The organism is Mucilaginibacter sp. P25 (genome assembly GCF_050859465.1).
In the GTDB taxonomy this organism is placed as follows: Bacteria; Bacteroidota; Bacteroidia; order Sphingobacteriales; family Sphingobacteriaceae; genus Mucilaginibacter; species Mucilaginibacter gossypii.
Genome location: NZ_CP193937.1, coordinates 2066626 through 2297311, shown reverse-complemented (window position 1 = coordinate 2297311; position 230686 = coordinate 2066626). Strand labels below are relative to the sequence as shown.

Genomic DNA, 230686 nt, shown 5'->3' with positions numbered 1-230686 from the left:
GCCAGCGGTATTTTATCTTGCAGCCTATCGCGCGAGCTTGGGGAGATGATCATTTGGTTTAAACCCGAGCAGGTAAAAGCTATCAACTGGGCGGGCAATCCGGAAAAGCCTGTTGAAGAAACTGCCGACGGCCTGTTGCAGCTCTCGCCACGAAAATCGTTTGACAGCTGGACACAAATTGTTAAAAACACATCCGAAAAGTGGAAGCATGATGAGATCGCCGCGGTTTTAAAGGTTCGTGAAGATGTTATTTATGCCATCAACCGCAAAGCCAACGAAATCAGGATCCTGAACGAACGTTTGCAATTGGCCTATGATGAGCTGGATACCTTCAGCTATACCATATCGCATGATCTGCGCACCCCGCTATCATCAATAAAAAATTACTCGGAGCTATTGCTGGCCAGTAATAAAAGCCTGGATGATTCGGCAAAAAAAATGCTCGAAAGGATCGTCAAGGGCACCGATAAAATGCACATGCTCATTAAAGAGATCCTGCATTATTCGCGCGTGGGCCGTACTGACATAGAGGCCGCCCCAATTGATATGGGCCTGTTACTAAATGAAATTAAAAGGGAAGTACTATCGGCCCTTAAGCCCGAAAGCATTGAATTTACCATTGGAGATACCCCAGGTATTGACGGCGACAGTGTAATGATAACGCAGGTTTTCACCAACCTGATTAACAATGCTGTTAAATACTCTTCAAAATCAACGCCATCAAAAGTTAAAGTTGAGGGGATAGTTAGAAACAACGAGATCGTTTATTCGGTATCCGACAATGGTGTTGGTATCGACGTAAATTATTATAACCGCGTGTTTGAACTATTTAAACGCATGGATAACGCGCTCGAATTTGAGGGCACAGGCGTTGGCCTGGCCATTGTAAAACGCATTGTTGAAAAACACAAAGCGCGAATTTGGTTTGAGAGCAAATTAGGATTTGGCACAGTTTTTTATATATCTTTTAAAATTAGTTAGTTGTGAGTTCGCCTGATATTTTTTATGTTGAAGATGACGAAGATTTTGCATTTATAATGCAGCATGCCGTACGCGAAGTGAAAGACGGGCTTACGGTAAAGATCATTGATAATGGGAAGGATGCGCTTGAGCAGTTAAAACAGCTTACCGAAGCAAGAGTAAAACCGAAACTTATACTGCTCGACCTTAACCTGCCCGGGCTTTCGGGGCTCGACCTGGTAAAACGCATTCGTGAAATATCGTTTTTAAAATATGTTCCGGTGATATTCTTTTCAACGTCCGACAATCCAAAAGACGTTAAAGCATCACTTGAATTTGGCGCTAATGCTTATTTAACCAAGCCTGCGGGCTATTTAAACCTGGTAAATTGCGTTGAATCACTTTATAATTTTTGGTTCACTAAAAATCTGAATGTCAATTAAAACGCTGAAAAAAATATTAGTCATCGAGGATGATGGGGATATAGCCGATATTATGGGCATCGCATTATGCGATAAATATGAGGTTGAAGTAAAACGCGACGGCTACGAGGTTGTAGCGCAAATTGAACGCTTCTCTCCTGATTTGATCATACTCGATAACTATATTGGCCAGCGCCAGGCCCGTGAAATAATCAAAGAGATCCATGAGGTTGATGACCACAGAACTATACCTTTTGTATTATTTTCAGGCCATGACAACATTATGCAGCTTGCTGAAAATCTTAATGCTACATCTTACCTCGCAAAACCATTTGCACTTGACGAACTTTATAAGTGTATTGACGGTATTTTAGCGGCGTAGAAAAACGCATACTTTATGCTTCATGAAAAAATAAAACAAGCTACTGCATATCTGCATGATCAGCTTGAGCAAAAAATGTTTGTAGGGCAAATTATGGATGGCTCGCTTACGTTTGAGCAGTATCATAATATATTAATGGTTAACTACACTACTCACGCGGCGGTAGAAGATTTTTTATTTACCCATCTTAGTGATGAACTACGTAGAAAACTGGATATTGAAAACAGGGTAAAACTGCCAGCTCTATTACGCGATTTTGAAGAGATTAATTCGACAGTAAGCAACAATTCTGCGGAGGCTCCTGAATATATTGACTTAAGCAGTGATGCAGCAATCCTCGGGGCAATGTATGTACTGGAAGGCTCAACGCTTGGCGGCAATGTGATAGCGAAACGCCTGAAAACTAATGAACAGCTATTGCCTTACAATTTAAACTACCACTATTACCAGGTTTACGGTGATCAGCTTGGTTTAAAATGGAAACAGTTTTTAGAGGTGCTTAACGCGATACCGGAGAATGAACATGAAGCAGCCATAAAAAATGCGGTGAACTTGTTTGAACACATGGCAACTACTGAAGTAGCAAGTACTACAGTAATACTTGTACCGCCGGAAGTATAGTTAAAACATGTCATTGCGAGGAGAGACGACGAAGCAATCGCATGGAAGCAAGGTCGCCCTGTATAGCAAGCGATTGCCGCGCTTCGCTCGCAATGACATAAAATATTCGAATATCTTAATCCAGCGCATCTGCTGTATCCTTCTCTCCAATCTGCTGACGCCACATGGCGTAATACAAACCTTTTTGGGCTATCAGATCGGCATGTTTACCGCCTTCAATAATGCGGCCTTTTTCCAGCACATAAATACTATCAGCATGCATAATGGTTGATAGACGGTGAGCGATCAGGATGGTAATATGGTTTTCCTTTTCGGATACATTACGGATGGTTTCTGTAATCTCCTCTTCGGTGATAGAATCGAGGGATGATGTTGCTTCGTCAAATACCAGGATATCCGGTCTGCGTAATAGAGCTCGCGCTATAGAAAGACGCTGTTTTTCACCACCCGATACTTTTACACCGCCCTCACCAATTACAGTGCTCAAACCTTTATCGGCCCGGGCCAGTAAGGTTTGGCAGGCTGCACGCTGTAACACATCCATACATTCTTCATCAGTAGCTCCGGGGCGAACGAACTGCAGGTTCTCGCGGATGGTACCTGAAAACAGTTGTGTATCCTGGGTTACAAAACCAATTTTCTCACGGAGCTGATCAAGGTCTATTTCTTTACTTAATGTGCCGTTGTATAAAATATCTCCCTGCAAAGGCTGATATAAACCAACCAATAATTTAACCAGTGTAGTTTTACCCGAACCTGACGGACCAACAAACGCTATCGTTTCGCCCGAATTAGTTTCGAAGCTGATATGGTTAAGGGCATTACGATTGGCTGTTAAATGCTTAAAGGTAACATCGTTAAAAGTGAGGGTTTCTACCTTTTCAAGCAGCACCGGTTTTTCTGGCTTTTTATCGATAGGAATGCTTAATATCCTGTTGAAGTTACCAAGGGAAACCTCAGCTTCACGCCAGGAAAGGATTACGTTGCCTAACTCCTGCAAAGGATTAAATAAAAAGAATGAGTAAAATAAAAAGCTGAAATATTGGCCCGGAGAGATAGTGCTTTTAAAAATGAGCATCAGCAGAACCACCACCATCACACTGCGCACAAAGTTTACTGTAGTGCCCTGTACAAAGCTCATGCTGCGTACATACTTCACTTTTTTCAGTTCCAGATCGAGGATTTTGTAAGTGGTATTATTCAACCTTGCTATTTCCTGTTTTGCCAAACCCAAACTTTTTACAAGCTCGATATTCCTTAACGACTCGGTTGTTGAACCTGCCAGCGCCGTTGTTTCGGCCACAATTGTCTTTTGGATTTTCTTAATTCTCCGGCTCATGGCCATACTCACAAAAGTGATGATGGGTATCGCGGCGAAATATACCAGGGTAACTTTATAGCTTACGCTCACTGAGTAAACGATAACAAATACCATCCCGATGAGCGACACAAAAAGGATCCCGATAAAGGAGGTAATAAACTTTTCGCAATCTAAACGCACCTTTTGCAATATGCCTAAAGTTTCGCCGCTCCGCTGGTCTTCAAATACCTGGTAAGGCAACTCAAGCGAGTGCTTTAAACCATCGGCATACATCTCTGCACCTACCTTTTGGGTAATGATATTGGTAAAATAATCCTGGAAGTTTTTAGCTATACGCGATACCATGGCAACACCAATAGCAGCGCCAACCAGCATCAGCACCTGATTAAGGTATGCGTCATATTGTAGCTTACTGCGTTGTTCGATAACACGGTCAACAATACGCCCGGTTATCCATGGGTCGAGCAGGGAGAAGCCTATATTCATCGCCGCCAGGAAAAGTGCAAATACAACTATCCAGCGGTGTTTTTTAAGTAAGAGATTAATACATTCATGTTTCGACAGCAAACATAAAAAAGGGAATGGCTAAGTAGCTCATTCCCTTTTAATTTGACACAAGGTTAATATTAAACCGTCATGATATCTTTTTCTTTAGCTTCTGAAAGCTGATCAACTTTAGCAATGTAAGCATCAGTAAGTTTTTGAACTTCAGCTTCGCCTGTCTTTATTTCGTCTTCAGAAACACCTTCTGATTTTAATTTTTTGATCTTTTCGTTGGCATCTTTACGGATGTTACGAACAGCCACCTTACCGGTCTCAGCCTCGGCTTTAGCTTTTTTAACCAAATCACGACGGCGCTCTTCGGTAAGCGGAGGTACATTGATACGGATGATGATACCGTCGTTTTGAGGGTTAACACCTAAATTAGCTTCTTTAATAGCTTTTTCAATAGGGTTTAACAATGATTTTTCCCAGGGCTGAACAACAATGGTACGGGCATCAGGGGTGTTAACACTACCTATCTGGCTTAATGGTGTTGGGGTGCCATAGTAATCAACCCTGATATCGTCAAGTAATGAAGGGCTTGCCTTACCTGCACGTATTTTATTTAATTCGCTATCTGCATGGTCAATGGCCTTTTCCATCAAGGCCTTTGCATCGTTCACTTGTTTTTTAATGAGTTCGCTCATCGGTTTTTAAATTTTCCACAAAAGTAATAAAATCTATCAGTTTATGGCTTTGGTATTTGGGTTCAATTCAAAAGCATTTAACATTTAATAACATTATTTAACATTTAAATATTATTAATTGATAGGTATATTAGTATAAAATAGTATCGCCATGAAAAAAACCTTAATCCTTGCTGCTATCATAGCCTGTGCAGGCCAGCTTAAAGCACAAAACCTCAATAAGACACCTAAAAACAATGACGCTGTCGATAAACTTTTTAATTTGAAACCATTAAAGGTTGACAGCAACTTGTCTAAACTAATGCCGGTACTTCCGAAAAACGGACTTTTAAATGATAACAGGACATTGCTAAATACCCGTGAACTTGTTGATAATGTGACCGTTTACAGCCGGATGCCTGTTGTTAAAAATTACCCGAACGACAATATGCCCGTTGTTAAAACTGACGAACCCGGGATAAAATACCATATGCTCATTAAAAGAATAGATGTTGTTAATCCGGATACTGCCGGGGTAAAAAAGGAAAAAGTTACTCCGTAGCCAGTTCGTCTGACAATAGTCCCGGGTCTCCTTTACACTTCACTTTTTCGCGCTTTTCAACCACCTGTTCAAAGCTCTTTTCATAATCGGGGTGATTAGTGCCCATCAGCCTGTCCCATATGTTGAAATATAAACCATAATTGCATTTAATTAATCGGTGGTGCATATTATGATGCGTTGAAGTATTGTGCCATTTAAACAGTTTATGCGTAGTAAACCCCTGGGGAAAAAGTTCATAGCCCAGATGACCGGTCACGTTTAATAGCAACGAATACAAAGAAAATATAGTGAGCGCAGTGCCGTGATAGGGAATAGTAAAGGCGATGAGTGGTACAATACCAATCTCCACTACGGCCTCCAGCGGATGGAAAGCATAAGCGGCAAATGGTGTCGGATTAGTTGACAAATGATGCGTTTTGTGCATCAGCTTAAACAAAGGCTTCCAGTGCATAACCCTGTGTGTCCAGTAAAAGTAGGTGTCGTGCATCAGGATCATCAGCCCTATACTCAAAAAATAATAAGGATATCCTTTATCGCTGATGTTTGGATAGATCCCTGTTAAATGCTGCTTACTGGCGTAGATCACCAACAGGATCACCGCACCAAATATCAGTATAGTAAAAAACGAATAAACGATTTCGCGAAGGATATGTTTGCTTTCGGGATAGCGTTGCTGAATTTTTGAATACCAATATGTTCGTCTTCTCCACACGTAAAAAAACAAGTATAATGCGCCGGCAAATACCAGATAACGCCCTGCTATCGAAAGCAGGACCCGGGAGATTTCTGTTATTTTATCGATGGAGGGTTGCAGTGGCATTGTTAATTTAACACTGATTATTTTGATTCACAATATAGCAATCCTTTATTAGCTTAGAGGGCACAAGTACGCCCCGCTCTTGCAACCACACAATACTTGCGCCAGTTAAAGGCGCATCCTGTCTTATTTTTATCCGATTAAAAATCCTTATTTAAAACTTTTTCCAGCTCTGCGAAGCTGATATTCATTTTAATCCGGCCTTGTTTGGCATACGAGATCTCACCGGTTTCTTCAGATACAATGATCGCCGTGGCCTCATTTGCCTCTGTAACACCAATCCCTGCCCTGTGGCGCAGGCCGAACTGCGCCGGCAGATCAGTTTTTTCGGTAAGCGGCAAAATACAACTTGCCGATTTAATCTTATTCTCCGAAATCACCACCGCACCATCATGCAGCGGACTGGTTTTCTGAAAAATACTTTCCAACAATCGCTTTGAAATTTTGGCCTCCACCACCTCGCAACTGTTTTGATAAAACTGTCTCGTCATAATACTTGGCGAAAACAATGAGCGCCCCTGTGCGGGTTTGCTTCAGGCTTTTGCAGGCATCAATTATTGGCTTGATCCTGGCGTAATTATTTTTCTCCACTTCTGATTTTCCGAAGAAATATTGCCACCAGGCTTTATTGCGTTGGAGTGAAGCATTTTTACCTACCAATAATAGAAATCGCCTTACTTCCTGTTGAAAAACCACGATAATGGCAATGATCCCCACATCAACAAATTTGCCCAGGATAATGGTAAGCAGCTTCATATCCAAAGCCTTCACCACAAAATTGAGGGCAAAGATCACTGCAAACCCAATAAAGATATTAGCTGCAATGGTTCCCCTGATAAGATTATACAACTGGTAAATGATCAAAGCCACCAGCAATACATCAAGAATAGAGAAGAAACCTATTTTGGGGAAGAGGGATTGTATGGACTGCATTTACGAAGTTAATAAGTTTACCCGAACATAAACGCCAAAAGAGCAGTAATTATGATGTGCTGCCCTTGAACACCGGTCATTTTACATACGTGTTTTATTATTTCAGGGAATGTATGGTCCCCCGGCACGCCCCAGCCCCATTTCGGCATAGGCGTATCCGGGCTTTCTGTAGTATTATCTGTTTGGGAGTTCAGCACTGCTATCCGCGTACCCCACTCAAGGTAAGCCATAAAAGCTGAGCGAAATTCCGGATCATCGGGCAGTGAAAGTTCATCAGCAGTTTGCAGCAACAGTTCAATCCAGCGCTTGCGGTGCGCTTCGGTTAAATGCTTTTGCAAATGTTTATTGATCATGGCATAATGGCTGCCTTCAGTTTCGCTATAGGTTTTTGGGCCGCCAAAAACTTCACTTACAAAATGCGCCACATGCATCCGGTGCAGGGGCGACATATGCTTAAATACGGGTTCCAGCAGCTCATCGGCCAAAACCTTATCATAAAACTTGTTGAAAAGCAGTTCAAAAGCAGGTGTACCACCCGCCCATTCAAACAGTGTAGGAATTGTTGCTGTCATAAGTGTAAAAACCGGCTGTGATAAAGATAGGGAGTGCATCTTTAAAAAACCAGTTATTTATACGCAGCAATAAAATTGATTATTTGTCCCGTTCGGTAGTAAACCTAACCAGTTGCTCCAGCCCGCGGTGCGAATCACTGTCGGGGAAAGTGTTCAGGATTTCGAAAGCCTCCTCCTGGTACTTTTTCATCTGGGTTTCGGCGTATTGTAAGCCACCGATATCCTTCACAAATTTGATGATCTCAGCAATTTTTTTAGGGTCTTCATTATGGTTCTTCACCAGGTTGATCACCCTCTTTTTTCTGAACTGCTGCAATTGGCCAGGGCGTAAATAAGCGGCAAGGTGACTTTTTTCTTTGATATCGATACCTAACGGCTTACCCACATCATCAGTGCCGAAATCAAACATATCATCCTTGATCTGGAACGCGATGCCTATCTTCTCGCCAAAGAGGCGCATTTTTTCAATCACCTCGTCACTGGCCCCTGCCGACGCAGCACCGCAGGCACAGCAGGATGCAATAAGCGAAGCGGTTTTCTGCCTGATCACTTCATAATAAACAGGTTCACCAATATCCATGCGGCGCACCTTTTCAATTTGCATCAGTTCGCCCTCGCTCATTTGCTTAACAGCATCTGAAACAATACGCAATAATTGAAAATCGTTGTTATCGATAGAAAGCAGCAAGCCTTTTGAAAGCAGGTAATCACCCACCAAAACGGCTATCTTATTTTTCCATAAAGCATTGATAGAGAAAAACCCGCGGCGCTGATAAGAGTTATCAACCACATCATCGTGCACAAGAGATGCTGTATGCAACAGCTCAACCAGTGCCGCCCCGCGGTGCGTAGCCTCATTGATGCCCCCGCAAATACTGGCCGAAAAGAATACGAACATAGGACGGATCTGCTTGCCTTTACGCTTTACAATATAATGCGTGATGCGATCAAGCAGCGGAACGGAACTTTTCATTGAGTTCCTGAATTTCTCCTCAAACGCATCAATATCAGCAGCAATAGGTTTTTTAATGTCGTTGATGCTCAGCATTGCAACCAAAACAGTATTTTATGTTAACCACCGCCATGTGACAGTGCGGAGCAAACATAAGCTAAAATTATGTATCTGCATTGCAGCCTAATATTTTTTACTCAAATTAAACCAAAGCACGCCATAACTGTCATACTTGTGCGAGTGCAATTTTTATAAGTAGAGTTAAGTTTTTGTGAAAGCGAAGCCGGTTAAAACGGGCTTCGCTTTTTTATTGATAGTAAGGGCAAATATTTTACCTTTGCAATCCGCATTTACTCGGAGAGGTGTCTGAGTGGTCGAAAGAGCACGCCTGGAAAGTGTGTATACTCCAAAAGGGTATCGAGGGTTCGAATCCCTCCCTCTCCGCTGATTTTGATATTAAATTATTCAAAAGCCTGAAAATCAAACGATTGAAGGCTTTTGCTTTTATTTAAAATACTCCAAATTGCCATCAATTCGCATCAAAAGCAGAGCGATAAGGTGAGTAAATCTGATATTTTTATTCACTCACCAGATAAAATACATCATATTGAATATCAAAACATTAAATAATTAACCTCTTTGTGATTAGTTGCAAACTTAGTTTTGTTTCACTTTTTAATGTTATCTAACATGAAAACTAATTTCAGCTTGCTCTTCTATTTGAAGAAACCAAAGAACTACAAAGAAGGCCCAGGACCAATTTACCTGCGCGTTACAGTGAACTGAAAACGGGCGGAAACCACATCATCAAGAACCTCTGAACTCTCGCAATGGAACAGTAAAGCAGGTCGCTTAAAAGGCATAAAAGAATCTGTCCGGGTATTCAACGCATATCTGGACACATTGCAGGCAAATGGTTTATGCAGCTCACGAAAGCCTGACAGCCCAGAAAGCAGCGATCACTGCCGAACGCTTAAAAAATGGGTTAAATGGTAAGCCAGAAAAACTCTACACCTTAGGCAACAGAATGAATAGACGCTATTTTATGCATGATATGTATTAATAAGTGAACCTGTGATCCGAATATGGAAATTCAAAATTCCGATAGCTGGGGTGATTCACGCTGCCTTAAAGCTATCACGTTCTGTCTTTTCGCTCGGATTAAACCGGCAGAAAGTTTTTAAGTTAGGCGCCAGTTTTCCTTGTGCTGATCTTGAAGGGGTAATACAATGGACAAAAACTGACAAACCCTGTTAAAATGAAGATAGCGGCAAGGGCCAGCAGAATAATTGCAAGCGTCCCTGACAGAACACCCTTATAGTATAAGATCGCTATTGCAAGCGCCGCAAGGATCCGTAAAGAACGGTCAAGCGTACCCATGTTCTTTTTCATTGCATTAATTTTTTAATAAAATTAACCTATATAAAAGTATTGGTTGGTGACAAATGTTACATAGAAAGATGATCCTGGTCTTATTTAAATAAAATGTCGGGATCTTTATTAAGAACAATGTTGGGCTGGAATAATTAAGCGTCGAAATTATTTAATAACTTGATCTCGTTGCGATATAGTAAAATCTTCCCGTTATTTTCAAGGATTTTTAGGAGGCGTGAAATAACTACCCTGGAAGTGGCCAGCTCATCGGCAATCTGGTAGTGGGAGGCTTTAATCAGATTGGAACCTGATAATCTCTTCTTTTCTTTCAAATAAGCGATCAGTCTGTCGTCCAGCTTATGAAACGCGATACTTTCTATAGATTTTAACAATTCTGAAAAACGCTCATTAAAGCTCCGCATGATATAATTTTTCCAGCTGGGGTATTTGCATAGCCATTCATCCAACTTGTTATGCGGAATGGCTATGATCTGAAGGTCCCCTTCAGCGATGGCTTTAACTTCGCTCTTTTTTTCTTCCAGGCAACAACTGTATGCCATAGAGCAGGTTTCGCTGCTGGATAGATAATATAGCAATATCTCGTTGCCATTATCATCCTTTTTCAATACCTTTAATGTACCTTTTACTACGAGGGGCATCATACGGATGTATTTTCCGTAATCCATAATGATATCACCGTCTTTGAATGAGCGTAATTCACCAAACGTCTCAATTTCTTCTATCAGCGCGGGTTCAAACTGAAAAGCAAAATTGGCAGATTCATCCATGTAGCTAAGTTAACAGTATTGCGCTACATTATTCCAGTTTCCGCCATTGATGACATTGGTTATCCCGTTTTTTTCCAGTATTCCTTTTGCCTGCCCGCTCCTGCCTCCGCTTTGACAGCAAACAATGATGCTTTTCTTATTCCTTAACCTGGAAAGTTGTTGCGGTAACTGGTCTAAAGGAATATTGACAGACCCTTTAGCGTGGCCACCTGCAAACTCACCGGGAGTGCGTACATCAACTAAAAATGCGCCATCTTTGATTAGACTTTCCAGGTCAACAGACGGCGAGCCGCCAAATAACTGCTTAAATAAATTCATATTAATTTTCTATTTGTTTGGTGCCATTGTCGTCGGTTGGAGTTTCTATTATTTTAAGAGAAAACGAACACAAGCCGGTTGAACACAGCGTTTTGTTAAATACCCCTATCCCGGTATAAATCAAGCCTCCGATAAAGCTTACTAAATCTTTTTTGAAAATCCCTTCCGTAATGATCACTAAGCCGATAATGACCCAAAGCCTGCGGCCCAAGGTCCAATTGTACAGTATCGTATTTTTCATAACCTCATATTAATGACCGGCACTTAAATCCGGATGATAATGGAGGCCTGGAGTCAACCAATGGAGCAGGATAACCCTTGAGTATCTCATGTTGAAAGGGGCAAGCAGGCCAACAACACCCAATAAAACGATAATGTACAACCAGGGGTTATCGCTTCCTGTTATGATGGATGTACCAATGGCCAGGGCTACCAGTTCGGCCACGATAAAAGCGTAACTTACATACATAGCACCATAGAAATATCCCGGTTCCCGTTCATAGGTCATCCCGCAATGCGGGCAATTGATGTGCATTTTCTGGCCGCTTAAACTATATAAAGGGCTGGTATAAATATCTCCGATCCGACATTTAGGGCATTTGGCTTTGACAATGGCCGGCCACATCGCCAGCGCCTTTTCTTGCTTCTCTTCCATTTTAATGATGGTTAAGTATCTAATGATCACACAAAGATCCCTCGAATCAGCTTTAGCAACGGTAACAAATGTTACATTCGATTTTCAACGACTGCCTTTTTAATATCTACTTCATAGTTAAAGGCATTATTATATCTTTATAGAACAGTATGATCCCCAATCATTTCACTTAATGCCAGCCCCCATTGCGGAATTTTCCCGCCCAGGGTATAATACATTTGCTTAAAGCCCATTTTCAGGGCGTAAGGTGTAATGCCCATCTCCAGGTGGCTTTCCTTACCGCCCCACCATTCATTGGTACGCATGTAAAAACCTTTTATGCCACCCATATCACCCATGCACAGCAGTTCAAATTCCATAGGTTCAATATCTCCCTTAATGGCGCCTAATTCTTTCGCTATAGCGTTAGCCAATACCTCGGCTTCCATGTGGCCCAGTGACCCGATCTTAGGAACGGTAATTGCAGCGGCGTCACCAACCGCGAAAATATTCTGATAATCGGGATTGCGCATATACAGATCGGTGACGACAAAACCCATATCATCGGTAAAAGGCAATTCCTTTAAAAAGGAATGTGCCTGCCAGTCGGGGAAAATGATAGATACCTCTGCTTCCTGTGACGAGACCATCGTTAAACTCGATACCGCCGTTATAAACCTTTTTGATACCATTTGTATTTGCTTGGTAATGGTAGCCCATTTTTGCCATCATGGGTAATAGCTGATGCAATATCGTTTCTCCTGCATCTTCCGCAATTACTTTTGCAGGAGTTGATAGATAAATTGTTTCGGCATTGCCTTTTTGATTTTTTTCCAACCAGTGTGCCAATGAAAATGCAAGTTCAACAGGCGGGCCTTCGCATGCAGTCATGGCTATAGGCAAGCCGGATGGCAGCTTCCAGCTCTTACCCTGGTGAAAAATATCAGAGGTGAGCGCTATAGGCCCCCCTTTGTATTCCTTATGCAGGTAATTTCTCAGCCGGTTACCCAAAAAAGCGTCCGTAACGCTATGTCCGTTCTCATTAAAACCGTCCACCGCATCGTAAGCCAGGCGGTTACCCAGCGCAACAACCAGGTAATCATACTTTATTTTTCTTACTGGGTGACCGGGCCGCTCGTTCGGCTGGTAAAATACGGTGTTGGTATCGGCATCAATAGTAGTAACCTCCGCCTGGATAAATTCACTTCCGTCATGTTCCAGGTACGACATGAATTTATATTGCAGGTCGATTGCCGGGTTGATATTGGCCAAAACCTGCATAGGGATATTGGGAACAAAGGTGAGCAATGCTTTACGATCAATGATGGTAATGTTCGCCTTGTCCTTTACAGCAGCATGAATATATCTGGCTGTTGTAAGCCCGGCAAAATTGCAGCCGAGGATAATGATATGAGGTTTTGACATACAAATTAATTTAAATGTTGAGAACTTTGATTAATGGGGTCATGATGATCTTTGACCTGACTGAATTGGAGATGAGACAGGCCGTTTCTGATTTTTGCAACACCCTTTCGGCTCTTTCCCTGTCTTTTTCATCAGCGATGGTTACCGTGGGCTCAAGAATAACCTCGGTCATCATGAATTTCCCGTCCACCTGTTCGAGTTTCCCTTTCGAATTGCAGCTGAAGCTCACAAATGAGAGTTTCGAATTTTCTGCAATGGCTAAGAAGGTGGTCATTAAACAGCTACTCACGGCGGCCGTGAACAAATGCTCGGGCGACCAGATCCCGGGAACCCCTTTCGGAAACTCGGGGGTGTCGCAACTTCAATGCAACTGCCGGCATCCCGGTTTAACTCGGGGGAACACATCATGCCTTTGCGTTCTGTATTCCAGTTAACTTCTACGTTATAATAATGTGCTTCCATCGGTTGTTTCCATTTTGTATTGATCAGAAAGCCAATTTACCTTTGTTATAATAAACAAATAATGACCGTCAATAGCCTCATTCATGATGTTCATCACTTATCGGATGATTAGCACTAACAGGGGACAGATTTGAACGATCCATTACAAACCATCCCGTTATCAATCTTTGACGCCTACTGCCTTTAAGATCAATTCCAAAGGACAAAACCTCGTAAAAGCGGACTGGACTAAATTAAGTCCGACAAAAACACCCAGCCATAACCACTGGATATTTATTGTGTAGGCCAATATGATACTGGTTAACACCATAGTGCCGGCAACGGCACGTACAATTCTTTCTTTCATGTTCTTTTAGGTTATAGAAATTTCTCTACCGGCATGATGAATGTCCTGATGGGGGAATTATTATCATGCGTTTTGTTATAAATTTTAATGAGTTCCATCCCCTGTTTCGCATTTGCCGACGGCGTAAACGTGAAGATCATCATTGACTCAACTTTTTCATCGCCGCTGGCAAACCAATCTTCCAAAAAATTAGTCCCTTTACCTTGCTTCTGTCCTATGATTTCGCTGGTACTAAAAACATCAATGTTTGCCTCTTTAAATATTTTTGAAATGTCGCCCAGACATTCTTTTAGACAGGTTACGACCAATAGTTTCATGACGCAGATTTTTTAGGATTAAGATGAGTTTTACGCATCATTTTGAAATATAATAAGGGCACCACGATCAGGGTTAGGAAGGTGGAAGTGATCGTACCGCCCATCAGCGAGATAGCAAGCCCCTGAAAGATCGGGTCGAACAGAATGATCACTGCGCCTAAGGCCACTGCGCCGGCTGTTAGTAATATAGGCGTAGTCCGTACCGCACCAGCTTCGATAATGGCTTGTTTGAGCGGGATGCCCTCATCCAGCCTGATATTGATAAAGTCGATCAGTAAGATAGAGTTACGCACCATCACACCGGCGAGGGCTATAAAACCAATCATGGAGGTTGCGGTAAAATAAGCGTGCAGCATCCAGTGGCCTAACACGATACCTATCAATGAAAGCGGTATCGCAGCAAGCATCACCAGCGGCACCGTAAAATTCTGAAACCAACCTACGATCAGGATATAGATCATGATGATTACTACGGCGAAAGCGATACCCAGGTCGCGAAATACTTCAAAAGTGATCTGCCATTCTCCATCCCATTTCAGGCTGTAATTATCCTCCAGTTCCGGCTGATGAGTGTATTCCTCTTTTAGCGAAAAGCCTTTGGGAACGGTCACCGACTTCAGGTGGTCAGAAATATCCGAAATAGCATAAGATGGACTTTCCAGGTCACCGGCCATATCACCCAGTACATAAACTACTTCTTTTTGATTTTTACGGTATATGCTTTTCGGTTTGGTCTGCCGCGTTACGGTAACCAGGTCCTTTACGGGTACTGCGTTCCCCTGCATCCCAATCACCTTTAGGTTCAGCACATCATCTATATTGCTCTTATCGGCGTCGCTCAACTGTAGCTTAATTGCGGTTTGGTTATAAGCAGCGGGCTGGGCTGTATTGCCAACCGGCATACCCGACAGCCCGGCGTTAACCGTTGCAGCTATTTGTGCCGTAGCGATACCATAACGCATTGCTTTTTCCTTATTCACTTCAATATGATATTCCGGCTGGTCGTCTTCGACCATCCAGTCCACGTCTACCACATTGGAGGTTTTATTCATTAAAGTTGTTACCTGCCTGGCCACTTTGATCTGCTCCTTATAATCAGGCCCGTAAATTTCAGCCACCAAGGTTGACAACACCGGCGGACCCGGGGAACTTCCACGATCTTCACATTGGCATTATATTTTTTGGCAATTTCCTGTATTGGACCACGCATTTCTTTGGCGATGTCGTGACTTTGGATGCTGCGGTCATTTTTATCAACCAGGTTAACCTGTATATCGGCAACATTGTCTCCCCGGCGCAGATCATAATGGCGCACCAACCCGTTGAAGCTGATCGGGGCAGAAGTGCCGATGTAGGTTTCATAATTCCTGACAAGTACTTGTCTGGATACATAGGATCCTATATCTTTTGCTACGGCCTGTGTCTTTTCGAGAGTGGTTCCTTCCGGCATATCAACCACTACCTGAAATTCATTCTTATTATCAAATGGCAGCATTTTAACGGCCACCGCCTTGGTGTAGAACATCGATAACGATGCGAACAGGATCACCACGATGCTTAGTATAAATGCCCAGCGTTTCCAGCGGGTTTCGAGTAAAGGCCGTATAAATGAGCGGTATATTTTATAGATGCGGGTTTCTTCCAGTAATTTTGGTTTGCTTTCTTCGTCAGCGATACCATGCTTCTCTTTCTCGCGTAAAAAGATGTAACCCAGGTAGGGGGTTAATGTCAAAGCAACTATCAGCGATAAGATCATAGCGATTGAGGCTCCTATAGGCATTGGGCTCATATAAGGCCCCATCATACCGGATACAAAAGCCATTGGCAATACAGCTGCAATTACAGTGAAGGTTGCCAGTATGGTAGGATTACCCACCTCGTTAATGGCATAGATGGCGGCCTGCAATGGCGGCAATTTTTTCATTTTAAAGTGCCGGTGCATATTTTCGGCGACGATAATAGAATCATCTACAACGATACCCGTAATAAACACCAAAGCGAACAAGGTAATTCGGTTAAGCGTGTAATGCATAAGGTAGTAGGCAAACAACGTAAGCGCGAAGGTTACCGGCACAGAAAGAAATACAACTAATCCACCTCGCCAGCCCATCGCCAGCATTACAAATACGGTTACCACCACGATGGCGATAAACAGGTGAAGCAGTAATTCCCCCACCTTGTCTGACGCGCTTTCGCCATAATTACGGGTGACGGTTAGATGCACATCATCAGGCAATAAACTTGCTTTTAAATGCTCCACCTTACCAAGGATCTGTTCAGACAATTTCATGGCATCCGCGCCTTTCTTTTTGGCGACAGATAGGGTGACAGCCGGGTAATTCGATTTAAAGGCTTGAACATTTTTAGTATCCGCTTTCCCATAACCAAACAGCACATACTGATTCGGCGTTTCCGCACCCTCATCAACTTTGGCTATCTGTTTCAGATAAACCGGCTGCTGCTGGTTAATACCTACCACCAAATTGCCAACATCATCTGATGAAGTGAGAAAATTCCCGGTTTCGACGGAAAAGGCAGTATCTTTTTGCAGCAGTGTGCCACCTGGTAATTGCATATTACTACCCTGAATTTGTTTGCTCAACGACAAAAAGTCCACATGGCTTTCGGCCATCTTACTTTTATCCAGCAATACTTTTACCTCGCGGTTACGGCCGCCGATGATATTGACATCAGATACATCGTTGATTTTCTTGATCTCGTTAGCCAACTCCTGTCCCATCTGTTTCAGCTGGTAATCGTCATATTTATCACTCCATAACGTTAACCCTAATACCGGCACATCATCAATGGCCCTGGTCTTGATCAATGGCAGCGTAACGCCTTGCGGCATTTTATCCATATTCTTCAATAGCTCGCTGTAAAGCTTTACTAATGAACGCTCCACATCTTCGCCCACGTTAAACTGCACGATCACCATGGCTTGTCCCTGCATAGAAGTTGAATAAACGTATTCTACGCCTTTGATATTCGAGATCATTTTTTCAATTGGTGCCGCAACTTTGGTTTCCACATCTTTGGGGGAGGCACCGGGGTACCCGATAAAAATATCGGCCATCGGTACCTGTATCTGTGGCTCTTCCTCGCGCGGAATTAAGAAGGTGCTGTAACCACCAATGAGTAAAAAGGCGATCATCAACAGTATGGTCAATTTCGACTGTATAAATGCCTTAGCAATATTTCCTGCAAATCCGTCTTTCATGTTCTTATTTTATTTTAACAGCTACACCGTTATACAATCTGCCTTCTGCGCTGACAATAAATTGCTCATTTGAAGCCATTCCGCTTAATACTTCTACCTGGTTACCCTGCGCTTTGCCCAGCCTTACCCAGCGAAGCAAGGCGGTATGGTTACTGCCAATGGTGTATAAGCCAGTTAATTGGTCCCTATATTCGATAGCCGATACCGGAACCATCAACTGACTACCAGTATTGTCGGTTTTTATTGGCGATGGTAACGGGATGGCCACATTGGCGTACATGCCGGCAAACAAGCCTTGCTTTTCGTTATCTGGGATATTTACTTTGATCATATACTGGCCGCCGCTGTTTTCAGAAGACTGGTTGATTTGCGTTATTTTGCCATTAATCACTTTATGAATCGCATCGACATTTATCGTTACCTGCGCATCTTTTTTTATTAGGCTGATCTCGCTTTCAGGCACAGTTGCGCTCACCTGGTAGCTCCCGCTTTGTTCAATGGTCAATAGTGGCATTCCGGGGGTGGCCATGCTACCGGCATCCATCATTTTCTGAGTTACGGTTCCTGAAAAAGGAGCGGTCAGGCTGGTGTAACTGAGCGTGGCGTTTACCTCATTACGTTGTTGTTTTGCTGCTTCCAATCGTGCTTTTGCCGAACTGTATTGCAGTGTAATATTGTCGAGTTCCTTAGCTGAAGCACTTTGCTGTTTATACAATGCGTTAAAGCGGTCATAGTCCTTTTGTGCGTTCTTAAAACCAGCTTCAGCTTCTGTTATCATCGCATCGGCCTGGGCCCGTTTCGCCAGGATATCGTCATTGCTGATAGTCGCCAGCGTTTGCCCTTTATTCACCCGGTCGCCCACTTTAACATTGATCTTCGTGATATAGCCCATGACCCTGGTGCTGATATTGGCTGTTTGACTGGCTTCTACTTGTCCGCTTACCGTCAATCCCTGGTTGGCATCGGCCGAAGGTTGGCTTACCGTAACAAAAATGGCGGTATCTGCACCGGCGTATGTGTCTTTTTTTCGTTGGAAGAACAGGAGCTAATAAGCAGCAAACCTATCGTTGCAAATAGCTGTAAAGTCCTGTTTTTATGGATCGGCAAGTTCATATCTGATGGTTTATTTGGTGGTCGTTGTTGTTAATAATGTGATATAGGCGTTAGTCACATCTGCAGTAAACCGCGCCTGTGCAAGCGAAAATTTCAATTGGGACAACTGCGTATCTGAAGTCAATATATCTGTGGTATTGACCAGCCCTTGCTGGTAACGGTTCTGTAAGATTCTCAGGGCCTCGGCTGCCTGTTCTATCGCGGCCTGGTCCTGGCCCATTTCAAATTGTGCATCGGACAGGTCGCGGTAAGCTTTGTCAAGCTCCAATTGGCTCTGGTCTTTTTGCTGAGCTAACTGCATGGTAAGTTTGTCACGCTCCAGTTTTTGTGCGGCAATAACATGTTTGGTCTTATTCCCGTTAAAAACGTTCCACGATAACTGTATACCGACCAGGTAAGCTTTAGCACCGAACCCGGTTAAACGGCTGTCGTTATACTGGTAATTGCCAAAGGCATTCAGCTTTGGCAGGTAACTCATCTGGCTCGATTTGATCATCAGGCCGGATGCATCAATTGCTTTCTGCATGGCCATAAAGTCTGACCGGTTAGCGAATATCTTTTGCGTGCTGTCGATAACTGACAAGTTTGTTTGCGGCTCATCAGCGATGCTGTAAATTTTCCCGGTCGGCTGCCCCATTAACAGGCTGAGGTAATCAGAAGCGTTAAGGATACTGCTTCTTGCTTTTGCCAGGTTACTTTCAACCGAGGTTACATGCACTTGGGCATTCAATAAGTCCGACTTTTGGATCAACCCTTGTTTAAAGTGATTTTCGGTGAAGGTATATACAGACTTTGCTGTTTGTCTTGCTTCCGTCAAAACTTTCTCCGCCTGGTAGGCCAGTTGCAGCTGCAAAAACGCTTTCGTGATTTCGAAAGTAGTGTACTCCTGGGTGCGCTGTGTCTTATACCGGTAAATTTCGGTTTGTTTTTCAGCACCTTTACGCATGTATAGCATATCAATGTTGAGCAGGGGTTGTTTGACCTCCACTTGTGCCATATAATCTGGTGTTGCAGAAGGATGGTTTAAAAAAGCAGGATTAAAATCGTTTTGAGTAATGCTGCGCTGCTGCAGTTTAAAACCAAAAGCGCTGAGCGGATTGTTTGTGCTCATAGCTGTATAAGAGAGATCAACCTGCGGCAGAAAGATCGCCTGGGTCTGGTTGAAATTTGACTCCGCAATACGCTCGTCCAGACCAGCCACTCGAATAGCTTTGTTATTGGCTAAAGCTGCCAAAATGGCTTCATTCAGGCTTAGCTTTTGGTGGATGTCCTGCGCTTGCGCTATTGCGAGGAAGCCTGGTATTCCTATATAGAGCATCAGTGCCCATTTGATCAATTGCTTTATTTTGTTCATCAATTTAGTTTTTAACAAAAGTAGTTTCAGCAAAAAAGTTAAACGGTAACATTTGTTACCTACGCTGCCAGGTACAAGTATTTACGTCCCAGCGGACTCTCATCTCGTTTTGACCGGTAATGCTAAATCAAAAAATAGGATTGGAAATAGCATTCACCCTGGTGTACTCATTCTCTCCAGCATCTGGCAAAAACCAATGATTTAGTTAATCTGATTATAAAGTTCAGGGAGATTAACTATTAAATAAATGCTCATTATCAGGAATTAAGATGATTTTTGTCTTTAGTTGAACTATGGACGTTAGGATTGAGGCAGGGTGGTATAAAGCTGTGTAGCGCTCATCTGCCATCCGATTGCTGTCAAAACGAGGCAATATACCCTGCATGCTGGCTGTGATCATACTGAGCTACTGATCGGGATGATTATAATACAGCAGGATGACCGTTTTTTACAACAAGTTATACAGGTTATGGGCATCGGTTTTATCCCGTTGAAATTCATGTTCACTAATTTGAGTGTTAGGAACAACAAAACCATTCACCCTATCCACAACGAATTCCGGAAACCAGCCATCAGGAATCGAAACATTAATACATCCGTTCTTTGCCACCGACATCCCGCTCGTACCTGAAACTTCATGGGTCAGCCGCGGCCTATTGAGCCAGACATCTGCCCCTTGTTTAAGCAGTCGTGATAAACGCAATTCATAACCGGCTAAAATCGCGCAGTTTGGGTAATACTTACCTAAGTTTACGATCTTATCAAAACTGGCTATTGCCTCATAATCGAAGGGATAGGGTTTTCCTGCCCATATCATTTGAATCGGTATTTTGTTGTCGGTCAGCGGTTGCCATCAATTCGTATCAAAAGGAAAGCGATGGGGGAGTAAATTAAAGTTTTATCTTACCCACCGAATAGCCGCCTTAAGAACCAATGCGGGCTATTCACATCGCTCCACAATTCTGAAAGTCAGATAGAGTGTTTATTGATGATTACTATCCGGGCGGGGCACATGATTTGCTTTTGCACGTATCGCGCATAGAAAAAAATATTTATACATAAAAAAAGCCGCCCACAAACGCGGGCGGCTCCTCAATCAACTATTATCTGGCATCTCATTTCACATCCCAGAAGATCTTTGTTGTACGGGTATCTTTTGCCTTTACATCATTATAATGACTGTTAAAGCCAGTTTCGATACTTGGATATACTAACCGGGTTGGCGGCGTAGTATAGTTAGAAAGTTTACCTGTAGTTGGGAAATTCAATACCGGATATTTTGTACGCCTGTATTCGCTCCAGGCCTGGGTGCCTTGCATAAAGCCGAAATGCGCCCATTTCTGTGTCCATATTTTTGCCAGTTTTTGGGTTTGTGTACCTGTATAAGATACTGAAGCCGAACTTAATAAAGTGGAAATATCAGCTGCGTTTAAAGTTGGTTTACTACCGGTGCCCAAGCTGTTCAAATAAAAATAATAGTAAACAGACTGGCTAACCGCAGTTTCGTATGCTGCTTTAGCATCACCACCACCCCAACGCTCAAAAGCCTCAGCTTTCAGGAAGTTAACCTCAGGTGCGGTTATTACGATACCCGGAAGTTTGTTATTGGTTAAGAAAGTGGTTGAATCAACTACCGAATATTTTGCAGCTTCAGAAGATGCCTGTTCGCTTGTAAAAGTTACCGGCATAGCCTGGTAGGTTTTATTACCGTTTTTATCGTACAATACTGGGATCCTTGGATCATTAGCCGGTAACAATACGGTATTTAACAGGTAATCTGGCGCATAGTTACTGCCACCTTCGGTAAGCGCATTTTGCAACGATCCAGTGTAAGTAGTTAACGGTGTTAGTAAAACGTCGGTAGCTGCCGGGCTGTAAGCCGCAGTATTACCTCCATCAATCAATGGATATGATGTTGGATCAGCCAGCATTTTGGCTACCTCAGCTTTTGAACCAGCTCTCGTCATAAAAAGACATACGCATCAGCATACGCAAACGGATGGAGTTAGCATACCTCCTCCATTTATCAACACTGCCACCTAACAAGATATCCTGTTGTGTAAATGCTTTGCTTGACTGGCCAGATAAAGTAGCAGTTTTAAAATATGTTGAAGCAGCTTCCAAACCAGCGATGAAGCTTTTGTAAAGCGCTATCTGGTCATCAAATTTAGGGTTTTTCACAGCAGCGCTTGTTTCAAGGCTTCCTGCCTCGCTGAATGGGATATCACCCCAGCAATCAACCATTTCTGATGCCTGATCATATAAAACCACCCGGGCAGCATTCATGATCACATCATTATTTGCCTTATCTGTAGCCGACATTTGGTTGTAGGTAACTTCCATGGTGCGGTATAAAGCCATTACACCATTGGCCGAACCATTTGGATGATAAAAATCCTCCCAGCGGTTACCCATATAGCCATCATTAGGCTGATAAACGGTATTGGTATTAGGCAGGAAACAGGTTTGTGAAAAATCAGCTGTAGCAGTTAGTACAAACGTTCTGTAGTGCCAGTATTCGGCCCTTACCCTGGTATTATTTAACATCCCGGTAAACATGTACGGGATAGTTACAACAGCCGTTTTTTCCGGGTTGTTAAATTTTTCGTCGATGCTTTTTTTGCAGCTTCCCAATGATAAAGCAAGCAAAAACGCGTATCCTATATGTTTAAAATTCTTTTTCATAATTTAATGACTTGTGCTATTAAAAGTTCGCGTTTAATGAGAATCCAAAGCTTCTTGTAGCTGGTGATGAACCTTCATCAACACCTTGCCTGTACCACTTGTCGCCAATCGGAGCTTCAGGATCAAGGTTTTTAAGCGTGCGGTATACATACAATAAGTTTCTTCCTACTAAAGAGAACCTTAAATTATTAAGGTGCAGTGCTTTGTTCACGCTTGCAGGCAATCTGTATCCCAACACAACTTCGCGCAATTTCACATAGTTGTTTTTAAATACTGCATTCTCGTTTACAGAGTTTTCACCCCAGTCATAAGTATTCAGGTAGTATGAAGCAGCGTCAACAATCGTAGTGTTTTTCTCTCCGTTTTCATTTACACCCGGTAATATAACACCGTCGTTATAGGTTTTGCCACCGTTTGGAGCAGTTCCTAAATGTTTACCGCCATTGCCATCAATGTAATAAGCTAAACCGCCATGAGCAGCATCACGATACTGTAAAGTACTTTCGTACATACCTGCAGCAGTACCATATTTTAATGGGTTTGACACCATTTTACCGCCAAAACGGTAATCAACCAATACATCAAGAGAGAAACCTTTGTAATTGAAAGTGTTGGCAATACCACCTACAATTTTAGGCTGTATATTACCTACGTTCACATATTTCGATTTATCAATAGTGTATAAACCATCACTGTTTACAATCTTGTTACCATTAGCGTCTTTGGCTATCGGGTAAACCAATATATTACCTATAGGTTGGTTTGGCTGGGCAACAACCAATAATGCAGATTGATCGCCTGTGTAGAAGGTAAGCCTATCAAAACCTGGTGCGAGGTTATTTACTTTAGAGTGGTTAATAGCAAAGTTTAAACGCACATCCCAGTTAAATTTCCCGGTTATCGGTTTACCGCTGAAACCAACTTCCAAACCATCGCTGTGTAAGGTTGCAGCATTGGCTAATAAGCTCGAAGCACCTGTTGTTGGCGCAACGTTAAGCGCCATAATTACATTTTTAACCTGGTTGTTGTAGTAAGTGAAATCCAAACCTAAGCGGTCTTTCAGGAAACGAGCCTCCAGGCCATATTCCTGTTCGTATTTCATCTCTGGTTTTAACTGCAGGTTACCATAAGTAGCATCAAAAGTAAGCTGCGTTACTGAACCATTTTGTGTTTGTAATGATGATTGGTTATACAACACGTTAGGAACATATCTTGGTGCTTTGTTACCAACCACACCATATGAAGCCCTTAATTTTCCATAGCTGATAAACTCAGGCATTTTAAATGCGTCTGTAAATATGAAGCCCGCATTTACCGATGGATAAAAATAGGTATTGTTTTGTGTTGGAAGTGTTGAAGCCGACTCATTACGTGCGGTACCTTCTAAAAACAAATAGTTTTTGTAATTAAAGTTCAAGATTCCGAAAAATGCCTGGCTTTTCAGGTAACCACGGGTTGCACTTGTATTTGGCACACCGTATGAGTTAGAGATAGAAAAGAAATTTTCGGTAACCAAACCACCATTAGTACCAGAAGATTGGTCACGGTAAGTTTCGCTGCGTGAAGTATAACCACCACTAACAGACATGCTCAGGTCTTTGGTCAATTTTGGCGAATAGGTTAACAATAAGTCACCGTAAGTAACAGAATACTGACCCTTGGTAACACCGTAATAACCTGTGCTTGATGAACCGTTAAATGCAGTAGGATACTCATTATATTGTTGTGACTCAGTATTGCGGCCGGTATAATCACTGCCGATACGGCCTCTGAACTTCACATTTTTAAGCACATCCCAGTTTAAAGTAGCGCTGGTGATTAAACGGTTTTCGGTTTCATCCTCACTGTTCTTTAACTGTGTCCAGAAAAAGTCCATAATATCCGCACCGCTCATATTGTATTTAAAAGCCTCAGCCGGGTTTCTGGCAGCGTTACCAAGCGTTACGTATTTATAACCTAATGATGTCTGATAGTTATCCAGCAACACATCTGCTTTTTCCGAACGGTTTAAGAAGCCACCAAAGTTGGCTAAAACACGGCCTAACTGATACGGACGGTTATGAGTTAAGGTATTTACATAGCTCGCAACGATATCCGCGCTAATTTTATTACTTAACTTAACAGTAGTGTTTAAGTTAAATGAGTTTTTTTGTTGTTTTTGACCACGCTGTATACCGGTATAATCCAAACGGGTTGCCGACAAACGGTAATTAACGTTGTCTGTTTGGTTTGATATAGCGATGTTGGCGTTTGAGCTATAGCCTGTTTGAAATAGATCTTTGTAGTTATTTGGCTGCGGAGTGTAATCCCTGATCTCGCCATCCCACCACCTGATCTTCTGGCCTTCCATTTTAGGGCCAAATTGCGCGTATGAGCTAAAACGTGGTCTGTATCCTGATGGTGAATTAGCATCGGCTAACCAGCCATCTTCGGTAAAACCACCTGCAAGGTTGGTAGCACGGTCATAACCAGGACCGTAAACGTTTTGAAAATTTGGAGTGAAAGCCACTTGCTCTGCAGTACCTACATAGTTGAAATCAACACCAAGGCCTCTTGATTTTGAACCTTTTTTAGTGGTGATCACGATAGCACCGCTCATAGCATCAGATCCGTAAAGCGCTGTAGCACTCGCGCCTTTTAATACGGTAAGCGTTTCGATATCCTGTGGGTTGATATCCAGGATACCGTTACCCCTGATCCGCTGATCAGACCAGTATCCGTCATTATTTGAACCACCGGCACCTGCCTCGCTGTTATTGCGGATAATAACACCGTCTACAACATACAGGGGTTGAGTGTTGTAGTTAAGTGAGTTGATACCGCGGATCTGCACGTTTACAGCGCTGCTTGAACCACCTGGAGCAGTAGTGATCTTAACACCAGGAGCTTTGCCGTACAATGCCGAAGCAAAGTTAGTATTACCGGCCTCTGTTAATTGCTTCGCTGTAATGGTGGTAGTAGCATAACCCAAGGATTTTTCCTGGCGTTTGATACCAAATGAGGTAACTACCACTTCATTTAATTCGCCTTTACCTGCAGCCAGAGTTACGTTGATCACAGCATTGTCGCCCACGGTAACTTCTTTTGGTGTATAGCCTACAGATGAAAATTTAAGCACTGCACCCTTAGCCACTTTAATGCTGTACGCACCGTTTATGTTGGTTTGTACACCGGTTGTTGTACCCACAACTAACACGGTTACACCCGGTAAAGGCCCGGCGTCATCGCGCACCACTCCCGTAACATTGGTTTGGGCAAATAAATTTGCCGAGATAAAAAGGGGCAGTAGCAGGACCACCCACCTTTTCAAGTTTAGATAAAATTGTTGCATGAAAATTGATTAATTGAGTTAAAAAAAGACCTTGAATATGTTTATGTAGGCTCGGAAATATTGGCCTGCGGATTAAGTTTATATAGATTTTCAATCACCGTGGTTACGCCTCCTAACAGTTGCGCGTTATTGCCCAGGTTTGAAACCGCCAATTGGGTGTAGGTGGTTAAGTGGGGAATGCAGTGCTCGTTCATGGCCTGCTGAATGGGGCTGAGCCATAATTTACCGATAACGCTCCCCTTTCCGCTTAAAATGATACTTTCGGGATTCATTAAATGCAGCAATATGGCCAAGCCCTGACCAATAAAATAAGCTGCCTCGGCAATGATTTTTATTGCAAAGGCATCACCTTTAAGTGCTTCATCAATGATATTATCTGCCGATACGGTATCGTATTTTAGGAGGCTGCTAACCTGCCCCTGTTTCAGGCCTTCAGCAGCTTTAGCTTCAATAGCCAGCAAAGAAGCTTCTGTTTCCAGGCAGCCCTGCTTACCGCATGAGCATAGCTTTCCGTTTTTATGAAGCGGCAAATGGCTAAACTCTCCCGCAAAACCGCTGTGTCCTTTAAATATCTCTTTATTGATAATCATCCCCAAACCAACACCCCAGCCCAGGTTAATGATCATGGAGTTATTACGGGCAATGGGAAGTCCAAATTTTTGCTCAGCCAAAGCTATGGCTGTCGAGTCATTTTCAATAAATACAGGTAGTCCGGCGTGTTTGGCAATGTAGGTTACCAATGTTTCGTCCGGGACTTTAAGAAAGCTCAGGTTATTACCCAAAAACGCGTCAATAAATCCAGGCATGGTAATCCCTATAGCTAAAAACTTATCTTGGGCTAATCCTGAATTAACAACTACAGCCTTGATACAGGCTATCAATGAATGGATAGCATCCTTGTTATCGCCCAGTTTTAATTCAAACTCCTGCACCTCTCCCACAAACTCATTATTCATATTGACAATTACAATTCTTGTCAAAAACTGGTTCATAGCTACCGAAATGATAAAACCGGTATCAGCTATCAATGAATAAGTTGCGGGCTTTCTGCCTCCGCTTGAGGCCCTTATACCTACTTCCTTTACAATATCTAACTTCATCAAGTCGGCTATCCCTTTGGTCACATAAGGAATGCTTCGGCCAGTATAAATACTCAGGTCGTTAAGGGAAGCTGTTTTACTGTAATAAAGTCCTTTAATAAGGTCAATATGCTTAAGAAACATGTAGCAGGGGTTTATATCTGCATATTTAAATAAATTAATTTAATAACAAAAGAAAACTTTTTATTTTTTTAAAAAGTATGATATAGATTTATAAAATCAATAATTACTTTTGAAAATGAGAAGAAATCTATCACACCTTTTCATGGTATTTTATACCATGCTATACACCGGTTACGCACAAGCGCAACACCGTGTAAATCCTGATGAGATCAAAGAAAAAATGCAATGGTTTGCCAATGGTAAGCTGGGCATATTTATTCATTATGGCATTTATTCTGTAAAGGGGATAGATGAAAGCTGGAGTTTTCATAACAAAAAGATCAGCTACCCGGATTATATGAACCAGCTAAAAGGCTTTACGGCAAATCAATACAAACCGGATGAGCTGGCAGAGCTGATTAAAGAAAGCGGTGCCCGCTATGCGGTAATGACTACTAAGCACCATGATGGTGTAGCTTTATGGAACAGCAAATATGGCTCGCTGAATGTGGTGAAAAAGACACCTGCCAAAAAAGATTTGTTAAAACCATTATATGATGCCCTGCGTGCGCGTGGTATAAAAGCAGGAGCATACTTTTCACTTATTGATTGGAGCCATGCAGACTATCCCGGCTTTTTGAAAGACAGCAGCCGGTACAAGGTTGATGCGCAGCCGGCAAAATGGGCCAAATATTTAACCTTTATGAACGGTCAGCTGGATGAACTGGCCAAACAATACAACCCCGATCTTTGGTGGTTTGATGGTGATTGGGAACACAGCGCCGATGAATGGAAAGCATCAGCCATCAGACAAAAACTGTTAAGCTACAATCCCAACGCGATCATAAACGGGCGCCTGCAGGGATTCGGTGATTATGATACCCCTGAGCAAAACTTCCCGGTATCACGGCCTAATTACAAATGGTGGGAACTTTGCATGACTATCAATGACAACTGGGGCTATCAACCACAGGACACGAATTTTAAAACCCCTTATGAGATCATCAGCATTTTTACTGATGCCGTAAGCTACGGTGGAAATTTACTACTGGATATTGGCCCTAAGGGCGATGGCAGTATCCCTTCGCAAGAAGTGAACATGCTTAAAGAACTGGGTGCATGGAACAAGAAAAACGGCGAAGGTGTTTTTAATACGGTAGCCGGTATGCCACAAGGGCATTACTATGGTGCAAGTACCCTGTCAAAAGACTCAACAACTGTATACTTGTTTGTTCCGGCTAAAACAAGCGCACCGGTATTGGTGAAAGGTTTAAAAAACAGCATCAAAAAAATAACCGTTCTCGGCAGCGAAACACCGTTAAACTATAAAATCGTCGGCAAAATTTCATGGAGTGCGGTACCGGGCTTATTGTATATCCCAATTCCCGAAAGCCAGCAGGATAAATACATGTCGGTAATAAAAATTGAGCTTAACGGCAAGCTTGACCTTTATCGTGGCAAAGGAGGATTTCTCACCAATGAATAACGGGAAAGCTAAAGGCTGGAGGCCGATAGCTATACTGCCAGCACAACTCCTACTTTCATGATATCAGTTTACCAAAGCCTGCAATCAATTGCAGGCTTTGGTTTTTATGTTGATCTCTACTCTTAATCGGGCTCCAACCCGCCATTTATTATGCGGATAAACCGTATCAGGGAAAAAAATTTAATTTTTTTCCCATTAAAACAGCTCCCCCAATCACGAAGTACTATTGCGAATCAAGCGTATCGAAATAATTACATCTTGCTTTTAATCAATACTTTACAATAATTTTGTTTCATCAAACCAATTATCTGGCATCTTCTTAAAACAACGGTATAACCTAATTCAAGGCAATAGCGCGCCTCGGTAACGTTAAGCTCTTTGTTTTATAAGCTATGCCGGTGAAACCAATTGCAAACTAAAAACCAATTTATGAACAACAAACCAAAAACTACCTTTGCAACTCTATTGGGCCTGGCCCTTTTTGTGGCGTTATTTTTTACTTATTGCACTAAAAAACAAGTCTCGCCGGCGGCGGCAAGCAATGATGCTACCGCACGGGCATTAAAAACCCAGGCTACCGGCTTTACCCATCCCGGCATCCTCAACACGAAGCAAACGCTTGATTATGTGGGGCAGCAAGCCAATTCAAATGATGCCAACCGGCTTGCGGCTTACCAGTTTGTACTAAACTATTGCAACAACCACAGCCCCAGCGGCGCCTACAAAGCCACTGTACAGGTTGCCGGCGGAGTTACCACACCCGATGAAATTGCTTTTAAAGGCGATGCCCTGCTGAGCTATGCCCTGGCGCTGCGCTGGGCTAAAACCGGTAACGCGGCATATGCTACTACTGTAAAACAAATACTCGATGGCTGGGCCAATAGTTTTCAGAATTTCAGCGTAACCGGCTCACAACCAAACCAGGCTTCGCTTGAGGCTTCGTGGGCTGCGCCTACCTTCGCCGCGGCTGCCGAAATTATCAAATACTATATTCCGGCCGGTGGTGTTGGCGGCGGCTGGACCACGGCCGAAAACACCCAGTTTGTAAACTTTCTGAACAACATGAAAGATAATTACATCAATAACGTGCCCAACTTTAACAACAACTGGAACGTATCTGCCGGATATGCAAAAATGGCTATCGGTGTGTTTGAAGATAGCCAAACTGTATACCAAAACGGCATTACTGTTGTAAAAACTGTATTGCCCAATGTAATTGCATCAGATGGCTCGATGGACGGCGAGATCTGCGGCTCGCACAATGATTATGTGCATTACCAGTACTCTCTTACCGGTTTAAGCTATGCGGCAAACATCGCAGGTATACAGGGGGATTTGTCAATTTACTCGGCCAGCAGCAGTCGCCTGTTAACCGGGTTTAATTACCAATACAAGCTGATGCACGGCACCGTGTCGCCGCCATGCTCACCTAACGGTAATGTAAACAACCCTATCTGGCCGGGAATTGAAGTGGCTAATCGTCATTACGGCACTACCGAAACCAGTTACATCGCCAGCAATTATGTATGCGACAGTAACGGCCTGCCCAATGGCGATATCGGTTTTCTATGCTGGACAAACTATACGCATAACAACGTGCCAACTACTTTTTAACAAAGTATTCGCTTAATAAAAATTCTATCCCGGCTGCTCCGTTTATGACTGACCTCATTTAACGGAGCGGCTTTTTAGCGACGAATTCAAAAAGAGCTTACAAGAATATCAAGGCATTATAAAAATGAATAATGACAATTTGAAACATATTTGGCCTTGTACCTATTATCCATTAGATGCAACAGAACAGCATAACACTTATATTCCCACATCAGTTATTCAAACACAATCCCCAGATAACCCAATTAAGACCGGCTTATTTGGTGGAGGAAATACTGTTTTTCAATCAATATAGTTTTAATAAAAAAAGCTGGTACTTCACCGGGCGTCGATGAAGTTTTATGCGCATCATCTTGCCAGCCAAAATATTGCGGTTAACTATATTGGTGCTCAGGATCCACTTGCCGATGTTCGCCGGCTGATTACTTCATTAGCCAAAAAGGGCATCAAAAACATTTATTACACCGATACCGCCGATAACTGGCTCGAAAGCAGATTAAACAAGGCCTGTGTTGAGAATGAGATCCAGCTCATCAAACATCGAAGTCCCAATTTTCTTAATAGTCCTCACGAGGTTGCCGATTTCTTTGACAAAAAGAAAACCTACTTCCAAACCGATTTTTACATAAGCCAGCGCCGACAGCGAAATATTTTGCTCGAACCAGATGGAACACCCATTGGTGGTAAATGGACCTATGATAGTGAAAACCGGCTCAGGTTTCCGAAGAATGAGGTAGTGCCTCTGCTGAACATATCGCCGGAAAACGATTATCTGAAAGAAGCCCGGCTGTATGTAGATACCCATTTCGCCGATAATTATGGTAACACCACATCGCCGTTTGGCAACCTGGGCGGTTTTTATCCAACTACCCATGAGGAAGCAGAGCACTGGCTGGATGATTTCTTGCAACAACGCTTTCGGGATTTTGGTATTTACGAAGATGCTATGGTGGCAAACGAAAGTTTTTTATATCATTCGGTGCTAAGCCCTACGCTCAACATTGGCCTGCTTAATCCGCAACAGGTTATTGATAAAGCCCTTGATGTGGCCGCAGATATGGATATTCCGCTAAACTCTTTAGAAGGATTTGTAAGGCAGATAATGGGCTGGCGCGAATTTATCCATATTGTATATGAGCGCGAAGGAACCAGGCAGCGCACTAAAAACTACTGGGGATTTAAACGCCGCATTCCTCATTCGTTTTGGAAAGGCAATACAGGCATTCACCCCGTCGACGTTGTGATAAAAAAGGTGCTGGCTACCGGGTATACCCATCACATTGAGCGCCTGATGGTGATGGGTAATTTTTTTGCTGTGCGAATTTCATCCCGACGATGTGTATCAGTGGTTTATGGAAATGTATATAGATGCCTATGATTGGGTTATGGTGCCCAATACCTACGGTATGACCCAATTTGCCGATGGCGGTCTTATGATGACCAAGCCCTACATCAGCGGCAGCAACTATTTGCTAAAAATGGGCGACTGGAAAAAGGCGATTGGCAAGATACCTGGGATGGCCTGTTTTGGCGTTTCATTCATGTACACCGCAATTTCTTTTCACAAAACCCGCGTTTGGGCATGCTGGTGAAAACTTTTGATAAAATGCCCGCCGAAAAACGAAGAATACATTTAAATAATGCGGAACAATTTCTCGAAAACCTTGACAAACATGCAGTCCGGATATAATTGAACCTCTCATTTTTTAGATCCCTACATTCGTTAATACTATCGAAAGACCGGGCGATACTGGCGCTTACGGAAGAAGTTACGTTAATCAGTAACCAACTAAAAGATGAAACATATCAACAGGCGGCCAAAGTACTGGAAGAAAAATATCTGGCACAGGTTATCTTAGCTATTATAACCATTAACGCCTGGAACAGGATCGGCATTACAACCAATTTGATGCCCGCATAACATTAGTTGAGTGCTTAAAGGCTCTAAACCGCGGAAGGTGCTTAAAAAACATTTTCCTCGGTTTTTAACCTCTGATCATTTATAATTATAAAGCTTAATACGCTGTATCCCGTATTCCCCTACGGGGATTCTCAAATGTCTTCCCTGGTGATCCTCATCCCCGTTTAAACGACGCCCGGGTTGCCATTTGCCGTTTACAAATACCCCTTCATCCACCTGCAAAATACCAGCACGCTCCCCATCTTTAACAGATTTAAAGCTGATCACCAACCCTGTCCCCCCTACATAAAACTCATCATTACCTAAAGCAATGATAATTCCTCCGGTTAATGGCCAGCTTGCATCTTTAGCTTTTGGCGACCAGCCCAGGGTTAAATCATGCGAAACTATCAGGATATAATCACCCATTTGCAACCGAACCGTATCTGCATCCTTGCTTAACAGTACGCCATCTATAGTCCCCTTATGTTTGGCTTTACTGATTTCACCGGCTAACTGCTGAATGATACTGTAAGATTGGCCAAGCGGCTCACCTGCCGTTTTGTTATCTGTTTCGATAGAAAAGGGTGAAAAACCCAGCGCCTTGTAATGCCCAATGGCATAAAAAGCTTTCGCATCTACCCCATCTTCAAAACGATGTTCGGGGATAAACAACGCGTTATCAGGCCGCGTATAACGGTCATTCCAATACTTAAAATTTGGATTGTAAAAATCAGGCGATAGAAAGTCAATATCCGGTGCTGCCGCTTTCCAGATATCAATTAAATGCGGCAAGGGGCCTGCGGAAGGGTATTGTCCCGGCTTTTTACCTGGAGCGTTAAGGGCTGCGTTCACATACATCGGCAGCGGGTAAACGGCCTTACCTGCTTTAGCCACAGCGTTAGCGTATCCGGCAAAGTACCAGACCATAAACAGCTCGTCGGTAGCCGGGCTTTTGCCAAAAACTGATTCCCAGTTACCTGAAGTTTTATTCCCTCCATCCTGCCATATTTTTTGCATCTCGGGTACAAGCTTGTCTTTGTGCGAATTTAACCAGGAGATTAGCTTTGTCGGGACTGGCCGGTTAAAAGCTTCATCGGCCAGTTTCGAATGATCGCGGGCATCCGGCAGCATGCCTATTTCGTTTTCAACCTGTACCATTATCACAGTGTGAAACTTACTATCAGTTTCTTTAATATGCCTCATCAGCGAACTGAATGCTTTGCTATCGGCAAGTAAAGCCTCTTTGGAAAACGGCGTAATAATCTCTTCGGGGCCGCCGGTACTATTTGCCACACGCGGAAAATGTTTTTGATTGGTTTTAACCCAGCCCGGCGAATAACAACTCATACTGTTTTTCCAGGTACCAAACCAAAGCAACACCAGTTTCATATGATGTTGCCGGGCACTTTTTATCAGGTAATCAACCAGCGTAAAATTAAATTTACCCTCCTGTGGTTCCAATAACTCCCAATAAACCGGTGCAATCACGGTATTGAGGTGCATTTTTTGCAGTTTAGGCCAAATCGGGTTCATGTAGGGCGTGCTTGAGGCACTTGAGTTTCCTAACTCCCCACCTGTCATTAAATAGGGCGCTCCATCTACCAATAATTCTGTATTACTACCATAATATTTTACTTGTGGTATGCCCTGCGACAGGCTTTGCGATTTAACCTTAAACAATATCAAACAACAAAAAACAAATATTAATACCGGTGACTTCATAGCTATTTATTTTGATGTAAATAGAACCCTGTTATTTGCTCGCATATGCCCATGCCAAAGCCTTGAGCATAGTAACAGGTTTGCCTGATAAATGGGTAACATCCTCAATAATGATATGCTTAAAAACAAGGTTTTCATAATGACGGCTATCCAATAACGCCACCAGCTGTTTGTTAGGCACAACCTGTCCATGTGTTTCCAGTCCGCCTACTTCAATAAAAACATTTACAGGCAGGCTTTTATGTTTGGCAGCATATTGCTTTTCAGTTTCAAATACAGCTCCATTACCATAACCCAATGCAGGGCTGCCTATCAGGATATTTTTAAACAGCGTTGGCTTTTCAAACAAGGTATAAGTGGCAAACAGGCCCCCCATCGAATATCCGTACAGAGTACGGTTTGCAGGATCGGCCTTTAAACCGGCATCTATCGCTGGGATCAATTCCTTCTCAATAAAAGCAAGGAATGCCGGCGCACCACCGCTTTCGGCCACATTGGGAAATGCAACCGGTGTGAAATCACGGTTACGTTTGTTGCCGGGCGTACCAATCAGGCCGCCATCGCCAATAGCCACCAATATAGGTTCGGGAATATGATATTCGGCCATCAATAGTCCCAAATACTCCAGCGACGGTGAAAAGTCGTTATCACCATCAACCACATACAATACCGGAAATTTTTGTTTGGCGGTATCATAACCGGCCGGGTAATGAATATAAATATCATAATCATTACCGGCCAGTTTAGAGTGCATTTGTCGGTGTTCGGAGTTAGGGATAATAACTGGCTTAACCTGCTGCGCAAAACCACGCGCCCCCAGCAAATCAAGCAATAGCAATAACAGAGTTAAAGCTTTAAGGATTTTCATATCGATGAGATTACAAAAACGGATCGATCAGCTTGATAGAACCATCGGCATTATGCTGCAGTTCGGTTACCTTCACGTTGCGCAGGTGTGTTTTGCCCGATAGCTGGGTATCGTGGTAAAATATGTACCATTTGCCTTTTATTTCGATGATGGAATGGTGGGTTGTCCAGCCCTCTACTGGTTTCATAAATACGCCCTTATAAGTAAATGGCCCAAGCGGACTATCACCTATCGCATAGCAAAGCAAATGCGTATCGCCGGTTGAATAGGTAAAGTAATATTTACCGTTGTACTTATGCATCCATGAGCCCTCAAAAAAGCGGCGGTCATGATCTTTGGTCAACAGAGGTTTGCCAAGGCTGTCTAAAATAACAGCATCTTTTACAGCACCGTCAAAAGTTTTCATATCTGATTTAAGCAAAGCTACCTTACAGCTTATGGCTGGGGCATCTTCCTGTTTCGAATCGGTCTTTGATCCATCTGCCTCGTATTTACCGGAGATCCAGCGCTGAAGCTGACCACCCCAGATTCCACCGAAATACATGTAGGTTTTACCATCGGTATCCGTAAAAACGGCAGGGTCAATACTGTAACTTCCTGCTATTGGTTCAGGTTCGGCTTTGAACGGGCCTGCCGGGTTGGCAGAAGTTGCCACGCCGATATGGAACACATCTTTTTTATCTTTTACCGGGAAGTACAGGTAATAAGTACCGCTTTTAAAAGCTGCATCAGGCGCCCACAGCTGCCGACCAGCCCAGGGGATATCCTTGATATCAAGTGCCACACCATTATCTGTAACCTTGCCGCCAATGCTATCCATCGACAGGATGTGATAATCTTTCATGGCAAAATGGTCGCCGTTATCATTTTCGGGGATGCCCGCATCGATATCATGCGATGGATAGATATAAATTTTGCCGTTAAATACATGGGCCGATGGGTCCGCTGTGTAAATGGAACTGATGAGCGGCTCGGAAAGATATTTTACTTTTTTGCCGATATCTGTTTTTGTACTATCGCCTGCATTAGCTGTCTTTTTTGTTGATGAGTCACATGCACTCAAAATGCATAAGGATGCAAAAAGTGCGGGAACTAATTTTGCTGTGGTAAATTGCTTGCTCATTGACGTTTGGTTTATGGTGGTGATTAATTGGTCATGTAGTTATTGCCTCCTATGCCCGGCACATAATAAAACTTCATTTTTTTATAATAATCCAGCTGGTGCTGCGGCTTGGGGTAGATAGCCGGGACAGGCATTTTTGAAAATGTTTGGAAATATAAAACACAGGCATCGCGCCAGGTTGTAGCCTCATTTAACTGAACCTGCATTAATTGTTTTACCTCTGTAAAGCGTTCGGCATCTATCCTGCCCTGCATTTTATCCCAGGTAAGCCCCATTTGCTTAACAGAATCAGCCCCTACATAGTAATGATGAACGAGCTCATCCCACAATGACCTGCCCGAGCGCATTTTATAAGTCCAGCTTAAATGATGAAACCACAACAGGTATTCATCAGGGCAGGTTTGCAGGTTTTCCCACTGTGCCTTAACTTCAGGTGCATATTGCAAGAGTGCATCGCTGCCCGTACCTGTACGGTTAAAGCCTATCCCCGCCGAATCGGCTTTATGGTAATAAGTGGCATTCCAATCAGGACGACCGGCATTATCAACCCAGGGACCGGGGCCATAATGAGTTGATACCCCCATAATATGGTGCAGCCCGAGCGGCGTCATGTAATTAACTGTATTTTCCCTCGATTGCAGCATGAAGTTTTTTACCGGCGACACAAAGCTATCGTCATTACTAAAAGTCATTTTGAGCCAGTCGGCGGCAATTACACCTGGAGACTGGTCAGGGTTCCAGGCCATGCGACCGAAGGCATACCAGTTAGCCTGAGCAAAGGGATGACCGCACCAGTTTAAATCAGTGCCAATATTAGCCACGCCCGCCATGCCGGTTATCAGTTTTTTGTTAAAATCACCCTTGATCACCCGCGCAACGGTTGAACCTATGCCATGTGTATAAGTATCTGATTGCAGGCATTCGGCAAACAAAGGCGCTTCATAAACCAAATGGGTTGAAAAGCCAAGATATTCCTGGGTAAGCTGGAACTCCATCATCAGCGGGGTATTGGGCATAGCCCCAAACAATGGGTGAAATGGCTCTCTTGGCTGAAAATCTATCGGACCATTTTTTACCTGGATGATCACATTATCCCTAAACTTTCCATCAAAAGGTTTAAATTCATTATAGGCCTGCTTAAAGCGATCGTCGGGTACCTTATTATCATAAACAAAGGCACGCCACATCACTATGCCATGATGAGGAGCTAAAGCATCGGCCAGCATATTTGCTCCATCGGCATGGGTACGGCCATAGCTTTGCGGACCGGGCTGTCCCTCCGAATTAGCCTTCACTAAAAATCCGCCGAAATCTGGAATGTAGCGATAAATTTCATCAGCCTTATCGGCCCACCATTTTTTTACCGCGGGATCAAGCGGATCAGCAGTTTTTAGGCTTCCAAGCTCAACCGGGCTGCTGAATTTTACCGACAGGTAAATCCTGATACCATATGTTCTGAATACATTGGCCAAAGCCTGCACTTTTAACAAATATTGGGGCGAAAGGATCAGGGCATCTGCATTTACATTGTTTACAACTGAGCCATTGATCCCTACCGAAGCATTGGCCCGCGCATAATCAATATAACGTTGGTCAACCACACCTGGCAGCTTGTGCCAGTTCCAGATGGATGAGCCCGCGTAGCCCCGCTCCACGGTACGGTTCAGGTTATCCCAGTGATCCAGTACCCGGTACATCATCCTTGGGTGATCTGAAAGATCCAGTTTATTAATAGATTGATTGGTTTGGATCAGCTTTAAAAAATTAAAAACACCGTACATAACCCCTGCATCGGTGTTGGCCGTTATGATGATACATTTCTTTTGATTGACAAGGGCAGTTTTGATAAGATACCCTTCGCTGCCGATGCTATCGGGGGCAGTTATCGAAAAAGCCTTTAGTGATCGCGGCGTACCTATTATAATAGTTTGCCCATTGGTTGTCCTTTTAGTATCTCGTGGCTTTAGGGCCAACATTCCATCAAGGCCAGTTAAGAGCTCGGTCCTTGCAGCTTTAAGCTGGTCAGACTGTGCCGGGAAGATCATGTTTTGCAACTGTTGCCTGTAAATGTTTGCCAGTTGCTTGTTGCTCACCTTATTATATTCAAGCCATAATTTATAGCCGTCGTCTGCATATGCTTTATTTATCGCTGCCATGAAAAGCAGTACCAGTAAACACCTGTTTGTTAATGAATATTTGGCCATGACGTTATTAATTCCAGCTTTATAAACCCATCGGCGGTCTATAAAAAAACACAATTAATCTGTTGAAAAACTTATGAATGAAATGGGTTAAGCTCCCGCTTCATTTAGTATGGTTTATAAAGTTTTAGTTTTATGCAATCGATTGCAAGATAAAAACTTTTATGACTTTTAACAATAGGAATTTAATTATTGATTCCTTATTTAAGCTACCTTATTTATTGCAGCTCTTGCTGGTCGTACAGTATGCGTTTAAGCCCCATCTCCAACCCACGTAACTCGGCCAGGCCCTTTAACCTGCCAATTACTGAATAGCCGGGATAGGTATCATAATTAAAGTCATCAAGTAGTTTATGCCCGTGATCAGGTCGCATGGGGATAGCCATATCACTCCGGCCTGCATTTTTACGGGCTATCTGTTCATTGATAATGGCTTTCATCACGGCATACATATCAACACTGCCTGTTAAATGATCGGCCTCATAAAAGCTGCCATCCGACTGCCGGGCCACGTTGCGCAGGTGTAAAAAGTGGATCTTATCACCCAGGCGGCTTATAATTTCAGGAAGATCATTTTTGCCCGATGCACCTAACGAGCCGGTACAAAGCGTGATACCATTGGCAACTGAAGGATAACTATTTACAATATCAGTAAGATCATTTAAGGACGATGCTACACGGGGCAGCCCCAGGATAGGAAACGGGGGATCATCAGGGTGGATACACATTTTAATGCCCAGTTTTTCGGCATATGGGATTATAGCCCGTAAAAAATAAAACAGATTTCCCTTTAATGCTTGCGCGTCTACCTCACTGTATTTGTTAAGGTGTTCTTTAAACTCCGCAATGGTAAAAACCTCATCCGTACCGGGTAAGCCGGCCAATATTGTATTGGTTAACAGCGTTCTGTCTTCGTCACTCAGCCCATCGAGGTAATGCTTTGCGGCTGCCTGTTGTTCCGTGGTAAATTCGTTAAAGGCATTCTCCCGTTCTAAAATATACAAGTCAAAGGCTGCTAAAGCCGGAGCGTTGTAAAGCAAGGCCGAAGCACCGTTTGCTAATCGATAATCAAGATGCGTGCGGGTCCAATCCAATACGGGCATAAAATTGTAACACACCGTAAAGACTCCCTCCGACGCTAAATTTTGCAGTGTTTGGATATAATTATCAATGTAGCGGTCACGTTCCGCACTACCCATTTTGATACTTTCATGAATATTCACACTTTCTACAGCAGTCCAGTTAAAGCCTGCGCTTTCAATTACCGCTTTCCGCTGCCTGATTTCTTCACGATCCCAAACGTCCCCGCAAGGTATATGATGAAGCGCGGTAACTATCCCGCCTGCTCCCGTTTGTTTTATTGCGCTTAAAGTTACCGGGTCGCCGGGGCCAAACCACCTGAAAGTTTGTTTTAAATCTGGTACCATATTATTTAAAAACGAATTGCTATCAACGCGATAAATTTATGCAATCGATTGCATAAATTTTAAATAATCTGTAATAATTTTATACTTTTATCCCTGAACAATCTGGCTGCGGTTATTATCGAACCTGCAACATTGTTTATATATTTTAGATTGACTATATGTCGGACAGCGGAAAAGAGATAACCATATATGACATTGCCGAAAAATTAAAGGTTTCGGCAGCTACGGTTAGCCGTGCGCTCAAAGATCACCCGCGGGTTAATAAAAATACCAAAAAGAAGATTATCAAGGCAGCCGAAGAAATGGGTTACCGCTCCAATTCGTTCGCCAGCAATTTACGCCGTAAAAACAGCAACATCATCGGCGTTATTGTGCCACGGCTCAACAGCAGTTTCATGTCGGATGTTATTGCAGGCATCGAAAAAGTGGTGAACGACAATAACTACAACCTCATCATCAGTCAGTCGTTAGAAACGATGAAGAAAGAGATCAGCAACGCCAGGGCCATGCTGAATAACCGGGTTGACGGCCTGTTGGTTTCATTAGCTTATGATACCACCAGCATTGAGCATTTTGAACCTTTTATCAAACGCAATATCCCGGTGCTTTTCTTCGACAGGATTTTTGAGCACGAGCAGTATCCGCAAATCTATATCGATAACTTCAAAGCCGCTTATGAGGTAACTAAGCACCTGCTTGAACAGGGCTGCAAACGGATAGTACATATTACCGGAAATCAATTGCGCAATGTTTACGCCGAACGCCTGCGCGGGTATAAAAAAGCTCTTGAAGAACACCAAATTGATTTTGATGGGCAATTGGTGATCATCAACGACCTGAGCGCTAAAGAAGCTGCGGTAGCGGCAGAAACCATTTTACAAATGGATCCTCTGCCCGATGGCATATTTACAGTTAATGATGTCAGTGCCGTTAGCTGTATCCAGGTACTGAAAAAGGCAGGCATCAAAATTCCCGAACAGATAGCAGTTGCGGGCTTCAATAATGACCCGGCAGCCTGTGTGATTGAGCCCAATCTCACTACAGTAAATTATAAAGGCTATGAAATGGGTGAGGTTGCCGCCAATATGCTTATCAATCATTTGGCAAACAGGCAGGATCTGCAACAAACGCATAGCCTCATCCTCAGATCGGAATTGATAGTACGTGAATCCTCCAAAAGAAAATAACTTAAAAAATCCATGAACTCAAAGACCAAACTTGCTATCGTAACCGGCGGTGCCTCGGGCCTTGGCCTTGCTACCACCAAAAAATTCACAGAGGAGGGTATCAAAACCATTATCATAGGCCGCGACGAGGCAAAACTTATTGCGGCAGTAACACAGCTTGGCGATCTTTGCAGTTACAGGCAATATGATCTGAGTGATACCACCGGTATACCGCAACTGATAGCAGAAATTGAAGATGAATTTGGCGCACCTGATATTTTGGTTAATAATGCCGGCATTAACCATAAAAAAGCTTTCGCCGAGGTAACCGATGAAGAGTTCGCCAGAGTGATCCAAACCAATCTTACTTCGGTATTTGCGATAAGCCGTGAGGTAGTAAAAATCATGTTGAAAGCTGGCAGTGGGAGCATAATTAACATCAGTTCGATGGCTGCACAATACGGCATACCGTATGTTATTGCCTATACCGCATCTAAAACCGCCATCGAAGGCATGACAAAAGCCATGGCTACCGAGCTTTCGCCGCAAGGCATCAGGGTTAACTGCGTTGCTCCGGGCTTTATAGCCACAGATATGTCGGCAAAGGCGCTGGATAATGATCCTGCCCGCAAGCAAAAAGTGATGGGCCGTACCCCAATGGGCAAATTAGGTGAACCTGCCGATGTGGCCGAAGCCGTTTATTATTTGGCGACAGATGCTGCCAAATACGTAACCGGGGTTGTTTTACAGGTTGATGGGGGTAATTCGATTGGGTTTTAATAAATTCGGCATGACTTGAAGGAGACCTCATTTCCCGCTTCCTTCTTTACCATAATGCATCAACTTATTGGCCCAGGCAATAAAGTATTTTACGTTTGGCGCGTCGGTATGCCCACCATCATGCTGACGCCAGGCAAGTTCGCCATCAAGCGGCCCTGTATTAACGGGTGGCATTTTTTCGGTTTTGTAATCGTTTGAAACGCCGAGGTCCTTTGCGCCGAGCAGTTTAAATACAGAACCCGCAGCTACAGTTGCCATATAGCTTCCCTGCTGATCAAGCCATTTGGCATCGCCCTGTTCCGGCACGCCATAGCTTATAAAAGTAAACCGCGGGGCACACAAGGCAATCAGCTCATGTGCATCTACTGGAAGGTCTTTCGCGGTTTTAGCACCGAATACGGCATCCGATGCACCATATTTCATAAAGTTACCGGCCATCCAATAATATTCGCCACCGGTAAGACTTTCAACCGCTTCTCCAAAGTTCCGGCGATGCAACTTGGCCCCTCCCTCACCCGACGAACCTATCAACCCCATGGCAAACCTTTGTTCAAAAGCAAGTGTTACCAGTGCTGCCTTTCCATAGCGGGAAACACCTTCAATACCTACATGTCTGGAGTCAACAGCCCGCTCAGTTTCCAGGTAATCCAACGCGCGTGCCGCTCCCCATGACCAGGCACGTAAAGCGCCCCAATCCTCCGGCTTACGGGGCTGGCCTTTATTCACCAAACCGATGATTCCTTTGGTTAAACCTTCGCCATTATCTGCCTGAATAGACGACGGATCTATAAGTACATACCCCCATCCATTGGCAATTAGTTGCGTGGCAGTCGGAGGGTCGCCTTTCATCACTGGAAAACCACCGGGACCAAAGGGAGATTGTTCGGCAATAGGATTATAAGCGGGATATTGCTCAAAAGTAGTTTTAAACTCGGGATGTTCTTTTAAAAGAAGTTCTTTCAATGCAGCATTGATTTTTTCCACATCAGCAGCCGGGGCTGCGCCGGCGCCGGTAGCGCGCTCCGACCAAACATCATCAGTACAGGTACAGGTCCTTTGGCATTTGCGGGGAGTGTTAAGGTCATTTCGATATTGACGTTGATAAGCGGATAAGCCGTATTATCAACATGGCCTATCAGTTGTTTGGCAATCACCGGATAAAAGCCAACCCGCTCTTTATCGGTTATTTTAACCGTCCAGGTTACTTTGGGTACATTAGCAGGGATGCGGCCATAAACCTCACGCTCCATATCCTCCACAATTTCGGGGCGGCGCTGTTTCCACCACATTTCGGCTGTAGTTACCTTTTTACCATTCTTTAGCGTAAGGGCGTCAGGCAAATCAGGATAAGGGTTAGCCAGCGCTTCATCATAATTAGCATGATTAGGGGCCGATTCATCGCCGCTTGGCCCGTTACGCAAGGTTTTAATTCCTAATTGCGTCATCATATACTTATGGTCCTGGTCAGCAGTGAAATTTACCGGGGCCGGGGTTTGCGCTTTCGCAGCAATGGCCCATGTGAGTAAGAAAAAGAAGGCAGTACTTTTCATCGCTCCTGGTTGTAAGATGGTTTATGGTTATTGCAGTTTCCCGGTTTGAAACGGTGATGCCGGCAAGCCTTCTTTATTATACAGATTCGCGCCATCCGGGTTATCGGCCCAGGCATACCTTACGTAAAGCGGTGCAGGGATTTTATCACTCCAAACCAGTATCTTATCTCCTTTAATAAGGGCCTTTGCCCAAACAAACTTTTTGTCGGCCCCGGCTATCGCAAATTGTGATAGTTCTTCGCCATCCTCAGCAATAAGCCCCGCACCTGTATTTTTAAAAGCAATCTCAATCTTATTCCCCTCAATTTTAGCCGATTGGTAAATCGGCCCTGATGGTACTACGTTTACCTTGCCATAAACCACATTTTCGGCTACCCTGGCAAGCCTTTCTCCTACCTTTTTTTATTAAGGGGATGAATATCGTTCCATTCGCCGGCATCAATGGTTACCGCCATACCAGTATTGGGCACTTCAAGGGCCTCAAGCTGACCGGCGCGTAATTGCGCCCAGTCGCTTTCTGTTGGCGAATATTGTACCTCGTTAAAGTTAGGAAGCTGTGCATATATAAAGGGAAGATTACCTTGTTGCCAGCGATTCCGCCAGTCGGCAATAAGAGCCTTTAACAAGGTTCCATATTCGGATGCGCGGCTGGAATTACTTTCGCCCTGGTACCAAACCATACCTTTAATGGTATAATTAATAACGGGCGCTACCATGGTGTTGTAAAGACCGGTAGGTTCATTCTGGGCCGAAAATTCCGGTTTCATCCTAACGGGTTCAAACACCTGCCCAACTTTGTATTGCCAATCGCCGCGAAGGTCGATGGTATCACCGGCTATCGCCAGATAGTATCGTTTATCAGGCACAAAACCGCCTTTGCCCGATGTATTGGTAATGCGTACCACAACAGTATTTTTACCCGGCTTTAATAATCCGGCAGGCAATGTATAGCGCCTTGGAGGGTATTGATAAGTAATGTTTCCTACCAACTTCCCATTGAAATAGGTTTGATCGGCATCCACTATCCTGCCTAAATACAACTTAGCAGTCTTGCCCTGTACCGATGCGGGCAGTGTGATTTCTTTCCTGAACCATACCACGCCATTCAATCCTTTTACTCCCTGATCGGCCCAGTAGCCCGGCAGCCAGAAACGGTGCCAGTTATGCGGCTGATAGGTGGTATCATACCATGGTTTAGGCTCATTTAAGCCTTTATCTGCGTCAAGCTGTTCTATTGGTTCCGGGTGCTTTTTCAATACACTATCCATAAATGCCGTATTGCTGAACCGGGCAATCCTGTTATGATATGATTGAATGTTCTTTAAGCCCTCGCTGCTGATCCAGGCCTCAATAGGCGTACCGCCCACACTTGAGTTGATGATACCTATAGGCACATGATATTTTTGATAAAGCTGTTTGGCAAAAAACCATGATGTGGCACCAAAACCTAAAACAGTTACAGAATCGGCTTTAACCCATTTACCAGGTAACAGATCTGAGTGTTGCCTGGTTACGTCAGACTCCGTTTTAACGAAAAAATTCCTGATCTGCGGATAATTGGCTTTTGCTATTTCATCAGGATATTTTTCCTTAACCCGCTCCATAGGCAAAACCATATTCGATTGCCCCGAACAAAACCATACATCGCCAATTAAAATGTCCCGGATAGTAATACGATTATTACCGGTGATTTCCATAGTATACGGCCCCCGGCTTTCATTGGCTGAAGGGCAATTTTCCAGGAACCGCTTTCGTCAGTAACGGTGCGGTATGTTTTATGCTGAAAATTAACGGTGATCTTTTCGCTTGCATCGGCCCATCCCCAGATCTTTACTTTGGCATCGCGCTGTAATACCATGCCATCGGCAACCAGTTGCGGCAGGCGCACTATTCCATAACACGGTAATATTAAACAAGCGAACAGCGCGACAAGTAATAGCTTCACCGACCTCATAACTCCGAAATATTTATTGATGGTTTATTTGACTAAGTAACAAATAAAAAAAGATTTGTGCAATCGATTGCACAAATCTTTTTTCATTTTAATTTCTGATTAGTCAGTAAACGATCATAAATGTGTTCATAGTCCTGCAACGCAGTAGCAATGAACATTTTTTTGTTTAAAATCGCATTTATCAAAACCGGAAGATGGCTAAAACAAGAAATATCAAACCAGAACAAAAGATTTCGTTCAGAGAGCGTTTGTCGGCATTGAGCAATCTCCCGGATTTTTTCAGGCTGGTATGGCAAAGCAGTCCGGGTAAAACAACAGCAAGCTTTTTGTTACGTATTATACGTTCGGCCATGCCGGTTGCCTTGTTGTACGTAGGTAAGCTGATCATTGATCAGGTAGTATTGCTCAACCGCCACGGCGGAAGCCAGCATGAATTATGGAAACTGGTTATCATTGAATTTTTGCTGGCTGTGGCAACCGACGGCCTAAACCGGATGATCAGCCTGATGGACAATCTGTTGGGAGACCTTTTTGCCAACTATACCTCCATGCGCATCATGCGGCATGCGGCCACGCTGGACCTGGAGCAGTTTGAAGATTCTGTTTTTTATGATAAACTGGAGCGTGCCCGGCAGCAAACCGTTGGGCGTACCATACTTTTATCACAGGTAATGAGCCAGATCCAGGATTTTATATCAATTGCTTTCCTGCTTACCGGTTTGCTGACTTTGAACCCCTGGCTGATCCTGTTACTACTCATTTCAATCATCCCTTCGTTTCTGGGCGAAAGCTATTTCAACAGCCAGAATTACGCGCTCACCAGGAGCCAGACACCTGAACGACGAGAGCTGGATTATGTGCGCTACCTTGGCGCGAGCGATGAAACGGCAAAGGAAGTCAAGATCTTTGGCCTGTCTGATTTTATTATTAACCGCTTTAAAACCTTATCAGATAAATTTTATGCCGATAACAGCAAACTGGCCGTGAGGCGTTCGGCCTGGGGTACCTTCTTTTCTGTCTTAGGCAGTGTTGGCTACTATGCCGCGTATGGTTTTATTATTTATCAAACGGTTACGGGCAAGTCTTCTGTAGGTACGCTTACTTTCCTGGCGGGCTCATTCCGGCAGTTGAGCAGCCTGATGGAAAATTCGCTGAACCGGTTTACATCAGTTTCGCAGGGGGCTATATATCTCAATGATTTCCATGAGTTTTTTGAGATCAAACCAAAGATCAAAGTTGCCGATTCTCCTTTACCATTTCCAAACCCAATAAAGCAAGGGTTCACATTTGAGGACGTCGGTTTTAAATACAATAATGCCGAATCATGGGCCAACAGGCACCTGAACTTCACCCTGCACCCCGGCGAAAAAATTGCCCTTGTTGGCGAAAACGGTGCCGGCAAAACTACGCTTGTAAAGCTACTGGCCCGCTTATATGACCCAACAGAAGGGCGTATCCTGCTGGATGGCGCGGATTTGAGAGACTATGACATTGCCGATCTCCGGTTAAACCTGGGCATTATTTTCCAGGATTATATCCGTTACCAGATGAGCTTTTCGCAGAATATTGCGGTAGGAAACATTGATGAACAGGGCAATACCGAACTAATCCGTAAAGCTGCCCGGGAAAGCCTTGCGGACGCGCTTGAAGCCAAACTTCCGCTGGGATACGAGCAATGGCTGGGCAGGCGGTTTAACGAAGGTGTTGAATTATCGGGCGGCGAATGGCAGAAAGTTGCACTGGCAAGAGCCTATATGAAAGATGCACAGGTGCTCATCCTTGACGAGCCAACTGCAGCGCTCGATGCCCGGGCCGAGTACGAGGTATTTCAGCGTTTTTCGTCCTTAACCCAAGGTAAATCGGCGGTTCTTATCTCACACCGCTTTTCAACGGCAAGGCTCGCCGACCGGATCATCGTATTGGAAAAAGGCAAGATCCTTGAAGCCGGCACACACCAGGAACTTATGACTAACAACGGCCGTTACGCCGAATTATTTAGTTTGCAGGCGGCGGGGTATCAGTAAGGGATGATATTTAAGCAAACATCCTTTGGGCTTTGAAGAAGAAATGACAAAAGAGGCCTGTCAGTCTCAGCTTGTCGAAGACTCGCGCGCAGAGGCCCGCCCACGATGCTTCGAGTGCCTACCCATGACATAATAATTTAAGCAGGTACAAGTTCCCTATTTAATTCAAAGGCGAGTTTTTCTAATCGCCTTTGTTTCTGTTCCTTAATGATATTTTCATAGGCTTGCAGCCCCTTTTCGGCAAAGTCGGCTCCTTTTACAATTAAACGCCAGTATTGAGCGGCCAGTTTTCTGGCCGTTGCTTTAATAGCTATTGCCGGACCTTTTCTGCTCCTTAATCTTCTTGCAAATGAACCCCAGCCGATATACTTGCTGTTCAATAATCCATGGGCCATTTGTTTGAATATTTGCCCGACGGCCGGTTTACCCTTACTTTTACTTTTGTTCTTTTTCCCTGAACGATCCTGGCCGGGAGATAAACCAAGCCAGCTTGTGAAATGTTTTTCACTTGGCCATCGGCTAAGATCCGAACCCACCTCTGTGTATAACTGTAACCAGTTGTAATCTGTAATACCCGGAAGTTTAGTTGCATCCTTACCATCAAATATTTTTAACAGATGATCTCCCAGGTTGTTGATATGAGGTTTGTTGTGACGGATCGCCTTGCGTTTTCCTTCGCTTATTCCCGGCGGCAGGTTCTTATCCCTGTTGATCCGTTGTAAAACACTATCAATCTGGCTGTCGCATTCCATTATCTGACCTTGATAAAAACCATAAGCCTTATAGGCCTGACCTAATGCAAAAAGCCCTTGCGCTGTATAATGACCTTGCAGGGCTTTCAATAGCTCTTCCCCTTTATTCTCCCTGATCTTTTTATGGCAAAGTGAAAACAACTTATCAGGATCTCGCTCGCCTTGCAGTATCGCATCGATTAACGCCATCCCGCTTACTCCATGGACCTGGCTTAATACCTCCGGCAAACGGATATTCATTTCTATCAGGGCCTTCTGCATGTGTTGCACATGCATGGCCGCACTCCGAAGATGATCTTCACGAAGGCGCTGATAACTACGCAATTCTTTGATATGACCTTCGGATACATAGCAGCGGTTCAGCAAGCCATAACTATGCAATTGCTGTATCCACTGACAATCTTTTACATCTGTTTTCCTGCCTGGTAACTGGCGTGTCTGTCTTCCGTCAACAAGCCACACATCCAATCCCCCATCTAAAAGAATATCGTAAAGTACATACCAGTATACTCCTGTGGCTTCCATTGCCACTGTACTTACCTTATGCTCCAATAAATAGTTCTTAAGTGATACCAGATCACTGGTGAAAGTCTCAAACGAACGAACCGGCTGGCCTTCAAGACCCACAAATACCTTGCGGGCTCCAATATCTATACCTGCCGCATGAAAATGCATCTTTTCCATACTTATAACGCTTTTTAAACCGTGCCCGAAGAAGTTTAAAGAAAAGACAGGCTACCCATCGGACAAATCACCTACACAAGGGATCGTACCATACCTTCAGACTCTTGCTTCGGAACCATACTCAGCAACAGGCAATAAGCACTATAACTCGGTCGGCCACACTGCACGGTTCAGCAAATCTATGTAATTTCACCTTCAGAGGCCACGGATTTAAACACTCAGCATGACAGGCCCTCTCTTGTTATTTCCCCTTCAGAGCCTACAGCTTTAAATCACTCAGCATGACACCCTTTTTAAGTTGTCATGAGAGATGAAAGCACCATCTTCGCCCTGTATAGCAACTCCACTTATCGAAAAACCCTTTCGCCACCGCTCATAACAACCATGCTTATATCTACGATTTCTTTTGCCCGCTCATTTTAGCAACAACGAGGTTGCCCACTTTATTTCCCTGAATAATACCATTATCAATAGCATCCATAAAATGGATACCGCCCCAAAACCTGGAAATAGCGGCTTCTTTAGCAGCCTGGGTAAACGAACTGAAATGCCTTGGCGGGATGCCATAACTTACTTCCACATCATCGGTATATTTAAAGTTATCGCCGAAATAATGCGTGAGGATAACAGCAGCTGTTGACGAGAACTACCGAATGCCCGCTGATATACTCCGGAAACGGCGGAGTTTGCAACAGGGGTTTCCAATGCGGGTCTATATACCTGCGGATGGCCGTTTCGGGCCTGATGCGGTTGGTGCGGTATTTGTCTTCCCAGCAGCAAATGAAACCATCCAGCAGGCCTATGGCTACAGCGGTATTGATTTGCACCGTTTTAGAGAAGTTTACTTTAGCCTGCTTACATGCAATGGCCGTTATCCCCATCCAGTGTGCCCCCGGCGAGATCTTTTTTAGGCCGATGAGCATGTGCCCGTCATTTTGAACAGCAAAAGGGTTACAATCCCAAAAGTTGGCAATATCTTTTTCTTCCTGCTTTAAGCCGTTACCGCTTTTGGCATAGCTCATTTGCAGGTATTTATAGAAAGTTGAGTTTTTATCCGTTGAAAATGGAATAGGCGCATCAGGAACAAATTGTGCGGCCGAATCAAGCGTCATAGGCCGGATAGTGTTAAAATATGGTTCAACCGGCAACATGTAAGCAGGCGGGGTCAGGTCCCAGCTACCGGGTGTTTGCTTAAGCTTATAGCGTGGATAGTTATTTATTTTCCGGTAACCATCGGCCTTGGCATAAGCCAGGATCTGTTTACTGATTGTTTTGGCATAGCTTTTTGAACTGTCGATCACTTCGCTGCTGAAGCCAATATTTTTGCACGAGTCAATAAAGGAAGACTCGTAGCCCAGCATCAACGTACCCGATGGTAACAGCCTGGCAGATGTTTCAAACATGGCCAGTACCGCACTTAGCTGATAATTATAACCTGTATTTTGTTTGGGGTGTTTGATATCGGGATATTGATTTAATACACCGCGCATACTGTTGGTCTGTTTGTCGTTTTCGGCAACTACCTCATACCCGGCAAGGCAGGTATAAGCAAAAAAACGGGCGGCCAATGGTGGATTGATAACATCATGGATCATTACGCTGGTCATATGGCCAACAACTTTGCTCACGTCCTGGTTGGTTAGTTCGGGTTGCTTTTTCGGGCTGCAGCTTATCATCGCAAATAAGCCGCAGGCAGGTATTAGCATTAACAGTTTTTTCATTGCCTTTGTATTATTGCTTGTATGCCTTTAGTTTGCCTTTATCAAGGGCAAATAGTAAAACGTTATTTAATGGAAGCACGCTCCTGACATCGCCCCGGATGTTGAAGCCCGATTGCTGCTGGTTTATGTATTGATAATTACCCTTGCCATCACCCTTAAGCAATACGCCGTAATTAGCATCATATTTACCGAAACGGATGCGGGCCTTGTTGATGTTGCCGCAAAGCAAAAGATCCTCCTTGCCATCATGATCGTAATCAAATGAAGTAATGGTAAAAACCGGCGAATACTGAGCCTGTAAAGGCAACGTCGCCTGTTTTAATTTTCCTTGTGCATTACTGATAAAACATGCTGTAGCCAGTTCATTGGCTGTCAGTTTTTTTACATCTTTCATCTCTTCGGCAGTAAAAATCTTGTCCATGGTAGCATCGGCATAGCTTTTATAATCGGGGAACCGGCCGCGCATTACACTCATCTGGTCAAGCAATTCATCGCGGCTTACAAAGGGGTAACTTTTATGCTGGATGTAAAAACAAAGCATCGGGTCAATGGAGCCGTTATCATCAAAATCTTTATAAAACATTTCCGCAGGCTCGGCATCGCTTGCTTTACATTGCGTATTTAAACCGATGTTTCCGGCTATAATATCCGGATGGCCGTCATGGTTGATGTCGCTTACCTGTAAACAGTTCCACCAGCCGGCATATTTTTTATCAAAGTATTTTGTTGTGGCATCGGTTAGCTTAGCACCGCTATTTTCAAAAACCGTGATCGGCATCCATTCGCCGGCCAGCACCAGGTCGGGCTTTTTATCACCGTTCATATCAACCCAGGCAGCATCGGTCACCATCCCTATATTTTTCAATGCCGGGTTATATTTTGCAGTTTCATTGGTAAAATGCCCCTTGCCATCATTGATCAAAATATAGCTTTCGGGTGCTTCGGGATACTGCCCGGGTATTACCCTTCCGCCAACAAACAGATCAGGAAAACCATCTCCATTGATATCGGCCGCTTTTACACAGCTTTTACTGCTGATCATTTTGGGCAAGGCACCTTTAGCTTTGCTAAAGTTTCCTCTACCATCGTTAAGGTATAACCTGTCCTGCAGCAGCGCGTCATCCGGTTTATAATCGGCATAGCCACCAGAGGCTACATACAGATCGGGCTTGCCATCGCCATTGGCATCAAAAAATAAAGCTGCGGCATCGGTACTGTTTTTATCGGCTTCAAAGGCGGCAAGAGCCTTGCTGATAAATCTCCCATCTTTTTGCTGCAGGTATAAAACACCGGCTTTGCCATCATGCGCACCGGCATAAATGTCCTCGAGCCCATCGCCATTTACATCACCTTTAGTAAGGACGGAACCCGAAAATGATATCGAGTTAACCATTAACGGCTGCCGTTTAAAATCATTGGTAGTGTTATCGATTTCGCTGCCTGCGATAGGGGCCGGCACCTCTTTAAATATCGGATTAATTTGTTTTTGTGCAGGACTGGTGCCTAACGCATCCTTTTCATTTAAGACAATTTGTTTATCAGCTTTTACTTTTTGAAGTAACTGTGTTTTGCCGCTTTGCCAGGTAATCCTTAATGAATCAACCTGCTTATCTTTCCCCAGGCCAAAATGCAGTATCGTTGACACGGTTGACTGATAACCACGGTTTGGCATTTGCTCCAGGTATTGCGTTTTATTGCCCGAATAAATGCTCACCTTAGCGCCTACCCCCTGCGTGTTTGCACCGCTGCCGTTTAATTTTAAAGCTAAATAATGATTATCATTCTGTTTAGCGGCCTGGTTTTCATAAACAAAAGCCGGTTGATTGATATTATTGACCACCAGGTCAAGGTCACCGTCATTATCCAGATCGGCATAAGCGGCGCCGTTACTGTTTGATGTCATCGTTATGCCCCATTGCTCACTTTTATTGGTAAACGTTGTATTACCGTTGTTTTTAAACAGGTAACTTTTCATTTGCGATGATGGCATCTGGTTAACAATATCCAGGAGGTCCTGCCGCATTACGCGTCTGTCTTTGATGTTATCGCCCATAAACTTTAAAAAGTCCATGTTGGTATAGTCGCGGGTATATCCGTTACTTACAAACAGGTCTTTCCAGCCATCGTTATCGTAATCGGCAAAAAGGGGCGACCAGCTCCAATCTGTATTAGAGATCCCTGCCAGTTGTCCTATCTCGCTGAACGAGTTATTGCCGTTATTGACCTGCAGCATATTACGCATGTACTGGTAATAAAAGCCCACCCTCAGGTTCAGGTCAAAGGCCTCGTAATTATCAATACCGAACAGCAGTTTTTGCCGCTTGTTATCCTCGGGAAGCATATCCAGGGTGTAGATATCGGGTTTGCCGTCGTTATTAATATCGGCGACATCATTCCCCATAGAGTAAAACGAGCTGTGACCAATCTGTTTCTGGAGCTCATCGGCAAAACTGCCCTTCCCATTATTAATGTACAACCTGTCGGGAATGCTGTAATCATTGGATACGTAGATATCCGGCCATCCATCGCCGTTAATATCGGCGATACCGGCTGCAAGGCCATATGATAGTGGCGTATTGATAATGCCTGCACCGGCGGTAACGTCAGTAAAATGATTATTGTCATTCCGCAGCAGCCTGATCCCCGATTCGTTATCCCTTTTGGCCGACATCTCCTTAACAAAGGCATCATCCATAATACTGATCCGGCCTGGGTTGTGGTTAATTAACAACAGGTCGAGGTCACCGTCCCGGTCATAATCAAAAAGTATGCCTGTGTACTGAATGATGGGAAATCGAGGCCAAAATCAGCGGTCTGGTCTTTAAACATGGGCACACCTGCGGCATTGTTTCCCTGGTTTATAAACAGTTGGTTAACCCGCTTCCCGGCCCGTACTTTACCCGAATAACATATGTAGATATCCACCTTACCGTCACCGTTAACATCGGCCATGGTAACCCCCGTTTTCCAGGGACCGGGCCTGCCTGCTACTCCGGCATCAGCAGTGATATCCTTAAACTGCATATTGCCCTGGTTCAGGTACAATTTGTTATCGGTCATGTTGCCGGTAAAATAAAGGTCCTGCAAGCCATCGCCGTTTAAGTCGCCAACAGCCACGCCACCACCGTTATAAAAATACTCGTACATCAGCACGTTGGTGTTTAATCCTTCGGTTAAGGTATTGGCGAAATCAACATGGGTTTGTTCCGGCTGCAACAGTTTAAACAAGGGTTGTTGTGAGTTGGCAGAGGGCTCATGATTGCACCCTACAAATAACATCAGCGTACTTACAACAGGAAACATCAAAAACGATCGTTCTTTTCGCGTTTTAAGCGGGAGGGGGAACCGGAATATCTTCATTGTGGTTTATTGTGGCTGCGATAAATAGGCATCGCAAATTTGATGTCAATATAACAATTATTCTACATGCAAAGCATTTTTAGAAAAATCGCCTTAAGAAGCTACATATAGTGACTCTGCAAATTGGAATTGCCTGTACTTATCCTATGATAAAGCCAAAGCGTATCATGATCCTCCTATTCAAGGGACAGCCGAATATGGTATTGTTTACTAATGCTGTCATAAGTAGCCATATGCGCATTAATATTTCCCTGTTTATCAACAAAGGTTTCGCCCCAGCTAAAGGGCTCCCAAATAAAAGTGCCTTTAACTTTATTACCAGGTAGTGAAAAAGCTATATCATTTACCTCGCGTTTGCGCCGCGAATATTCCACCACTATCACATCCTGTGTATAACGGGCGGCGAGGTCGGTAAGGTTGTTGCGTAAACTATCCGGTGTGCCATGCCACTCGGGATAATATGATTGGCCAATGATATCGAAATTAACTCCGCGTTTGAGCATGTTATCTACAAAGTATCTTGATTCTGCATTTTGCCCGCCGCAGGCAATATGCAGCATTACCCTGATGTTGCTGCTCACGCTTTTGACACTGTTAATGCCAGCCTTTAAAAAGCCAGCCAGGGTATCCAGGTTTTTGACACGGCCGTCGGGCCATAAAATGCCGTGGTTAATTTCGTTACCTACCTGCACCATATCGGGCAGCGTGCCCTGCTTTTTTAGGGCCAGCAAGGTAAGCCGGGTAAATGCCTTTATAGAATCCTGCAGTTGCTGGTTGTTGAGCTTTTTCCAGGCGGCGGGTTTGTATTGCTTACCGGGATCGGCCCAGTTATCACTGTAATGAAAATCGAGTAAGAAGCCCATTCCGGCTTCTTTAATACGCAGAGCCATCTTCTTGGTATCTTCCAAACCACAATAGCCTTTTGCCGAGTACCCGCTATCGGCCTTAGGATTATTGAATATGCGAAGCCGTACATAGTTAAAGCCATGATCTTTCAAAATGGTGAAAGGGTCCTTGTTTACGCCGTTATCATAAAACTTATGCCCCTCAGCTTCCAACTGAGGGATAAATGAAATATCGGCGCCCATGATCTGCTTAAACTTAACCGGAACATTTTTGGCCGGCGAATATTTGTAGGCAGATAAAGCGCCGGTGCACACCAGGCTAATTGCTGTTAATAGCAGTTTGTTTATTTTAATTTTCATGTACCCCGCTTTGATAATCAAAAATACATAGTATATTAATCATAGCCCGGTAAAGGTTATCGAAATTAATCTACATCAACAAAATTCACACGCACATTATTTAATTTCATATCGTAAAAGGAAGTGCCATAAATGGCGCCAAATGCAATTATTATGGATTTCACAGCATATCAGCAGCTATTTTTCGATATTTTGAACAGCCCTAATCCGCGTGCTCCGTACGATAACCCGGATTATTTAAATTATACAAAGCTTAATTGGTCGCGCCAGCAGCGCTGGCTAAAGGTTGGCGTACTGAACCCGGATTTGACAAATGCCATCGAAAAGATCAGCAAACCACAATTATGGACGGTTATTACCGAGGCCTGGTGCGGCGATGCTTCGCATACTATACCGTTCCTGCATCGCCTTTCGGAACTAAACCCGCTTATTAAAGTTGATTATCAGCTAAGGGATTCGCCGCCATTCTTGATTGAAAGTTACCTTACCAATGGCACCCGGTCAATACCCAAGATCGTTATTGCAGATGAAAATAATCAAGACCTTGCGACATGGGGGCCGCGACCGGCCGAATGCCAGCGATTATACCTGCAAATGGTGAAAGACCATATTGAAATGAGCGAAAAAAAGATAGCATTGCAGAAATGGTATAACGAGGATAAAGGTGAAAGTTTTCAGCTGGAGTTTTTAGATATTATAAATAAGCTATTATGATTCTGGTAAAAACAACTTTCGCCCCAACCCTATCTGAAGGCTACTGTGTGTGTACATATTTAAAAAATGTCATTTCGATAGAGCCGGACGGGCATGAACGATGGGGCTAAAGAGAAATCTTCTACATTAAGCTTTGCAACTGTGCTTGTAAAAGCAGGGCGTAGAAGATTTCTCCTCGCCTCCAACGCACAAATACCACCCAGAGCTCGTCGAAATGACATTTTTTTTAATAGTAAAATAAAAAAGATATGGCCACACGAGAGTTTTTTGTGCTACTATTTTACCTTAAGTTCTTTGCCCGCTATGTCTTCTCAGCGGTAATAGTGAAAAGTTTTATCGGTACTCATTACCACAAAAATGCCATGTTTAAAGGTACCATTTAAAGGAGTGGCGGTTACGTCACTGCCATCACTTTGTCTGGCGGCAACGTTGGCTATTTTCAAAAGTGTATGTTCAAAAGGGTTTGCTTTTGTGCCTTCCCTGCTGAAAATCTGGAAGCGGTTGGCGCCCTGACCGGATACCAGAATGTAACCCGTTGTATCATTCAACTTATAAATCGAGATCCCTTCATGGTCGGCATTAAGCCTGCGGTGCCGAATATAGCCAGCTCCTGGTCGCCTTTTTCGGGGTCGGCATAATACTGGCGTACACCTACCTGCTCTTCGCACAATCCTCGCTTCTATTTCTTTCACAAATGAATTCGCCAGTCTGCTCAACCCGCTTTTATTCTTCTTCCTGCGTTTCTTTCAGCTCATCTTCTTTTTTGCCATTGCCCAAATGGATAATAGGTTTATCCTGGGTACCGGTGATAGTCATCGGGATGCCGAAGATACCGAAGGGCGGCAGCCCCAGCCTGAATTTCAGGTTCAGTTTGCCATCCAAACCCACCTGTCCTTCAAATCTTGGCCTGAAACCTGCAATCCGCATTTTGGTTCGTTCTATAGTCATGATGTTGTTAGCTATAGTACTTTTGATATCAACCTTTTTCACATCACCGTGGCCAACACTGTCATGACCGGTTTGCTTGCCAACCGCGCTTAATAATTTCAATCCGTATACTTTTACTTGTTTTACAGAAAGTACGCCACCGCCTTTTAATGATGGATAAACCGGTTTCATATCGCTGTTTAGCTTACCCGCAAGCTTATAGTCTAAAGATACAATACCTTGTACATGCTCGGCCGAAGTTGCCATATCATGAAACAACTTGATTTCGCGGTAGGCCCTCTGAATATCAAACTCTTTCGCATTGATGTGATAATCAAAAAATGCTTTTTGCGGATTGATGCTGCCATAAGTGGCGTCCATCACTACAGGGGCACCTATCAGGCTGAAACCAGTTTGCTTAAGTACGATCTGCCCGTTGGTAACATTCATTGCGCCTTTGGCGTCACTGATATCCAAACCGCTGTATTTTACTTTTTTAACGTCAGCAGCAAAATTAAGATCAAGGTTTGCAGGCACCAGGATCACACCAGATGATTTGGTTGGTTTGGCAGACGCAGGCACACCGGCAAAGGCCATGAAGTCATCGGCAATAATCAAATCACTCTTTAGATTAAACTCGCCTTTCAATGGCGAATTTGGCTGCATGGCATAGCCTATCACATTAGATAAAGCACCGTCAAGCACCACTATCGATTTACCGTAGTTAGCCTTAAACTGATCAAACTTCATTTTGTCCTGGTTAAAGCTGAATACGCCGTTGGTGATAAAAAATGGTTTAGGGAACAGCTCGGTAGTAAGCTTGATGTTCTTCACTTTCATGCTGCCCGAATTGTCCAGCTTATCATAGTGGCCGGTGGTTGCATCACTTTGCTTACCTTTCAGTTTAAAGTTGGTGCTTACAAACCCGTTCACATCATATCCTTTTACGGCAAACACTTTGTAAATCTTACCCAGGTCCAGGCTACCTCGAGAAGTTACGTTATAGTCAAGGTCATCAAAATTGCGGAGATTGGCCCTCAGTAAAAATGGCTGGCCTTCAAAATTGAAGGATACCGTTTTAATATCCACCTTAAGCCCTTTTAACGAGCCTGTGTTGTTAAAAATATTTACGCTAACCTGTACACTTTGCATTGGGTGCGGATAGTATTTGGTTTGGATGTATCCGTTTTTTAGATTGATCTCAGCATTCGTAACCGGGAAGATGCGGCGGGCCGGAATATACCTGCCTTTACTTTGCAGGTTAGCATCAAAATCACCACGGAAATCAATGCTATCAACCGGATAAAACTGCTTGATATCGTCTAAATGGAATTTAGCATTCAACCCGGCATCAATCAATGCACCAGCCTTATTGCTTAATTTCAGATAGCCTTTGATGTAATTATTAAGTGCATTAATGTTCAGGTTGCGCACATTCACAGTGGCATTGGCAATGTTATGATCCGGACAAGCGACATCCAGGTCAAAACTGATATTGTTGATGGACTGCGGCAATTTACTATACTTAAAATACCCGTTCCTGAATGTCGACTTGAGTTTAAATTGGGGAATACTGGTTATCACGGTATCAATCTTTTGCCTTAGTCCCGTTTTCCTGATGCCGGTGGTGTACTTGCCTTCGGCCAGTAAATGCAAACCATACCTTCCTTTTACCTGGAATGGTTTAATGCCAAAAACCTTGTACCATTGCTCCAGGTCAATTTCGGTATTCACTTTAGCATAAATATATGGCGATTTGATTCCCTTTAATTTCAGCACCGAACCAAAGTAGTCCTTACCAATATTAAAATAAACCGAATCAATATTAACTTTTAAACTGTCGGGGTTGAGGCCAGGCAAACTGGCATCCATATTCAGGTACAGGTTTTTAACCGGCGCAGGAGTACTTTTGTTAACGATGGAACCGTCGCGCACTTTCATGCTGATACCCAGGTTGGGCATAATATTTTTTGAGGCGATGTACTTTCCGCTAAGATCAAGCTGGATGATGCCATTACCGCTGATATCCATGTTATCAACATATTTGGCGTATTCATCCGGAATGGCGGTAAAAACGTCACCAAGGTCATTCTGATCGCTCCTGATCTTGAAATCCATATCATAACCATCTTTCAGGAATTCAAACCGGCCTTTAAATTTAACCGGCAGCTTGTTAATAAGCAGGTCGTTTTTTTGAAATGCGAAGGCCAATGATTTGGTATTGATACTGGTAACCAGATCGGCATTTACTTTTTCCTGAGCACGTAGGCCTTATTGCCGTAATAAAAATCTACCGAAGCGGCATCTACGTGGCTATAAAGGTCAAAGATGTCTTTGCTTAAATCACCGCTTCCTTTGTAGTTCAGTTCCCGTGCGTTGATCTTCATGGGCAGCGAGCGGTCGTCATAAACCAGGTGGCTTTTGTCTATCAGGATCTGTTCAATGCCTAACGATGCACTGGCGGTATCAGCTTTATTATCCTGTTTGGGAGGAGATGATTTGTAAACATTATAATTGGCTTTACCGGCACTGTCAACCTGGATATTGATCAGTGCATGGTCGAGATAGATCTTGTTTACATTGATCTTGCTTTTAAAAACCGAAGAAAGATCGATAGCCAATGAAATTTCTTTAGCAGAAACCAGCGTATCATTTTGAAAAGGTATGCTGCCATTCAGCACAAAATCATTAAGCGTAAGGGTTAGCGACGGGAACTTTTTAAAAAATGATAAGCGCGTACTCGAAAACGAAAGCTTGCTGTTTACGCTGCCGGCGGCCCATTGCTTTATTTTCTGAGTCACTGTTTCGGGAAAAAGATAAGGTAACAGGAACATCAACAGCAATAAACTAACAACGGTGATGGCGCTTATTTTAAGCGTTTTAACCAATATTTTTTTCAAGGGGAGCGGCATAGAAATTATTATAGCTAACGAGCCATGAAAATAGTCATAAAACCTAATTATTGGATATCAAATTATGATGATTGTAATGTTAGGGAAAGATGAGGGAGGGGGTAAAAAACCGATTAACAAGCTTGATTTATCTGTGATTGTCAATATATGGTTTGACAGCAACCCCTTCTTTTTCTTTTAATTTAACTAAGAAGCCAGTTTCAAAATCAGATACCATTTGTCTAACTCCGATGCCCTCTATTCCATACCCCCTAATTTGTAATTATTTTTATCGTGGATCCCAATTAGTTTGACTATTGTACTTCGTATGCCTTCGTTGTCTTTTTCTCCACATTTTAAATTGTATTCTATGTCTGAGTTCGAATTTCTTATCTCAAGATTCATATAAATTCCATAGCCGTTTTGCTTATTTCCAGTCGTATCTGTTATTTTAAAGAGTATTTCCGAATCAGCCGCCGCATATTTTTGCATTCCCAATAAAAAGCTATTGACATTACCAAAGAATACATACTTTTTTATCGGTGGGATGGTAGAGCTTACACCAGCAACGAAATAAATACAAGTGCCGATAAAACCCATTAGGGCTAATCCTAATATAACAATTATTACTCTCCGCATTAAAATTGATTTAGTCGTTTATCTTTTGTAGTGAAGTCAGATCTAAATGTATAAAAATATACCAGAACAAAAAAAGGAGCCTGCTATGCAGACTCCCTTTCCAATTATTAAAGTTGGTGGCTTTACTTAGCCGCCAACTTATCCCTTAAAGTTTTCATATAATAGCCGCCAATTACGCTACGCGCCTGGAAGCCTACCATTTTACCGTTGGTAGTTTCGTGCCAGTCGCTTAGTGGTACGCGTGATGAAGTTTCGGTAGCAAATTTGTAAACCGGAGCAACTAAAGCGTTGAAATCAGCTCTGTTATCGGCCATAGATGCAGTCCAAAGGATCCAATCGCTTTTTGTGTAGGTTTTACGGCTATCAAGCGGCAAACCAAACTCTTTTTGGTGTGCTAAATAGTATTTAAGCTCGGTATCGTACACTTTTTGAGGGAATAATTTCAAGCCCAACACTTTATCCCAAACCATGTTGTATTTCTGGCTCCAGGTATCTTTGCTGTCAAACACCAGGCCGTAGTGATCGCCCGCGTTGGCTTTGTATTCCCATTTTTTAGCCATGTCTTTAGCCATAGCTTTGTACTTTTTAGCGGTTGCGGCATCACCTAACATACCGGCTAATTCGCCGTAGGCGTCAATGGCTACAATAGCTTTTACTGATAAGTTGGCATTGTGTGCCAGGTGACCGGCAAAATCATCAGTACACAATTGGCTACCCGGATCAAAACCTGATTTAGCAAGATACTCAGTCCAAATAGTTAATGTTTTCCAGTGTTTTTTAGCATAGTTGGCATTGCCTTCAACTTTTGCTAAAGCAGCGTTAAGGATAATCATGTTACCACTTTCTTCAACCGGCATGTCCTCGCCATAAGTTTGGCCGTTGGCCAATGGATAAGTACCTAAATCGTGCGATGAGTAAGGTTTATTCCATTTACCGCTTTCGCTGAAATAGAAGATGCCGTTCATCATACCTTTCAACAAATCAGGATTGTATAGCAGGTACATTGGAGCCGAAGGGTAAGTAATGTCAACCGTGTTGATTGAGCCATTGCTAAAGTTCTCTTTGGATAGGAACAGCAATTCGCCCTCCGGGCTTTTAACCAATTGGTGCGCGGCAATACTTTGACGATAAGCCATTACACATAACTTAGCATATTTTTCACCACCGGCTTTAACCGCATCGGCCCAGATCTTAGCATCTGTTTTTACACAAGTGCCAATCACTTTAGCATAAGCTTTGGTAGCATCGCTCAGTACGCCTTCAATAGTAGCACCCGGAGCATTCCTCCACCATGGCCTTAAATTGGTTTTAAAGTATTGAATAGCATAAATATCATCATACCCAACCGAAATAAATTTAGATACCGGCGCAGCAGTCACTTTATCAAATGGTAATACCGTGCTTAACATGAATTGTTTACCAGTAGCCGTAGTTTCACCTTTTTGGGCGCCCAGGAATGATGATACCGCCTCACCTTCGGGAGTGATGTATTGTTTAGCTCCGGCGGTTGACGAAGCAACATAAACATAGCCCCAGTCAATACGCAGGTTATCACCTTTTTTCTGTAATACGGGTTGTTCCACGGTGCCCGCTTTTAACAGCTTAAGGCCGTTCTGACTGTATTTTGACGCAGTAACTTCCTGTGATGGTGTATTTACAGCCAGATTACTTGATACCCCCTGATAGATCTGAACATCATGAGCTTTCCCATCGGTTGATTTCAATTGGTAAGTGATGTATGATACCGGGGTGGTAAGTAATTTCAAATCGCCCATAACCAATGGCGAAGTAAACGTAAGTTTCAGGTTTACCTCCCCTGCTTTAAAGTTATATACGGTTTGGGTAGCTGTAACTTTAACGCTGGTTTGCTCAGCCAGTTTAACGGCTTCGTCATCCTTGCTCAACACTTCTTCAGCAAGACCGGCATCAATAAACGAGCCGCCACCGGTGTTTTTACAATGGATAGCCAAAACGTTTTCGCCTGCTTTCAGATTCGATTTTGCACTGGCAGGCAATGCAACAGTTTCAAAATCGCCGTTAGCACCACCTTCGGCAGCAATCTGCTGGCCGTTCAGGTATACTTCGGCTTCATCATCATGATAAATTTTCAACATTAAACGGCCTTTCGGTAATTCGGCAATATTAAATTTACGACGAACCCAAATGTCTTTACCTCTCCATTCAGTGCCTTTGCCTGCACGTTCATCGCCAAATGGCGCAGCGCTGCTTTTCCAGCCCTGATCATTAAAGCCCGGTTTTTCCCAGCCTTCTGCCGGGGCAGTTTCGGCCAGGTATTGACTGTTGTACGATTTTTCGTCGGTAGCTGCTAAAATGGTTTTATAATTAACGGCCGATGCGCCCATAAAACGGTAGTAATTGCCATCAACCTTAATGAGGCCCAGTAACGATTGATCTTTCCCGGTCCAGTGCTTGGTGGTTGATTCATTTAACTTATCGGTGTTTGACCAGATGCTGAAATAAGTGTTGTGCGTGATCAGCGGATAAGACGGCATCTTATCTTGTGCCAGCGCTGTTTGTGCAACAAACGATGCTGCCAGTCCGGAAACAAGCAAGTACGTTTTTTTAAAAATGCGGTTCATAAACTACGTTTTACTTTTGGTTTTAATTTATTGTTGGTTTTTTTATTATTTACTCTTATTTCCCGGCTTTGGAAAAACCTGGTGCGTATTTGCCCAGATATGCCAAAGGCTATCCAATTGGTGCACTTTTTCCGGGTATTTCGATTTCAGATCGGTGGTTTCGGTTTTATCCTGCGACAGATCGTACAAATGCCAGGTAGTATCATTACTCAGCGATACCAGCTTCCAGTTTCCTGAACGCGCATACCTCGCGCCAAAGTGCTCGTTAAACAAATCCTCATGACCGGGAGTTTGTTTGCCTTTAAAACCTGGCACCAGGCTGATACCTGTAGTCGGTGGAATGTTGTGCCCCTTATATGTTTTAGGATATTTGGCCCCAGCCAGCTCAACAAAGGTACCCATGAAGTCCATCACATGGCCCACATGGTCATTAAAGCCACCTCTATTAGCAATAATTCCCTTTGGCCAAAAGGCAATCATCGGTGTATGGATACCTCCTTCATATGATTCGGCTTTCCAATATTCATACGGCGTGTTGGCTACGTTTGCCCAACGCGGCCCGATTGACGAATAAGTAGTCTCCGGGCCTGGCAAAGCTTCTTTCTTTGTGGCATAAACAATTTTCCGTCCGTCGCGGGTTTCATTAGGGCGATCAAAACCCGGACCATAAGCAGCGCAGTTTTCAGCACTTGCCCCATTATCCGACAGGAAAACGATAAGCGTGTTATCCAGCTGCCCCGTTTCTTTCAGCGTTTTAACAATGCGGCCAATGCCCTGGTCCATCCTGTCGATCATGGCGGCATGAACAGCCATGGCCATGGCATCCCACTCTTTATCAGGATTGTTTTCCCATTGCAGATCACCTTTCCAGCGATCGGATAGCTTTGTTTTCGCAGGATCAATAAGCCCAAGCTTCAGCATCTTTTTGTATCTCGCTTCGCGGATTTCCTGCCAGCCCGCTTTGTAGGTGTCTTTATATTTGGCAATATCCTCTGGCTTTGCCATCAGCGGCCAGTGCGGTGCATTTTCGGCAACGTACAAAAAGAACGGCTTTAACGATTTAGCGTAGCCTTTGATATAAGCTACCGCAGTATCGTTAATAGCATCTGTATGATAGTAGTTTTTGGGGACGGTTTTAATGGGCTTAGTACCGCTAACCAAACTAAAAGGATCATAAAAATCAACCACGCCCCAAATGGTCCCAAAAAATTTCTCGAACCCGCGGCTGGTTGGGTACTGGCCAATGGGCGAAAAATCGCCAAAATCTTTATGATGATTTAACCAGGCCATCTGGTCCTGCGCGTTAGGCTGCCCATTGGTGTTGGACACATGCCACTTTCCCGACATGGCGGTATGGTAACCTGCGGATTTCAAAACTTCGGCAAGGGTTACCGCGTTGTCTGTTATATGACCGAGATATCCGGGTTCGTCTTCGGCGTCGGTCATTTTGCCTATGCCTGCCTGTTGATTGTATAAACCGGTAAGTAAAGATGCTCTTGTTGGGCAGCAACGCGATGTGTTATAGAATTGCCTGTAGCGAATACCATTTTGAGCAAGGTAATTGATGTTGGGGGTATTCACCTCACCGCCATAACAGCCCAGATCAGAAAAACCCATATCATCGGCCATGATCACGATAATATTCGGGCGTTTCCTTGCCGGCTCAGGTTGCTTCATAGCTTTAGTTTGCCACGCAACTGAAACAAGCGCTATTGCACCGGCACAAAATAAGCCGGCATATAGTTTATATTTATTCATAGGTGATCAAAATACCTGCGCCAGTTCGGTTAAATTTACGTTTTCAATAAAGCAGGAAAGTTAAAAAATGACCGGGGCTTTTATGCCTGAACATATAGCACTACGGACAGTTTTACACATTCCAAATTAAAGCAATCATTTTACACAAAACGGCTCAATACTTGGTGAAATCGTATCATTTTTGGGATGTACATCAAAACCTATTGTTTAAGGATAAACTGAAAGTTGCTATAGATCTATCGAACGTTGTACCTATATACCTGCCGCCCAAGGTTACCATTTTCATCTATACCTTCAATAACAACCCTATACCTCCCCTGCCCATCGGCATTGAAATAACTGAATGAAGCGTTACCGTCATTGCCGGTAATTAATTCGGGCTGCCAGTAAATGGTGCTTCGGAGGTCGGGGCGGTTACCGGCTTGTTCAAGATTTTCATATTTGGGCGAATAAAATATACGGGCTTTATAAAAGCCGGGAACAGAGATTGGCAATATCCCGGTTGATGTGATCTCATTTTCGGTAAGGCCGCCTCTGGCTTTAGAAGTTATTACGATTACCCCATGCCCTGCCCGCACACCGTAAATTGCCGCGTCCGAACCATAAAATAATTCAACGGTTTCAACATCTGATGCATTTATAAAATCGAGGCGGCTCCCACCAGGTACAGAGGTTCCTGAAATGGCTTTATCTATTGGCACCCCATCTAAGATCACTAACCCATCAAAATCTCCTCTTAACATTGCGTACGCTCGTGCACCATGTACCCTGCTCTCCACCATTTGAGTTAATGAACCTGTAACAGGGAGCTGCCCAAGGTGTATAACCTGATCGGCACTCCCCGCCCCTCCTAATGCCGATGAGCGGTAATCATTTCTTTTAACAGCTTTGACCTTTACCTCTTTCAACATCTTCACTTTGTTATACTTCAGATAATCTTCTTGCCGTAACTTATTATTTTCAAGGTAATTGGTCATTGATAAATTAACATTATCAGGTGCGTGATCCTGGACCTGTGATATAACAATCAGCGGCTGATTATCTTCATTATAAGTCAATTTCGTTGAATTATCGCCATTAGCTGTTACAGCTTGTAATATAAACCTCTCGGTATCTGTAAAGAAAAGGTTACGAAACACAAAACTACCATTCTCGTTAATTGGCTCACTCAATACGGTTGTTGGATTTGAAGATATTAAAGAAACCGTCCCTTCGTGCATGGCGCTTCCTCCGGATATTTTGGCCGTTCCCCTTATCTCCAAAGCCGTTTCCGGCTGAAATGCTGTCGCAGAATAATTATTATCCAATACCGGCCTCCATTCAAAACCCCGGTATCCGTTGATAAGCATTACAAGGTCGAGATTTTTCACAGACTCTTTAGTTATATTGGTAAAGTAATAGTTTGGCTGTTCTACATTTCCTTTTAAATCTGAGGTTAACAGTAAATCGGTTAATATGGTATGCTCCGAATTTTCATCTACCGGAACTTTGTTTTCATCTATAACTGATACCGAAAAATGGCCAACTGACGGGTCGCCCGCCCTGTTCTTTACATTCAGACTTATATCAACCCGTTCCCTTTTTTTATAACCTGTTTTGGGACTATTAACAGCCAGGCTCATCTGATCGTAGTTTTGCACAAAGATCAGGCGTTCGCAAAGGGGCTCATTAGCGGCAGAAAATAATGTAATGGTAGCTATTCCTGTTTTTAAACGCCGCTTTAAAATATTACGTGTTATTGACTGACTATCTAACCTACAGGCGATTGTTGAAGCTGTGCCGCCGGAATAAATGAGTAATGTAAAATCCTTTCCTTTGTTTTGCTTGTAAAAAGCATCAGCAGCATTTATTTTAACAATAGCACGGGGAATTTCACTATTATCAACAGATAAGCTAACTCCATTTTCTATAGGTATTGGAAGATTGACAGTATTTTTTGTTCCGTCGGCATAATTAAATTCGGCTTTATACCTTTTACCCGGTTGGGCTTTCAGGTAAAAACAACCCATCCCCAGGTGCGACGAAGCAAATGTGGCTATCTGATTATTTTCATCATCGGTAATAATCCCGCTAACATTAACACCTGTTCCGTCGGTACCAATAGCCTTGAAAGCTATTTTAGACTGAATACTGGTTATTATATTGCCACCTTCGGCAAAAAACTGCACATCTATTTTATTACTGGCAACAGGCAATGGTCCTTTAGTAGCGCTTTCAGCTATTTTATTACTGATCGACCCAATCTTAATTTCCCGGTCAAAATAGTTGTTACTGCCCCGATTTTGCATCCATTTAGTATATGCACGGATGTGATAATTGCCCTTAGGTAAAGTATCTGGCAGGGCGAAATCCCCCAGGCCACACCATCCGTTATCTGTAGTTTAACTGACCGATCAACCCTGTTTGTTGCATTGACCAGTTCGACGTGCAATACACCGCTTATATCTGATAGTTCGTGCCTGTCGCCTGCGGTTATGTAAGCTTTAAAGTAAACAGTATCACCGGCTGCGTAATAGGGTTTATCAAAATGTAAATAAACTTTTTCGGCGATATATGAAACTTTATACTCCTTAAGCTTATTTATGACATTGGATAGCCCCGGCTCTTTAATTGCAACCTGATCGATCGAAGGCTCATACTTACCGCTTATGTTATTAACCCGGTCCGTTATTTTAGTTTGAGCCAGGCACAAAAGCGGCGAAACCAGTAAATAATACAGAAACAGTTTTTTTAACATAAGGCAGACGATTTAGGTATATATGCTAAAGTAAAAAATGGCGCTTATACTTTTAGGAGGTTTATAGTAATCATAAAATTATTAAATATTATTACTAAAACCAATAAGGCCTTTTATGCGAACTTTCCATAACCTGTTCTCCATTTTTTAATTAGTTAACGACACCGAATAATTTTGCGCAACAAAAAAAGGCAGCCCAATGTGAACTGCCTTTTACATTTATTAAAAGTTTTTATTTACTGTGCCAGCTTAACCTCAACACGACGGTTAAGTACACGGCCATCTTCGGTAGTGTTATCAGCTATCGGTTTGCTTTCGCCCCAGCCTTTTACAGTAAGGTTGTCGCCATTAACACCGCTGTTTACCAGGTACAATTTTACAGAGTTTGCCCTATCTACAGATAATGACATGTTATGCTCGGCAGTACCTTCGGCAGAAGCATTGCCATTTAAAACAAATTTCGCCGACGGGTCTTTTTTCAGTTCTTTAACAATATGATCTAAAGTTTGGTACGAAGCAGTTTTTAACACCGCCGAATTAAACTCAAACTGGATATTGCTGAAATTATAATCCGGTTTCTCCGGTGCAGGAGCAGGTGCCGGCGGAGGGGTTGGCGCCGGTTTTGGTGCGGGCGGAGGTGTTGCAGCTTGTTGTGTTGGCTGGGCCGGCGGCGGTGTTTGCACAACCGCTTTTTTGGTTTTACAGGCTTGGGTAGTGATAGCTAAAACAGCTATTGCAAGAGCTAATAAAGGTGTTTTTAGAGTTTTCATATCTAATGATTTGCGTAAACATAAAAAACGTTGGCATAATGTTTATAGTGCCTAACCATAATTTTATGGCTGAATAACGCTTTTTACATACTGATGTAGATTATTTAATCAATAGTTATGCCATTTGCCTGGAGAACCTAATGAAGAATAAACGTGCTAAGCGTTTTTTACTTCAACGTTGTCGTGAAAAAATGCTTCCGTCGATGCCCTACACACCAAAAACAGTTATACACTATCGTTATCTTGTCGGTGCCATTATAAACCATCGCCATGAAAAAAATATTTACCGCAATTTTAATTGCTGTTACAACTTTAACGCAATTTGCTTTTACGTCCGGACAATCAAAACCAGATAAATCACCTGTAGAAAAAACTGCCGAACAAATCCTTAAAAAGCAAATAATGACCGAGGCCGCCTGGGCCATGCAGCAACAGCCGGTTACAGTTACAGCGACATCTTCACCCAGAAGTGCGGGCGGTAAACACGACTTTTTTCAGAAGCCGATTATTTCTGGCCGGATCCTAAAAACCCCGATGGCCCTTACATCAACCGCGATGGCATGACCAACCCGGATAACTTTGTAGAACACCGCAAAGCCATGATCCGCTTTAGCAAGATCATCGGCGCCCTGGCATCGGCCTATAAAATAACCGGAAATGTAAAATATGTTAACCAGGCTGTAATCCACCTTAAAGCCTGGTTTATTGATCCCGAAACGTTAATGAATCCAAGTCTTTGGTTCGCCCAGGCAGTTAAAGGGCAGTTCACCGGCCGTAATTATGGCATTATCGACACCATTCACCTGATGGAAGTTGCGCAAGGCATTATCGTTATGGAAAAAGTTATGGACGCCGAAACTACAGCCGCTGTTAAAAAATGGTTTACCGATTATACCAACTGGCTCATGACCAGTAAACCCGGCATCCAGGAAAGGGATGTTAAAAACAACCACGCCACCTGCTGGGCTATGCAGGTAGCCTCCTTTGCCAAACTTTGTAAAAATGAAGTAGTACTCGATTCGATTCGCGTGCGATACAAAACGATATTGCTCCCCCGCCAAATGGGCACCGACGGCAGCTTCCCCTTAGAGATGGCACGTACCAAACCCTATGGCTACTCTATTTTTAACCTCGATGCCATGACCATGCTGTGCCAGATCCTTTCAAGCCCGCAGGATAACTTATGGAACTTTGAAACACCGGATGGCAAATCCATCAAAAAAGGAATAAGTTATTTATATCCTTTCGTGGCAGATAAAAGTAAATGGACTTTAAAACCCGACGTAATGTATTGGGACAACTGGCCTATTGCGCAGCCTTTCCTGCTATTTGGCGCTAATGCCTACCATGAAAAAGCATGTTTAACAACCTGGCAAAAACTGGATCATAACCCTCAGGTTGAAGAAGTTATCCGAAATTTACCCATCAGGCACCCGCTTATCTGGTTTTAAATCGGTAAGCGATTTCCCCACTGAACGCTTTTTCCCGTCTATAATAATATATAAACTGTGAGTTAAGCGTATCATCAAAATATTTTTTTGTCGGGAAGGCGGGTTTTCTCCGTATATCATCACACTACAAAAGCACTACCACGCTTGTGATCGAATCGTATTGAGGTTATTATAAGGTATTTATAATAAGATGTTTATATAATTTTACCAATACAAAAACATCTATTACACCTATTAACGCGCCTTTCCTGGTATTAGTATATGATATTCATAAGTATCATGAATTTGGTTAACAGGTTTGTGTTTTATTGCCCGGCTTATTTATAAACCAAATAATACATCTAAAACCACTTAACAAATTTAACTTATGAGATCGAAACTTAACCCTTACCTCCTTGGCCTTTTTCTGGTCGCAATCGCAGCACTATCATCCTGTAAAAAGGATAACATGAACCAGTTTAAAACCGGCAGCGATTCAAACACCGATAACAGCAGCAAGCCGGTTACTGTTAACAATGCCGTACCTATTACCTCCTTTAAAGTAATAGGTTACCTGCCCAGCTGGCAGGGCGATGTGAATACAGTACAATACAGCAAACTAACCCATATTAATTATGCTTTTCTTACCCCCAACAACACCGGGGGCTGAACCCGCTTGATAACCTTTCAAAATTCACCAGCCTGGTATCAAACGCACACAGCCATAATGTTAAAGTAATGATATCTGTCGGTGGCGGTGGTGGCGGCGATGCCTTCCATCCTATTGTAGCCAATGCCGGTTACCGTACCACTTTTGTTAATAATATGGTCAACTTTTGTAACCAGTACAATGTTGATGGTGTGGATATCGACTGGGAGTTCCCATCGGCAGGTACCGAAACCAATAACTTTTATTTATTACTGCAGGAACTATCAACTGCCATGCATAACAGCGGCAGGTTATGTACCATCGCCTCCATCTCGGTTGGGGCTACTTACGTTACCAACAATATGTTCTCTATCCTTGATTGGATCAACATCATGGATTATGACGACAACAACTTCCAGCACTCTACCTACCAATCGGCTGTTGATTGTTTAAGCTATTGGGCAAACCGTGGTTTACCTGCAGCCAAAACTATTCTGGGGATTCCGTTTTATGCCAGGGATAACCGGTACGATTATTCGACCATGAACTATGTTGATGTTTTAGCGATAGGCGGTAGCCCTAACTCGGATACCTTTCAAACTTTTGGCTATAACGGTATCCCAACTATTAAAAGCAAAACCACCCTGGCACTTAACCAGGCAGGCGGCATGATGATCTGGGATTTGGGCGGCGACGCTTCAGGTGCCAACTCCCTGCTTTCGGCCATGAACACTATTATTACCGGCGGAACTACCAATCCTCCGCCAGCTCCTCCAATAGGCACTGTAATATCGCTTAAAGGCTTTAATGGTAAATATGTAAGCGGCGAAAACGGCACGCAGGCTATGACCTGCACCCGCACCGTCGCCGGCGACTGGGAACATTTCACCGTTCTTGACGCAGGCAACGGCAAAATCTACCTGCGCAGCATGGGTAAATATGTTTCGTCCGAAAACGGCACACAAGCCATCACCTGTAACCGCACCACGCCAAGCGACTGGGAAACATTTGACTGGATAGTTACCACCGACGGAAAAATAACGTTGCGCGGCAACAACGGCAAATTCATTTCCAGTGAAAACGGTACGCAAGCCATGACCTGTAACCGGGCTACCGCATCGGGATGGGAAGCATTTGGGTTGAATCAGTAAACTATTAACTGCTTATACCAAAGGCCGGGGCTATGATTTTAGTATCATAGCCCCGGCTGTTTTTCAAGAGGATTGGTATATTCTTTTAATTTATTTTACTTCGCAAACCTCGGCAGCAGGTTAGTCGCGGCACCCATCATTTTTATTTTGTAGCGATAACCCCCTCCAAAAGAATCCTCCTCTTTTAAAAACTCATGATTCTTTTTACTGATCCAGTAGGTTTCGGTAAAATGGCGGCCATTGTAATCGCTTTCGTTATATAGCTTCCAGCAATCAACTTTGTTACCATCCAATGTAGTAATTAACTCGCTGCCGGTTACTTTGTATAAAACATAAAGCGGTGCAGGGATCCCGGCCTCATAAAAGGGGATAGCAAAACTTTTGCCTTCGGCAAGCGGTAACATCTCGAAGGTTTCAATGTCTAAATTCCAATTAAAGTTGGCGAAGGTAAAATCAAGCTTAAAATTCTTAGCCTCATTATTGGCAACGGTGTCGGCACTTATCACTTTATCGGCAGCCCAGTTAAAGGCTTTTGTTTTTTTGCCGATGGTTTCTGAATGATAAATCGGCGCGAAATCAGGTACTTTATTAACGGAATAAATGGAACGGTATGATAAGCTATCGCTGCCATACCAGTGCTGGGTGATAGTAAATACCTTTTCACCGTTACGGGTTTCGAGGTTTATATCGCGCAGCCAAAGCCAAAATTTCAGGCTTCGGTTGTCCTTTGTATTTTGAAAATACACAAGGTATTGCTTTAGCCCGGGTTTAAGCGCCGATGTAATCAGGCGTTTGTCCTTTACACGGATGGTATCAGTTTGAGCAAATACTTTAGGCGTATGCGATAGCAGCAGCAACAAGCTAAGGCTTACAGCTACTATTTTTTCGGCTAATTGTTCGGTTTTCATAATAATTTGATGGTTTGATAAGGATACATTTCTGTTAACAATTCAAAACTGCCTTTTATTAACCATCCTATCAAACCGGTTAAACCACTGCCGCGTTCTTTTTAGCCTACTACTGTATTTATTCAATAATATACCTGCAGACCAACTTATTGAACATTTAGTGCCATTTATTGAATAAATGCCGGCAATTATTTAAAACCGGCATCCACAAACAAAAAGCTTAGTAATTTTAAAAATGCAACTATTTAAGACCCGCCCTTCCATTACACAACTCCAGCTCTTGATATGGTTAGCGGTGTCGCTGTTGCTATTTTTTCTTATCTGCCGATGGATGGAGCAGGCCAATCGGCTGTTTATACCATTGTTAACACTACGTTTTACGCGGCTATCATATATGGTAACATCCTCTTCCTGTATCCTGTATTTTACCAAAAGGAAAAATATGTTTGGTATGTATTACTTGTCATCATTTTTTTAGTGGCAACGGGTGTGCTCCGGGGTTATTCAACCCTGCTTATTTATAATACCTTTTTTGCAAAAACACCAGAGCATATCAGTCAAAAAGCCATCATTAATTATGTTTCGGGCGGAGTGCTCATTTTCATTATGAGCCTGATCTTTCGTATAGCAATAGCTTATTTTAAGCTAAAGCAGCAAACGGAAGAGATTATGATTCAAAAAAGCCAGGCCGAACTGAACCTGCTTAAATCACAAGTGCAACCGCACTTTTTGTTCAATACACTTAATAATATTTATTACGAAGCTTACCGTGAGGCCCCCGTACCGCAGCATTAATTGAGCGGCTTTCGGACATTATGCGCTATTTTGTTGATGAAAGCCCCAAGGATGATGTAGCCATCGGTACCGAAGTACAGTTCATTGAAAACTACATCGCATTAGAAAAAATCAGGATCAGGCATGAGATGGTTGTTTTTTTTGAAAAAAACTTCAATTCAGATCTCCGCATCCCGCCTATGCTGCTCATGACCTTTGTAGAGAATATTTTTAAGCACGGCATCGACAAATCGAGCGAACAAAACCTTATTGGTATATCTTTGGTTCAGCAGGGTGATTATCTTTTTTAAAACCAACAATGCTATCCATGCCGAAGTAGCAAGCAAACGCGCTGCCGGTTTCGGCATTGTCAACTTAACCAAAAGGCTAACCATGCTGTACGGTTCAAATTTTGACCTGAAAATTGATAAAAGTAACAACACCTTTGCCGCGTTTTTAAAGATCCCGATAGCATGAATTTAAGCTGTATCATAATTGATGACGAACCTAACGCGGTTAACCTGCTGGAGATCCTGGTGCAGCAAAGTACGCAGTGGCAGCTTAAAGCCAAATGTTATAACGCGCTTGAGGCACTGGCCTTTTTAAAAACCAATAAGGTTGATTTTATTTTCCTGGATATCAACATGCCGCAATTAACGGGTATGGAGTTGGCAGGCTTGCTTCCACCGCAAACCAAAATTGTGTTTACCACTGCTTATTCGGAGTATGCTGCCGAAAGCTATACCTATCAAACTATTGATTATCTGCTGAAACCAATCACACTGAAACGTTTCCTGGCAGCCATGCAAAAAATTGAAGGGTATTTTGGCAAGTCCGAACCTATGATGCAACAAACCCCGGTTAATGATGAGGGCTATTTCTTTATAAAATCGGGCAAGGTATTACGCAGGATCCTACTGGACGAGATTTTATACTTTGAAGGCGAAAAGGAATATGTACGGCTTGTTACCAGTCAGGAACAGTTATTAATTTACCGCAGGCTCAAGGATATTGAAGAGCAGCTTTCGGCCCCCTTTGTGCGGGTGCACAACTCCTATATTGTAAATACCAAACAACTGGTAAAAATTCAGGACAACCATATTTATATCGCCGATAAACACATACCCGTAAGCGAAAAATTTAAAGATAGTTTTATGAAGCTTATTAATAGAAGGATATTTTAAATCTTACATGAACATCTCCGCTTATTAACCAATCCAGACTTACGAAGTTTTTGAAACTTCGTAAGTCTTCGAAAGCCTCGCGTTAAAAATCTGTCAAATTTTCATATTCAATACAACAGTAATCGATGAATTTACGATACCGTAATCTCGCCTCTCAAATCCGTTTCCAGCCATTCTTTTACCTGCAAGGGATCATCGCTTTGGCCCAGCAGGTACATCATTTTGGTAACAGCTGATTCAAAGGTCATGTCATAGCCGTTGGCTACACCGATATCTTTGAGGTGTTTGCTGGTTTCGTAACGGCCGAGTTCAACCGTACCTACCTTACATTGCGAAATATCAAGGATCACCTTACCGCTGTCGATAGCGTTTTTAAGCAAATCGATAAACCAACTGTCGGTTGTGGTATTACCGGCCCCGAAGGTTTCCATTACTATACCCCGCACGTCGGCGCTTAAAATGTTCTCAACCACTTTAGGGCTTATGCCCGGGTATAACTTCAATACGCCAACATCATTCACCAGGTTGTTGTGTACAATTAACGAGCTTTCGTCTTCTGGCAGTCTGATATCGTTCGCGCTAAAGCGTAAATGAACGCCCGATTCGGCCAATATAGGATAGTTTGGCGAGCGGAAGGCTTCAAACTTTGATGAATTATATTTAAAAGCCCTGTTACCACGGAACAGTTTATAATCAAAATAGATACAAACCTCGGGCACGCGGGCGCGGTCATTCTTTTTAGCTTTAGCTATTTCAATAGCCGTCATCAGGTTTTCCTTTGCATCAGTACGGATGGCGCTTATCGGCAATTGCGAGCCTGTGAAAATAATGGGCTTGCCTAAGTTTTCTAACATAAAACTTAATGCAGATGCGGTATATGCCATCGTATCCGAGCCGTGCAAAATCACAAAACCATCATTATCATGATAGTTTGACTGGATCAAACCGGCCAGCTCGCTCCAGATTTCAGGGTTCATGTTTGATGAATCAATGATCTCATCAAACGAATGTACTTTGATACGGCAGTTAAGCTTTTCAAGCTCGGGCACGTTATCCATTATTTGCTCAAAGTTGATAGGCTTGAGCACCTTTGTAACCGGATCACTCATCATACCTATTGTCCCTCCGGTATAGATGATCAAAATTTGGCTCATTAATTAAGTTTATGCTGTATATAAATATTAAACAATTTTAAATTCCGAATACAAGCCTGGAATTTTCGGTAGTGACCTCTGCCACTTTTTCAATGCTTGTTTGGTGAAGCTCCGCCACCTTTTGGGCTATATATACCAGGTACGAGCTTTCGTTAGGTTTACCCCTGAACGGAACAGGCGTAAGGTACGGAGAATCTGTTTCTAAAACGATATGTTTAAGGTCAATTTCCGGTATTACTTTATCAAGCCCAGAGTTTTTGTAGGTAACTACCCCACCTATGCCCAGGTAAAAATTAAGGTCGATCACTTTTTGGGCTTGCTCAACAGTACCTCCAAAACAATGAAAAATACCCCGTAACTTTTCATCCGCTTCCTGCTTCAGCACCTCATATACCTCATCAAATGCATCGCGACAGTGGATCACAATAGCCAGATCAAGGCTTTTGGCCCAGTTGATCTGTTTCACAAACGCATCTGCCTGTTCCTTTAAATGCGTTTTATCCCAATACAGGTCAATACCTATCTCGCCTATGGCATAGATCTTGTTTTGCTGATGGGCATTCATGATGGCCGAAAGTTCTTCTTCCCAATTCTCCTTTACATCACAGGGGTGTAAGCCCAGCATCGGGTAGCAATATTGAGGATACTCATTCGCCAAACCATAAACCAGCGGAACGGAAGCCGCATCAACATTGGGTAAAAACAAACGGGTAATGTTATTATCGATACAACGCTGCATTAACGCCGCGCGTTTTTCAGGAATGGTTTCGTAGTATTGATGGGTGTGCGTGTCGGTTAAAACCATGCTGCAAAAATAAACCTTGAATACTTAATAACGAATTTATAGCGGTAAAGTATCGATACTTTCAATTAATTACCTGACGACTACCAACAAAAAACCTCCCGCATTTGGCGGGAGGTTTCTACTATCAGTTCTTTTTAGCGGCCGGTTTCTTTGTGCCGGCTTTTTTTAGTGGAGCTTTACCAGCAGCCGGTTTCGGGGTAACCGCGACATGTTTGCCTGGTTTTACTTTTACCAGTTCGATATCGAACACCAATGTGCTGTATCCGGGGATTTCCGATCCGTAAGGACGTTCGCCGTAGGCAAGGTTTGAAGGGATGATAAATGTTGCTTTTGAACCTTCATTTAATAAAAGCAAACCTTCATCCCAACCTGATATTACCCTATGCTCGCCCAAAACAACGCTTATAGGCTCATACGGACGGCCAGGCTGTTGTATGCCTGCCGCTTTGGCGTTAGCTTCAATACTGGTATCAAACAGTTTCCCGTTAAGCAACTTTCCGGTATAATTTACCAGCACTGTATCGCCGTTAAGCGGCTTTCTTTTGGTTGTTGGGCTGGTTATCACGTATTTTAAGCCTGATGCTGTAGTAACAGGTTTAAGACCATGTGCCGTAATATAGCTTTCTCTGTCGGCTGTTTCAGCTTGTTTTAGTTTTTCAAGGCCCGCATTCCTTTCGGCAATGGCATCATTTAACGATTGAACCTTCTCTATCTTTAAAATAAAAGTAAGAAAGCTGCCTTTAGGTAAAAATGGCGGACGGGCTTCTTCATGACCAACAAATACCGAATCAGTTGGAATTTTAACCAAGGCACTGTCTTTTGCTGCAAGCAGCGGGAATATTTCCATCAAGTCGCCTACATTTTGCGAGGCCTGCACCTGGGCTTGTACGGGATGTCCTGCCTTATAACTACTGAACAGTACTGAATCTTTATCGGTTTTCTGGATAAAGTTAAAAGTAAGCACATCGTTGATCTTAGCTTTGTTGCCCGGGTTAGCAGTATAGATTTGGTAAAGCGCGCCTTTAGCGGTTTTCTGCAAACCAGCCGTTTGCGCACCTGCGTTTAAAGCAAGCGCAGAAAGCGCCGGCAATAAAAAAGAAAAAATATGTTTTTTCATAAGTTATAAATAAAAAAGCCTTTCCTGCTTTGAGCAGGAAAGGCCTTGTAAAACATAATAATTATTTCGTTGTCGGAGTTGGCATTTGCATTTGCGGCATAACCGGTTTTGGTGCATTTGGATTTGGGTGGACAATATTTACCAGCTCAACTTCAAACACAAGCGGCGTATAAGGTTGCATTTGCTGACTTCCCTGATCGCCATAACCTAATGATGATGGAATAACCAACATCGCTTTAGTCCCTTTATTAAATAATTGAAAAGCTTCGTCCCAGCCTTTGATCACCTTACCTTCACCCACCGGAATACGGATTGGCTGATAAGGGTTCATCGGGTTGATCTGCATCTTTTCTTTTACAGCTACAGCTTTAACACTTGTTTCCAAAACTTTGCCAGTAACAAGCCTTAAAGTATAATTAATTACAGCTGTATCACCTACTGCTACGTTAGCACCACTGCCAGGTGTAGTAACTGCATAATTTAAGCCTGATGCAGTTTTTACAAATTTCAGGTCTTTATGTGCATCCAGGTAACCCTGGATCTTAGCAGGCTCTTTACCTTTAAGGGCGTCGGTTTGACCTTTCATGTATTGGGTAACGCGATCACGGAAAACTTGCTCGGTAAGTGCGCCTTTAGCAACTACCTTTTCAATTTTAATAGTATAAACCAGGTATTTACCTTTGAAGCCCGGCGGGCGTTGCTGACCGCCTTTAAATACCGAATCGGCAGCTATTTTAAATGTGGCGCTATCACCTTCGCCCAATAATGCTAAGCCAGAAACAATATCACCTTTGGTTTGAGGTTTAGGCATCAGCGTTGGTATAGGCTGGCCGTTATCATAAGAATTATTGATAATTGAATCCTTATCGGTTTTGAGGATCATGTTCAGTGTCAAAAAGTCACCTTCCTTAACTTTAGGATTGCCTTTTGAGGTGTGGATATTATAAAGCAAGCCGCCTTCGCCCTGCTTAAACCCACCGTTACAACTTGCAAATCCAATAGCCGCAAGTGACAGAAACATCAGTTTTCTTTTCATCATTACTTTTTTACTGTATTAATAGTTTTTTATATTCGGGTAAAATTTGTTTAAATTGTTGTATAACCTGTTCAAGGCTACCCTCGGAATGGCCGCCGGCTGCATTGCGGTGACCGCCGCCATTGAAGTATTTTTTGCAAATCTCGTTGGCCGGGAACTCGCCTTTTGAGCGTAATGAAAGTTTCACCCTGTCGCTTCGTTCAACTATGAAAGCAGCCAAACGGATGCTTGCCATCGATAATGCATAATTTACCACACCTTCCGTGTCGCCTGTTTCAACATCAAAGCGTTCCAGGTCATGTTTGTTAACTGCAATTATAGCTGTATTAAACTCAGGCAATACCTCCAGGCAATTAGCCAGGCAATGACCTAAAAAGCGCAGCCTGTTTTCAGATGCGCTATTATACACCAGCTCATGAATGCGCCAGTTAACCGCACCGGCATCTATCAAATCGGCAACTATGCGGTGAACTCCGGATGTAGTGTTGGGAAGCCTGAATGAAGCCGAATCGGTCATGATGCCTGTATAAAGACAGGTTGCCACATTTTTATTTACAAGTTCTTTGTGGTGAAGCTGGTTTACTATAAAATCATACACTAACTGCGCGGTAGCACAGGCATTGATATCCCAGTGCCTGTAATCGTCAAAATCGGCAGGCTCCAGGTGATGATCGATCATGATCTTATAGGCATTACTCTCGCCAACCAGCTCGCCCATATCATTGATACGGCTCAGCGCATTAAAGTCGAGGCAAAATATAAGTTTCGCATCTGCTATCAGGGCGGCAGCTTCTTCGCGGTGCTCGGTATAAATAATAACATTCTCGTTACCCGGCAGCCAGCTTAAAAAGTCAGGATAATCTGTAGGGGCAATAACCCTGGCATGATGGCCCTGCTGTATCAAATAATTATATAAGCCTAATGACGACCCCATAGCATCACCATCGGGTTTATGATGGGTAGTGATCACTATTTTTTGAGGTTTCGTTAAAAGGTCAGTAAGCGAAGCTAAATCTAACATCAATTCTTAAAAAAGAGTTGCAAAGCTAAATAAATAAATGAAATACAAACCATCTAATTTAATTCAAAAAGCTTTATCTTACAGTTACAAAAGCCTATTTTTGCCGCAAATTTTAAATGTTATCATAAGCATCAGTAAGCTTATGTTTTAAAACCAACGTAACAAAGGCATTTAATCTATTAATAACCCAAAAAAGAAACAATTATTTCAATGAAAAACAACAGAACATTTACCATGATAAAGCCTGATGCCGTTGCAGACGGGCATATCGGTGCTATTTTAGACATTATAACCAAAAACGGCTTTAAAATTGTGGCGCTTAAATACACTAAATTATCTGCCGAAAAAGCGGGCCAGTTTTATGAAGTGCACAAAGAACGCCCTTTTTATAACGGATTAGTTGAGTTTATGTCATCGGGCCCTATTGTAGCAGCTATTCTTGAAAAAGACAACGCTATTGCCGAATTCCGTAAACTGATCGGGGCCACTAACCCGGCCGATGCCGCCGAAGGTACCATCCGTAACCTGTATGCAAGATCAATTGGTGAAAATGCCGTTCATGGCTCAGACTCTGACGAGAATGCCGACATTGAAGGAAACTTCTTTTTCTCGGCTTTTGAAAGGTTTTAAGTAACCTATTTCGGGTGTAATTATATAAACCAAAAGTTACACCCGAATTTTTTACGTTTTTTTTGTAATTATGGTTACGTTTTTTGTAACTTTACATTATCCACCTAAACAATATTACATAATTTAATCAACCAATAATATCACAAAACATGAAACCATTATTCAAATACATCTTTTACGTACTTATACTGGTGATGTTGGTTATTGGATCGCTAATGCTTTACAGAACACACCCCGAAGCCCAGCTTGCGCTTACCATTCCCGGCCTGTTCATTCTTGCTTATTCAAAGCTTACGGATGATATCAAATTAAAGCATAACAGCTTACGTATGCTTAGAGGAAGATAATTTCCTCAACAAGCACACTTTTAGCTTCGTTATTAATCTTTTCAATTATCTGGCTGCGCATCAGCATCAATTCATTTTTTATTACTGATGATTCTATCCGCAGAAATAATTTCTTATCGCGCACAAATAACTCTTTGGTGCGATTGGCTACTGATTTGCCTACCAGGTCGGGCCAGGCAGTAATAACACCGGTTTCTGTCAAAACGCCGCTTAATCTTATATACATTAAGCATTTGCTCAATAGCTTCTTTCAGTGTTTTGTCGTTGGTTTTACGCATCAATCGCTCCTCCTTTTACTTTAAATAGTTTAACAGGTATCCCTATTTTATTAAAAACGGTTTCAACCCGCTCAACCCCGGTATCGGTTATAAAAACCTGGCCAAAATCATTGTTCGATACCATCTGCATTAATTTGGTAATCCGGCCGTCATCAAGCTTGTCAAAAATATCATCAAGCAAAAGCAAGGGTTTAAATCCTTTTTGCTGATATAAAAAAGTATATTGTGCAAGCTTGAGTGCAATTAAAAATGACTTTTGTTGCCCCTGCGATCCAAACTTTTTCATGGCCATACCATGGATATTGAATTGCAGATCATCTTTATGAATACCCGCTGTGGTACGCTCCAACGCCCTGTCACGGTCAAAACTCTTTTTTAATAAACTATCGAAATCATCGGCAAGCAGTTGCGATTCATACACGAGGTCAACATGCTCGACATTATCGCTCAAAAAACTGTAATGCTTATTAAATATAGTAACAAAACCCTCCATAAAGGCCCGGCGCCTTTCAAAAATACGATTGCCCGAAGCGTTCAATTGCTCATCAATCACTTCAAATAAGCCGGCATCATATCGCCCTGTATCCGCTACCTGTTTTAAAAGCGCGTTACGATTGGTAAGGATTTTATTATAGGTGATCAACTCATCTAAATAATGGTTATCTGTTTGCGATATCACATTATCAATAAACTTGCGGCGTTCTTCGCTCCCTTCGGTTATGATACTGGTATCATTTGGTGATATCATTACAAGCGGTAACAATCCGATATGATCGGCCAGGCGCTGGTAATCTTTTTTATTGCGCTTAAACTGTTTCTTTTGATTGCGCTTTACAGAGCAGGCAACAGCTTCGGGCTGATTGTTTTTATTAAAGACGCCGGTGATGATAAAAAAATCGGCACCCTGCTTAATCTGCTGGCTGTCTATCGGGTTAAAATAGCTTTTGCATAAGGACAGGTAATGAATAGCATCAAGCAAATTGGTTTTGCCGGCGCCATTATTACCTGTAAAAGCGTTAACCCCCTCGCTGAAAACCAGTTCGGCCTCATCGTAATTTTTAAAGTTAATAACTGACAGCTGTTGCAGGTGCATGAGATGGCAAAGTTAATGTTTTTTGGTGAGTGGTTGATGGTTCATGGTTGATAGGCCATAGTCATTTATAAACAAAATTGCTCTTCCCTAAATCCTGAAAACTACAAACCCAAGACCATGAACCATAAACTATCAACTATGAACTACCCCTCGTTAAAGATTTAATACAAAAGGTATTGCCAGTAAATTTGAAAACCGTATTTTTGCAAACTTAATTTTAGAACAACAATGTCAAAAACCCAGGCGAACACCAAAGTTGCAGCACCAGAAAACAATTTTGGTCAGAGTGGCAAATTTGTACGCGAGAACCAGAAAAGCTTACTATTTATTGTAGGGGCCATTATTGCCCTTATTGCTATCTATTTCATTTACATTAAATTATACTTAGGTCCACGTGAAGTTACTGCCGCTAACCAAATGTACAAAGCGCAGGATTTTTGGCAGCAAAAAAACTGGGACAAAGCCATTAAAGGCGATGCCGGCTTCCCTGGTTTTGAAAAGATCATCAGCGATTACAGCAATACCAAAGCTGCTAACCTTGCTTATTTTTACCTGGGCACTGCTTATTTAAATAAAGGTGACTACCGTAAAGCTATTGATAACCTAACCAATTACCGCGGTGACGACAACATGGTAGCAGCCGAAGCTTTTGGTAGCACAGGCGACGCATATGTTGAACTGAAAGATTACGAAAAAGCAGAAACTTACTTCAGCAAAGCTGCTGATAAAGCAAAGAATAAATTTTTATCGCCGCTTTATCTTAAAAAGTTAGGTTTAACTTATGAAGCTCAAAAAAACAGTAAAGAAGCTGCTGAAGCTTATAAAAGAATAAAAACTGAATATCCTGAAAGCGCTGAAGCTCAAAATATCGACGAGTATATAGCCCGCGCCGAAGCGAAACAATAATTTTAATTTCGGATTTGAGGATTTCGATTTCGGATTTATCTGGTTTTAAATACCTTTAAATTCGGAATCGATTTTTTTATAGGCAGATTTTGATCGCTGATCACAACACTTAACAAAATCCGAAATCGAACCTCCGAAATTCGAAATAAAAACATCCGAAATCAAATGGCGACCCATCTTAAAAACCTTTCCGATTTTTCAAATACCGAAATACCATCAGCAGCACCGTACCGCTTCGGTATAGTTGTAGCCGAGTGGAATGCCGAAATTACCAATGCGCTTTACCAGGGTGCATACCAAAGCCTGATAAGCAATGGCGCACTGGCCGAAAACATTTTTTCATACCAGGTACCGGGCAGCTTTGAGCTTACATCGGGAGCAGATCTGTTATTAAAAAAAGGCAACCTTGACGCGGCAATTTGCCTGGGATGTGTAATACAGGGCGAAACAAGGCATTTTGATTTTATTTGCGACGCGGTAGCAAACGGAGTAAGTAATGTTGCCATAAAGTACTCAAAACCTGTTATATTTGGTGTATTAACTACTGATAATCAGCAACAGGCTATTGACAGGGCCGGCGGTAAGCATGGTAATAAAGGCGACGAAGCAGCTATCACAGCCATTAAAATGGCAGCCCTTGCTGAAACATTAAACAGTTAAAACCCGTTAAAGCAATTAATTTTAGCTCAACATGAAAAAATTAGTTTACATAGCACTTATAGCCGCGGCAGTTGCAACAGCATCATCCTGCTCAAATAAATTATGCCCGGCTTATGGTTCATATCCTAAAACAGGCCGTTAACAGTTAATTGTCATTTTTAAACCTGTTTAAACACACTACACAGTTTTTGTGTTATAATTACGTTATAGCATTTTAACTATTAATAATATGAACTGGATTTCGTTGGAGACGGCCGATCAGCTAATGGCGATCAAACAACAAGAAGGATATAGCCTTATATTTAAACATAGCACGCGCTGCTCCATCAGCATGATGGCCAAAAGGCGTTTTGAGCTTGACTGGGATAATCTTCCCGAAAATATGCCCCTTTACTTTCTAGACCTGATCAAATACCGTGACCTGTCAAACCAGGTAGCGCAATTGTTCGAGGTACACCACGAATCGCCCCAACTGTTACTCATTAAAAATGGCGAATGCATTCTTGACCAATCTCACAGCGGCATCTCCGTTGATGAAACTTTAGAGGTGCTGAATTAGATTTGATGACGATAGTCCATAGACCATGGTCGATGATTTCATCCTGGCGTATAGATATTCATCTTTTTTATCAAGAATATATCATATCTTCTATAGGCTATGGACCATCGTCCATGGACTAACAACTATAATCAGTTTTTAACTACATTTGTACCATGATTGAATTGCCGGTAGTTCCTGCTGTTAGCCAACCTGTACGTAAGCCTGATTGGCTTAGGGTTAAGCTTCCTACAGGAAAAGAATATGCTCACGTACGCAGCCTTGTTGATACCCATAAACTGCATACCATATGCGAAAGCGGTAACTGCCCTAATATGGGCGAGTGCTGGGGTGCCGGCACGGCCACTTTCATGATCCTTGGTAATATTTGCACCCGTTCGTGTTCATTTTGTGCAGTTGCAACCGGCAGGCCTTTAGCTGTTGATGTTGATGAGCCCAACCGCGTAGCAACTTCTGTAAAACTAATGCAGGTAAAACATTGCGTTATTACCTCTGTCGATCGTGATGATTTGAAAGACGGCGGTTCCATTATCTGGGCCGAAACCATCAATGCCATTCGCCGTGAAAGCCCCGATACTACATTAGAAACCCTGCTGCCCGATTTTAAAGGCAACTGGGATAACCTTGCCCGCGTTTTGGAAACCAGGCCCGAAGTTGTATCACACAACCTGGAAACTGTAAGGCGTCTTACCAAAGAAGTACGGATCCAGGCAAAATATGACCGCAGTCTTGAAGCCCTGAAACATATTTCGGAAGCGGGTTTGCGTACAAAATCAGGCATTATGCTTGGCTTGGGCGAAACCGAGGAGGACGTTTTAGAAGCAATGGATGATTTGCTGGCTGCAGGTGTTCATATACTTACACTGGGGCAGTATTTACAGCCTACACGTAACCATCATCCGGTGATTGACTGGATCCATCCCGATCAGTTTGCACGTTATAAGGAATTGGGTCTTCAAAAGGGTTCAGGTATGTTGAAAGTGGGCCGCTGGTACGCTCATCTTACCATGCAGAAAAACACTTGTTTGAAATGTGATAATTCCTTTATATCTTCATCGGGTTGAGTAAGAAACGAAAAATATCGATGTCAGAAGAAGAACTGGTGTTGTCATTACGGCACCGGGAAAAAATTGCCGTCGAAGCTTTATATGATATGTATTCGGCCTCGTTATTCGGGGTTATATCACGCATTATAAATGACACCGCTATAGCCGAAGATGTTTTACAGGAAACTTTTGTAAAAATCTGGCATTCCTTTTCAAGCTACAGTACGGAAAAAGGCCGTTTATTTACCTGGATGGTTAATATCGCGCGCAACCTTGCAATTGATAAGACCAGATCGAAAGATTTTAAGAATCAGAATAAAAACCAGGATATTGAAAATAACGTAACTTTCATTGACGAGCAACGAAACACGGTTTACAAACCTGAGTTAATGGGGGTTAAAAATTTAGTGCAAACACTAAAACCTGAGCAAAGACTGATCATCGAGCTGGTTTATTTTAAAGGCTATACCCATGTGGAAGCTGCCGAAGAATTGGGCATTCCGTTGGGTACCATTAAAACCCGGTTAAGAATGGCTATCCAGGAACTCAGAAAACATTTTAATTGAAGTGGAAGATTTAAAAGCATATATTGAAACAGGGATACTGGAGCTTTACGTATTAGGGGATGTTACCCCTGCCGAAAAGCTACAGGTTGAAGAACTGGCTTCAAAGCACCCTGCTATTAAGGCAGAGCTTGCCGAAATTGAACGCTCAATGGAATTGTATGCCGGAGAAAACGCGATTGAACCATCTGAATATTTACGTAGCCGCGTATTGGGAAGTTTACTAACTAATTTTGGCGACGATAATGACTTTCCTACACAAACCCATACAGAACGGGAAAGCGTTGTGGTTACACGGCCCTATAAAGAAAAAGAAATTAATTTTTATAAATACGCATTTGCCGCATGCCTTGTTTTATTGTTAGCAAGCGCAGCGGCTTTGTATAACCTTTACAACCGCCTTAATGATACCAATACCCGGCTAAATGCCATGCAGTTGCAAAACCAGCATTTTAGCACCACGGTTAGCGCCAAGGATAGCGAGCTGAACCTTTTAAGGGATACGTCATTTAAACTGATCCGTCTGAAAGGGACAGAAAAATCGTCTGAGTCGGTGATGACCGTAGCCTTTAGCCCATCCAAACAAAAAGTGGTGATTGACATGGAAGGCCTTAAATTGCCTGCAAATGACCAAGCGCATCAATACCAGCTTTGGGCACTGGTGGCCGGCAAACCTGTTGATTTGGGTGTATTTGACGCCACAGCAGATTCAAGCGGATTCAAAAACATGAAAGCGATAGCCTCGGCAGATGCCTTCGCGGTAACGCTTGAGCCAAGAGGCGGTAGTGAAAGTCCAACACTATCACAAATGGTGGTAATGGGTAAATATTAAAGCGAAAACGATCTCCCAGGGCTTAATAATGATTAAAAGCTTACATTTTTTCGGATTTATTCCGAAATGATGTAAGCTTTTCGATTTTTATACGTTAATTACTTGTATTTTGTGTAAACCTAAACTACACTGGGTTAATAATTTAACATTTTTTTAACGAAAACCAAAACCAATTATTAGTTTTTTTGTAACTAATAGGAACGTGTAAACGTCTTATGATTAGTTAGGACATAAACGAGAAACAGTGAACCTGATAACCCTAACCCCCAGATTTGAGTATTTAGTTCTTTATAAGATCAGTTAATAGTTAATTAAAACGGCTGTATGATACTTGCAGCCGTTTTTTTATGCCCTTAACTTTGCCATGGTAACGGGCAATTGCGCAATGAGCTTACCGGGCAAAACTACATGCATCCGGTTTGGCAATGCAAGTTCATCGCCGGCCTTACCGTGAATATAGGCACCAATGATGCAGGCTTGATCCGGCGGATGCTTTTGCCCAAGCAAAGCAGCTATTACGCCGGTAAGTACATCGCCCATACCTCCGCTTGCCATAGCAGCATTTCCTGATGAGTTAAAATATACTTTGCCATTGGGTGCTGCGATAATGGTATAATCATTTTTCAACAGGATACACAGGTTTAACTCCTTTGCCTTTTTTATAGCGGTTTGCAGCCGTTGCCACCAACTGGTATGTTCACCAAAAAGCCTGTCAAACTCTTTCATGTGCGGGGTTAAGATGCTCCCCGCAGGTAGCTGGGTTAATAATGCCTTATTTTCTGCAAGCAGGTTCAATGCGTCGGCATCAATAACCAGCGGTTGTTTATAGTTTTTGATGATTGCTTTTAATAATGTTAAGGCCTCGGCATCCTTGCCTAAACCAGGCCCCACAGCTATCGAACTAAATTTATCCCAATCAATATAAGGTTGCTCATCACCATTCCTGACTATGGCCATAATTTCGGGCTGATAACTGTTTAGTGCGGTTAAGCCACTTTCGGGGATACAGGCAGTCGTCAGGCCGGCACCTGCGTGTGCTGCAGCTGATGAGCTTAATAGCGCCGCTCCCATGGTTTTTGCCTGCCCTGCAATAATCAGCACATGACCAAATGTGCCTTTATTGCTGAAACGACGACGTGGTTTTAGTATTTGTCTCACATCTTTTTCTTCAACAAGCTGATACGGTGAACTTAACGACTGGATAAACTTTTCATCTATGCCAATATTCACAGCTTCCCAGCAATTGATATAAGGTGCCGATTCCGGTAACAGGAAATTGATTTTAGGCTGCTGAAAAGTAATTACAAGGTCGGCTTCTATAGCAATAGTATCCCTGACTACTTCCCCTTCCGAAAAAAACCTGTGGGTACATCGACTGCAACAACTGTTCGGCCCAAATCATTAATGAACTTAACAAGCCGTTCATAATCGCCGGTGAGCGGTTTGTTCAAGCCGCTGCCGAGCAGGGCGTCAATAATTACCGGGCTGCTATCCGCCGGGATCTCTTCATCCTTGGCAAGTTCTTTTATAGATACGCAAGTTTGTTTTAGCCTTTCAAAATTGATGTTAAAATCCACCGATGCCTTATCAGAAAATCGGGCTATTACAACGTTGAGCCTATTATAATGATGGTCACATAAAATACGCGCAATGGCAAGCCCGTCGCCGCCGTTATTCCCTGTACCACAGTAAAAAGTTATCGGCTCGTTTTTATCGGGGAAACGGTTAACGAACCAACCCACAAAAGCTTTTGAGGCGCGTTCCATCAAATCAATAGAAGCAACAGGTTCATTAGCGATAGTATAAGCATCGCCCTCGCGAATTTGTTCGGCAATTAATAAAGGAAGCATATATCCTAAAGTAAGGATTTAATGGTTTTGTTTTAAGAGAAATTATTGGCAGATCAACCGAACTGCACAACAAATAATAATATCCAAAAATCCGGCAGAAAAATTTATTTTAACAGACGGACAGGCAAGCTGTTTTACAATATTTAAGCGGTCGTTTCACGGGACTTTAGTTTGTTAGAAATACCGGTATTTAACCTTCTTCTTTGTTTTCATATTAGTTGCTTTTATAATCCAGCCCTTGCGAAATATTTGAATAGATAAAATCAATATTTATTACCTTTACATAGCATTTATCTATATTACATGACTATCACACAACTGGAGTATATTGTGGCTGTTGATACCTATCGCAGCTTTGTTTTGGCAGCCGAGAAATGTTTTGTTACCCAACCAACATTAAGCATGCAGGTACAAAAACTGGAGGACACGCTTGGCGTTAAGATCTTCGACCGCAGCAAACAGCCCGTTGTGCCTACCGAAATAGGGATTGAAATAATTACCCAGGCACGTGTAATGCTGTCTGAGAGCGAAAAGATCAAAGAAATTATATCCGACAGGCAAAAGGAACTTTCGGGCGAATTACGGGTAGGCATCATCCCTACCGTTTCGCCCTATATATTACCTAAAATCATCCATGGCTTTATTGAAAAATATCCACAGGTAAAATTGATTGTATGGGAACAAACTACCGAAGAGATCATTCAACAGCTAAAACTCGGTATGCTTGACTGCGGCATCCTTTCTACCCCGCTTCATGAAAACAACCTTACCGAAATCCCTGTATTTTATGAAAATTTTGTAGCCTATGTATCCAAAAACAGCAAACTTTCTAAAAAGAAGAATATTGTGCCGGATGATATAGATATGGAGGAGATCTGGATCCTGAACGAAGGCCATTGTATGCGCGAGCAGGTTTTGAATATTTGCCAGCGACGGAAATCAACCCGTGGCTTTCAGCATTTTGAATACAATACCGGCAGCGTTGAAACCCTAAAACGCATGGTCGACCAAAATAACGGGGCTACCATCCTCCCCGAGTTGGCCCTGTCTGAGCTTAGCGAAAAACAGCTGGATAAGGTGCGGTATTTTAAATCGCCCGAACCCGCCCGTGAGGTAAGCATTGTGATACAACGTAACTTTTTAAAACGCCGCATGATTGAAGCGCTGAAAGCTGAAATCCTGGAATTTGTGCCAAAGCGGATGAAAAGCAAAAAGAAAAAGGAAGTGATGGATATTTAGTAATTGCTTATCTATCTACCAGACTCACGAAGTTTGGGGGACTTCGCAAGGCTTCATTAGATGATGACAGCCTTCAGGATTATGGAAGGAACCCGTTTACATGATTCTTAAATTTAACTACTCTTTTTCTGAATAATTTCGGTGGTATTGCTTTGACAATCCCTTACCGGATTAGCAATTTTCCATTCTTATATCCACAAGCATCTGAACAACAGTACATTAAGTGTACTATTTAGATTTATTATAAATAATTTGCATTATAACACCCGCCTGACTACTTTTGCGCTATTATTTATATTTAGTCTAAATAAAATGGATCAACCCAAACCATCTTTCTCAAAAATCTTTTCACTTTCATTTATAGTGCTACTTATAGGCACCATCCCGGCCCTTGCCCAGCAAGCCAGAGGCATTCTTAAAGGTAAAATTATCACCATAAAAAATGGGCCTGCCGAAAACGTTTCGGCAGTACTTAAAGGCACCAGGTACGGTACCATAACCAATGAAAACGGCTTATTTGAAATTAAAGCCCCGCAAGGAGATTATATACTTGTAGTATCTGAAGTTGGCACAAAAGGACAGGAAAAACCAGTAACCGTAACAGCCGGGCAAACAACTGTGTTGCCTGTTATTACTGTTGATCATACTATTCATGGTTTGCAGGAAGTAAATATAAATGCTAATAAAACCAATAAATTTAAACGTTCACGAAGCGAGGATGTTGCCAAAATGCCTTTAAGCAACCTCGAAAACCCACAAGTTTATAATACCATAAGCAGCCAGTTGATGCAGGAACAATTGATATTTTCTGTTGATGATGCTATAAAAAATGCCCCTGGGATCCAAAAAATGTGGGAAGCTACCGGTCGTGGCGGCGATGGCGGCGCTTATTATAATAGCAGGGGCTTTATTGTACAAAGCACCATGCGTAACGGCATTGCAGGGATTATAACTAATGGCATTGACGCGGCTAACATCGACAGGATTGAGATTATTAAAGGCCCCTCTGCTACTTTATTCGGAAGTTCTTTAACCTCATATGGCGGCCTGATCAACCGTGTTACCAAGAAACCTTATGATACATTTGGCGGAGAAGTGAGCTTATCTGGCGGCAATTTTGGTTTTTACCGGGGCAGCGCCGATATTAACACTCCGCTCGATAAAGATAAAAAGATACTCTTCCGTTTAAATACTGCTTTTAATCATGACGGTAGTTTCCAAAACAACGGCTTTTCGCGGAATGTGGTTATTGACCCAAGCATTGTTTATAAGGCTTCCGACAGGTTAACCATTAGTGCCGATGCTGAACTGTCATATGGTACCAATATCGGAAAATCTATTTTCTTTTTCCCTTACGGACAAACCATCGATGCCCTGGGTTACAGTCGTGCCGATCAGCTCAAGCTCGACTACAAACAAAGCTATCATGGAAATGACCTGACTCAAACGTCACAAAACAGGAATTTTTATGGCGAAGTAAAATACAAGATCTCCAACGCCTGGACAACACGTACCAACCTGAGCCTCACCCATAGCTATTCGGACGGTTTTGGCCCTTACTACTACCTGTTGCCAGGCGATTCTATTTCCCGTAACGATCAGTCAACCCGCAAAAGTAAAGATGACATGATGGAGATCCAGCAGAACTTTAACGGCGACTTCAAAATAGGTAAATTCCGTAACCGGTTTGTAGGCGGCCTGGATTTCTTCAGGGAAAACTCGCAACAATATTTTTTTGGCAGTACGCTCGATACTGTATCTGTAACCGGCAATCAAAACTATAGCAATTTCAACAAAGCGGCGATGGGTGCCCTTTATGCTACCGGCATTTATGGTTTTACCTACCCTTCCATGTTTAAACGGAATACCTACAGCGCTTATATCTCTGATGTGTTTAATATTACGGATCAACTGATAGCATCGGCAGGTTTACGCGTAGACAGGTTTGACAACAAAGGCAACTACGACCCAACAACTCAAACCACTTCAGGGGCATATAAACAAACCGCCTTTTCGCCAAAATTTGGTTTGGTTTACCAACCCGTTAAAGACCACATATCGCTGTTTGCCAATTATCAAAACAGCTTTAACAACAAAACCGGTACTACCGAAAACAACCGACCGCTTAAGCCCGAGCAAGCCAATCAAATCGAAGGTGGCGTAAAACTTGATCTCTTCGATGGTAAATTGAGCGGTACGGTAAGTTACTATGATATCAAAGTGAAAAATATCGTACGTCCTTCCACCATAAATCCCATTCTTTCGGTACAGGACGGAACCCAATACAGCAAAGGTTTTGAAGCCGAAATAATAGCCAACCCAATAATCGGCCTTAACATCGTAGCAGGTTTTTCATATAATGATTCAAAGCTTACCAAAAGCGCCGATGCCGGCGTTGAAGGTCTTCGGCCAGCAACCGCCTCATCGCCATATCTGGCAAATTTTTGGATAAGCTACAAATTTCATCAAGGTGCAGTGAAAGGTTTTGGTCTGGGTTTCGGCGGCAACTATGCCAGCGATAATAAGATCGTAAACAGCCGGGCCATTGGGGTATTTACCCTGCCGGCTTACACCGTATTAGGAGCATCAGCATTTTATGATACTAATAAATACCGGTTTGGCGCTATGCTTGACAACCTTACCAATGAAAAATACTGGATAGGTTACACCACCATTAACCCTCAAAAACTAAGAAGTTTTGCATTAAGCGCAACCTATAAATTTTAAAACAGCCATTAAATAAAAAGCAGGAGTGTATTACAGTTCCTGCTTTAAGTTAACAACCCTATCATTCCTGTTAATCCTGAATAAAATGTCCAAATCCATACACTCTTTCTGTAAGCTTCCTCCTCTTTTATTATGTGCAGTTTTGCTGCTCTTCAACATACCCGCGCTGGCCGAGGTAAAACCCGGCACCATAACCGGCACAATCACGACTGCCGATGGCCAAACCGTTCCCGGTGTAACCGTAAGCCTTAAAGGTAATGGCATATCCGCAGGCACGGTTACCAGCGAAAGCGGAAGGTTTACCTTTAACAAGGTAAAACCGGGCAGCTACACCATTAAAGTAACGTTTGTGGGCCTGGCTTCTGAAGAAAAAGCAGTTGAACTGGCCGATGGACAACGCGTTACCGTAAACTTTATGCTGCGCGAAAACGCCAACCAAATTGGTGAGGTCTTAATTTCGGGCAGGAAACAAAAATATAAGATCGACGACCCCTCACCCAGCCTGAGGTTAAACGAGCCTTTACTTGAAGTGGCACAAAATATCCAGGTGGTATCTTCCGACCAGATCAAGGACCAGCAGATCTTTAACATGCTCGAAGGCGTATCGCGCAATGTGAGCGGCTTAACCATGCAGGAGCATTGGGGCAATTATGCCCGTGTAAATGCCCGTGGCGACAGGCTTGCACCTTTCCGCAACGGTATGAACATCGAAGCTACCTGGGGCCCGCTAACCGAGGATATGTCATTTGTTGACAGGATTGAATTTGTAAAAGGCCCTGCTGCATTCATGCTGGCCAACGGCAACCCCTCGGGTTTTTATAACGTAGTTACCAAAAAGCCTACCGGCACTACCAGCCAGGTATTCAGTTTTACTGCAGGCAGTTTTAACAGCTACCGTGCCACTGCCGATTTTGACGGCGTACTTACTAAAAACGGTAAACTGCAATACCGCCTCAACCTGATGGGCCAGCTTTCAAAATCATGGCGCCCGTATGATTTTACCAACCGTACGGCTATCGCTCCCGTATTACGCTACAAATTCGACAGCAAAAATACCCTCACTGCCGAGTATACCTACCAGTACCAGCGCATGAATGCCTTTGGTACCGCCTACCTGTTCTCCACTGATGGCTATGCAACACTGCCGCGCAACTTTACTAACGCGCCTTCAAATTCGCCATCATCGGGCATCCGGGACCAAAGTGCGTTTTTAACTTATGAGCATACCTTTAACAGCAAGTGGAAAGTTACCGCGCAGGGTGCTTATTTTTATTATAAGCAAACGGCATATAGCTATTGGATAAACAGCATCAGCAGCAACGGCGATGTTGACCGTAACCTTGGTTTATGGGATGCTGTTAACAAAAACAAATTTGCCCAGGCTTTTTTAAACGGCGAATTTAATACAGGCAAAGTTGTTCACCGCCTGTTAAGCGGCCTTGATATTGGCGACAAGTACTATATTCCGGATTATTTTCAATCAGGCTCACTTGATCCTGATCCCGCAAACCCTTTCAATATCCACAATCCAAATAATGGCCCTGTTACTTTACCTGTGTTTGATAGATCGGTGCCACTTAGCGAACGTGGTAAAAACGCTGTAAATACCGAAAAATATCAATCAATTTATGTACAGGATGAGTTGGGCTTTTTTGATCAGAAATTGCGTTTAACTGTAGCTGGTCGTTACACCCATGCCACTACAACCGATCCTTATGCCGGCGATACCAAAGGGCATAAATTTACGCCCCGTTTTGGGTTAAGTGTTAACATTGATCCTACTACAACTGCTTATGCGGTATATGATCAATCATTTGTGCCGCAAACAGGTAAAATATACGGCGGCCAAAAAGTTAAGCCTATTACAGGCAACAACATGGAGCTTGGTTTAAAACGCGACTGGTTTGATGGAAAGTGGAATACTACCTTATCTGCTTACCAGATCCTTAAAAACAACCAGTTGGTAACCGACCCCGACAAACATGGTGAATCTGCAGCAAATTACGTTTTGCAATTAGGTCAAACTAAAACAAAAGGTGTTGAATTTGATGCCCGCGGCGAAATCATAACCGGCCTCAGCCTGATGGTTAACTATGCTTATACCGATTCGAAGATTTCTAAAGATACCGACCCTGCAAATGTTGGCAATCCTGTTCCCGGCTTTGCAAAACATGTTACCAATGCCTGGTTAACATACCGTTTACAGCACGGCAGCTTAAAAGGTTTGGGCTTTTCAACCGGATATCAGTGGCAGCTTGACCGCCTGCCATGGAGCCTCGGCACAGGCACTTCTGATCTGCCAAACTACTTCCGTTTAGATGCAGGCGCATCCTACCAGATCAAGAAGATGAGTTTTGCGTTAAATGTAAATAACGTGCTTAACAAATACCTTTATTCAGGCGGTCATGAGGGGTTGAGCACCGACGGCAAAACTGTTTACAGCTGGCAGGCAGAAGCACCAACAAACGTACGTTTAAGTATCGGTTACAAATTTTAATGAATGACACCTTTTAAAAAAACACTGTTGTTTATACATCGCTGGCTTGGATTTATATCCGGGCTGGTGGTATTTATAGTAAGTATAACCGGCTGTATCTTTTGCTTTCAGGACGAGATCCAGGATGCGATACACAGTTACCGTAAGGTTGAGGTACAAGCTAAACCCTACATAGCACCATCAATACTTAAAGCCGAAGCACTGAAAGGCCGTAAAGGCGCTACGGCCAGTTATGTTTACTATTACGGTATCGGTCGCCCTGCGGGGGTGTTGGTAACGGACAAGAAAGAGGGCCTCCTTTTTGTATATCTGAATCCTTATACAGGTAAGATCACCCATACCGAAAGCCCCGCTTCAAACTTTTTTATTATTGTTGAATATATTCACCTATACCTGTTGCTCCCGGCTAATATCGGCACCCTGGTAGTAGGCATATCGGTGATAATTTTTGTGGTGCTGATGATCACCGGCATAATACTCTGGTGGCCCAAACGTAAAAGCGACCGTAAACGCAGCTTCACTATTAAGTGGGGTGGCCGCTGGCGCCGTGTTAATTACGACTTGCATAACGTTTTGGGCTTTTATGCCACCAGCGTGGCCATCATATTGGCCATAACAGGTCTGTCAATATCATTTGACTGGATGCGTGAAGCTATTTACACAGCCGCTAATTTGGGCAAAGCGCATCCCGAAGAAAAGGTAGTTTTCAAGTCCGATTCGTTGTTGAATGGTAAAATGGATACCACCCAGGTTATCAACAAAGCATATTTATCAGCCAAAGCCGCCTCGCCAAATGCCGAAATGTTTTTAATTTATGACGATGCTGCTAAAGCCGGTGCCATAGGCGTAACCGCATACGCACAGGCCCTGCACTACTATAAAAGTGATAGCTATTCTTTCGATAAATACACCGGCAAATTATTGAACCGTACCGCGCATGAACAAAAAAGTGCCGGCATGAAAATGAATAACATGAACTATGATGTTCACGTAGGGCAAATCTTAGGCCTTCCCGGTAAGACCATTGCTTTTTTGGCCAGTTTGATTTGTGCAAGCTTGCCAATCACCGGCTTTATCATCTGGCTCGGCAAACGCAAAAAATCCAAATCAAAAAAGGTAAAAACGGTGGTGCACAGAAGGACGGTAAGGCAGCATTTGCCAACCGACCGTTGATTTTTGATACACTGATTACGTTGATTATTCTTTCGCTTCCTGGTATAACTCCCCCTTTTAGGGGGCTGGGGGCCAATAACCACCTCATCATCCAAGGGATGCCCGGTGCAGGTCAAGATCCATCCTTGTGCAAGATCCGCTTCAGTAAGTACATCATTTTTCACCATTTCAACTTTACCGCCGGTGCATTTAACCATGCAGGTAGAGCATATTCCTCCCCGGCAGCTATAAGGTAATGGGATATTGTTTTGCAGGGCGGCCTGCAGTATGGATTGGTTTTCGCCTACTACAATATCGTGCAGCTCGCCCCGGTATTTTATTTTGATGTTTTTAGGTGGAAAGTTAGTAAAGCTGCTTGTTACGGCAACTGTTTCGAGCACAAAATTTTCGCGGCGAATCTTTACCTGATCAATCCCCATATACACCAGGTCGAACCGGATCATTCGCATAAAAGCAAACGGGCCGCAAAGGTAAAACTCAGCATTTGCCAGGTTGAAGCTGGCGTATTGCTTCACCAGCTTTTCTACCTTATCGGGGTTGAGTCGGTTACCTTCGCTGCTAAGCAGGTAAATGATTGTCAACCTTTCGGGGTGTTTGGCTGCCAGTTTATCCAGCTCGTTTTTGAATAAAATGGAAGCGGCATTTTGATTACTATAAATGAGGGTTAGCCTGCTTTTACCCTCCCGGTTCAAAATATATTTCAGTTGCGAAAATATAGGGGTAATGCCGCTGCCGCCCGCAAATAAAAACAGATCCTTTTCCTGCTGATGGTCACTGATGATAAAACGGCCGGCAGGGGCTAATGCTGTTAACTCATCGCCTTCCTTTATTTTAGTGAGCATAAACCTGGATATTTCACCGTTGGTAATGCGCTTAATAGTTATTGCAGGGTATGGTTCATCGGGCGACGAGCTTAACGAATACGAGCGCCTGATCTCTTCCTGCCTGTGGTTAAATATCAGTGTGATGAACTGCCCTGCGGTATAAGGGATAAGATTACTATCAATACTGCTCAAATAAAATGTAGCCGTATCTGGAGTTTCCCATTTTATGCGTTCAACTTTTAGTTTTAAAATCTCTTCGGTCATCAATTGATGGCGTTATTGTTTATCTGCAAGCATTTTGCGGATAACGCTGTTCTTTTTGCCGTAAGTATAATAGATAACCAAACCAATTGCAAGCCAAATGACCAAACGCAACCAGGTATCGCCGGGTAGAAACGTCATCATGGCAAAACAGGTCAGGATACCCAGCACCGGCACCAATGGCACAAGGGGTGTTTTAAACGGCCGGTGAATATCAGGCTGCTGCTTCCGTAAAATAAGTACACCGGCGCAAACCATAACAAATGCAAGCAAGGTACCAATGCTGGTCATTTCACCAACCACGCGTATCGGAACAAATGCGGCAAAGAGGGCTATAAAAGCGCAAAGCATAATATTCGATTTCCAGGGGTGCGAAATTTGGGATGCACTTCTGAAAAAACCTTAGGCAGCAAACCATCTTTCGACATAGAGAAAAACACACGCGATTGGCCTAACAGGTCGACCAAAATCACCGAGGTATAACCTATTAAAATAGCCAGCACAATAGCTTTGCTCAACCACTGGTAATGCGTTTTTTCAATGGCGATGGCAACCGGTGCGCCCGAACCTATAAATTCCTTATAGTTGGCCATTCCGGTCATTACGTGCGCAAATACAATAAAGAGTACCGTACAGATCAGCAGCGAGCCGATGATCCCGATAGGCATATTGCGCTGCGGGTTTTTGGCCTCCTGCGCCGCAGTTGATACAGCATCAAACCCAATAAATACAAAAAACACTAATCCCGCCCCTCTCAATATGCCCGACCAGCCATAATCGCCCCAAACACCGGTATTTTGCGGGATATAGGGATGATAGTTTTGCGGGTTAATAAATGACCATCCAACCGCAATAAACACCAGCACCACGCCCACTTTCAAGGTTACAATAATGGCATTAACCAATGCCGAACCTTTTGTACCCCGGATAATGATACTGGTAACCAAAATCACAATGAGCGCAGCTGGCAAATTGATGATTCCGTTAATAATATTGCCATTGGCAGCCTTAGCAGTTTCAAAAGGCGAAAGCGTAAGCTGTGGAGGCAAATACAGGTCAAACCAGGATAAAAATTTAGTAAGGTATTGCGACCAGCTGATGGCCACTGTTGCTGCGCCCACGGCATATTCAAGCGCGAGGTCCCAGCCTATGATCCAGGCAAAGAGCTCGCCCATGGTAGCATACGAATAGGTGTAAGCGCTCCCCGCAACAGGTATCATGGCCGAAAACTCGGCATAACAAAGGGCAGCGAAAGCACAGCCAATAGCAGCAATTAAAAAAGAAATGGTTACCGCAGGCCCCGAATGCTGGCCCGCCGCTATACCGGTTAACGAAAATAAACCGGCCCCTATGATGATGCCTATCCCAATTAAAATAAGGTTAACGGGCCCAAGCGAGCGTTTTAATGAATGTTCCCCCTCCTCCTTCGATTCGCGGAGCAGGGTTTCTATGGGCTTTTTGATCATGATATAAAAAAGTCCACAAAGTTAGTAGATTATTGCAGGGATTAAGCGTGGGTGTATAATTGGAAGGTAAATAAACAAACTTCTCGGGCTCGTTACAAACGAGCGCAAGAGTTATGAAGTAAAACAAAAGCGGCAGGACCATCAGATCCTGCCGCTTTTGTTTATGAGCTTAAATAATATTAAGCGGTTGCTTTTGCGTAAAGCTCGGCAACGTGGTTCCAGTTGATCACATTCCAGATAGCTGCTAAGTAATCCGGACGACGGTTTTGATATTTCAGGTAGTAAGCATGCTCCCAAACGTCGATACCTAAAATTGGGGTACCTTTAACTTCAGCGATGTCCATTAATGGGTTGTCCTGGTTAGGAGTGGAAGTTACAGCTAATTTTTTATCAGCAGTAACAATTAACCATGCCCAGCCAGAACCAAAACGGGTTGCACCTGCTTCAGATACTTTAGTTTTGAAATCGGCAAATGAACCGAAAGTGCTTTTGATAGCATCAGCTAAAGCGCCTGTAGGCTCGCCGCCACCGTTTGGTGATAACAAGGTCCAGAACAAGGTATGGTTGTAGTGGCCACCGCCATTGTTACGCACAGCAGCGGGGAATTTAGAGATATTTTTAATGATATCGTCGATATTGCTTTCAGCCTCAGGCTTACCTTCCAAAGCTTTGTTTAAGTTGGTAACATAAGCCTGGTGGTGTTTGCCATGGTGAATTTCCATGGTCAGTTTATCAATGTGCGGTTCCAGAGCATCAGTAGCGTAGGATAACGCCGGTAGGGTAAATGCCATAATTTTAGTTGTTTATTTTAAAGTTTACTGTTTGTTGTGACGTAACAAATATAAGCGTTGATTGAAGTTTTTGTTCTAAATAATTGTCATGTTTTCTTTTAGTTCATAGTTGATGGTTAATGGTTCATAGCTATTTTTATTACTATGAACCATCAACCCTACTTCCGCTTACTTTTAAAAAAATCTTTCACCAGCTGGCTGCATTCAGCTTCGCGGATACCGCCGGTGATCACTGTTTTGGGATGGGTTATTTTTTGGTTGATGCGGCCGAACCCGAGTTTGTTATCATAGGCCCCAAAAACGATCTTACTTACCTGGAACCAGTATGAAGCCCCGGCACACATTACACAGGGCTCCATAGTAACGTACAGCGTACAGCCTTGCAGGTATTTGCCTCCAATTAAATTAGCGGCCGCAGTAAGGGCCTGCATTTCGGCATGGGCCGATACATCGTTAAGCCGTTCGGTAAGATTGTGCCCTTTTCCTATAATGCGGCCATTGTAAACCACAATTGCCCCTATCGGGATTTCATCTTCCTCTAATGCATAGCGGGCTTCTTTTAACGCCTCGCCCATAAAATATTCATCGGGCGATATAGAGGCCTCATCCTCAAAACTGATATATCTCATTTAAATAAGTTTGCTGCCGTTTGGCACAGGCTTTTCAACAGCGGTTAACACAATGTCTCCGTTCTCGTCGGCGAAACCGGTAACCAGGAACTCCGACATGAAATTGGCGATCTGCTTTTTAGGAAAATTAACCACGCCTACAATTTGCCTGCCCACCAGCTCTTCTTTGGTATAATGCTTCGTGATCTGTGCGCTCGACCACCTGACACCAAACTCACCGAAATCGACCCTTACCTTGAAGGCAGGTTTACGGGCTTCCGGGAAATCAATTGCTTCCAATACAGTGCCTACACGTAGTTCTACTTTTTCAAAATCATGCCAGGTGATGGTTTCCATAGGGGCAAAGGTAAAAAAATATGTCTCTCTCTTCTTCAAAAGCTACCCTTGCCTCAATTTTAAGTAAAGGGTTTGATATGGACATTAGTAAACAAAATCAATGCGTCATGTATCATGAACTAATGAGTTATAACAATAAAACCAACAACTCTGCCCTTGAGGCCGGATGTAAAAGCGTTGTTCCAAACCGCTTAGCCATTGCCTCTAACTGCGTCAATTAATATCTCGTCCCTTCCTTCACCTCATCGCTGGCATTTTTAAGAATGATATCGTTGGCCTTCAGGTTCCCAAATACTTCGGTTGAGTCATGTCTGGATAATCCTTCCTTTATATCAATTAATGCTGCCTTGCCGTCTTTTACAGCTATTACATATTCCCTCTCGGTTGACCGGATGATGGCATTGTTGGGCACTAACAACGATTTGGCGCCCGAAAGCATCGGGATCTTTACTTCGGCATACATTCCCGGTTTTAGTATTCCATTTTGGTTTTGTACGTCTATTTCGATAGCTTCAGAACGCATACTCCCTAAAGCATTGGCCGAGCGACTGATTTTGGCTGTTTGTTCCTGCCCCGGCATAGCATTAAAAGTGAATTTTACCTGCTGCTTTAAGTCAACTTTGTCTACGAAATCTTCGGGGATGTAAACCTCTAAACGCAGCTTGCGGATATCCTGCAAAATAAGCATCGGCAGGTCTGTACCTTTACCCGGGGCTACCAAAGCTCCCGGGGATACATTACGCTGAATGATCATGCCATCAAACGGTGCACGAATGTTCAGGTAATCCTGCATGGTGCGTACAGATGCCACGATCGAGCTTTCTGAACGGGCCATTGCGTCATCAGCTTTCATTTTTGCTAAAGCGTTATCCAATTCAAGCGGAGAAACTGATCCAGGTTCTTTTGCAGCCTCTTTTAAACGCTGATACTTTTCCTTACTGGCAACTGCGTTCTCTTTGGCCTGCATGTAGCGGGAATCGGCAGCCTGCAATTGCGATTCCATTTCCGGCGCTTCTAAGGTTACCAGTAATTGTCCTTTTTTACCAAGGTACCACGGTCAACAAAAACGGTTTTTACAAACCCGTTTACTTTCGGGAACAAGTTTACCTCGTTATAGGGTTTTAACTGGCCGGGAAGGCGGGCTTCGCTTGATAGTGCTTTTTCCGACACTTTGCCGGTTTCATATCCGCTTGCTTTTTGGTTGGTTTTTTGGGTTTCTGTGAGGTCCACCGGCTTTTGATTGCCTGCACATGCGGCCATCAGGCTGATACTGCTTAACAGTACAATATATTTTAGTTTCATAATATTAGCTATTGGAGGTTTCAAGTTGTTGAGGTTCATTAACATTTACGTCCTTCATTAAGGACGGTGAATCATAAGTGGTTTTTTGCTGTACCCAGGCAAATACCTGCGGTAGTATAAACAGCGCGGCTAATGTTGAGGCAAATAAGCCGCCTATCACCGCGCGGCCCAATGGCGCGGTTTGCTCGCCGGCTTCACCCATCCCTGATGCCATCGGGATCATACCTGCCATCATGGCCAAACTGGTCATGAGGATTGGTCTTAACCTGATGGACGCACTGGTAATGGCTGCCCTTGTAGAGTCTTTATAATCCAGTCTCAGGGTTTCAGCATTGGTTACGATCAGGATGGCGTTTGCCACCGATACTCCTGTAGACATGATCATGCCCATGTAACTTTGCAGGTTAAGTGTTGAACCGGTAAGCAGTAATGCTGTTAGCGATCCCAATATTACTGCCGGTACGGTAGATAGTACTGTAAGGGATAATTTAAACGACTGGTAATTGGCGGCCAGCAATAAAAAGATCACCAAAATGGCAAACATCAAACCGTTCTGTAAGCTGTCGAGCGTTTCTGTCAACAAGCTCGACATACCTTTAACTTCAGCAATCAGGCCTTTAGGCGGTGCCCCGACAGTTTTGATCACCTGCTGCACCGCGGCAGTAGCAGTGCCCAAATCCTTCTTGTAAATATTGGCGCTCACGGTTAAGAAGCGGCGCGGACCGGTACGGTCATATTCACCAGGAACGTAATTAACCTTAAAGCTGGCGATATCACCCAGTACAGGTGTACTTTGGCCTTTCACCAGTGGGATCTCTTTCAACTCATCCATTGTATTCATCACATACTCTGGAATTTGCACCTGTACCTGGTAGGTATAGGCCGATTTATCATCCAACCAAAGGTTTTTCTCGGTAAAACGGCTTGATGATGTACTTGCTGTAACCGAGCGGGCAACATCTTTAATATCCAGGCCTAATTGGGCGGCTTTCAACCTGTCGAGCGTTATTGCCACCACAGGAAACTTTAAAGGCTGACTGATTTGCACATCCCTCAGGTAGCTGATCTTTTTAAGTCCGGCCAAAACTTTGTTCGAGTAGCCTTCTATCTGCGCCATATCCTTACCCGCTACCCTTATTTCGATAGGTGTAGATGCACCCTGGCTCATGATCTTTTCGGTCATGTCGATAGGTTCAAAAGTGATGCGGAGATCGGGCATGCGCGATGCTATGTTTTTACGGAGCGCATCTTTAAGCTCATCCATATTGATGTGGTAATCTTCATCAAGGTTAACCTGTAATACCGCTTCATGTGTACCAGTATTAAATACATAAAGATTGCTGGTACCATAGCTGCTTGGCACAATGCCCACATAAGCCGATGTGATAGCTACATGATGGTTCACCGTACTGTCGATGATTTGCAAAACCTGTTTCAGCCCGTCTTCCGTACGTTCAAGTCTTGTGCCATCCGGCTCTTTGATCCTGATCTGAAACTGGCCGTTGTTGAGCTTCGGCATCATATCTTTTCCAATAGTGACAAAACACACACCGGCCAATCCCAAAACAACCACGAGATAAACAGGCACAATTAGTTTTTTGTTATGCATCCAGCGTTCAATGATGTGTATAAAACGGATCTTTATCCGTTCAAACAGGTCATTCTTTTCGGGATGGTTTTGCTCCTGCTGCAGGTGATGGTTTACCTGCCCTTCTTCGGGCCGGTCTAAAGCTTCGCCGGCATGGGCATGCAATTTCCCATGTTCATAATGCTGATAGGTTTCGGCTTTGATAAGCCAGTTTGATAAAATAGGCACCAGTGTTTGCGCTATGATGTACGATACGATCATCGTTAAGCCAATAGATAGCGACAGGGGTAAAAACATCGCTTTAGGCACGCCGTTCATCATAAACGATGGCGCGAATACCGCAAGGATACACAGCAGGATGAGCAATAGGGGGAACGAGATTTCCTGGCAAGCATCATAAATAGCCTGTGCTTTGCTTTTGCCCATCTCCAGGTGCTGGTGAATATTTTCGATAGTTACTGTCGCCTGGTCAACCAAAATGCCTATGGCGAGGGCAAGCCCGCTCAGTGTCATGATATTGATGGTTTGGCCGAATAAGCCTAAAAGTAATACACCTAACAAAATGGATACCGGGATAGTAATCACCACGATCAAACTGCTTCGCCAGTCGCGCAAAAACAATAATACCATCAGGCCGGTGAGCAATGCGCCCAGACCGCCTTCTGTCATAAGGCTCTTTACCGCGTTTATCACAAATATGGATTGATCAAACTCATATGAGATTTTAACGTCGTCGGGTAAAAGGCCCTGAATTTCCGGAATCTTCTTTTTCAAAGCCTGTACCACACTCCAGGTACTGGCATCGGCGGTTTTTACTACCGGCAAATAAACAGAGCGCTTGCCATTAATCAGCGCATAATCAACCGTAACGTCGGTAGCATCGGCAACACGGGCTACATCTTTTACCAAAATGGGAACGCCGTTTTTGGTAACTACAGGGATATTGCCAAATTCATCTGTTTGGTTAATCAACGTATTAACCGTAGTTACAAACATAGTGTTGCCTAACCTTAAATTACCCGAAGGCGACATCACATTGAACTTAGCCAACGCACTTACTACCTCATCGGGCGTCAAGCCGTAACTTCTTAATTTATTTGGATCAACGTTTAAGGTGATGGACCTGGCGTTTGAACCAAACGGCGGCGGGGCCGATAAGCCGGGAACAGTAGCAAACATCGGCCTTACTTTAGTAGCAGCCATATCATAAATATCCTTCAGGCTGCGATTGGGGGCGGATAGTACCAATTGCCCAACGGGCAACGATGAAGCATCAAACCTTACAACCTGCGGCGGCAGTGCTCCCGGCGGGAAAAAGCTCATTACGCGGCTTACCTGCAAAGCCACCTGGGCCTGTGCTTCGGCCATGTCTGTGCTCTCGTAAAAACTCAGCTTAACCATAGTTAAACCCTGAATGTTTTTACTGGTAATACTTTTGATGCCGTTTACATACAGAAACTGGTCTTGCAAACGGGTTGAAAAAAACCCTCCATTTGCTGCGGCGACATACCGCCATATGATTCAATAACATAAATGGTGGGCAGGTTTAGTTTTGGGAAAATATCTATCGGTATTTTTATAGCACTAAGCACTGCAAAGATGAGCAGGCTCAAGGTAACCACCACCGTTGTGATGGGCCGTTTAAGTGCGGATGTGACCATTGACATAGCTAAATTATTTTAAAAGGTTTAATACAGTATTTACCTGGTTGCCGGTAACGGCCTGCTGGAACAGGGCATTTGAATAGGCATATTTGGCCTGTACATAGTCAGTTTCGGCGCGGTAAAGGATATTGAGTGCGGCGTTAAGCTCAATGATATCGGTTAGCCCATTTTTGTATAATGACAGCTTTTGCCGGTACCCGTCAGAAGCCGCTTTAAGCTGATTGGGGATCTCAACCAGGCGTTCGCGGGCGGTTTGCAGCTCCACGCCCGACCGGTTGGCATTGACCGCCAGCAATTGCTTTTGCTCATCCAGCTTTTTCCGGGAGTAATCGGTATTGGCACGTTGTGTCCGTAATTTTAACTGGCGGCGACGGATATCAAACAGGTTATAGGAAACACCTATACCTACCAGGTAATTATTCCTGTCGAACCCCCATCCGCTGCTGAGGCTGTTAAAATGGTCGTTAGCATCAACACTTGATCCCCTGCCCCAAACGGCGCCTTCCAGTAATATTTTAGGATTGTAGCTTTTTTTGACGAGTGTTTCCCGCTGCAAACTATTTTGATATACCGATTTATAATAATTGATCAAGGGATGATTGGTGGTGTCGATCACCAAAGGGTCCAGGCCGGTTGCGGTATTGATAAGATTTGTTTCGGCAGCGGTATCGGGTACTATTGTCTGATAGGGTAAGCCGCTGACAGCCGAAAGCTGTAACTGTACCTGCTTCACCTGGTTGTTAAGTTCGATATAGTTCAAACGGGCTTTTGACAGTTCGGCCTCGGCAATGCTGGTATCAACGCCTGCCCTTACCCCACTTTTGGCGAGCGACTGTACCGACCGGCGGATCTCCTGATTGCGTTTTATGTTCCGCGCCTGGATGGTGAGGAAGTTTTCCAGTTCCGTCAGGAGCAGGTAATTGCCAATGGCATAAGCCTGCAACTGATATTTGGAATCAGCAAACTGGTTTTGCTGTACCTGAATATCAGAGTTGGCTACTTTATTTTGAGCACCATAGGCCCCAAAATTATAGATCTCCCAGTCGAGCGCGGCTACCCCAACGTTGGCTGAAACGGTGGTGGTATTGCTTTCGGGCCGTACCCCCTGGAGTTGGAAGGAATGATACCAAAGCCAAAATACGGGCCGGCAACATTGTTGTTAGTGCCATAATCTGCCTGGTAATTTAGTTTCAGGTTAGGGAGCCAGCTGCTCCTGGTTTCAGCGGCCTGGGCTTGCCTAACCGCTATAGCTGCCGAATCGGTTAGCAATGTGGGTGCGTTTCGGTTCACGCTGTTGAGCAGCGTTTTTAAACTAACCGGTGTGTTACCTTGTTGCTGCGCATAAGTATAGGCTGTTATTAGCAAGCCTATAAACAGGCAGCAGGACTTCTTTGAAATTCGCATATCTTGATGTACGGAATATGCTTACCGGGAAATGCCCGCACACTGATCGCTACAGATCAGTAAGTACTGCAAAAAATGCCGGTAAACGATGGATAATTAATTGAAAAAATGATCGATGATGTATCTAAAGGCAGAGCGCCTTTAATCATTCAAATCAAATGCGAAAAGTGCAAAGGGAAAGATAGGAGTATCGATACTCGGGTATAATCCTGAAGTTTCGGATTAATTGCTTCGGATTTAATTTCCATAGCTGCAATGCAAAAAAAGCAGAATAAAACTGCCTACAACAGCGCTGATCAAATCGGTAACAGACTTTTTCTCCTCAAGGGTTGATTTGTCTGGTCTTTGAACGTAGCTTGATTCGCTGAAGCTGCTGTGCAGGTTCTCCATCTTTCGTTTAAAAACCGAATTGAATCCTGTTGAACGCGTACGGCCCGACTGCGTTAAGCGGGGAAGAAAAAAACATGACTGCTCGCGATGACCAAATAAAAGGCCATTACCGATAATATCCGCAACGATCTCAAAAATTCAGTATTTCGCTTATTCAACATATTGCTTATGCTGTACAAAAATGAAAAAAATAACCTAATTGTTTTGCAAAAGTATTGTTGCATTTATATTCTGCATACCGGGATGAGGAAACTTCACTACTATTAAGTTTAGGCAGGCCCCCCGCCAGGTCATTATCCTACCCTTGATGGCGAACCAAGCCTCAAACTTATTGCAGGAATGCGGTTGCATCAACCCTGACGAATTGCGGCTTTATTAACTACAGTGTGCCATTTCGAAAGCTTATTCATCAGTTCATCAAGCTTTACAGGCTTACTCAGGTAATCATTCATACCGGCCTGCAAGCAATCCTGTTCATCGCCGGCCATGGCGTTGGCTGTTAATGCAATGATAACAGGCTGCTTAATGTTTTCTTTACGGATTACACGGGTAGCCTCAAGCCCATCCATAACAGGCATCTGCATGTCCATTAAAATAAGCTCGTAATCGTTTTGGTACAGGGCCTCTATTGCTTCGAGCCCGTTTTGGGCCATACCCGGCTTATAGCCCATTTTGTTTAAAATGTGTTTAATAACGTGCCGGTTAACCTCATTATCTTCGGCAATGAGGATATTGAAGGGATATTTATCACTAAAATCAACCGAAAGCTTGCTCTTAATTTGTTTATCATCGTTTTGGACCGATTTATTCCTGAGTGCCATAAAAATCTGTTTGCCCAGCACCTGTTGTTTTATCGGCTTGCTCATAACAGAGGTAAACAGCATTCGCTGATCTTTTATAAATTCTTCACCAACCGAGCTTAGCAGTATAATAGGAATGTGGCTGTACCCTTCCCTGATGATGCGGGCCAGCATAACCCCATCCATTACGGGCATATTCATGTCGGTAATAACCACGTCAATGTCTTTGTTTCTCTGCAGGATCACTAAAGCCTCGGCGGCAGACTCTGCCGGTACCGATTTAAGGTTCCAGTTTTCAAACTGGCGGTTTAAAATAGACAGGTTGGTATGGTTATCATCAACTATAAGAATCTTTTTGCCGCGCAGTTCCTCAAGATCAAAACTGGCAGGCTGCCGGTGGGAAATCTCGCCGGGATAGGCGTTTATGGTAAAGAAAAACCTGGTACCGGCACCAGGCTCGCTTTCAACGCCTATACTGCCCCCCATTAGCGCTACAAGCTTTTGGCAAATGGCCAAACCTAAACCGGTACCTCCGTATTTGCGTGTAGTAGATGAATCGACCTGCGAAAATGCCTTGAACAGCCGGTGCAGCTTATTATGCGGAATGCCTATACCTGTATCCCAAACATCAAATCTTAATTTCAGCAAGCCATCAGATTGTTTGTCAACACAGCTAACCTTAATACCAACCTCACCTTTCTCCGTAAATTTTATGGCGTTGCTTACCAGGTTTATAAGCACCTGTTTAAGCCGCAGCGGATCGCCGATGATACCCGGCGATATATCTTCGGCAATTTCATAAACCAGGTCGAGCCCCATTTGTCCGCCTTTAATGGCAAACATATCCATCACATCTTCAATACATTGCCGCAGCTTAAAATCATCCTGTTCAAGATCAAGGCTACCTGCTTCTATCTTTGAAAAATCAAGAATGTTATTGATCACATGGATGAGCGTTTCGCCGCAGCTGATGATGGTTTCGTTAAACATACGCTGCTCATCATTAAGCTCAGTTTCATTCAATAAAGCCGACATCCCGATAACCCCGTTCATAGGCGTACGGATTTCGTGGCTCATGGTGGCCAGGAAAATGCTTTTTTCCTGGTTAGCCTGATCGGCCGCGAGGCGTGCCTTTTGAAGTTCCTGGTTTGAATAGTTTAGTTCCTGGTTTGCAGCTGCCAAAACCTCTTCATTATGTTTACGCTCGAGCGATAACTGAGCTTCCCGCTGCAGATCGGCCATTTGCAGGGTTTGTACTATTCTTAGTTCGTTATACTTGCGCAACTGATAGGCCCAAAGTCCGCATATGAACATGATAACCCCGGTAAGCAACACATGTATGGTAAACGTTTGAAGATCAAAGTAATTGAGCTGGGTAAAAAATATGCCGCCATAGCCAATATCCTGCATATAGCTGAAAACAGCATGGTGTACAATAACAACTAAAAGCAATGGCAATTGTAGCCTCCAGTTTTGGTAGGTGATCAGCAGCGCACTCGAAATAAAAGCAAAAAAGTGCATCTCAAACAAGCCGTGCATCTGGTAAATATACTGGGCCATAAAAATACCTAATACAGCTGCCAGCACATATTGGTATAAGGAAGAATTAGGCAGGGCTATTTTAGCAGTATAGTACGCCAACAGGCACAGGCCGCCAACGCCAAAGGCAATAAGCCATGTATCATAAAAATAGGCCAATGCTAAACCAACTACAAAATGCACAGGCAGGAAATAATCCATCAACCTGTCTGAGCGGTCTTTGATCTCGGTTTGAAAATTAATGTTTTGAACTATGTCTGCGGTCACAATGATTGATATTTAGGGGTAATATTAATTATGACAGTCGGGCAGTCGACAGCCGTATGAGGTTAATGCAAGTTTATTAAATGTTAGGCGTGTATTGTCGTTCAGTAAACCGTTGATCGCTACTTTGGCGAAGCTTGTTTTTTCATCGGTACAGTAACGGCTTATGTTATAATTGCCGCGGTAATACAGCTTGCTGCCTGTATCAATAAGGGCAGCCTGGGGTGTTGAGTAAACCCCGCAGGCCTCAGCAACCGAGGGATCAAATATAACGGGGAGTTTCATCCCAAACTTGTCCTGGATTTCGCTTTCGGTGAAGTGTTTACTGCTCATGATCACGATGGCAAAATTCACCTGTCTGTGATATTGCTGGGCAATAGCCTTAAACTGTTTGATATTAAATCTTGAACAGGGACAATCCGGATTAAAAAAATGCAGGAACAGCGGTTTACTGCGATCCTGGTAGTGCCTGGGGTTGATGGACACTATCGTACCCTGCTTTACTGCTTTATAGTTTTCGGGTACAGGAGTAGGCAACTGGTATTGCAGCTCATTATACCAAAACAAAGCGCCAACAGCGATTAAAAGTATCACGAGCCAACCAATAACTAACGTTTTTTTCATTGTACCAAAGGTTGGCATACTTCAACAGAACAACTGAAAATCAGCACAAAACCATTTGTAAAAATAATTATTTTTAGTGTATAAAAAACACTTTTCCGGCATTTTAAACATACAGGTTTTAATTTAACCGTTGGCTAACCCCCTCCTTAATCTTTAATTAAGCAAACGAATAGCCATTCAGTTATTTGACAGCCTGTTTTTTCTTCTTTCGGTTAGGTAACGACGCAGGGGGATATCGTAACCTATCATAACCAGGTAAGCAAATGTAACTAATACAACTAATCCGGGTATAATGATATATGCCAGGTGAACAGCATCGGGTTTATTTGCCGCATAATAATTACCAAACATCCACATTACTGCATAATGGGTCATGTATAAAGGATAAGAGATACTCCCCGAAAAAACACATATTTTACGTAAGCTGTTGTTAAGAACAGCGCCTGCTCCCAGCGAAACCATTAACGGGAAATAAATTATAACTATAAAAGGCTCGGTAAGCCAGTTCCATGTTGAGAACGGAGACAGGAAAGCCAGCATCAATAAAATAGAAAGACCGATAAAACCAAGCTTATTTTTGACGATAAGGTTATAACGGTAAACCAGCAAACCAGCAGTAAAAGAATAAGCTATACGTACACCTCCATCCCAGAAAGTTCCGCCGCTCCAGCCGCCCATTAAATTACCTGAGTGAGCTGCCACATAGCAAATGCCAACAGCAGAAATTGCAGTAAGGACAATCAGGTAGCGCCGCTGAAGGCGACAAAGTACAAGTGCATAAACAATGTTAGCTACATATTCCCAAAACAATGACCAAGCAGGTGCATTAAACCCAAACAAGTTAAAATACCGTTCATTCATTGTCGGGTTAGGAATCATTAATATGGAGCTGAGAAATAATAGTAGTATACTGCCCGCACTACGGGCTATGGGTTGGGCATTAAATGGATCAAATATAAACCCTAACAAGCCCAATACCGAGCCAAAAACAACAAGCGGGTGCAGCCTGATCAACCTCGATTTGAAAAATTCCTTTATGCCCATTTTGCCGACCCTGTCGTCATAAGCATAACCAATTACGAAGCCCGACAGGCAAAAGAAAAAATCAACCGCTAAAAAGCCATGACCTATAAAATCCTTGCTGTAGTCGGAATAAGCAATCTCCATAAAATGGAAAGTAACAACTGCTATAGCAGCTATGCCCCGAAGGCCGTCAAGAATTTCAAAATGCTGTTTGGTTTTAAGGATGGCTGGGCTTAGTTTTTCCATGCACTATATCGATTTACCTGTATGCCGGTAAAGAAAGGAAAATTTAGCCGGAAGTTCAAACTATGCGCTTAACAGCCAAACTGAGTGAGGTGATGGTCAATATGTTTATAAAACATATTGCTCCATTCGGTAATAGTTAAGGGACCAAACGAATGCGACTCGCGGCCATCAAAAGCTTTTTCGCCCAGCTGCTGTGTTTTTTGGATGTAGGCTATCAACCTGTTTTTTTCGGTATTGAAATCCCTTTCGCCGGTAATGAGAAATGCAGGCGCTGTAGGGTTGTTGTGTTTATATGGTGTTTCACTCACTACCTTGTTTTTAACCAGCATTTTCAGGATCAGTTTCATGAACAAGCCGGGTTTGGGGTGCTTATCTTCATACACCATTTCGTACGTTACACAGCAGTGTGCCAACATTTGTGCTACGTTCATTTTACCCCACCCCGGTGAGGTTTGAGGCGTGAGCTTGTTGATCCGGCTGATTACATCATCAGCTACCCGTGCAGTGAAAATATTGGGTAAGGCCATGAGGGAAAGATAGGTATTTTTGTACAGAGACGTATTACATGTATATTTAGTTAAACCGGAAAATCTGCGAAGCGGGCGATGCATTAGATGCCGCCCAACAAAAATTCCCGATATGAATTCCGATCTTATAAAAAATAAAAAATATTTTTCATTTTGTCCAATCTGCTAAGCACGGTTGTCATTGGGTTTTAACAACATAAATTTAAAACAAAATGGAACAGAGAATCAGCATGTGGGAAAAAGGCCAAAATGCCTTAAAACCATTATTTGGTATTAATACCTATCTTAAAAAGTCACCCCTCGAGTTATCCCTTCGTGAGTTGGTAAATTTCAGGGTATCACAGATCAATAAATGCGCTTATTGTCTTGACATGCACTATAAAGATGCACGTGCCAAAGGCGAAACTGAACAACGTTTATACGGCCTGAGCGCCTGGGAAGAATCGCCTTATTATACCGATCGTGAAAGGGCCGCCTTCGCCTGGGCCGAAGCCGTTACCGCCTGCCATGTAACCGACGAAGTGTACAACATAGCCAAGGCGCAGTTCAGTGATGAAGAGCTGATAGACCTTACGCTGTCCGTTACCACCATTAACACCTGGAACCGCATCAACCTATCGTTCCCAAATACGCCCGGCACATACCAGGTTGGCCAGTTTGCATAAACAGCTTATATTAACGCCATTAAAACATAGCCTTATGAATGAGTTTTTGTTAGTGATCCACAGGGATCTGAAAAGTAAAGATGCCAGTCCCTCGCCCGAACAAATGCAGGCAGCTATAAAACCTTTCCAGGATTGGATAGGCGGCATCGCGGCCCAAAACAAACTGGTTGGTGCTCCCAAACGCTGGGATGGTGATGGCCGTACAATTAAGCAAAATACCGTGATCAATGGTCCTTATGCCGAAATTAAGGAATCGATAGGCGGATTGTTTATAATCAGGGCCGAAGATTACGATGAGGCCGTTGAAATTGCCAAAGGCTGCCCGATATTGCAATGGGGGGCCACCGTTGAAGTACGAATGGCCGTGCCTGCCGTATAAAATAAAATGCCTTTGTACTTTTGCAAAGGCATTTTATTTTAACCTATGCAACCCCAAGAACTTTTACCTCACCTGTTCCGCACCGAGTACCGGAAAATTGCAGCAGTGCTTTGCCGCCTTTTTGGTATTGAACATATTGAAATTGCCGAAGATATTGTGAGCGACACCTTCCTTTCAGCCACTGAAAATTGGAGCCTGAAAGGTTTACCTGATAATCCGACGGCATGGCTTTATACCGTTGCAAAAAATAAAACCAAAAATTACCTGAAACGGGATACGATTTTTAAGCAAAAGCTTTTGCCCGAAATAAAATATACTACCGACAGCACAGGCGAAATAGAGATCGACCTGTCTGCCAAAAACATAGCTGATAGCCAGTTGGCCATGATCTTTACGGTTTGCAACCCGGTTATTTCGGCCGAGTCGCAGGTAGCGCTTGCCCTTAACCTGCTTTGCGGTTTTGGCGTACAGGAAATTACCGATGCTTTTTTAGCAAACAAGGAGGTGATATACAAACGGATAAACCGCGCAAAGGAAAAACTGAAAGAAGCCGGAATCCAGATCCAACAGCCAAACCTTAGCGAGATCGGCAACCGGCTGGAAACTGTTTTAACAACCATTTACCTGCTGTTTTCTGAGGGATATTACTCAATCTCCCAAAATGTCACCCTCCGTCGTGATCTTTGTGCAGAAGCTATGCGGCTTAATTACCTGCTTATTGAAAATCCGGCCACCAATACCCCTGCCGTAAATGCACTTTTTGCGCTGATGTGTTTCCACGCGTCGCGGTTTGAGGCCCGCACCAATGATCATAGTGAAATGATCCTTTATGATGATCAGGATGAATCACTTTGGGACAGGGACCTGATCAACAAAGGTATCCATTACCTGAACCAGGCTTCAACCGGAACTTCAATAACTAAATATCACCTCGAAGCCGGCATTGCTTATTGGCATACCTTTAAGGAAGATGCTGCCGAAAAATGGGAAAATATATTACAGCTATACAATAGCCTCCTCATGCTGGAGTATTCGCCCATCGCCGCGCTGAACCGGACATTTGCCCTTGCCAAAGCCAATGGAAAACCGGCTGCAATAGCCGAAGCCGAAAAACTGAACCTAAGCAATAACCACTTTTATTTTTCGCTGCTGGGCAACCTGTATACCGGCATAGATAATCAAAAAGCCTTACAGCATTACGAAACAGCTATGAACCTGGCTACTTCTGCAAATGATAAGGCAACTATGGCGGAAAATGTTGAGCGGTTAAAAAACTTGCAGGAATAGCCTTTTCACAATAGTTGAAAGGGTATTGGTTCATGCATACCGCAAAGCTATTGGCATATTTACAACGATAGTGAATTTAAAGCCGACCGGACACCGAATGAATAATTGTCGTCATTTATGAGCTTTTAAAAACACACAATCCTTTTACAAAACAAACTTTGGTAAAATTCAATTAATCACCTATTTTTGCTGCAATCATATACATAACATCATGGGACACCATAAAGAAGAAAAAGAAAACTTTGATTACATATACTATTTGGTAGGATTAATCTCTGGCTTATTTGTAGGCGGTATTATTGAAAAAGGCTTTACCTGGATTTTTGTAGGTGGTGTTTTAGGGTTGTTAACTGCTGCTGCATATATCGCCGTGTTAGTTCGTGGCCGTAATGAAGAGGCCTGATCCTGACCTCCCTTCATTCATAAAAAATTGGAACCAGTTTTACGGCATTGTTGCCGCGTGGCTGGTTTTTTTAGTTTTAGTATTCTGGCTCATTACCAAATTCTTTGAATGAGTTTAACCGACTGGATTGTTTTAGGCCTTACCATATTTTCTATAGTGCTTTATGGCATATGGAAAAGCGGCAATAATAAAAATATCGACCAGTTTTTGATGGGCAGCCGCTCATTGCCCTGGTACCATGTAGGCTTATCGGTAATGGCTACCCAGGCAAGTGCTATTACCTTTCTTTCGGCGCCGGGCCAGGCTTATTCAGACGGAATGCGTTTTGTGCAGTTCTACTTCGGGCTGCCCCTGGCCATGATCGTACTTTGCATCACCTTTGTCCCCATTTTCCATCGCCTTAAGGTTTATACTGCTTACGAATTTTTGGAACAGCGTTTTGATCTGAAAACCCGTGCACTCACATCGTTCCTCTTCCTGGTTCAGCGCGGCCTTTCAACCGGCATTACCATTTATGCTCCGTCTATCATCCTCTCAACCATATTAAATATTAATACGGTTTACACTACACTGTTTATAGGCGGGCTGGTAATTGTTTATACCGTTTATGGCGGTAGTAAGGCTGTGTCATATACGCAGCTATTACAAATGAGCATTATTTTTACGGGGATGTTTTTGGCAGGAGTATTGGTTGTTTACCTGTTGCCCGGCAATGTAAGCTTCATGAGCTCGCTCAAAATGGCCGGTAAAATGGGCCGTATGAACGTGATAGACTGGAAATTCGACCCTAATAACCGTTATACAGTTTGGAGCGGATTGATCGGGGGCTTCTTTTTACAGCTTTCCTATTTTGGTACAGATCAAAGCCAGGTTGGCCGTTATTTAACCGGCAGCTCAGTAGGGCAAAGCCGCCTCGGGTTGATCATGAATGGCCTGATCAAGATCCCGATGCAATTCCTGATCCTGCTGATAGGGGTGCTGGTTTTTGCGTTTTACCAGTTTAACCGCCCGCCAATGTTTTTTAACCAGTATGAGGTTAAACAAATTCGAAAAAGCGTTTACGCTGCGGAATACGACCATCTCAATCAGCAATATGGCCAGGCTTTTGAGCAAAAAAAGATCAAGGCTAACGAGTTGATAAAAGCCATCGACAGTAAAAATGAAGACCGGATCGGTTATGCCAAAGATCAATTAAAGGTGGCCGACACTAAGGCCCGCCTCATCAGGCAAAACGCCATTGAACTGATGAAAAAAATAACCCCAAGGCCGATGATAACGATACCAACTACGTATTCCTTACCTTTGTTACCCAGTATCTGCCCAAAGGTTTGATAGGATTACTGATAGCCATTATTTTTCTGGCCTCTATGGGCTCAACCGCCAGTGCTTTAAATTCATTAGCATCAACCAGTGTGGTTGATATTTACAAACGCATTGTTAATCCCAACGCCACAGATAAGAATTATTTAAATGCATCGCGCCTGGCAACGGTGTTTTGGGGCCTGGTTTGCATTGGGATGGCCCTTTACGCCAGCCGCATAGGTAACCTGCTCGAAGCCGTGAATCAATTGGGCTCCTATATCTACGGAACCATCCTTGGAGTGTTCATAGTGGCCTTCTATCTTAAAAAATAAAAGGGACTGCGGTATTTATAGCGGCAGTTATAACGGAAGCAATTATTTGTATCCTGGGCTATTTTGATGTAATCGCTTATTTGTGGCTCAATGCTATCGGTGCACTTCTGCTGATAGTAATTGCGGTGTTGATCAGCGTGGCAGCCCCTCTAAATCTCCCCCGGTTGGGGAGACTTTCTGAATATTATCAATTCATAAAAGAAAATCGCCATTTCCTATAAAAAACAGCGATTTTCTTTTTAAAGCCCTCCCCTTCCGGGGAGGGTTGGGTGGGGCTTAGGGCTATCGCTTAGCCTGATCCAGGGCTTCCTGGTTTAAGCGGGCGTATTCTTCATCTTTGTCGGCGTTGGCTAAGGCAATACCGGCTTCTGCAGCTGCTATAGCGCCAGCTTTATCGCCTTTACGCAGTAACAAACGCGACTCCCATAGCTTATACCATGGGCCTTTAGGCTCAATTTTTTCGGCTTCGTAAACCCAGCCAAGGGCTTTATCAACGTCTTTATGGTTTTCGTAGTAGTATTGTATGGCGTTGAAATAGTATGGTTTGCGGTCGCCTTTCATCAGCTCATCAATATTAGCTGTAATTTTGGCGTCGTCATCAGTTTCCATGTGGATATAGGCCGCGGTTTTGTCCCAAACCAAAACAAGGTCGGTTGATTTGGTAGTTGTATTAACAAAAGCCATAGTAAATGTTTCGCGTTTTTCGCTCACGCGGATTGGCTTGATATTAAAACGCAGAAAATCCTGGTCTTGCTTGTAGCTGTATGCACCCCATTGTTTTACAACTTTGTTTAAGACGATAGTCCATTCGCCTTTAGTTGGGATGCTGAATAGCGAATAAGTGCCTGCAGGTACAGGGTTACCTTCAATTACAACTTTTTCGGTAAAGGTAATGGTAGTAGCAGCGTTGGCACCGGTGCGCCAAACTTCGCCGTAAGGGATAATGCCCCCGAATATTTTGCGGTCTTTAACATTTGGACGGGAATAAGTGATGGTTATTTTCCCTAACCCGAAATCCTGGATAATGGTTTGAGTTGAGCTGGCCTCAGGTATGCGGGGAATCTGGGCGTATGATTTTGAGCTAAAACAACAGCACGCTATCAGCATACTGAACAGGAGTACGTAGGTTTTTTTCATGATTATAGTTTTCGAATCTAAGATACCAAATGTTTTAATGCAGATATTATTGTGTATGACGTAAAAATATTTTCAAGGTTTAGGCACCTTCAATGTAAATACGGAATAAATGAAGGGCGCGTTGCTGCAAAGCTAAAATTGCCAGCGCTTTATTACCTTTGCACCCATGATTGACGTTATATTAAAGAAGGGTAAAGAAAAAGCCGTACTGCAAAGGCATCCCTGGGTATTTTCAGGGGCGATTGAAAAAGTAAAGGGCAAACCTGCCAATGGCGATGTGGTTCGCTTAGTGAATACACAGGGCGAATTTATGGCCTATGGCTTTTATAACGATCAGTCGAGGGTGACTTTACGTTTGCTGGAGTGGAACAAGGATGTAAAGGTAAACGAAGCGTGGTTTCGCGAAAAAGTAGCAACCGCGGTTAAAAGCCGTGCTAACATATTGGCTAACGGTACCAATACCTGTCGTTTAATTTTTAGTGAATCGGATTATCTGCCGGGGCTAATCGTTGATAAATATGCCGGCCATTTGGCAGTGCAGGTACTTACCTCGGGTATTCAAAATGTAATGCCCGTTATTATTGATGAACTAAAAAAACTGCTCAATCCCGAAAGTATTTCGGATAAAAGTGATAATGCTTCACGAGCCCACGAAGGGCTGGCCGAAGCTGAGAATAAAGTACTTGCTGGCAGTCCGCCGCCTGAGCTGGTTGAGGTGTTAGAAAACAACGTTATTTACGGTATCAATATCACCGAAGGCCAAAAATCCGGCTTTTATTGCGATCAGCGCGATAATCGTCATGTGTTGGCCATGCATGCAAAAGATAAAAAAGTACTGGATTGCTTTTGCTATACAGGAGGTTTTACCCTTAATAGTCTCAAAGAAGGCGCGGCATCAGTAACCAGCGTAGACAGCTCGGCGTTAGCTATTGAAACGCTGGCCGAAAATATCAGGCTGAATAAACTGGATGCAACCAAACACACGGCTATTAAATCCGACGTGAATGTGCAGTTGCGTAAATTCAGGGATGAGGGCGAGAAGTTTGATGTTATCGTACTCGATCCGCCTAAATATGCGCCATCACGCTCGGCGCTTACCCGGGCTTCAAGGGCTTATAAAGATTTAAACCGTTTGGGTATGCTGCTGCTTAACGAAGGTGGCTTGCTGGCAACCTATTCCTGTTCGGGCGCTATGGATATGGAGACCTTTAAGCAGGTAATTGCCTGGGCTGCGCTTGATGCCGGTAAACAGGTTCAGTTCATTTACCAGTTCCATCAACCCGAAGACCATCCGGTACGTGCTTCCTTCCCCGAAGGCGAGTATCTGAAAGGTTTGCTTTGCAGGGTGTTTTAGTCGCCCTAACCCCCTAAAGGGGGAATTTTTGTAGAAGGCCTGTGTTGCTAAGCAAAACAGGCCTTCGGCGTTTGACGCTGCCGCGGGCTTTTAAGTGCGAAAAATAAACCATGTCATTGCGAGGCGCGGAACGGGAATGAGCGAGGGTGCGACGTGGCAATCGCATGCTATACAGGGCGGCCTTGCTTTCGTGCGATTGCCGCGCTATCGCTCGCAATGACATGTTTTTTGTTCATTTCATAAACCGGTCATTATGTGCACCACAGGTTACGCTACCGCTAAACCTGCGGTAGTCTTTCTTTAGTTAACCCTCCATTCGCTTAAAAAAGCGGTTAATTTTTGTGCGGTTAATAAAATTTTAGTCCAATTAACCCCTTTTTTAACCCTTGTTTTAATACCACCCGCTATATCATTGCTGTGCCAAATGGAAAGCATGATATGTATTGAACGGGTTTAACCATCCCTGTTTAATGGTTTTTGCTTCCCTTTTGGCAAGAGTTATAAACCCATTAACCAATTATTTATGTACGAAAATTTTACCAATTTGGATGGGTGCCATCGCATCCGTTATCGTGCTAAAATTAAAGGGATGCTTCAATGCTGCATAACCGCCCTTTTATTTTTAGCCATGTGGACTTCGGCTTTTGCTCAGGGCAGCAAAATAACCGGTGTAGTAAATGACGAGCATGGGCAGCCACTGCCCGGTGTAAGCGTTAAGCTTAAAGGTACGCCTAACGGTACAACTACTAATGTTAACGGCCAGTTTAACATCAATGCCGAACCAAGCCAAACGCTGGTTTTCACTTTCCTGGGTTACGTTGCACAGGAAGTAAATGTAGGTAATCAGAAAAGCATCACCATTAAGCTACAGCCAAACGCCACCAGCATGAACGAGGTGGTTGTGGTAGGCTATGGCACCCAGCGTAAAGCAACGGTGACCGGATCAGTTGCATCAGTTACCAACAGCGAAATCGTGACTACCAAAAACGAGAATGTGCTGAATATGCTTGCCGGTAAAGTGGCTGGTGTACGGATCACCCAAAACACATCTGAGCCGGGTTCATTCAGCAATGCTTTTGATATCCGTGGCTTTGGTAACCCGTTGGTGGTTATTGACGGGATTCCCCGCGATAACATCAGCCGCCTTGACCCTAACGATATCGAAAGTGTTTCAGTACTGAAAGATGCATCTGCTGCTATTTACGGTGTACGTGCTGCAAACGGCGTGGTTATTGTAACTACTAAGAAAGGTAAAAAAGGTGCGGTTGACCTTAATTATTCAGGTACCTATGGCTGGCAGATTCCATCCTACATGCCAAAACCTGTTGGCGCTGTTGATTTCATGACCCTGGTTAACGAGCAGTTGCTGCACAACGTAAACGGTGGACAAGTGAAATATACCGATGCCGATTTTGCCGCTTATAAAAACGGTTCAAAGACCAGTACCGATTGGTATAGCCCTGTTTTTGCTAACAGCGCTCCCCAGCAACAGCATAACCTGAATGCAACAGGCGGTACCGATAACAGCAGCTATTTTGTTAGTATGGGTATCACTGATCAGGACGGCTTTTTCAAAAGCGGCGACCTGAACTACAAAAAATACAACCTGCGCTCAAACCTTACCACCAAAATCAATAAAAACCTAACCATTGATGTAAACCTGAGCGGCACCATCGAACAAAAAAATCAACCTTACCAGGATGCCTGGTGGATCATCCGCTCATTCTGGAGGCAGGTTCCTACTCAAAGTATCTATGCCAACAACAATCCGGCTTACCTGAATAATGGCGAGGTTGATGGTTCAAACCCTGTTGCAATGGCCGATGCCAATGTTGATGGTTATAAACAAATCGCCAACAAATGGTTACAATCTTCGGTATCTGCAACGTACAATGTGCCTTTTGTACCGGGTTTAAGTGCTAAGGGCTTGTATAACTACGATTACTATTTCTCAAGTAATAAAATTTATCAGCGCTCATATAACCAGTATAACTATGACGCTAACAGCAATTCTTATCAGGCAATAGCTAACCAAACACCAGGTTCACTCACACGCCAGTTTTATGAAAAGCCAAGTACCTTAATGCAGCTTTCATTAAATTACGCTAAGCAGTTTAAAGGGGGCACAACATTAGTGCATTAGCGCTTTATGAAGAAGGTGAACAAAAAGGAGATAACTTTAATGCACAACGTCAGCTATCGCTTCCAGTTGATCAGCTATCGGCGGGTAACGCTTTAAATCAAACTGCAACGGTTGATGGCGGCTGGCCTTATGACTATGTAAACAAATCATTTGTTGGTCGTGTAAACTACGATTACAAATCTAAATATCTGGTTGAGTTTAGCTTCAGGGATGATGGCAGTTCCAAAAATTCTCCGCTTAAGCGTTGGGGCTTTTTCCCGGGTGCATCGGCAGGTTGGAGAATCTCACAGGAAAACTTCTGGAAAAATACATCAGCTCTTTCTTTTATCGACGACCTGAAGATCCGTTTATCATATGCTAAACTGGGTGATGACGCCGGTCTTAACGCTTACCAATATCTTACCGGTTATAACTACCCTGCCACAGGTGACAATAACAGATTGCCTCCGGGATCAGTGTTTGACGGTACTTTTGTTAACGGCGCACAAAGCCGTGGCATCGCCAATCCTTATATTTTCTGGTATGTTGCTAAAACTTATAACGCAGGTATCGACTTACAGGCCTGGAACGGTTTGTTAGGCTTAACTGTTGATGCCTTCAGGCGCGACAGAAGCGGCTTGCTTGATACCCGTGCCGATAACCTGCCGGGTGTTGTAGGTGCCGGTTTACCACAGGAAAACCTTAATAGCGACCGTGCCCAGGGTTTTGATATCGAAATAAATCATCGTTACCACATTGGCAGCTTTAACTATTTTGTTAAAGGTACATTCGGTTATACCCGTACACAATGGATCAGCAAGGTTCACTCTGCTTATGGTAACTCACAGCTTAACTGGCATAACAATAACGACAATCGTTACAATAACATATTCTGGGGTTACGGAGCTAACGGCCAGTTCCAGAATTACCAGCAGATCCTGAACAGCCCGCAGTTTGTATCACGTAACACAGTAGTTGGTGACTACATTTTGCAGGATTGGAACGGTGATGGTGTGATCAACGATCAGGACGTACACCCGATAGCACAAAACGTAAGTAACAACAACTACAGCGTACCTTCAACTACATTTGGTTTAACACTGGGCGGTTCATACAAAGGTTTTGATATCAATACCGTATGGCAAGGTGCTACAGGCATCAACGTATCATACATTGAGCAATTAAATATCCCGTTATGGGGTGGCGGTAGCGCCTTGGGTATGTTTATGGACAGGTACCATCCAACCGATCCTAAAGCCGATCCTTATGATCCAAACACTGTTTGGACTCCGGGTACTTTTGCGCTTACCGGTACAACAGCTAACACCAACTCACTGTCAAACATTCACAGCGCAGCTTATGTAAGGTTGAAATCTGCCGAGATTGGCTACAGTATCCCTGCCGCAGCCGCTAAAAAGGTGGGTATTAAAGGTGCAAGGATCTTTGTTAACGGGTACAATATTTTAACCATTACAGGTTTGAAATACCTTGACCCTGAGCACCCATCGGCCAACTACGGCTATTTATACCCCTTAGATAAAATTTATTCAATCGGTGTAAATGTTAAACTATAATCCATTACAGATCATGAAAAAATACACATATACGATATTGGCTTTTTTACTTTGCTGGACAACGGCATGTAAAAAGCTGGATACCCTGCCCCCAAGCATTGTTAAGGACGATGACGTTTTTGCAACCGCCGCGGGTATTCAGGCCTACATGTCACGCATGTACAGCGAATTGCCTATTGAAGACTTCAGATATTCGCCCGAAAGAGGCTTGAATATGTTCTGGATCATCAGCCCTACAAGTGCCACAACCGGCGAGGCTTTAAGCCGCGACCAGAATGGATCAATGCAGGAAAATACAGGCCTTTCAACCTGGGGCGATTGCTACAGGGTTATCAGGGATGCCAACTATTTTGCAGAAACCCTGCCTAAATATGCAAGTAACTTTACCAGCGACCAGGTAAATAACTGGTTGGGTGAAGCAAGGTTTGTGCGTGCGGCTACTTACTTCGCACTGGTTAAACGTTACGGTGGTGTACCACTTGTTGATAAAGTGCTTAACTACCCGGAGCAAAGTATTGAAGAATTAAAAATCCCCCGCTCGTCTGAAGAAAAGATCTATGATTTTATCGGTACCGATCTGGATTATGCCTACACTAACCTTCCCGAAACTAATCAGGCAGGCAGGGCCAGCAAATATGCAGCTGCCGGTTTCAAATCAAGGGCAATGCTTTATGCCGGTACAATAGCCAAATACAACCAGATCACATTGGTTGATGGCGGCGGTAACAGGCTTTGCGGTATCCCTGCGGCAAAAGCGGTTACTTACTTTAAAGCAGCTTATGACGCCGCGGCATTACTTGATGGTAAATACAGCTTATACAAAAAAGCATGGGCTGCAGGCGATAAAAATGCGCAGTACCTAAACTACGTGAATATGTTTTTTGATGCATCAAGCCCTGAAAACATATTTGTTCGCCAGTATCACTATCCTGAATCGGTACATGGTTATGATGCCTATAATGTGCCACGCCAGTTGATGGGTGCTAATGGTTACTCATCCGAAGTTAACCCTACGCTGGATTTTGTGGAGCTGTTTGACGGCTTCCCTAAAAATGCTGATGGTACCATCAAAACCACAACGGGTGGAAAATACGATCTGTACACCAACACTGTGGACATATTTGCCAATGCCGAACCAAGGCTAAGGGCAACCGTAGTTTTGCCGGGTGATGTAATGAAAGGTGTAAGCATTGAAATTCGTAGGGGGATTTATACTGGTCCTACAGCAGGTGGAATCAGTCCGCTGTTGCCTGCAGGTTCAACTGCTCATTATCCAACTGATAACATTGTGCAATCGGCAAATGCCAGCCAAACGCCATATAAATTGCCAAACGGCACAACCATGAACCCTGCCGGCTTAAGCGGTTATTTCACCGGAGATGGTACCAATTCTGTTTCCGGGTTCTCTATCCGTAAATATATCGTACCGGATAAACCAACATCTGAAGTGTTGGAAAACCGATCTGATCAAACCTGGATCGAATTACGTTATGCCGAGGTATTACTTAACCGTGCCGAAGCTGCTGTAGAGCTGAACGCATTGGGCCAATCAGATAAAAGCTATTTACAAGATGCCTTTACCCAGATTAACGCTATTCGTGAGCGTGCTGGTGCCGACCTGTTAACCGGTACTGCCGACCTAAGCATTAACGTGGTACGTAAAGAACGCAAAAAAGAGCTTGGTTTTGAAAACAAACAATACTGGGATATGCGCCGCTGGAGGGTTGCTGATAAAGAACAAAACAGTACTATTTACCGCACGCTTATGCCTTTCTATTCGGCCAATGATGGTAAGTATTTCTTTGATGCCCGTTTAGACGAACGTAACTCAAGGTACACTTTTGACGTGCGCTGGTACTACGAGCAGATTCCACAGGGCGAGATCCAGAAAAGCCAGAATTTAATTCAAAATCCGGGTTATTAATTTTAAGAGAGAGATGAAAAAACTATTTTATAGCATAGCATTAAGTGTATTGGTTGCTGCAGGCAGCTCATGCAAAAAGGTTGATAATTATGCCGCTCCCAATGTTACCCTAAAGGGTACCGTAACCGATGCTGGTAATGGTAAAAGCCTGCAAACAGAGCAAGGTTCCGGCACCCGGATCAAATTATTGGAGATAAGCTGGAGCGCTAACCCAACCCCTTTTTATATATCCTCATTTCAGGATGGTACTTATCAAAACACCAAACTGTTTGCAGGTAAAAATGTAATTTCGGCCGAGGGCGCTTTTGTGCCATTGGTGCAGGTTGATAATACCGGCAAAACCATTGTTGATAAAAGCCAAACGGTTGATGTTAAAGATGTAACCACCGTAAACTTTTCGGTTGAGCCATTTTTGCGGATAGAGTGGGTTGGCGATCCTGTTTTAAATGCTGATGGCACCATAACTACCAGCTTTAAAGTTACCCGGGGTACTGCCGATCCTAATTTTCAGCAAAACGTAAGTGATGTGGCTGTATTTGTTAATTCAAACAATTACGTAGGCAATAATAACTACGATAACCGCTACACACCTAAGCTGGGCGGTAATGATGCAAATAACTCGGTTGGTAAAACTCTTAGTCTTACCACACTTGGTGGTGCATTGCCGGGTAAAAGGAGTTATTTCATCCGCGTAGGTGCAAGGGTTTCCTATGGCCTTAATTATTATAACTATACCGACGTTAAGGAGGTAAAGGTTCCGTAAAAAGAAATAAATACCTGTGTGAGGGGGAGCCGGCAACGGTTCCTTCCAACACAGTTTTATAAAATATAACATCGCTAAGCCAATAGTACTTTTCGCAAGTCAAAGTCTTGTTTTTTGACTTTCAACTAAAGACTGGGGATTGAAGACTGAACGGCATTATTATTAAAACTACATTATGAAGAATACGCTGCTTTTTTGTTGTGGACTTGCCCTTGCTGCCAGCGCCTATGCGCAGGATTCTAACCCTAAACCGGCTTCCCTGAAAGAGAAAACTGCTTTTCAAACCAGCAGTCCCTGGAGGCCCGAAATTGATGTACGATCGGACATTGCCATTGTTTATGGTACCAACGATCATCCAAACATGACCTTTGAGCAACGCGTTAAATCATGGCGCGACCGTGGCTATGACGTAAATTTCATGACCGGCATTGCCTGGGGCGATTACAAAGATTACTTTTTAGGTAAATGGGATGGTAAAAACCACCTTGGCGTAGGGCAGGTAACTCAAAGAGGCGATACAATTTTCCACGGGAAGGATATGCCTTATGTTGTGCCCGATGATTCGTTTATCGAATACATGAAAACCGCCGTAGTTAAACGGGTGATAGACGTTGGTATCACCAACATTTTTTAGAAGAACCAGAGTTTTGGGCCCGTGCCGGGTATAGCGCCGGCTTCAAAAACCAATGGCAAAAATATTACGGCTTCCCATGGAAACCGCAGGACGCATCTCCTGAAAATACTTACTTATCAAACAAGCTAAAGTACAATCTGTATTATGAAACTATAAAACAGGTATCATCATACGCCAAAGAGTACGGCAAAAGCAAAGGCATGAACATTAAGGTGTTCATTGCTACACACTCACTGGTAAACTATTCATCATGGCAAATTGTTAGTCCGGAGGCAAGCCTGGCTTCGTTACCGGGTATCGACGGATATATTGCCCAGGTATGGACAGGTACTTCGCGTGAGCCTACGTATTTTAACGGCGAAAGAAAAGAGCGTGTATTTGAGAATGCCTTTCTTGAATATGGTTCGGTAGTATCCATGACGGCCCCAACCGGGAGGAAAGTATTTTTCCTCACCGACCCGATTGAAGACCGTGTACACGACTGGAGCGATTACAAACGCAACTACCAGGCTACCTTTACCGCTAAACTGTTATACCCTATGGTTGCCGATTACGAGGTAATGCCATGGCCCGAAAGGATCTATACGCACCCCTACCCGGTATTGGGTACTAATGAAAAAACACTGATCCCCCAGTTTTACTCAACCCAGATGCAGATCATGGTGAACGCGCTGAACGATATTCCTGTTTCAACCAACAAAGTATCTGGTGTTAATGGAATCGGTGTGCTGATGAGCAATACACTGATGTTCCAGCGTTTCCCTACACATAACGGCTTTGAAGATCCGCAGTTCTCTAACTTCTATGGTCAAACGCTGCCACTGGTAAAGCGCGGTGTGCCGGTACAAACCGTACACATGGAAAACCTGGGTTATGCCGCATCGCTTAAGGATATTAAGGTTTTGGTGATGAGCTATTCGAACATGAAACCTGTATCAGCCGAAGTTCACGAGCAACTGGCTGCCTGGGTTAAACAGGGCGGTGTATTGATTTATGTTGGCAGGGATGATGACCCTTACCAATCGGTAATGGAATGGTGGGATACCAAAGGCAATAATTTTAAAGCGCCATCACAGCACCTGTTTAAACTGCTGGGTATAAACTCAACCGGGAATGATCAGCGTTTTGCTGTTGGCAAAGGTACGGTTTATGTACTGAGGCAAAACCCCAAAGAGTATGTAATGCAGGCTAATAATGATGATAATTTCATCAAAACTGTAAAGCAAGCTTATGAAAAAGATGCCGATGGTGGTAAGCTAAAATTTAAAAATAGCATGTACCTGGAGCGTGGTCCGTATGATATTATTTCGGTAATGGATGAAAATGCCGATAGCAAGCCATATATGGTAAAGGGCCCGGTTATCGATCTGTTCGATCCGCAATTGCCGGTACTCGCCGAAAAAACGATCAATCCAAATGAGCAAGCCTTATTGTATGTAGTTAAGCGTGTTGCGGATAAAAAACAACCACAAGTATTAGCTTCGGCCTCAAGGGTTTATGATGAGGTTATAACGGAAAACAGCTACAGTTTTGTAGCCAAAAGCCCGATTAATACATTAAACAGCGCCCGGATCTTATTGCCGGCGCAACCGAAAGAAACAGTAGTTACCGATAATACAGGAAAAACCATAGCTGATGTAAAATCCTCGTGGGATAAATCATCAAAAACCTTGTACCTGGGCTTTGCCAACAGTCCCGAGGGTATTAAGGTGAGCATTAAATGGTAAAAGAGTCTTTTTGAGAGAGAGTTGATTTATGCTTCCGTACGCGAAATCTCGCGTGCGGAAGTTTTTTTGAAAAGAGATTCCGTAATTCGCTCAAAAAATTTGTCCTTGTGTTGATAACGGCTATTCGGAAGATTTTTTAATTCCCTCCCTTGGGAGGGGTGCGGTGGAAAGTGTTGTGGCGGGGAGGGGTTTGTAGGCTTTGCTAATGAATATGCATGGTGATTAACCCCTCCTTACACCCTCCCGAGGGAGGGAATCGCGCAATCCCCGTTTTAAATTTCTTTGAGTACCGATAATACTGTATTGATTTGAAAATAAAGTCCCCAAATAACAAATGAAAAAGTTACTCCTCCTTGCATTTGCCTTTTTACCGGCAGCACTTTCGGCACAAGAAAAGATGTCGTCACCTGTCGATTTGATTAACCCACTCATGGGTACGCAATCAAAGCCATCCTTATCAAACGGTAATACTTACCCGGCAGTAGCCCTGCCATGGGGTATGAACTTCTGGACACCGCAAACCGGTAAAATGGGCGATGGGTGGCAGTACACTTATGATGCCGATAAGATCCTCGGTTTTAAACAAACCCATCAGCCATCGCCCTGGATGAATGATTATGGTATGTTTTCTGTTTTTCCGGAAACTGGTAAGTTAAAACTGGATGAAAAAGATCGCGCCAGCTGGTTCTCGCATAAACCTGAAACAGCGAAACCATACTATTACAGCGTTTACCTGGCCGATTATGATGTAACAACTGAAATAACGCCAACCGAACGCGCTGCCAGCTTCCAGTTCACTTTCCCTAAAAGCGAGAGTTCGCACATCGTGATCGACGCTTTTGACAAAGGCTCATACGTAAAGATCATTCCCGGTGAGCAAAAGATCATTGGCTACAGCACTAAAAACAGCGGTGCGGTACCTGCCAATTTCAAAAACTACTTTGTTATTTATGTAGATAAACCCTTTGCGCTGGCTTCGGCATGGCACGATTGGAAACAGGATGCCGGACAACTGGAATACACCGGCGACCATGCCGGCGCGGTAATCACCCTGAAAACTGCTAAAGGCGAAAAAGTTCATCTGAAAGTAGCTTCTTCATTCATCAGCATTGAACAAGCCGAACTTAACCTAAAGCGTGAGTTGGGTAACGACGATTTTGCAGCAACCTGCCAAAAAGCAAAAGATACCTGGAACAAAACGTTAAGTCGTTTAGATGTTGAAGGTGGTACTATAGATCAAACCCGTACTTTTTACAGCAGCCTTTACCGTATGCTGTTTTTCCCAAACAAGATGTATGAGGTTGATGCCAATGGGCAAAATATACACTACAGCCCATTCAACGGTAAAGTTGCGCCGGGTTACCTGTTTGCCGGTACCGGTTTCTGGGATACCTTCAGGGCATTGTATCCTTTCCTGAACTTGGTTTACCCGTCTATCAACAAAGAAATGCAGGAAGGCCTTATCAATGATTATAAAGAAGGTGGCTGGTTGCCAGAGTGGTCGAGCCCGGGCTACGCTGATTGTATGATAGGTAACAACTCTGCATCGGTAGTTTCTGAAGCTTACCTGAAAGGCCTGCGCGGTTACGATATCGAGACTTTATACCAGGCCCTTAAACACGGTGCCAACAACGAAGGGCCTAATGCTACCGGTCGCCGGGGTGTGCAGTATTATAACACTTTAGGCTATGTGCCATACAACGTAAAGATCAACGAAAATGCTGCCCGTACTCTTGAGTATGCTTATGACGATTTTGCTATTTACCAGTTGGGTAAGGCTTTGGGCAAGCCTAAAAAGGAAATTGAGATCTACAAAAAACGCAGCCAGAACTACCGCAATATTTTTGATCCGCAAACTAAACTGATGCGCGGTAAAAACCAGGATGGTACTTTTGAAACGCCATTTAATCCGTTTAAATGGGGCGATGCCTTTACCGAAGGTAACAGCTGGCACTATAGCTGGGGCGTGTTCCACGATATTCAGGGTTTAATAAACCTGATGGGTGGCAAGCAGCAATTTGCAGCCAAGCTGGATTCGGTGTTTGAAATGCCTCCGGTATTTGATGACAGCTACTACGGTGGTGTGATCCATGAGATCCGTGAAATGCAGATTGCAGGTATGGGCCAATACGCTCACGGGAACCAGCCTATCCAGCATATGATCTACTTATATAATCACGCAAACCAGCCTTGGAAAACTCAATACTGGGTTCGCGAAGCTATGAACAGGCTGTACAGGGCTACGCCGGATGGCTATTGCGGCGATGAGGATAATGGTCAAACCTCTGCATGGTACATTTTCTCGGCTATGGGCTTTTACCCGGTTACCCCGGCCAGCGACCAGTATGTTTTAGGTGCCCCGCTGTTTAAAAAAGTAACTGTTAATTTAGAGAACGGCAAAACCATCACCATCAACGCGCCTAAAAACAGCGCGGATAATAGGTACGTAAATACACTTACTGTTGACGGTAAACCATATACCAACAACTGGTTAAGCCACAAAGGTTTGTTAAACGGTGCAGTGCTTGATTTTGATATGCAGGCCACTCCGAATAAAGACCGCGGTACCAAAGATGCCGATGTGCCTTATTCAATGAGTAACGAGAAGTAAACACCCCTCCCAACTCTCCCCAATGGGGAGGGCTTTTGTAGAGACGCATCACATGTGTCTCCCGCTATGCAGATCAAACATGCATGACGGGAGATGCGGGTGATGCGTTTCTTGTTTTAGATATTCTATACGAAAGCTTTTTTGCCTACATTTAGCAACCAGCACTAAACCATGAAATATCTTTTTCTTTTCATATTTATCACAATTACCTCTATTGTTAAAGCGCAGGATTTTGCGGCGTTAAAGGCCGGACAATCAAAGGCAGAGCGGATTATATTCAATGATGAAGACGCGAAAGCGATGATGGCATTTTATGATCGCAGCGCCAACAAAACTCAAAATAAGCTTATTGCCTCTGTGCAGGCCAGCGCCAATAAACATATCCCTCCGGTATTATTTACTATGGCTATGGTTTTATTTGGGCAGGAAAAATATAGCGATGCCTGTTTTTGGTTTTATGTAGCGCAATTAAGATCAAGATACGATGTAAACCGCAGTGTAGATAAAACGGTATCGGCAGCCAATTGGAACGGCCCAATCGGGATGTCGATAAACCAATATGCCTTTGAGCATCTGGATACCTTAGAAAAGGTTGTTCCCCAGGTTGTAGCCTATGTAACTGCAAATGACGAATTATATGATCAGCGATGGATCAACGTTTTAACAGCACGTGATAAGGTAAAAGACGAAGACATAGATAAGTTAAGCGTTGATAAAAGCCTTTGGCCAGTTATCAAGAAAGAAACAATAGATTCTTATTATGCCGATTTTAAAGAGGTTGTGAATAAAGCCAGGCAAAAGCAATAAAGAATATGGTTTTAAGCAGCTATTTAGGGTTTGTTTACGTTTAATTGGTGAATTTACTTTTATCTTTTTTGTAACTTGCCTTATCAATGAAAGGGCAAAAAACACATCATTCAGTACTACTCATATGTCTTTTGGTACTGCCTGCGATATTAGCTTTTTCCTTACACCCTTCCGGCAAATACAACCTCGATTTTTTCACTACCCATAACCAATTTTACCTGTGCGATTCGGCCTTTACCGGTACCACAGGTGATACAACTTTTTGGAACAGCGACGCCCAAAATGCGCGCTTAGGAACTACCGAAGATATCATCGGCATAAAAACAGCCAGTTATGGCCATATACGGGCCGAACTTAATGTGCTCAACACAGCCGACGCCGAGAAAGATTTCAGCAAATACGACCATGTTGTAGAAGGAAGTGTAAAACTAAATTCGGGCATTATGGAGATCCTGAATTTTCCGGATACAAAAATTATCTTAAAAGCCATTGTTACCCCGGCAAGATATCGCGTGCGCATTTATTCGTATGCTGTAAAAAACGTGAATCCCGATGAGGACGAAGGTACCGACCATTATAAGATCACCCTTTGGCCCGGAGAAGGTAGGGAAAGGAAAGTATTGAAAGCCTACAGGGCGGACTAATCCATTTATGCCCGCCCAAAACAAGGTACATTAATCACGCACTATTTATCGCTGATCATTATCGGGTTGCCTCCCTTTCCGCCGCCAATAATAATCACCTTGGCATTGGGCGATAGCGCTATTTCCTTTTGTGCTTTTATGGCTTCATATTGAAGTTGCTTATCCGATAACCCGGTTGAAAGGATACGCTGATAATCGGCAATACCCTGCGCTTCCACCCGCTTACGTTCGGCTTCCTGGCGTTCCTTTTGCAATACGAACTCCATCTTCTGGGCGTCCTGCTCGGCGTTGATCTTTGATTCGATGCTGGCCCGTACCGAGGCAGGCAGGGTGATGTTGCGCACCAGAATTTGTTGCAGCTCCAGTCCGCGTTTTTCAAAACTGGCGGTAATGTAACGGTTTATTTTATCCTGAAACTCCTGCCGCTTGGTCGAATACAGATCGACAGCAGCATAAGCAACCGCGTTATCACGGATGGCCGTGCGCGAAACCGGGCGAACGATCTTATCCACATAGTTTTCGCCAATATTCTGCATGATATAAGGAGCCCTGTCGGGTTTTACTTTATACAGCACCGAAAGATCAATAGTAACCTCCAACCCGTCTGATGAAAGTACGCGGATAGCGTCATCACCTTCCTTTTGGCCTTCGTTGTTTACCGCGCTCATGGTATAGGTTTGGGTCTGTACATCAAAAGTGGTGATCTCTACAACAGGGTTTATAATGTGTAAGCCGCTTTCAAGCACCTGGTCCTGCACCTTGCCAAAAAGGGTTTGAACCCCTACCTTGCCCGGCTCAATAACTTTAAAAATATTGAGTAATAAGCCAAGTACAACCATGGCTATACCTACCGCGGTTACCACTCCATTAAAGCGGCCGGCCGGTTCGGGTGAACGTTTGAGTACTATACCCACAATGAGTACAATAACTCCTAATACTGCTATAAACATGCAATGAAGTTAAGCTTTTTTTACATGTTGCAAGCCTATTATAAAAGAATGATTTTTAGTGGGATTACGGCTGTAAAATGCGGGGCTCTCTGGTTTAGCGTGATCTGCATGAGTTATCCGCTGCTTACTACTACTGCTCAAAACTTGCACCAGAGAAATGAAAAGAAGACTTACGAGGTTTTAAAAACTTCGTAAGTCTTTAGCATAATTAACAATGGGTCATTTTGCCCCTTTGCCTTTTTTATTTTGCGGGGCTTGCTGGGTCTCTTTAACCTCTTTCAAAAGCCTCAGCTTCATGAAAATCACAACTACGCCAACAACCATGGCACCAGCCATGATCAGGTAGTTTTTTTCGGTGAACATTTTATAAGCTACAATAAAGCACAAAGCTACACCCATGGTGTAAAGCACATTGAGCACCAGTTTAAAGCCCATTATTAGTATACGTTTAATTCAGGGTCAATTTCGGCCTGCCATGCAAGGATCCCTCCTCTTAGGTTTGACAGATTGGTAAAACCCTGCTGCTCCAGTTGCATAATAGCAGCCGCGCTGCGTTTACCGCTGCGGCACATTACTACTACCGGCTTGTCTTTACTTATCTTTTCCGATTCTATCAGCACGCCGCCAAGCGGTATAAGCTGCCCGCCAAGGTTTGAAGTTTCGTATTCAAAATCTTCCCTAACATCAATCAGTTGAAAATCTTCGCCTTTGTCAATTTTCTCTTTTAGTTCTTGTACGGTTATCTCGTTCATGTTAAATGTAATTATAATTCAAAGGTAGTTTTTTTCTTAATCAAATATTTAGGCTTGTTATTTGTAACAATCAAAGTATATGAGCGTTTCATATATGTTTACACAATAATTACTTAATGAAAAAAGTTACACGCTTTTTCTGGTTCTGTTCAGGAGCACATATCGATACCTTAAAAAAGTACCCAATTGAGCATAATAAGTATGTTGGTATTGGGGCAACTATATTTTTCACGGCAACGTTCGCCGCATTATCCGGCGGTTATGCCATGTACTTTGTTTTTAATGGCGATGCCTTTGCTGTAGGTTTTGCTATACTATTTGGTTTACTGTGGGGAACGGCCATTTTTAATATGGACCGTTACATCGTATCCAGCATTAATAAAGAAGGTACAACCAATCAGCAGATATTGCAGGCATCGCCGCGTATTTTGCTGGCTATCATGATTGGTATTGTGATATCGCGCCCACTTGAACTCAAGATTTTTGATAAAGAAATTCGCCAGAAACTAAAAACCGCCTATTTAAAGGGGCAACGCAGTAAAATTGATACCCTCGAAAAAACCTACATGCAGAAGTATGCCATGGAACTGGGTAAAAACACCGATTTGAAAAAGGAGAAAGATTCATTGGAGCGGGATATTAACCGCTCACGTTATCAGCTTAACCAGGAAGTTTTCGGTGATAAAACCAACCAAACATCGGGCATTACCGGTTATGGCACTTATGCAAAGCAAAAGCAGGCCATACTGGAAGAAAAGGAAGCCCGGCTTAAATCCGTTACTGATAATTTAGGGCAGATGGACCAATACCTGAGTGCCCGTAAAGATTATGAGGGACTGAACAGCACCCGTTTGTTTACAGAGCATCAACTGGACAGCCTGGCCAGCATAGCCGGCTTCTCCGACCGTAACTGGGCATTAGGCCAGCTCACCTACACTGAAAACGGCAAGCGCGACCTCGATACCTATCTCGCTATTTCGTTTATCGGCTACCTGTTCATTTTGTTTGAATGTTTGCCGGTATTTGTAAAGCTGATGTCGCCCAAAGGGCCTTATGATACGGCTATCGCCAAAACAGCCGAAGCCAATATCCACCTTGCCGAACGGGATAAGGAACGAGATATAGCGGTTACGGATAATATTTACGACCACAACCTGGATACGGATATCGAGCGGCGAAAAAAGATCATTACCTCGCAATCTGATTATGATTTTGAGCGGCATAGTTACGAGTAAAACCCTGCATTTTTCCCGTAGAGACGCATAATTGCGTCTCCCAACTATGCAGGGCCGATTTATGGGCGAAGACGCAATTATGCGTCTCTACAGTGGAATATTTTGCAATTACCAACCCAATCTCCCATCTTGCAAAACATAATATCAACCTATGTTTGAGCAATTTTCACATTCAAACTATCATTCCATTTGTGATCATCTTGCAGCTAATGATCCTGATCTGGCCCTGATTATAAAAAACCATGGTCATCCGCCTTTATGGTCAAGGCCCAATAGTTTTGAAACACTGGTGCATATTATCTTAGAGCAGCAGGTATCACTGGCTTCAGCACTATCTGCCTTAAATAAATTGCGCGAGCGGGTACAGCAAATTACCCCTGCACGGGTACTACTGCTTACCGATGAAGAATTCAGGGCATGTTATGTAAGTCGCCAAAAAAACATCTATATAAAATACCTTGCCGAAGCCATTGTAAGCGGGCAGATCAACCTTGCCGAAATGGAACAAATGCCTGATGATATTATCCGTACCAAACTAACCGCCCTCAAAGGCATTGGCAACTGGACTGTTGATGTTTACCTGATGTTTGTATTACAGCACACCGATGTTTTCCCTATCGGGGATCTGGCCGCAGTGAATGCCCTTAAACGGGTAAAAAATCTGCCAAAAGATATTACCAAAGAAGAATTGTTAGCGGTGACCGAACAATGGAAACCATACCGAACGGTAGCGGCGATGATTTTGTGGCATTATTATCTGAGCCAAAGAGTACCGGCCCCACCCAAACCCTCTAAGCAAGGCGTTAAAAAATAAAGATCTTCGGAGGCTTAAATTTAATAACACCTCCCATAAGCTGAATATCTTTATCAGATCCTTCGCGCAACCCCTCCATTTTATTAAACAATTGATATTCAGACTATTATACTGAAACATTCAAAATTGTGTTAACCCTGTTAACCCCTGTTGGTGCTGTCCATGGTAGGTGTTATTACACTTTAACCTACAAAAGTATATAAACAAAAAATGCGCTGGCTTCGCCAACGCATTCAAAATATGCTCATCAAAAGCCCCACTTTAGGGCTGTCAAACATTAAATAGTCCGTTCCTCTCCTGCTCCTGGTAATCCTGTACGGTTTCAATGGCATTATCAACCACATCGCTCAGGGCGGTAATGAATGTTCCGGGTCGGGCCAGGCTCATGGCGTGTTTAATAGCATCAACTTCTTTAGGCACTACCTCAACCTGCTTGTCAGGATCAACTGATTCAATTCCCTCTTTGAGTAAACCAATAATATTTTCGGCGGTGCGGCCGCGCAGGTGTTTTTCCTGGCGCAGGATGATATAATCAAACATTTCGGCCGATATTTTACCCAGTTCGCGGATATCGTCATCCCTCCTGTCGCCGGTGCCGGCTATGATACCAATTTTAAGCGGCGAATCGATATGTCTTAAAAACTCCTTGATGCCAGTGTATCCATCCGGATTGTGGGCAAAATCAATCATGAACCGGAAATCTTTAAACTCAAAAATATTCATGCGGCCAGGCGTTTGTGAGGCCGATGGAATAAAAGTTTCGAGCGAGATCTTGATATCTTCTGTCTTAAATCCCCATAAAAACGTAGCCAGTGTAGCGGCCAGCACATTCTCGATCATAAAGGGCACAGTACCGCCAAACGTAAGCGGAATCAGGATGGTACGCTGTACGCGGATCTTCCAGTCGCCTTTTAAAATGGTGATAAACCCGTTTTCGCAAATAGCGGCAATGCCTCCTTTTTTGCAATGTGATTTAATGATGGGATTATTTTCGTTCCGGCTGAAATAAGCGATATTACATTCGGCCTTTTTGCCAATGCGTACGCAATACTCGTTATCGGCATTCAAAACGCCCCAGCCATCCTTCTTAACCGAGTTAAGCACTACGCTTTTTACGCGCGATAGGTCTTCCAATGAATGAATGTCCGATAAGCCAAGGTGATCTTCCTGGATATTGGTAACTACCCCTATATCGCAAAAGCCAAAACCGAGGCCCGAGCGCAGGATACCCCCGCGGGCTGTTTCCAATACCGCAAAATCAACTGTTGGGTCTTTCAGTATAAACTCCGAGCTTACAGGGCCGGTTGTATCGCCCTTCAGCATCATATTGTTTTGTACGTAGATCCCATCCGAGGTGGTGAAACCTACCCGGTGACCGTTATTTTTAACAATGTGTGCTATCAAACGGGTGGTAGTGGTTTTACCGTTAGTCCCGGTAATAGCTATGATAGGGATGCGGGCCGATTTACCGGCCGGGTAAAGCATATCAATCACATGTCCGGCTACGTTGCGGGGCAAGCCTTCGCTCGGAGCAATATGCATCCTGAAGCCCGGTGCGGCATTAACTTCCAGTATCACTCCCCCTGTATCAGTAAGCGGCTCGGTAAGGTTTTGCGCCATGATGTCGATGCCGCAAATATCCAGGCCGATGATTTTAGAAATGCGTTCGCAAATGAAAATATTTTGCGGGTGTACATGGTCGGTAACATCAACAGAGGTGCCGCCTGTGCTTAGGTTAGCAGTTGATTTTACATAAACCACCTCATCTTTTTCGGGAACAGTTTCAAGCGTGTAGTCTTTTTTTGCCAACAGATCGAGGGTATCACGGTCGACCGTTATCTCTGTAAGCACATTTTCATGTCCATAACCCCGGCGCGGGTCTGTATTTTCAAGGTCTATCAATTCCTGGATATTCAGCCTGCCATCGCCGGTAACATGTGCCGGTTTACGGAGAGCGGCTGCAACCATTTTATTATCAATCACCAACACCCTAAAATCGAAGCCGGTAACATAACGCTCCACAATTACGCGGCGCGAAATTTTGGCAGCGTGCTCATAAGCTTCAATAGCCTCTTCTTCAGTTTTTATGTTGATAGAAATGCCGCGGCCGTGGTTGCCATCAAGCGGTTTAAACACCAGCGGGAAGCCCACTTTGCGGATGGCATCCGGCACAGCCGATGCCGATGAAATAGTTACGCCTTTAGCAACAGGGATGGCCTGCTCCTGTAAAAGTCGTTTGGTTTCTTCCTTGTTGCTGGCAATATCAACAGCAATGCTGCTGGTTTTTTCGGTCATGGTAGCGCGGAAACGTACCTGATTTTTGCCGTAACCCAACTGCACTAACGATTGGTTGTTGAGCCTGATCCATGGGATATCCCTCGCGATCGCTTCTTCTACAATTGACCCGGTACTTGGTCCCAGGCGGGTATTTTCCCTAATCTCGCGCATTTGCTGAATATCAGCATCCAGGTTGTAATCCTCGCCTTTTATCAAAGCTTCGGTTATGCGCACGGCCGACTCGGCTGCAAAAACGCCGACCTTTTCTTCCAGGTAAGCAAATACTACATTGTATACGCCTTTTGTTTTGGTTTCGCGGGTGCGGCCAAAGCCGGTATCCATACCGGCAAGGGTTTGAATCTCTAAGGCTATGTGCTCAATGACGTGTCCCATCCAGGTGCCGGCAATCACCCGCTGAAAAAAACCGCCGGGTACACCGGGCGAGCAGCGGTGGCTATATAACGACGGCAGCAGCTTTTCAAGCCGTTCATAAAAGCCATCTATTTCGTTGGAGGGGCGGTGCTCCATCTCCTGCAGATCAAGCCGCATTTGTATTAATTTTTTGCGTCTGATGCTCCAAATGTTGGGTCCGCGTAGTACCTGAATATTCTCGATCTTCATTATGTAGGATGCTATTTTTTTGTCAGTCTAATTTTCCCCTTAAAACTATAAAACATAACACGGGAATAAAATTTTTGATGGCGAAAAGCCATTATTTATTATTAGTTCCTGTGTTTGTGCAGGTTTTTGTCGTAATTTGTATATAGTTGTATTAAGATATTGTGAAATAATCATGATTGTCCCGAAAGGTAAACTAATAATTATAGGTGGCGCAGTTGATATGGGGAGTAATGTTACTCTTCAGGAACACATTTTGCAACCAGATTATATCAAATTTTTTGAACAAGGCATATTAAGGCGCATTATTAATGAATCGGCAAAGCATGAAGGCTCACAAATTGAAGTGATCACCACAGCTTCACAGATTCCGGAGCTTGTCGGCGCTGAGTATATCAAGGCGTTTGGCCAGCTCAACGTTACCAATGTTAACGTACTGCACATCAAAAGCCGCGAAGATGCGGGGAACAAGGCATACTTAGACAGGATCCGCAAAGCCGATGTAGTGATGTTCAGCGGCGGCGACCAGCTCAGGCTAACAGCCATTTTTGGCGGCACCGAATTTTTACAGATCCTTAAACAACGCTATCAAAAAGAAAACTTTGTGATAGCAGGTACTTCGGCAGGCGCTGCGGCAGCATCCACACATATGATCTACCGCGGGCAAAGTAACGAAGCCCTTGTGAAAGGCGAAGTGCAGATAACCGCCGGCCTTGGCTTTATCGATTCGGTGATTGTTGACACTCACTTTGTACAGCGTGGCCGCATAGGCCGGTTAATGTATGCCGTTGCAACTAACCCCGGCATTTTGGGGATAGGTTTGGGCGAAGATACAGGCTTACTTATTACCGAAGGTTATATGATGGAAGCTATCGGCTCGGGCCTCATCATTTTGGTTGATGGGCGCAACATCGTATCAACCAATATTTATGATGTGGAGCTCGGCTCGCCAATATCTATCGAAAACCTGAGAGTGCACGTCATGTCGATATTTGATAAGTACGACCTGATACAACACCGTTTACTCATAAAAAAGAGCGTAAAAGTTGAAGAAGGTGTTTTTATACATGCACCCGGTAGCAATCTATTACAATAATTTAAACTGCATAAAGTTCTTATTAAATAGCCTGGCCTTATTTATGCAGGTACATCTACTTTAATTTATAATTATGAAAATAATTATTCACGGCGGTTTTTTTAGCGAATCGCATACCAACCAGGAAGTAAAGCTGGCCAAACAGGAAGCCCTGAACGGCATAGTGCAGTTAGGATACAAACACCTGCAACATCACACTGCTGCCGAAACGGCCGTTTATACCGTAAGGCTGCTTGAAGATTGCGAACTTTTTAATGCCGGAACGGGATCACAGATCCAGAGCGATGGCAAGATTCGCCTCAGCGCCTCTTTGATGGATGGCAAAACCCAACGCTTTTCGGGCGTCATCAACATTGAAGATGTTAAAAACCCGATCTGTGTAGCCGAAAAACTTCAAGCCTACGATGATCGTGTATTGAGCGGCAAAGGAGCATGCGATTTTGCTATAGAAAACGGTCATAAATACTATAACCCCGAAATCCCGCAGCGACGTCACGAATACGAACAAAAACTAAGCGATTCTATCAGGCTGGGCACCGTGGGCTGCGTTGCATTGGACGTGCATGGAAACCTGGCGGCCGCAACGAGTACCGGGGGCAAAGGTTTTGAAATTCCCGGCCGTGTTAGTGATTCGGCCACTACTGCAGGAAATTATGCCAATGAGTTTGCCGGCGTTTCATGTACCGGCGTAGGTGAAGATATTGTAAGTGGCTCGGTAGCTGTTAAAATTGTTACGCGAGTAACCGATGGCATGCCCCTTATGGCCGCTACCGAAAAAACCCTCGATGAAATGAAACCTTACGATGGCTTTGCCGGTGTGATAGGCATTACTACTGATGGGCAGATCTATCACTCAGACACCCACCCTTACATGGTATGGGCCCTGCATGACGGAGATATTGAAGTTTTTAACTAAAACCTAAATTTATTTTTCCCGTAGAAAGGGTATAAGTTAAGCACCTGTAAAATAACGGTGGCCTTTAGGCGTTTACGTATTTACTGCATTTTACGGGTATTGTTTTCCCGTTAACAAATAATTACATTTGTTAAGCTGATTAATTTAAAATAAACAGTTTAAACCCAGGAAAAAGATTAGATGAGATATTTCCTACTTATTATTTTATGCGCTGTTGGGTTCGATGCATCAGCGCAATGGTATTATAAGCCATTCAATAAGCGTACCCGGTCTCCGCAAATGGCTTATGCACAAAGCCACTCTATTAAAAGGCTGCCCGCTCCTGTAGTGGCTAAAGTAAAAATCCGCCCGTTTACTATTGAACATACCCCATATGTACTGGCCATGATCGAGGAATCGGTTATGAAAACCGCGCAGCACAATATGCGTTTTCATGTGTACAATGCCGCCAGCTACAACTTTAGCGACCTGGCCCAGATGTATATGAAACAAAACCGCCTGGCCGAGGCCAAATGGTTCCTGCTGCAAAGTATCACCATATCGCGCCAGCAAAACGACGACAGGCATACCATAGCAAACCTGCTTGACCTTGCGACTGTAAAAGCTGATTACGGCGATTATACACAGGCTAAACAAGACCTGGCCGAAGCCCGACAACTGGCTGTTGCCCGCGGTTTAACTTTTGACCTGGCTACTGTAGAGAAAAAACGCGCTATTTACAGGACAATAAATTCAACACGCTGCATACCGAAACCCATTTTGCCGAAACCGCCGATGCAGGTACAATTACCAAACCGGTTAACAAATAGTGTTTTTTTGTAACAAAAACGTAAAATGGTGCTGCCTGCATACTATTAGTAAAACATAATCGTATTATTGTTATTAGTAATTAAGAGACAGCATATTGACTGTCTCTTTTTTATTTTACATTAGCAAATTAATAATAGGCACAAGTATTGATGTTTTACACCAACCCCGATTTAACTACAGTAAAAGATATGTTTAAGAAAGTATATTTGTTATTGGTGCTGGGCGCAGCCCTCGCCTGTAAAGCATCACCATCCAAACCTGTTAAAGTAGCAGGTTCAAATGATTTACAGCCCGATGAACAGCAAAGCCTTGTTTGTAAGCAGGTAGCATCATTAATCTCTAACTACAACTATAAAAAAGTTCCGCTGAACGATTCAGTATCCGCCATCATTTACGACCGGTATATCAAATCGCTCGACGAGAACCACAGCTATTTTTTAGCATCTGATATCAAGGATTTTGAAAAATATAAAACCGTACTTGATGATGATATTAAAGCCGGCAACCTGGCCGATGCTTTTTATATCTTCAACGTTTTTCAGAAAAGATATATCGAGCATGTAAAATATTCGCTTGAGCAGATCAATAAAAATTTCGATTTCAATAAAACTGAAACCTTTGTTTATGATCGCGATAAACTACCATGGATTGCTTCGCAAAGCGAAATGGATGCCATGTGGACCAAGCGCGTAAAATACGATTTGCTAAACCTGAAACTGGCCAATGCAGATATGGCCAAAAATAAGGAAACACTTAAGAAACGCTACGAAAACCTGTTAACACAAACCAACAAGCTATCAAACCAGGACGTTTTTCAATACTTTATGGACGCCTTTACAGAGGCTATCGATCCGCATACTAATTACTTTAACCCGTCAAACGCAGCTAATTTCAATATCGAAATGTCGCGCCAGGTTGAAGGGATCGGTGCTTCACTACAGGTGGAAAACGAGTATGTAACCATTAAAACCATTGTACCGGGCGGTCCGGCAGATAAAAGCCACCAGATAAGTGTCGACGACCGTATCGTTGCAGTAGCACAGGGTAAAACCGGCGAATTCCAGAACGTGGTGGGATGGCGTGTTGATAATGCCATCGCTATCATCCGCGGTACTAAAGGCACAACGGTAAGGCTTGAAATATTGCCTGCCGGTGCAAATGCATCAAGCAAACCCAAAGTGGTTGAAATGGTACGTGAGAAGATCATCCTGAAAGACCAATCGGCCAAAAAAGAGATCCGCACTTACAACAGCAATGGTAAAACGGTTAGGATAGGTGTAATATCTATCCCGGCATTCTATATTGACTTTAACGATTATAAAGCAGGCAACCCTAACTATAAAAGTACCACCCACGATGTTAAGGCAATCCTTGACTCGTTAAAGAAAGAAAATGTAGATGGCCTGGTGATCGACCTGCGTGAAAACGGTGGTGGTTCATTGATGGAAGCTATTGAGCTTACCGGTCTGTTCATTAAAACCGGCCCTGTAGTACAGGTGCGTGACACTAAAGACCAGGTGGAAATTGATAAAGACGAAGATGCGGACATCACCTATAGCGGCCCTATGGCGGTACTGGTTGACCGCTTCAGCGCTTCGGCCTCTGAAATCTTCTCAGGCGCTATCCAGGATTACGGCCGCGGTTTAATATTGGGTACCCAAACTTATGGTAAAGGCTCGGTACAAAGCGCTATCGATCTTGACAGGGTGATTGGTTCTTCACTTCGTGAAAAAATTGCGGGCGTAGTTGGTGGCGGTAAAAAAACAACCTCAACCGGCAGCCAAAGCACTTACGGACAACTTAATTTGACCATAGCTAAATTCTATCGTATCAGCGGTAATTCAACCCAGCACAAAGGGGTAACACCTGATATTTCATTCCCGTCGGTTATTCCATTGGATAAATATGGCGAAGATACCGAACCATCAGCAATGCCTTTTGACATCATTGCCAAAACAGATTATACCAAAACAGGCGATTTTACCGGCGTACTGCCACAGCTAAAAAAACTGCACGACCAACGCATGGCCGGCAGCGACAGCTATAAATACCTGCTTGAAGATATTGCTGATTTCAAAAAACATGATGCCGATGACAGTGTATCGTTAAAAGAATCTGATTTGAAGAAACAACGTGACGATGATGAAGCGAAATCATTTGAGCGTAACAACCTGCGTCGGGTAGCATTAGGTTTGCCAGCCCTTAAAAAGGGTCAAACCAAACCTAAAAACGAAGACCTTGACTTTGTAAAACGCGAAGCCGGCCAAATCATGACCGATTATATCAGCCTTGATAATAAGTATACAAGCGTATCGCAACCGGCTAACTAAGCAAATTATTAATAATATTGAGCGCCCGGCATTGAAAGATGTCAGGCGTTTTTATTTAAACACGAATGCTTTGCATGTGAAGAAATTAAATCGAATTACACGAATTTGTATTTAGAAACCTTACAGAGAAAACAAAACTTATGTGATTCGATTTAATTCGAGGAATTAGTGTCATATTATAAAACCCCTCGGCTAATAACCTTGCATTTTGTAAATTTGGCCTCTTATTAAAAATCAATTCAAGTTGAAAAATAATATTCTTATTGTTGATGATGTGCATGCCATTTTCATGGAGATGGCCGAGGCCAAGGGTTACACCTGCGATTACCGTCCGCTGATTAAGGTTGACGAAGCCATGCAAATCATAGGCGACTATGCAGGGTTGGTGATCCGCTCAAAATTCAGGGTGGATAAAGCTGTGCTTGATGCTGCCACCAACTTACAGTTCATAGCCCGCGCCGGCGCTGGTATGGATAATATTGATGAAGATTATGCTACTCAAAAAGGTATAAAACTCATCAACGCACCCGAAGGCAATTCGGATGCCGTAGGCGAACATGCCATAGGTTTACTGCTGTCATTAATGAACAACCTAAACCGCGGCGACGCCGAAATTCGCGGGGGAAGTGGCAGCGCGAGGCTAACCGGGGTTACGAACTAAAAGGTAAAACAGTAGGTATTATCGGCTACGGCCATATGGGCAGCAGCTTTGCCAGGAAACTTTCAGGCTTCCAGGTAAATGTTATTGCTTACGATAAATACAAAACCGGCTTCAGTGATAAATATGCGCGCGAGGTAAGCATGGAAGAAATTGTAAAGCACAGCGATGTACTGAGCTTACATATCCCTTTAACTCCAGAAACCAACGGACTGGTGGATGATGAATACCTGTTCCATTTTAAAAAGCCTATCTTTTTCTTAAACACCTCACGCGGCAAAACTGCTAAAGTAAGTGCCGTGCTAAACGCCATACGCGAAGGCAAAATTTTAGGGGCAGGGTTGGATGTATTGGAGGTTGAAAAATTCCCGGCCCTTGCCGAACAACAATGGTTTGAGGAATTAAAACAAAGCGGCAAAGTGCTGTTAAGCCCTCACGTTGCCGGCTGGACATTTGATTCATACCGGAAGATCAGCGAGGTAATGGCCGAAAAGCTGGCCGATTTGAAAGGATAGGCAGATTATCGGAACCACACATATCTTTAATAATTCGACAGCGTAAGGAACGCCCCTGTACGTGACATCAAAGAGAAATTTCCTACACTATGCAATACATTATAGGGCATGGTGCAGGAGATTTCCGTTTAGATACATTTCCGGGCCGGGTTGGCAGAAATGATAACTGATTTAATATATTCGTTATGCCGTTTCCTTGTACAGTACCATGCCGGCATGGTAAAACACCCCGTCCCTGAAATCACCTTCGGCGGTAAAGCCTGTATCGTCAAGATATTCAACGTGGTTCCCTAATACGCTGTAATAACCTGTGTAGGCATTTCGTTTGTCGCCTCGGGCCTCGGTATAGCGCCCGTTAGGCAAAAATTCATGACGTATAAACCCATCGCGGGTAACCCATACACCTATATAATGATGAGCATTTATTGTTGTATTGCTGTTGAAAGTGTTAAATCTTTCCATGTTGCTAATTCGTTTTGAACGAAGGCAAGCTTCTTTTCAACCAGACCGTAAGCATCCTCGCCCAAAAATAAATTTAGCGGTGGGTTAGCTTCGTTAGTTATGCTGATCATAGCCTCGGCTGCTTTTTCAGGGTCGCCGGCTTGTTGCTTGTCCATGTCGTTTTGGTGAAAATTTACTGTATCGCGAACGTTTTGATAGTCGGCTATCTGGTTTTGAGGTACCGCCAATGAACCGGCCGACAGGAAGTTGGTCCTGAAATACCCCGGCTGTACAATGGTAACCTTTATGCCAAACGGTGCAACTTCGGCCGATAGGGTTTCAGAAAAACCATTAACGGCAAACTTGGTGGCGCAATAAATACCTCCCCCTGCAAACGCGCCGGTGAAACCACCTATCGACGACACATTTAAAATATGTCCGGATTTTTGAGCGCGCAGATAAGGCAACGCCTTACGGATCACATTCAACGATCCAAATACGTTGATCTCAAAGTTATCACGGGCCTCGCGGTCGGTCAATTCTTCAATACCGCCTAATAATCCGTAACCGGCGTTGTTGACAATAACGTCAATTTTTCCGAAGGTTTTTACAGTAAGCTCAACAGCTTCCTGCACACTGTCTTCGCTGGTCAAGTTAACGGCGAGGGGTAAAAACCGCTCGTTTTGCGAGTCAACTGCTTTGGTCAAATCGCTTAAATTGCGCGATGTAGCGGCTACTTTATAGCCTTCATTCAATAGTTTTTTTACTAAGGCAAGTCCCAGTCCTTTTGAGGCACCAGTTACAAACCATACTTTGTTGTTTTCCATATGTTGTATTTGATAGATTTTGATTTTACTTGTTACTATTTCAATGATTGTTTATGATTTTCACCTATTTTGCCTTTTGGGACTTCACCGATAGGCTATGATTCCACCGATTTATGATGAATTCAACCTGCTCTATCGTGTTTGTCCGAGCGGCCGTACCACCACCTCGTTAACGGAGATATTATCCGGCTGGCTTATAGCGTAAATCACCGCGTTGGCTATAGCCTCCTCATCAAGTTTTGGCATGTTGGCAAGGTTGCCGTATAAGCCCTTAATCTTAGGGCTGGTAATATCATGTCCTAATTCGGATTTAGTTGCGCCGGGGTAAATGGTGGTTACCTTAATGTTTTGGGCAACTTCCTCGCGCAGGGTTTCCATAATAGCCTTGACCGCGAACTTGGTACCGCTGTAAACGCCAATGCCCGGCGACGTTTTTAAACCACCAACCGATGACGTGGAGAGGATATGCCCCTGGCCGCGTTCAAGCATGTGGGGCAGCACAGCATTAATCCCGTACAATACACCCTTAATATTAATGTCAATCATTTTGTCCCATTCATCAACATGACCTTCTTCAAAAAAGAGATGGGCATGATGCCGGCATTGTTCCACATTACGTCAACTCGGCCAAATTTGGCTATGGTCTGCAGAATGAGGTTATCCAGATCAGTTCGCCTGGCAACATCGGTTACTACATAAATTGCATTTTCGCCAATTTCCTGTGCCAGGTCTTTCAACTGATCTTCTCGGCGGGCAGCTAAAACCACTTTAGCGCCAAGTTGTGCCAGTTTGCGGGCAGCAGATGCGCCGATGCCACTGCTGGCACCGGTTATTACAATCACTTTATCCTTGATACTTTCCATTTGGTGTTTATATAGGTAGATATAGGGTAAACGGAATAAATTTAGAAATCAGTTGAGCAGGTTACATCCTCCCACTGCCTGATTTCATTGTGTAAAGTATCAAGCTTTGCCAAAGCACGATTGTATGCATCGCCACCTAATAAAAGGTACAATGGCGGGTTGTCTTCATAAACTGTGTTGATAATAGCAGTTGCCGCTTTTTCCGGGTCACCGGCTTGCTTGCCGTCCATTTTGAGGTATTTGTTATGAATGGCACGCACTTCTGTATAATCATCAATTTGGTTGTCAGTAATTGAAAGCGATCCTGCAGTAAGAAAACTGGTGCGGAAAGCGCCGGGAGCGACCACGGTTACCTTAATGCCCAATTCCTTAACATCCGCAGCAAGCACTTCCGAAATACCGATCACGGCATATTTGGCCCCTGCATAAATTGCCCAGCCGGTATTAGCTGTAATACCTGCGATAGATGAAATATTGATAATATGGCCTGAGCGCTGTTTGCGCAGGTATGGCATTGCCGCGCGGATTACGTTCAGCGTACCAAATACGTTTACATCAAATGCCATACGGGTTTCGGCATCGCTAAGTTCTTCAATAGCACCACCAATGCCATAGCCAGCATTGTTGATCACTACATCGATACGGCCAAAAGCCTCATAAGTGTGTTGCAATGCAAGCGATACACTGCTATCGTTTACCAGATCGACTTGTAGGGGTAAAAAATTATTGCTTGTTGTATTAACCGCAGCGGTTAATTCCTGTAAATTTCTGGAAGTAGCGGCAACAAGCTGTCCTGCATCCAGTAGTTGTTTTACTAAGCTGAGGCCAAAACCTTTCGAAGCCCCGGTAATAAACCATACTTTGTTGTTGTCCATAAAAATTGTTTGATTTGTTTATTTGAGATAAAACAAAGTTACAGCAGCAACAAAGGGGGCACATTACATTAATCAAACCAAAGGTTACAAAATTCAAACATTTCGGAACGAGCTTGGCGTTTGTTGGGTTTGTTTCTTGAAAAAGTTATTAAAATGTGTCGGCTCCTCAAAGCCCAGGCAATAACCAATTTCAGAAATGTTCCAGTCTGTATGCCTTAATAATGATTTGGCTTCGCTCAGCAGCCTGTCGGCAATATGATCGGTAGTGGTTTTGCCGGTAGTTTCGCGGATTGCCCTGTTCAGATGGTTTACATGCACCGAAAGCCGTTGTGCAAAATCATTGGCCGATCGCAATACAAACCGCTGTGAAGGGGTTTCAATAGGGAACTGCCTTTCAAGCAGCTCGGTAAATACTGATGTTATGCGCGATTTGGCATCAACATGCTTATAAACATTTTCGGATGGTTCCGTTTTAAGCGCATAATAAATTACTTCCGTAACATAATTACGGAGCAGATCATATTTAAAAGCATACTCGGTATTAATCTCAGACAGCATTTTCTGAAAAAGAGCGGTTACATAAGCGTCCTGTTCATCATTTAAGGCATAAACCGGCTTGGCATTAAGGCCAAACATCGGAAACTCGCTTAAGCCGGTACGGAATTTCTCCAGAAAAAACTCCTCAGTAAATATACAGAAGAAGCCTGTGCGATCATCAGACATGTGCTCAAATGTATAAGGTACCATGGCACTGAAGAACATCAACGTTGAACCCGAAAGCTTGATACTTTTATCGGCATAATGAATGATGTTATCGCCGCGCATCAGGCTGATCTTATAAAAAGTACGGCGGCTGTAGGTTACTTGCTTTGCGTTAGGGCCAATACAATCCTCAATCCTGAATACATTAAAGTGACCGATGCTTTGCTGAAGGTTACCGGGCAGCCAGTTAACCTTTCTTTGATAAAAATCTTGAAGTGTTTCTGCTTTCGACATAAAACAAAGTTACAAAAATCAAACCAAGGCTTCAAAACAGGGATAATTTAATATTTTGAGGCAAACAAAAAAACCTTTAAATCATATGATTTAAAGGTTTTTGAACATTTTTAAAATGCTTCTTAGCGGAATGGACGGGACTCGAACCCGCGACCCCATGCGTGACAGGCATGTATTCTAACCAGCTGAACTACCACTCCTCCCGTTTGGGGTTGCAAATATACAAACCTTTTTGATCTACACAAATTGTAGAACTTAAAATTAAAAAAGGTTAAAACACAAAAAAGCCCTACTTTTCAGTAAGACTTTTGGCGGAATGGACGGGACTCGAACCCGCGACCCCATGCGTGACAGGCATGTATTCTAACCAGCTGAACTACCACTCCTCCGTTTGGGTGTGCAAATATACAAACCATTTTATTCTACACAAATTGTTTTTTCAAAAAAGTTCATTATTTTGAAAATTAAGCACTTTTTTGCGCGGTGCGCCTTTTTTGGTTGCTGTAAATTACTGATATTCAACATTAAATCAGGAAATCACAAAATATAAATCCTGTAGAAATTTAATAGTAGTTAATTCACTTCAAAGCTAAAATATTGGCTTGCGATGTCACCTTGTAACGTAACCCCTTGTACAATTCCTATATATTTCCCTGTTTGATCAGACGTATAAAACGACAACTGATTTTTACCAGCGGCTGAAGTATTGATATCCGGCCCCCAATAAAGCAGGTTTCTGAAATCGGGTAACCTGTTTTTTACTGACTGTTCAGTGTCATATACCGGAGAATAAAACTCACGTTGTAATTGCAGACCTTCATAATCGAGCACTACTGCCTTTGGGTCTATTTCAACACCGCCAAGATCGCCCTTATAAGTTGTAAAGCTTAAGATTCCTTCGTAAACAGATGGTCCCCAATAATACCGGTACGGAACATCTTCCAGCTTACGAACTTTCAACGGATCAATACCCATAACCTTATCTATGTTAAAAACAGGCACGTCGTCAAGCATCACTAAGGGGTCGCCATCTAAAAATCCATTACCATTCAATACTTTGATGTGATACCGTTTTTGCGATCTGTTAACCCAAACCTCCTTTACATACTCTCTCAATACCTCTTCCATTGTAGTAAAACGGGTATAGTTATCCAAAAGGTAGGTTTTATAGGGGGTGTATAAAAACCCGAACTATCAACCTGCGGCTCATAAAAGTGCTTGATCTTATTGCCTAAATAAATATTTTGAACCTGCGTGCTCAGGCTTCGTTCTTCAATGGCACTTTGCATACCCCGGGTTAGGTTAAATTTTAATATTGGGGATTTTGCGAATTGTTCAGAAAAAGGGCTTAAAATATCAATATGATAGGTGGTATCCCGTTCTGAATTGGTTTGAACTACTATTTCGCCGGGACCATAAAGTTGTCTTGTATTAAAAATCAACCTGCCTGTCGAATCGCTTTTTGCGGCATACAGCTGTACCCGTTTTCCCGGGACACTTAAATAAGCTACTACATCTTTGGCAATACCACCGGTTTGCGTATTGGTTATTTTACCGGCAATCAGGTGCCCGTCATACTCTGGCAAAAAACTAAATGCCGCCTGTTTATTACCAAATACATTATCCCATTGAAACCTTCGCCACCCTTGTGTTAGCATGAGGTTATCAAGGGCCGTGTCGGCTTCAGCATCGGAATTTTTGAAATAGTAGCCTGGCGATTCAATATTTCCACGTAAATCTGACTTGAGCCACAGATAGCTGAATATTTCGCCGGCATCAATATTTTGCAATGAATCAATCTTATAAACCGACATTGACAGGTTAGCAGGTTTTACGCGCCCCGAAAAATCTTTGGCAGCGATGTCCACACTTACCTTTTTACGACGGGTATATGAAGGCTGATCAGCGGAGGCCTCGATAATGAGGTTCTGTTTGGGACGTTTAAAATAAAGCCTTTCGCACACGGGTTGCCTGGCGCTATTGAAAATTGTTAAGTGCGACACCCCTTCGCCCAATTTAGCTTTATCAAGCGTAAAAATGGCAGCACCGCTATTAAAGGGTGCTGCCATACCGGCTTTAACCGATTGGCCTGTATGAACAAACAGATATAATTCGCCAGCTTCAACGCCGGCTCCTTTTACTGTGATCTCCACATGTGTGCTACCTGCATCTTTTACAGCCATTACGTAACCCCGACTTTCAACGGCAGGTAACTCTTTAGTAACAGCCGGGGTATTGCCCGATTTAATAACAGCCGTATAAACATTCCCGGCTATCGGGGTGAATAAAAAGCTGCCAATACCAAATTTCAATGGCCGGAAGCGCGCTACCGTATCGTGCTTCTGATCAACAATAAAACCTCTGCATTCACTTAAGCCTGTAGCGTCTGATGCTGTAAGCTTAAAAGCAACTTTACTGCTAATACCCGCAACAAGGTTCCCTCCTTCCGGGAAAAACTGAACATCGTAGCCCGGTGACTGTGCTTTAGTTATGGCTTCGGGAGATTTTAGAGGATTAATAATGGTTATATTCTTTTCGAAATAATAATCAGGACTGAAATTTTTCATCCAGTTGGTATATGCCCTTAATTTATAATTCCCGTTACTTGCCGATACGGGGATATAAACAGAGCCGCTACCGAGGCCGTTTTTTATTTCTATTTTAGTTTGTATTATGGCATTTTGCTTGTTGTCTAACACATCAACATATACAACTTTGCTAAGACCAAGCGGCTTATGATAAGTGGCGTCAACGTTATATGCCTTAAACCATAAGATTTCGCCGGTCATATAGGCGCTTTTGTCAGTATGTACAAAAATCTTTTCCTGTACAGTACCCTGATAGTATTTGGTAAAGCTGTCGGAGATTTGGCTTATAGTTTGTGCCACCCCGTTCAATGACAACAGTAACATGCCGGAAATCATCGGAACCATAGCAAGTTTTTTAATTTCATTCATAGCCAAACCTTATTGATTTATTTTCATGGCATCATTCATAAACTTTTTTATCTCTCTATCCAAAATGAGGGGGTTTGTACTCGTCCCCTGATCCTGCAATCGGTACATTCAATTGATGAATAAGTATAACCTATTACGTTCATTTTCTCGGTTATATCAAGCACAGGTATTGAATTACCATTAATTATGATGCCCAGTACATCATTTTGTTTGGTTTTGGGATTAAAAAAGAGTGCAGTATCAAGGGGACCGCAATCATATGGATATGTAGGCGCCCAATCGCGAGGGAGATCGGCATTATCAATAAATACCCTTTTCGATTGAATGTTGGTTACACTTATATAGCCAATAACAGGCTCAGCCAGATCTTTAAGATTGTGGATATTCCCTGTTAACTGCGATGGCTGGGCGTCAAATATACTTCCTAACTGCTCCGTGTTTTTCTTCATGTTTTCCCAAAACTGGTAAGCTTCCTTAGTTAAGGCATATTGCTTTAGTAAAATGGAATAACGGGTTTCTATTTTCTCGGATGTTGAAGCTATGGTTGTTACCGGCTGCTGATATATTACATCTTGCGACAGCTTAGCTGATGATCCTATCACTATGGTGCTTGATTTGCTCCCCGCGAAACAATAATAGCTGCTTTCACTAACCGGCCGAAAAACAACTGCCTTAAGCACCTGGTCAACCATGTATGCCGACTGATATCTTGAATGGAACCGCCAGGTTTCATCATAACTCCAACGATAATAACGGGTGCTATTTGCGGCATCGTGCGTATTCACATAAATCTGCACGTTGTTGTTTTTAATATTAAATCCTATGCTGTCAATAGGTTGTGTCTTTTTAACCACAACATAATCTGATGCATATTCTTTGCTATCTCCTGTAATAATATGCAATCGATATTTTTTTGAGGCATCCAGATTAAGCGCCGGTATAACATAAGTCCCACTTCCCCGGGGCGTAAGTGAATATGCTGCTCCCCCTTCGGCTTCAACAGATACCGCGCAATTATCAACTCCGCTTGTGCTTACAGTGCCCGAAATTTTAACCGTTCTGCTTAATTTTATTATAGTTGAATCGCTGCCATTGTTTATCACCCCTTCAACAACCAAGTAATGATTAGGCGAATCCACAATTTTAGGATTATATGGCTTTTTGCAAGTACTGTAAATACCTGCCAGCAACAATAAAATCAATATGTATCGTTTTCCTTTCATCTCTTTCTGTTAAAACCTGATATTGTAATTAATAAATGGAATAGGTTTAGCAAATATGGATAGCTTATATCCGTTAATGGCCCCGCCCTGTTCGGTAAAGAATGTTGAGTATGCGTTTTGCCTGCCGGTTAAGTTATATACACCTATTGTAAATGAGTTGTGTGTTAACTGATGTACCTTATGGTTCCCCTCTATGTTCATTGAAAAATCCGACCTGAAATAATCCGGGATGCGGTATTGGTTCCTGTCTGAATAAAATACCCGTTCGGAACCACCATATTCATACTTGGCAATAGGTAGCGTAATAGGACGGCCTGTGCTGTAGGTAAGATTTAAGGAAACGCTGAACCTATGTGAAAACCTGTAGTTACTAATAAAATTAAAAGCATGTGGCTTATCAAAATTTGCAGGATAATAAGCCCCTCCATTAATCAAATCGCCTGCGTTAGGATCATTTTGTCTTAAAAACGTACGCGAATAGGTATAGCTGATCCACCCATTGGCTTTCCCGGTGGCTTTTTTAACTAAAAACTCAACCCCATATGCCTTCCCCTGTGTACCTACCACATCTGTTTCAATATGATGGTTTAATACCAGGTTGGCTCCGCTCTTGTAATCAAGATAATCCCTTAACCGTTTGTAGTAAACCTCGACCGACGTTTCAATAGTGTTTGATTTTAAATTATGATAAAGGCCTAATGATACCTGGTCGCCATATTGAGGTTTGATATTAGGATCGCTTAGTTGCCAAACATCAGTGGGAGATATGGCTGTTGTGTTTGATAACAGGTGAATATACTGCCTGAGGGTGTTATAGCCGCCCTTGATCGATAGGTTATCGCCCAGTTGATATCTGGCCGAAAGCCTGATTTCGGGCCCCGAATAAGTTTTAATAAACTTACCACTCGCGTAATAGGTACTATCCAACAGGTTGGCGCTTGTTTTAGGCAGATTAGGCGCATAATTATACACCGTTTGCGGCCCCAGGAAATTGTAGATTGAATACCTTACACCGCCGCTTATCGACAGGTCGTCGGTCACGTCAAACTTGTCGCCCAGGTATAGGGCGCTTTCCAGGGCCTGTTGTGTAGCGATAACATCAGGAGCTACCAATGATTGGGCGCCAAGAGGCTGAAAGTTGCCTGGATGGAGCTTATAATAAATGGAACTTAGCCCAAAATCGACAGTATTTTTGCGGTTAAGGTAATAGGTAAAATCCGTTTTAAAATTACTCTGGTTAATATCAAAATTCAGCTTGTAAGCATTTACCGGGTTACCGGCGCTTGAAACATCATATTGGTACTTGTCTATCCCGGCCGTAATAACACTGAATAGTTTGTTATTAAAATTATGCTTCCATTTTAGGTTGATATTCCTGTTGCTGTAACTGTAAGCAGTATCGCTATTAAGCCTGAATTTATCTTTGCTTATGTAGCTGGTTAGATACAGGTTGTTTTTATCATCAATCTGGTGGCTTATATCCAGGTTAAGATCATAAAATGAAGCCGAACTGTGTTTGTAGGCATCGGGCAGGAGCTTAAGGAGCCAGTCGGAGTAAGTGGTACGCCCCCCGAATGAAAACGAGGTTTTATTCTTGATGATAGGCCCTTCAACGTTAAGCCTGCTGGTGATTAAACCAATGCCAGCCGAACCGGTAAATTTCTTTTTATTACCCTCACGATTGGTAACATCCAACACCGATGATAAACGCCCGCCGAACCTTTCGGGAATACTGCTTTTATATAATTCAATATCCTTAACTATATCAGGGTTAAACGATGAAAAAAGCCGAAGAAATGCGAGGGATTATAAATGGTGGCGTCATTCATCAGGATGAGGTTCTGATCGGCCGAGCCGCCACGAACGTTAAAACCCGTGGTAGCCTCGCCTACCGATTGAACGCCGGGCAGGGTAAGCACCACCCTTAAGATATCGGCCTCGCCAAATACCGTAGGTACTTGTTTTATGCTTTTAATATCAAGCCTGTTCACCCCCAATTGAACATTACGCACGTTAGCCACTTTCTCGGCAGAGATCTTTACTTCTTTAAGACTGGTTACCTGTTCCTGCATCTCAATGATGATCTTACCGTCCGAGTAAAGCATGATCTGCCTGCGGGTATCGCGCATGCCAATGCCCCTAACGCTTAAAACCTGCCTGCCTTTGGGTAATTTGATAGTGAAATAGCCAAACTGATCGGTAGCTACACCCGTTTTGGTATTGGTTACATATATGCTGGCACCTGTTACAGATTCGCCCGATTTAGCTTCCTTTACATATCCCGAAAGCGTTGCCGTACCCGCCTCAATAGTGTTGGTTTTGATCCCTATTTCGTATAGCTTATTTTCGGTTGTTGCTTCGGGTATCTTTTTATCTTTATCAAGATCAGCATTAGCCAAGGATACACTCATATTTGCTGCAGTTGCATTGGCAGTTGTAATGCCAAAATAACCTACCGCCAGCCCGGTTTGTATTTCGCGCCCTTTAGTTAAAAACACCTGCTGTTGTTTGGTTATGGCGAAACTAAAACCGGTGTTTTTAAAAGCCTGGCTCAATATGGTTTCAATAGGTTTATTGGTTGCTTGCATAGTTACTTTCAAACTATCAAACTGCATGGCGTCGTAAAAAAATGAAAGCCTGATTTTGCTTCCAGTTCTGTTACAAACTGCTCAATAGTAGCTTGTTGAAAGTTCACGCTGATTGATTTTACCGGACCCTGCTGGGCCTGGCACAGTTTAATTAAAATCAAAAAACAGAAACTTAAAAAGTAAATTTTTTTCATCCGGTTATTTTATTTCCTGCCTTACACATTTAATTCTATATCATTTTTTGCCTTGTTATTAAATAATAGGCACACCACATTAATTTGTTAGATGATCATAATAAGTAGTTACATCCACTATAGCCTGTTCCTGATTTTCGCGAAAGTCGATATGATTTGCTTTTATATATTGCCGCAACTCCTTCTTTTTATCCTTAAAAATATCTAACAGTCCGCCCTTTCCGCTAAAACTGAAATAGTTATCCCCTTTTTTAACATAATAGTCGCTTGTTTCGCTAAAAAAAGATTCGATGGTATTATTTCCCGTGTTGGTTTGGATGCTCTTGGCCCTTTTTACAATGATCCCGATCTTTTTCCCTGGTATAATTGATCATAAAAACCGGTAGCAAGGCGGGCCTGGCCTGTCGAATCGGTAGTAATGCGTATAAAATGATGGTTAAGCAGCCAAAACTCCGGCACACGCTCGCTTAGTAATGAAATTTTGGTAAAGTGGTTATAAAGCAGTATAACCACCAAATCTTTATTCAGATCATATAACATCGGGACATCGCGATAAACCGCGGTCCCGTATTTTACATCTCCAGCCGTAAATAACTTATTGTCAAAAACATATGCATTACCTTTTATTATGGGATCATAAAACTCATATTCGGGCCCATTATATAGGTGTGATTGTTGACCTATAGTAGTGTGATAATTAGCAATTACGAGGTCTAAACCCGTGCTATCGGTGCCCGCTTGTGCAGAAACGTGACCGTTTGCCGTTGTGCCCCAGGTGATAACTAAGGCCAGGAGTGATTTTTTTAACATTTAGGTTTTTATAAAAACGGAATTTACATGACTTTCACTTAATTACCAAGTGTCTTTCCCTTAATACGCTAAAGCAAGTGTATTAATCGTGTTACATAAAAAAGCGACTGGGGGACTACAACGTACTATTACGAATGAGCTAAAACAAATGCAACAACCATTGTTAAATAATTGCGTATTACGCAACTAAATTATCTCCCCTCTTCTGTAACAACCGCCCCCTGTCATCGTCTTATTTTTGTGTAGGCAATTTTACAATATCACCTCAATAAAACATCTACCTTAGATTAAGCGTTTACTTGCCGGCTTGTCTTCGGCTCAATACCTGCAGCGCCGCGCAAACCCAATAGGCTACACAGGTTTTACCTAAAAATAACACATACTAAAATGGCTATTAACTTACAAAAAGGGCAGAAAATTGATATCGGCCTTTCAAAAATGACAGTTGGTTTGGGCTGGAACCCGAACGAAGGTACAGGTTATGACTTCGATCTTGACGTATCGGCTATCATGATCGATGTTAACCGACTAGTACCCCAGGATGAATTTTTTGTATTCTATAATAATGTCGACTCGCCCGAGCAATCTATACATCATACCGGCGATGACCCAACAGGCGGTAACAGCGATGGAGGCGATGATGAATCGATCACTGTTGATCTGACCAAAGTAGATGCCCGCATCCAGGAGATCCTGTTTGTGGTAACTATTCACGAAGCACAAGCCCGCCGTCAAAATTTTGGCCAGGTACGTGACTCATACATTCGTATCTTAGATAATCAAACAGGCGCCGAAGTTTGTAAATATGAGCTGGGCGAGGATTTTTCTATCGAAACAGCAATCGAGTTTGGCAGGCTTTATAAACGCGGTGGCGCCTGGAAGTTTGAAGCATCGGGCGTTGGTTACAAAGAAGACCTAGCTTTCTTTTTAAGTAAATATTTCAAAGGGCAAATAATCAAATAAGGCAATGGCTATAAATTTGGTAAAAGGTCAAACAATTGACCTTCGTAAAAATGATAAAGGCGAAAGTTTCGACCTCTCCTCGGTAACTATTGGTTTAGGCTGGGACGTTAGGAAAAGTAATGGTGGCGGCTTTTTAGGCAAGCTGTTTGGCGGTGCCGAAGAAGCTGAATATGATTTGGATGCAATAGCGTTTTTGTTAGATAAAAACGGCAAAGTGGCTAATCGCGGTTATGCCAAGCAAACTGCCAATGGCCGTACCATTAATATGTTTGAGGGTGATGTGATCTACTTTAATTCTATGCGACATCCCTCCGGCCACATCTGGCTAACGGGCGATAACCGTACCGGGGCGGGAGAAGGTGATGATGAGCAGATCATCGTAAAGCTTGATTCGCTCGACCCTAAATATGACCGGATCTTGTTCCTGGTAGCTATTTACCAGGGGCGTAAAAACAATCAACACTTTGGCATGGTGGAGAATGCTTTCATCCGCGCGATTGACAGCCATGGTAAAGAGATCGCTAAATTCAGTCTTTCCGGCGATTCAACTTACAACGGCATGTGTTCCATGACCTTTGCCGAAGTCTATCGAAAGGATGATACATGGAAATTCCGTGCCATCGGTGATCCGCATAGTACTGATAGCCTTTCGGAATTACTTCGGAACTATTAACATAAAAACATGTCATTGCGAGGAGGAACGACGAAGCAATCGCACGTAAGCATAGCCGCTCTGTGTAGCAAGCGATTGCCACGCTACGCTCGCAATGACATTTTGGTTAAGTTTAATTCTACCTAAACATAAATGTACCAGCACTATTCATTTGATCTGTGGCTCACGCTGATCAAGTCAAACCCATACTTTAAGATAGAACGCACTAAGATCTTTCACCGGGATTTTAACCCAGGCGGTAAAAGCATTGACGATGTGGCAAGGGCTTTCAGGCAGGTTGACCTCATGTGCAATGCCGTGAACGAACGTACTGGTAAAAACATTGATGCCGATGAAATGTACCTGATGGTGATCAGCGCAATTAATGATAACCAGTATCCGCTTGCCGATGTTAATATAGATAAGCTGTATGCCGACATGGAAACCCTGCTGTTTTACTATCTGCCGGTGCTTTACTCACCTGTAACAATTGAAGTGCTGCAGCATCTAAAACAAAAAGGTGATTGCTCATTGAGTATTTTAAGTAATACAGGCTTTATAAAAGGACAAACGCTCCGCAAGGTGATGGTTAAATTGGGGTTGGATACTTTCTTTAACTTTCAGCTCTATTCGGACGAGGAGGGGATGTCGAAACCAAACGGGGATTTATTTAAGCTGATGGTGCAAAAAGTTAAAGAGTGTAATAAACCAAAGCAGATAGACCGGTCAGGTATAATACATATAGGCGATAACCCGGCGGCAGATATAGCGGGGGCTAATGATGCAGGACTCAATAGCCTGCTCATCAATTCAAACAACTTATCCATTTTAACCTTATTAAGTGTATGAAAGCTACCTACTCATTACATCATATCAACAGCGCAACACATTTTGGTTTCGATGCCGATGATTACAGTCGCTTTAAATTTGGCGATGGCGAGGTATCCCGCTACTTCGGCACCGAGCTGGCCGATGGCTTTATCATCGAAATCTTAACTAAACAGCCAATAGAGAAACAGATCGTAGTGATATCGAGCCCCTACTCGTTTATCCCAACGGCTACGTTTGCCATGAAAAACCACTTTGTGTGCAGGCTTAACCGCTGGCTGGCCCATCATGGTTATCCTGTTGTACAGGAAACCAAGGTTCATCGTACCATAACCTATAAAGAAGATTACGGCGAGCTGGATGCCGAGCAAAGGATCAATTTAATAGGTAACGATTCGTTTCATATTGATAAGGATTTCCTTTTGGGCAAAACGCTGTTATTTTTGGATGACATCAAGATAACCGGAAGTCATGAACGCATGATCATGAAAATGGTAGACGAGTATGGCTTACAGAACGACATTTACATGCTGTACTTTGCCGAACTGGTGAACAAAAACATACACCCCAATATAGAGAACTACCTCAATTATCACCATGTTAAAAACATCTATCATTTAAATGATATCATTAAGGGCACTAATTTTTGCATCAACACCCGCATAGTAAAATATATTTTAAATTACGATCACGAAAGTTTTTGCATCTTTATACAAGATCAAGACAGCAATTTCATAAACTTGCTGTATGATATGGCTTTGGGTAATGGTTATCATACCATTGAAGCCTATACACCTAACTTAAACTTTATTAAACAAAACCTATTAATAAACAATAATAAACTAATTCAGCATGGCAATTAACTTGCAAAAAGGCCAAAGGGAAACTATTGGTGCCCCTAAATTTACGATAGGCCTTGGTTGGGATACAAACAGCTCATCAACAGGCTCGGCTTTTGATTTGGATGCTTCGGTGTTCATCATGGGCGATAATAAAAAAATACTGGCCGACAGAATTTTTCGTTTTCTATAATAACTCAAAGTCTCCGGATGGTGCTGTTGAGCATACCGGCGATAACCTGACCGGTGCAGGTGACGGTGACGATGAGCAGATTATTGTCGACTTGTCAAAGATCGATCCGCGTGCTACTGAAATCTGCATCGTGGTGACTATCCACGAAGCCGAAAGTCGCCGCCAAAATTTCGGGCAGGTGCGCAACTCTTTCGTCCGCATTTTTGATTCAGCTACCAATACCGATATTTTGAAATACGAGCTGGAAGAAGATTTTTCGATAGAAACTGCCGTTGAGTTTGGCCGCATCTACAAAAAAGATAATAACTGGAAATTTGAAGCTGTAGGCGTAGGCATGAAAGGTGGCCTGCAGGATTATTTAAACAAATACAACTAAACATATGGCTATCAATCTTCAAAAAGGGCAACGGATCAGCCTCGAAAAAAGTAATGGCAGCAAATTGCAAAATGTATGTGTTGGGATAAACTGGGGCGCGATAGAAAGAAAAGGCCTATTTGGCTTTGGCACTACGAAAGAGGCCGTTGACCTTGACGCCAGCTGCATTTTATATAACGACAGCAAACAGCTAATTGACGTGATCTACTTTGGTAACCTGCGTTCAAAAGATCGCTCGGTTAAACACAGCGGTGATGATCTTACCGGTGACATGGCAGGTAACGACGGGCTGGATAACGAAGTGATTACCGTTGATTTTGCTACGCTTAGCCCAACCGTAAGCTATGTAGCCTTTGTGTTGAACAGCTTCCGCGGCCAGGATTTCGGCAGCATTCCATTTGCATCTATCCGAATTTATGAAGGTACGCCAACCCGCGTTAACGAAATCTTCGCTACTTATGATATTGCGCACAGCAAAGATTTTGCGGGCCATGTATCCATGGTGATGGGTGTTTTTTACAAAAAGAACGGCGAATGGAAATTTAACGCCATCGGCGAACCAACCCGCGACCGTAAATTGGAAGAAACAGTGAAAACTGTAACCGCAACCTACTTGTAAAAGTTTAATTCATTGATCTTAAGTATTAAGCCGGGTGGCGCTTAAGATCAGCTAATTAAGTACTACTAAATCATTAATAATAAGATTATGGAAAGTGCACCAAACAATGATGAACTAAATCTGAATATACCACCGCTGATCACTCCAACCAATCTGGATCTTCCGGCGGCAGCCGCACCAACCGGCAATGTGCCTATGAAGGTGGATAAACAAGGTAATGTAAACCTTGACGCTATACCAAACCAGGATTTGCAAAAATACGGTGAGATGGGTAAGGACATCAACCCAGCTGATGTTAACTCGATACTGAACTACGGCGTTGAGATACAAAACTCCATGGAGAAATATAGCAATAACTTCCTTACTTCGGTACGTACCTATAATTCAGGCGAAGTAGGCGGGCTGATTAACGAGTTGCTTACCGAACTTAATTATATTGATGTTGATGAGCTGAACCAAAACGCGTTTACGTCATTCATTTCACATATCCCTTTTATGAAAAAGCTGGTGGTTGATACCAAAAAGCTTTTCCAGAAATACGATACCGTGGTTAACAATATTGATAAGATCACCAATAAGATCAAGGCAGGCCGTGTTAATTCGTTAAAGGATAACAGCTCGCTGCAAACCATGTTTGACAGCAATGTTACCTACATTAAACAAATGGAAGACCTGATCATTGCTGGTCAACTCAAGTATAATGAGCTTAACGAAAAGCTGGCAGTGATGGACGGTAACCCAACGGCTTACCAGGATTATGAAATTGCCGACCTGCGCGATTTTGTGAACCGTTTGGATAAACGCCTTGCCGATTTAAAGGTAGTACGCTTTATCATGATGCAATCGCTGGCACAGATCCGTGTGGTGCAGAACAACAATACCACCATTGCCGAAAAAGCACAGTCTATTGTATCAACCACAATCCCGGTTTGGAAAAACCAGCTTACCATTGCTGTAGCCCTCAACCGCCAGAAAGAGAATGTGGAGATGCAGAAAAAGATCTCGGATACAACCAACACCATTTTACAAAAGAATGCCGAAATGCTGAAACAAAACAGTATTGATGTAGCCCGCGAAAATGAGAAAACGGTAGTATCGTTAGACACACTGAAAAAGACTACTTCATCACTTATTGAAACCCTTACCGAGGTAAAACGCATTCACGACGAAGGCACAGCCAATCGCCGCACATTGAATACTGAGCTTCAAAACCTGGAAACAGAATTGAAGAAAACGGTAACGAGCGTGAGTTAAAGAGCCTCACCCAACCCTCTCCAACGGAGAAGGCATTATTGCATTGGCGTCATTGCTTCGTTCCTTTACAGCAATGACGCTTTTGTTTTATACCCGTTCTCTCTCTACCTCAACCTGCCTATTCCCATACTTGTTTATAACCTCAGCCAAAATCAAATTAGGCACCCAGCTGAAAAAGGCAATGATGAGGTAGTTATTATGAAAGTTTACGCCGTTACCCAAAACAGTAAACAGCCAGATATAAAACCGCAAAGTAACCGCGCCGAAAGCCAGCGCATAACTCCGGTTCATCATTTTAATATGATCATCAATTCGCCCTTTCTTAACCAATAAAAATGCCGCCAGGGTAAAGGCCATCCACAATGTATTCTGAAGTAAAAAAGATATAAATACGCCTGTACCCCGGTTTATAAAAGCGTCATGATATAAGCGCCCGGTGCCGCGAAAAACAGCACGCCGAACACATACAGCTTTCCCAATGTCCGGTGTAGGGCTTTGTTATTATATACTTTTTTTGAAAACTGGAAAAAACCGGCTAACAGGATCACGCTGCTGCCTATAATATGGCAATAAAAAGCAGGCAGGTACCATCCGGTTTCAACGGCTTTTTGTTTGATATGCAGAAAATAAGAATCATGATTAAAATCCCAGTACTGAACAAACGTACCGGCGCAGAGTACGAATACCCAAAAAAAGGCAAAGTATCCCAATATGCGGGTTGTAATGCTCATTTAGCGGCAAGTACATTTGGTTTTATTGACGGTAAACCTTTTAGCCTCTGATCTATCCACTGGATGTTATACTTATCTATCTCGGTTAGCGAATCCTGAACGCTGAGGTTTTCTGATTTATAGTGTCCGTAAAATTGTTGTTCGAACATTTCCGTCCAGCGTTTGTCTTTAAACTTATAATTATAATCGGCATAGATTTCGTTTTTCATATACCTCAATACTTCGGACGAAATTGGCCTTCCGACTGAAGTTTTATATTTTCCATTATCAAGTTTACCATAAACATAACAGCCATTAATAAAATGGTCGTCTATTTTTTGGTATTTAGTAAAAGCAAATACCCTTTTGGTATTCATGGCCTCTTTTACTTTACCATTTTCAATTTTTAAAAGGTGAAATATGGGTAATTCATCAATAAAGGTGTTATTATAAAGTTCGATGTTAGCAGTGGTGGTTACTTTTACCTCCAGCAGCGAATCGCTGATAGCGTTGATATTATACTCATTGCAGCTTCCGCTTAATTCGCTACCACCTTCTTCGGAGTTAATTTCAGTGTTAATTTCATAGCTATAAATCTTGTTGTTTTTGTTATCTATCAACACCATATTATTGGTGTCATAGAATTCGGAACGGCCTCCAATAAAGTAATCGCGGATAGAATAATAAGCACTTTGCAGCCAACTGTTGTTTTCTGTGGATATTTTTACTGGCAACGCCTTCGCTTTTACTATATACTGTGAACTTGTTGCTACAAAGTCAACATGGTTTCGCAGCGGATTTTTAAACTCCTGAATCTTTCGGATCAACCCAAGGTCAACAAGGTAAGAGGAGGTATATAAATGCTGCCGTGCTGCTCGCGCGAGTTAAACTCGGTGATATCACCGGCCGGGCTTTTGGTCAATGTAAATGAGTTTGGTTGCTTAAGTTTTGAAAACAGCTCACTGATTTTAACCTCGGCTTTTTCGGACACAGAAAAGTCGTTTTTTAACCAAAAGTACTCATCGCCTTTTCTTAATGCGGCAAGGTTTTCGGTGTCATTAACCGGAAATATCTGGTCATATTCAACGGGAATTACAACTTTGCCACTAAGGTCGTAAAAACCCCGCTTACGATCTTTTTCAACTTCAATAAGATCAGGGAACGTGCCGCTGATGTTATGAATAAGGTCATATTCAGCAGGGATTACTTCTTTATAATCGGGTCCGATTAATCCCATTTTATATATTTTGGTAGTATCCTTCATTAAGTTATAGTAATCCCATTTCCCCTTTACTACATAAAAATATGTCTGTTTCTTTAAATGGGTAAACCATATTACGCTATCATATTTAGCGAATAAATTGCCTGCATCTAAGAATGCTTTCAATGTTTCCGGGCTGTAAATTTCTTTATCTGTATATTTTTTCGTCCACGCGGTATTACGGTAAGCTATATAATCACTCATGAAATTACGAGCATCTGCCTGGTAGATGCTGAGTTTGTTTTGCTCGTTTTTTTGAATGGTAAAAGTTATGCCCGAATGCCTTGTATCCAGATGTTGCTCGCTAAAGGTAACAGGAACAACAGCTGTGGCGAGTTGAGGATTGATCTGCGTAATTTCGGCCTGCTCTACATTCAGCTCTATGTTAAAAGATACATCCTCTTCGTCGCTTTTTCGCTGTTTGTTGATTAGGGTTGTTATTAATTTATTTATAGGTTCAGATGCTTGCTTATCGGCAAAATAACTCATCAATGAATCCCGATTGCCTTTTATAACCTGAGCTTTGAATGCTTTTAAAAAGTTGCTTATTTCATTGCTGCTGGTCGACGGTTTGGATTTTCCACGGAAAATAAAGTATCCGCCAACAGTTAATACAATAACAGTTATCGCAATAATGATGATAGGTTTAGTTTTCATACAACCAAGATAATGCATTTTTTGAAATAGTAGAAACGAGCCAAAATACTTAAAATTAGACCAATAAATATTACTTATATTACATAATAACCATATAGTTAAAATCTATATAGCATCAATTATTAGTATTCGGGAGGCGGTTTAAAATTTTTATATTTGCATAAACATTAAAAGAAATATCAAAATATGTTAACGATAGGACAAAAATTCCCCGAATTTTCTAAAACAGCAGTAGTAAGCCTTGAAAAAGGTAAAGAGTTTGAAACCCTTACTTCTGAGTATTTAACCAACGATGACAACGTTTGGACTGTAATGTTCTGGTGGCCAAAAGACTTTACTTTTGTTTGCCCTACTGAAATCGCCGAATTCAACAAAAACTTTGGCGAATTCCGCGACCGCGAAACCCGTTTGATCGGTGCTTCTACCGACTCTGAATTTGTTCACGCTGCCTGGAGAAGAGATCACGACGATCTGCGCGATTTGAAATTCCCTATGCTTGCTGATACTTCAAAATCATTAGCTGAAGATTTAGGTATTTTGGAGCCAACTGAAAAAATCGCTTACCGTGCTACTTTTATCGTTGATCCACAAGGTATCATCCGTTGGGTATCAGTTAACGACTTGAGCGTTGGCCGTAACGTAAAAGAAGTATTACGCGTACTTGACGGTTTACAAACTGACGAACTTTGCCCTTGCAACTGGGAAAAAGGTCAGGAAACTTTAACTGTATAATTATACAACAGATAAACGTCCCCGTACTGTATTTCGGTGCGGGGATTTTTTACACCCTTTTTTAAGCTAAGGAAAAGCCAAAAGCGGAAGGCTAAAAGCCTAATGCTGAAAGTTGTTTTTTATATAGAGACGCATAATTGCGTCTCCGTAGGACAAGCCACATTGCATGGTGTTTAACCTCCTTAATTTGCATACAGGAGACGCAATTATGCGTCTCTACAATAAGAAAATTACCCCAAAAAATGAACGAAAGTACCGAAGTGATCCAGGAGATACTTGAAAGTATCGGATTAGATAAAAATTACCGCACAGCCAGCCTGAGCCTTTTAGAAACAGGCGAATCACGCTATCTGCGCGACCTTAAACTGAACTTTACCAGCACCCTTACTTCTGCACATCTAACTAATAAAGAATGCGCCTTGCTGGGTTTGGCTACTGCTGTAAACAATAACAATGTTCCGCTTACCAACTTCTTTACCAAATACGCTAAAGAAAACGAAGCTACCGATGCCGAAATTGCCGAAGCTGTAGGTTGCGCCTCATTGCTGGCATCAAACAACGTATTTTACCGTTTCAGGCATTTTACCCAAAAGGAAAAGTACACCCAGATCCCGGCACGGATCCGTATGCAACTCATGATGAAACCGGTAACCGGTAAAGAATTTTTGAACTGGCCAGTTTGGCTGTATCAGCCATTAATGGCTGCGAAATGTGTGTAAACGCACATGAGGATTCGCTTATAAAATTAGGCACCACCGAGGAGCGTATTTTTGATGCCGTACGTATAGCATCATTAATTACCGCTACAGGTAAAGTTATATTTTAACAAGCTTAACTTATTTTAACAATGAAAAAGGCATGAAATAATAAAATTTCATGCCTTTTTCATAAATAGTATTTTATTGCCCAATAAAATTTGCGTTTATTAATTAAAATCCAGTAAATTTATACCTTAAGATTAAACAAACCCCGGTCGCAATATTCAAATATGTTGTTTATGCGGGAGGAGTTACTTAAATTTTAATTGTTAATTTTTTTGGGGAAAGCCGTTCCGGTAATAGTGGAACGGCTTTTATTGTTTTAGTGCGAATCGGCAACAGCTTTCAGCTTTTTGAACGGCTGAAGATAAAGCAACGGTATCGAAAATAACATCACCAATCCCGATATCCAATAAGCATCATCATACGTTAACAACAATGTTTGCCTGGTAACCATACCTTCAATAGCCTGGTATGCCATATGGGTAGCATCAATCATTGATTTGCCTTTGGCCATAAATCCCTGGGTAAGCATGTGTAAACGGTCATTAAACGGATTGTTATACGGATTGATATTTACAAGCAGATTATTGCGGTGCACACCCTGGCGTATATGGATGAGGGTGGTTAATGTAGCAATCCCGAACGAACCGCCCAACTGGCGCATCATATTGTTCAAGCCCGATCCCTGGCCCAGTTCAGGACCTTTCAAATCAGCCATGGCCAAAGTAGTAAGCGGCACGAACAATAAAGCCATACCCACACCACGGATTAATAACGGTATTAACACATCCTTTTCGCCGGTAGCCAGTGTCGAATTGCTTAACATATGTGTAAATACATAAAAAAGGAACATGCCCGCAGTAGCCATAAACTGGGCTGGTATGCCCTTATTCAGCATTTTGCCTATAAACGGCATCATTACAATGGTACACAAACCACCGGGGAACAACAGCTCGCCTGTTTGCTGGGCATTAAAACCAAGCAGGTTTTGACAAAACACCGGGAACACGAATACCGATCCATACAAACCAAACCCGAGTATGAAGGATGTGAACATGCCCACGGCAAAACTTCGGTGCCGCAGAATGCTGAAGTTTACAATCGGGTGCTCGGTACTCATTTCGCGCCAGATGAATAATATGGTACCTAATACAGCCGATATAGTTAAAACCAGGATGTATGGCTTAGCAAACCAGTCTTCACTTTCACCTTTTTCAAGTACGGTTTGTAAGCTGCCTACTGCAATAGCCAGCAAGATAATACCCCACCAGTCAACAGGTTTGCCTTTGGCATCCTTGGGTGTTTCCCGCACGAAGGTGTACGTACAAAACGCCGCCAGCGCCCCCACCGGGATATTTACGTAAAAGATCCAAGGCCATGAGTAGTTTTCAACTATCCAGCCGCCAATGGTTGGGCCTACAGTTGGACCTACTACCGCTCCCAAACCAAATAGCGCGGTTGCAGTACCTATCTGCTCACGGGGCCAGGTTTCAAGTAATATGGCCTGGGCTGTCGAAATCAGACCACCGCCGGCTATACCCTGAATAATCCTGAACAATACCAGCTCATCCATGCTGTGCGCGTTACCACATAAAAAGGATACGATGGTAAACACGATGATAGATGCCATGAAATAATTTTTACGCCCAAAACGGCCGCCCAGCCAACCCGACATGGGCAATATGATCACGTTTGCTACCGCATACCCGGTAACTACCCAGGCCACATCCTCAAGGGTTGCGCCAAGGTTACCTTGTATGTGAGGCAACGCTACGTTAACGATAGTGGTATCTATCAGCTCCAGTAATGAGGCTGTGATCACCGTAATGGTGATGATCCACTTTTTAAAGCCAGTTTCAGCCATAATGTTATTCTTTAATTACAGATACGTTTACGCTCATACCAGGGCGTAATTTTGCAAGCTCTTCTTTAGTGCCGTTGATTTTAATTTTTACAGGCACACGCTGTACAACTTTTACGAAGTTACCGGTAGCATTATCCGGAGGCAACAGTGAGAATTTGGCACCTGTAGCAGGCGAAAAATTGTAAACCTGTCCTTCCAGCTTCATGTCTGGATAAGCGTCAACTTCAATTTCAACTTTTAAACCATTTTTGATATTGGTAAGCTGTGTCTCTTTGTAATTAGCGGTAATGTAAAGGCTGTTATCATTCACTATTGAAAACAAAGTTTGACCAGCCTGTACCAGCTGACCTAACTGTACATTCTTTTTAGAGGCTAAGCCGCTTGCCGGAGATTTCACCAGCGTGTAACTCAATTGCAGCTTTGCATAATCAATATCAACCTGCCTTTGTGATACACCCGTGTGGGTAACAGCCAACTGGCTGCGGGTTGTACCAATTTGCTGAACAGCAGCTTTGTACTGATCCTGCGATGCCCTGTAATTAGCTTTTGCAACATCCAAGTCGGCCTTAGCCTGGTCAAATTGCTGCTGGGTTACTGACCCGTCTTTTACCAGGTTGGCGTAACGGTCGTAATCTTTCTGTACTTTTTCTAAATGGGCCAGATTTGATGAAACCTGAGCTTTTGCACTTGCAGAGTTTGCTTCGTTAGCAAAAATTTGCGATTGATTTACATTAATGCCTGCGCTTGCGCCAACTTGTGCCGCCTGAGCCTGCTCTAATTTTACTTTATAGTCGCGGTCATCAATTTTAACCAGCGGCTGACCAACATTAACATGGGTGTTCTCTTCAAAATAAATTGAATCAACGTAACCGCCAACGCGGGCAACTACAGGGCTGATATCGCCGTCGATCTGGGCATCATCAGTATCAATGTGTTTGCTAAAGTAGATGTATTCTTTTATACCGAAAATTACGCCGCCAATAAGTACAATACCTAATATGATGGGGATAACTTTATTTTTCTTTTTCGGTTGTTCCGGTGTTTCTTGTTCCTTTGCCATTTTATTTAAAGGTTTGGTATTATTATTTGTTGATTTTTCCTGTTGATTTTTGTAGCGTATAGTAAGCAAGACCAGCATCGGCTTTAGCCAATTCTAAGTTGATCTGTGCCTGGTAAAGCAAGGTTTCTGCATCTGCCCTGTCTGTTGCGGATGCTATATTGCTTTTGTATTTCGATTCGAGGATCTTGTTGTTTTCACCAGCCTGATCGATAGCGGTCTGTAAAAGTTTAACCTTTTCAAGCGCCTGGGTATAGTTCTGGTAGCTTTGGTTAACCTCGTCTTTCACACGATCTGCGGTGATACTTTTATTTATGTCAACCTGCTGGCTCTGGATATGGGCTTCCTTTACCTTGTTCTTGTTAGTCCACAATGAGCCGAAGTTCCATGACAGCGTTAAGCCGGCCGATAGTGGAGTAATAAAATTGCCGCTTTTAGGTATAGGGTTGGAGTTAACATCTACATAGTACCCTGCAACCGAAGCGCCTAAAGTTGGCAGCTCATTAGCTTTAATACTCTTGATATTGGTTTCGGCAACACGACTACGCAACGCGAATTGCTTAAACTCCGGGCGTACAGCCATTGCTGTATCAAGGTAAGCTGTCAACGGAGCTACCTGCCTGTCGGCCTCCTTAATCTGATCTATGTTTAACTGTGTACCTTCAGGTAAACCTAACAACACGTTAAGGTTATAGTTAATGATACGGCGGTTAGTTTCCAGGTCAACGCCATTAACTTCAATGTTTGAGCGTTGCAATTGAAAACGCAGTACATCGTTTTTAGTAACTAAGCCTTGTTCAAAAAAGCGTTGTGCCTGTTTAATCTGGGCATCAACAGTAGTTAAGTTTTGTGTTACTACTTTTTTGCTTTGCAATACTTTGTACAAGTTGTAGTATGAGCTGATTATATCGTAAACAATCTGGTCTTTATCATTCTCTACATCCAAACGGGCAACCTGTGTAAGCAAGTCGGTTGACTGGCGGGCATATTTCAATTTACCACCGGCAAATATGGTTTGGTTTAAAGTTAGAATGCCAAGGTAAGCATCAGCGCGGTTGGGCAAATTAAAGCTTGACTCGCCTAATGCAAGCCTGTTGGCCGGAATTTCAGCATGGTTATAGCCGTAGCTCACTTTACCTGTTGGCAGGGCTTCATCTTTGGCCTGGTTGTATTCAGAAACAGCCTGTTCAACCTTTGAGTTTGATAGCTTTAGTGTTTTACTGTTTTCGAGGCCAAGTTTAATAGCCTCATCAAGTGTAATTGTCCTGTCTTGTGCGCTGGCAGCAAAAGGCAGGCTTAAAACTATCAGGGCGATACTGCCCCGCAAAACGGGCCGTAACACCTGCTTTAATAGCTTAAGGTGATTGGTTTTGTTATTTTGAGTTGTCATGTTCTTTTACTAAATAAGCTTTTAAAAGTCTTTTCATGTATGTTTTAACACGTGGTTTCAGTTCATTTTCCATAAACTTTTCATCACGAATATCATGTCCCAATACTAATGATGATATCTGAGGCATGTTAACTATATAATTTTTTGTACCAAAGAGGGTTGCTATTACCAACGGTATATCGGCATCTGCATGAAACAGGCCGTTGTTTACACCTTCTTCCATAATTCTTTTTACCTCATATACATTTACCATCAGTATCTCGATGATCTTATCGGTAAGGTCGCCACGTTTGTTCATGGACACTTCCCTGTTAATGAGTTTTTGAAAACAGTTGTTGGCGATGATGCGTTCAACATAATTGTCAATACATTTATCCAGTTTATCCCAGGCGTTCATGCTGCCGTCGCTGCTAATATTTTGCAGCAGCGTACGGAACGAATTGATCTTGCGTTCAAAAACTGCCAGGAAAAGTCCTTCTTTTGATCCAAAATAGTAATTGAGCATAGCCATGTTTACACCGGCTTCGCCCGATATGGTACGGGTGGAGGCTCCGTCATAACCCAGGTCCGCGAACACCTTTTCGGCCACGTCGAGGATATGTTCCTTTTTATCTATTTTATCTTTTTCCATTGTTTTAACGGCACAAAATTAATCAAACGATTGATTAAGCGTATCGGATTGAAGCAGAAAAAGTTAATCGGTTGATTAAGATTACCATCGAATGACAGATTTGTTTGACAACCTTAAGAAAATTGTAAAAAATAAAAGTATTTGTTGAAACATTTAATATGAACCATCAAAAATCTTAACAGATTGACGGCCACAGTAATGGTTTTGTTATATTGTTGATACAGGAAATACAGAATATCTATCTTTCAATATATTTGTTGCTATGAAGCGTATCCACCTCATTGTAGTATTCCTGCTAACAACTGCATTTTCAAAAGCCCAAACCAACCCGCCTACCGATCTCGGCACTATTCAGCAAAACCTTAAAAAACTTGATGTGCTTGGCAGCGTATTGTATGTTGCGGCGCATCCTGATGATGAAAATACCCGCCTGCTGGCCTACCTTGCGCAGGAAAAACATTATCGCACCGGTTACCTGTCGCTCACCCGCGGCGATGGCGGGCAAAACCTGATAGGTAATGAGCAAAGCGAATTGCTTGGTTTAATCCGTACGCAGGAATTGCTGGCCGCCCGCCGCGTTGACGGTGCTGAACAATTTTTTACCCGCGCCAATGATTTTGGCTTTTCGAAAGGACCGGAAGAAACACTAAAAATCTGGGACAAAGAAAAAGTATTGGGCGATGTAGTGTGGGTGATCCGCAAGTTCAGGCCCGATGTGATCATCTGCCGCTTCCCTACAACCGGCGAAGGTGGTCATGGTCATCATACCTCATCGGCCATATTAGCGCAGGAAGCTTTTACAGCTGCTGCCGATCCGAGCCGTTATCCCGAGCAATTAAAATATGTAAAGCCATGGCAGGCCAAACGCCTTATGTGGAACACCTTCAGCTTTGGCAGTGTTAATACTACCGCTCCCGATCAATTTAAAATTGATGTAGGTGTTTATAACCCAATCTTAGGTAAAAGCTATGGCGAAATAGCTGCCGAAAGTCGCAGTAATCATAAAACCCAGGGCTTTGGCTCGGCCAAGCAACGCGGCGAATCATACGAGTTTTTTAAAACTATTTTAGGCGATGCCCCTCAAAACGATTTGATGGATGGTGTTAATACCACCTGGAAACGAGTTAAAGACGGAGACGCTATTGCAGCCATGATAGGCGTGATCAGCCGGAACTTTATCAGCGAAGCTCCTGAAAAGTCCTTACCCGCATTGGTGCAATTACTGATGAAAGTTGAGAAAGTACCGGATACCTACTGGCGTGAACAAAAAACTAAAGAGCTAAACAATCTCATAGCGGCATGTGCCGGCCTGTGGTTTGAGGCTTATGCTACTGAGTCAACTTACTCACTCGGCGATAAAATAGGCGTGCGCGCGCAGGTGATCAACCGTTTTAATTATCGTGTTAAAATAAACAGCATTGATGCCAATGATAACTCTTTGGCTTTGCAAAGCAAGGAGATCCCATTTAACCAACTCCAAACTTTTGAAACCACTGCCGCAGCTTCCATGCTAACGCAGCCTTACTGGCTGGCCTTACCGCATCCAATAGGTGTTTACACTTTGCCGGATAACACGCTTGCCGGTAACCCTGAAAATCCTGACCTGCCAAAAGTTACTTTCCAGTTTATTATTGAGGGTAAGCCCATAAATATCGACCGCCGAATTGTATATAAATACGTTGACCCGGTTAGGGGCGAGGTTTATCAGCCTATTGAAATAACGCCGCCGGTAACCGCTAATATTGAAGACAAGGATTATATTTTCAGCACGCAACAAGCACAAACAGTACTGGTAAAGTTGAAAAGTTTTACCAAAGCAAGTGGTACCATCAGCCTGAAACCCGCTGCCGGATGGAAAATAAGTCCCGAAAAAATTGACTTTACCGATAAGGACAAAAACGATGAATGGTCGGTGGCATTTACGGTTAGTCCAACCGATACCAAAACCAACACAACCGATCTGGAAGCAGTTGTTAACGCCAATGGCAAACCGTTTTCACTTAGCCTTCGCCGTATCAGGTATGATCACGTACCAGCTATTACCCTATTTCCGCCGGCACAAACAAAGCTTGTTTACCTCGATCTTAAACATAACGGCAGAAAAATAGGCTACATTGCCGGTGCCGGCGACCAGATGCCTGAAGCCCTGCGCCAGGTAGGTTACGAAGTACATATCCTCACCGAAAATGAAGTAACAAACGGCGATCTTTCGGGCTATGATGCCATCGTTACCGGCGTACGGGCCTACAATGTGAACGAGCGACTTGCTTATCAGCAATCGAAGTTAATGGCATATGTAAAGAACGGCGGCAACCTGGTAGTGCAATACAATAACAACAATGGTATTGTTGTAAAGCAAATAGGCCCATATCCGTTTACCGTAGTGAACCGCAGGGTTACTGACGAAAACGCCGAAGTGACGATTTTAGATCCGCAAAATCCGGTATTAAACTATCCTAATAAAATAACCAATGATGATTTTAACGGTTGGATCCAGGAACGCGGATTGTATTTTGTAAGCAATATCGACCCGCAGTACAAACCCATTTTGCAAATGCATGATAAAGGAGAAGAACCGCTTAACGGATCATTAATTGTGGGCGATTATGGTAAGGGCCGGTTTGTATATACTTCCCTGGCATTTTTCAGGGAGTTGCCTGCCGGTGTACCGGGAGCTTACAGGTTGTTTATTAATCTATTGAGCAAACCAAAATAACCTGATAAACAACGTGTTTACTTAGCGAAGCCAACAGCATTCTCTATGAGAGCCCCTGAAGAAGCATTAACTTCAGTGCAGCCAAACTGGGCAAACCGGTAAATCGTACTGAGTGGGATATTACCCTGTAAACCTATAAACAGGGTGACAAAATGTGGATGCCCCTGGAGAAAAGGAGCGAAGATATGTAAAGCATTAAAATAACTATAAAACCAAAACGGCCTCTTAAAGAGACCGCTTTGGTTTTTTTAGCGATAATTAATAGGCGTAAAACGGCACATCTTCATAAGCATATCCGCCTGCACCCCAATAAAATTCGTTTTGATTTTTAGTGTAGAAATGGTCAATTTCGGCAGGTGTACCTCCGTGATAATAGCGATAAACTGGCACTGAACTATTTGCCTGGTTGGGATAGGCATAAAAGGCTACCTTTTCTTTGATGTAACCACCAGGAGTAGTCGCATTCCTTGTATAAAAGTGATCAACAGCAGAGGAACTATAATAACGATATACAGGCTCTGTACCGGCTACCTGGCTAGTAAAGGCAAAAAAGCCGATTCCCTCAAATATATACCCTGTGTTATTTCCCTGAGCCAATTCGTTATAATCCGTAGTGTAAAAGTGATCGGACGAGCCGCCGTTATAATATCTGAAAACGGGTGATGTGCCCGCTACCGGCGGGTTTAGTGGATAAAGAAATTGTACTGCAATTTTATCATAGTTCGAAAGCACTGTTGCCCCGGTACCGCATTCATTGCCATTCATTAACGAAACCGGATCGGCTTCAGTAGGTGTACCAAGAATATGAGTGGCGCTGTAATGGGCGCTGTTAGGTGCTGTTCCGTTCTGTGGTTCGTTTAAAAACCAATTGGTATGCCTAAGACCAATACTGTGACCTAACTCATGCGCTATTGTTCGTTGTCTTTGATCAAATGAATTTCCCGAAATCGCGGCTGGGCTTATGTAGATTATAAAACCAGGCTGCCCGTTTATCGGGAAATAAGACTGCCCGCAAGCTCCACCAATATTATTATTCGCCATTATCGTAACATTGTACGAACTGCCTACAGAAAATTTCACCCTGCAGTTCGGAATACCATTCCATTGTGCAATGGCCGCGTTAATTTCAGCAGTATACGCGCTCATAGAAGCATCAATATTGATCACTACATTAGTGTTTAAACCCAGGTAATTTTGCGCACCGTATTGATCTGTCTTAATTTTCGAAGCGCCACCATTTGTTGTTGCAACACCGGTCTTCTTTGAAAACAGCATATCACCGTCCACCAGGTAGTCGGTACCGATATCCTTAATATCAGAATCCCGGAAACCCAATGATTTAATGTAGTCCAAGGCACTGGTGCTGTTTTTTTCTTTATCCGCAGGTGCTAAATCATGAATTGCTTTTTTGCAGGAATTAAACAATAGCAAGGTGGTAAACGCAATAAATGCGAGTTTGAGGTTTTGGTTTTTCATTTGTGATTTATGTATTTAAGTTTAAGTCAAAAATAATATTATTAATTATATTTATTGTAATTATTTAATTTTTATTTAATAAAAATTAACCAAACGAAACCACAGAATACAACAACACTATTATGAATAATCAAGGTATTAAATATCAATATTATAAACCTGGGCTCAAGGGATTCTAAGAAGACAGACTTCTCCTTTGACTGAACTCAACAGTTTTACAGTTGTGGTAAATCTGTTTAATCCCAAACCTTTTCAACCGTCAAAAACACTACATATGTTATCAACAATGTGTCAATTTTACTTTATTAACATTTTTTTAATATAAAACTCTTTCAATTACAGTAAATTCTATTTACGTTTGAATTTTTCTTGATGTAGCTTCAAATAATTTTTTACCCTGAAGCACATGTTACGCGTCGACAGTTCCAAACCATGCCAAATTATTTATGCCATTGCCAAGCATGACTACCTGTCGTATGTTATTGAACCACACATTGTTCAGCTTAATCCGAACGGTGAATTTTCACTAACACACCAGCGTTTATTTTCCAATACCGCCAAAGAATTTTGCGAATTTCTGGACGATACCGATATCAGGCTGATCAAACTGCTGGAAGAGATGGAGCAAGGCAACGTGATCAAAAGGTATTATAAAAAACCAATCCGTCCGTTCGAGTTTTTCTCCAAGATCTTCAACGAGCAGATGTTTGACATGATCCGCCCAAAACTGGAGAAGCGGATAGCTGAAGCGTTATCGTTACTTTGCGGTAAGCAGGTATACCAGATGAGTAAGGAAGGCTATCCAGGCGAACGCAAACTTCAGCTGGCTACCGAGGCAGCATCAGTGTTATTTCATTTCAGGCGCAGTGAAGAAGAGATCAGGTATTTTCCTACCATCAAATATCAGGGCATGCGCATTGAGTTCATGTTTAAAAATGCCGAGATCATTTGCAATCACCCGGCCTGGATGCTGCTTGATGATACCCTGTATTATTTCGACAAGGAGATTGAGGGTAAAAAACTGCAACCATTCCTGAACAAGCGTTTCATCGCTATACCAAAATCGTCGGAGCAATCATACTTTGAAAAATTTGTTGCCCCGCTTATCGAAAAGCATAATGTTTACGCCGAAGGGTTTACCATCAATACCGAAAAGTATGATGCCTGCCCTGTGCTTAAACCTATTTATATTGAAGGCGGTACTTCGCAGCTGCAACTTTCTTTTAAGTATGCGGGCTATGTATTTCCTTATGGCGATGGCAGGCACATTTCTGTGCGGATGGAAAAAACCGGCGATGATTACCTGTTTCACCGTATTAAACGTTCAACTACCTGGGAAAAAGGCAAAATGCACCAATTGGAGCAAATGGGGCTTAAAATAGCTTCATCATTGTTCCAAAACCTTGAAGTTGCCGGACACGATGAAGATGACGACCGCTCGTTCTCTGTTTTTGAATGGCTCAATCAGCATCATGATCAGCTTATTGAACAGGGCTTTGAACTGGAACAGCCTGAAGGGCAAAAACGCTACGTATTTGGCAGCAGTAAAATTGAACTGGTAGTAACCGAAAATAACGACTGGTTTGATATCAACGCCATGGTGAGCTTCGGCCCGTACCGAATCCCTTTTATCCAGTTAAAAAACCATATCCTTAACCATAAAAAGGAGTTTACCCTGCCATCGGGCGAAATTGCGGTAATTCCTGAACAATGGTTTTCGCAATATGGCAACCTGCTGCACTTTACCGAAGGCAGCAATGATTTAAAACTACGCCGTCACCATATTGGCCTCGTTACCGATTTAGCCGAAGGCGAAATGGCCAGCGTTACCATGACCCGCAAACTGCAAAAGCTCACCAATTTTGATGAGCTTGAGGACGCGCCGATGCCCGTTAATTTTGAAGGCAATTTGAGGCCGTACCAAAAAGCAGGCTATAACTGGTTTCACTTTTTAAAACAATACCACTTTGGCGGCTGCCTTGCCGATGATATGGGTTTGGGTAAAACCATCCAAACTTTATCGCTGCTGCAAAAGCACAAGGAAGATACGGAAGAAGCCGGAGGCAAAGCCACTTCGCTGGTAATCATGCCAACCTCGCTGATATATAACTGGCTTAATGAAGCCCGCAAATTTGCACCGCAGTTAAAGCTTATGGTACATACGGGCACCATGCGCTATCGCAGTGCTGAAGTTTTTGCCAATTACGATGTGGTGATCACTACCTATGGTATCAGCCGCATTGATATTGAAATGTTTAAAGGCTTCTTTTTTGATTACGTGATCCTGGACGAAAGTCAGAACATCAAAAACCCATCATCAAAATCATACCAGGCGGTTAAACAGCTCAAGTCGCGCTTTAAATTGATCTTGAGCGGCACCCCGGTCGAAAATTCGGTTAACGATTTGTGGACACAGATGTCGTTCATTAATCCTGGTTTATTGGGTGCACAGCAGTTTTTCCAAAACGAGTTTGTAGCTCCTATAGAAAAGAAAAAGGATGAAGATAAGGCCCGCAAACTTCAGGCCCTGATCAAGCCTTTTGTGTTACGCCGCACCAAAGAACAGGTAGCAACAGAATTGCCACCCAAAACTGAAAATCTTTTTTACTGCCAGATGACCGAAGAACAATCTTCGGTTTATGAAGAGGTAAAATCCGAATACCGGAATGAGTTGCTGAAAAGCCTGGAGGATGGCACGTTCGCTAAAACACAGATTCAGGTATTGCAGGGTTTGATCAAGTTAAGGCAAATTGCTAACCATCCTATCATGATCGATAAGGATTATGAAGGCGACAGCGGTAAATTTGAAGATGTGGTGCATACCTTAGGCAACGTGCTTGATGGTGGTCACAAGGTGCTCATATTTTCGCAGTTTGTAAAACAGCTTAGCATTTACCGCGAGCATTTTGAGCGCGTTGGTATTCCTTACGTCTATCTGGACGGCGCTACGCAAAACCGGGGCGATGTGGTTAAGCAATTCCAGGAGGATGAAAAAACGCGTGTGTTCCTGATCTCGATAAAAGCGGGGGCGTAGGTCTTAATCTTACCGAAGCCGATTATGTGTTTATTCTCGATCCATGGTGGAACCCGGCTGTTGAGCAGCAAGCCATTGACCGCACACATCGTATCGGGCAGACCAAAAACGTTTTCATCTATAAATTCATCACCAAAGATTCGGTTGAAGAAAAGATCCTGGCCCTGCAGCAGCGTAAGCTCAGCCTGTCAAGAGCGCTGATTACTACCGAAGAAAGCTTTATTAAATCGCTTACGGCGGATGATATTAAGGAGATATTGGGGTAAAAACACCCCTCCCTAAACCGCGAGGGCTTTAAAAGAAAAAGCGGTGAGTAATTGGTGCTCATCGCTTTTTCTTTTCTGATAACGCGCAATTTTAAAGTATCACCCTTTAGGCGGAGATTTAGAGGGGCTTATTTTAACTTACTCAACGCTGCTTTCACCCTCGGTATCAAGGCTTCTATTTCATGAAGTGGAGTTGCACCAACCGATGCACGGAACCAGTTCACCTCATCACCTGTACCAAAGGCCGAGAATGGAACAAATGCGGCTCCGGCCTCTTTAATTAAATAAAAGTTAATATCTGCCGAATCTTTCAATACTTTGCCGTCCGGAGTGGTTTTGCCACTGTAATCTATTTTCAGGGTAAGGTAGATAGCGCCCATCGGTTCAATCGAATCTACATTTAAACCGCTGGCTTTCATTTCCTGGAAACCTTCATGCAGGGCAGTAAGGCTTGCCTGGATCTTTCCCTTTAAATCATCAAGATAACTGTTTACATCAGCCTCATCAGTTAAAAATTTGGCCATAGCCATCTGTTCAGGCTTTGGCGACCAGGCACCCATGTGGCCTACAATGGCTTTCATATTTTCGATAACCAGCTCCGGCCCGAAACCCCAGCCTACACGTACACCCGTTGCTGCAAAACATTTTGAACCGCCATCAACGAAAATGGTATAATCTTTTAATTCAGGACGAAGGGTTACCGGATCGTAATGCTTATGCTCGCCAAAAGTTAACTGCGAGTAGATTTGATCGTATAGTAAATACAGTGGTTTCTCACCCACTGCACGGCTCTTGTTTTCGGCAATTACAAGATCGCAGATCTCTTCCAGGTCCTTTTTGCTGAACATGGTACCGGTAGGATTTAAAGGCGAACACAACGCCAGCAAAGCCGCTCCTTTTAAATGCGGGCGAATATCATCTGCCGTAGGCATAAAATTATTTTCAGGAGCAGTGGGGATAATCACTGCATCGGCATTCAGCAGATCGCTGTAATGGTTATTGTTCCATGACGGTGCAGGGAAAACCACTTTTTCGCCGGGGTTAACTACCGCCAAAAATATAGAATAGATCAGCGGGCGCGAACCACCCGAAATCAGGATTTGGTTAGGTGCATAGTCAAGACCTAAACTTCTTTTCAAAAAGCCACTTACACTCTGGCGCAGATCAAGCATACCATCAGCAGCCGGGTAGTTGGTTTGATTATGATTATAGGCGTCTATAATCTTTTCCTTTAGAGGAGTTGGAATAGGATAAATATTGGAATCGAAATCGCCAATGGTAAGGTTGGCGATATTCTGGCCTTGTCGTTTTAATTCGTTGATCTCGCCCGCAATCTTAATGATCTCCGAGCCATGCAAATTTTGAGCTAATAAAGAAACACTCATGGATTTATATATTTATAAGCGGCAAAGATAGCCGATTGAGGTGAAAGGCGAAAGGATAAAGGCGAAAGGTTGGGAAGAGCGCAGAAGCTAAATGGTGAAAGACTATTGAGGTGATTATAAAAGCTGTAGGTTAACAACCCGAAATAAAAACCTTTTTCCTTTCGCCTTTGACCTTTCACCTAAAAGAAAAGGTCAAAAGCAGAAAAGAAAACCTTTTGCCTTTGACCTTTCGCCTTTAACCTTAAAAGCTTATAAATACGCTTTGCGCAATTTAATTATCCGCATCCAGTGCATGAGTTTCATTACGGGGTAAACCGGGTCTATCTCAAACCATTTGGCGCCAAAATTGGCTTTGTTGGGGTGTTTGTGATGATTATTCTGAAATAGTTCGCCCAGCATTAAAAAATCAAACGGGGTAGTATTTTTTGACTTATCTCCATTATCAAAATTTTGATAGCCATATTTATGGCCGCACCAGTTTACAATAGCACCATGAATTGGCCCCATTAAAAAGTGAATCGGGATCAGTAGATACATCCACCATGCGGTAGCAAATTCTACATAAAATAAAATATATAAAATGCCGAATGAAATACGGGATACAACCGATGATCCTATGAAATCAACAAAACGCCATTCAGGAATGTTACCTTTAAAACGTTCTTCAGGTTCTTTAAGCTTCTTTACGTGTAGCCTGTAGCTTTTAGCTGTATATACCATCATCTGGAAAACATCCTTAAAAAAATGAGGCGAATGCGGATCCTTTTCGGTATCACTATATGCGTGGTGTTCACGGTGCATAATGGCATAAGCCCTCGGGTTTAAAAACGATGATCCCTGGCAAACATAAGTAAGCAGGTAAAACATTCCTTCGTAAAACTTATTGGTTGTGAACATTTTGTGAGATGCGTACCTGTGCAGGAAAAACGTTTGAAAAAATAGCGACAGAAACCAGTGCGCTATAAAGAATATGATAATAACCATTGAATTGTAGAAAATAGACTTATTTATAATCTTTCCAAAGATACGATTTAAAGCCTTATAAAGTTTTTTAATATGTGAATAATGATACAGGCGTTAACAAAAAATGCCGTTACTGGTATAGAAACGGCATTTAATTAAAAAAGTTATTTACCGGAATTATAATAGTTCAAACTGTTTGGCCAACAATCGGTACGATTCAAGCCTGTCTTCAAAGTTTTCGGTAATGGTAACAGCCATGATCTCATCCACTTCATAGTCATTGGCAAGCCACATTAACTTCAGCTTCAGCTCGGCAGGCGAACCGGCAATTACACGGTAACGATTATAACGAATGCGTTCCTGTTCGGCAGGCGTATACTCCACATCTTTCACATCGTCATAGCTTAGCGGCACTATTGGCCCGCCTTTTTCAAACTGCAGAAAGCGATGGTCCATAACGGCCTGGTGTTGCTTTACTTTTTCTTCATCTTCCGAACAGAAGATAAACACCGCTACATTGGCCTCTGGCTGTTGCAGATCATCAGATGGCTGAAATCGCTCCTTGTACATTTTAACACTTTCAGGTCCGCCATTGGGGTTAATAAAATGTGCAAAGGAAAAACCCATACCGAAATGCGCTGCAAACAAGCCGCTTTGTCCGCTTGAGCTTAGCAACCACATGTTAGGCACGGTTTTAATCTGCGGGATAGCCCTGATACGCGCCTGTATGGTTCCCGGTTCGTAAGTATCATGAAAGTAATTCTGCAGATCGGCCAGTTGCTCAACAAAGTCCTGCTCCCTGAACTGGTTTGAAGGGTTAAGCGCGGCTGCGGTGATCCTGTCAGTACCCGGCGCGCGGCCCATTCCAAGGTCAATCCGGCCGGGGAACAGCGCCTCCAGCATCCTAAAATTTTCAGCAACTTTAAGGGTGCTGTGGTTTGGCATCATGATACCGCCCGACCCCATGCGCATGTTTTTAGTTTCGCCGGCCAAATGGGCTAATAATACTTCGGGCGTTGAGCCTGCTATAATACCCATATTATGATGTTCCGAAATCCAGAAGCGGGTGTAGCCAAGGGTATCGGTATATTTTGCCAGTTGTATAGTTTCCTGTATGGCCTGCTCGGCAGTAGCGCCTTTTCTTATTGGCGACTGGTCGAGCACGCTCAGTTTAATTTTGTTTGTGCTCATATCTATTGTGAACACAAAAATAAGCATCGGGTTGCAGGCGGGCTTTATGCCAGGGCTTTTATGGCATTGCAATTACTATTACTGCTGCATTAATTTTGACCCTGGTAATAAATAAGCCCCGCCTGGTGAGCGGGGCTAAACATAATTAACTATTTATAATTGATTTGAAAAAATCCGTATTGATTACGAGCATCCCATTGAGTTGCCGCAGTTTAAGCATTTATAACAGGTACCTGAACGAATCGTGGTATGCCCGCAAACGTTACAGCTTGGCGCATCACTTTGTACACCCATACTAACATCGAAAGATAAGCCTTTTCTTTGAGCATTAATAGAATTATCTGAAGATAGCGTAGATGGCTGGTACACATTGGTTTCATCGGCATTAAAATCCTCATCACCCATTTGCGGGTTTCCCAATATGCCATTTTTATCGGTTATGATGTGTACCAGGTCGGTGCGGTCCTGGTATTCATAGCCCAGCATCCTGAAAATATAATCGATAATGGAGGTTGCACTTTTAATATTGGTATGCCCTACCACCATTCCCGCCGGTTCAAAACGGGTGAAGGTAAATTTTTCTACGTATTCTTCCAGCGGTACACCATATTGCAGGCCGATAGAAACCGCGATGGCAAAACAGTTCATCAATGAGCGGAAGGTTGCACCTTCTTTATGCATATCTACAAAAATCTCGCCCAGGGTACCGTCCTCATATTCCCCGGTACGTACAAATACGGTTTGCCCGTCAATACTGGCCTTTTGCGTAAAGCCGCGGCGTTTGTACGGCAGGTGTTTCTTTTGCACTACACGCGAAAGCTGGCGCATAAAATTTGTATCCTTTGATTTCTCCATGATGGCCATGGCTGCTTCAATAACCTGCTCGGGTGTCAGATCGCTCAGTTTTACGTTAGCAGCTTCGCCTAATACTTCTTCAATTGTATCCAGCTTGTCATCAGCTTCTTCCTTAACATCTGATTTGGTTGAGAGCGGTTGGGATAGCTTACAGCCATCACGATAAAGTGCGTTGGCTTTCAGGCCCAGCTTCCACGAAAGCTCGTAGCAATCTTTGATCTCATCAACTTTGGCTTCGTTTGGCAGGTTGATGGTTTTTGAAATGGCACCCGAAAGAAACGGCTGCGCTGCTGCCATCATTTTGATGTGCCCATGGGCATGGATATAGCGCTGGCCTTTTGCGCCGCATTTGTTGGCGCAATCAAAAATAGGATAGTGATGTTGTTTCAGGTACGGCGCTCCCTCAATGGTCATAGTACCGCAGATATACTCATTAGCTTCTGCAATTTGTTTTTTGCTGAAACCAAGTGCGCGCAGCACATTAAAATCGGGCGCATTATACTGCTCGGCCGTGATGCCCAAACGTTTCAAACATTCTTCGCCCAGCGACCAGATATTGAAAGCAAAACTGATCTCAAAGGCAGATACCAGGCCTTTGTCCAGCTTTTCCAGTTCATCATCATTAAAACCTTTGGCTTTAAGCGTATCTATATTGATATGCGGAGCACCTTTTAGGGTCGCTGCACCTTTGGCATAATTAACAATGGCGGTAACCTCATGTTCCTGGTAACCTAAATTGCGCAAAGCCTCCGGTACGGCCTGGTTAATGATCTTGAAGTAACCGCCGCCCGATAGCTTCTTAAATTTCACCAGTGCAAAATCCGGCTCGATACCCGTAGTATCACAATCCATCACCAAACCGATAGTTCCCGTCGGAGCAATAACAGTGGTTTGGGCGTTGCGGTAGCCGTATTTTTCGCCCATTTCAACAGCCTTGTCCCAGGCATTGCAGGCAGCTGAAAGCAGGTAATCGGGGCAATGCTTTGGGTTAATACCCGGAGGGGTAATTTCCAGTCCCTCGTAGTTTTCGGTAGAGTTATACGCAGCATATCGATGGTTGCGCATCACCCGCATCATGTGCTCCTTATTATCATTGTAACGGCTGAAAGCACCCAACTCACGGGCCATTTCGGCTGAAGTTGCATAGGCAGTGCCGGTCATGATGGCGGTGATGGCGCCGCCAATAGCACGCGCTTCGTCACTATCATAAGGTATGCCGTTCACCATCAGGGCCGAACCCAGGTTGGCATAACCAAGGCCAAGCGTGCGGTAATCATAGGATAATTGTGCTACTTCTTTTGATGGGAATTGAGCCATCAATACGGAAATTTCCAGTACAATGGTCCACATGCGGCAGGCATGTTCAAAACCCTTTACATCAAATACACGTGTTTGCGGATTAAAGAAATGAGCAAGGTTGATGGATGCCAGGTTACAGGCTGTATTATCTAAAAACATATACTCCGAGCAGGGGTTAGATGCATTGATCCTGCCACCTTCGGGGCATGTATGCCACTCATTGATGGTGCTATCAAACTGAACACCCGGATCGGCACAGGCCCAGGCAGCAAAAGCGATATCGTCCCACAGTTTTTGCGAGGATATGGATTTAACGGCTTTGCCGCTCATCCGGCTGGTTAAATTCCAGGCCGAGCCGGTTTTAAGTGCTGTGAAAAAGCTGTTGGGAATGCGTACCGAGTTATTGGAGTTTTGACCCGATACCGTGCGGTAGGCCTCGCCTTCATAATCAGACGAATAACCTGCGGCTATCAGGGCTGCTACTTTCTTTTCTTCTTCCACTTTCCAGTTCACAAAACCCTCAATTTCGGGGTGATCCAGGTCAAGGCAAACCATTTTGGCTGCCCTACGGGTTGTCCCGCCCGATTTGATAGCTCCCGCTGCCCTGTCGCCTATTTTCAGGAATGACATCAGGCCCGATGAATAACCACCGCCCGATAGTTTTTCACTCTCGCCGCGGATCTTAGAAAAGTTTGTGCCTACGCCCGATCCGTATTTGAAAATACGGGCCTCACGAACCCAAAGGTCCATGATGCCGCCCTCGTTCACCAAATCGTCATCAACAGAAAGGATGAAGCAGGCGTGCGGCTGCGGGCGCTCATAAGCTGAGGTTGACTTGCTCAACTGTTCTGTTACCGGGTCGACATAATAGTGGCCCTGTGGTTTGCCGGTAATGCCGTATGAAGTATGCAAGCCGGTATTGAACCATTGCGGCGAGTTTGGAGCAGCCAGTTGCCCAATAATAGTATAAACTATTTCATCATAAAAAATCTCAGCATCTTTTGACGAAGCAAAATAACCATATCGCATGCCCCAATCCTTCCAGCAGTTGGCCATACGGTGGGCAACTTGTTTAATGCTTTTTTCAGATCCGGTTGAGCCGTCGGGTTGAGGTACGCCTGCCTTACGGAAATATTTTTGAGCCAGGATATCAGTAGCCACCTGCGACCAGCCCGCCGGTACCTCAACATCGTTCATTTCAAATACAGCATCGCCTGAGGGGTTGCGGATCACCGACGATCGCTTTTCATATTTAAACAGGTCGTAAACACTGGTACCTTCTTTGGTGAAATAGCGTTCGGCTTTGAGCCCCTTTTCCCCGCTTGCTGCGGGCGCCTTCCTGGTAATGTTTTTAGCCATAGCTTTTACAGATTATGATAAAATTAACTGAGTACGTGCAACGTTAAAAAGGTTCAGGGGTTTTAAATCAAATCTATTAGTATGCTGAACAGCATAATAGCCGGAGTTTTCCACATGCCTGGAATAACATGCATCCCTTGTTCTTATGCAAGAGAAATTAATTGATTTTTAAATACTTGCAGTGTTGATAATTAAGAATTCATGTGTTTTTTTTGAAAAAAGACATATAGTTTTAACAATGCTCAGTCACTGTGCTTTAGCCTGCCGGTGCCAGTCTTGTCAGGTTGCATGTGTGTAAGATTGACTCTTGCTTTCTAAAACAAAAAGCCTCCGGATTGCTCCGGAGGCTGGGTAAATTGTTATATTAAGATCAGTCAACAATTACATCTCTAAAAAATGGTCGAAAGTATCGCTGCGGATACCTAACCTTAGGGTTTCAAGCGGGATGATATCCGTTGGGGCGATATTACCCAGGCTTACATTTGCACCTATCAATTTAATGAACCAAACTTGCTGCGCTTTTTGAGGCGCTTCCCATATAATTGTCCCTTCGGGGATCTGGGTCAGGATCTCATCAATCAACCCCTGGCGTACCTCTCCCGAATCACGATAGATACCAACGTTACCGCTTTCACGAGCTTCGGCTATCACCTTCCATGAGCCGGCCTCAATTTCGGCATTCATCAATTTGATCCATTTATAAGGAGCAAAAATCTTTTGAACATCTTTTGAGCCCACTTCAGATATTACTGTAACTTGTTTGGCCAGCTCGCTGATATAGTTACATTTTACATCATGCTCAATAGTGATCGAACCATCGGATACTTCGCAATGTTCCAGTTGGTACTTATCCAATAAACGGCGGTAATCGTCAAACTGGTTACGTACAATAAAGGCCTCAAATAAGGTTCCCCCAAAATAAACAGGGATCCCCGCCTCCCGGTAGAGCTTTAGCTTTTGTTCAAGGTTAGGGGTTACATATGATGTAGCCCAACCCAGCTTTACAATGTCAGTATACGGCCCGCCAACTTCAATAAAATCTTCAACCTGGCGCAAGCTAAGGCCTTTGTCCATAACCATGGTAATGCCTTTATCGCGGGGTTTAGTTGTACGATCAGGAAGATGATTAATAGTGTAGTTCATTGTAAATATTTGTTATAGCCTATAACTAAAAGTTCTAACGAGGCAAAGGTCGCAACAAATATGCAGATGTGCAAATTTCAAATGTTAAATGATTTTAAAGCTCATGGTAAATTCATTGTTGGTAGTGAGTTGTTGATTGAGTTGATTAAGTGAGTGGGGTGATATGCCGTCATCTTGCGGCCGCGCGTTTATCTTAAAACACGAAAAGACACATATTCTATGCGTCTTTTCGTGTTTTACCTTATTTAAGAGATAGAACCATTCACCTAATCAACTCAATCAACCATTCTCCCTACTTAGTATACCTGTTGATAATATCCACAATCACTTTATTCTTTTGCAATTGCGGCAGGTAATCAAACAGGATGTAATGTTTTTCCGGATCGGCTGCTAAAGCATACTCCAAGTTGTTAAGGGCTTCATTGTATTCGCCTTTGGCAAACAGGTAGGCAACCATACGATAGTAAAGCTCGGCCGCTTCGGGATTATTTTTGATAGCCTGGGCTATAATTTCAATAGCTTCATTAAGCTTTTGCTGCTCGTAAAGTATCGACGAATAATCAAGCCAGGCGTCAATATCAAGCGGATTTAGCTCAACCACCTTTTCGTAAGCCTTTTCTGCTTCATCCAAATGCCCGAGCTTATATTCGGCATCGGCAATAGCAAACCAGTAATCGGCATTGGCGATGTCAAGGTCAAGCGCTTTTTTATAAAAGTGCAGGGCCTCAAAATAGCGCTCCTCAAAATCAAGGGTTACACCTATCCCAAACCAGGCATCGGCCAGCTTTGGATCCATTTTAACCGATTTTTTGTAGAAAGCCCGGGCGTCGTCCATTTGCTCCAGCTTTTCGTAGCATTCGCCAATGGCACAATACGTATCGGCATTAGGCTGTTCATACTCAAAAGTATGACGGTATACTTCTATAGCTTCTGCATATTTTTCAAGGTTAACCAGTGCGTTGCCTTTGTTAAAATAGGCCGAAGCAAAGCTGTCCTTAATTAATATAGCATAGTCATAAGCATCGATGGCTTTTTCAAACAGACTCAGCTTGGTATAAGCGTTGCCCAAGTTATACCAGGCCGCGTAGCTGTACGGTTCGTTATCGATATATTGCTGATAAAACTGTACGCTTTCCTGCTGGTTGTCCATTACGTCGTAGCAAAAAGCCAGCTCGTAAAGGGCATCCTGGTTTTCCATATTTTGCTTAAGGCAAAGCTTAAGATAGGTTATAGCAGTATCATAATCGCCCATGTTTTGATAAACGTAGGCTATGTGCAGCAGGATCTCGTCGGTCTCTTCGGCAAGGTCAAGCGCTTTTTCGTAATTTTCCAGCGCCTCGGAGTAACGCTCCAGGCTTTCGTACAGATTACCACGGATGATATAGATATCCGCGTCAGATGCTTCGAGCATAGCAGCTTGGTCCAAAGCGGCAAAAGCCTCCGGAACCTTGTTGCTTACCACAAGCAGTTGGGCCTGTTTAATCAGGAAAATTGCCGCAAAAGGGTGCTGGCTTCTCGCGTACTCTGCTACCTGTAATGCCCTGGCCGGATCATTTTTTTCGATGTAGTAGTCGATAATGTTCTCAAACGCCTGGGCATCAAAAAAGTACAAGTCCTGATTTCTGATCATTTCCTCGTACCGTTCTACCGAGAATTTTGGGTCTTCGGTAAAACCAAATTCAAATTCTTCTTCCATTCAATTTTGTTTGCAGAACATCCGCTTTAGGTTGACAAATTGCCTTGTAAAGACTTATTGAGTTCAAATTACAATAAGTAAGCATCCAAAATGCAATTTAGTTTTCAACATTCAAACATTCTTAACAACTGTTCAATACAAAGCATTGATAATTAATGACAATGGATACAACAGGCAAGCGATGAGTGATTCTGAAAAATTGCCCTAAAGATTTCTACCTTTGGCAAAAGTAACAATTATGGAGCCTAATATTTCAGATATCCTAAAACGTTTACATATAAACGATATTAATGACGCCTTTAGTACAGGCAGTACCTGGGGCAGCAGCAACGGTGCTGCAGTAAAAAATATAACATCGCCGGTCGATGGCAAAAAAATAGCATCAGTAAGGCTGGCAACCGAAGCAGATTATAACCAGACGATTGAGCAGGCAGCCAAAGCATTTAAAACCTGGCGTAAAACCCCGGCACCTAAACGGGGCGAAATAGTGCGCCAGATTGGTGAGGCTTTACGCGCAGCCAAGCATGACCTGGGCACCCTGGTATCCTACGAAATGGGCAAAAGCCTGCAGGAAGGCCTGGGCGAGGTGCAGGAAATGATAGATATTGCCGATTTTGCAGTTGGCTTAAGCCGCCAATTATATGGCTTAACCATGCACAGCGAAAGACCAGAGCACCGCATGTATGAGCAATACCACCCGCTGGGTATAGTTGGTATTATTTCGGCATTTAACTTTCCTGTTGCAGTTTGGAGCTGGAACTCCCTGCTGGCCTGGGTGTGCGGCGATGTATGCATCTGGAAACCATCCGAAAAAACGCCTTTAACAGCTATTGCCTGCCAGCATATAGCACAGGAGGTTTTTAAGAAGAATAACATTGAAGAAGGCGTTTCATGCCTGGTTATCGGCGACCGCAACATTGGTGAGCTCATGGCTGCTGATACGCGTGTTCCCTTAATTTCAGCCACAGGTTCAACCCGTATGGGTAAAGCGGTGAGCGCCGCGGTTGGTGCAAGGTTGGGCAAAAGCCTGCTGGAGCTTGGCGGTAACAATTCAATTATCATCAGCGAAAATGCCGATTTGGACATGTCGCTCATCGGCGCGGTGTTTGGTGCAGTGGGTACTGCCGGCCAGCGTTGTACCAGTACCCGCAGGCTTATTATTCACGAAAGCGTTTACGATGCCTTTAAACAAAAATTAGTTAGCGCCTACAAACAAATCAGGATTGGAAACCCATTGAATGAGCACAACCATATGGGGCCGTTGATTGACGCCGATGCTGTTGCCTTGTATCTTGAGTCGATTGAAAAATGCAAAGCCGAAGGCGGCAACTTTGTAGTTGAAGGCGGCAAGCTGGAAGGCGCAGGTTATGAATCTGGTTGCTATGTTAAACCGTGCATTGCCGAAGTTAAAAATCACTTTAAGATAGTGCAGCATGAAACCTTTGCCCCTATCCTTTACCTCATTAAATACAGCACTATTGAGGAGGCCATCGACCTGCAAAATGGTGTTCTGCAAGGACTGTCATCGGCTATTATGACCAATAATTTGCGCGAGGCAGAACAATTTCTATCCTACGCAGGTTCTGATTGCGGAATTGCCAATGTTAACATCGGTACATCGGGCGCCGAAATAGGCGGCGCTTTCGGTGGCGAAAAGGAAACCGGCGGCGGCAGGGAATCAGGTTCGGATGCATGGAAAGTTTATATGAGGCGACAAACCAATACTATAAACTATTCAAAAACGCTGCCTTTAGCCCAGGGGATAAAGTTTGATTTGTAGTTTCTGAACCAGGATTTGGAGGAGTTTTTAGGATTTATGGGATTGCTGTTCCTATTTTATAAGTAGGACACAAGAAAAAATCCTGTCCATCCCCATAATCCACCCAAATCCCGGTTCAGACAGTGTTAGGGATAGTAGCGGATACCGGCCACGAGCGTAAGGCCTGCAGGCGTATGAGCGGATAGCCCGGCCAGAGGAAACACCCTGAAAATAAAAATTAACCTAAATGAAAGCCGGCACGTAAAAAGCCTGGTAAGATTATATAGAAACTAAAACGATTCATTAGTCTTTAAATAAAGACATCATATTAAACACTGTTCATGTTCAAATTTTGCAAGTATTTAAGCGCAACCACTTTATCAGCAGCATTATTAGTTAATTTACCGGCATCGGCACAACAGGCCCCTGTTACCGATCCTGCCCCGCCAAAAGCCTGGCATCTGCTTGATTTAAAGGAGAGCGGCTTTTACGGCATCAGCTTAAAGCAGGCTTATATGTTTGTGCAAGGCAAAAAAGCAAGCCGGTTGTTGTTGCAACTATTGACAGTGGTGCCGATACCTCACAAACGGATCTTAAAACAGTGCTATGGATAAATAAAAAAGAAATTCCGGGAAACGGCATTGATGACGACCATAACGGCTACGTTGACGATATACACGGATGGAACTTTTTAGGCGGCCCCGGCGGCAAAGCCGACTTTACCGAAACCACAGAAGAGGTACGTGAATACAATAAATTAAAAGGTAAATATGCCTCGGTTACGGATTCGACTGCTACCAATAAAAAAGAATATGCTTACTGGCTGCGTGTTAAAACGGTTTATGATTCAACAGTAAACAAGGCCAATACCGAAATCGGCCAGCTTTCGCCGGTAATGAACGCGTTGATGGTTACCAGCGGGTATATTAAGCGCGGTCTGAACTTACCGGCAAACGGCACTTTTAGCCAGGCCGACCTTGTTAAGGTTAAAGCCACTAATGACACCCTAAGCCAAAGCAAATATGTTTGGGAATCAGTATTTTCGCAGGAGGGAGCCGGTTCCACCAACGCCAAAATCATTAAAGACCTAAGCGAATATCTTGCAAAGCTCAACAACGATGTATCGCCTGATCTTACTTCGCGTAAGCGCGTTGTGGGGGATGACCCTGATACAATGGATGGCAAACCATATGGCAATAACCTGGTAAAATTTGCCGATGCGGCACATGGCACCGGTGTGGCCGGGCTCATTGGCGCGGTGCGTAACAACAATTATGGTATCAACGGTGTGGCCGATAATGTAAAACTGATGATCATTAAGGCCATCCCTAATGGCGATGAATATGATAAAGACGTAGCCAATGCTATACGCTACGCGGTTGATAACGGCGCCAGGGTGGTTAACATGAGTTTCGGAAAAAAGATCTCGCCGCATAAGGAATGGGTAGATGCCGCTTTCAAATATGCTGCCTCAAAGAATGTTTTATTAGTGATGGCTGCCGGTAACGATAACCAGGACATGGATCTTCAGCCCGAATTTCCAAATGATACTTTCTTAGATGGCTCATCAAGCGATGCTGATAACGTGATCAGCGTTGGTGCGTCGGGGCCCAGAATGGGGCAAAACCTTGCCGGCGATTTTTCCAACTACGGCAAAAAAAGCGTGGATATATTTGCGCCGGGGGTAAAAGTTACCTCCATTACTACCGATGCTGAGGTTGATACAGAAGACGGCACCAGCTTTTCGTCGCCAATAACGGCAGGCATTGCGGCTTTGATATTAGAATACTATCCAAGCCTGAGTGCTAAGCAGGTAAAGGAAGCTATTTTAGGCTCGGCAACACCGCTAAGGGGCACCATGGTATTAAAACCCGGCAGCAAAACCGAAAAGGTTGATTTTACAACGCTATCCAAAACCGGGGGCATTGTAAATGCTTACAAAGCATTGCAACTGGCCTCAAAGATGAAAGGCGACAGCTTAGCAAATTGATTTTTAACAATGTTACAGCGATTTTTGCGCACATAAAAATCGCTGTAACATAACCTTTTACCTTTAACCAGGCGCCTTTCGCCTCTTCAAAGGGGCAAAATAAAAAAACACTTTCCAGTTATGGTATTTTTCTCTACATTTGCGGGCTAATTGTTGCTCATTGAAATCGCTTAAAAAATATTCGATTCCCTTTACGGGGCTTAAACTTGGGAAACACCAGTTTGAGTATGACATACAGGATGACTTTTTTGATGAGTTTGAATATTCGCTCGTAAAAAAGCAACCCTGCACTGCGAGGTTGAACTGGATAAGCAGGAAACTATGCTGATCCTGAATTTTAAGATAGACGGCACAATTGATACCACCTGCGACAGGTGTTTATCGCAACTGCCGCAGCAGGTTGATATTACTGAACAGCAAATAGCTAAGTTCAGCGATGAATTGATAGATGAAGACGAGGAGATCATTACCCTTGGCAAAAACGATCATGAGATTGATGTAGCCGGGCTGATTTATGAATACATTAACGTTGCAGTGCCGTTTACATCGGTTTGCGACAACGAGGGTGAAACCCCTTATTGTGATAAAGAAATGCTTGAAAAACTAAATAGCTTTTCGGCAAATGGTGAACAAAGTGAGCAAACAGACCCACGGTGGGATGCGCTCAGGAAAATGAATAAATAATTAATATTAGGATATTATGCCACATCCAAAGCGGAAATTTTCGAAATCAAGGAGAGATAAACGCAGAACGCATTACAAAGCGGAAGCTCCAACTTTAACTACCTGCCAAACTACAGGCGCTGTGCATTTGCCGCACAGGGCATATACTGTTGATGGTAATGTTTACTACAACGGTAAAGTTCTTATTGAGAAAGCAGCAGTAGCATAAGTTTAATTTTCTGAAAATGAAGATTGGCTTAGATATTATGGGCGGTGATTACGCTCCCAAAGCAGCTGTTTTAGGAGCTATCGAAGCGTATAAAACTTTATCTGCCGACCAGAAACTGGTGCTTATTGGCGATAAGGAAGTTACAGTAAGTATTCTTCAGGAAAATGGTGTAAGCCCTGATAACTTCGAGTTTGTACATACAACCGAAGTTATTGGTATGGGTGAGCACCCCACCAAAGCTATTGTTCAGAAGCCTGATTCGAGCATATCAGTTGGGTTCCAACTGTTAAAAAGCGGCGAAATTCAGGCCTTCTCATCGGCTGGCAATACCGGCGCCATGCTTGTTGGTGCCATGTTCAGCGTAAAAACTATTCCGGGTGTTGTACGCCCGGCAATGACTACTATTGTACCCAAACTTAAAGGCGGTTTGGGTATTTTGTTGGATGTAGGTGCCAATGCCGATTGTAAGCCAGATGTGCTTGTTCAGTTCGGTGTACTCGGCAGTTTATTTGCACAGGCAGTTTATGATATCAGCAACCCGCGTGTTGCTCTCATGAACATCGGCGAAGAAGAAGAAAAAGGTAATATCCTTAGCCAGGCCACCTACCCATTAATGAAAGCTACATCGTTGTTTAACTTTGTGGGTAATGTTGAAGGACGCGATCTTTTCAGTGAAAGCGCCGACGTTTATGTATGCGATGGTTTTACCGGCAATGTAATATTAAAGCTTGCCGAATCGTTCTATGTTATAACGCGGAAGAAACAGCTAAAGGACGAGTTTTTTGACAGGTTTAATTATGAACAATACGGTGGCAGCCCTATACTGGGTGTAAATGCCCCCGTTGTTGTTGGTCACGGCATCTCGAGCCCCGAGGCAATAAAAAACATGGTCCTTTTATCAAGGAATATGGTGGAGAGTAACCTCGTTGATAAAATAAAACAAGCATTCCAGTAATTTTATAAAGATGAGTAAAGTTCATGCCGCTATTACCGCAGTACATGGTTACGTTCCCGACTATGTATTAACCAACCAGGAACTGGAAACAATGGTTGATACAAATGACGAATGGATAACCAGCCGTACCGGTATCAAAGAGCGGCGCATATTAAAAGGCGAAGGCCTTGCTACATCTGATATGGCGGTCCCTGCCGTTACCGAGCTGCTCAGAAAACGCGGCATCGGTGCCGAGGAGATCGATCTTATCATCTTTTGTACTACTACCCCCGATATGATCTTCCCGGCTACAGCAAACCTTTTAGCGCATAAAATTGGTGCTAAAAACGCATGGGGATTTGATTTGCAGGCAGCCTGTTCAGGCTTCCTGTACGGTTTAACATCAGGCGCACAATTTATTGAAAGCGGTAAGCACAAAAAAGTATTGGTAGTAGGCGGCGATAAAATGTCGGCTATTGTTAATTATGAAGACCGTGCTACCTGTATTATTTTTGGCGATGGCTGCGGTGCTGTATTACTTGAGCCAAACGAAGAGGGTAACGGTATCATCGATTCTATTTTAAAGAGCGATGGTTCGGGTGCACAGTATTTAAACCTAAAAGCCGGCGGCTCATTGAAACCGGCAAGCCATGAAACGGTTGACGCTAAAGAACACTTCGCCTACCAGGAAGGCCAGGCCGTGTTTAAATTTGCAGTAACCAATATGGCCGATGTTGCGCACGAGGTAATGGAACGCAACCACCTAACCGGTGATGATATTGCCTGGCTGGTACCACACCAGGCCAACAAGCGTATTATCGATGCTACTGCAAACCGTACAGGTATAAGTTCAGATAAAGTGATCATTAACATCGAGCGCTATGGCAATACCACCAACGGCACCATCCCACTTTGCCTGTGGGAATGGGAAAGCAAGTTTAAAAAAGGGGATAACCTTATTTTAGCAGCCTTTGGCGGTGGCTTTACCTGGGGTTCAGTTTATTTAAAATGGGCTTATTGATGTACGGATTATAGATGTTCAAATTTCAGATGTGCAGATGTGCAAATTTTCTATTAAAAAGCATATTTGATATATCAAAAAATTAAAACATCCGTAAAAAGTGCATGTTATCTGCTTATGAACAACGCAACTAACGGGCTACTTATGGTATCCGCTCACTAATTAATCAACACATAACTTGCATATTTGCGCATTTGCATATCTGCACATTTGACTATAACTTAGATATAAACTTTGTCCAAAACCAATTAATCCTTCAACATGGATATTAAACAAATTCAGGACCTTATTCGCTTTGTTTCCAAATCGGGCGTGAACGAAGTATCAATCGAGCAAAAAGATTTTAAGATCACAATAAAAACCAACGAGGTGCAACCTACAGTGGTTCATGCCACTATTCCGGCAGTTACGCAACCTGTTACACAGGCATTACCAACTGCACCGGCTCCTGCGCCTGTTGAGCCTGCTGCTCCTGCTGCTCCGGATACGTCGAAATACATTACCGTAAAATCACCAATGATCGGTACTTTTTATCGTTCATCAAGCCCGGATAAACCCCTGTTTGTTAATGTTGGCGACGAGATTAAACCAGGTAGCGTAGTATGTATCATTGAGGCTATGAAACTGTTCAATGAAATTGAATCTGAAGTTTCAGGCCGTATAGTAAAAGTACTTGTTGATAACGCTTCACCAGTTGAGTACGATCAACCACTGTTTTTAGTAGAACCAGTTTAATTGATGCACATATGTGCAGATTACAGATGTGCAGATGATATTTAATTCGTTTGCACATTTATAATTTACATATTTGCCCTTCAATCATTCATTAATATTTTTCATCTGCATATTTGCACATCTGTAATTTGCACATTCAAGAAAAACAATGTTTAAAAAAATATTAATAGCTAACCGTGGCGAAATCGCCCTTCGTATTATCCGCACCTGTAAGGAAATGGGTATTAAAACGGTTGCTGTATATTCAACTGCAGATCGCGACAGCCTTCACGTTCGTTTTGCCGACGAAGCTGTTTGTATCGGTCCGCCGCCAAGCCGCGATTCTTATTTAAATATTCCTAATATCATTTCGGCTGCCGAACTAACCAATGCAGATGCGATCCATCCAGGTTACGGTTTCCTGTCTGAAAATGCTAAATTTTCGGCCATTTGCGCTGAGTATGGTATCAAATTTATCGGTGCTACTGCCGAGCAGATCAACCAGATGGGTGATAAAGCTTCGGCCAAAGATACCATGAAAAAAGCCGGTGTGCCTATTGTTCCCGGATCTGATGGTCTGCTTGCCGATGTAAAATCGGGTATTGCTATCGCCAATAAAATAGGTTACCCTGTTATATTAAAAGCAACTGCCGGCGGTGGTGGCCGCGGGATGCGCATTGTTTGGAAAGACGAAGAGTTTGAGAACGCCTGGGACTCGGCTCGTGCCGAATCAGGTGCAGCCTTTGGTAACGATGGCTTATACCTTGAAAAATATGTTCAGGACCCGCGCCACATCGAAATTCAGGTTGTGGGCGATCAGTTTGGCAAAGTATGCCATCTTTCTGAACGTGACTGCTCTATTCAGCGCCGTCACCAGAAACTGGTTGAGGAATCACCTTCCCCTTTCATGACCGAAAAACTCCGTAAAAAAATGGGTGAGGCAGCTATTAAAGGCGCCAAAGCTGTTAAATATGAAGGTGCCGGCACTGTAGAGTTTTTGGTTGATAAAGATCGCAACTTCTACTTTATGGAGATGAACACCCGCATCCAGGTAGAACACCCGGTTACCGAAGAGGTGATTAACTTCGACCTGATCAAAGAGCAAATTAAGGTAGCTGCAGGAATCCCTATTTCAGGTAAAAATTACGAGCCAACAATGCATGCCATTGAATGCCGTATCAATGCCGAAGATCCGTTTAACAGTTTCCGTCCGTCACCGGGTAAAATAACCAATTTCCACTCTCCCGGTGGCCATGGTGTACGTATTGATACACACGTGTATACAGGCTATGTTATCCCGCCAAACTACGATTCGATGATTGCAAAGGTAATTTGCGTGGCCCAAACCCGCGATGAAGCTTTAAGCACCATGGAGCGCGCATTGAGCGAATTTGTGATAGAAGGCGTGAAAACTACTATTCCATTCCATTTAAAATTATTGAAGGATCCTAACTTCCGCGCTGGTAACTTTACCACCAAGTTTATGGATACATTTGAATTATAAAAATAAATTCAAACTATCTTCATACTATAAAACGTATTTAGCACTATAGCGTTGATACAGCGGTATATATTACAATGAGCGAAAACAAGATCATCAAGGCCATAAAGGATAAAGGTAAAACGTTAGAGGCAGAAATGTCGTTCTTTGATCACCTCGAAGCCTTGAGATGGCACCTCGTAAGAGCTTCGGTAGCAATTGTAATATTTACCGCTGTTGTTTTTTACTACTACGACTGGATCTTTGATACCATTATCATGGGCCCCAGTAAATCAACCTTCTGGACTTACCGGATGCTTTGCAAAATTGGTGCAGCTTTGCACCGGGATGGTTTTTGCATTGACAAAGTAAATATTAAATTAATCAACACCGAAATGGCGGGGCAGTTTACCCTCCAAATTAACTCGGCATTAATTATTGGTATTACATTAGGCGTTCCTTACCTGATATGGGAGATATGGCGTTTTATTAAACCCGCATTGCATGACGCCGAGCGTAAAGCCGCAACCGGCTTTGTATTTTATGCCTGTGTGCTTTTCTTTTTAGGGATCACTTTTGGTTACTTTGTGATCACACCGATGTCTATTAATTTCCTGTCGAGTTATACAGTAAGTACGGTTATCCAAAACTTATTTGATATCGATTCTTATATCTCGTCAGTAGCTACCCTTACCCTCGCTACAGGCGTTGTTTTCCAATTGCCTATACTGGTTTATATATTGGCTAACCTGGGTATCATGACGCCTAAGTTCATGAAAGAAACCCGCCGTTATGCTATTGTGGTGATCCTGGTCATAGCCGCCGTGGTTACCCCAACTCCTGATATGCTCACCATGACAGTTGTTAGTATCCCGCTGTTTGTGTTGTATGAGGTTAGTATTGTTGTAGCAGGCCTTGTTGAAAAACGTAAGATCAAAAAGGAACTTGATTTCGAAAAAGGCGAATAGTAAAATCGCTTTATTTTACAGTTAACAAGTAGTTTTTATTGGACTGTATCGAAAAAGTGAGATCTGCATATTTTTGACTGTAATAATCCCCCTTTTCGGTAGATACACGCCGGTTGGTTTATAACAAATTATTTACCTTTAAAAAGCGATAAAACGTTATACTTTTGATAAATGAAGCAAGGATTAAAAATAGCTATCGGTTCGGACCACGCCGGGTATGATTACAAACAAATTTTAACAAAGGCACTGTCTTCTGTCGAAGTAAAAGATTTCGGCACCTATTCATCCGAATCGGTTGATTATCCCGATTTTGCCCACCCTGTAGCCAATGCCGTTGAAAGCGGTGAATGCGACCTGGGGATCCTGATTTGCGGCGCCGCCAATGGCGTTGCCATAACCGCCAACAAACACCAGGGCATTCGTGCTGCCATTTGCTGGAAAGAAGAAATAGCAGTACTGGCCCGTAGCCATAATAATGCCAACATAGTTTGCGTACCTGCCCGCTTTGTTACCCCCGAAGAAGCGAACGCTATAGTAACTACATTTTTAAATACTGAATTTGAAGGCGGCAGGCATGCTAACCGTGTGGAAAAGATAGCCTGCATGTAATTAGGTTAAAGGGAAAAGGCGAAAGGTTAAAGGTTTTTTTATCTCTTCGTTTGTTTTGCAAAAGGCAGCTGCCTTTTGCCTTTCACCTTTGCCCTTTAACCTCAAAAAAAGAACTATTAACTAAAAGAATGAATAAATTACCACTATTGCTCATCGCGCTGGCTTCGGCAACGACAGCCTGTGCCCAGCAGAATGCCACGGCAATGAAATATGCCGGGCTCATAACTGCTGAAGATGCGAAAAAGCACCTGAGCATCCTGGCTTCGGATGCCTTTGAAGGCCGCGAAACGGGCAAACCAGGCGCTGAAAAGGCCGCTAACTATATAGCCGCCGAATTTAAAAAATTAGGCCTGCAGGCACCCGTTAACGGCTCATACTTTTTTGACGTGCCACTTACCGAAAATGCTTTAAAAGTAACAGCATTTACTGTTAATGGTAAATCGTTTGAGTATGGTACCGATTTTTATTTAGGAGGAGCATTCCCGGATAAAAGCACATCTGTAAGTGATATCGTTTTTGTTGGCTACGGTACCGATGCCGAAATAGGCAGCACTGATCTGGCGGGTAAAATTATACTTTGGATCAACGAAGATAAACCCGAAGCAGGCACAACACCAAACACCAGCTACCGCATGAGCAATGCGCGTATGAAGGTTGTAAAAAACTTACAAAGCAAAAATCCGGCTATTATATTAGCTGCTAACCCTGGTATTGCCGCCGCACTGGCCCGTTTTGGAAAAAGCGTAACAAGTCCGCGGTTAACCATTAAAGACGAAGCAGGCAAACCGGCAAACACCAATGCCCCTGTATTTAACATCACTGCAGCGTTGGCTGACGAACTGATAAAACCAACCGGCAAAACTTATGCTGATCTTAAATCTGCTTCGGCAGCATCTACTACTCCTGCAACAGACATTAAAAACAACGTGGTTATAAACTACGCAACTACTAAAAAAGATGTAAAAGCGGTTGATGTGTTAGGCTATATGCAGGGTACCGACCTGAAAGATGAAGTGTTGGTCTTTTCGGCACATTATGACCACATCGGTTTAAACCCCGACGAAAAGGCTAAAGATAAAGTGAACAACGGTGCCGATGATGATGGATCAGGTACTACCGGCGTTCTGGAAATTGCTCGCGCGTTCGCTAAAGCTAAAAAAGATGGGCACGGGCCACGCCGCAGCATCCTGTTTTTAGGTAACATTGGCGAAGAGAAAGGTTTATTAGGGTCTGAGTATTATTCAGATCATCCTGTATTCCCACTGGCTAATACCATTACCGATTTAAACATTGATATGATTGGCCGCGTTGGTGAAGAATATATCGGCAAACCCGATTCTGCAAATTATGTCTACCCCATCGGGTCGGCCATGCTAAGCAAAGAACTGCATGAAATTGGCGAGAATGCCAATAACACTTATACCAAGTTAAAGCTTGATTACAAGTATGACGATCCAAATGATCCAAACAGGTTTTACTACCGCAGCGATCATTACAATTTTGCAAAACATGGCGTACCAATCATCTTCTACTTCAACGGTGTACACGCTGATTACCACCAGCCGGGTGATGAAGTAAGCAAAATCAATTTCCCGCTACTCGCCAAACGCGCTCAACTGGTATTTTACACAGGATGGGAGCTTGCTAACCGCGATAAACGCCCTGTAGTGGATGAAGCTGCTGCCCGAGGGAAATAGTGAGTGGTTGATGGGGAGAGTGGTTCTCTCATCAAAATAAAACACAAAAGGCGCACAATATGCGCCTTTTGTGTTTTATAAATAACTCCCGTGGGTTTAGCGCAGCGTAACCCGTGGGTTGTATCGGTTAAGTTTTCAACTTAACCACTGAAGCTGAAAGCTTCAATTATTTAGAACCACGGGTTACGCTGCGCTAAACCTACGGCAATGAGAAGCTTTTAAAACCTTCTAACATGTTATCTGTTCAAAAACAACCACCCATATAATCAACTTAATCAACCACTCACCCAAAAAATAAAACAAAAATCCTACTTTCGCATATATGGGAGCAACCGCTGAAGAATTTTTGGTAAAATCGGAGGAGAAGGCTTTTGATGCCGATCACCGTCGCATCATCAACTTCAATATTGACCGGTACAATACAGCGGTATCGCGGGGCCTTTCGCGCATTATCAATTTAGATAATGCCAAAAAGAAAGGTCATGTGCTTAAATGGAAGGTGATGGAAAACCTGGATAAGTTCCTACCCGAATTTGAGGCCAATTTTCAGAAACGAGGCGGCAAGGTGATCTGGGCAAATGACGTTGAGGAGGCCCAGCGCGAAATCCTGAACATCATCAAAAAAGCCAACGCCAAAACTGTGGTGAAATCCAAATCGATGGTTACGGAAGAAATTCACCTGAACGAGTTTTTAGAGAGCAATCAAATAGAATCGCTTGAAACCGACCTGGGTGAATATATAGTGCAGCTGCTGGGCCAAAAGCCATATCATATTGTTACCCCGGCTATGCACCTCAGCAAGGAGGATATCGCGAAACTTTTCCACGAAAAATTTGGCACCCCCATTGATGCCACGCCCGAACAAATTACCCTGAAAGCCCGTGAGTTGCTTCGTGAAAAATATGTACAGGCCGATGTAGGTATTACCGGTGCCAATTTCTTATTAGCAGATACCGGCAGCATCGCCATCAGCGAAAATGAAGGCAACGCGCGCCTTTGTACTACATTCCCTAAAATCCATATTGCCATTGTGGGGATCGAGAAGATCATCCCTTCCATTACCGATCTGGACTTGTTTTGGCCAATGCTATCTACTCATGGTACCGGCCAAAATCTTACGGTTTACAATACTATATTAAGTGGTCCGCGCCGGCCGGATGAAACCGACGGACCTGAGGAAATGTACGTAGTACTGCTGGATAATGGCCGCACCAACCTGCTGGCAAAAAAGACCAGCGCCAGGGCCTTTACTGCATCCGTTGCGGGGCTTGCCTTAACGGTTGCCCCATTTATAAAAACATTGGAGGCCACACTTATGCCACCACTTACAGTGGCCCGATAGGCTCTATTATTACCCCGCATACTCAGGGGATGGAAAATTTTAAACACCTGAGCTATGCTTCAAGCCTGTGTGGTAAATGTACCGAGGTTTGCCCGGTTAAGATCGACATCCATAAAATGTTGCTCCTTAACCGCCGCGATGCGGTTAACGAAAACCTGGTTACCAATAAAGAACGCTGGGGCTGGGCTATCTGGAAAAAGGGAATGCTTAAACGCAAACTTACCGATTTTTTTGGCGGCGGCATGAAAAACTTCCTGCTTAAAACCTTCTTTAAACGTACCTGGGGCCATTTACGCGAGATGCCTCGGGTAGCTGATAAGTCATTTAGCAAGCAATGGCAGGAAATGAACAACACACCCGAAGAATAATGCTATGCGTAAAATAATTTTAAACGTAGCTGTTAGTCTCGACAGCTATATTGAGGGCCCTAATGGTGAGTACGACTGGTGCTTTGACGACCAGGATTATGGCCTTACCGACTTTTTTAAAGCCTGTGATGCCATCTTCATCGGGCGCAAAAGTTATGAGCTGATCATGCGTACCGATCCAAAAATGTTTGCCGCCATGAAAATTTATGTGTTTTCGGATACACTTCATGATCCCCAAGCTGATAATGTTGAAATAATAAGGCCTGCTGATTTTAAAAACAGGGTCGAAGAAATCAGGAGCCAGGAAGGACGCGATATCTGGTTGTTTGGCGGGGCAGAACTTGTTGAAGCGTTTATCAAAAAAATCTAATCTCCGAATTATTACTATCAGTACACCCGGTAATTTTAGGTAGTGGAAAACCACTTTTTACAAATATAAAAGAACGCATTAACCTGGTATTGCTTGATGCCGAGCAATTTTCAAGCGGACTTATTCAACTCAGGTATATCATCAAACCGTAGTTCAAATCTGTAATTACTTGAAAGCTAAAGTTAAAGGCCTATATGCCTGCTCTGCGCTTAGTTGCCCTATCCTACTTCAATAACCACAAAATCCTTTTGCATCCGTTTCACCTGCTCGGCCATGCGTTTAATAAACAGGTAATTTGCCGTACCGCCAATAACCGCGCCTACAACCGGAACCAGGCGTTCGGCAGTGCGGGTGCCTAATATCATCAGCATCCTTTCGGCAATGCCTTCCATCATGGATCTGGTGATAGCCACGCCGGCTTCCACCCTTACGGATGTTGCTACTAACGACATAAAATCGTCGAAACCATTATCATACGTGCCCCGATAATAATACATAATGCCCATAATAGCCCTAAACTGCTGGGTGATCAAATTGATGAAATCAAATGGGATCCCCGCTACGAGGGTAAACATCCCCCCGCTGCCTGCCATAGCCCCCGAACCTGCTGCAAGACAAGCGCACTGGTTAATAAAACCTTCGAGGCCGAGTTTATCAACGCCGTTTTTTATTTTAAGCTGATCGATACCTTCAAATATTTTCCTAAACCCCATATGGGCAAGGCTTTCGGTATGTAAACGGATATCATTACCTATTTTATTGAATTTGATGAGTTTCATTGTTTATAAATTATTGGCAGTTATTACGCCGCTGTACTATTAACAACAGATCCATCTGCGTGTTTGTAAATTTGGTGGAAACAGAACAAATAAGTTTTATGGGATAGCTAAGCCATATTTTTCATCCTGATCGGGATCGCTCATATAGAGGCAGGCTTTTTCAGGTGGAATGATTTTCTAAAATTGCGAGAAACTAACCTTGAAGGGTAATTAATTTAACCTATATGTTTCCTTAAGTTTTCAATTGCCCCAACGGGTACTGCCAGTTCGCCTAATTTGGCTATTACAACCTCGGGGCCGGGTAAAAACAGTGCCATAGTATTAGCCCGAATAACCTCTTGTACGCGAATCCGCAAAGGCTCACCCAATAAAGATAACCCGCCGCCCAACACTATGATATCAGGGTGAAAAAGATGTACGGCGTGTGATAAGCCGAAGCCCAGGTCGGCAGCGGTATCATTCAATATTTTCAGCGCATCTGCATCTCCCTGTTCCAAAGCAGTTAGTAACATTTTGGCCTCGTCTCCATTTACATCCGCACAAAGTTGGGCCAGTTTACCATCAGGCTTTTGAGCGATTACTGTACGGATCTTTTTGTCAACCGCCCAGCCCGAGCAGCTATCTTCAAGCGTAAGGCCTTCGCGGTTAAGGCGGATATGCCCTATCTCAGCTTCTCCGGGTTTTGTCCCGTGATAAATTTGGCCGTTAATGACCATTCCGGCACCTACACCACTGCCAAGAGTTACATAAAATACATGTTCATAGTTACGCCCGGCCCCTTTTAATGCCTCGCCAAGGGCAGCTGCATTAGCATCATTCTCCAAAATAACCGGTGCATTAACCTGCTGTTGCAACCAACCCGAAATGTTAAATCCGTCCCATCCGCTTAACTGGTGCGACTTAGCAATGCAGCCCGCCTCCCTGTCAACCGGTCCGCCAAAACCGATGCTTATGCCTTTAATGATATACTCTTTTGAAATATTGGTGATGGTTTGGGCAATATGCTCCCTGATCCCTGCGGCACCCAACACTCTGTCTACCGCAAAACGAAATGCCCTGTTGACAATAAAACTATCATCGGCCAAAACTATTTGCAGTTTGGTTCCGCCTATTTCAATACCTATATAGCAATTTTGCATGGTTAAAATATCCTGCATCCCGGTTCTAAAAATCTTGCTTCTAATATCTCGCTGTCTTGTCTCCGGTTTTGGCTTCTACTTCCACTTAAAACTTTTAATCATCACCGCCATATCCTGCTTTATAAAACTAAGCACAGGTTGTATGGAGTCGAGCCGGGGTTCGGTGTTAAAATATAGCGCTCCCCGTATATAATTATGCACACTATCTGTAAGGAAAAACTGCGCCGATGAAGCGGCATTGCCGTCTATGGTATAATAAATGCCATAAACTTTTTTATCAGTATAATGGATGATGCCTTCGTCAATGGATGTGGCTTTTACGGTATGCTTAAAGGCGAAGGTGCGGGCATCCTCCACCAGTTGGTTAAACTCTTTTTTGAGGTGATGGGCTGATAGCTTAAATGCAGCGTGGCATTAAACCGCGGGAACTGCATGTTTATCCAGCAAGGTTTGGCACCTCGCTTTTTATCCGGTTCTATAAAGGCGTACTTGGGATATGTAAAAGCATACGGACAACCGGCAGCGTAATCCTGGTATTCTTTTTTGGGAACGGAATGCGATAGTAGCCGCGGGGCTTGGGCGCGTAATCATGATTGCCGCTGCATGCGGACAAAAACAATAGCACTGCTGCCAGTAAACTTACATACTTCATGGATGTTTCTCCTTTGAGTTCCAGATCTCCCATGATTTTTCGGCCTGCAAAACCAGCATTTCGTAGCCATTTTTAGTTACCGCGCCGCGCTCGCGGCCGTGTTTTAAAAACAGGGTTTCTTCGGGATTATAGATCAGGTCGTACAAAATATGATTTTCGCCAATAAAATCATAAGGTATAGGCGGGCATTCATCAATATTAGGATGGGTACCCAAAGGAGTTGTATTGATGATAAGTTTGTGCTGTAAGATATGGTGTGGCTGAAGATCTTTAAACAAAATATTATCCGCATGGTGTGTTGGCTTGCGGGTAACAACTTTATAGGTGATACCTAAATTTTCCAGTACACATTTTACTGCTTTTGCGGCACCTCCATCGCCCAAAACCAGGGCGTCATCATTGCCATCTCCAATTAAAGGCTTTAATGATTCCTCAAACCCATAAATATCGGTATTATAACCTTCCAGTCTGAAATCATGGTCTTTAACCCCTATCTCGCCCGAAAATGCGGCTTCAATCGGGCTTTCGGCAGTCACCCTGATACAGTTTACAGCGCCGGCTGTACGGGCGTCATGCTCTATCCAATCTAAAAAAGGCAGCACGTTTATTTTATGAGGAATGGTTACATTAAGGCCGCAAATATCCGGATGCTCATCAAGCAGGTCCTGCAGGTCCTTGATATGCTCAATAGGGTAAAGATCATAGCGTGCATCTGTAATCCCTTCGTTTTTGAACTTTTCGGTAAAAAACTTTTTTGAAAATGAATGAGAGAGCGGAAAACCAATTAGCCCGTAGTGTTTCATGGTCAATTTTATAACGATATCAGCTGCTAAAGTAATCAATTATAGCTTAAGCTGGCATAGCTTTAATGGTGTAATATTAACAGCAAAACTGGCAGTTTTAACTATTGATTTAAAACGGGTAAGCTGAAAAAACCTTGGATAAAAATTGTTTATAAGGAGATTTATTTCAAATTAAGGTAATTCCGGGCGCCGATAAAATTGTAATTTGGGCTTCAATATCATGACCCCTATTACAATTTACCCTATTCATCTTTTCCGAAGGATCATCCCTTTTTGTGTTACCATTTTATGCAGCTTTGCTGCACTGGCTCAAAGTCAATCCCGGCCCGCTAAAGAACCTGTACTAAAAATACTCCGCAGCATGAAAAGTCCGGATTCGGCAGCTGTGCTTGCAAAAAAGCTGATCGATTCGGCCAGGAAAAATAACAATAAACCATTTGAAGCGCGGGTGTTGCTGGCCCGGGCTTACCAGGCTTATGGCATTGGTAATGAACATGATGCTTTAACCTTTGGTCGTGAAGCTACCAAATTGACAACCACGGCCGATTCACTTACTTATGAAAAAGCACCAATAATGGTAGCCTACATGCTCAGCCGCGAAGCCAAAACGGTTGAAGCCTTAAACGTTGCTTTTAAAATACTGAAAGAGTGCGATAATAGGGGATGGAAAAGTTTAAGTATAGACTGCCGCGCTTGTATTGCCGATATTTATCGGTCGATTGGTAACCCTAAACAAGCCCTGCCTTATGCTGAGCAAGCTTCAAAAGATGCATTGAGCATAAAAGATACAGCTTCTTATATTTTTGCGCTGAGTAACCTATCTAACATCCTTTCCGAACGGAGTATATCGTCGCCGGGTAACCTGGTAAAAGCTACCCGGCTAATGGAACAGGTACTTGATAAAAAGTATGCTCATTTTCTTTCAGATTTTAGCATAGCCCGTTACCAGGGCAATCTGGGCCGGCTTTACCTCATGACCAACCAGGATAAAAAGGCAGAGGAGATCCTGATGAAATCACTGGAATTATCCCGCAAAGGCGAGTTCAAAACTCTCGAAAAGCATAACCTTAACGAACTTATGACCATGTATGTTGATCATAAGGAGTTTAAGAAGGCCGCGCGATACGGGGAAATGGCGGTTAGTATCCAACCCGAATCACAAAGTAACATCACCGTACAAAAAAACATCTATAATCATTTAACCGATGCATATGAAGGTATTGGTGATTATAAAAACGCTTTTAAGTATAGTTATCTGTACCGGCGGCTTAATGACAGTATCAACCAGCTTGATAAAGCAAGGGATGCTTCCGAACTGGATAAAAAATACCAGGCCGATAAACGGTTATTAATAGCCGCCGGTGAAACTAAGCTGGTTGAGGTACAACGGAATTTTTTAATTGTGCTTGCGCTGTTTATAGTAATGTCCTCCATTATCAGTTATCGTTGGTTTATTCTTAAAAAGAAAAGAGAGACGGCGTTGCTGGCCGAAGAACATAGTCAACTGGAAAAAATGGATGCTATGAAAACACGCTTTTTTGCAAACGTAAGTCATGAATTACGCACTCCATTAACGCTCATCATGGGGCCGGCGGTTCAGCTCCTGGCTTTTACTAATTATGAAGATGAACAGCTTAACATGCTGCATTCGATATTACGCAATAGCAAAAAGCTACTCAATATGGCCAACGAATTGCTTGATCTTGGCAAATTGGAAGCAGGGAAATTAGCATTACAACCCCAGCCCGTTGCATTATTATCATTTGTAAAGATACTATACCAGGGTTTTGTATCGGCCGCTGAATATAAACAAATGGATTACAGACTGCTCAACTTCATTGATCCGGCGCTTTTTGTTTTGCTCGATCAGGAAAAGTTTGAAAAAATAGCTAATAACCTCATCAGTAATGCTATTAAGTTTACGCCTTATGCAGGTACTATAACCATTACTGCTGATATAAAGCTGGAAATGATTGAGTTTGGAGTAGCCAATACCGGTGTGGGGATTCATCCGGATGATCTGCCTAACATTTTTGACCGCTATTACCAGGGCAGAGGTAATAACGAACCCTCAGAAGGCGGCACTGGCATAGGCCTTGCTATAGCACGTGAACTTACAGAACTGATGGGCGGGCATATTGCGGTTGATAATAATTGGGGAAAGGGTGTGTTTTTTAAGATAGTTATCCCGTTTAAGGCAACTGAAAAGCCGGCAACTGAAGTGTCCGGAACAGAAGCCGTAATTGTTTCGAATAGTAAAACCGTGGGGAAAGACACTAACGGGGAACTTATTATGCTGGTTGAAGACCATCATGAAATGGCTGCTTACATTGCAGATATTTTACGGCCACAATATCGACTCATCACTGCCGGCAATGGCCGCGCAGCACTGCAAAAACTGCAGGATATGCCGGTAATGCCCAGCCTGATCATATCAGATGTGATGATGCCCGAAATGGATGGCTTTACCCTGCTTGAAACCCTGAAGCAAAGCCCGGCTTACTGCAACATCCCAGTGATCATGCTCACCGCACTGGCCAATACACGGCATAAGCTTAAAGCGCTTCATATTGGTGTTGATGATTATCTCACCAAACCATTTTTAAGCAGCGAATTGCTTGCACGCACTGTTAATCTTATTAACAACGCCGCCGCCCGCTCCGGGGCTACCATCTCTGATGATGATGAGCTGATTACAGGAACCAATGATCTGCAGATTGAACAACCGGCAGAAAACCCGGGCTTGAAACTTTCGCCTGCCGATTTATCCTGGCTTGAGGAATTGGAAGCCCGGGTACGAAAACATACCGGCAAAACCGATCTTACGCTTGCCGCCCTGAGCTATGAACTGGCGATCAGTGAGCGGCAATTGTTTCGCCGCATAAAATCAATTACCGGACTTACGCCTAATAAATACATCCGCGCCATTAAATTGCAAATAGCACGCGAAGCTATCGAAAGCGGCAAGTACCGCACCATTGCCGAAGTATCATATGCCGCGGGGTTTGATACACCTGCATACTTTGGCAAATTGTTTAAGGAACATTATGGCCGCGACGTTAACGAGCTACTTTAAACAATCCGGCCGGTTATCATTGTCTTCTTAATTTTCAGAAATCTTTAACTGACAGGAGGCTTTTTTTAAGCAAATGGCGGTTTTATAAAGCTAAATGGCAGTTTTATTATATCGCTTTTAGGCAGCTTTGTGAGATACAATCACCCCCTAATATAATGACTGTGACTTTTAATGAGGATAACCTCCGTACCCTTAACAGCCAAACCGATACAATACCAACTATCGGCAAAGCGCCTGATGCAATATGTCCGAGATGCAAAAACAAATTTTGCGACCGGATAAAAAGAGGTGCTATTGTTAAACTGTTGCTTCCCCGGCTTGCAGTAAAACGCTATCGCTGCAGCAGGTGCTCAAACAGGTTTTATAAACGCGGATAAATTTATTTAAGCATCTACCTTTTATTTTTTAGGATAGCAAGAGAAATCAGCCTTTCAACTTAAACTTGAATTATGCCTGATTTTAATTGTGCTTTGCCGGTTTACTTTCGGGTAGCCGGCATTGTTTTTTTGCAGATACATCACCTTATATCCTATAAGACGGAACGCGCTGTTCCATTGATGTCTGCATATTCCGCCAACAAAAAAGCCCGCCAGTTATCCCGGCGAGCCTTCTTCATTAAAAGTAAGATTTTAAATAGCCTTATTCCACAACGCTTAATTTAAGCGTATTGGTTTTACCCTGTTTAATTATAGGGGTAGAAGCCGTGTTAACAACTACGTCGCCCGTTTTAATCAGGCCTTCAGCTTTAAGGATGTCATTAACATCAGCAATGGTTTGATCTGTGCTTTCCAGCTGATCATAATAATACGCCCTCACACCCCAAACGAGGCTAAGCGCATTCAATAGCTGCTTATTTGATGTAAAGATATATGTACTGGCTTTAGGCCTGTGGCTTGATATTTCAAATGCAGTATAACCTGAAGTAGTCATGGAAACGATACCTACCGCATTACTTTGCTCAGCAATATGTACGGCAGATTCGCAAAGTGCATTGATCAGGAAATCCGGAGAAGAAGGGTCTTTAACTGTTGCTTGCTTTGGAGCGTTAAACGGATAGCCTAATTCTTCAACATTGCGTACAATTTTGGCCATAGTTTCAATAACAATAACCGGGAACTCACCAACTGATGTTTCGCCGCTTAACATAACCGCATCGGCACCATCAAGTACAGAGTTGGCAACGTCATTCACTTCGGCACGGGTTGGGCGTGGTGTGGTGATCATTGATTCCAGCATCTGGGTAGCTACGATAACCGGCTTTGAAGCAGCGCGACATTTACGGGCAATCATTTTTTGCAGTAACGGTACTTCTTCAAGCGGCATTTCAACACCAAGGTCACCACGGGCAACCATTACACCATCTGTAGCAGCAATAATGGCATCAATATTTTCAATAGCTTCCGGCTTTTCAACTTTGGCAATTACCTTAGCCGCCGAACCGTTGCGTGCTATAATACGTTTCAAGTCAATGATATCCTCGCCTGTGCGAACAAAAGAAAGACCGATCCATTCAACATCCTGTTTAAGGGCAAATTCAAGATTGATCAAATCTTCTTCGGTTAAGCTTGGGATAGACACTTTGGTGTTAGGCAGGTTAACACCCTTGCGTGACGTTAAGATACCGCCGTGAACAACCTCACATATAACTGTATCAATTTTGTTGGTTTCAATAACCCTTAACTGCAGTTTGCCGTCATCAAGCAAAATAATTTCGTTTGCCTGTACGTCCTGTGGGAAGGTATCATAAGTAATATAGATCTGCTCATCGTTACCAATGCACTCGTGAGTGGTAATTTTAATGTGCGTTCCGTTAACTAAATGAATACCGCCGTCCTTTACCAACCCGATGCGGATCTTTGGGCCCTGTAAATCGGCCAGGATACCTACGTTGGTTTTGTATTGCTCGTTAATTTCACGGATAAGATCGATCACTACCTTATGATCTTCAGGCTTACCGTGCGAAAAATTAAGACGGCAAACGTTAACACCTGCCTTGATCATCGCTAATAAAACATCCTTTTTAGCTGATGCCGGCCCCATGGTGGCAACAATTTTTGTACGATTATAGTATAGTTCCATATTATTCGGGTTAAAACTGGAGGGTATTTAATGATTGTAAAATCAACATCTTTTTAAATTCGGCGCTAAAATAAAAGATTTTCCCGTGATTTTATTTTTTTGGGTCAATCTTTACAGCTGCAACAATCTCTGGTATTTTATTTAGCGATGAAATGATCGTATCAAGCTCATTATCATCTATATAGTTACGGATCATTAAAAAATAGTCGGCACTTTTTATTTCAGGCACCAGGTAGCCATCTGAGCCTTTATTGCCTATAAAGAAGAAGTCTGTTTCGGTGGTTTCCCAGCTATAACGGTATAATGAAAACAAAACAGGTTCGCTCCCGGGGTAAATATCTACTTCCAGGTCATCGGTTTTTACGAAATTAAAATTCAAGTACTTGTTTATAAGAAAACAAACCCGGTAATCTTTAAGTGAGCTTGTTACTGCAATGAGCACAAAATCAAAATCGATCTCAAACTTTAAAAATTTCCTGTTCAAAATCATTACTTTTACGCCGTCAAAATTACTAATACAAACCGTTTCAATAAAATTTTGTTTAGAGATTTATATTGTAAAAGTTTTAGATTTGTTTATTGACAGAATTTATTTTTCTTTGCACTGAATTTTTATTAATCATTAAACTATAAAGACTATGTCTGATATCGCTTCAAGAGTAAAAGCTATTATCGTAGAAAAACTGGGTGTTGACGAAAGTGAAGTTACGCCAGAAGCGAGTTTCACCAACGATCTTGGTGCCGACTCGTTAGACACCGTGGAATTAATCATGGAGTTTGAAAAAGAATTTAACGTGGCTATTCCTGACGATCAGGCTGAAACTATTGGTACTGTTGGCCAGGCAGTTGCTTACCTTGAAAAAAACGTTAAATAAAACTCCTTAACTGGATTAAATGGAGTTTAAAAGAGTTGTAGTAACCGGGCTTGGAGCACTTACTCCTATTGGTAACACTGTTTCAGATTATTGGAACGGACTGATCAATGGAGTAAGTGGCGCTGCCTTGATCAAAAGTTTTGATACCGAAAAATTCAAAACTAAGTTTGCGTGCGAAGTAAAAGACTTTGACGCGGATGGTTTTTTGGGCCGTAAAGACGCCCGCAAATTGGATCCCTTTGTACAATACGCCTTATTTTCAACCGAAGAAGCCGTAAAAGACGCAGGGTTAGATTTTTCAAAACTGGATACCAGCCGTATTGGCGTTATCTGGGGCTCGGGTATTGGGGGGTTAAAAACTTTCCTCGACGAGGTGACGGCCTTTGCCAAAGGTGATGGCTCTCCGCGTTTTAACCCGTTCTTTATCCCTAAAATGATTGCCGATATAGCCCCCGGCCATATATCTATTAAATATGGTTTGCGCGGCCCCAACTTCACTACTGTTTCGGCATGTGCTTCATCAAATAATTCCTTGATAGATTCATTTAACTACATCCGCCTGGGTAAAGCTAACATGTTCATCAGCGGTGGTTCTGAAGCCATTATCAACGAAGCCGGCATAGGTGGTTTTAACGCCATGCATGCATTATCAACCCGAAACGATGATCCGGCAACGGCATCACGTCCGTTTGATCTGGACAGGGATGGTTTTGTGGCCGGTGAAGGAGCAGGTACTATCATTTTAGAGGAGTTAGAGCATGCAAAAGCCCGCGGCGCTAAAATATACGCCGAAATGATGGGTGGCGGCATGAGCGCCGATGCCTATCACATGACAGCACCTCATCCCGATGGCTTAGGTGCCGCATTTGTAATGCGCGCAGCCCTCGAAGATGCTAAACTTAGCCCTGCCGATATTGATTATGTGAACGTTCACGGCACATCAACCCCAATCGGTGATCCGCAGGAAATTAAAGCAATACAGGATGTGTTTGGCGATGATATTTACCGTATCAACATTAGCTCAACCAAATCAATGACTGGCCATTTACTTGGTGCTGCCGGCGCGGTTGAAGCTATTGCATCGATACTGGCATTAAAACATGGTATCATCCCTCCAACCATTAATCACTTTACTGATGATCCGGCTTTTGATCCTAAGATCAATTTCACTTTCAATACCGCTCAAAAACGCGATATTAATATAGTGCAAAGCAATGGATTTGGTTTTGGCGGACACAACGCTTCTGTAATATTTAAAAAGTACGAAGATTAATTGTGGTTTGATGCCTATAAGTCGGTTCTACAAGCTTTATATATCACCCAACAGAAAGTATGTTAAAATTTTAAAGAATTTGCTCGGTTTTGTGCCGGGCAATTTGTCTTTATACCGCATGGCTTTCCGTCATAAATCGGTAGCCCAAAACATCAAGAAGGGGTAAAAAACAGTAACGAACGCCTGGAATTTTTGGGCGATGCCGTACTGGGCAGTGTTGTTGCTGAAGTACTTTTTAAATTATACCCTTATGAAGATGAGGGCTTTTTGACCGAATTACGCTCAAAAATAGTAAGCCGTGTAAACCTTAACGCACTCGGAAAAAAACTTGGCTTTGATAAATTGATTGAGTATGACAACCGTATGCTTAACTCAAGCAGGCAGGGATCATTACTGGGCGATGCCTTTGAAGCCCTGATTGGCGCGGTTTATTTGGATAAAGGCTATGACTTTACCAAAAACTTCCTCATCAACCACATCATAAAACCTCATATTGATATTCATACGCTTGAGCAAACGGAAACTAACTTCAAAAGCAAGCTTATTGAATGGTGCCAGCGACATGGCCGCGATATTATTTTTGAACTGGTAACCAACCAGGACGGCGAAAGCACCAAGCTTTTCACTGTACAGGCCAATATAGATGGTGAAGTGATGGGCTCGGGCAAAGAATTCAGTAAAAAGAACGCCGAAAAGCTTGCCGCTGAAAAAGCATGCGAAGCCTTGGGGATCTGATTCAAAGTATTTTAACGATTAAAGCGGCAGTTTTTTTCCTTTTTAAGTTCTACCGGCCCTTCACCCAATTTAACAGTTGAATCCGGCACGATGAATGTTGGGCTGTTTAGCTTTTCGAGCTTTTCTTTATCACTGCTATTTTTGTAATATTCATATGCCCGTATGGTGTGCTTTATCAGGTCATAATCAGTCCAGGCTTTAATATCCTTGTAGGTAGGCGTATAATAATTCATGAATTTACGGGCAAGGCTATCAGTAGCCAGTCCGGTATATTGCTTCACAAATGGGATGTTGTAATGTTTGTGAATTTCGGCCTGCTCCAATTCGCTTTGGGCGTTTTGAGCGAAGCGACGTGCGCGATTGGGAGTTGTTCCTAAAAGCTCGTAAAGGCCGGTTACAGGGTTACTTAAAAAAGATAACGCGGGCGGCTTGCCATTATAATAAGTTCCCTGTTTCTTATAATCGTTTAACACCTGGTTTATCTCCTGCCTCTTGGTTTGGCCAACAACTTTTACCTCGTCAAGTTTTATAATGGGCTGCATGTAAACGGGCATGTCGCTATTGTTCAGTACCACTACTTTTTGAGGGGTATAGTCATCGCGGGAAAAAAGCAGGGTATCGCCAACACGGGTTTTTATGCTAAACCAGCCAACATCATCACTAAGTATCAATGTTTTGGTATTCAGATCTTTAACAAAAACCTGCCCTACACGCTCATTGGTCACCTTTTTTGAGATAACCCCTTTTACCGTAAACTCCTGGGCCGAAACATGAACGGTAATGAGGTATAGAACCCCTGTTAAAAGCAGGTATAAATAGTTGCGCATCAGTGATAATTGAACGTAAATATAGGAAGTGTATTTTATTTGAAATGTGAAAAAGTGTTAAAGCGCTTCGCTTTGGTGGTTGGAGGTTAGAGACTGGAGGTTAGTTTTTATTTTTTTGAATGATAAACTCTCTCTATTGAATTTATTTCAAATCCGAAATTTAACATTCGAAATCCGAGTGACCTAACCTCTAATCTCCGATCTCTAACCTCTAACTAAATTTGCTATCTTTGCCGCATGATAAAATCCATGACAGGGTATGGAATTGCCAGTTTTGATTCGGGCAGTACAAAATACACCGTAGAGGTTAAATCCCTGAACAGCAAATTTTTAGAACTATCACTTCGTTTGCCGAAGATTTTTGCCGAAAAAGAGTTTCAGCTGCGTAATGACTGCAGCAAGCTTATTGAACGCGGTAAAGTAAACTTATCTATCAATACCGAACAGGTAAGCCAGTCGGTAAAAGCGGCGGGGATCGATAAAGATCTGCTTAAACACTACTATAATCAACTTAAATCGGTTAGTGAAGAGCTTGGCGAACCAACCGGCAACTTGCTTCAGCTGGCATTGGGCTTACCAGAGGTTGTGAAATACGAAGAAGATACCATATCCGAAGATGAGTGGAAAGCCGTTGAGAAAACTTTCCAACAGGCTATGGCCGCTTTCCAGGATTTCAGGTCACAGGAAGGCAATGTTATTGAACTGGAGATTAAAGGGCGTATTAACACTATATTAAAAAACCTGGACCTTGTTGAGCTGGAAGATCCAAAACGAGTTCCTTTGGTCCGCGAGCGCCTTAATACGTTTTTAGCCGAAGCCGCAAGCCGCGAAGCTATAGATCAAAACCGGTTTGAACAGGAACTGATCTACTATATCGATAAGCTTGATATTACCGAAGAAAAGGTAAGGCTGAAAGCGCATTGCGAATACTTTATCGAGACATTAAAAAACGCCGATGCAAACGGCAAAAAGCTGGGCTTCATTTCGCAGGAGATTGGCCGCGAGATCAATACATTAGGATCAAAAGCCAATGATGCCAACATCCAGAAACTGGTAGTAGGCATGAAAGAAGAGCTTGAAAAAATTAAAGAACAACTGTTAAACGTATTGTAAAGTTCATAGATGATGGTTCGTAGTTCATGGATTACTTCCATTGCCCTATAACCAGCTATGAACCATGAACTAATGAACGATGACCAAAGAAGGTAAACTCATCATATTTTCGGCTCCCTCAGGTGCTGGTAAAACCACCATAGTACATCATTTGCTGGGAAAAATTCCTGATCTTGAATTTTCCATTTCGGCCACCACGCGTGAGCGCCGCGGCGATGAGGTGCATGAAAAAGATTACTACTTTATAAGTAAAGAAGAGTTTTTGCACCGCATTGCCAAAAAACAGTTTGTTGAATTTGAAGAAGTTTATACCGGTACTTTTTATGGCACGCTCCGTACTGAAATTGAGCGCATCTGGGCAAAAGGCAAAACGGTAATATTTGATATTGACGTTGAGGGTGGCCTTCACCTTAAACGCAAATACGGTCCCCAGGCTTTGGCCATATTTGTACAACCGCCATCGCTTGAGGTTTTAATTGAAAGGTTGACCGGCCGTGGCACTGATAGTGAAGAAAAACTGAAAGAACGCTTTGCTAAGGCAGAAAAAGAGCTTAAATACGCTCCGCAATTTGATATTATACTCAAAAATTACGATCTTGAAACGGCTTGCGCAGAAGCGGAGGAATTGGTGAGTAACTTTATTAGCTCCCGGCCCCCTGAAGGGGGAGTGCAAAAAACTCATTTTGTACACCGGGAGCGCTTAATCTACAAAACTTTTAATTTCCCCTTTAGGGGTTAGGGGCACAACATGAAGATAGGCTTACTGTTTGGTTCATTTAATCCTATACATATAGGGCATTTGATTATTGCCAATTATATGGCAAACCATACCACGCTTGATAAGGTGTGGCTGGTGGTATCGCCCCAAAATCCGTTAAAAAAGTATGGCGATCTGATCAACACTTATGACAGATTGGAGATGGCCCGCCTGGCTACTGATAATGCAACCAATATTAGTGTGAGCGATGTTGAGCTGAAGTTGCCCCAGCCATCGTATACCATTGATACCCTTGCCCATTTAAAGGAAAAATATCCCGAGCATGAGTTTGCCCTCATCATGGGTTCGGATAACCTTGGCTCCCTGCATAAGTGGAAAAACTATAAGCTTATCCTGCGCGATTACCGCATTTACGTGTACCCACGCCCCGGGTATGAAAACGCCGAACTGGCCGATCACCCTTCGGTTACCATCACCATGACACCGCTTATGGAGCTTTCGGCAACGTTTATCCGCAAATCAATAGCCGAAAAAAGAACGTACAGTTTTTTGTACCAGACCCGGTATTGAAATTTATTGAGAGCAAAAGCTTGTACAGGTAACTCTGTAAATCTGAATCGCCCGTCATCGCTTTGTACCTTAAAGCAATGACGGGCGATTATTAAGTGTGGGTTTACCCAATAAAATGATATAAAAACACAACTTCGCCGGTAAAAGCCGGTTTGCGCTGGTCTTTTATTTCGAGTTCGATGGCCATGGTGGATTTCGTTGTGCCACGAAGGTTAAGCAAGCTGGTCAGCTTTACCTTTAACCGTACTTCATTATCAACCAGCACCGGCTGTGCAAAACGAAGGTTTTCGATACCGTAATTAATTTCCATTTTCAGGTTTTCGATCTTTACGATCTCTTTCCATAGGTGAGGGATAAGTGAAAGTGTAAGGTAGCCATGTGCAATGGTTGACTTAAACGGGCTTTCAGTTTTTGCCCTTTCCGGGTCGGTATGGATCCATTGGTGATCGAGGGTTGCATCGGCAAATTTGTTGATCTGCTCCTGCGTAATGGTGTGCCATGATGATACGCCAAGGTCGTTGCCAACCTGCTGTTCAAACTCCTGAAAACTGCTGATTACAATCATATTGGTTTATTGATAGTTAGGTTTTTTTAATATTGAAGCCGCAAAGGTATTAAATTATAGTGTTTATTCGCCCAGTAATGCCTTTAAGCTTTCCAGTGTGTCTGCTTCTTCTTTTGGTTTGTCATGCCGCCACCTCAATATCCGCGGGAACCGCAATGCTATGCCCGATTTATGACGGGTGGACTTATTGATACCCTCAAAACCTATTTCAAACACCAACTCGGGCTTTACGGTACGTACGGGACCAAATTTTTCGATGGTATTGCGTTTTACAAAATAGTCGACCTTATTGATCTCCGCATCGGTAAGCCCCGAATAAGCCTTGGCAAAAGGCACCAGCTTGTCGCCATCCCAAACGGCAAAAGTATAATCTGTATACAGGTCGGCCCGGCGGCCATGACCTTTTTGGGCATAGATCATCACAGCATCCACCGATAGCGGATCGATCTTCCATTTCCACCAATCGCCCCTGCGGCGGCCTACCTGGTAGGCCGCGCTTTTGCGTTTCAGCATGATCCCCTCGGCTATCATAGCGCGCGACTGTTCCCTGATACTTCCAAGCTGCTCCCAGCTTTCAAACTGAATCAGCGATGAAATACGGAACACTTCGGAATATCGTGTCTCTGTTTGTAACTGTTCCAAAATTTCCCGTCTTTCAGTTTGGGATTTATAGCGGATATCTTCACCTTTATGTTCCAGGCAATCATAAGCAATAACGGCTACAGGGCTTTCTTCCAGAATTTTTTTGCTGAGATTTTTTCTGCCGATACGCGTTTGCAGCACGTTAAACGGCATAGGCAAGCCATTTTGGAAACTGAGGATCTCGCCGTCAATCACCGTACCATCGGGGAGGGCATTTAAAAAGAGATGCAGCTCAGGAAACTTCTCAGTAGCCAGATCTTCGCCACGGCTCCAGATAAAAATCTCGCCGCCGCGCTTTATCATTTGCGCACGGATCCCATCCCACTTCCACTCGGCCTGCCAGTCGGATGCATCACCGAGGGCGATCCCTACTTCAGCAGGAGTTTTTTGTTTTTCGGACGTTTCCTGGATAGGATAGGCCAGGAAAAAGGATAAGGCCGGGAGATATTAGCTTCGGCATCCTGCTCCGCCATCAATTGCGAAAACTGATAAGTTTCGGGCAGCCAGCTCCCCATAATGCGATGGGTAAGTACTGCGGGTTCGAGTCCGGAAATATCCGCCAGCGCCTTGATTACCAAATTTTGTGATACGCCAACCCTGAAACTGCCGGTTAGCAGTTTATTAAACACAAAGCGTTCCTGGCTATCCAGCATGGCCCATGAATCCATCAGCCATTCTTTTTTCGCTCTTCAGTTTTATCGTTAAGGGCATTAATCTCGGCTATCCATTCGGTAAGCGTTTTGCTGCTGCTTGCGTCACTTTGAGGCATAAGTAATGCCATAGTTTCTGCCAAATCTCCCACTACATGATAGCTTTCCTCAAAAAGCCAGGCAGGAATGTGTGATGCCTCGATGGCCCAGTTTCGTACCAGCGTTGAATTGATCTGCCGCTTTGCCCGGCGACCGGTAAACAAAGCAAGCATGTGCATTTTATCGGTATCGGGCACTGTATTAAAATAGTCTTTTAATACTTTAACCTTTTCGTTGGTTTTATTGGTTCTCGTCAAGCGAAAGAAAGAGTTGGGCGAAGGCTTTCATGAATCGGCCCCTCCAACCTCACTTAAATCCTCTCCAAAGGAGAGGACTTCCTTTTCTGGTTCTCCGGCGCTTGGAGCCTCCCCTTCGGGGAGGTTGGAGGGGTCTTCTTCGCCTCCATACAAAGTATGCACCTCATGTGCATTAAAACCAATCTCATTTAAATATCTCGAAAACGTGGCTGTGTATCCATGGGTAAGGTAAACGCACTCACAATCCGTAGCGTCAATAGCGCTAATGAGACCATCCCAATCGGCATGGTCAGAAAGCACAAAACCCCTGTCGGCAGCGCGACGGCGTTTAGCCCCGCGGATGGCCATCCAACCCGAACAATAACCAAAACTATACGGCTGAAACTTACGCATCCAGGGCGTACCTACTGATGAGGGTGGCGCTATGATGATGCCTTTCCTAACTTCTTCTTTTGAGCTTTCCTGCGTAATTCTTTCGGTTGGGTTTAACAACACGCCATTGCGACGAAGGGCTTCATTGGTATTTTCGATAACACCATGAGTATAAATCTTTCCATTAAACAAATCGAGGTTTTGCAATATACGTTGTGCTTTTCCTAAAGAATAACCCACCAATACGGTGGCCAGTCCGTTATCAAGGTTATTACGCCACCAGCTATTAATCTCGTTAAAGGTTTGTACCTGCGGTTTCCATTGGTAAACCGGCATCCCAAAAGTACACTCTGAAATAAAGTGATGGCATTTAACCGGCTCAAACGGAGTAGAGATCCCATCATCTTCTACCTTGTAATCGCCGGATACTACCCAAACCTCGCCTTTGTATTCAACCCGGATCTGCGCTGAGCCGATCACGTGGCCTGCCGGGAAGAGTGACACAGTAACACCATTCTTGTGTACTATTTCACCATACTCAACCGTTTGCAGGTTGATTTCGCCTAAACGGTACAATAAAACCTCGCGCGAAAGATGATGGGCAAGGTAATGTTTATGCCCCCAATAAGCATGATCGGCATGGGCGTGGGTTATTACAGCATCATCAACCGGCTTCCATGGATCGATATAAAATTTGCCCTGCGCGCAGTAAATCCCTCTATCTGTAAATTCAAGCAGCGGTTTTTTAGCCATGTTATATAAACTACTGATAAGCAAATTGGTTTGCCCCCGGGGGCCCTAAAGGGGGAGCATCCCAAAAACAAAAAAAATGTCATTTCGATAGAGCAAGGGCAGACTTGAGCGGCGGGGCGAAAGAGAAATCTTATACGCCATGCAGGCCGCTATGCATGGCGTAAGATTTCTCCTCCCCCTTCACACATTTTCCACAACCGGTCTCGTCGAAATGACATTTTCTTTTGAAGCTTACGTTGTTGGTTATTTAAACCACAACTTCGCCTGCTTTTCATCTACCTGCAATCTCACTTCTCGCCCTAATACCAAACTGTTATTATCGGGGATATGCCCTGCCGGGAAATCGAAACATACCGGGTAGTTATATTCTTTAACAATCTCCATCACTATTTGGGACACAGTTTGGCCAAACGGTATGTCATTATCTTTGATATCGGTAAAGCCGCCTACTACCAAACCTGCGAGTTTTTTTAGTTTACCTGCCCTGTCCAACATCCGCAGCATTCTATCTACCGAGTACAAATACTCACCTACGTCCTCTATAAACAGAACCTTATTGTTATAATCCAGATCGGACACCGACCCTGCAGCAGCTACCAGCAACGATAAATTACCGCCTACAATGGTACCTTTGGCTTTGCCTGGTTTATTAACATCATGTGTTGTAAATTCATAATTTAATTCCTCGCCAAACAAGGCTCTTCGTAAAGTATCGATCGAATGTTTGGACGCATCGGGAATGTTAACCGGCATTTGCCCGTGAATGGTTTGCACCCCATAATTAGTAAACAAGTGGGTATGTAATAGCGTTATATCGCTAAAGCCGATAAGCCATTTGGGATTTTGTACAAAACGGCTAAAGTCAACCTTGTCAATCATCCTCACGGTTCCATAGCCCCCACGGGCGGCAATGATGGCTTTGATACTGTCATCGTCAATAAAACGCTGCATATCGGCTGCCCTAAAATCATCATCGCCGGCAAATTGATGAAATGAGGCGTCTACAGTATCTCCCAAAACAACTTCCAGTCCCCAGCTCTGCAGAAGCGCGATAGCATCTGTCATGGGGTTGGGCAGTTTTTTGGCAGGGCAGGTGATGGCTATTTTGTCGCCTTTTTTGAGGTATGAGGGTTGAGTTTGAACCATGATTTTAAAGATTGAACGATTACCTTGATAATAAGAGAAAAAATCAGGAAATCCTTAAATCATGAGCATCATGGTTCAGGCATTTTTCCCACTTAAATCAATTATCTTTGCACACTATTTACCAAGGCGATATTTAATGTCACAACTCAACAAATATAAACGATTCACCATTACATCGGCCCTGCCTTATGCCAACGGCCCCTTACATATCGGTCACCTTGCCGGTGCTTACCTGCCGGCAGATATTTTTGTGCGGTATTTAAGGTTGAAAAAGAAGGACGTGGTGTACATATGCGGCTCGGATGAGCACGGTGCTGCTATTACCATCAAAGCCAAAAAAGAAGATACTACCCCGCAAGCCATTATCGATAAATACCACAAACAGATAAAAGATAGTTTTGAAGAGTTCGGTATCGCATTTGATATTTATCACCGTACCTCGTCGCCTATTCATCATGAGCTAAGCCAGGAGTTTTTCCTGAACCTATATGAAAAGGACGAGTTTATTGAAAAATTCTCCGATCAGTATTTTGACGAAGATTATCAGCAGTTTCTGGCCGACCGTTATATCATCGGAACCTGCCCTAATTGCGGTAACGAAAATGCCTACGGCGACCAGTGCGAGCGCTGCGGCACCTCCCTTAGCCCTACCGACCTCATTAACCCGATCTCGACCCTAAGTGGCAAAACGCCCGTGCTTAAATCAACCAAACACTGGTACCTCCCTTTGGATAAATACCAGCCATGGCTGGAGCAATGGATAGATGCCAAAGAAGGCAGCTGGAAAGTGAATGTTTTTGGCCAGTGCAAATCATGGCTAAAATCGGGCCTGCAGCCGCGCTCCATGACCCGCGACCTTGACTGGGGCATTGACGTACCGCTGGCCGAGGCTAAAGGCAAAAAGCTTTATGTGTGGATGGATGCGCCTATCGGTTATATTTCGGCCACCAAGCAATGGGCTATTGATAACAAAAAAGACTGGAAGCTATACTGGAAAAAACAGGCCGATGAGCAGGATGATGCTTGCTTATTGCATTTTATCGGTAAGGATAATATCGTATTCCATTGTATTATTTTTCCATCTATACTGCACGCGCACGGCGAATATATTTTGCCGCAAAACGTACCAGCCAACGAGTTTCTGAATTTAGAAGGCGATAAACTTTCCACTTCGCGTAACCACGCGGTTTGGCTGCATGAGTACCTGGAAGAGTTCCCGGGCAAACAGGACAGATTACGCTATGTGCTAACCTCCATCCTACCCGAAACCAGCGACAGCGAGTTTACCTGGAAAGATTACCAGGCCCGGGTAAATAACGAGCTGGTAGCCATATTAGGTAACTTTGTGAACCGGGTAATGATATTGATGCATAAATTTTACGACGGTAAAATTGAGGCTGATACTGAAAAGATAGAATTTACCGACGCAACCCTGAGCACTGGCATTGGCGAATATTATGATGAGATAGAAAAGAACCTTGAAGCTTACCGCTACCGCCAGGCTTTGCAGGCTGTAATGGATATGGCCCGCTTAGGTAACCGTTACCTAACCGAAAAAGAGCCGTGGAAAACCATTAAAACAGAGCCTGCCGCTGCTAAAGAAGCGCTGCACAATTGTTTGGTGCTGATTGGTCACCTCGCTACCGTGGCGCAGGCCTTTTTACCCGCTACAGCTAAAAGGATCATTACTATGCTTAACCTGCCTAATGAGCCGATAGCTTATGACCAGGAAATGTATTTTAACAACGGTCACCAGTTGAACCCGGCTGCGCTGTTGTTTGAAAAGGTAGAGGACGATGTGATAGAAGCCCAGCTTAAAAAGCTATCAGATAAGAAAGCCGCTGCGGTTCCGCCAAAATCGGCCGATGTGTTACCTGCAAAGGAAAATGTTAACTACGAAACCTTTGCTACCATGGATATCCGTACAGGTACCATTTTAGCTGCCGAAAAGGTTGCCAAAACCAAAAAGCTGCTGAAGCTGACCATTGATACAGGAATTGACGAGCGCACCGTAGTATCCGGCATTGCCGAATATTATGAGCCGGAAAACATCATAGGCCAAAAAGTAAGCATACTGGTAAACCTGGAGCCGAGGGAGATCAAAGGTATTGTATCGCAAGGCATGATCCTGATGGCCGAAAACAGCGAAGGCAAGCTGAGCTTTGTTGCCCCTACTGAAGATTTCCACAATGGCGCAGTAATCCGTTAAATGTGCAGATTTAAGATGCGAAGATGCGCAAATGAGCTGTTTTTAAATTTTGAATTTTAGGGTGTGATTTTTCATCGAAAAATTGCACCTTTGCAAACTAAATAAAAGATCGGTCTTTTTTGAGGCTGATTTTTAAACGGTCCCGTAGTTCAACGGATAGAATAGGAGTTTCCTAAACTCTAGATATGAGTTCGATTCTCGTCGGGACCACAATTACAGAGAATTTAAAAATCTCAAAAAACAAAAGTGCCCTGAAATCCAAATAAGGGCACTTTTTTAATTCCTGATGTTGGCGAAGTTCCTCGTTTCACTTCAACAAAAAACCAACATTTTTTATGTCAAAGCTTGATGGAATTGATATGTCCGAATGTAAGGTGCAGCTTTACTATAATAAGCAGCGCGTAAACAAAAACACCGGTAGAATATCCCTGTACCTGGAATTAAAAATTGGGGACGAAATCGACTTTGTTCCGCTTAAAGGGCTTAAGTGGAACGCTGAAAATTTTGATTGGAAAACGAGATGCTTATGTCCCAGGGTTAAGAATGACCCTGACATCGTCGCATTTAATGCTATTATTGAACGGGAACGGTCGAAATATTGGAACGTGATAAAAAAGTTCTTGCTTGAAGACCGAGCCTTTTATTTGACCGACGTATACAAAGCTGTTAACCTGTATAAAACTGGCAATACTTTTTCCCGTTCATGGCTCAAGCGATAAAAGACAGGCAAAAAACGACTGTTAAAGCTGATATGATTAAGGAATCAACAGCCGTTGGCCATGTCGATTCACTAAACTGGTTCAAAGAATTTCGTAAACAGCAGGATATTGAGATAATGCATATTGACGGTGATTTACTTGAGAAATTTGCCAATTATTTACGAACTAAAATGTCTGAAGGCTCCGTTTGGAAGCGGATTCAAAATATAAAGTCCTATCTATCCTATGGCTTCAGAAATAGAATTTCGGTCAATATTGATTATACCAGGTTCAAGATTTCAAAGCCGGAACCTGATCCAACCTGGTTAGAAGAGCATGAAATTATCAGTTTGCTAAACCTTTATTATGGCAATACAAAGGAACCTGTTTTTTTAAAGGCGGAAATACGCAGGGATTTGCAAGCTTTTTTGTTTGCCTCTTTTACTGGGTTGCGGATATCTGACCTTTCACGCTGGAATAAAGCCTGGATAAAAAACGATCACATTTCATTTGTTCCGGTAAAACAGCGAAAATCTGTAAAGAACCCTAAGCCAATAATTATACCCATTATTCCCATCGCAAAGCAGTTTATTGATGATTTAAAAGCCGAATCGTTCGACTTGCCTGATGAGCAGGTATATAACAGGCACTTGAAAGAAATTGCGGTAAAGGCGGATATAGACAAGAATTTGACATCCCATGTAGCCCGACATACTTTTGCGTCCTGGTTGGCGATTGAAGGGGTTTCTGTTATGGTGATCAGTAAACTATTGGGGCATAAAAACATTAACACCACAATGGTTTACATTCATATTGCTGAACAATATTTAGCAACGGAGATAATGAAAATTCAAACCAGGTTTAGTTTGAGAGCCGTTGTATAGGCAAAACGCCCCTATTGAGGGGCGCTGTTGTTTTCGATTTTGGTCTTTAAAAGATGAACCTGGTACTGGGCTATTAACGATAAAATGTGATTAAATAAGGTAATTTCGGTTCTGTCTTGATTGGTTAACAAACCGGTTTTGGTTCCTAACTCTGTTAACGACATCATAATTTCCATCATTCGGATAGCATTGCCATCCTTATAAACATTAAATAATTCTTCAAATAAAACAGGTACTCTTTTGCACTTCAAACATTCAGGATTCATAATTTATAGCTTAGATTAATTAAGGTGCTGCAATGTCTGAATTTTTACTCCAATACTCCAATTCGGATAAAATGTGCGTTTTTTGCCAAACTGACCGATTGAGTGAATTGGAGTTGTTGGAGTAAAGACAAATTAAAAATCATCTTTTACCCTCATTGCTTCTGGGATTGACTGCAAAAAAATCTTTGATAAGTCCTCAATCGCAACTGTTATATCTAACCAACCTAATTCTTTCAAACTGGGCTTAACCAGCATCTCCGCCGGGTTGCGATCTGATTGCCCTTCTTGTTGGCTTGTAAAATCTGTTAATTCTGCCTTATATTTTTCTGATTTAACAGAAATTGAGACTGTAAACCAAAGCTTATAATTGACGCGCTCGTTTTTTATATACGAATAATAAGGGGTAAATGCTTTAACAATAAGTTTTCCACTTTCGGGGTCATCCATTTGAACAACTCGATTGGGGGAATTAAATTGTTTCGCTACCCATGTTTTTGCGTTACTGTATAGCATCGTTTTGGTCAGATTAGGCGTACTTTCTACAATTCTGTAGGCAATCTGATTTGTCGCTGAGTCAATCGGCAACAATGTTTTCTTAAGTCCCTGAGCTTGTATTTTAAATGGGATAGCGAATAATAAAAGGAAAAGTATTCTTTTCATGTGATTTAGCTTGGTTAGTTAAACATCGCAAAAAAAGCGATATGATCAAACCTGGTCTGCAGCACCAATAAAAAATGCGATAAGTACCGGTACTCATCGCATTTTTTATTGGTGCAAGATTTGAAATATCAGGCGTTGGCCCTATCCCTGATCGCCACCTTCTTTGCCTTGTACTGCTCATAAAGGCGGTCGTTAAAAATAACCTGCTGATCTTGAATGGCTGCCCGAACGAGCTTTAACTCGGCAATTAAATCGCTGTTATCGTTTACCGCAATAGTATTTTTTGGTGCCGATGTTGTATTGCTATGCCCGGTATCAATTACGCCCCCTTCCCTAAGTACCCCCGATGCGGGTATAGTAGATAGCCTGGTATTTACTGAAACGGGAGCGCCATTGCGGTACTGGCTGTTATAAAGCAGCTCATTGATCAGCATACGGTTATTGGCATAGGTATCCTTGCTTAGTACCATCAGCGGCTCACCTCCCTCCACATTAGCGATTTTACGCCCGGTTTGGGTGTCAACCATATCTACCCCGCCGTTAGCATGTGAAGGGCCGTCGATAATACCGCCGTAACCAAACTCGGGCGCTTTTTCGCTTTCGATAGTGATGATCTGAGCGGCAGCGGCCACACCGGCGGCAGCAGCCAGGTAAAAATTAGGCAAGGCCTTGACAACTGCTAATGCTCCGTTAATGATCGCCTGGCTTAAAGCAGCCTGTTTATCGGCTTCCCATGCTTTGCGTTTAATTTCGGCCTCCTGCTTAGCATACTTTTCCTGTATCGCAGTTCGCTGAGCTGCTGTTAGGCTGTCATTATTCAGTTCGGCATCGCGCTTGCGGTCGAGGGCAGTTAATTCGGCATCCGTTTCGGCCTGCCGGCGATTTTTACCAATTTCAAAAATCGAATTGGATATATTTTGTGCCGCATCGATGGCAAATTGCTTCTGTTCTTTGGCTTTTTCCTTCGCTTTTTTCTCGTCATCACCGCCGTTTGCTACATCAACCGCCTTTTGCTTGTTGGCCAGTATTGCATTTTTTGCATCCTGGTATTCCTGTGTTGCTTCCAGCTCTGCCCCGAATTGCTTTTTTAATTCATCAAGCTGCTTATCATATTGCTGGTTGATTTTTTCGAGCTCAACCTTCTTTTTGTCTTCATCAGTTGTTGCGCCCTCGTCTTTAATCCGCTTGATTTCGTCCTGTAGCTTTTTTCCAGGCGGATGCGGGCATCAGCCAGTGCAGCCACACGCTCGTAATAAATGCGGTTTTGTGCGTCCTGGTTATCGCCGGCATCTTTTGACAGTTGGTCAAATTGGTCGTTGATAGTATCAACCTCTTTTTGATAATCGTTTTTTAGGTTAACACCCGCGCGGTCTCGGAGCTGCTCTATTTTATCCTCGAGCTCCTGCGCCTGCCGTACTTTAATCTGCGCGACCGCTGCGTCACGCGATATGCCTAATTGCCTGATTTCCTCTTCGTGCTTTTTAACCTCATTGTCATTAGCATATTTATTGGCCTTGTATTTTTCGAGAGCCGCCTGTTGCGTTGTAATAAGCGCGTTAAACTTATTTTCGGTAGCCTTGATCTCCTTATCGTTTTTATCAAGCGTGTCGGCAAATACATCGGCATTAAACTGGATGATCTTTTCGCTAAACTCTTTGGACATCGCCTCGGCTTCATCCTGGGCTTTCTTTTTAGCTTCAGCAGCTTTTAACCGCGCGTCTCTTTCCGCATCCGTTTCGCCGCCAACCGGGTTTTCAGGTGGTTTATTCCCGCCTTCGGGCGTTGCGCCGTTAAATTTTTCATCTATCCCAAGGTCTTTTATCAGCTGCGCCCTGGCTTTTAACATCGCATTACCCTGGTTTTCGGCATTTTTTGCAAACTCAAGAAGAGCCTTGTATTCATTCAGTGCCCTTCCTGCCGAAAATGCGGGATCAAAAATACCGCCGGTTGTACGGTGTGCGGCATTCATTGACTTTTCATACTGGCTGAGCATGGCGCTTAACTTTTCGTATGTAGTGCCATCTGTGGGCACTTTGAGTTCAGGTAACTTATCATGCAGTTTCGCAAGTTCCTGCCTCATTGTTCTTTCAGCTTCCAGGCGCTTCATCTTTAAATCGGCCGTGGTTTGGTTTTGGCTCTCTATCTCCTGGTCTTTTTTTGCAAGAATGATCCTGTTGATGTACACATCGTTAAGCTTTTCACCGATCTCAACCATTTTTTCATTTGACGTTTTTTCCGAATCGAGGTCTTTTAAATAATCAGGATACATCTCCTTTAACTTATTGATAAGCTTTACCCGTTCATCCTGTTTGGTATTGGCATCGGTGATCTCTAAAACCAGTTCATTCATTTTTAAACGCTCGTCTTCCAGGGTATCGGACAACTTGCTACTTACTACATCTTCTACGAAACCCAGGAATGGGTTAAGAACGGATGCCCAAAGTGCCTTCCCTTTTACGATCCATTGCCCTATTACTTCCTGAATATTACCCAGGCGTGTTTCAAATCGCTGCAATCCGCCTGTATCGGTTTCAGATAACGTTTTGCCTAAATCACCGTACCGTTTAGTGAGCGCATCAATAAATATCTGTTGACCGGCCATCACCTCGTTATTTTTCCGGTGTGCTTCAATTTGATTGTACTCTTCCTCTGTCAATGTAACGTCCATGGCCTTGGCCGTTTTCTTGATTTTGGTTAAGTCATCAAGGCCCTTGCCTAATGTTTCGGCGGCGGACTGGATACCTTCCATCGTTACCTTGCCGTTATTCATTGCTGCAGCATAATCGACAATTGCCGGTATCGACTGCTCATATATTTTGCCGCGGACGTTGGTAAACGTAAGTAACATATCTTCGCCCTTTGCGATAACATCATCATCTACCCCGGTCAAGTCCATTTCAGCCTTTTGCAGATCCTGAAGTTTTTTGATGTTTTCGCCTGCCGCGTTACCGGTTTGCCTCAGCTTGTTTTGCAGGGCCGTTTGTGTCAAATCTGCTTCCTTAAATGCTTCTTCTGAACCTGAAATCACGCTTTTGAACTCTTCAATAACTGAGCCTACGGCTTTATAAATGAGTGTACCGGCCGTTATATTCCCGGCCATTTCTGATATCTCACTGAAGCCCTTTTTGAAGTCAGCAAAAAAACCTTTCTGCTTTTCGGTTTGATCTTCAATAGCATTTGTTGTCGCCAAAACCTCGTTACGCCTCGCCCTTTGAGCGGCAGCAAGTGCCTGCTCCTGCCTGATGAGCTCCTGGTAACGTGCAGGGTCTTCCTCCTGGTTCATGCGCGCGCGTGCAGCTCGCACCGCATTTAATGCCGTTGTGATATCCCGGAGCGATGTTTTTGATTGTTCGCCGTTAATGACCAGGGTAACGGTGCTGGTAGTGTCTAATCTGTTGCTCATTATAGTGTCATTGAGATATCGCCGGCAAGGGCTTCACTGATTTGCCCGGGTACCTGCTGGTTAAAAATTTGGAGATAGAGTTCTTTAAAGCGCATCACATCGGCATAGTAGGTTTTGGAGTACCACACCTTTTTGCGCCTGCGGTTACGCCTCAGCGTGCCGTCATCATTACGCGCGGCCGAAAAAGCGCCGGTGCCGGCTAAACCTATCGGTACGCCACGCCCCACGCCCATATCAATGAAGCGGCCGTACTGCAAAAAGCGGGTGATAACCTTTTCGGCATCGCCGCCGGCTGCGATGACGGCCGCGTGAATACTCATCCACAAAGGGCCGTCGAGCTTGCCGATATTGTATTTATCAAGTGCGTTGTGCAGCCGATCAGTAAGTATCTCGGCCCATTTCAGGGCAAATTGCTCGGTGTTGAGCCTGATGGCCACGGGTTGGTTCAGGTCGGTACTCATGATGACAGGATATTATAATATGCGCTTGACTTCAGAATATAAGTCCACGATGTAAACCCACCGCCTGAATTTGAACTGGTAGGCGCTCCGGACTGGAGCAATGTTTCGGTACCGGAACAATTTGTTGTGATCAGGGTATTGGTTGTACCGCTACCGGAATCATACCGCTGTTCATTATAGCGTACCGGCAGGCCGGTAACCGTTTTTGGGATAGTTGCGGCAGCATCAGCGAAAAATACCACGTACAGATCGCAATGCCAGGTTGTATAGCCAGGCGGCGGATAAGGGAACGTAGTAGAGTCGATGTTGCGTTTCTCGAGCCTTACGTAAACAATACCATTATCTTCTGCCGGTGGCGGTACTTCCGGGTTAGTTTGCTCAATCTGTACTTTATTGTTCGGCCATGTTTCCGGGTAAAGTGTCAGCTTTGCTTTGATAAGTTCCTGTTCGGCCACCTCGATATCGGCACTGTAAGAGCCTATAATGCAGTTGACCGTGGCCTGGTTATCATCGCGGATCACCATTCTTTTATGCAGCGAAAGCGACAAAAAACGTTCTTTCGAGATCCGGAACCCTATTTCAAATGGCTTGCTGTTTTTCAGAAAAGTGTACCGGGTTTTAAGCGATTGAACAGATGTGCCCGAGGGGTTTAGGGCAAGCGTAAACTTTGTGAGCTGTACGCCTGCCTGGTTAACATTATCGGTACTGCCATAGGGGTAATCATAACCTGCGGCATCGGGCACCATGCCATGATAATACAAAAAGCGAAGGCTGAAATTATTGCGCTCGGCGTATTCTTGGGCCTGGATTTGGTTAAACGGTGCCACTGCATGTACCGGCCGTTTAAGATAAGGGATTCGCCATTGCGAACCGCTCACCGTTGCCGGCGAATCCTCATTGATCATCATGGTAGCCACATCATCAATCGGTATCTCGGTAAGGCCATCACCGATCACCATTTTAGGCATAGACGCTTTGTCCACATCGCCGAAAGCGTCGTCCTTGTCTTCGGTCGACTGTGTGATGGTGTAACCTGTAGTGGTATTGCTTAGCGGCCGGCGGTCGATAGTTTGCTCATCCCGGAAGTCAATCACA

Annotated in this window: 212 protein-coding genes, 4 tRNA genes and 10 pseudogenes (2 of these 226 running past the window's edge); 95 read left to right on the top strand and 131 right to left on the bottom strand. The window is 43.3% G+C overall.

Annotation, left to right across the window (positions count from 1 at the left end; genetic code table 11):
• The 4 genes in view from ACRQ5D_RS12055 to ACRQ5D_RS12040 are tightly spaced (at most 15 nt apart) and all read left to right on the top strand, a layout consistent with a single transcriptional unit that may run on beyond the window.
• Positions 1 to 981, top strand: partial view of an ATP-binding protein gene (locus ACRQ5D_RS12055; protein WP_091175510.1) — the end only. It extends 1242 nt beyond the left edge of the window; 981 of the gene's 2223 nt are visible here — the last part of the coding sequence; its start codon lies off the left edge, out of view; the stop codon is at positions 979 to 981.
• A 2-nt stretch (positions 982 to 983) separates the two neighbouring features.
• A complete protein-coding gene (locus ACRQ5D_RS12050; protein ID WP_091175513.1) occupies positions 984 to 1403 on the top strand; it encodes a response regulator in 420 nt (139 codons plus the stop codon).
• A complete protein-coding gene (locus ACRQ5D_RS12045) occupies positions 1393 to 1764 on the top strand; it encodes a response regulator (protein WP_091175516.1) in 372 nt (123 codons plus the stop codon). The genes ACRQ5D_RS12050 and ACRQ5D_RS12045 overlap by 11 nt, the downstream gene beginning before the upstream one ends.
• A gap of 15 nt (positions 1765 to 1779) precedes the next feature.
• Positions 1780 to 2385 (top strand): biliverdin-producing heme oxygenase, encoded by a 606-nt coding sequence (locus ACRQ5D_RS12040; protein ID WP_091175519.1) that lies wholly within the window; start codon positions 1780 to 1782, stop codon positions 2383 to 2385.
• Positions 2386 to 2500: 115 nt separating this feature from the next.
• Here the strand turns inward: ACRQ5D_RS12040 and ACRQ5D_RS12035 are convergent, their stop codons facing one another.
• Both ACRQ5D_RS12035 and frr read right to left on the bottom strand, forming a co-directional pair.
• Entirely contained in the window at positions 2501 to 4273 is a 1773-nt protein-coding gene (locus ACRQ5D_RS12035; protein ID WP_432329057.1) for an ABC transporter ATP-binding protein, read from the bottom strand.
• A 59-nt stretch (positions 4274 to 4332) separates the two neighbouring features.
• Complete coding sequence (frr, locus tag ACRQ5D_RS12030; RefSeq protein WP_090530830.1) at positions 4333 to 4896, bottom strand: ribosome recycling factor; 564 nt, start codon at positions 4894 to 4896, stop codon at positions 4333 to 4335.
• Positions 4897 to 5047: 151 nt separating this feature from the next.
• Between frr and ACRQ5D_RS12025 the strand changes: the two genes are divergently transcribed.
• Entirely contained in the window at positions 5048 to 5437 is a 390-nt protein-coding gene (locus ACRQ5D_RS12025; protein WP_091175526.1) for a hypothetical protein, read from the top strand.
• On the opposite strand, the gene ACRQ5D_RS12020 is transcribed toward ACRQ5D_RS12025, so the two are convergent.
• The 4 genes and pseudogenes from ACRQ5D_RS12020 to ACRQ5D_RS12005 form a co-directional block, all read right to left on the bottom strand.
• Positions 5427 to 6257 (bottom strand): sterol desaturase family protein, encoded by an 831-nt coding sequence (locus tag ACRQ5D_RS12020; protein ID WP_091175528.1) that lies wholly within the window; start codon positions 6255 to 6257, stop codon positions 5427 to 5429. The genes ACRQ5D_RS12025 and ACRQ5D_RS12020 overlap by 11 nt on opposite strands.
• A gap of 137 nt (positions 6258 to 6394) precedes the next feature.
• Positions 6395 to 7187, bottom strand: a pseudogene (gene cdaA / locus ACRQ5D_RS12015) (diadenylate cyclase CdaA).
• Between the two features lie 17 nt (positions 7188 to 7204).
• A complete protein-coding gene (locus ACRQ5D_RS12010; RefSeq protein WP_432329054.1) occupies positions 7205 to 7759 on the bottom strand; it encodes a group II truncated hemoglobin in 555 nt (184 codons plus the stop codon).
• Between the two features lie 79 nt (positions 7760 to 7838).
• Positions 7839 to 8807 carry a polyprenyl synthetase family protein gene (locus ACRQ5D_RS12005; RefSeq protein WP_431199705.1) on the bottom strand — a complete coding sequence of 323 codons (969 nt, stop codon included), beginning with the start codon at positions 8805 to 8807 and terminating at the stop codon, positions 7839 to 7841.
• A gap of 260 nt (positions 8808 to 9067) precedes the next feature.
• Between ACRQ5D_RS12005 and ACRQ5D_RS12000 the strand changes: the two genes are divergently transcribed.
• A tRNA-Ser gene (locus tag ACRQ5D_RS12000) sits at positions 9068 to 9155 on the top strand.
• 741 nt (positions 9156 to 9896) lie between these two features.
• Here ACRQ5D_RS12000 and ACRQ5D_RS11995 read toward each other — a convergent pair.
• The 19 genes from ACRQ5D_RS11995 to ACRQ5D_RS11905 all read right to left on the bottom strand — a co-directional run bounded on the left by ACRQ5D_RS11995 (position 9897) and on the right by ACRQ5D_RS11905 (position 27301).
• Positions 9897 to 10103 (bottom strand): YgaP family membrane protein, encoded by a 207-nt coding sequence (locus ACRQ5D_RS11995; protein ID WP_091175536.1) that lies wholly within the window; start codon positions 10101 to 10103, stop codon positions 9897 to 9899.
• Between the two features lie 134 nt (positions 10104 to 10237).
• A complete protein-coding gene (locus ACRQ5D_RS11990) occupies positions 10238 to 10873 on the bottom strand; it encodes a Crp/Fnr family transcriptional regulator (protein ID WP_091175539.1) in 636 nt (211 codons plus the stop codon).
• A 9-nt stretch (positions 10874 to 10882) separates the two neighbouring features.
• Positions 10883 to 11191: a rhodanese-like domain-containing protein gene (locus tag ACRQ5D_RS11985; protein ID WP_091175542.1), complete on the bottom strand. Its 309-nt coding sequence runs from the start codon at positions 11189 to 11191 to the stop codon at positions 10883 to 10885.
• A 1-nt stretch (position 11192) separates the two neighbouring features.
• A complete protein-coding gene (locus ACRQ5D_RS11980) occupies positions 11193 to 11432 on the bottom strand; it encodes a hypothetical protein (RefSeq protein ID WP_091175544.1) in 240 nt (79 codons plus the stop codon).
• A 9-nt stretch (positions 11433 to 11441) separates the two neighbouring features.
• Positions 11442 to 11846, bottom strand: a complete 405-nt coding sequence (locus tag ACRQ5D_RS11975; protein WP_091175547.1) for a DUF983 domain-containing protein — start codon at positions 11844 to 11846, stop codon at positions 11442 to 11444.
• Between the two features lie 137 nt (positions 11847 to 11983).
• Positions 11984 to 12403, bottom strand: a complete 420-nt coding sequence (locus ACRQ5D_RS11970) for a hypothetical protein (RefSeq protein ID WP_432329052.1) — start codon at positions 12401 to 12403, stop codon at positions 11984 to 11986.
• The gene (locus ACRQ5D_RS11965) at positions 12387 to 13250 is read right to left on the bottom strand and encodes an FAD-dependent oxidoreductase (protein WP_432329051.1); all 864 of its coding nucleotides are present in this window, start codon (positions 13248 to 13250) and stop codon (positions 12387 to 12389) included. Before ACRQ5D_RS11965 ends, ACRQ5D_RS11970 begins: the two co-directional genes overlap by 17 nt.
• Positions 13251 to 13260: 10 nt before the next feature.
• The gene (locus tag ACRQ5D_RS11960; protein ID WP_432329049.1) at positions 13261 to 13524 is read right to left on the bottom strand and encodes an OsmC family protein; all 264 of its coding nucleotides are present in this window, start codon (positions 13522 to 13524) and stop codon (positions 13261 to 13263) included.
• Between the two features lie 348 nt (positions 13525 to 13872).
• Positions 13873 to 14058 carry a YgaP family membrane protein gene (locus ACRQ5D_RS11955; RefSeq protein WP_091175555.1) on the bottom strand — a complete coding sequence of 62 codons (186 nt, stop codon included), beginning with the start codon at positions 14056 to 14058 and terminating at the stop codon, positions 13873 to 13875.
• 11 nt (positions 14059 to 14069) lie between these two features.
• Positions 14070 to 14375 carry a hypothetical protein gene (locus tag ACRQ5D_RS11950; RefSeq protein ID WP_432329047.1) on the bottom strand — a complete coding sequence of 102 codons (306 nt, stop codon included), beginning with the start codon at positions 14373 to 14375 and terminating at the stop codon, positions 14070 to 14072.
• Positions 14372 to 15493: an efflux RND transporter permease subunit gene (locus tag ACRQ5D_RS11945; RefSeq protein ID WP_431199699.1), complete on the bottom strand. Its 1122-nt coding sequence runs from the start codon at positions 15491 to 15493 to the stop codon at positions 14372 to 14374. The genes ACRQ5D_RS11950 and ACRQ5D_RS11945 overlap by 4 nt, the downstream gene beginning before the upstream one ends.
• Complete coding sequence (locus ACRQ5D_RS11940) at positions 15436 to 17595, bottom strand: efflux RND transporter permease subunit (protein ID WP_431199698.1); 2160 nt, start codon at positions 17593 to 17595, stop codon at positions 15436 to 15438. The genes ACRQ5D_RS11945 and ACRQ5D_RS11940 overlap by 58 nt, the downstream gene beginning before the upstream one ends.
• A 4-nt stretch (positions 17596 to 17599) precedes the next feature.
• Entirely contained in the window at positions 17600 to 18544 is a 945-nt protein-coding gene (locus ACRQ5D_RS11935) for an efflux RND transporter periplasmic adaptor subunit (RefSeq protein ID WP_431199697.1), read from the bottom strand.
• Between the two features lie 174 nt (positions 18545 to 18718).
• Positions 18719 to 20062: a TolC family protein gene (locus ACRQ5D_RS11930; RefSeq protein WP_091175565.1), complete on the bottom strand. Its 1344-nt coding sequence runs from the start codon at positions 20060 to 20062 to the stop codon at positions 18719 to 18721.
• A gap of 448 nt (positions 20063 to 20510) precedes the next feature.
• Complete coding sequence (locus ACRQ5D_RS11925) at positions 20511 to 20879, bottom strand: hypothetical protein (RefSeq protein ID WP_091175568.1); 369 nt, start codon at positions 20877 to 20879, stop codon at positions 20511 to 20513.
• Between the two features lie 298 nt (positions 20880 to 21177).
• Positions 21178 to 22029, bottom strand: a complete 852-nt coding sequence (locus tag ACRQ5D_RS11920) for a SusD/RagB family nutrient-binding outer membrane lipoprotein (protein ID WP_432329044.1) — start codon at positions 22027 to 22029, stop codon at positions 21178 to 21180.
• Positions 22004 to 22747 (bottom strand): SusD/RagB family nutrient-binding outer membrane lipoprotein, encoded by a 744-nt coding sequence (locus ACRQ5D_RS11915; RefSeq protein ID WP_432329042.1) that lies wholly within the window; start codon positions 22745 to 22747, stop codon positions 22004 to 22006. The genes ACRQ5D_RS11920 and ACRQ5D_RS11915 overlap by 26 nt, the downstream gene beginning before the upstream one ends.
• A 19-nt stretch (positions 22748 to 22766) precedes the next feature.
• Complete coding sequence (locus ACRQ5D_RS11910; RefSeq protein WP_432329041.1) at positions 22767 to 26057, bottom strand: SusC/RagA family TonB-linked outer membrane protein; 3291 nt, start codon at positions 26055 to 26057, stop codon at positions 22767 to 22769.
• Positions 26058 to 26119: 62 nt separating this feature from the next.
• Complete coding sequence (locus ACRQ5D_RS11905) at positions 26120 to 27301, bottom strand: ROK family protein (protein ID WP_091175577.1); 1182 nt, start codon at positions 27299 to 27301, stop codon at positions 26120 to 26122.
• 115 nt (positions 27302 to 27416) lie between these two features.
• Here ACRQ5D_RS11905 and ACRQ5D_RS11900 point away from each other — a divergent pair, with 115 nt between their 5' ends.
• The 5 genes from ACRQ5D_RS11900 to ACRQ5D_RS11880 all read left to right on the top strand — a co-directional run bounded on the left by ACRQ5D_RS11900 (position 27417) and on the right by ACRQ5D_RS11880 (position 32301).
• Positions 27417 to 28766, top strand: a complete 1350-nt coding sequence (locus ACRQ5D_RS11900) for an alpha-L-fucosidase (protein WP_091175580.1) — start codon at positions 27417 to 27419, stop codon at positions 28764 to 28766.
• 429 nt (positions 28767 to 29195) lie between these two features.
• A complete protein-coding gene (locus ACRQ5D_RS11895) occupies positions 29196 to 30380 on the top strand; it encodes an alginate lyase family protein (RefSeq protein ID WP_091175583.1) in 1185 nt (394 codons plus the stop codon).
• A 310-nt stretch (positions 30381 to 30690) separates the two neighbouring features.
• Complete coding sequence (locus ACRQ5D_RS11890) at positions 30691 to 31758, top strand: cryptochrome/photolyase family protein (protein ID WP_431200777.1); 1068 nt, start codon at positions 30691 to 30693, stop codon at positions 31756 to 31758.
• Positions 31739 to 31972, top strand: coding sequence for a hypothetical protein (locus ACRQ5D_RS11885; RefSeq protein ID WP_432329038.1), 234 nt, complete (start codon positions 31739 to 31741; stop codon positions 31970 to 31972). The genes ACRQ5D_RS11890 and ACRQ5D_RS11885 overlap by 20 nt, the downstream gene beginning before the upstream one ends.
• 98 nt (positions 31973 to 32070) lie before the next feature.
• Entirely contained in the window at positions 32071 to 32301 is a 231-nt protein-coding gene (locus ACRQ5D_RS11880; protein WP_091175589.1) for a carboxymuconolactone decarboxylase family protein, read from the top strand.
• 75 nt (positions 32302 to 32376) lie between these two features.
• Here ACRQ5D_RS11880 and ACRQ5D_RS11875 read toward each other — a convergent pair whose 3' ends face one another.
• The 5 genes from ACRQ5D_RS11875 to uxuA all read right to left on the bottom strand — a co-directional run bounded on the left by ACRQ5D_RS11875 (position 32377) and on the right by uxuA (position 39624).
• Positions 32377 to 34005, bottom strand: a complete 1629-nt coding sequence (locus tag ACRQ5D_RS11875) for a DUF5597 domain-containing protein (protein ID WP_091175592.1) — start codon at positions 34003 to 34005, stop codon at positions 32377 to 32379.
• A gap of 31 nt (positions 34006 to 34036) precedes the next feature.
• Entirely contained in the window at positions 34037 to 34873 is an 837-nt protein-coding gene (locus ACRQ5D_RS11870) for an alpha/beta hydrolase (RefSeq protein ID WP_091175595.1), read from the bottom strand.
• A gap of 10 nt (positions 34874 to 34883) precedes the next feature.
• Positions 34884 to 35996, bottom strand: a complete 1113-nt coding sequence (locus ACRQ5D_RS11865) for a glycoside hydrolase family 43 protein (RefSeq protein WP_091175597.1) — start codon at positions 35994 to 35996, stop codon at positions 34884 to 34886.
• Between the two features lie 23 nt (positions 35997 to 36019).
• The gene (locus ACRQ5D_RS11860; protein ID WP_091175599.1) at positions 36020 to 38200 is read right to left on the bottom strand and encodes an alpha-glucuronidase family glycosyl hydrolase; all 2181 of its coding nucleotides are present in this window, start codon (positions 38198 to 38200) and stop codon (positions 36020 to 36022) included.
• Between the two features lie 215 nt (positions 38201 to 38415).
• Complete coding sequence (uxuA, locus tag ACRQ5D_RS11855; RefSeq protein WP_091175601.1) at positions 38416 to 39624, bottom strand: mannonate dehydratase; 1209 nt, start codon at positions 39622 to 39624, stop codon at positions 38416 to 38418.
• A gap of 158 nt (positions 39625 to 39782) precedes the next feature.
• Here uxuA and ACRQ5D_RS11850 point away from each other — a divergent pair, with 158 nt between their 5' ends.
• Positions 39783 to 40811 (top strand): LacI family DNA-binding transcriptional regulator, encoded by a 1029-nt coding sequence (locus tag ACRQ5D_RS11850; protein WP_091175604.1) that lies wholly within the window; start codon positions 39783 to 39785, stop codon positions 40809 to 40811.
• A gap of 12 nt (positions 40812 to 40823) precedes the next feature.
• On the top strand, positions 40824 to 41570 hold the full coding sequence (locus ACRQ5D_RS11845) for an SDR family NAD(P)-dependent oxidoreductase (RefSeq protein ID WP_091175606.1): 747 nt from the start codon (positions 40824 to 40826) through the stop codon (positions 41568 to 41570).
• A gap of 27 nt (positions 41571 to 41597) precedes the next feature.
• On the opposite strand, the gene ACRQ5D_RS11840 is transcribed toward ACRQ5D_RS11845, so the two are convergent.
• The 5 genes from ACRQ5D_RS11840 to ACRQ5D_RS11820 are packed head-to-tail and all read right to left on the bottom strand — an operon-like array spanning position 41598 to position 45074.
• Positions 41598 to 42554: a hypothetical protein gene (locus tag ACRQ5D_RS11840; protein ID WP_431199691.1), complete on the bottom strand. Its 957-nt coding sequence runs from the start codon at positions 42552 to 42554 to the stop codon at positions 41598 to 41600.
• Complete coding sequence (locus ACRQ5D_RS11835) at positions 42530 to 43120, bottom strand: hypothetical protein (RefSeq protein WP_431199690.1); 591 nt, start codon at positions 43118 to 43120, stop codon at positions 42530 to 42532. The genes ACRQ5D_RS11840 and ACRQ5D_RS11835 overlap by 25 nt, the downstream gene beginning before the upstream one ends.
• A 27-nt stretch (positions 43121 to 43147) precedes the next feature.
• On the bottom strand, positions 43148 to 43483 hold the full coding sequence (locus ACRQ5D_RS11830) for a hypothetical protein (RefSeq protein ID WP_431199689.1): 336 nt from the start codon (positions 43481 to 43483) through the stop codon (positions 43148 to 43150).
• A 29-nt stretch (positions 43484 to 43512) separates the two neighbouring features.
• Entirely contained in the window at positions 43513 to 44817 is a 1305-nt protein-coding gene (locus ACRQ5D_RS11825) for a sialate O-acetylesterase (RefSeq protein ID WP_431199688.1), read from the bottom strand.
• Positions 44772 to 45074, bottom strand: a complete 303-nt coding sequence (locus ACRQ5D_RS11820; protein WP_432329033.1) for a hypothetical protein — start codon at positions 45072 to 45074, stop codon at positions 44772 to 44774. The genes ACRQ5D_RS11825 and ACRQ5D_RS11820 overlap by 46 nt, the downstream gene beginning before the upstream one ends.
• 194 nt (positions 45075 to 45268) lie before the next feature.
• On the opposite strand from ACRQ5D_RS11820, the gene ACRQ5D_RS11815 reads away from it, so the two are divergent.
• A complete protein-coding gene (locus ACRQ5D_RS11815; RefSeq protein WP_091175614.1) occupies positions 45269 to 47098 on the top strand; it encodes an ABC transporter ATP-binding protein in 1830 nt (609 codons plus the stop codon).
• 137 nt (positions 47099 to 47235) lie between these two features.
• Here the strand turns inward: ACRQ5D_RS11815 and ACRQ5D_RS11810 are convergent, their stop codons facing one another.
• The 6 genes from ACRQ5D_RS11810 to ACRQ5D_RS11785 all read right to left on the bottom strand — a co-directional run bounded on the left by ACRQ5D_RS11810 (position 47236) and on the right by ACRQ5D_RS11785 (position 54820).
• Positions 47236 to 48534, bottom strand: a complete 1299-nt coding sequence (locus ACRQ5D_RS11810) for an IS110 family transposase (RefSeq protein WP_432329032.1) — start codon at positions 48532 to 48534, stop codon at positions 47236 to 47238.
• A gap of 394 nt (positions 48535 to 48928) precedes the next feature.
• Positions 48929 to 49114 (bottom strand): hypothetical protein, encoded by a 186-nt coding sequence (locus ACRQ5D_RS11805; protein ID WP_432329031.1) that lies wholly within the window; start codon positions 49112 to 49114, stop codon positions 48929 to 48931.
• 19 nt (positions 49115 to 49133) lie between these two features.
• The gene (locus ACRQ5D_RS11800) at positions 49134 to 50255 is read right to left on the bottom strand and encodes a hypothetical protein (RefSeq protein WP_432329029.1); all 1122 of its coding nucleotides are present in this window, start codon (positions 50253 to 50255) and stop codon (positions 49134 to 49136) included.
• Positions 50256 to 50265: 10 nt separating this feature from the next.
• On the bottom strand, positions 50266 to 52986 hold the full coding sequence (locus ACRQ5D_RS11795; RefSeq protein ID WP_432329028.1) for a VCBS repeat-containing protein: 2721 nt from the start codon (positions 52984 to 52986) through the stop codon (positions 50266 to 50268).
• A complete protein-coding gene (locus tag ACRQ5D_RS11790; RefSeq protein ID WP_432329026.1) occupies positions 52980 to 53615 on the bottom strand; it encodes an FG-GAP repeat domain-containing protein in 636 nt (211 codons plus the stop codon). The genes ACRQ5D_RS11795 and ACRQ5D_RS11790 overlap by 7 nt, the downstream gene beginning before the upstream one ends.
• A 176-nt stretch (positions 53616 to 53791) precedes the next feature.
• Positions 53792 to 54820: a glycoside hydrolase family 53 protein gene (locus ACRQ5D_RS11785; RefSeq protein WP_091172680.1), complete on the bottom strand. Its 1029-nt coding sequence runs from the start codon at positions 54818 to 54820 to the stop codon at positions 53792 to 53794.
• Positions 54821 to 54973: 153 nt separating this feature from the next.
• Between ACRQ5D_RS11785 and ACRQ5D_RS11780 the strand changes: the two genes are divergently transcribed.
• Positions 54974 to 55534, top strand: a complete 561-nt coding sequence (locus ACRQ5D_RS11780) for a thioredoxin family protein (protein ID WP_091173119.1) — start codon at positions 54974 to 54976, stop codon at positions 55532 to 55534.
• Positions 55535 to 55845: 311 nt separating this feature from the next.
• On the opposite strand, the gene ACRQ5D_RS11775 is transcribed toward ACRQ5D_RS11780, so the two are convergent.
• The 10 genes from ACRQ5D_RS11775 to ACRQ5D_RS11730 all read right to left on the bottom strand — a co-directional run bounded on the left by ACRQ5D_RS11775 (position 55846) and on the right by ACRQ5D_RS11730 (position 67856).
• Positions 55846 to 56082, bottom strand: coding sequence for a phytase (locus ACRQ5D_RS11775; RefSeq protein ID WP_256337515.1), 237 nt, complete (start codon positions 56080 to 56082; stop codon positions 55846 to 55848).
• Positions 56079 to 56204 (bottom strand): hypothetical protein, encoded by a 126-nt coding sequence (locus tag ACRQ5D_RS11770; protein WP_256337516.1) that lies wholly within the window; start codon positions 56202 to 56204, stop codon positions 56079 to 56081. Before ACRQ5D_RS11770 ends, ACRQ5D_RS11775 begins: the two co-directional genes overlap by 4 nt.
• A 53-nt stretch (positions 56205 to 56257) precedes the next feature.
• A complete protein-coding gene (locus ACRQ5D_RS11765; protein ID WP_431199684.1) occupies positions 56258 to 58672 on the bottom strand; it encodes an AsmA-like C-terminal region-containing protein in 2415 nt (804 codons plus the stop codon).
• Between the two features lie 35 nt (positions 58673 to 58707).
• The gene (locus ACRQ5D_RS11760; protein ID WP_432329023.1) at positions 58708 to 59361 is read right to left on the bottom strand and encodes an AsmA family protein; all 654 of its coding nucleotides are present in this window, start codon (positions 59359 to 59361) and stop codon (positions 58708 to 58710) included.
• Between the two features lie 249 nt (positions 59362 to 59610).
• Positions 59611 to 59952 (bottom strand): hypothetical protein, encoded by a 342-nt coding sequence (locus ACRQ5D_RS11755; protein WP_431199682.1) that lies wholly within the window; start codon positions 59950 to 59952, stop codon positions 59611 to 59613.
• 161 nt (positions 59953 to 60113) lie between these two features.
• Complete coding sequence (locus ACRQ5D_RS11750) at positions 60114 to 62591, bottom strand: glutaminase family protein (RefSeq protein ID WP_091172687.1); 2478 nt, start codon at positions 62589 to 62591, stop codon at positions 60114 to 60116.
• Between the two features lie 45 nt (positions 62592 to 62636).
• A complete protein-coding gene (locus ACRQ5D_RS11745) occupies positions 62637 to 64349 on the bottom strand; it encodes an arylsulfatase (protein ID WP_091172690.1) in 1713 nt (570 codons plus the stop codon).
• Positions 64350 to 64585: 236 nt separating this feature from the next.
• A complete protein-coding gene (locus ACRQ5D_RS11740; protein WP_432329021.1) occupies positions 64586 to 66637 on the bottom strand; it encodes a TonB-dependent receptor plug domain-containing protein in 2052 nt (683 codons plus the stop codon).
• Complete coding sequence (locus ACRQ5D_RS11735) at positions 66568 to 67086, bottom strand: hypothetical protein (RefSeq protein WP_432329019.1); 519 nt, start codon at positions 67084 to 67086, stop codon at positions 66568 to 66570. The genes ACRQ5D_RS11740 and ACRQ5D_RS11735 overlap by 70 nt, the downstream gene beginning before the upstream one ends.
• Before the next feature lie 236 nt (positions 67087 to 67322).
• A complete protein-coding gene (locus ACRQ5D_RS11730; protein WP_090530934.1) occupies positions 67323 to 67856 on the bottom strand; it encodes an OmpA family protein in 534 nt (177 codons plus the stop codon).
• Between the two features lie 270 nt (positions 67857 to 68126).
• Between ACRQ5D_RS11730 and ACRQ5D_RS11725 the strand changes: the two genes are divergently transcribed.
• From ACRQ5D_RS11725 to ACRQ5D_RS11710, 4 genes are all read left to right on the top strand, one after another.
• The gene (locus tag ACRQ5D_RS11725) at positions 68127 to 68420 is read left to right on the top strand and encodes a hypothetical protein (RefSeq protein ID WP_432329018.1); all 294 of its coding nucleotides are present in this window, start codon (positions 68127 to 68129) and stop codon (positions 68418 to 68420) included.
• Entirely contained in the window at positions 68402 to 69307 is a 906-nt protein-coding gene (locus ACRQ5D_RS11720; protein ID WP_432329754.1) for an alginate lyase family protein, read from the top strand. The genes ACRQ5D_RS11725 and ACRQ5D_RS11720 overlap by 19 nt, the downstream gene beginning before the upstream one ends.
• Positions 69308 to 69674: 367 nt before the next feature.
• Positions 69675 to 69956: a hypothetical protein gene (locus ACRQ5D_RS11715; RefSeq protein WP_432329016.1), complete on the top strand. Its 282-nt coding sequence runs from the start codon at positions 69675 to 69677 to the stop codon at positions 69954 to 69956.
• Entirely contained in the window at positions 69953 to 71086 is a 1134-nt protein-coding gene (locus tag ACRQ5D_RS11710) for a glycosyl hydrolase family 18 protein (RefSeq protein WP_432329752.1), read from the top strand. Before ACRQ5D_RS11715 ends, ACRQ5D_RS11710 begins: the two co-directional genes overlap by 4 nt.
• A 95-nt stretch (positions 71087 to 71181) precedes the next feature.
• Here the strand turns inward: ACRQ5D_RS11710 and ACRQ5D_RS11705 are convergent, their stop codons facing one another.
• Positions 71182 to 71994: a hypothetical protein gene (locus tag ACRQ5D_RS11705; RefSeq protein WP_091172704.1), complete on the bottom strand. Its 813-nt coding sequence runs from the start codon at positions 71992 to 71994 to the stop codon at positions 71182 to 71184.
• Positions 71995 to 72279: 285 nt separating this feature from the next.
• Here ACRQ5D_RS11705 and ACRQ5D_RS11700 point away from each other — a divergent pair, with 285 nt between their 5' ends.
• Genes ACRQ5D_RS11700 through ACRQ5D_RS11685 form a run of 4 tightly spaced genes read left to right on the top strand, consistent with a single transcriptional unit; the run spans position 72280 to position 73952 of the window.
• Positions 72280 to 72789: a histidine kinase gene (locus ACRQ5D_RS11700; protein ID WP_432329014.1), complete on the top strand. Its 510-nt coding sequence runs from the start codon at positions 72280 to 72282 to the stop codon at positions 72787 to 72789.
• Positions 72790 to 72809: 20 nt separating this feature from the next.
• On the top strand, positions 72810 to 73079 hold the full coding sequence (locus tag ACRQ5D_RS11695) for a hypothetical protein (protein ID WP_432329013.1): 270 nt from the start codon (positions 72810 to 72812) through the stop codon (positions 73077 to 73079).
• Positions 73063 to 73245: a hypothetical protein gene (locus ACRQ5D_RS11690; protein ID WP_432329012.1), complete on the top strand. Its 183-nt coding sequence runs from the start codon at positions 73063 to 73065 to the stop codon at positions 73243 to 73245. Before ACRQ5D_RS11695 ends, ACRQ5D_RS11690 begins: the two co-directional genes overlap by 17 nt.
• Positions 73242 to 73952, top strand: a complete 711-nt coding sequence (locus tag ACRQ5D_RS11685; protein ID WP_091172711.1) for a LytR/AlgR family response regulator transcription factor — start codon at positions 73242 to 73244, stop codon at positions 73950 to 73952. Before ACRQ5D_RS11690 ends, ACRQ5D_RS11685 begins: the two co-directional genes overlap by 4 nt.
• 131 nt (positions 73953 to 74083) lie before the next feature.
• Here ACRQ5D_RS11685 and ACRQ5D_RS11680 read toward each other — a convergent pair whose 3' ends face one another.
• The 5 genes from ACRQ5D_RS11680 to ACRQ5D_RS11660 form a co-directional block, all read right to left on the bottom strand.
• Positions 74084 to 75106 (bottom strand): asparaginase, encoded by a 1023-nt coding sequence (locus tag ACRQ5D_RS11680; protein WP_090530955.1) that lies wholly within the window; start codon positions 75104 to 75106, stop codon positions 74084 to 74086.
• Between the two features lie 37 nt (positions 75107 to 75143).
• Positions 75144 to 75911, bottom strand: coding sequence for a TatD family hydrolase (locus ACRQ5D_RS11675; RefSeq protein ID WP_091172714.1), 768 nt, complete (start codon positions 75909 to 75911; stop codon positions 75144 to 75146).
• Positions 75912 to 76035: 124 nt separating this feature from the next.
• Positions 76036 to 77028: an FKBP-type peptidyl-prolyl cis-trans isomerase gene (locus ACRQ5D_RS11670; RefSeq protein ID WP_091172717.1), complete on the bottom strand. Its 993-nt coding sequence runs from the start codon at positions 77026 to 77028 to the stop codon at positions 76036 to 76038.
• A gap of 61 nt (positions 77029 to 77089) precedes the next feature.
• A complete protein-coding gene (locus ACRQ5D_RS11665) occupies positions 77090 to 78067 on the bottom strand; it encodes an FKBP-type peptidyl-prolyl cis-trans isomerase (protein ID WP_091172720.1) in 978 nt (325 codons plus the stop codon).
• A gap of 7 nt (positions 78068 to 78074) precedes the next feature.
• Positions 78075 to 79085, bottom strand: coding sequence for a DHH family phosphoesterase (locus ACRQ5D_RS11660; protein ID WP_091172725.1), 1011 nt, complete (start codon positions 79083 to 79085; stop codon positions 78075 to 78077).
• A 210-nt stretch (positions 79086 to 79295) separates the two neighbouring features.
• Here ACRQ5D_RS11660 and ACRQ5D_RS11655 point away from each other — a divergent pair, with 210 nt between their 5' ends.
• Together ACRQ5D_RS11655 and ACRQ5D_RS11650 are read left to right on the top strand one after the other, a co-directional pair.
• Positions 79296 to 79715 carry a nucleoside-diphosphate kinase gene (locus ACRQ5D_RS11655; protein WP_091172728.1) on the top strand — a complete coding sequence of 140 codons (420 nt, stop codon included), beginning with the start codon at positions 79296 to 79298 and terminating at the stop codon, positions 79713 to 79715.
• Positions 79716 to 79864: 149 nt separating this feature from the next.
• Positions 79865 to 80062, top strand: coding sequence for a hypothetical protein (locus ACRQ5D_RS11650; protein ID WP_091172734.1), 198 nt, complete (start codon positions 79865 to 79867; stop codon positions 80060 to 80062).
• Here ACRQ5D_RS11650 and ACRQ5D_RS11645 read toward each other — a convergent pair.
• On the bottom strand, positions 80049 to 80288 hold the full coding sequence (locus ACRQ5D_RS11645; protein WP_432329009.1) for a DUF721 domain-containing protein: 240 nt from the start codon (positions 80286 to 80288) through the stop codon (positions 80049 to 80051). The genes ACRQ5D_RS11650 and ACRQ5D_RS11645 overlap by 14 nt on opposite strands.
• Positions 80289 to 80332: 44 nt before the next feature.
• Entirely contained in the window at positions 80333 to 81433 is a 1101-nt protein-coding gene (gene recF, locus ACRQ5D_RS11640) for a DNA replication/repair protein RecF (RefSeq protein ID WP_091172737.1), read from the bottom strand.
• A 228-nt stretch (positions 81434 to 81661) separates the two neighbouring features.
• Here recF and ACRQ5D_RS11635 point away from each other — a divergent pair, with 228 nt between their 5' ends.
• From ACRQ5D_RS11635 to ACRQ5D_RS11610, 6 genes and pseudogenes are all read left to right on the top strand, one after another.
• Positions 81662 to 82339 (top strand): tetratricopeptide repeat protein, encoded by a 678-nt coding sequence (locus ACRQ5D_RS11635; RefSeq protein ID WP_091172741.1) that lies wholly within the window; start codon positions 81662 to 81664, stop codon positions 82337 to 82339.
• 165 nt (positions 82340 to 82504) lie between these two features.
• A complete protein-coding gene (ribH, locus tag ACRQ5D_RS11630; RefSeq protein ID WP_091172747.1) occupies positions 82505 to 82999 on the top strand; it encodes a 6,7-dimethyl-8-ribityllumazine synthase in 495 nt (164 codons plus the stop codon).
• 229 nt (positions 83000 to 83228) lie between these two features.
• The gene (ytxJ, locus tag ACRQ5D_RS11625; protein WP_091172751.1) at positions 83229 to 83558 is read left to right on the top strand and encodes a bacillithiol system redox-active protein YtxJ; all 330 of its coding nucleotides are present in this window, start codon (positions 83229 to 83231) and stop codon (positions 83556 to 83558) included.
• Positions 83559 to 83713: 155 nt separating this feature from the next.
• Positions 83714 to 84594 (top strand): annotated as a pseudogene (gene lipA / locus ACRQ5D_RS11620) (lipoyl synthase).
• Positions 84595 to 84642: 48 nt separating this feature from the next.
• A complete protein-coding gene (locus ACRQ5D_RS11615) occupies positions 84643 to 85170 on the top strand; it encodes an RNA polymerase sigma factor (protein WP_311084057.1) in 528 nt (175 codons plus the stop codon).
• A 1-nt stretch (position 85171) separates the two neighbouring features.
• On the top strand, positions 85172 to 85999 hold the full coding sequence (locus ACRQ5D_RS11610) for an anti-sigma factor (RefSeq protein WP_091172763.1): 828 nt from the start codon (positions 85172 to 85174) through the stop codon (positions 85997 to 85999).
• A gap of 345 nt (positions 86000 to 86344) precedes the next feature.
• Here ACRQ5D_RS11610 and ACRQ5D_RS11605 read toward each other — a convergent pair whose 3' ends face one another.
• Together ACRQ5D_RS11605 and ACRQ5D_RS11600 are read right to left on the bottom strand one after the other, a co-directional pair.
• Positions 86345 to 87229 (bottom strand): NAD(P)H-hydrate dehydratase, encoded by an 885-nt coding sequence (locus tag ACRQ5D_RS11605; RefSeq protein ID WP_431199674.1) that lies wholly within the window; start codon positions 87227 to 87229, stop codon positions 86345 to 86347.
• Between the two features lie 107 nt (positions 87230 to 87336).
• A complete protein-coding gene (locus ACRQ5D_RS11600; protein ID WP_431199673.1) occupies positions 87337 to 87849 on the bottom strand; it encodes an NAD(P)H-hydrate epimerase in 513 nt (170 codons plus the stop codon).
• A 303-nt stretch (positions 87850 to 88152) separates the two neighbouring features.
• Between ACRQ5D_RS11600 and ACRQ5D_RS11595 the strand changes: the two genes are divergently transcribed.
• The 4 genes from ACRQ5D_RS11595 to ACRQ5D_RS11580 all read left to right on the top strand — a co-directional run bounded on the left by ACRQ5D_RS11595 (position 88153) and on the right by ACRQ5D_RS11580 (position 95485).
• Positions 88153 to 89088: a hydrogen peroxide-inducible genes activator gene (locus ACRQ5D_RS11595; protein WP_091172769.1), complete on the top strand. Its 936-nt coding sequence runs from the start codon at positions 88153 to 88155 to the stop codon at positions 89086 to 89088.
• A gap of 312 nt (positions 89089 to 89400) precedes the next feature.
• Positions 89401 to 91815 carry a TonB-dependent receptor gene (locus ACRQ5D_RS11590; protein WP_091172772.1) on the top strand — a complete coding sequence of 805 codons (2415 nt, stop codon included), beginning with the start codon at positions 89401 to 89403 and terminating at the stop codon, positions 91813 to 91815.
• A gap of 85 nt (positions 91816 to 91900) precedes the next feature.
• Positions 91901 to 94312 carry a TonB-dependent receptor gene (locus ACRQ5D_RS11585; RefSeq protein ID WP_091172774.1) on the top strand — a complete coding sequence of 804 codons (2412 nt, stop codon included), beginning with the start codon at positions 91901 to 91903 and terminating at the stop codon, positions 94310 to 94312.
• 3 nt (positions 94313 to 94315) lie between these two features.
• Entirely contained in the window at positions 94316 to 95485 is a 1170-nt protein-coding gene (locus ACRQ5D_RS11580; protein WP_091172776.1) for a PepSY-associated TM helix domain-containing protein, read from the top strand.
• Positions 95486 to 95601: 116 nt separating this feature from the next.
• Here ACRQ5D_RS11580 and ACRQ5D_RS11575 read toward each other — a convergent pair.
• The 17 genes and pseudogenes from ACRQ5D_RS11575 to ACRQ5D_RS11495 form a co-directional block, all read right to left on the bottom strand.
• A pseudogene (locus ACRQ5D_RS11575) lies at positions 95602 to 96573 on the bottom strand (2Fe-2S iron-sulfur cluster-binding protein); the annotation flags it as partial.
• Between the two features lie 12 nt (positions 96574 to 96585).
• The gene (locus ACRQ5D_RS11570) at positions 96586 to 96921 is read right to left on the bottom strand and encodes an APC family permease (protein WP_431199670.1); all 336 of its coding nucleotides are present in this window, start codon (positions 96919 to 96921) and stop codon (positions 96586 to 96588) included.
• Entirely contained in the window at positions 96903 to 98036 is a 1134-nt protein-coding gene (locus ACRQ5D_RS11565; RefSeq protein ID WP_431199669.1) for an amino acid permease, read from the bottom strand. The genes ACRQ5D_RS11570 and ACRQ5D_RS11565 overlap by 19 nt, the downstream gene beginning before the upstream one ends.
• A 179-nt stretch (positions 98037 to 98215) precedes the next feature.
• A complete protein-coding gene (locus tag ACRQ5D_RS11560; RefSeq protein ID WP_091172779.1) occupies positions 98216 to 98827 on the bottom strand; it encodes a superoxide dismutase in 612 nt (203 codons plus the stop codon).
• Between the two features lie 158 nt (positions 98828 to 98985).
• Positions 98986 to 99456 carry a nucleoside deaminase gene (locus ACRQ5D_RS11555; RefSeq protein WP_176844544.1) on the bottom strand — a complete coding sequence of 157 codons (471 nt, stop codon included), beginning with the start codon at positions 99454 to 99456 and terminating at the stop codon, positions 98986 to 98988.
• On the bottom strand, positions 99457 to 99792 hold the full coding sequence (locus ACRQ5D_RS11550) for a tRNA-binding protein (RefSeq protein WP_091172783.1): 336 nt from the start codon (positions 99790 to 99792) through the stop codon (positions 99457 to 99459).
• 217 nt (positions 99793 to 100009) lie between these two features.
• Positions 100010 to 100795: an efflux RND transporter periplasmic adaptor subunit gene (locus tag ACRQ5D_RS11545; protein ID WP_432329004.1), complete on the bottom strand. Its 786-nt coding sequence runs from the start codon at positions 100793 to 100795 to the stop codon at positions 100010 to 100012.
• A 17-nt stretch (positions 100796 to 100812) separates the two neighbouring features.
• Entirely contained in the window at positions 100813 to 101094 is a 282-nt protein-coding gene (locus tag ACRQ5D_RS11540; protein ID WP_432329002.1) for a hypothetical protein, read from the bottom strand.
• A 4-nt stretch (positions 101095 to 101098) separates the two neighbouring features.
• Positions 101099 to 104152, bottom strand: coding sequence for an efflux RND transporter permease subunit (locus ACRQ5D_RS11535; protein WP_431199668.1), 3054 nt, complete (start codon positions 104150 to 104152; stop codon positions 101099 to 101101).
• Positions 104128 to 104349 (bottom strand): efflux RND transporter permease subunit, encoded by a 222-nt coding sequence (locus ACRQ5D_RS11530; protein ID WP_432329000.1) that lies wholly within the window; start codon positions 104347 to 104349, stop codon positions 104128 to 104130. Before ACRQ5D_RS11530 ends, ACRQ5D_RS11535 begins: the two co-directional genes overlap by 25 nt.
• A gap of 7 nt (positions 104350 to 104356) precedes the next feature.
• The gene (locus tag ACRQ5D_RS11525; RefSeq protein WP_431200773.1) at positions 104357 to 105382 is read right to left on the bottom strand and encodes a TolC family protein; all 1026 of its coding nucleotides are present in this window, start codon (positions 105380 to 105382) and stop codon (positions 104357 to 104359) included.
• A gap of 17 nt (positions 105383 to 105399) precedes the next feature.
• On the bottom strand, positions 105400 to 105750 hold the full coding sequence (locus ACRQ5D_RS11520) for a TolC family protein (protein ID WP_431199666.1): 351 nt from the start codon (positions 105748 to 105750) through the stop codon (positions 105400 to 105402).
• Positions 105751 to 105987: 237 nt separating this feature from the next.
• On the bottom strand, positions 105988 to 106140 hold the full coding sequence (locus tag ACRQ5D_RS11515) for a hypothetical protein (protein ID WP_431199665.1): 153 nt from the start codon (positions 106138 to 106140) through the stop codon (positions 105988 to 105990).
• A 350-nt stretch (positions 106141 to 106490) separates the two neighbouring features.
• The gene (locus ACRQ5D_RS11510; protein WP_091172798.1) at positions 106491 to 108746 is read right to left on the bottom strand and encodes a response regulator; all 2256 of its coding nucleotides are present in this window, start codon (positions 108744 to 108746) and stop codon (positions 106491 to 106493) included.
• 24 nt (positions 108747 to 108770) lie between these two features.
• On the bottom strand, positions 108771 to 109367 hold the full coding sequence (locus tag ACRQ5D_RS11505; RefSeq protein WP_090531366.1) for an AhpC/TSA family protein: 597 nt from the start codon (positions 109365 to 109367) through the stop codon (positions 108771 to 108773).
• 177 nt (positions 109368 to 109544) lie between these two features.
• Positions 109545 to 110636 carry an acyltransferase family protein gene (locus tag ACRQ5D_RS11500; protein ID WP_431199663.1) on the bottom strand — a complete coding sequence of 364 codons (1092 nt, stop codon included), beginning with the start codon at positions 110634 to 110636 and terminating at the stop codon, positions 109545 to 109547.
• A 68-nt stretch (positions 110637 to 110704) separates the two neighbouring features.
• Positions 110705 to 111163, bottom strand: a complete 459-nt coding sequence (locus ACRQ5D_RS11495) for a DUF1569 domain-containing protein (RefSeq protein ID WP_091172806.1) — start codon at positions 111161 to 111163, stop codon at positions 110705 to 110707.
• A 212-nt stretch (positions 111164 to 111375) separates the two neighbouring features.
• Here ACRQ5D_RS11495 and ACRQ5D_RS11490 point away from each other — a divergent pair, with 212 nt between their 5' ends.
• From ACRQ5D_RS11490 to ACRQ5D_RS11470, 5 genes and pseudogenes are all read left to right on the top strand, one after another.
• Positions 111376 to 111828, top strand: coding sequence for a carboxymuconolactone decarboxylase family protein (locus tag ACRQ5D_RS11490; RefSeq protein WP_090531050.1), 453 nt, complete (start codon positions 111376 to 111378; stop codon positions 111826 to 111828).
• A gap of 34 nt (positions 111829 to 111862) precedes the next feature.
• Positions 111863 to 112207, top strand: a complete 345-nt coding sequence (locus ACRQ5D_RS11485; RefSeq protein ID WP_090531052.1) for a YciI family protein — start codon at positions 111863 to 111865, stop codon at positions 112205 to 112207.
• A gap of 45 nt (positions 112208 to 112252) precedes the next feature.
• Entirely contained in the window at positions 112253 to 113494 is a 1242-nt protein-coding gene (locus tag ACRQ5D_RS11480; protein ID WP_091172811.1) for an RNA polymerase sigma factor, read from the top strand.
• Between the two features lie 211 nt (positions 113495 to 113705).
• A complete protein-coding gene (locus ACRQ5D_RS11475; protein ID WP_090531057.1) occupies positions 113706 to 113897 on the top strand; it encodes a hypothetical protein in 192 nt (63 codons plus the stop codon).
• A 108-nt stretch (positions 113898 to 114005) separates the two neighbouring features.
• A pseudogene (locus ACRQ5D_RS11470) lies at positions 114006 to 115752 on the top strand (sodium:solute symporter).
• Between the two features lie 61 nt (positions 115753 to 115813).
• Here the strand turns inward: ACRQ5D_RS11470 and ACRQ5D_RS11465 are convergent.
• Positions 115814 to 116668, bottom strand: a complete 855-nt coding sequence (locus ACRQ5D_RS11465; protein ID WP_091172818.1) for a DUF2911 domain-containing protein — start codon at positions 116666 to 116668, stop codon at positions 115814 to 115816.
• A gap of 166 nt (positions 116669 to 116834) precedes the next feature.
• On the opposite strand from ACRQ5D_RS11465, the gene ACRQ5D_RS11460 reads away from it, so the two are divergent.
• The 10 genes from ACRQ5D_RS11460 (at position 116835) to ACRQ5D_RS11415 (ending at position 130828) form a co-directional block, all read left to right on the top strand.
• Entirely contained in the window at positions 116835 to 118022 is a 1188-nt protein-coding gene (locus ACRQ5D_RS11460) for a class I SAM-dependent rRNA methyltransferase (protein WP_091172820.1), read from the top strand.
• A 523-nt stretch (positions 118023 to 118545) separates the two neighbouring features.
• Complete coding sequence (locus ACRQ5D_RS11455) at positions 118546 to 120165, top strand: SusC/RagA family TonB-linked outer membrane protein (RefSeq protein ID WP_432328996.1); 1620 nt, start codon at positions 118546 to 118548, stop codon at positions 120163 to 120165.
• A 440-nt stretch (positions 120166 to 120605) separates the two neighbouring features.
• Positions 120606 to 121718, top strand: a complete 1113-nt coding sequence (locus ACRQ5D_RS11450) for a hypothetical protein (protein ID WP_432328994.1) — start codon at positions 120606 to 120608, stop codon at positions 121716 to 121718.
• A 13-nt stretch (positions 121719 to 121731) separates the two neighbouring features.
• Positions 121732 to 123642, top strand: a complete 1911-nt coding sequence (locus tag ACRQ5D_RS11445; protein ID WP_091173132.1) for a RagB/SusD family nutrient uptake outer membrane protein — start codon at positions 121732 to 121734, stop codon at positions 123640 to 123642.
• 13 nt (positions 123643 to 123655) lie between these two features.
• Positions 123656 to 124405 (top strand): DUF3823 domain-containing protein, encoded by a 750-nt coding sequence (locus ACRQ5D_RS11440; protein ID WP_091172828.1) that lies wholly within the window; start codon positions 123656 to 123658, stop codon positions 124403 to 124405.
• A 175-nt stretch (positions 124406 to 124580) separates the two neighbouring features.
• Complete coding sequence (locus tag ACRQ5D_RS11435) at positions 124581 to 125039, top strand: hypothetical protein (RefSeq protein ID WP_431199662.1); 459 nt, start codon at positions 124581 to 124583, stop codon at positions 125037 to 125039.
• Positions 125040 to 125239: 200 nt separating this feature from the next.
• Positions 125240 to 126766 (top strand): hypothetical protein, encoded by a 1527-nt coding sequence (locus tag ACRQ5D_RS11430; RefSeq protein WP_432328992.1) that lies wholly within the window; start codon positions 125240 to 125242, stop codon positions 126764 to 126766.
• 334 nt (positions 126767 to 127100) lie between these two features.
• Complete coding sequence (locus tag ACRQ5D_RS11425) at positions 127101 to 129377, top strand: GH92 family glycosyl hydrolase (RefSeq protein WP_091172835.1); 2277 nt, start codon at positions 127101 to 127103, stop codon at positions 129375 to 129377.
• Between the two features lie 171 nt (positions 129378 to 129548).
• Entirely contained in the window at positions 129549 to 130184 is a 636-nt protein-coding gene (locus tag ACRQ5D_RS11420; protein ID WP_091172838.1) for a hypothetical protein, read from the top strand.
• An 86-nt stretch (positions 130185 to 130270) separates the two neighbouring features.
• Positions 130271 to 130828 (top strand): hypothetical protein, encoded by a 558-nt coding sequence (locus ACRQ5D_RS11415; protein WP_091172841.1) that lies wholly within the window; start codon positions 130271 to 130273, stop codon positions 130826 to 130828.
• A 41-nt stretch (positions 130829 to 130869) separates the two neighbouring features.
• Here ACRQ5D_RS11415 and ACRQ5D_RS11410 read toward each other — a convergent pair whose 3' ends face one another.
• From ACRQ5D_RS11410 to ACRQ5D_RS11400, 3 genes are all read right to left on the bottom strand, one after another.
• Positions 130870 to 131778 (bottom strand): prohibitin family protein, encoded by a 909-nt coding sequence (locus ACRQ5D_RS11410; protein WP_091172845.1) that lies wholly within the window; start codon positions 131776 to 131778, stop codon positions 130870 to 130872.
• Positions 131779 to 131997: 219 nt separating this feature from the next.
• Positions 131998 to 132213: a DUF6358 family protein gene (locus tag ACRQ5D_RS11405; RefSeq protein WP_091172849.1), complete on the bottom strand. Its 216-nt coding sequence runs from the start codon at positions 132211 to 132213 to the stop codon at positions 131998 to 132000.
• Between the two features lie 2 nt (positions 132214 to 132215).
• Positions 132216 to 132530: a rhodanese-like domain-containing protein gene (locus ACRQ5D_RS11400; RefSeq protein WP_090531100.1), complete on the bottom strand. Its 315-nt coding sequence runs from the start codon at positions 132528 to 132530 to the stop codon at positions 132216 to 132218.
• A 116-nt stretch (positions 132531 to 132646) separates the two neighbouring features.
• Between ACRQ5D_RS11400 and ACRQ5D_RS11395 the strand changes: the two genes are divergently transcribed.
• Both ACRQ5D_RS11395 and ACRQ5D_RS11390 read left to right on the top strand, forming a co-directional pair.
• Entirely contained in the window at positions 132647 to 133765 is a 1119-nt protein-coding gene (locus ACRQ5D_RS11395) for a DUF4407 domain-containing protein (protein WP_091172853.1), read from the top strand.
• 151 nt (positions 133766 to 133916) lie between these two features.
• The gene (locus tag ACRQ5D_RS11390) at positions 133917 to 134579 is read left to right on the top strand and encodes a DNA-3-methyladenine glycosylase family protein (protein WP_091172856.1); all 663 of its coding nucleotides are present in this window, start codon (positions 133917 to 133919) and stop codon (positions 134577 to 134579) included.
• A 270-nt stretch (positions 134580 to 134849) separates the two neighbouring features.
• On the opposite strand, the gene cphA is transcribed toward ACRQ5D_RS11390, so the two are convergent.
• The gene (cphA, locus tag ACRQ5D_RS11385) at positions 134850 to 137477 is read right to left on the bottom strand and encodes a cyanophycin synthetase (RefSeq protein WP_091172860.1); all 2628 of its coding nucleotides are present in this window, start codon (positions 137475 to 137477) and stop codon (positions 134850 to 134852) included.
• 172 nt (positions 137478 to 137649) lie between these two features.
• Here cphA and ACRQ5D_RS11380 point away from each other — a divergent pair, with 172 nt between their 5' ends.
• From ACRQ5D_RS11380 to ACRQ5D_RS11355, 6 genes are all read left to right on the top strand, one after another.
• Positions 137650 to 138570: a cyanophycinase gene (locus tag ACRQ5D_RS11380; protein ID WP_091172864.1), complete on the top strand. Its 921-nt coding sequence runs from the start codon at positions 137650 to 137652 to the stop codon at positions 138568 to 138570.
• Positions 138571 to 138643: 73 nt separating this feature from the next.
• Positions 138644 to 139486, top strand: a complete 843-nt coding sequence (locus tag ACRQ5D_RS11375) for an isoaspartyl peptidase/L-asparaginase (RefSeq protein WP_091172868.1) — start codon at positions 138644 to 138646, stop codon at positions 139484 to 139486.
• A 180-nt stretch (positions 139487 to 139666) separates the two neighbouring features.
• Positions 139667 to 140308, top strand: a complete 642-nt coding sequence (locus tag ACRQ5D_RS11370; RefSeq protein WP_431199658.1) for a hypothetical protein — start codon at positions 139667 to 139669, stop codon at positions 140306 to 140308.
• Positions 140309 to 140484: 176 nt separating this feature from the next.
• Positions 140485 to 142626 carry a carboxy terminal-processing peptidase gene (locus tag ACRQ5D_RS11365; protein ID WP_091173135.1) on the top strand — a complete coding sequence of 714 codons (2142 nt, stop codon included), beginning with the start codon at positions 140485 to 140487 and terminating at the stop codon, positions 142624 to 142626.
• 244 nt (positions 142627 to 142870) lie between these two features.
• Positions 142871 to 143287, top strand: coding sequence for a hypothetical protein (locus tag ACRQ5D_RS11360; RefSeq protein WP_431199657.1), 417 nt, complete (start codon positions 142871 to 142873; stop codon positions 143285 to 143287).
• Positions 143206 to 143799: an NAD(P)-dependent oxidoreductase gene (locus ACRQ5D_RS11355; protein ID WP_431200772.1), complete on the top strand. Its 594-nt coding sequence runs from the start codon at positions 143206 to 143208 to the stop codon at positions 143797 to 143799. Before ACRQ5D_RS11360 ends, ACRQ5D_RS11355 begins: the two co-directional genes overlap by 82 nt.
• A gap of 183 nt (positions 143800 to 143982) precedes the next feature.
• Here the strand turns inward: ACRQ5D_RS11355 and ACRQ5D_RS11350 are convergent, their stop codons facing one another.
• From ACRQ5D_RS11350 to ACRQ5D_RS11285, 14 genes are all read right to left on the bottom strand, one after another.
• On the bottom strand, positions 143983 to 144261 hold the full coding sequence (locus ACRQ5D_RS11350; protein WP_091172877.1) for an Atu4866 domain-containing protein: 279 nt from the start codon (positions 144259 to 144261) through the stop codon (positions 143983 to 143985).
• Positions 144222 to 145067 (bottom strand): oxidoreductase, encoded by an 846-nt coding sequence (locus ACRQ5D_RS11345; RefSeq protein WP_091172881.1) that lies wholly within the window; start codon positions 145065 to 145067, stop codon positions 144222 to 144224. The genes ACRQ5D_RS11350 and ACRQ5D_RS11345 overlap by 40 nt, the downstream gene beginning before the upstream one ends.
• A gap of 132 nt (positions 145068 to 145199) precedes the next feature.
• The gene (locus ACRQ5D_RS11340; protein WP_431199655.1) at positions 145200 to 145613 is read right to left on the bottom strand and encodes an SDR family oxidoreductase; all 414 of its coding nucleotides are present in this window, start codon (positions 145611 to 145613) and stop codon (positions 145200 to 145202) included.
• The gene (locus ACRQ5D_RS11335; RefSeq protein ID WP_431199654.1) at positions 145610 to 145930 is read right to left on the bottom strand and encodes an SDR family oxidoreductase; all 321 of its coding nucleotides are present in this window, start codon (positions 145928 to 145930) and stop codon (positions 145610 to 145612) included. The genes ACRQ5D_RS11340 and ACRQ5D_RS11335 overlap by 4 nt, the downstream gene beginning before the upstream one ends.
• A gap of 41 nt (positions 145931 to 145971) precedes the next feature.
• Complete coding sequence (locus ACRQ5D_RS11330) at positions 145972 to 146805, bottom strand: oxidoreductase (RefSeq protein ID WP_091172892.1); 834 nt, start codon at positions 146803 to 146805, stop codon at positions 145972 to 145974.
• Between the two features lie 93 nt (positions 146806 to 146898).
• Positions 146899 to 147801: a helix-turn-helix domain-containing protein gene (locus tag ACRQ5D_RS11325; RefSeq protein WP_090531134.1), complete on the bottom strand. Its 903-nt coding sequence runs from the start codon at positions 147799 to 147801 to the stop codon at positions 146899 to 146901.
• A 126-nt stretch (positions 147802 to 147927) separates the two neighbouring features.
• Positions 147928 to 148001 (bottom strand) — tRNA-Asp (locus tag ACRQ5D_RS11320).
• A gap of 109 nt (positions 148002 to 148110) precedes the next feature.
• Positions 148111 to 148187: transfer RNA gene (locus tag ACRQ5D_RS11315), tRNA-Asp, on the bottom strand.
• A gap of 187 nt (positions 148188 to 148374) precedes the next feature.
• Complete coding sequence (locus ACRQ5D_RS11310; protein WP_432328984.1) at positions 148375 to 148929, bottom strand: hypothetical protein; 555 nt, start codon at positions 148927 to 148929, stop codon at positions 148375 to 148377.
• Positions 148914 to 150758, bottom strand: coding sequence for a hypothetical protein (locus ACRQ5D_RS11305; RefSeq protein ID WP_432328982.1), 1845 nt, complete (start codon positions 150756 to 150758; stop codon positions 148914 to 148916). Before ACRQ5D_RS11305 ends, ACRQ5D_RS11310 begins: the two co-directional genes overlap by 16 nt.
• A 47-nt stretch (positions 150759 to 150805) precedes the next feature.
• Entirely contained in the window at positions 150806 to 151981 is a 1176-nt protein-coding gene (locus ACRQ5D_RS11300) for a DUF4249 domain-containing protein (protein WP_091172899.1), read from the bottom strand.
• Positions 151982 to 151990: 9 nt separating this feature from the next.
• On the bottom strand, positions 151991 to 153676 hold the full coding sequence (locus tag ACRQ5D_RS11295; RefSeq protein ID WP_432328980.1) for a TonB-dependent receptor plug domain-containing protein: 1686 nt from the start codon (positions 153674 to 153676) through the stop codon (positions 151991 to 151993).
• A gap of 65 nt (positions 153677 to 153741) precedes the next feature.
• On the bottom strand, positions 153742 to 154596 hold the full coding sequence (locus tag ACRQ5D_RS11290; RefSeq protein WP_432328979.1) for a carboxypeptidase-like regulatory domain-containing protein: 855 nt from the start codon (positions 154594 to 154596) through the stop codon (positions 153742 to 153744).
• A gap of 500 nt (positions 154597 to 155096) precedes the next feature.
• Positions 155097 to 155573 (bottom strand): hypothetical protein, encoded by a 477-nt coding sequence (locus ACRQ5D_RS11285; RefSeq protein WP_432328977.1) that lies wholly within the window; start codon positions 155571 to 155573, stop codon positions 155097 to 155099.
• A gap of 387 nt (positions 155574 to 155960) precedes the next feature.
• On the opposite strand from ACRQ5D_RS11285, the gene ACRQ5D_RS11280 reads away from it, so the two are divergent.
• From ACRQ5D_RS11280 to ACRQ5D_RS11250, 7 genes and pseudogenes are all read left to right on the top strand, one after another.
• The gene (locus ACRQ5D_RS11280) at positions 155961 to 156536 is read left to right on the top strand and encodes a TerD family protein (protein WP_091172910.1); all 576 of its coding nucleotides are present in this window, start codon (positions 155961 to 155963) and stop codon (positions 156534 to 156536) included.
• Between the two features lie 4 nt (positions 156537 to 156540).
• Positions 156541 to 157209 carry a TerD family protein gene (locus tag ACRQ5D_RS11275; protein ID WP_091172913.1) on the top strand — a complete coding sequence of 223 codons (669 nt, stop codon included), beginning with the start codon at positions 156541 to 156543 and terminating at the stop codon, positions 157207 to 157209.
• 132 nt (positions 157210 to 157341) lie between these two features.
• The gene (locus tag ACRQ5D_RS11270) at positions 157342 to 158037 is read left to right on the top strand and encodes an HAD family hydrolase (protein WP_091172917.1); all 696 of its coding nucleotides are present in this window, start codon (positions 157342 to 157344) and stop codon (positions 158035 to 158037) included.
• Entirely contained in the window at positions 158034 to 158879 is an 846-nt protein-coding gene (locus ACRQ5D_RS11265) for a phosphoribosyltransferase family protein (protein WP_091172920.1), read from the top strand. Before ACRQ5D_RS11270 ends, ACRQ5D_RS11265 begins: the two co-directional genes overlap by 4 nt.
• A pseudogene (locus tag ACRQ5D_RS11260) lies at positions 158869 to 159424 on the top strand (TerD family protein). Before ACRQ5D_RS11265 ends, ACRQ5D_RS11260 begins: the two are co-directional and overlap by 11 nt.
• Before the next feature lie 4 nt (positions 159425 to 159428).
• Positions 159429 to 160043, top strand: a complete 615-nt coding sequence (locus tag ACRQ5D_RS11255; RefSeq protein WP_091172925.1) for a TerD family protein — start codon at positions 159429 to 159431, stop codon at positions 160041 to 160043.
• Between the two features lie 87 nt (positions 160044 to 160130).
• Positions 160131 to 161297, top strand: a complete 1167-nt coding sequence (locus tag ACRQ5D_RS11250) for a toxic anion resistance protein (protein WP_091172928.1) — start codon at positions 160131 to 160133, stop codon at positions 161295 to 161297.
• A gap of 87 nt (positions 161298 to 161384) precedes the next feature.
• Here ACRQ5D_RS11250 and ACRQ5D_RS11245 read toward each other — a convergent pair whose 3' ends face one another.
• Genes ACRQ5D_RS11245 through ACRQ5D_RS11230 form a run of 4 tightly spaced genes read right to left on the bottom strand, consistent with a single transcriptional unit; the run spans position 161385 to position 163925 of the window.
• Complete coding sequence (locus ACRQ5D_RS11245) at positions 161385 to 161684, bottom strand: DUF2306 domain-containing protein (RefSeq protein ID WP_256337521.1); 300 nt, start codon at positions 161682 to 161684, stop codon at positions 161385 to 161387.
• A 20-nt stretch (positions 161685 to 161704) separates the two neighbouring features.
• Complete coding sequence (locus tag ACRQ5D_RS11240; RefSeq protein WP_091172934.1) at positions 161705 to 162028, bottom strand: DUF2306 domain-containing protein; 324 nt, start codon at positions 162026 to 162028, stop codon at positions 161705 to 161707.
• On the bottom strand, positions 162025 to 162834 hold the full coding sequence (locus ACRQ5D_RS11235; RefSeq protein WP_091172938.1) for a YARHG domain-containing protein: 810 nt from the start codon (positions 162832 to 162834) through the stop codon (positions 162025 to 162027). Before ACRQ5D_RS11235 ends, ACRQ5D_RS11240 begins: the two co-directional genes overlap by 4 nt.
• On the bottom strand, positions 162831 to 163925 hold the full coding sequence (locus ACRQ5D_RS11230; protein WP_176844545.1) for a WG repeat-containing protein: 1095 nt from the start codon (positions 163923 to 163925) through the stop codon (positions 162831 to 162833). Before ACRQ5D_RS11230 ends, ACRQ5D_RS11235 begins: the two co-directional genes overlap by 4 nt.
• A 186-nt stretch (positions 163926 to 164111) precedes the next feature.
• Here ACRQ5D_RS11230 and ACRQ5D_RS11225 point away from each other — a divergent pair, with 186 nt between their 5' ends.
• From ACRQ5D_RS11225 to ACRQ5D_RS11215, 3 genes are all read left to right on the top strand, one after another.
• A complete protein-coding gene (locus ACRQ5D_RS11225; protein WP_091172945.1) occupies positions 164112 to 164657 on the top strand; it encodes a peroxiredoxin in 546 nt (181 codons plus the stop codon).
• Positions 164658 to 164899: 242 nt separating this feature from the next.
• Positions 164900 to 165376, top strand: coding sequence for a carboxymuconolactone decarboxylase family protein (locus ACRQ5D_RS11220; protein ID WP_432328973.1), 477 nt, complete (start codon positions 164900 to 164902; stop codon positions 165374 to 165376).
• Positions 165367 to 165483 carry a hypothetical protein gene (locus ACRQ5D_RS11215; protein ID WP_432328972.1) on the top strand — a complete coding sequence of 39 codons (117 nt, stop codon included), beginning with the start codon at positions 165367 to 165369 and terminating at the stop codon, positions 165481 to 165483. The genes ACRQ5D_RS11220 and ACRQ5D_RS11215 overlap by 10 nt, the downstream gene beginning before the upstream one ends.
• Before the next feature lie 254 nt (positions 165484 to 165737).
• Here the strand turns inward: ACRQ5D_RS11215 and ACRQ5D_RS11210 are convergent, their stop codons facing one another.
• From ACRQ5D_RS11210 to ACRQ5D_RS11195, 4 genes are read right to left on the bottom strand one after another with little or no spacing between them, the layout of a single operon-like run.
• A complete protein-coding gene (locus ACRQ5D_RS11210) occupies positions 165738 to 167282 on the bottom strand; it encodes a DHA2 family efflux MFS transporter permease subunit (protein ID WP_090535020.1) in 1545 nt (514 codons plus the stop codon).
• A 4-nt stretch (positions 167283 to 167286) separates the two neighbouring features.
• Entirely contained in the window at positions 167287 to 168342 is a 1056-nt protein-coding gene (locus ACRQ5D_RS11205; RefSeq protein ID WP_091173137.1) for an HlyD family secretion protein, read from the bottom strand.
• 22 nt (positions 168343 to 168364) lie between these two features.
• On the bottom strand, positions 168365 to 169729 hold the full coding sequence (locus ACRQ5D_RS11200) for a TolC family protein (protein WP_091172952.1): 1365 nt from the start codon (positions 169727 to 169729) through the stop codon (positions 168365 to 168367).
• Positions 169713 to 170360, bottom strand: coding sequence for a TetR/AcrR family transcriptional regulator (locus ACRQ5D_RS11195; RefSeq protein ID WP_091172957.1), 648 nt, complete (start codon positions 170358 to 170360; stop codon positions 169713 to 169715). The genes ACRQ5D_RS11200 and ACRQ5D_RS11195 overlap by 17 nt, the downstream gene beginning before the upstream one ends.
• 262 nt (positions 170361 to 170622) lie before the next feature.
• On the opposite strand from ACRQ5D_RS11195, the gene ACRQ5D_RS11190 reads away from it, so the two are divergent.
• Positions 170623 to 173076 carry a PIG-L family deacetylase gene (locus tag ACRQ5D_RS11190; protein ID WP_091172962.1) on the top strand — a complete coding sequence of 818 codons (2454 nt, stop codon included), beginning with the start codon at positions 170623 to 170625 and terminating at the stop codon, positions 173074 to 173076.
• A 258-nt stretch (positions 173077 to 173334) separates the two neighbouring features.
• On the opposite strand, the gene ACRQ5D_RS11185 is transcribed toward ACRQ5D_RS11190, so the two are convergent.
• The gene (locus ACRQ5D_RS11185) at positions 173335 to 174552 is read right to left on the bottom strand and encodes a M57 family metalloprotease (RefSeq protein ID WP_091172966.1); all 1218 of its coding nucleotides are present in this window, start codon (positions 174550 to 174552) and stop codon (positions 173335 to 173337) included.
• 406 nt (positions 174553 to 174958) lie between these two features.
• On the opposite strand from ACRQ5D_RS11185, the pseudogene ACRQ5D_RS11180 reads away from it, so the two are divergent.
• Positions 174959 to 177852: pseudogene (locus tag ACRQ5D_RS11180) on the top strand (DEAD/DEAH box helicase).
• A gap of 128 nt (positions 177853 to 177980) precedes the next feature.
• Here the strand turns inward: ACRQ5D_RS11180 and ACRQ5D_RS11175 are convergent.
• From ACRQ5D_RS11175 to ACRQ5D_RS11150, 6 genes are all read right to left on the bottom strand, one after another.
• Positions 177981 to 179237: a pyridoxal phosphate-dependent aminotransferase gene (locus ACRQ5D_RS11175; RefSeq protein WP_112651714.1), complete on the bottom strand. Its 1257-nt coding sequence runs from the start codon at positions 179235 to 179237 to the stop codon at positions 177981 to 177983.
• 249 nt (positions 179238 to 179486) lie between these two features.
• Entirely contained in the window at positions 179487 to 180221 is a 735-nt protein-coding gene (locus ACRQ5D_RS11170) for an acyl-CoA desaturase (RefSeq protein WP_091172976.1), read from the bottom strand.
• A 156-nt stretch (positions 180222 to 180377) separates the two neighbouring features.
• Positions 180378 to 181391, bottom strand: a complete 1014-nt coding sequence (locus tag ACRQ5D_RS11165) for an LLM class flavin-dependent oxidoreductase (RefSeq protein ID WP_091172979.1) — start codon at positions 181389 to 181391, stop codon at positions 180378 to 180380.
• Positions 181392 to 181574: 183 nt separating this feature from the next.
• The gene (locus ACRQ5D_RS11160; RefSeq protein ID WP_091172983.1) at positions 181575 to 184904 is read right to left on the bottom strand and encodes a vitamin B12-dependent ribonucleotide reductase; all 3330 of its coding nucleotides are present in this window, start codon (positions 184902 to 184904) and stop codon (positions 181575 to 181577) included.
• 381 nt (positions 184905 to 185285) lie between these two features.
• Positions 185286 to 186047 (bottom strand): phosphosulfolactate synthase, encoded by a 762-nt coding sequence (locus ACRQ5D_RS11155; RefSeq protein WP_090534791.1) that lies wholly within the window; start codon positions 186045 to 186047, stop codon positions 185286 to 185288.
• A gap of 292 nt (positions 186048 to 186339) precedes the next feature.
• Positions 186340 to 187743: a tetratricopeptide repeat protein gene (locus ACRQ5D_RS11150; protein ID WP_091172989.1), complete on the bottom strand. Its 1404-nt coding sequence runs from the start codon at positions 187741 to 187743 to the stop codon at positions 186340 to 186342.
• Positions 187744 to 187981: 238 nt separating this feature from the next.
• Here ACRQ5D_RS11150 and amaB point away from each other — a divergent pair, with 238 nt between their 5' ends.
• The 14 genes and pseudogenes from amaB (at position 187982) to ACRQ5D_RS11080 (ending at position 201887) form a co-directional block, all read left to right on the top strand.
• A complete protein-coding gene (amaB, locus tag ACRQ5D_RS11145; protein ID WP_091172993.1) occupies positions 187982 to 189523 on the top strand; it encodes an L-piperidine-6-carboxylate dehydrogenase in 1542 nt (513 codons plus the stop codon).
• 320 nt (positions 189524 to 189843) lie between these two features.
• Entirely contained in the window at positions 189844 to 190116 is a 273-nt protein-coding gene (locus ACRQ5D_RS11140; RefSeq protein ID WP_431199549.1) for a hypothetical protein, read from the top strand.
• On the top strand, positions 190062 to 191492 hold the full coding sequence (locus tag ACRQ5D_RS11135) for a S8 family serine peptidase (RefSeq protein ID WP_431200766.1): 1431 nt from the start codon (positions 190062 to 190064) through the stop codon (positions 191490 to 191492). The genes ACRQ5D_RS11140 and ACRQ5D_RS11135 overlap by 55 nt, the downstream gene beginning before the upstream one ends.
• A gap of 321 nt (positions 191493 to 191813) precedes the next feature.
• Positions 191814 to 192176 (top strand): YceD family protein, encoded by a 363-nt coding sequence (locus ACRQ5D_RS11130; protein WP_432328966.1) that lies wholly within the window; start codon positions 191814 to 191816, stop codon positions 192174 to 192176.
• A 16-nt stretch (positions 192177 to 192192) separates the two neighbouring features.
• Positions 192193 to 192384 carry a 50S ribosomal protein L32 gene (gene rpmF / locus ACRQ5D_RS11125; protein WP_090534782.1) on the top strand — a complete coding sequence of 64 codons (192 nt, stop codon included), beginning with the start codon at positions 192193 to 192195 and terminating at the stop codon, positions 192382 to 192384.
• 16 nt (positions 192385 to 192400) lie between these two features.
• A complete protein-coding gene (gene plsX / locus ACRQ5D_RS11120; protein WP_090534780.1) occupies positions 192401 to 193339 on the top strand; it encodes a phosphate acyltransferase PlsX in 939 nt (312 codons plus the stop codon).
• A gap of 10 nt (positions 193340 to 193349) precedes the next feature.
• A complete protein-coding gene (locus ACRQ5D_RS11115; RefSeq protein WP_091173008.1) occupies positions 193350 to 194339 on the top strand; it encodes a beta-ketoacyl-ACP synthase III in 990 nt (329 codons plus the stop codon).
• A 261-nt stretch (positions 194340 to 194600) separates the two neighbouring features.
• Positions 194601 to 195074, top strand: coding sequence for an acetyl-CoA carboxylase biotin carboxyl carrier protein (gene accB / locus ACRQ5D_RS11110; RefSeq protein WP_091173011.1), 474 nt, complete (start codon positions 194601 to 194603; stop codon positions 195072 to 195074).
• A gap of 148 nt (positions 195075 to 195222) precedes the next feature.
• Positions 195223 to 196557: an acetyl-CoA carboxylase biotin carboxylase subunit gene (gene accC, locus ACRQ5D_RS11105; RefSeq protein ID WP_091173015.1), complete on the top strand. Its 1335-nt coding sequence runs from the start codon at positions 195223 to 195225 to the stop codon at positions 196555 to 196557.
• A 74-nt stretch (positions 196558 to 196631) separates the two neighbouring features.
• Positions 196632 to 197501 carry a twin-arginine translocase subunit TatC gene (gene tatC, locus ACRQ5D_RS11100; RefSeq protein WP_091173019.1) on the top strand — a complete coding sequence of 290 codons (870 nt, stop codon included), beginning with the start codon at positions 196632 to 196634 and terminating at the stop codon, positions 197499 to 197501.
• 171 nt (positions 197502 to 197672) lie between these two features.
• Positions 197673 to 198110, top strand: coding sequence for a ribose 5-phosphate isomerase B (gene rpiB / locus ACRQ5D_RS11095; protein ID WP_091173023.1), 438 nt, complete (start codon positions 197673 to 197675; stop codon positions 198108 to 198110).
• Between the two features lie 128 nt (positions 198111 to 198238).
• A complete protein-coding gene (locus ACRQ5D_RS11090) occupies positions 198239 to 199807 on the top strand; it encodes a M28 family peptidase (RefSeq protein WP_091173027.1) in 1569 nt (522 codons plus the stop codon).
• Between the two features lie 322 nt (positions 199808 to 200129).
• A pseudogene (locus tag ACRQ5D_RS11085) lies at positions 200130 to 201517 on the top strand (LutB/LldF family L-lactate oxidation iron-sulfur protein).
• A 4-nt stretch (positions 201518 to 201521) separates the two neighbouring features.
• Positions 201522 to 201887, top strand: a complete 366-nt coding sequence (locus ACRQ5D_RS11080; RefSeq protein ID WP_431199546.1) for a dihydrofolate reductase family protein — start codon at positions 201522 to 201524, stop codon at positions 201885 to 201887.
• Positions 201888 to 202105: 218 nt separating this feature from the next.
• Here ACRQ5D_RS11080 and ACRQ5D_RS11075 read toward each other — a convergent pair whose 3' ends face one another.
• From ACRQ5D_RS11075 to ACRQ5D_RS11060, 4 genes are all read right to left on the bottom strand, one after another.
• Positions 202106 to 202666, bottom strand: coding sequence for a hypothetical protein (locus ACRQ5D_RS11075; protein WP_091173036.1), 561 nt, complete (start codon positions 202664 to 202666; stop codon positions 202106 to 202108).
• Between the two features lie 215 nt (positions 202667 to 202881).
• Positions 202882 to 203805, bottom strand: a complete 924-nt coding sequence (locus ACRQ5D_RS11070; protein WP_091173140.1) for an ROK family protein — start codon at positions 203803 to 203805, stop codon at positions 202882 to 202884.
• A gap of 75 nt (positions 203806 to 203880) precedes the next feature.
• Positions 203881 to 204162: a hypothetical protein gene (locus ACRQ5D_RS11065; RefSeq protein ID WP_431199545.1), complete on the bottom strand. Its 282-nt coding sequence runs from the start codon at positions 204160 to 204162 to the stop codon at positions 203881 to 203883.
• A gap of 291 nt (positions 204163 to 204453) precedes the next feature.
• Complete coding sequence (locus ACRQ5D_RS11060) at positions 204454 to 205260, bottom strand: shikimate dehydrogenase family protein (RefSeq protein WP_091173039.1); 807 nt, start codon at positions 205258 to 205260, stop codon at positions 204454 to 204456.
• Between the two features lie 220 nt (positions 205261 to 205480).
• Here ACRQ5D_RS11060 and ACRQ5D_RS11055 point away from each other — a divergent pair, with 220 nt between their 5' ends.
• Positions 205481 to 208336, top strand: coding sequence for an ATP-binding protein (locus ACRQ5D_RS11055; RefSeq protein ID WP_091173043.1), 2856 nt, complete (start codon positions 205481 to 205483; stop codon positions 208334 to 208336).
• Between the two features lie 639 nt (positions 208337 to 208975).
• On the opposite strand, the gene pyk is transcribed toward ACRQ5D_RS11055, so the two are convergent.
• Both pyk and ACRQ5D_RS11045 read right to left on the bottom strand, forming a co-directional pair.
• On the bottom strand, positions 208976 to 210415 hold the full coding sequence (pyk, locus tag ACRQ5D_RS11050; RefSeq protein ID WP_091173049.1) for a pyruvate kinase: 1440 nt from the start codon (positions 210413 to 210415) through the stop codon (positions 208976 to 208978).
• 91 nt (positions 210416 to 210506) lie between these two features.
• Positions 210507 to 210899 (bottom strand): IPExxxVDY family protein, encoded by a 393-nt coding sequence (locus ACRQ5D_RS11045; protein WP_431199544.1) that lies wholly within the window; start codon positions 210897 to 210899, stop codon positions 210507 to 210509.
• A 154-nt stretch (positions 210900 to 211053) separates the two neighbouring features.
• Between ACRQ5D_RS11045 and ACRQ5D_RS11040 the strand changes: the two genes are divergently transcribed.
• From ACRQ5D_RS11040 to rnc, 3 genes and pseudogenes are all read left to right on the top strand, one after another.
• Entirely contained in the window at positions 211054 to 211290 is a 237-nt protein-coding gene (locus tag ACRQ5D_RS11040) for an acyl carrier protein (protein WP_031266521.1), read from the top strand.
• A 19-nt stretch (positions 211291 to 211309) separates the two neighbouring features.
• Complete coding sequence (gene fabF, locus ACRQ5D_RS11035; RefSeq protein WP_091173053.1) at positions 211310 to 212563, top strand: beta-ketoacyl-ACP synthase II; 1254 nt, start codon at positions 211310 to 211312, stop codon at positions 212561 to 212563.
• Positions 212564 to 212573: 10 nt separating this feature from the next.
• Positions 212574 to 213298 (top strand): annotated as a pseudogene (gene rnc, locus ACRQ5D_RS11030) (ribonuclease III).
• Positions 213299 to 213309: 11 nt separating this feature from the next.
• On the opposite strand, the gene ACRQ5D_RS11025 reads toward rnc, so the two are convergent.
• Positions 213310 to 214125, bottom strand: a complete 816-nt coding sequence (locus ACRQ5D_RS11025; protein ID WP_431199543.1) for a hypothetical protein — start codon at positions 214123 to 214125, stop codon at positions 213310 to 213312.
• A 237-nt stretch (positions 214126 to 214362) separates the two neighbouring features.
• Between ACRQ5D_RS11025 and ACRQ5D_RS11020 the strand changes: the two genes are divergently transcribed.
• From ACRQ5D_RS11020 to nadD, 3 genes and pseudogenes are all read left to right on the top strand, one after another.
• A complete protein-coding gene (locus tag ACRQ5D_RS11020) occupies positions 214363 to 215238 on the top strand; it encodes a YicC/YloC family endoribonuclease (protein ID WP_256337519.1) in 876 nt (291 codons plus the stop codon).
• A 79-nt stretch (positions 215239 to 215317) separates the two neighbouring features.
• Positions 215318 to 215884, top strand: a pseudogene (gmk, locus tag ACRQ5D_RS11015) (guanylate kinase); the annotation flags it as partial.
• Between the two features lie 102 nt (positions 215885 to 215986).
• A pseudogene (nadD, locus tag ACRQ5D_RS11010) lies at positions 215987 to 216558 on the top strand (nicotinate (nicotinamide) nucleotide adenylyltransferase).
• 71 nt (positions 216559 to 216629) lie between these two features.
• Here the strand turns inward: nadD and ACRQ5D_RS11005 are convergent.
• From ACRQ5D_RS11005 to ACRQ5D_RS10980, 6 genes are all read right to left on the bottom strand, one after another.
• Positions 216630 to 217091: a MaoC family dehydratase gene (locus ACRQ5D_RS11005; protein ID WP_090534746.1), complete on the bottom strand. Its 462-nt coding sequence runs from the start codon at positions 217089 to 217091 to the stop codon at positions 216630 to 216632.
• A gap of 63 nt (positions 217092 to 217154) precedes the next feature.
• Complete coding sequence (locus ACRQ5D_RS11000; protein WP_431200765.1) at positions 217155 to 218144, bottom strand: cisplatin damage response ATP-dependent DNA ligase; 990 nt, start codon at positions 218142 to 218144, stop codon at positions 217155 to 217157.
• Positions 218102 to 218401 carry a hypothetical protein gene (locus tag ACRQ5D_RS10995; protein ID WP_432328959.1) on the bottom strand — a complete coding sequence of 100 codons (300 nt, stop codon included), beginning with the start codon at positions 218399 to 218401 and terminating at the stop codon, positions 218102 to 218104. Before ACRQ5D_RS10995 ends, ACRQ5D_RS11000 begins: the two co-directional genes overlap by 43 nt.
• Positions 218401 to 218739, bottom strand: coding sequence for a hypothetical protein (locus ACRQ5D_RS10990; protein WP_432328957.1), 339 nt, complete (start codon positions 218737 to 218739; stop codon positions 218401 to 218403). The genes ACRQ5D_RS10995 and ACRQ5D_RS10990 overlap by 1 nt, the downstream gene beginning before the upstream one ends.
• 27 nt (positions 218740 to 218766) lie before the next feature.
• Positions 218767 to 219864 carry a ligase-associated DNA damage response exonuclease gene (locus ACRQ5D_RS10985; protein WP_091173073.1) on the bottom strand — a complete coding sequence of 366 codons (1098 nt, stop codon included), beginning with the start codon at positions 219862 to 219864 and terminating at the stop codon, positions 218767 to 218769.
• 243 nt (positions 219865 to 220107) lie between these two features.
• Positions 220108 to 221010, bottom strand: coding sequence for a S66 peptidase family protein (locus ACRQ5D_RS10980; RefSeq protein ID WP_091173077.1), 903 nt, complete (start codon positions 221008 to 221010; stop codon positions 220108 to 220110).
• A 136-nt stretch (positions 221011 to 221146) separates the two neighbouring features.
• On the opposite strand from ACRQ5D_RS10980, the gene metG reads away from it, so the two are divergent.
• From metG to ACRQ5D_RS10960, 4 genes are all read left to right on the top strand, one after another.
• Positions 221147 to 223219, top strand: coding sequence for a methionine--tRNA ligase (metG, locus tag ACRQ5D_RS10975; RefSeq protein ID WP_432328955.1), 2073 nt, complete (start codon positions 221147 to 221149; stop codon positions 223217 to 223219).
• A gap of 138 nt (positions 223220 to 223357) precedes the next feature.
• Positions 223358 to 223429: transfer RNA gene (locus tag ACRQ5D_RS10970), tRNA-Arg, on the top strand.
• Positions 223430 to 223554: 125 nt separating this feature from the next.
• Positions 223555 to 223938: a hypothetical protein gene (locus ACRQ5D_RS10965; RefSeq protein WP_432328953.1), complete on the top strand. Its 384-nt coding sequence runs from the start codon at positions 223555 to 223557 to the stop codon at positions 223936 to 223938.
• Positions 223923 to 224801 carry a tyrosine-type recombinase/integrase gene (locus ACRQ5D_RS10960; protein ID WP_432328951.1) on the top strand — a complete coding sequence of 293 codons (879 nt, stop codon included), beginning with the start codon at positions 223923 to 223925 and terminating at the stop codon, positions 224799 to 224801. Before ACRQ5D_RS10965 ends, ACRQ5D_RS10960 begins: the two co-directional genes overlap by 16 nt.
• Before the next feature lie 11 nt (positions 224802 to 224812).
• On the opposite strand, the gene ACRQ5D_RS10955 is transcribed toward ACRQ5D_RS10960, so the two are convergent.
• The 6 genes from ACRQ5D_RS10955 to ACRQ5D_RS10930 all read right to left on the bottom strand — a co-directional run.
• Positions 224813 to 225067, bottom strand: a complete 255-nt coding sequence (locus ACRQ5D_RS10955) for a hypothetical protein (RefSeq protein ID WP_432328949.1) — start codon at positions 225065 to 225067, stop codon at positions 224813 to 224815.
• Between the two features lie 132 nt (positions 225068 to 225199).
• Complete coding sequence (locus ACRQ5D_RS10950; RefSeq protein WP_432328948.1) at positions 225200 to 225727, bottom strand: DUF4468 domain-containing protein; 528 nt, start codon at positions 225725 to 225727, stop codon at positions 225200 to 225202.
• A 128-nt stretch (positions 225728 to 225855) separates the two neighbouring features.
• Positions 225856 to 226392 carry a hypothetical protein gene (locus ACRQ5D_RS10945; protein WP_432328946.1) on the bottom strand — a complete coding sequence of 179 codons (537 nt, stop codon included), beginning with the start codon at positions 226390 to 226392 and terminating at the stop codon, positions 225856 to 225858.
• 422 nt (positions 226393 to 226814) lie between these two features.
• Positions 226815 to 229130 (bottom strand): hypothetical protein, encoded by a 2316-nt coding sequence (locus ACRQ5D_RS10940; protein ID WP_432328944.1) that lies wholly within the window; start codon positions 229128 to 229130, stop codon positions 226815 to 226817.
• A complete protein-coding gene (locus ACRQ5D_RS10935; protein WP_432328942.1) occupies positions 229130 to 229591 on the bottom strand; it encodes a hypothetical protein in 462 nt (153 codons plus the stop codon). The genes ACRQ5D_RS10940 and ACRQ5D_RS10935 overlap by 1 nt, the downstream gene beginning before the upstream one ends.
• On the bottom strand, positions 229588 to 230686 hold the 3' portion of the coding sequence (locus tag ACRQ5D_RS10930; RefSeq protein ID WP_432328940.1) for a hypothetical protein. 920 nt of this gene lie beyond the right edge of the window; the window shows 1099 of its 2019 coding nt (coding positions 921–2019); its start codon lies beyond the right edge, outside the window; it ends in the stop codon at positions 229588 to 229590. The genes ACRQ5D_RS10935 and ACRQ5D_RS10930 overlap by 4 nt, the downstream gene beginning before the upstream one ends.

Bases quoted from the DNA above. Each gene is read 5' to 3' on its own strand.
- ACRQ5D_RS12045 (WP_091175516.1), top strand. From the start codon at position 1,393: ATGTCAATTAAAACGCTGAAAAAAATATTAGTCATCGAGGATGATGGG.
- ACRQ5D_RS12040 (WP_091175519.1), top strand. From the start codon at position 1,780: ATGCTTCATGAAAAAATAAAACAAGCTACTGCATATCTGCATGATCAG.
- frr (WP_090530830.1), bottom strand. From the start codon at position 4,896: ATGAGCGAACTCATTAAAAAACAAGTGAACGATGCAAAGGCCTTGATG.
- ACRQ5D_RS12025 (WP_091175526.1), top strand. From the start codon at position 5,048: ATGAAAAAAACCTTAATCCTTGCTGCTATCATAGCCTGTGCAGGCCAG.
- ACRQ5D_RS12020 (WP_091175528.1), bottom strand. From the start codon at position 6,257: ATGCCACTGCAACCCTCCATCGATAAAATAACAGAAATCTCCCGGGTC.
- ACRQ5D_RS12010 (WP_432329054.1), bottom strand. From the start codon at position 7,759: ATGACAGCAACAATTCCTACACTGTTTGAATGGGCGGGTGGTACACCT.
- ACRQ5D_RS12005 (WP_431199705.1), bottom strand. From the start codon at position 8,807: ATGCTGAGCATCAACGACATTAAAAAACCTATTGCTGCTGATATTGAT.
- ACRQ5D_RS11995 (WP_091175536.1), bottom strand. From the start codon at position 10,103: ATGAAAAAGAACATGGGTACGCTTGACCGTTCTTTACGGATCCTTGCG.
- ACRQ5D_RS11990 (WP_091175539.1), bottom strand. From the start codon at position 10,873: ATGGATGAATCTGCCAATTTTGCTTTTCAGTTTGAACCCGCGCTGATA.
- ACRQ5D_RS11985 (WP_091175542.1), bottom strand. From the start codon at position 11,191: ATGAATTTATTTAAGCAGTTATTTGGCGGCTCGCCGTCTGTTGACCTG.
- ACRQ5D_RS11980 (WP_091175544.1), bottom strand. From the start codon at position 11,432: ATGAAAAATACGATACTGTACAATTGGACCTTGGGCCGCAGGCTTTGG.
- ACRQ5D_RS11975 (WP_091175547.1), bottom strand. From the start codon at position 11,846: ATGGAAGAGAAGCAAGAAAAGGCGCTGGCGATGTGGCCGGCCATTGTC.
- ACRQ5D_RS11965 (WP_432329051.1), bottom strand. From the start codon at position 13,250: ATGTCAAAACCTCATATCATTATCCTCGGCTGCAATTTTGCCGGGCTT.
- ACRQ5D_RS11960 (WP_432329049.1), bottom strand. From the start codon at position 13,524: ATGACCACCTTCTTAGCCATTGCAGAAAATTCGAAACTCTCATTTGTG.
- ACRQ5D_RS11955 (WP_091175555.1), bottom strand. From the start codon at position 14,058: ATGAAAGAAAGAATTGTACGTGCCGTTGCCGGCACTATGGTGTTAACC.
- ACRQ5D_RS11950 (WP_432329047.1), bottom strand. From the start codon at position 14,375: ATGAAACTATTGGTCGTAACCTGTCTAAAAGAATGTCTGGGCGACATT.
- ACRQ5D_RS11940 (WP_431199698.1), bottom strand. From the start codon at position 17,595: ATGAAAGACGGATTTGCAGGAAATATTGCTAAGGCATTTATACAGTCG.
- ACRQ5D_RS11930 (WP_091175565.1), bottom strand. From the start codon at position 20,062: ATGAACAAAATAAAGCAATTGATCAAATGGGCACTGATGCTCTATATA.
- ACRQ5D_RS11925 (WP_091175568.1), bottom strand. From the start codon at position 20,879: ATGATATGGGCAGGAAAACCCTATCCCTTCGATTATGAGGCAATAGCC.
- ACRQ5D_RS11920 (WP_432329044.1), bottom strand. From the start codon at position 22,029: ATGACGAGAGCTGGTTCAAAAGCTGAGGTAGCCAAAATGCTGGCTGAT.
- ACRQ5D_RS11915 (WP_432329042.1), bottom strand. From the start codon at position 22,747: ATGAAAAAGAATTTTAAACATATAGGATACGCGTTTTTGCTTGCTTTA.
- ACRQ5D_RS11905 (WP_091175577.1), bottom strand. From the start codon at position 27,301: ATGTTTCTTAAGCATATTGACCTTATTAAAGGACTTTATTACAGTAAA.
- ACRQ5D_RS11900 (WP_091175580.1), top strand. From the start codon at position 27,417: ATGAGAAGAAATCTATCACACCTTTTCATGGTATTTTATACCATGCTA.
- ACRQ5D_RS11895 (WP_091175583.1), top strand. From the start codon at position 29,196: ATGAACAACAAACCAAAAACTACCTTTGCAACTCTATTGGGCCTGGCC.
- ACRQ5D_RS11885 (WP_432329038.1), top strand. From the start codon at position 31,739: ATGTATATAGATGCCTATGATTGGGTTATGGTGCCCAATACCTACGGT.
- ACRQ5D_RS11875 (WP_091175592.1), bottom strand. From the start codon at position 34,005: ATGAAGTCACCGGTATTAATATTTGTTTTTTGTTGTTTGATATTGTTT.
- ACRQ5D_RS11870 (WP_091175595.1), bottom strand. From the start codon at position 34,873: ATGAAAATCCTTAAAGCTTTAACTCTGTTATTGCTATTGCTTGATTTG.
- ACRQ5D_RS11865 (WP_091175597.1), bottom strand. From the start codon at position 35,996: ATGAGCAAGCAATTTACCACAGCAAAATTAGTTCCCGCACTTTTTGCA.
- ACRQ5D_RS11860 (WP_091175599.1), bottom strand. From the start codon at position 38,200: ATGGCCAAATATTCATTAACAAACAGGTGTTTACTGGTACTGCTTTTC.
- uxuA (WP_091175601.1), bottom strand. From the start codon at position 39,624: ATGGTACCAGATTTAAAACAAACTTTCAGGTGGTTTGGCCCCGGCGAC.
- ACRQ5D_RS11850 (WP_091175604.1), top strand. From the start codon at position 39,783: ATGTCGGACAGCGGAAAAGAGATAACCATATATGACATTGCCGAAAAA.
- ACRQ5D_RS11845 (WP_091175606.1), top strand. From the start codon at position 40,824: ATGAACTCAAAGACCAAACTTGCTATCGTAACCGGCGGTGCCTCGGGC.
- ACRQ5D_RS11835 (WP_431199690.1), bottom strand. From the start codon at position 43,120: ATGAAAAGTACTGCCTTCTTTTTCTTACTCACATGGGCCATTGCTGCG.
- ACRQ5D_RS11825 (WP_431199688.1), bottom strand. From the start codon at position 44,817: ATGGAAATCACCGGTAATAATCGTATTACTATCCGGGACATTTTAATT.
- ACRQ5D_RS11820 (WP_432329033.1), bottom strand. From the start codon at position 45,074: ATGAGGTCGGTGAAGCTATTACTTGTCGCGCTGTTCGCTTGTTTAATA.
- ACRQ5D_RS11815 (WP_091175614.1), top strand. From the start codon at position 45,269: ATGGCTAAAACAAGAAATATCAAACCAGAACAAAAGATTTCGTTCAGA.
- ACRQ5D_RS11810 (WP_432329032.1), bottom strand. From the start codon at position 48,534: ATGGAAAAGATGCATTTTCATGCGGCAGGTATAGATATTGGAGCCCGC.
- ACRQ5D_RS11800 (WP_432329029.1), bottom strand. From the start codon at position 50,255: ATGAAAAAACTGTTAATGCTAATACCTGCCTGCGGCTTATTTGCGATG.
- ACRQ5D_RS11790 (WP_432329026.1), bottom strand. From the start codon at position 53,615: ATGAAGATATTCCGGTTCCCCCTCCCGCTTAAAACGCGAAAAGAACGA.
- ACRQ5D_RS11785 (WP_091172680.1), bottom strand. From the start codon at position 54,820: ATGAAAATTAAAATAAACAAACTGCTATTAACAGCAATTAGCCTGGTG.
- ACRQ5D_RS11780 (WP_091173119.1), top strand. From the start codon at position 54,974: ATGGATTTCACAGCATATCAGCAGCTATTTTTCGATATTTTGAACAGC.
- ACRQ5D_RS11755 (WP_431199682.1), bottom strand. From the start codon at position 59,952: ATGGGTTTTATCGGCACTTGTATTTATTTCGTTGCTGGTGTAAGCTCT.
- ACRQ5D_RS11750 (WP_091172687.1), bottom strand. From the start codon at position 62,591: ATGAACCGCATTTTTAAAAAAACGTACTTGCTTGTTTCCGGACTGGCA.
- ACRQ5D_RS11745 (WP_091172690.1), bottom strand. From the start codon at position 64,349: ATGAATAAATATAAACTATATGCCGGCTTATTTTGTGCCGGTGCAATA.
- ACRQ5D_RS11740 (WP_432329021.1), bottom strand. From the start codon at position 66,637: ATGCAAAATCGGGGCAGTAACAACTATTTTGACCGGGAAATTAAGATT.
- ACRQ5D_RS11735 (WP_432329019.1), bottom strand. From the start codon at position 67,086: ATGTTAAAAAAACTGTTTCTGTATTATTTACTGGTTTCGCCGCTTTTG.
- ACRQ5D_RS11730 (WP_090530934.1), bottom strand. From the start codon at position 67,856: ATGAAAACTCTAAAAACACCTTTATTAGCTCTTGCAATAGCTGTTTTA.
- ACRQ5D_RS11725 (WP_432329018.1), top strand. From the start codon at position 68,127: ATGAAAAAAATATTTACCGCAATTTTAATTGCTGTTACAACTTTAACG.
- ACRQ5D_RS11715 (WP_432329016.1), top strand. From the start codon at position 69,675: ATGAGATCGAAACTTAACCCTTACCTCCTTGGCCTTTTTCTGGTCGCA.
- ACRQ5D_RS11705 (WP_091172704.1), bottom strand. From the start codon at position 71,994: ATGAAAACCGAACAATTAGCCGAAAAAATAGTAGCTGTAAGCCTTAGC.
- ACRQ5D_RS11700 (WP_432329014.1), top strand. From the start codon at position 72,280: ATGGTTAGCGGTGTCGCTGTTGCTATTTTTTCTTATCTGCCGATGGAT.
- ACRQ5D_RS11695 (WP_432329013.1), top strand. From the start codon at position 72,810: ATGCGCTATTTTGTTGATGAAAGCCCCAAGGATGATGTAGCCATCGGT.
- ACRQ5D_RS11685 (WP_091172711.1), top strand. From the start codon at position 73,242: ATGAATTTAAGCTGTATCATAATTGATGACGAACCTAACGCGGTTAAC.
- ACRQ5D_RS11680 (WP_090530955.1), bottom strand. From the start codon at position 75,106: ATGAGCCAAATTTTGATCATCTATACCGGAGGGACAATAGGTATGATG.
- ACRQ5D_RS11675 (WP_091172714.1), bottom strand. From the start codon at position 75,911: ATGGTTTTAACCGACACGCACACCCATCAATACTACGAAACCATTCCT.
- ACRQ5D_RS11670 (WP_091172717.1), bottom strand. From the start codon at position 77,028: ATGAAAAAACATATTTTTTCTTTTTTATTGCCGGCGCTTTCTGCGCTT.
- ACRQ5D_RS11665 (WP_091172720.1), bottom strand. From the start codon at position 78,067: ATGATGAAAAGAAAACTGATGTTTCTGTCACTTGCGGCTATTGGATTT.
- ACRQ5D_RS11660 (WP_091172725.1), bottom strand. From the start codon at position 79,085: ATGTTAGATTTAGCTTCGCTTACTGACCTTTTAACGAAACCTCAAAAA.
- ACRQ5D_RS11655 (WP_091172728.1), top strand. From the start codon at position 79,296: ATGAAAAACAACAGAACATTTACCATGATAAAGCCTGATGCCGTTGCA.
- ACRQ5D_RS11650 (WP_091172734.1), top strand. From the start codon at position 79,865: ATGAAACCATTATTCAAATACATCTTTTACGTACTTATACTGGTGATG.
- ACRQ5D_RS11645 (WP_432329009.1), bottom strand. From the start codon at position 80,288: ATGTATATAAGATTAAGCGGCGTTTTGACAGAAACCGGTGTTATTACT.
- recF (WP_091172737.1), bottom strand. From the start codon at position 81,433: ATGCACCTGCAACAGCTGTCAGTTATTAACTTTAAAAATTACGATGAG.
- ACRQ5D_RS11635 (WP_091172741.1), top strand. From the start codon at position 81,662: ATGTCAAAAACCCAGGCGAACACCAAAGTTGCAGCACCAGAAAACAAT.
- ribH (WP_091172747.1), top strand. From the start codon at position 82,505: ATGGCGACCCATCTTAAAAACCTTTCCGATTTTTCAAATACCGAAATA.
- ytxJ (WP_091172751.1), top strand. From the start codon at position 83,229: ATGAACTGGATTTCGTTGGAGACGGCCGATCAGCTAATGGCGATCAAA.
- ACRQ5D_RS11615 (WP_311084057.1), top strand. From the start codon at position 84,643: ATGTCAGAAGAAGAACTGGTGTTGTCATTACGGCACCGGGAAAAAATT.
- ACRQ5D_RS11600 (WP_431199673.1), bottom strand. From the start codon at position 87,849: ATGCTTCCTTTATTAATTGCCGAACAAATTCGCGAGGGCGATGCTTAT.
- ACRQ5D_RS11595 (WP_091172769.1), top strand. From the start codon at position 88,153: ATGACTATCACACAACTGGAGTATATTGTGGCTGTTGATACCTATCGC.
- ACRQ5D_RS11590 (WP_091172772.1), top strand. From the start codon at position 89,401: ATGGATCAACCCAAACCATCTTTCTCAAAAATCTTTTCACTTTCATTT.
- ACRQ5D_RS11585 (WP_091172774.1), top strand. From the start codon at position 91,901: ATGTCCAAATCCATACACTCTTTCTGTAAGCTTCCTCCTCTTTTATTA.
- ACRQ5D_RS11580 (WP_091172776.1), top strand. From the start codon at position 94,316: ATGACACCTTTTAAAAAAACACTGTTGTTTATACATCGCTGGCTTGGA.
- ACRQ5D_RS11570 (WP_431199670.1), bottom strand. From the start codon at position 96,921: ATGCTTTGCGCTTTTATAGCCCTCTTTGCCGCATTTGTTCCGATACGC.
- ACRQ5D_RS11565 (WP_431199669.1), bottom strand. From the start codon at position 98,036: ATGATCAAAAAGCCCATAGAAACCCTGCTCCGCGAATCGAAGGAGGAG.
- ACRQ5D_RS11560 (WP_091172779.1), bottom strand. From the start codon at position 98,827: ATGGCATTTACCCTACCGGCGTTATCCTACGCTACTGATGCTCTGGAA.
- ACRQ5D_RS11555 (WP_176844544.1), bottom strand. From the start codon at position 99,456: ATGAGATATATCAGTTTTGAGGATGAGGCCTCTATATCGCCCGATGAA.
- ACRQ5D_RS11550 (WP_091172783.1), bottom strand. From the start codon at position 99,792: ATGGAAACCATCACCTGGCATGATTTTGAAAAAGTAGAACTACGTGTA.
- ACRQ5D_RS11545 (WP_432329004.1), bottom strand. From the start codon at position 100,795: ATGGAATCGCAATTGCAGGCTGCCGATTCCCGCTACATGCAGGCCAAA.
- ACRQ5D_RS11540 (WP_432329002.1), bottom strand. From the start codon at position 101,094: ATGAAACTAAAATATATTGTACTGTTAAGCAGTATCAGCCTGATGGCC.
- ACRQ5D_RS11530 (WP_432329000.1), bottom strand. From the start codon at position 104,349: ATGTCAATGGTCACATCCGCACTTAAACGGCCCATCACAACGGTGGTG.
- ACRQ5D_RS11520 (WP_431199666.1), bottom strand. From the start codon at position 105,750: ATGCGAATTTCAAAGAAGTCCTGCTGCCTGTTTATAGGCTTGCTAATA.
- ACRQ5D_RS11515 (WP_431199665.1), bottom strand. From the start codon at position 106,140: ATGGAGAACCTGCACAGCAGCTTCAGCGAATCAAGCTACGTTCAAAGA.
- ACRQ5D_RS11505 (WP_090531366.1), bottom strand. From the start codon at position 109,367: ATGAAAAAAACGTTAGTTATTGGTTGGCTCGTGATACTTTTAATCGCT.
- ACRQ5D_RS11500 (WP_431199663.1), bottom strand. From the start codon at position 110,636: ATGGAAAAACTAAGCCCAGCCATCCTTAAAACCAAACAGCATTTTGAA.
- ACRQ5D_RS11495 (WP_091172806.1), bottom strand. From the start codon at position 111,163: ATGGCCTTACCCAATATTTTCACTGCACGGGTAGCTGATGATGTAATC.
- ACRQ5D_RS11490 (WP_090531050.1), top strand. From the start codon at position 111,376: ATGGAACAGAGAATCAGCATGTGGGAAAAAGGCCAAAATGCCTTAAAA.
- ACRQ5D_RS11485 (WP_090531052.1), top strand. From the start codon at position 111,863: ATGAATGAGTTTTTGTTAGTGATCCACAGGGATCTGAAAAGTAAAGAT.
- ACRQ5D_RS11480 (WP_091172811.1), top strand. From the start codon at position 112,253: ATGCAACCCCAAGAACTTTTACCTCACCTGTTCCGCACCGAGTACCGG.
- ACRQ5D_RS11475 (WP_090531057.1), top strand. From the start codon at position 113,706: ATGGGACACCATAAAGAAGAAAAAGAAAACTTTGATTACATATACTAT.
- ACRQ5D_RS11465 (WP_091172818.1), bottom strand. From the start codon at position 116,668: ATGAAAAAAACCTACGTACTCCTGTTCAGTATGCTGATAGCGTGCTGT.
- ACRQ5D_RS11460 (WP_091172820.1), top strand. From the start codon at position 116,835: ATGATTGACGTTATATTAAAGAAGGGTAAAGAAAAAGCCGTACTGCAA.
- ACRQ5D_RS11455 (WP_432328996.1), top strand. From the start codon at position 118,546: ATGTACGAAAATTTTACCAATTTGGATGGGTGCCATCGCATCCGTTAT.
- ACRQ5D_RS11445 (WP_091173132.1), top strand. From the start codon at position 121,732: ATGAAAAAATACACATATACGATATTGGCTTTTTTACTTTGCTGGACA.
- ACRQ5D_RS11440 (WP_091172828.1), top strand. From the start codon at position 123,656: ATGAAAAAACTATTTTATAGCATAGCATTAAGTGTATTGGTTGCTGCA.
- ACRQ5D_RS11435 (WP_431199662.1), top strand. From the start codon at position 124,581: ATGAAGAATACGCTGCTTTTTTGTTGTGGACTTGCCCTTGCTGCCAGC.
- ACRQ5D_RS11430 (WP_432328992.1), top strand. From the start codon at position 125,240: ATGAACATTAAGGTGTTCATTGCTACACACTCACTGGTAAACTATTCA.
- ACRQ5D_RS11425 (WP_091172835.1), top strand. From the start codon at position 127,101: ATGAAAAAGTTACTCCTCCTTGCATTTGCCTTTTTACCGGCAGCACTT.
- ACRQ5D_RS11420 (WP_091172838.1), top strand. From the start codon at position 129,549: ATGAAATATCTTTTTCTTTTCATATTTATCACAATTACCTCTATTGTT.
- ACRQ5D_RS11415 (WP_091172841.1), top strand. From the start codon at position 130,271: ATGAAAGGGCAAAAAACACATCATTCAGTACTACTCATATGTCTTTTG.
- ACRQ5D_RS11410 (WP_091172845.1), bottom strand. From the start codon at position 131,778: ATGTTTATAGCAGTATTAGGAGTTATTGTACTCATTGTGGGTATAGTA.
- ACRQ5D_RS11405 (WP_091172849.1), bottom strand. From the start codon at position 132,213: ATGGGCTTTAAACTGGTGCTCAATGTGCTTTACACCATGGGTGTAGCT.
- ACRQ5D_RS11400 (WP_090531100.1), bottom strand. From the start codon at position 132,530: ATGAACGAGATAACCGTACAAGAACTAAAAGAGAAAATTGACAAAGGC.
- ACRQ5D_RS11395 (WP_091172853.1), top strand. From the start codon at position 132,647: ATGAAAAAAGTTACACGCTTTTTCTGGTTCTGTTCAGGAGCACATATC.
- ACRQ5D_RS11390 (WP_091172856.1), top strand. From the start codon at position 133,917: ATGTTTGAGCAATTTTCACATTCAAACTATCATTCCATTTGTGATCAT.
- cphA (WP_091172860.1), bottom strand. From the start codon at position 137,477: ATGAAGATCGAGAATATTCAGGTACTACGCGGACCCAACATTTGGAGC.
- ACRQ5D_RS11380 (WP_091172864.1), top strand. From the start codon at position 137,650: ATGATTGTCCCGAAAGGTAAACTAATAATTATAGGTGGCGCAGTTGAT.
- ACRQ5D_RS11375 (WP_091172868.1), top strand. From the start codon at position 138,644: ATGAAAATAATTATTCACGGCGGTTTTTTTAGCGAATCGCATACCAAC.
- ACRQ5D_RS11370 (WP_431199658.1), top strand. From the start codon at position 139,667: ATGAGATATTTCCTACTTATTATTTTATGCGCTGTTGGGTTCGATGCA.
- ACRQ5D_RS11365 (WP_091173135.1), top strand. From the start codon at position 140,485: ATGTTTAAGAAAGTATATTTGTTATTGGTGCTGGGCGCAGCCCTCGCC.
- ACRQ5D_RS11350 (WP_091172877.1), bottom strand. From the start codon at position 144,261: ATGGAAAGATTTAACACTTTCAACAGCAATACAACAATAAATGCTCAT.
- ACRQ5D_RS11345 (WP_091172881.1), bottom strand. From the start codon at position 145,067: ATGGAAAACAACAAAGTATGGTTTGTAACTGGTGCCTCAAAAGGACTG.
- ACRQ5D_RS11340 (WP_431199655.1), bottom strand. From the start codon at position 145,613: ATGATTGACATTAATATTAAGGGTGTATTGTACGGGATTAATGCTGTG.
- ACRQ5D_RS11335 (WP_431199654.1), bottom strand. From the start codon at position 145,930: ATGGAAAGTATCAAGGATAAAGTGATTGTAATAACCGGTGCCAGCAGT.
- ACRQ5D_RS11330 (WP_091172892.1), bottom strand. From the start codon at position 146,805: ATGGACAACAACAAAGTATGGTTTATTACCGGGGCTTCGAAAGGTTTT.
- ACRQ5D_RS11325 (WP_090531134.1), bottom strand. From the start codon at position 147,801: ATGTCGAAAGCAGAAACACTTCAAGATTTTTATCAAAGAAAGGTTAAC.
- ACRQ5D_RS11310 (WP_432328984.1), bottom strand. From the start codon at position 148,929: ATGGAAGAGGTATTGAGAGAGTATGTAAAGGAGGTTTGGGTTAACAGA.
- ACRQ5D_RS11305 (WP_432328982.1), bottom strand. From the start codon at position 150,758: ATGAATGAAATTAAAAAACTTGCTATGGTTCCGATGATTTCCGGCATG.
- ACRQ5D_RS11300 (WP_091172899.1), bottom strand. From the start codon at position 151,981: ATGAAAGGAAAACGATACATATTGATTTTATTGTTGCTGGCAGGTATT.
- ACRQ5D_RS11290 (WP_432328979.1), bottom strand. From the start codon at position 154,596: ATGCAGTTTGATAGTTTGAAAGTAACTATGCAAGCAACCAATAAACCT.
- ACRQ5D_RS11285 (WP_432328977.1), bottom strand. From the start codon at position 155,573: ATGTTAAAAAAATCACTCCTGGCCTTAGTTATCACCTGGGGCACAACG.
- ACRQ5D_RS11280 (WP_091172910.1), top strand. From the start codon at position 155,961: ATGGCTATTAACTTACAAAAAGGGCAGAAAATTGATATCGGCCTTTCA.
- ACRQ5D_RS11275 (WP_091172913.1), top strand. From the start codon at position 156,541: ATGGCTATAAATTTGGTAAAAGGTCAAACAATTGACCTTCGTAAAAAT.
- ACRQ5D_RS11270 (WP_091172917.1), top strand. From the start codon at position 157,342: ATGTACCAGCACTATTCATTTGATCTGTGGCTCACGCTGATCAAGTCA.
- ACRQ5D_RS11265 (WP_091172920.1), top strand. From the start codon at position 158,034: ATGAAAGCTACCTACTCATTACATCATATCAACAGCGCAACACATTTT.
- ACRQ5D_RS11255 (WP_091172925.1), top strand. From the start codon at position 159,429: ATGGCTATCAATCTTCAAAAAGGGCAACGGATCAGCCTCGAAAAAAGT.
- ACRQ5D_RS11250 (WP_091172928.1), top strand. From the start codon at position 160,131: ATGGAAAGTGCACCAAACAATGATGAACTAAATCTGAATATACCACCG.
- ACRQ5D_RS11240 (WP_091172934.1), bottom strand. From the start codon at position 162,028: ATGAGCATTACAACCCGCATATTGGGATACTTTGCCTTTTTTTGGGTA.
- ACRQ5D_RS11230 (WP_176844545.1), bottom strand. From the start codon at position 163,925: ATGAAAACTAAACCTATCATCATTATTGCGATAACTGTTATTGTATTA.
- ACRQ5D_RS11225 (WP_091172945.1), top strand. From the start codon at position 164,112: ATGTTAACGATAGGACAAAAATTCCCCGAATTTTCTAAAACAGCAGTA.
- ACRQ5D_RS11220 (WP_432328973.1), top strand. From the start codon at position 164,900: ATGAACGAAAGTACCGAAGTGATCCAGGAGATACTTGAAAGTATCGGA.
- ACRQ5D_RS11215 (WP_432328972.1), top strand. From the start codon at position 165,367: ATGTGTGTAAACGCACATGAGGATTCGCTTATAAAATTAGGCACCACC.
- ACRQ5D_RS11210 (WP_090535020.1), bottom strand. From the start codon at position 167,282: ATGGCTGAAACTGGCTTTAAAAAGTGGATCATCACCATTACGGTGATC.
- ACRQ5D_RS11205 (WP_091173137.1), bottom strand. From the start codon at position 168,342: ATGGCAAAGGAACAAGAAACACCGGAACAACCGAAAAAGAAAAATAAA.
- ACRQ5D_RS11200 (WP_091172952.1), bottom strand. From the start codon at position 169,729: ATGACAACTCAAAATAACAAAACCAATCACCTTAAGCTATTAAAGCAG.
- ACRQ5D_RS11195 (WP_091172957.1), bottom strand. From the start codon at position 170,360: ATGGAAAAAGATAAAATAGATAAAAAGGAACATATCCTCGACGTGGCC.
- ACRQ5D_RS11190 (WP_091172962.1), top strand. From the start codon at position 170,623: ATGAAGCGTATCCACCTCATTGTAGTATTCCTGCTAACAACTGCATTT.
- ACRQ5D_RS11185 (WP_091172966.1), bottom strand. From the start codon at position 174,552: ATGAAAAACCAAAACCTCAAACTCGCATTTATTGCGTTTACCACCTTG.
- ACRQ5D_RS11175 (WP_112651714.1), bottom strand. From the start codon at position 179,237: ATGAGTGTTTCTTTATTAGCTCAAAATTTGCATGGCTCGGAGATCATT.
- ACRQ5D_RS11170 (WP_091172976.1), bottom strand. From the start codon at position 180,221: ATGGTTATTATCATATTCTTTATAGCGCACTGGTTTCTGTCGCTATTT.
- ACRQ5D_RS11165 (WP_091172979.1), bottom strand. From the start codon at position 181,391: ATGAGCACAAACAAAATTAAACTGAGCGTGCTCGACCAGTCGCCAATA.
- ACRQ5D_RS11160 (WP_091172983.1), bottom strand. From the start codon at position 184,904: ATGGCTAAAAACATTACCAGGAAGGCGCCCGCAGCAAGCGGGGAAAAG.
- ACRQ5D_RS11155 (WP_090534791.1), bottom strand. From the start codon at position 186,047: ATGAACTACACTATTAATCATCTTCCTGATCGTACAACTAAACCCCGC.
- ACRQ5D_RS11150 (WP_091172989.1), bottom strand. From the start codon at position 187,743: ATGGAAGAAGAATTTGAATTTGGTTTTACCGAAGACCCAAAATTCTCG.
- amaB (WP_091172993.1), top strand. From the start codon at position 187,982: ATGGAGCCTAATATTTCAGATATCCTAAAACGTTTACATATAAACGAT.
- ACRQ5D_RS11140 (WP_431199549.1), top strand. From the start codon at position 189,844: ATGTTCAAATTTTGCAAGTATTTAAGCGCAACCACTTTATCAGCAGCA.
- ACRQ5D_RS11130 (WP_432328966.1), top strand. From the start codon at position 191,814: ATGCTGATCCTGAATTTTAAGATAGACGGCACAATTGATACCACCTGC.
- rpmF (WP_090534782.1), top strand. From the start codon at position 192,193: ATGCCACATCCAAAGCGGAAATTTTCGAAATCAAGGAGAGATAAACGC.
- plsX (WP_090534780.1), top strand. From the start codon at position 192,401: ATGAAGATTGGCTTAGATATTATGGGCGGTGATTACGCTCCCAAAGCA.
- ACRQ5D_RS11115 (WP_091173008.1), top strand. From the start codon at position 193,350: ATGAGTAAAGTTCATGCCGCTATTACCGCAGTACATGGTTACGTTCCC.
- accB (WP_091173011.1), top strand. From the start codon at position 194,601: ATGGATATTAAACAAATTCAGGACCTTATTCGCTTTGTTTCCAAATCG.
- accC (WP_091173015.1), top strand. From the start codon at position 195,223: ATGTTTAAAAAAATATTAATAGCTAACCGTGGCGAAATCGCCCTTCGT.
- tatC (WP_091173019.1), top strand. From the start codon at position 196,632: ATGAGCGAAAACAAGATCATCAAGGCCATAAAGGATAAAGGTAAAACG.
- rpiB (WP_091173023.1), top strand. From the start codon at position 197,673: ATGAAGCAAGGATTAAAAATAGCTATCGGTTCGGACCACGCCGGGTAT.
- ACRQ5D_RS11090 (WP_091173027.1), top strand. From the start codon at position 198,239: ATGAATAAATTACCACTATTGCTCATCGCGCTGGCTTCGGCAACGACA.
- ACRQ5D_RS11080 (WP_431199546.1), top strand. From the start codon at position 201,522: ATGCGTAAAATAATTTTAAACGTAGCTGTTAGTCTCGACAGCTATATT.
- ACRQ5D_RS11075 (WP_091173036.1), bottom strand. From the start codon at position 202,666: ATGAAACTCATCAAATTCAATAAAATAGGTAATGATATCCGTTTACAT.
- ACRQ5D_RS11070 (WP_091173140.1), bottom strand. From the start codon at position 203,805: ATGCAAAATTGCTATATAGGTATTGAAATAGGCGGAACCAAACTGCAA.
- ACRQ5D_RS11060 (WP_091173039.1), bottom strand. From the start codon at position 205,260: ATGAAACACTACGGGCTAATTGGTTTTCCGCTCTCTCATTCATTTTCA.
- ACRQ5D_RS11055 (WP_091173043.1), top strand. From the start codon at position 205,481: ATGACCCCTATTACAATTTACCCTATTCATCTTTTCCGAAGGATCATC.
- pyk (WP_091173049.1), bottom strand. From the start codon at position 210,415: ATGGAACTATACTATAATCGTACAAAAATTGTTGCCACCATGGGGCCG.
- ACRQ5D_RS11040 (WP_031266521.1), top strand. From the start codon at position 211,054: ATGTCTGATATCGCTTCAAGAGTAAAAGCTATTATCGTAGAAAAACTG.
- fabF (WP_091173053.1), top strand. From the start codon at position 211,310: ATGGAGTTTAAAAGAGTTGTAGTAACCGGGCTTGGAGCACTTACTCCT.
- ACRQ5D_RS11025 (WP_431199543.1), bottom strand. From the start codon at position 214,125: ATGCGCAACTATTTATACCTGCTTTTAACAGGGGTTCTATACCTCATT.
- ACRQ5D_RS11020 (WP_256337519.1), top strand. From the start codon at position 214,363: ATGATAAAATCCATGACAGGGTATGGAATTGCCAGTTTTGATTCGGGC.
- ACRQ5D_RS11005 (WP_090534746.1), bottom strand. From the start codon at position 217,091: ATGATTGTAATCAGCAGTTTTCAGGAGTTTGAACAGCAGGTTGGCAAC.
- ACRQ5D_RS10995 (WP_432328959.1), bottom strand. From the start codon at position 218,401: ATGGATTCATGGGCCATGCTGGATAGCCAGGAACGCTTTGTGTTTAAT.
- ACRQ5D_RS10985 (WP_091173073.1), bottom strand. From the start codon at position 219,864: ATGGCTAAAAAACCGCTGCTTGAATTTACAGATAGAGGGATTTACTGC.
- ACRQ5D_RS10980 (WP_091173077.1), bottom strand. From the start codon at position 221,010: ATGGTTCAAACTCAACCCTCATACCTCAAAAAAGGCGACAAAATAGCC.
- metG (WP_432328955.1), top strand. From the start codon at position 221,147: ATGTCACAACTCAACAAATATAAACGATTCACCATTACATCGGCCCTG.
- ACRQ5D_RS10965 (WP_432328953.1), top strand. From the start codon at position 223,555: ATGTCAAAGCTTGATGGAATTGATATGTCCGAATGTAAGGTGCAGCTT.
- ACRQ5D_RS10960 (WP_432328951.1), top strand. From the start codon at position 223,923: ATGGCTCAAGCGATAAAAGACAGGCAAAAAACGACTGTTAAAGCTGAT.
- ACRQ5D_RS10955 (WP_432328949.1), bottom strand. From the start codon at position 225,067: ATGAATCCTGAATGTTTGAAGTGCAAAAGAGTACCTGTTTTATTTGAA.
- ACRQ5D_RS10950 (WP_432328948.1), bottom strand. From the start codon at position 225,727: ATGAAAAGAATACTTTTCCTTTTATTATTCGCTATCCCATTTAAAATA.
- ACRQ5D_RS10940 (WP_432328944.1), bottom strand. From the start codon at position 229,130: ATGAGCAACAGATTAGACACTACCAGCACCGTTACCCTGGTCATTAAC.
- ACRQ5D_RS10935 (WP_432328942.1), bottom strand. From the start codon at position 229,591: ATGAGTACCGACCTGAACCAACCCGTGGCCATCAGGCTCAACACCGAG.